Consider the following 230,686-nt stretch of genomic DNA (forward strand, 5'->3'; position numbering starts at 1 on the left):
GCATCCAGTTCATGTCTCGTTCCTCTTTTAGACATATGAAATACTCCCTTCATCATAGGAGAGAATTTTTATTATTTTACTGTCTACTATAAAGGGAGCATATCAGCGGGGCCGGACATGTTACTTCTTTCTGGATAGAGTTTATGCTTTGTCAAGAGATGGAAGGAACGATCAACACCTATCTCTATGATAAGCAAGTTATTTTTAAGGTGCGAAAGTTGAGTAAATAAGTGATCTATTCTAACTTTTGATGATTAATGAGCTCCAAGGTTTGTTAAGTTTTATTAACATTTACTTATGTAATAGGCTATGTTCGTGAATAATGGTAGAATGAAGAAAATAAAAGAAATAATTACATGAAAAGTGGAAGTAATCATATTCCTGTTCAGCAGGAAAAAAATGCTTTGAAATGAAAATTTCATCTATTGGAAGCATATATATGAAACTGGGGGGATTTTTCTAAATGGGAAAACAGATTCTAATTGTGGATGATGAGCAATCGATTGTTACTTTATTAAAATATAATATAGAGAATGCCGGGTTTACCACAGATGTAGCATACGATGGAGAAGAAGCTTATCAGAAAGCTTCTGCGGGTAACTATGAATTAATCATCTTAGATTTAATGCTCCCAAAGATGGATGGAATGGAAGTATGCAGGAAATTAAGAAAAAATGATATCGAAATACCAATCTTAATGCTTACGGCAAAAGATGATGAAATTGATAAAATTCTTGGATTGGAGCTTGGTGCAGACGATTATTTGACAAAGCCATTCAGCCCGAAAGAAGTAGTTGCCCGTGTTAAAGCAATTATCAGAAGAACACAGCGACCGCAGGAAAATAATTTTCAAGCCATCAGAATAAAGGACTTAATTATTTATCCGGAACGCTATGAAGCAGAAATGGATGGAGAATTAATTACTTTTACCAGAAAAGAGTTTGAACTGTTGTACTATCTGGCTAAACATAAAGGAAAGGTTATTTCCAGAGATCAATTACTCAGCAGTGTGTGGGATTATGATTTTGTTGGTGACACAAGAATTGTAGATGTTCATGTGAGTCATCTGCGGGATAAAATTGAACCAAATTCAAAAAAACCTGTGTATATTAAAACAGTCCGCGGGTTAGGTTATAAATTAGAGGAGCCGGTTTAAATGAAGGTTTTATTTTCTAAAGCCTTGTTCCCCAATATACTTGGTATCACAATTGTCTTGATATTATCAGGGTGGTTAATGGTACAAGCTGAAGGAAACTGGGTATTTATCATTGCTATTATTTTATTTGAATTTTTAGTGATTTCTATTATATTTATGCAGTTCTATAATAAATACACGAGGCCATTGAAAAAAGCTTCAAAAACAATAAATGAAATGATTAAGGGAAATTATTCTGCCCGTTTCTATAATGGAAATAGTGAAGAAATGGAGCAATTAAGTAAAAATATTAATAAATTATCCCGAAATATGAATGAGATTACAATTCAGGAGCAAATGCATGCAGAGCAGCTGACTTCTATTATTGATAATATGAAAAACGGTTTAGCGCTTATTGATGAGAAAGGATATGTCCATCTGGTGAATCGCGGGTTTCTGGAGATGTTCCATGGAAATGAGAAACAATATCGCGGTCATTTATATTATGATGTATTTGAAAATGAGGCGATGCACGATGTTGTTCAAAAAACATTTCTATATGAAAAGCCGGTCAAACAGCAATTTAAAAATAAACGGGGATTAACCAAAAATTACATGGAAGTAATTGCCGCGCCTATTTTTAATGAGCATAATATGATTAAAGGCGCAGTATTGGTTATTTATGATATTACAGAATTAAAACGGCTGGAAAAGATGCGTAAGGATTTTGTAGCGAATGTTTCCCATGAGCTGCGAACACCAATTACTTCTATACGAGGCTTTGCAGAAACTTTAAAAGAGGCCCGGCATGATGAAAAAGCAGCAGAAGAATTTATTGAGATTATTTATAAAGAAAGTCACCGATTACAGTTGCTTATTGAGGATTTATTAGAACTGTCCCGCCTGGAAAGAGAAGGTTTTCAACTGGAAAAAGAAGATTTCCGTGTTAAACAGATGGTTGATGCAGTTCTGCCATCATTAGAACAAAAAGCAGAGAAGAAAGAGCTGAATTTTACAACATCCATTTCCTCAGATATAAGTATTCATGCAGATGCTGAGAAATTAAAGCAGGTTATTATAAATCTCGTGGACAATGCTATTAACTATACACCAGCTGGAGGCAGTGTGAATCTAAAAGTATCCGCAGATGAACATCGTGTTCATTTTTCAGTGGAGGATACGGGGATTGGTATGGAGCAAAAGGTACTTCAAAGGGTTTTTGAACGGTTCTACCGTGTTGATAAGGATCGAAGCCGGAATACAGGCGGCACCGGCCTGGGCTTAGCCATTGTAAAGCATATTGTAGAGGTCCATCAGGGAGAAATTGTTGTAGACAGTGAAGTGAATAAAGGTACAACCATTCATGTGTATATTCCGAAAGATTAAGTCATCGCTATAGTCATAGCGATGACTTTTCTCATTCACTCAACTTTCGCACCTTAAAAAACTTGATTATCATAGAGATGGGAGGGGTTGTTCCTTCCATCTATTTCTTGACAGAGCAAAAACTCTATCTGGAAAGAAGGTAACGTGTAAGGCGACCGCTGCGGCGAACCGTTTTGCTTTCCCAGTGGCATGCTCTTCAGCTAACTGCCAAGAAGAGCACTTGGCAAAAGTGGATCTTCAGATGATGCTAATCCCTGTCCAGCTACAAGCGTCAAAAACTAGACAACTTCCCGACAGCGCCCTACGATAAGTCATCATCCGTTCGTAAACTCACGGTGATTCCTTTATCTCAGTTGCTTCGGTCCAGTTGTTACGTTTTTAAACGACGCTTTCCGCTTTCTTTTCAGGAGTCAAAACGGTCCGCCTCCGCTAGAAGGGGATTCTATACTGTTTAATACAACGGAGCCAATAGAAATTAGACCAATAAAATCATATTCTTCGTGGTGCTTATAAAAATGTCCCATCATGATTACTTTCTATTCATGAAAGCTATTCCCGATATTTACTATCCATGCTGTCTGCTGTGACATAATTTCAATTGCCAAATCAACCATTTGAAACGCTAAAATGACCTTTTCATCAAGCAAAAAACGGTTATTTCCAGCTTCATCAGGTTATGATTTCTGTCATTCGCTGTGGAAGCCTAACTGAGCGCAGACCAACCACGCAGACTCCTATGGGAACAGGGCGAGCTGAAGATCCACTTGAAAAGCGGTTTTCTTTTCAAGTTAGCTGAAGCCGTCCCCATGGAAAGAGTAGTGGTTGGTCGGAGCGGAGCTATACACAATTTTCATTTCAATAGAAGGATGATTTAACAACATATAAGCAGGATAAATGATGGACATGTTCATTTTTGAATAGCAAGGTATATATGCTTATTCTCAAGTGCGAAAGTTGAATCATTAAATAAGCACTCATATCTGATTGTTATGAGACAACTCTAAAAAGGTTACCCTATTTAGTAAGAAAATGTGCATATTATGCAGTTCTCTGCAAACATGATAAAATAATATTACTCAGATGATAGATAAAGGAGACGGGATTATGACGAAAAAGCTAATTTTAATTGACGGTAATAGTATTATTTATCGTGCTTTTTTTGCGTTGCCGCTGTTAAATAATGAAAAAGGTGTCTATACCAACGCAGTCTATGGTTTCACAACGATGCTGCTTAGAATTTTAGAGGAAGAAAAGCCGACACATATGCTTGTTGCTTTTGATGCAGGAAAAACAACATTTCGCCATCAAACCTATAAAGAGTATAAAGGAGGGCGTCAAAAAACTCCTCCAGAGCTTTCTGAGCAATTTCCGGTCTTAAAAGAACTGCTGGATGCTTTCGATATTAAGCATTATCAGCTGGAACAATATGAGGCTGATGATATTATTGGAACATTATCGAAGCAGGCAGATAATCAGGACTGGGAAGTGACTGTTATTTCTGGAGATAAGGATTTACTCCAGCTTGTATCAGATCATGTAACGGTCAGTGTCACTAAAAAAGGAATCAGCGAGATTGAAAAGTATACACCGGCATATCTTCTTGAGAAAATGCAGGTGACTCCTGAACAGATTACGGATTTAAAAGGCTTGATGGGCGACAGCTCAGATAATATTCCAGGTGTTCCGGGTGTAGGTGAAAAAACAGCAACAAAGCTATTAACACAATTTAATAGCCTGGAGCAGGTGTATGAGCACCTGGATGAAGTAAAAGGTAAAAAGTTAAAGGAAAATTTAACAGCATATCATGATGATGCTGTCATGAGTAAAGATCTGGCCACGATAAACAGGGATTCTCCTGTTACAGTCAGTCTGGAAGATGTCATTTATGAAGGTTATTCAACAGGGTCTGTACGGAATATTTTTATGGATTTAGGGTTCCAATCCTTATTGACACGAATTTCTGGTTCAGAAGAGACAGAAGAAGAGGCCGTGGAGCATAAAGAAATTAAATATGAAATTGTGAACGAGGTAACGGAAGAAATCTTCTCTAATGAAGATGTGATTGTTGTAGAAATGTTAGGTGAAAATTATCATACGGCACCGGTTGAAGGAATCGGAGTTGTAAATGAAAATAAAAAAAGTTTTATTCCTACCTCTGTTGCAATGGAATCTTCCGTTTTCAAACATTGGGCAGAAGACCCGAAGAAAAAGAAAATTGTATTTGATGCCAAACGGACAAAGGTTGCTTTATTGCGTAATGATATTCAAATCGAAGGAATTGTATTTGATGCCCTGCTCGCATCCTATTTAATCAATCCTGCTGAAAATAATCATGATATTCCTGCCATTGCCAGCAGAAAAGGAAATTATGATTTATCCTTTGATGAAGAGGTATATGGTAAAGGCGCTAAGCAAAAGGTGCCGGAAGAAGCAGTTCTTAGCGAGCACGTTGTTCGAAAAACCAATGCACTGCTTGAATTATACCCGGAGATGGAAAAAGAACTGGAGGAAAATGAACAGGCAAAGCTATTAAAGGAATTAGAAATGCCGCTTGCTCTGATTCTGGCTGAGATGGAGCATCAGGGCGTGCTGGTGGATGTCGGGCGTCTGAAAGAAATGGGAGATGACTTAAAGGAAAGACTCAGCAATTTAGAAAAAGAAGTTTATGAATTAGCCGGCAAGGAATTTAATCTTAATTCACCGAAGCAGCTTGGTCCAGTGTTATTTGAAGATTTGGGACTTCCAGTGATCAAGAAAACGAAGACAGGCTATTCTACAGCAGCTGATGTGCTGGAACAGCTTGCAGACCAGCATGAAATAATACCAAAGTTACTTTTGTACCGTCAGTTAGGTAAGCTGCAATCAACCTATATTGAAGGTTTGCAAAAAGTAGTCCGTAAAGATACACATAAAATTCATACGCGCTTTAATCAGGCTTTAACGCAAACGGGCAGATTAAGCTCTGTAGATCCTAATCTGCAAAATATTCCCATCCGATTAGAGGAAGGCAGAAAAATACGTGAGGCATTCGTTCCATCTCAAAAAGGCTGGAAAATGTTTGCTGCCGATTATTCTCAGATTGAATTGCGGGTACTTGCTCATATTGCGGAGGACGAGAAATTGATTGCCGCCTTTAAAAACGATTTAGACATTCATACACAGACGGCAATGGATGTATTCCATGTTGAAAGGGGCGAGGTTACATCAAATATGCGTCGCCAGGCGAAAGCTGTTAACTTTGGAATTGTATATGGAATCAGTGATTATGGGTTATCCCAAAACTTAGGGATTACACGAAAAGAAGCCAAGCAATTCATTGAACGATACTTTAACAGTTATCCGAGCGTAAAAGAATATATGGATGACATTGTTGTAGAAGCAAAACAAAAAGGATATGTATCTACGTTAATGAACCGCCGCCGTTATTTGCCGGACATTACAAGCAGAAACTTTAATGTACGCAGTTTTGCGGAAAGAACAGCAATGAACACACCAATTCAGGGCAGTGCTGCCGATATTATCAAAAAAGCAATGATTGATTTAGATCATCGTATTAAACAAGAAAAACTGCAGGCCAAGCTTTTATTACAAGTCCATGATGAATTAATTCTAGAAGCGCCCGAGGATGAAATTGAAATCTTAAAGGAAATTGTTCCAGAAATGATGGAGAGGACTGTAGAGATTTCTGTACCATTGAAAGTGGATTATTCTTATGGAGAAAGCTGGTTTGATGCGAAGTAAGGGGAAGAAAAATGCCGGAATTACCAGAAGTAGAAACAATTAAAGAGACGTTGAAATTGCTTGTTCAGGGAAAAACAATAGAAAAAGTAGATGTGCTTTGGGCAAATATTATAAAGCAGCCTGATGATGCAGAGATATTTAAACATCTGCTGGAAGGACAGACATTTCAGGAGATAAAGCGAAAGGGGAAGTTCCTGCTCTTTTATTTAGATGATTATGTACTTGTGTCACATTTAAGAATGGAAGGGAAATATCGTTTGCATGAACAAGATGAAGAGCTGGCAAAGCATACGCATGTGATCTTTCATTTAAAAGATGGAGAAACATTACGTTATAACGATGTTCGCAAGTTTGGAACTATGCACCTGTTAACCAAGGGAAGTGAATTTACACAAGCACCTTTAATGGCCCTGGGCCCAGAACCATTTGAGGAAGCTTTTACTGTCGAGTATTTTTATCAACAGTTAAAAAAATCATCAAGATTTATCAAAACCGCACTTTTAGATCAAAATCTAGTGACGGGACTTGGAAATATTTATGTTGACGAAACTTTATTCCGTTCTGGAGTTCATCCTTTAACAAAATGCAATGAACTGACTAAAAAAGAAGCAGCTGCGATTCGTTCTGCTGCAATTGAAACACTTCAGGAGGCTGTAAAGGCCGGCGGTACAACCATCCGCAGCTATGTAGACAGCCAGGGAAATATGGGAATGTTTCAGCAGGTTTTATATGTTTATGGTCAAGATAAAAAACCATGTAAAACATGTGGTGAAGAAATTATAAAAATGAAGGTTGGCGGACGGGGGACGCATGTATGCCCTAAATGCCAGCCGCAAAAAAGGTGAATGATTTATGAGTTTAGTAATTGGATTGACCGGGGGAATCGCCAGCGGGAAAAGTACAGTAGCAAAAATGTTTGTTGACTTAGATATTCCGGTAATTGATGCGGATGTAATCGCACGAGAAGTAGTAGAGCCCGGCGAGGAGCCGTATAATCAAGTGGTTCGGGCTTTTGGTGAAGAAATATTAAATCCGGATGGTTCCATTAACCGGCCGAAGCTCGGTTCGATTATTTTTACAAATGAAGAAAAAAGAGAACAGTTAAATCAAATTGTACATCCTGCTGTCCGGAAACGGATGTTAAAGAAAAAGGAAGATTATATAGAGCAGGGAGAAAAGTGTATTGTACTGGATATCCCCTTGCTGTTTGAAAGTAAATTAACTTCCTTAGCAGATAAAACGTTAGTTGTTTTTGTAGATGAAAAAACACAGCTCAAGCGTTTGATGGAAAGGAATAAGCTTAGTGAACAGGAAGCGTTGAACCGGATAGAGTCACAAATGCCATTAAAAGAGAAGGCCAAGCTTGCTGATGAATTAATTGATAATAATCATACAGTAGAGGAAAGTAAGAAGCAGCTATTGTATTTATTAAAAAAATGGAGTGTAATTGAATAGGTAAACACGTTACCCGGCACCATCTGAGCTTATAATAAAGTGAAGATGGTGCTTTTCTTATCATTATTTTAAATGCAGGTATTCAAAATAACTCAACTTTCGCACTTTAAAAAGTAACTTTCTGTCTACAGGAACGAGGGTTGATCATTTCTTCCATATATCTTTTGACAAAGCATAAACTCTATCTAGAAAGCAGGTAACGTGTAAGGCACCGCTGCGGCGGACCGTTTTGCTTTCCTAGGGGCACGCTCTTCAGCTAACTTTTGCCAAGAAGAGCACTTGGCAAAAGTGGATCTTCAGATGGTGCTAATCCCTGTCCAGCTACAAGCGTCAAAAACGGTCCGCCTCCGCTAGCGGGGTATTCTATACTGAAATAACTGAACAAATTTTTCTTGTTGCATGGTAAACATGCTCAGCAATTCTTTTTGGTGCATGAAATCTATTCTTGATATGAATTATTCATGCTGTCATGATTTGAACTACTAAAAACCATTTGAAACACCAGCATGTTTATTTAGGCTAAAAAACGATGATTTCATCTAACTTCATCAGGATATTATTTCTTCCATGCGCTGTAGAATCCTATTAGAGCGCAGGCCAACCACGTAGACTCCTAAGTAGTGGTTCGCAGGCTAAACCCGTGACTCCTGGGGTTGCGATTACTCGTCCCACCGGAAACATTTGTACGTCGGAAAGCGGAGTGGTTGGCCGGAGCGGAAGCTATACACAATAACCTGTTCAAAAAATAAAAAGATGAGTTAACTAAAAGCAAGCATGATAATTGAGGCCATGTACATCCTGGAACAGCAAGGTTTATATGTTTATTCTTAGGTGCGAAAGTTGAGAAAATAATGATAAGAAACATTTTTATATTTAATGACACACTTTCTCTTATATATGTTATACTAATTGTAATAAAATATAAAAAGTATAACATAATCAGGAGGAAAGAAGTGCTTATGGAGAAAACGCGTATTGCAATAACAGGTTTTGGCCGAATTGGTCGAATGGTTTTTCGTCAAGCGATGGAAGAGGAGCAATTAGAAGTTGTTGCCATTAATGCAAGCTACCCATCAGAAACACTTGCTCACCTAATTAAATACGATAGTGTTCATGGTCCTTTTAACGGAGAAGTGAAAGCGTTGCCGAACAAATTAATTGTTAATCGAAAAGAAATTCTTTTAGTAAATTCCAGAGACCCTGAAAAGCTGCCTTGGAAGGATCTTGGGATTGACATTGTTATTGAAGCGACAGGTAAGTTTAAAACCAAAGAGGCAGCAGGACTTCATTTACAGGCAGGAGCAAAAAAAGTAATTATAACTGCGCCTGGAAAAGAAGTTGATAAGACCATTGTTATTGGTGTAAATGAAAGTGATTATAATCCAGAGCTGGATGATGTTATCTCAAATGCCTCCTGTACTACAAATTGTTTGGCTCCCGTGGTGAAAGTTATTGATGATCACTTTACAATAAAGAACGGCTTGATGACAACCGTACATGCTTTTACAAATGATCAAAAGAATATTGATAATCCGCATAAAGATTTACGTCGTGCGAGAAGCTGTACGCAATCTATTATCCCGACAACAACGGGTGCTGCTAAAGCACTTGCAGAAGTGATGCCTCAGCTGAAAGGTAAATTACATGGGATGGCATTACGCGTGCCTACACCTAATGTGTCATTAGTAGATTTAGTAATTGATATTGAAGAAGATGTTACTGCTGAAGAGATTAACGCAATATTTAAACAGGCTGCAGAAGGAAGTATGTATGGAGTCATTCAATATTCTGATGAACCTTTAGTTTCTATTGACTATACAACAAGTACTTATTCTGCCACAATTGATGGACTGTCCACGATGGTGATGGATAACAATAAGTTAAAAATTATTGCCTGGTATGACAACGAATGGGGTTATTCAAAACGCGTTGTTGACTTGACCAGCTATGTAGGCTATAGATTAGAACAGAAAGTACGTTTAACATCATAAGAACAGGAACAAATCCGCATGAAAAATTTCATGCGGATTTGTTATTTCATCATTAAACTTTAAATTTACCTGCTTCCTCTTGCAGTTCTTGTGCGGTTTCGCTTAAGGATGTAGCGACATGAGCTACTTCATTCATAGTAGCAGATTGCTCCTCCATCGAGGCCGCAATGGTATCTATATTTCCAGACATAGCTTGAGAGCCTGTTGAAATTTCAGTAACTGACGCTGAAACCTGCTCTGCACTTGCTGAAAGCTCCTGCGAGGTTGCTGAGATTTCCTGAATTTCATTTGTCATACCGCGAACAGCTTCAACAATGGATTCAAACGATGAACCTGCATCGGTAATGACTTCTACCCCTTTTTGTACAGCAGGCAAAGCACTTTGCATAGCTTTCTCAACATTTTCTGTATCATTCTTAATTTCTGTAGTTAACAGAGTGATTGAACCAGCTGATTTTTTTGATTCCTCTGCCAGTTTTCGTACTTCATCTGCTACTACTGAAAATCCTTTTCCCTGCTCGCCTGCACGAGCTGCTTCAATGGCTGCATTTAACGCTAACAGATTTGTTTGATCTGTGATATCAGTAATTACTTTGGTAATATTTTCGATTTCTTCTGTCTGCTTTGCCAATTTCAGCACAAGCTCATTTACAGAAGCTGCCGACTGATTAATATTATTCATTTGCTCCTGAGCGTGACCAATAATTTTCGTCCCGTTTTGAGCGGCATCACTTGTTTCACTGGAAGAAGAATGAAGCGATTGTGCGGCTTCGGCAATCCTTTGAACGCCCTGAGCAGTTTCTCCCATTGCAATGGAGCTTTCGTTTGCTGCGTATGCTGCTGTTTGAGAGGATTCAGCGGTATCAGCAGCCTGTTTCGTTACTTCTTCTGTCGTAGCCGATGCTTCTTCAGCGCTTGCAGACAGCTCTTCAGATGATGAACCTAACTGTTCCGCATTTTGCTGGATACGAATAATTAAGTCACGTGTATTATTTTTAGAAGCGTTGAAAATCTCAGCAAGCTGACCCAGCTCATCTTTAGATTCAACGGCTATGTCCTCAGCAGATAAATCATCATCGCCAATTTTCTTTGCAATATCCATAACACTTAATAATGGAGCTGTAATGGAACGGCGGACATAAAACATTAAACCAATTCCAATTAGTATACTTACTCCTAAAACAATAATGGACACAACTTGTGCAGTATTAATCGCAGAATCTATTTCTTTTTCAATGCTATCCATTTGTCCTGTTTGATAGTTTTCCATTGCCTCAGCTGCTTCAAACATATCTTCGTTAATACCCTGTACAGTTGTATTAACGATTTCTGTAGCCTGTTCTATATTATTATTTTCAATGGCATCTATTATGTCAGGTATGATTTCGTTGAATTCATTATTGGGGATACTGGCCCGCTCCCAATACGTTCTCATTTCCTCTGAGGCTAAATACCCTTCCAGTTTGTTCAAGTTTTCATCAAGCTCCCCGGCAGCATTGAAAAGGTTTTCTTTATGCGTATCTTCCTCCGGTTCTAAAATCAACGAACGGATATGGAGTGCCTGCGTAGCCACATCGTAGCGGATATTTTCAATTAAGATAAGCTGCCCCAGGCGGTAATCCATTGCTTCCTCGGCCTGTTTTTCAATATTTTTCAAATTCATCATACTGCTGCCGACAGAAACAGCTAATAAAATAATTAACACTATAAAAGATAAATTTAACTTCTTTCCTACACTCATGTAACATACTCCTTCTTCTTTAGAAACTGATATAATTGCTTTTCTAATTACTATATCGGTGATTTGTCGTCAATATGTAATAAGTCTTTGTGACTATTTTGTGAAAATAATACTATATCTAAGTTCTGGAAACTAATTTTAATGAAGCTTTGCTTTATGTTATACTTAAATGCTTCTTCGTTTAAGGAAAGTAGTTTAAATGTTTAAATCATGTTAAAATAGTACACACGTAATTATTATATTCATATGTTCAAGAAATGTGCGTTCTGTGAAGCTGATAAATAGAACCTGACAGCTGATTTTATAGGCTCATGAATACGGAAGAGTTATTTTTAGCCGGACTTTTTGAACATTCTTTTACTAGATAAAATATAGGATGTGTATGTATATGTCGATGGGTTATAAAATTAAACGTTTTTTTAACAATCATTCAGAAACCAGTGATAATCATATAGATGAGACTTTAAAAACCAGGTATTATAAAGCGAGTAAGAATGCGGTTATTCAGGCTGTGGAGGATTATTTTAATTCGAGCCCGGATTTTTCAATTCATGCGCGCTCCGATCAGCATGGAGAGATTGGAGCAACCAGTAAACGCGGGAAAAAAGTTTTAGTTATTGCTACGGTGGTTATGGTTCGTCCATATCATACCGCACTTGATTTTTCGGTAACGACAGATACACCTGTCCATATTGATTTTGGTTATAGCAATAAAATAATAAAAAGAGTATACGAGCATGTCAATGAACAGCTGCCGGAGATAAGATAGATAGGTAATTTAAGAAGGAGTGAACGAAATGCGTTGTTCCAACTGTAATAACAAAAATACAAAAGTACTGGATTCTCGACCGATAGAAGAGGGAGCAGCAATACGTAGACGCCGGGAATGTGAGAAGTGCGGATTTCGTTTTACCACTTTTGAACGGATTGAAGAAGTACCACTCATTGTTGTGAAAAAAGATGGCATGCGCCAGGAATTCTCAAGAGAAAAGCTGACAAGAGGTATTATCAGAGCATGCGAGAAGCGGCCAGTAGCTATAGATACGATAGAAAATATTGCTTTAGAAGTAGAAAAAAGTTTGCGAAACACAGGAAATTCTGAGGTTTCCAGCCATATAGTAGGTGAGATGGTAATGGAAAGACTTGCAGAAGTGGATGAAGTCTCCTATGTCAGATTCGCCTCCGTCTATCGTCAATTTAAAGATATCTCCGTTTTCTTAGACGAGCTGAAAGAAATTATTAAAACGGATAAACAAGCACATGAAGAATAAAAATGAAGGTATAGGGCTGAAGCCGGGACTGTGATATTCGCCCCGCAGAAAACGTTGGAACTGGGGCTGTGATTACTCGTCCCACCAGAAAACGTTGGGACTGCGATTACTCGCCCCACCAGAAAACGTTGCAAAGACTTATACATTTTTACTTAAAAAAGGATGGGTTATAATGAATGTAATTGGGAAAATCCTTCCTATTGATGGATATAATGTTGTGATGGACAAACAGCCTCCTCTTGATTTTAATGCCTCTTTGACACATTTTTATCAGCCGTTAATCGGAATTCAGGCAATTTCGTTATACTATACTTTGTTTTATGAGGTGGGTCATGTGCAAAAAGTACAGACACACCATACATTGATGACATATTTAAATTTGACGCTGGACGATATTTATCGTGCACGTATAAAGCTGGAAGCAATAGGGTTATTGAAAACCTATAAAAGGACAGAGGATGGCAGAGATTATTATACGTATAATGTGCAGGGACCTTATTCTCCTGATCAATTTTTCAAGGAAGCAATGCTGTCCCAGCTGCTGCTGCATCATATAGGGGAACAGAAACATAATGAACTTTATTCGCGTTATGTAAAGGATAGTTATCCTTATGGTGAAGAGGTGACAGCTGATTTTAATGAGGTGTTTGATACGATAACTCCATCTTTGCCTGTTGCTGAAAATGTGAAAAATGAGAGTCAGAGCACCGAAATGAGTTCAATGGATTTTTCCTGGATAGAACAAATGCTCAAGCAACGGTTTATTGCAGCCGAAAGAATCCTAAATCCTGCAAATAAAAAGCTTATTCATCAAATGAAGGTATTGTATGATATAGAAAGTATAGAAATAGAAAAAGCATTGCTGTGGGCTCTTGATGAAGATAACAAATTGAATCAGGAAGAGTTTAAATCAGCATGCCATGACATGTTTGTCTCCCGTAATAATGGACAGTCTATCCGTTTAAAAGAAAGGATAACGGCGAATACAGAAGCTATAAGGAAGAAGCCTGAAACAAAAGAAGAACAGCTGGTTCAAGAGCTGGAGAGGATTTCTCCAAAACAATTGTTAGAAGATCTATCAGATGGGAACCATGCTTCTGAGCAGGATATTAAAGTTGTCCGCGAGGTAATGACTAGGCAGGGATTGCCAGCTCCTGTCATGAATGTTTTAATTCATTATGTCCTGCTGCAATCAAATATGAAGCTGTCTAAAGCCTATATGGAAACTATTGCCGGCCATTGGTCAAGAATTGGGCTGAAGTCTGCAAAAGAAGCAATGAGCTTTGCTAAACAAGAACAGGAAAAGTATAAATCAGCTAAAAATAAACCAAGAAAAAATAATAACTATAATTACAGTAATAATTATAAGAAAGAGGTTGTTCCTGATTGGTTTAACAACCGGAAGAAGAAACAGCCTGCGAATACAGGTTTAAGTGAAAAAGAGCAGCAGGAGATTGAAGCTAAGCTGCAAAAATATTTAAATGAAAGCTAAGATTTAAAGAGGATGTTTGAACACACAATTAAAGGAGGGATGATGGATGAAGCCTATACAATCAGAATTAAAAGCATGGATGGATACGAATGAGAATTTCAAATCCAATTACACTAGAATAAAAAAAGAAATTCTGAGTGATCCCTCTATTCAATCATTTTTACACGAACACCCTGAATTGACTGACAAGGATATTGAGAAGAACTTAATGCGGCTGTATGAATATAAGACACAATCCAAACAATGTGACCGCTGTGCTTCTTTTGGAGAGTGTCAAAACATGGTTCAAGGCTACTCTCCGGTATTAAGTATGGATAAGAATGAAATTAGACTCAGCTATGAAAAATGTCATTCACGTATTCAGGCTGAAGAACAGCAAGCGCAGCAGAGGTTATTTCAAAGTCTATATATGCCAAAAGAGATTTTGGAAGCAAAAATGTCAGAAGTTATTCAGGATAAGTCGAGGATTTCAGCAATTGGTGAAATTATTAACTTTTTGGAGGAAGCTAAAACAGGCTTGCCTAAAAAAGGTTTATATCTTCATGGTTCGTTTGGAATTGGTAAAACCTATCTGTTAGGTGCTGTAGCGAATGAGCTTAAAAAGAGAAATTACTCAACTACACTCATTTATATGCCAGAGTTTGTCCGGGAAATAAAAGGCTCTTTTAAAGATGATTCCTTTAATGAAAAGATAGATTTCTTTAAGAAAGCAGACGTTTTAATGCTGGATGATATTGGGGCGGAATTACAATCTGCCTGGTTCAGGGACGAAGTATTAGGCTCTGTCCTGCAATATCGGATGATGGAAGGACTGCCTGTCTTTTTTTCCTCCAATTTTGATTTGAATCAGCTGGAGAAGGAACTGGCAAGTACAAGAAATGGTGTGGAAGAGGTCAAAGCCGGGCGGATTATTGAACGTATTAAGCAGGTAAGTACAGTGGTGAAAATGTCCGGTGAAAATAGAAGAGATGAATAGCAAAAAGGATTTCCCATACGGAAATCCTTTTTGCTATATCTATACGTTTATCGACAGGTGAGGCATTCTAAATGATTAACTCAACTTTCGGACCTGAGAATAGACATCTATACCTTGCCTTACAAGGATAAGCATGTTCTTCATTTTCCTGCTTGCATTTTGTCATCTTTTTATTGAAATTAAGATTGTGTATAGTTCCACTCCGACCAACCACTACGTTTTCCATGGGGACGGCTTCAGCTAACTTGAAAAGAAAACCGCTTTTCAAGTGGATCTTCAGCTCGCCCTGCGATGCACAAATGTTTTCGATGGGGCGAGTAATCGCAAAAGCTCTTGGTGGGACGAGTAATCGCAGTCCCAGTCCCAGGGCGTGCAAGTGCAGGCGTTGTACGTCGAAAGCAAAACGGTCCGCCGCAGCGGTGCCTTACACATTACCTGCTTTCCAAATAGAGTTTATGCTTTGTCAAGAGATAGGTGGTATGGGCGATCAACACCTGTCTCTGTGATAAGCAAGTTATTTTTTTAAGGTGCGAAGGTTGAGTGATTAAAATAAAGATTTAACAAGTATCTTTTTTGCAGATTTTCTTATACTACATCAAGTAAATCTGCTAGTCTGACTAGTTTAAGCATTTTTATCTGAACTTGTCCATATAATGTAACAGTTTGTAAGTGGATGAGGGTGATATGTATTGTTGGAAGTGTATTTTGAATCGGATAAGGAAGTAGCAGCTTTTCGTAATCAGTTAAATCCATATAGAAAACAAATCAGAGTACATCAACAAGCAAATGCCGAGTGGGGCAACAGATTACGGCTGGAAGGTGACTTAGCAGAGACAGATTTAATTAACGTGATAAGCTCCGCGATGGCGAATGTTTTTATAGAAGAGCATCTTTCTGATATCATTATTCGGAAAATCACAAATAATTATTACTTTTCAGATCCTGATGAAATCAATCGTATTTATGATTTTTCTATGTGGATTTTATTTGACTCAGATTCTGATAATCAGTACTTACGTGATCATGTGGATACAACAAAGCTTTTGCAGCATATCTTTTTTCTGCATTTAAAGGAACATACGAGTATTCATTTTAGTGCGATATTGCATTTTCGGCTCGCTCATTTTTTAGACTTTATTCAAGAATGCGTCGGGAAGGCTATTGAAGAATTTAAGAGGGAAGAGGATCATCAGGCATTTATTGATATGTTACGTCATTATATTGAGAAAAAAGATCCTTGTGTTGATTTGATTCATATAGAACAGGGAGAGGATTTTATTTTTTACAATGAAAAAGGAGAGATAATTTCTAAAGATATGCTTCGTATATGGATGTATCAGGCGCCATTATACGCATTAGGATTACATGAAAATGAATTTAATTTAAGTCCGCTTATCGCCATGTCACCAGCAAGAATAAAAGTATATGGTGATGACCCTGCAGATCCCAAAATAATGACAGTTACAAATATTTTTCAGGAAAGAGTAGAATTTGAAAGGAAAGGGGTATCGATTCTTTCTCGTTTAGACTAAAACTAAACAATTGGACTTGCTTTTCAATCCTGGAAGGAATATAATACGGATAGAGTTTGAAAATGAAATTGCTATGATGAGGACATGATTATTTTCAGCTTACGTATTCAGAGAGGGAAGTCCTATGGCTGTAAGCTTCCTTTCGTAATGAAATAATTACCCCCTTGGAGCATTGCTGCTGAAATAATTTGGAGTAGGCAGTAACGTTTTATCTGCGTTAAAGATCAATGAAGCTGGGGATAAAAGGTTTTTTTGTATCTTCAGGAATCAGGGTGGAACCACGACATTAAACGCTCGTCCCTTTGCATAACGCAAAGGGATGGAGCGTTTTTATATTTGATAAAGGAGTTCGATGAAAATGGCTGATTTAACAATTATTTTTCCAGACGGAGCAGAGAAGCAATTTCCTGTAGGAACTACAGGGGAAGATATAGCAGCTTCGATTTCTTCAGGTTTAAAAAAACAGGCACTTGCAATTAAGTTAGATGGGGAGGCTTTGGACTTACGCAGAGAGCTTCCTAATGGCGGTAAGATTGAAATTATTACGTACCGTGATCAGGAAGGATTGGAAATTGCACGTCATTCTACAGCCCATTTATTAGCGCAGGCTGTGAAACGATTATATTCCAATGTTCAATTAGGTGTCGGCCCGGTTATTGAAGAAGGCTTTTATTATGATATTGATATGGAACATTCATTAACACCGGAGGATCTTCCTAAAATAGAAAAAGAAATGAAACGAATTGTAGATGAAAATTTAGAAATAAAACGTGTGGAAGTATCCCGTGATGAAGCAAAGGCACGGTTTGCAGAAATTGGCGATGAATTAAAATTAGAACTGCTTGATGCGATTCCAGAAGGTGAAACTGTAACCATTTATGAGCAGGGTGAATTCTTTGATTTATGCCGCGGTGTGCATGTCCCTTCAACAAGTAAAATTAAAGCATTTAAATTATTAAGTATTTCCGGTGCTTATTGGCGTGGAGACAGTAATAATAAACAGCTGCAGCGTATTTACGGAACAGAGTTTGAGAAAAAATCACAATTAGATGAGTATCTTCACATTTTGGAAGAGCGTAAAGAAAGAGACCATCGGAAGCTTGGTAAAGAGCTGGGCATCTTTACTGTATCGCAAAAAGTAGGGCAGGGGCTGCCGCTGTGGCTTCCAAAAGGAGCGACTATCCGTCGTAATATTGAGCGTTATATCGTTGATTTGGAAGAACGCTTAGGCTATGATCATGTATACACTCCTGTACTTGGTAATGTGGAGCTCTATAAAACAAGCGGACACTGGGAGCATTATCAGGAGGATATGTTTCCGGTAATGGAAATGGATAATGAAGAGCTTGTATTGCGTCCAATGAACTGTCCGCATCATATGATGGTTTTCAAAAACCAATTATGGAGCTATCGTAACCTGCCAGTACGTATTGCTGAGCTTGGCACGATGCATCGTCATGAGATGAGCGGAGCACTTGCTGGTCTGCAGCGTGTTCGTGCGATGACTCTGAATGACGCGCATATTTTTGCCCGTCCGGATCAGTTAAAAGAAGAATTTATCCGTGTTGTAGAGCTTGTTCAAAAAGTATATAAAGACTTTGGAATTGAAGACTACTATTTCCGTCTTTCTTATCGTGATCCAGAGGATAAAGAGAAATATGTAGATAATGATGCTATGTGGGACAAAGCGCAGGCGATGCTGAAAGAAACAATGGAGGATATGAAACTGGACTATGTAGAAGCAGAAGGAGAAGCTGCTTTCTATGGTCCGAAGCTGGATGTTCAAGTGAAAACAGCATTAGGAAAAGATGAAACATTATCTACTGTACAATTAGACTTCCACTTACCGGAACGCTTTGATTTAACTTATATCGGCGAAGATGGAAAAGAACATCGTCCTGTTGTTATCCACCGCGGTGTTGTTTCTACCATGGAGCGCTTCGTTGCATTTCTTATTGAAGAATACAAAGGTGCTTTTCCAACATGGCTTGCTCCGGTACAGGCAAAAATTATCCCTGTATCCCTGCAGGCGCACCATGATTATGCGAAAGAGGTAGAAGACAAATTACGTTTGGAAGGTATCCGCGTGGAATTAGACAGTCGTGATGAAAAATTAGGCTATAAAATACGGGAAGCACAGACACAAAAAATTCCATTTGCACTTGTCTTAGGGGATAAGGAAATGGAAGCAAACAGTGTTAATTACCGCCGTTATGGAGAGCAGGATACAGAAACACTTCCGCTTGATCAATTTGTTGACTTTATAAAAGACGAAATTGATCAGAAGAAATAAATAAATGTTTATGATTTAAATAAGGAGGCTATTTTCACGTAATATGTGAGAATAGCCTTTTTGATGCTTGATGGCTGCCTGCATCAAAATAACGGCTGTTTATTTACAAAACCATTGACACTATTCAATAACCGTGCTATGATTCAATAGTTGTTTAAAACAAAGGATATAAGTCCTTGACAAGAAAACGATAAAATGATATATTATAAAAGTTAATGATATGATCTAACGACAAGTAGAAGCACCCGCTTCTCACCTGATTGACGCCTGTATAGGCAGTTAACGGGTTCATCACGATTCATGTTTACGAATGAGGAGATGTGTGGGTGCGTATGTGTACCGACACTTTTTTTATGGAATGAAATGATTTGACTTGTCCAGATAGATCAGTAACAAAATTTTCGGAGGTGGCTGGCTATTAGCAAGGATATGAATGTTAACGAAAAAATTCGTGCAAGAGAGGTTCGTCTCATCGATTCAAATGGGGATCAGCTTGGAGTAAAAACTCGTAATGAAGCATTAGAGATTGCCGGGAAACGAAACCTTGATTTAGTATTAGTTGCTCCAAACGCAAAACCACCGGTATGTCGTATTATGGATTACGGGAAGTATCGTTTTGAGCAGCAGAAGAAAGACAAGGAAGCTCGTAAAAAGCAAAAGGTAATCAATGTCAAGGAAGTACGTTTTACACCCGGAATTGGTGACCATGACTTTGAAACGAAGCTTAAAAATGCACGTAAGTTCTTGGAAAAAGGGGATAAGGTCAAAGCTGCGGTTCGTTTCCGCGGTCGTGCAATTACCCACAAAGAACTTGGGAAAGAAGTACTGGACCGTTTCGCTGAAGAAGTGAAGGATCTTGGTACAGTAGAAACAAAACCTAAAATGGAAGGCCGTAATATGTTTATGATGGTCGCTCCAGTAAACGAAAAAAAATAAGCTTTTACCGCAAGGACTAGGAGGAAAAAATTATGCCTAAAATGAAAACTCATAAAGGTTCAGCAAAACGCTTCAAAAAAACTGGATCTGGAAAAGTAAAAAGATCTCACGCATACACTAGCCATATGTTTGCACACAAATCTCAGAAGCAAAAACGTAAATTACGTAAAGGAACTCTTGTTTCTTCTGGAGACTACAAACGTATTAAAGCAATGTTACCAAAATAATAAATTTAGATATGTAATTGAATCAGGAGGGATTTCTTATGCCACGTGTTAAAGGTGGAACAGTTACGCGTCGTCGTCGTAAACGCGTCTTAAAATTAGCAAAAGGTTACTACGGTTCGAAAAGAACTTTATTTAAAACAGCAAAACAACAGGTTATTAAATCAGGTCAATATGCTTATCGTGACCGCAGACAGAAAAAACGTGATTTCCGCAAACTTTGGATTTCCCGTATTAATGCTGCTGCACGCTTGAACGATATTTCTTACAGCAAATTAATGCACGGTTTGAAACTTGCCGGTATTGATATTAATCGTAAAATGCTTTCTGATTTAGCTATTAATGATGAACAAGCATTTGCTCAATTAGCATCTCAGGCAAAAGACGCTTTAAAATAATATAGAAAAAAAGATCGCTCTCCAATTTGGATGCGATCTTTTTTTAACTTTAAAATCGAGGCATTTAGCGTTGCGGTATGCTAAGGCTCTCTTTATGATTAAAGAGTATCATTATCAATTCATGCAAACAGGAGGAAAAAATGGAAAACATATCATCATGGTTTATTTATTTACTCGTTGCAAATGTGATTGGATTCTATCTGATGTTTAAAGACAAACAGAAAGCAAAGCAGCATGCCTATCGAATACCAGAGCGTACATTTTGGCTGTTAGCTATTTTAGGAGGAAGCATCGGTCTATATATTGGCATGCAGACTTTCCGGCATAAAACCAAACATAAGAGCTTCACCATTGGCATTCCTATTTTTATTATCGTTAATGTAATTAGTTTTATCGGTCTGATTTTCTTCCTCTGAGGGAATTCTACATTTTTCATGGAATATTTTAAAAGGAAAACCCTAAACAATTCTTTTATCATAGACTGCTCGTCTTGAAACATACATATAAGTATCAGTAAATCAGCTTCCTTGGGGGGAGGGGTGACCATGGAATACGTTGGGAATTATTTACTGGTGATTATTGAGATGGGCGGTGTACTTTCCCCGCTGTTATTTATTATTCTTCATCTCATTCGGCCAATGCTATTCTTACCAGTTGTTTTTATATGTATTTCTGGAGGTATCTTATTTGGTCCAATTGCGGGGAGTGTTTATTCTATTATTGGAATAACAATGGCAAGTTTGCTGTTTTATGTAATGGCAGGCTGGATGCCGAAATCAATCGATAAACTAATTATTTTGAAACAGCGGTTAATTGGAAAAAACACGGAAATGACGACAGCACAAATTACGCTGCTACGCCTTGTCCCGTTTATTCATTTTCACTTATTATCATTATGCCTGATTGAAACGAACAAAACCTTCAAAGGGTATGCGCGGGCTTCTTTTATAACAAATATTCCTCTGGCAATTGTCTACACAAGTATCGGTGGTTGGATTTCTCGGCTTTCTCCAGTATATATCGCTATTTTTATCATCGCCTTACTCCCATCCTTGTACCTTTTAAGAAGAAAAGAGATTATTATTCAGTGGCAGGAGTTTTTTGCTTCATCATCCCCGCAATCAGCGCATCGAGGATTAACCAAATCTTTAACACCAAGTAAAACAACCAGCTCTTGAATATAAGAGCTGGTTGTTTTACTATGAAAGCAAGAAATAAGTGAAGCTAAAGAAAGCGGTGTACTGTATGAAGCGCCCATCCTGCTGGAATTGTAAGCATGAGTTTAAAATTCGTGAGCTTATTTTGCCTGGCAGTCACACAGTATAATATGTAATAAGAAACAATTTGTATAAAGAATAACCAGTCCAGTGCGGATCGGTTATTCTTTTGTGATCTCCGTTATAATAAGTTCATTAATCGGATGCTTCCAAGTGATAGAAGCGTGCGGATAGTGGATCAATATTTCCTGCTCTAAAAAATATAAATCCTCTCTGGTTAACCCGCGAAGTTCTAATGGATTCCTAACAGTAATATGAACATCAACTACCTCAAAAGCGTCTTCAGTTGTTCCTAAATATTTCTCGCCAATAAAAAGACATCCTTTAAAAGTTAATTGGAAATTTTTTTGATTATTATTATGTTCATCTAATAAATAAAACCCCTGATTTTCCTGAGTAAGACGCAGTTTGCGCTCAGGTTTTTTTAAGTATTGAATCCATGTATAAATAAGCAATACAACTGCTATCACTAATAATATCCGAAAGATAATGATGACCATAATTATCTACTCCTTAGAAACGTCCTGTTACCACTACATACGAATTAAGAAACAAAAAGTTTCAAGAGAATAATATTTTATTATAAAAAATATAGAAAGTCTATATTTCGCATTGTGAAACAGACCAATGACTTTACTGGATATGGCTGCGTAAAGAAGTATGAGAAATTTGTATGATAAACTTCTGGTTACAAGCATTGGATTGGAGAAGAAGGAAGCTCTATGGGCAATAGCGCAGGAGTACAGAAATTTTGCAAAGCAATGGCCGGGTCAATATCAACTAGTACAAAAAGTGAAGCTATGGAAAAGTGATGAAACAAAGGAGTTATCTGAGCAGATTATCGGCATATTCTCTAAAACACTGCAAAAATATGCTCTGACAGAGGATGAAGCTATTCATTTTATCCGGACATTGAGAAGTTATCTGCATGTTAGAGATGGATGAAGCTTTCGGGCTTCCCCAAGAGCTTGAAAAAAGTTTTTCCATAGGGTTAAATATAATTCTAATGGATTTAGAGTCTGATTTGAATTCCAATTGATTAGTGAATATAGAAAGCTTTTCTAAAAAGTCTGTGATAAAATGGAAGAGATGGCAGACAAGGAGGAGATAAATTGGATTGGAATCAGCTATTTGAAATGCAAAAAGAACTGGATACATATATTGAGAACAATCATGATTTATCCAACGTAAATTTATTTCATGAAAAGCATCTGGCCCTCCTCGTAGAACTTGGAGAGCTTGCTAATGAAACAAGGTGCTTTAAATTCTGGAGCACAAAAGCAAGAAATAAGCAGAAGGTTATTTTAGAGGAATATGTAGACGTGTTACATTTTCTGATGTCAATTGGCATTGAGCAAGGGTATATTTATCAGGCAGAAGGAAAGATTAAGCCGGGAGAGAACATGACCGAATCAGAATGCTTTTACCAGGTATATAAAAAAGCTATTGATTACCGGGAAAATCCGGTGCATGAAAATTATCAGCAATTATTTAGCTGGAGCCTGCAATTGGGAAATCAGCTTGGATTTACTGATAAGGATATCCAAAAAGCATATTGGGAGAAAAATCAAATTAATTATCAGCGCCAGGATCAAGGTTATTAATTCCTTTTAACAAGTTTAACTGTTAGTAAAAAGTCTGATTGACTCAATTATCATACGGATGAGATGAGAAAGCTGTAAAAGTCCAGGCTATATGCAATTTCACTATATAAAGGAGAGATTATCAATATGACAAAGCTAGATAACACATTAACAATGCTAAAGGATTTAACAGATGCAAAAGGGATACCAGGAAATGAAAAAGAAGTACGGGAAGTATTTGAAAGTTATATCAAGCCCTATGCCGATGAGCTGACAACAGATAATTTAGGCAGCTCGATTGCCAAAAAGACTGGTGATGAGAACGGGCCTAAAATAATGGTTGCAGGTCATTTAGATGAAATCGGTCTGATGGTAACACGCATTGATGAAAATGGCTTTCTCTATTTCCAGACAGCAGGAGGCTGGTGGAATCAGGTTATGCTGGCCCAGCGTGTAACAATTATGGGTTCCAAGGGAGATGTGACTGGTGTTATCGGCTCTAAGCCTCCGCATATATTGAGTCCTGAAGCTAGAAAAAAACCATATGAAATAAAAGATATGTTTATTGATATTGGTGCAACAAGTAAAGAAGAAGCGGAATCATTCGGCGTGAAGCCTGGAGATTCTGTCGTTCCTTATTTTGAATTTACACAATTAAAGAATGAAAAATTACTTATGGCTAAGGCTTGGGATAACCGTATCGGTTTAGCAATTGCAATTGATGTATTAAAGGCTTTAAAAGATGAAGATCATCCTAATACTGTCTATGGTGTAGGAACGATTCAGGAAGAAGTTGGTTTACGTGGAGCAAAAACATCTTCCCATCTCATTCAGCCTGATATTGGCTTTGGAGTAGATGTTGGTATTGCAGGAGATACACCAGGCATTAATAAGCAAGATGCTGACAGCAAGCTTGGCGAAGGCCCTCAGATTGTATTGTATGATGCTTCTATGATTTCTCATAAGGGACTGCGTGATTTAGTTGTTGATACAGCAGAGGAAAATAATATTCCCTACCAGTTTACCTCTATAGCTGGCGGCGGAACAGATTCAGGCTCTATTCATCTGACTGGAAATGGTGTCCCATCTCTATCTGTTACAATAGCAACCCGCTATATCCATTCACACGCAGGAATTCTCCATCGCGATGATTATGAGAATGCTGTGAAATTATTAACAGCTGTTATTAAGAAATTGGACCGTAAAACCTTAGAAACTCTAATCAAAGCTTAATAATAATAATTTATTTTATGCCGTACATTTTAAGACTGTTAAAATGTGCGGTTTTTTAATAGAAAACGGCTTTATTGACAAGGTATAAATATCATGATAAATTATATTTAATTAAATATTTATTAATTAAATATAAAAGGAGTTTTTTCAATGAATCCAATCCGTGGAATGCACCACGTTACGGCAATTACAAGCAGCGCAGAAAAGAATTATGAATTTTTCACATATGTGCTTGGAATGCGTTTAGTAAAGAAAACAGTTAATCAGGACGATATACAAACCTATCATTTATTCTTTGCGGACGATGAAGGTAATGCAGGGACAGATATGACATTCTTTGACTTTCCAGGCATCCCAAAAGGTTCCCATGGAACAAATGAAATCTATAAAACATCCTTACGAGTACCAAGTGATGCTGCCCTTGAATACTGGCTAAAACGTTTTGACCGTCTTGGGATTAGACATACAGAAATTGAACAGCAATTCGATGTAAAAACATTATCCTTCTCTGATTTTGACGATCAAAAGTATCAGCTTGTTTCTGATGAGAATAACACCGGAAGGGCATCAGGGAAGCCATGGAAAGACGGACCAATCCCATCAGAATATGGAATTACTGGGCTGGGACCTGTAGTTGTACGTGTTGCAGATTTTAATTTTTTCAAGCAGGTATTAGAAAAAATATTTATGTATAATGAGGTTTCCAGTGAAAAATCACTTCATCTTTTTGAAATAGATGAAGGTGGGAACGGTGCCCGGATCATCGTCGAGCATAATGAAGAATTACCTCTGGCCAGACAGGGCTATGGTACAGTGCATCACGCAGCATTATGTGTAGATGAACGAGAGGATTTAGAGAAATGGCAGCAAAGAATAGAACAATTTGGTCTCCAAACTTCCGGCTTTGTCGAGCGCTTCTATTTCGGTTCGTTATATACACCGGTTGCACCGCAGGTATTATTTGAATTAGCGACAGCCGGTCCTGGATTTATGGAGGATGAACCATATGAAACGCTTGGAGAAAAACTATCATTGCCGCCGTTTCTTGAATCACAGCGCGAACAGATTGAAAGTCAGGTAAGAAAAATTGATACAGTTCGAAGTAGTAAAGTAATAGAGAAAGAATATGAATAAAATATTTTAAATAAAAAGGATTCGTTGTCAAGTACAGACGAATCCTTTTTTATATCAAGTATGTTTGTAGGAATCTAAGTTAATGAACGGTATGTATTCATCACTTTAGATACATAAGCTGTTGTTTCTTTAAATGGAGGAATACCCTGATGCTTATCTACATTTCCTGGACCGGCATTATAAGCTGCCAATGCCAATTCTGTATTTCCGTTATACCTTTTCAGCATTTGACTTAAATACTTTGCTCCGCCCTCAATATTTTGTTGAGGGTCATAGGAGTTTGCCACTCCCAAGCCTGCTGCTGTTTTCGGCATTAACTGCATTAAACCCCGGGCCCCAACCGGACTTGTTGCATTAGGATTGAAGTTAGATTCCTGTTTAATAACAGCGTGAATTAAGTTTTCACTAATATTGTATTTGTTTGCCATTTGTTGAATGATGTCCTGATAATTTGATCCATTTCCATTAGCTGACTGATTTATTGGCATTGGATCTGTTGCTGCTTGGGTCAATGGTGGAGAAGCAAAGCTGGACTGTCTGAGATTAGAACCAAAATCCTGCGCTGTCCGCTCCTCTGCTTCACGAATTCGTTCTAAGAGCAGCTGTTGAAAGGACTTAGCGCCAAAACCGCTGTTTTCAGTAACTTCACCGGCAGCTGGAGTCATAGATAAAGCCTCAAAAGGGTTAGTCCGTTGATTTGTATTAATTTCCATTATATTCACCGTCCGTATATGAGCTGAAGAGATAATTTTTGTCCTGTGTATTCAGAAGGTATTTAATCAATATGTTAAAAAATCCTATTACTCATATTCTATCTGTTTTCATACTTTTAGGCAATATTATATAGAGATAATTTTCATGTTTGCTTCTCGCAGCAGGTTTTCATAGAATGGGTCATTTCCAATACACACGACAGCGTCGCATATACTTTGAATTTCATCCATATCATGCGAAGTATACATAATCATTTTATTGTCAACCTTAGCCGTTCGCTTAAGATATCCGGCAATTTCTTTTTTTGATCTTAAATCAATCCCGACTGTCGGTTCATCCAGCAATAATAGATCAGGATTATGGATTAAACTGATTGCCATATTTAATTTTCGCTTCATTCCACCGGATAATGTGTGGACAGGCTCTTTCCATTTTAATAATTCCATATCCTCACAAAGCTGTTTTAATTCAACCTTCGAGCGATTTATCCAAGAAAGCTTTTCGAAAAAAAGCATATTTTCTTCCACTGACATGTCTTCCCATAAGGCGATGTCCTGCGGTACGAACCCAACCAGTCTACGCAGCTGTTTACGATTTTTCCCATATGCCCATTTCCCTAAACGGATGTTGCCGGAATCTGCCTTTGAAATAGTTGCCAGGATATGCAGCAGAGAGGACTTGCCCGCTCCATTTTCTCCGACTAATCCGATAATTTCACCAGAGTTCACTTCAAAAGACAGATTTTCAAGTACTTTCTTTTTCCCAAATGATTTCGATACATTATTAATTTCCAGTTGCATTATTGTAAACTCCTTTCACATACCAAGCAATTAAACAAATTGGTCCAATAAATGTCCAGCCGCTCCACCATTCTTCATAAACAATCTGCCTTAATGGATTTAAGGCAGCAACCCATGGATAGCTTTCGTAAACCCCGTCCATCGGTAAAATAATTCCACTGATAATGAGGGTTACTAAAATAATCAGAACGGCAGTTATATAATAGGGAAGCAGTTTTTTAAAGGCTAACCCTATTAAAAAGACAAGGATACAAATAGTTAGACGGAAACTTAGTATATATACAAATTGTGAAATATCAAAGCCTTCACCATATAAAACATGAAAAGCACCCCATGTGATTATATCTAATAGCAATAATCCAAAACTATAAAGAAGAAGATTACATATTAAATATTGCTGAAAAGAAAAGCGGTTAAATATAAAACGGATTCGAACGGACGCATTTCTTTCTTTTATCAGCCAATCAAATAAAAAGAAGGTGGACAATAGAGCAATGATAGACCATAGACCCCAAGGATTTTCAAATAAAGAAAATCCTGTAGTTGTATCTGCATCTTCTCCCAGCAGAGTGAAATTAGTAAAAATAAGATTTTCACTTTCTTCAATAGAATAAATTTTACTAATTATTTCATTGTAGTCTGGTATGGAGGAGCTGTTTAATGTTTCTCCTAAATTCATAATGGTGTATGCTGTTTTTGATTTTCCGCTATCCTCTTGAACGAAAGAAGCGATCATTTCAACAACAGGTGTATAACCCATCGATAAATCTGTCCGGTAACTTGTAATTAACCGGTTACGCTGGCCAGCTTCAATTGCAGCACTATATCCATCTTTAATGATAAAGGCGCTGTCCAATTCATGCGTAGCCACCATTTGTCTTGCTTCTGTTTCATTTTCCATATCAATCACACGAATTAAATCAGATGAATCCAGTTTTTCTTTTAACTGAACTGCCAGGTCAGAATCTTCTTCCAGAATAATTCCAACTGGAATGGAGCTTTGATCCTGGATAGCCTCTGTCCCGGAGATAATTATCCAGGTGAAGAAAATAGGAAAAACAGCCCAAAATAATATGGAGAGAAGATGCTTCTTGATATGCAGCCAGCGTGTTGTAATTATATCCATCATATGCTTTTGCGCTCCTTCCAGCTTAATAATCCCAGTAATAGAAAGCTTAACATTCCGATTAGAAGGAGACTGGAAGTATACTCAGCATAATGTCTTTGGTTAAGGATTATTTCCTGAAGCCAATAAAGACTGTTATAGGCATAAGAATAGGGGAGATAATCCTGAATTCCCAATGGCAGGTAAAGCGTTGGTATGATAGCACCGCTAAATAAAATTAACACGGACACAAAAGATATTTGAACGAATAATCGTAATTTCAATGATGAAATAAGTACCTCAAAAACAGCTAGGGAAAGAACGAAACCCACTTGATAAATTGAAATAAGTGCTATGGTCCGAATGACATTTTCCTGCGTAAGCTCAATATCTAAGAAATAAAGCAAAGAGAAAAATGAAAGGCAAGCTAAAATGAGGGACAGTATCAGCGTTACTATTATTTTTGCAAGTATCTGCCTGAATTGTGTGGCCCCATATAACCGGATACGCTGACTGATTAATGCCGGATTCTCTTTGGTAAAAAAATAATATAGGGAAAATAGCCATAAACTGCTGATAATAAACCATGCTCCCAAACTGAAATAAGAAACGGGGGATGAGCTTGCCTGGTTTGATAAAGTCCGTTCTCTGATAACCTGGTCTCTGCCGACTGTATAGAGTAAAAATTCCTGAAATTGTTCAAAAACAAATTCATTTCTTGCATCATCATCCATATGAAATTGTTTCGCATAATAATTCATTGTCAGAATGTTAGCCTGAGAGGAACGAATATGACGGACGACACTTTGCAGGGTCTCATTAATCATGTAGCTTTCCAGCTGCTGCTGCCTGTTTCCGACAATAGGAACCTCCACAGAATATCCTTGATACAAGTCCTGAATAAAACCTTTTGGGAAAGCGATATATGTACTTAAATTATTTAATTCAATCTGTTTTATTGCTTCTTCCTCAGATAATTCTTCAACCTCCAAAAAATCAATAAAACCGGAGGATTGTTCTAATAATTGGACCATCATTTCTGTTTCTGTTGAATTATCTAAATCAACTAAACCTAATTGAATGGCTTCCTTTTCGTCCTGGGTAAAAAAACTGACAACAATCACCATCATAAGTCCGGCTAAAGCAAGCGGAAATATGAAAAGAAGAGGAAGTGAGTACCACTTCCTCTTAAGCTGCAGTATATGATTTTTTATAAAAAGCCCAGTTTGTTTGAAAAAAATCATGATCATGCACACTCTTTTCTTTCTAATTCAATCATTTAAGAAATACTTAGAATCCAAATTGCATTAACCATTGATCAAGCTGGTTGCTGAAGTCGCCTTGGAAGTATTCTTGCAGTTCTTCAGCGGACATTGCGCCTAAATCAACGACATTTGATGTATCGATCCCTTCAACAGCATCAATAACAGCACCTTCTATATTTAAATCCATGGATACATTTTCAACATAACCAGGGAAATCCAATGCAATATTATTATTTGAATTCATTTGGTCGCCATCATAGGTCGAATCGCCGGTCCAGCCAAGATTAACTGTTTCATTTTCTACAGTGAATTGCAGCTGACGGTCGAAATCACGAGTAGAACCATCTAACGTTTCATCTCCCGTATAAGCAGCTGTAAATTCAACCGGGGCATAGCCATCGTTAAACGCAAAATTAAGATTTGCATTATCTGTAGCTGTATCTCCGGTACCTTGGAAATCACCATCAAATGCAATGGATGCTTCCTCTGAGCCATCATTCATCGTTAATGTATGATCAAAATAAATCTGGTCATCATTAAATAATTGTCCACCTGATAAATTGATAGCAACTGGTTCTTCGCCTTCAGGTGCTAGACTGATAGAAAAGTCGCGTTGTACAATCTTATTATCAGATACCCAAAGTGTAGATTGAAGTCCGTCAGGGAATTGGAAATTGGAAATCCCTTCAACACCTTGATCAATAGCGTTATCGAACTCTGTCATCACTTCATTAAGCTGCTCTTCAATGACTGCCGGGTCTTCAAGCGGCATATAAGCAGTTTGTTCAAACTGACCTTTTAGTATTTCTTTAAATTCTTCGTCATCCTTCATCTTTTCCAATACAGAAGTGATAATTGATTTCAGTTCATCTTCTGAAAGATTCATCGTGATTTTTTCAGCACTGATAGAATCGCCGTTTACTTCCACGTCTTCTTTATCACTCTCAAATGATTCATCAGGAAGCTCCTCAAATATAAACATGAGATATTCATCCTGAATATATTCTTTTTCTTCATCTGATAATAGAAAATCATCATTTCCAAATACAAGTTCTTCAATACCTAATTGTTCATTACCAGTAAAAGTATAAGGATCAAATTGAGTTAATACGCTGCCGATATCGTCATCAGAAATCTTAAGCACTTCATCCAGAAAAGGAAGCTGGGCATATACATCAGGGCCTTCAACATAGCCGGCTATGCCGCTGAATTCCATACCTCCAAAATTTACGGATAAATCACTGTATGCCTGTTTATTCTCCAAATCTGACTCTGAGTTTATAGTAAGCTCAGCATTGGAGAGCATAGCAATTGTCTGAGGATCTGCATAATAGGAATTTTCAAGCCCCTCCAGGTTTAATCCTAGATTTACTGTTTGGGAAACTGGATTTTCTCTTGCCTGTTCGTACCAGTTTAATTCATCCTCATATCTTGTTTCTGCAAAAGTTTGAAGTTGTTCCATAGAATTTTTCTCAGCTTGGAAATATGTTGCTTTTGGTGTAGATGCTGTCAGGAAGAATGCCGCTGCACCTCCGCCGGCAAGGACGATTACAGCAATAATAATAGCAATAATTCCTTTCGATAGACCTTTCTTCTTTGGTTGTTCATTATCATTTTCAGCCAAAGTACATGCTCCTTTCTCAAAACTATATTTGCGCAATTTGCACATTTTAAAATGGAAGTAAAAGCTTAGCATATGTAAATTTTGCCAGGCTGCCATTTCTTTTTTTCATACTATAAATTATATTCGCCAGCTAAGAATTAGAATCAAAAATTTATAATACGAAAAACTGCCTCAATTCGTTATAACATTAAAGGAATCGGTAGTCAAACCCTTTTTAGTCTTTATTTCCTATAGCTAAGCTTGATTTGCTATTCCCTTTTCAGGTAAATGATAAACGGCTTGGCAGCAGATTATGCTAGCTTTTATCTTTAATGAAATACGAAAAAAAATACAAAAGGTTTCAAAGTTTGCCGGATTTGTCGAATTTTCAGAGGGATGATAAAACAATGCGATTTTTTGACGGGAGAATTTGCCATTCTGCAAAAATAAAAATACATACCGGATTCTGTTTGGAAGCAGCATGTATTTTTATTCTGCTGGAAGTTGTTCAGAAGCATATTTTTCTTTTATAAAAGAAAAATAAAAAATTATAAATCGTTTTGAATCCCGGATTCTAGAGAAGTTATCATCTCTTTTTTCTCTTCCTCATTGGAGTGGTTCCAAATCAGCTCAAAAAGAACTCCAAGACCAGGCAGCATTTTTTCTTCTCCATTAGTAATTGCATCAACAATAGTTGCTTCTAATTGTTCTTGATCATTATTTGATATGTTTGCATAGATTGCTTTACGGATATTTAAATCCATCACTATTCACTCCTTATTTGTGATATTAAAAGTAGTTTGACCATAAGTCGTGAATTTATGTATGATGTAATTAGAATTTAAAATTGGATAGGATGAATATAGTGATTACATCTGTAAAGAATGAGAAAATAAAGACGTTAAAAAAATTACATCAGAGAAAATATCGAAAGCAGACGAATACTTTCTTGATTGAAGGGTCACATTTAATAGAAGAAGTACTTGCAAGTGATTGGACAACAAAAGAAATTATTATTTCTGAAGAGATTCCTGTACCAGGGGCAGCAGATAATTTTCCTGTGACTGAAGTAACCAAACAAGTATTTAAAGAGCTTTCCTTTACTTCCTCTCCTCAAGGAATTATGGCTGTGGTTGAAATGAAGAGAGAAGATGCTGTTGATGGGGAAGTAGTTGTTTTATTAGATGCTGTTCAGGATCCGGGTAATTTAGGAACAATTATACGTACTGCTGATGCTGCGGGGGTTGATGGGATTGTGCTGGGTGAGGGCTGTGTCGATTTGTATAACGATAAAGTAATTCGTGCAACACAGGGATCTATTTTTCATTTGCCTATTCTGCATGCTGATCTGGAAGCAGAGACTGTCCGATTGAAACAATTAGAGTACACTGTTTGGGCTACAGCCTTGGAAAAAGCAGAAAACTATAAAAAGCTGCCAGTACCGCAAAAAACAGCAATTATTTTTGGCAATGAAGGTGCAGGAGTAAAGGAGTCTTTGCTAGAAAAAGCGGATGAACGCGTGACAATTCCTATCCTCGGCAAGGCAGAATCATTAAATGTCAGCATTGCAGCAGGGGTTTTATTGTATCATTTAAAGAATTAGGCTTGCAACGGACGCATAATTTTTCTATAATAGCTGTATTCCATAATATAATTAATCTGTTCTCACAGCTTGAGAACAAATAACTAAACGCAATGAAAGAGCAAGTAACTGCCTGTGGAAGTGATTCAGGGAAGAGATGCCTTGACTGGAAGCATCTTTATCATTTCAGGTTAATTACGTTTCACTCTGGAGCGGACACTTGGACCATAATCGAATGTAAAGGTGATTCGGATGCCATCCGTTATGAGGCAAGAGTTGGATTGGACACGTTTGTTCAGTCAACAAGGGTGGTACCGCGACCATATAGCTTCGTCCCTTTTTTGGAGACGGAGCTTTTTTATGTTTTTAAAAAGTCCATCGAAACAAGGAAAGTATTAAAAGGAGGTATTTAGCGCGATGAAAGAAGAATTGCAGGCGATAGAATCAGAAGCCCTCGCAGCTGTTGAAAAAGCGGAAGACAGTCAGGCATTACAAGAAATGAAAGTAAAATATTTAGGTAAAAAAGGCTCTTTAACGACTGTTCTTCGCGGCATGGGTAAATTATCTAAAGAAGAACGTCCGGTGATTGGTGAACTCGCTAATAATGTACGTGCGTCCATTACAGAAGCATTAGACGCCAAAACAGAAAAACTGGAAAGAGAAGCTTTGGATAAACAGCTGGAAACGGAAACCATTGACGTTACACTGCCGGGAAATCCCATCCATGTTGGAGGCAGACATTTATTAACCAGCATCATGGAAGAAATAGAGGATTTATTTATCGGAATGGGCTATGAAGTGAAAGAAGGGCCGGAAGTTGAAACAGATTACTACAACTTCGAAAAATTAAATTTACCAAAAAATCATCCGGCCCGTGATATGCAGGACACTTTCTTTATCACAAATGAATTACTTTTGCGTACACAGACATCACCAGTGCAGGCCCGGACAATGGAAGCTTATCAGGGGAACCGTCCGATTAAAATGATCTGCCCTGGTAAGGTATACCGCCGTGATACAGATGATGCAACCCATTCTCATCAATTCAGACAAATTGAAGGGTTAGTAGTAGATAAAAATATAACGTTAAGTGATTTAAAAGGAACATTAGATGTATTTGCGAAAAAAATGTTCGGGAAAGATCGTAAAATTCGCCTGCGTCCATCTTTCTTCCCGTTTACAGAACCATCTGTTGAAATGGATGTATCCTGTAAGGTATGTAATGGAGAAGGATGCTCTGTTTGTAAACAGACTGGCTGGATTGAAATTTTAGGAGGCGGAATGGTTCACCCGCGTGTATTGGAAATGAGCGGTTATGATTCCACCGTTTACAGCGGATTTGCATTTGGAATGGGTCAGGAACGTATTGCCATGCTGAAATATGGTGTAAATGATATTCGTCATTTTTACACCAATGATGTCCGTTTCTTATCACAATATCATCAAGCGTAAGAGAAGAAGGAGGAGAGTACATGCTTGTTTCCTATAATTGGTTACGAAATTATGTCAATTTAGATAAAGTAACACCAGAAGAATTAGCAGAAAAAATAACACGATCTGGTATTGAAGTAGAGGGAATCGAATATTTGGCTCCCAAAAGTGAAAATATTGTAGTTGGATATGTGAAATCCTGCGAAAAGCATCCAGACGCAGATAAATTAAACTTATGTCAGGTGGATGTTGGCGAAGAATCCCTGCAAATCATCTGTGGCGCGCCAAACGTTGGAGCAGGGCAGAAGGTTGCTGTCGCGAAGCCTGGTGCGAAGCTTCCAAATGGTATGAAGATCAAGAAAGTGAAGCTGCGTGGAGTGGAATCAAATGGAATGATTTGTTCCCTGCAGGAGCTTGGATTAGATGAAAAATACATTCCTGCTGATGTTGCAGAGGGAATCTTTGTTTTCCCGGAAGATGCCGAGGTAGGCGTGCCTGTACAGGAATTATTGAACCTGGATGATGCTATATTAGATTTAGATGTACTGGCTAACCGCCCGGACGCATTAAGTATGCTCGGTGTAGCATATGAGGTGGCAGCGATTTTAGATCAGCCAATTGAACTGCCTGATGAAAATTTGACTATTGATGAATCGATAGAAGCAAAAGATTATATCGATGTAAAAATTGATTCCATTGAAAATAATCCATATTACGGTGCTTTTATCATTAGGGATGTAGAAATAAAACCGGCTCCATTATGGATGCGTAATTACTTAATGGCATCAGGTATTCGTCCAATTAACAATGTAGTGGATATTACTAACTTTGTTTTATTAGAATACGGGCAGCCGCTCCATGCGTTTGATTATGATCAATTTGGATCAAAGCAGGTAGTCATCCGCCAGGGAAAAGAAAATGAAACAATGGTTACTTTAGACGATCAGGAACGTCAATTAAACGAAAACAATCTTGTTATCACGAATGGAAAAGAGCCTGTTGCTTTAGCTGGAGTAATGGGAGGAGCTGATTCTGAGGTAACAGATGAGACAACAAACCTCCTGTTAGAAGCTGCGTATTTTAATTCAGCTTGCGTGCGCCATACAGTAAAGCAAACAGGATTACGCAGTGAATCAAGCACCCGCTTTGAAAAAGGTGTTGACCCAAATCGTGTAAAACGTGCCGGAATACGTGCATGCAGCCTGCTTCAAAAATATGCGAATGGAAAAGTAGCAGGTGGTGTTGTAGAAGTAGATCAGCTGGATAAATCAGAGAAATCTGTGACCGTTACAACAGCAAAAATAAATCAACGGTTAGGGATGGAATTAGACGAAAAAGATGTGACCTCTGTCTTGTCACGCTTACAATTTGAATTCAGTAAAAATGGAGAAGAAATTATCGTTCAAGTACCAACTCGCCGTCTGGATATTTCTATTTTTGAAGATATCCTGGAAGAGGTAATCCGGATTTATGGTTATGATCATTTACCATATACGATTCCTCAAGGCTGGGTACAGGCTGGCGGTTTAACGGATATTCAGCTGCTACAACGGGAAATTAAAAACTATTTATCAAGTGCAGGGCTGATGGAAACATTAACCTACTCTTTAACAAACGAAAAGGATGCAACACGCTTCTTAACACCGGATATTGAAGAAAAGCCTGCTTATTCTGTCGGGCTGGCAATGCCGATGAGTGAAGAGCACAGCCATCTGCGTTTAAGCCTTATTCCGGAAATGCTTCGCGTATTGCAGCATAATGTAGCCAGGACACAAACAGATTTAGCTTATTATGAAATTGGTAAAGTATTTGTTTCCCGTGAAGAGGAGATAACAAATCAGCCAATTGAAAACCTGCATGTTGCTGGCGCCTTAACTGGCCTGTGGCATAATCATCCATGGCAGCAGGAGAAGAAGCCGGTTGATTTTTATGTAGCTAAAGGAATTGTTGAAGGTTTGTTCGCACATTTAGAATTGGATGTTACCTTTGTACAAACAAAAATGGAAGATATGCATCCGGGGCGTTGTGCAGAAATCAGGTTAAATGGAAAAGGAATCGGTTATGTTGGCCAGGTTCATCCGCTGACTGCAAAAGACTTTGATGTGAAAGAAACTTATGTCTTTGAAATAGATTTGGAATCTGTATTCGCGGTTCATCAGCCGGCACCTTCATTCACAGACATTCCGCGCTATCCATCTGTAACCAGAGATATTGCATTTATCCTGGATAACGATATACCTGCCGGTAATGTTCAAGCAGTTATCAAGGAAATTGGAACTCCATTGGTAAAAGAGGTATCAATATTTGATGTCTATCAGGGAGAGCATATGGAAGAAGGTAAGAAATCAGTTGCATACCGTCTTCTATATCAGGACCCGAGCCGCACATTGAAGGATGATGAAGTGGATGCTTCTTATCAGGAGATTATTGAAAAAGTAAACAATCAATTTGGATCTTACGTCCGCTCCTAATCAAAATAAAAGAAAGCCGCTGTCACTACTTTTTCTAAAGCTGTGACAGCGGCTTTTATTTGTAGTCCGTTGAGGATAAAGGATGCGAACTCCTGTTTAGTGTGCTCGAATTCTTTATCCTCAATTTCAATCTAAGCACCCATTAGGATGCGAAATCTTATCAGTCGGTAATGCATGCCTTTACGCATCATTTCAATCCACGCACCCATCTAGGATGCGAAGCTCGTATATCCCTAGGAAACTTTGAAAATCAAATTTCAATCCACGCACCCATCTAGGATGCGAACCCACTAGACTTAATTTCAAGTCTATTGACTGGTATTTCAATCCACGCACCCATCTAGGATGCGAAAGCGCACATAAATTCCCTATATATAGCAAGGGTTCCTATATGCAAAAGTGCTAACCTCCTTAGTAATTTATGTTTACTTGGGGTTAGCACCTGAACAAATAAAGATAAGAACCTTCATGTTATACGGAAACGATAGATAATTCTATTTTATCATAAATAAAGTCTGATTTTCTAATCTCTTCGTCTGATAATAAATCAATTATCCCGATTCACATTCATAGGCAGCTGCCAATCGATAGGGGCAAGGTTTTCCTGCTTTAAAATATCGTTTGTTTTTGAAAAGTGACGACATCCAAAGAAACCGCGATGTGCTGATAAAGGACTTGGATGCGGTGCTTTTAATACATAATGCTTATCTGTATCAATTAACTCCACCTTTTTCTGTGCTGCTGCTCCCCATAATAAGAACACAACCGGGTGATCCTTCTGATTTAAAGAATAAATCACTTGATTGGTGAATTGCTCCCATCCTTTATTTTTATGAGAATGTGCCTGATGTGCGCGGACAGTCAGAACATTGTTAAGCAAAAGTACTCCTTGATCTGCCCACGATTTCAGGTAGCCATGTGAAGGAATCTTAAAACCGACATCGGCAGCAAGCTCCTGGTACATGTTTTTTAAGGAAGGAGGCACTGGAACACCGGGTTGTACAGAAAAACTCAGACCATGGGCCTGATTTGGACCATGGTAGGGGTCCTGACCTAAAATAACAACCTTTACTTTCTCAAAATCTGTGAAATGCAGCGCATTAAAAATATCGTACATATCTGGATAAATCGTGTGTGAACTGTATTCTTTTTTCAGGAATTCCCGTAAATGTTTATAGTAGTCTTTTTGAAATTCTTGCTTTAAAACTTGTTCCCAATCATTCTTTAAAGGTATATTCATTATGTCACCTCATTTTTATAAGTATTTCTTTGCTTTGTTTGTATTGGCAAAATGAAGTTTCGCTACATGTCCAAGCTGTTGTTCGCCGTGAATTTTTATATAATTGGCAGCCGCTTTATCCACCTTGCTGGATGCACCCTTTGGCAAGATTATGCCGGCTTCTTCTGATAATTTATCCATAGCAGTAACAAACCGGGCTCTTGCTAAAATAGAGGCAGCAGCAACATTAATAGAATGACTCTCTGCTTTGGTGATAAAGGTTGTATTTTCATGCAGCTTTAATGCTTCTGATTGCAGATAGCGCTTATATACAGCTGGTTCGCAAAACTGGTCAATGACTATTCCGCCGTAAGCTGCTCCATCAAGTTTTTGGATCAATCTGTCAATAGCGTGATGATGCAGCATCGCTTTCATCTTTCCTTGAGACCAGCCTTTATTTTGCAGATGATTATATTTTTCGTTCCCTAGTTTAAGAATTGTATATGAAACAGGGAGCTTTAAAATTTCTTGCGCAATGTCTTGTATAACATCGTCCTTTAAATTTTTAGAGTCTACCACACCGAGCTGTTTTAATTGGACCTGCTGCTCTTTTGCTGCAAAAACTGCAGCAACAGTAATTGGCCCAAAGTAATCGCCGGTTCCTGATTCGTCAGAACCAATGTGATTCTTTTGAAAAATAGATGTGTCGATATTTGGGGAATGCTTTGTTTTTTTTGCTAGTGTCATAGCAGATCCGCTCTTCCATTGCGTGCTTTCTTTCTCCGGCTGACTCCCTTGAAAAAGGACTTTGCCGGAATGATACGCTGTAATGACAGCATAAGGTGTTTTCGCCCGGAAGACAGCTCCCTGGGGTGTCTTCTCTAAGTAGGCATGATAATGCTTTTTCATTTCTTTTATTTTAGGTGCAGATAATGTTAATACTTCTTGGCCCAAAGCTTCATTCCTCCAATCATTAGATACCTAAGACTATAGCAAAAATAGCGGGATTTTGAAATACTTCTTTTTAAGCAAAGTTCATGTTAATATATAAAAGAATCATCGTTGCACAGGAGGCAGCAAAAAATGACAGACAATGAGAAAAAACGAGTTACTGTTGAAATATATAATCGAACTTACCATGTTATTGGTACAGAATCAGAACGCCATGTTCAATTAGTGGCAAATTTAGTCGATCAAAAAATGAATGAAATCCATGATGCAAATAAACAATTAGATACAGCAGGTTTAGCGGTATTAACAGCTGTAAATACAATGAACGATTATCTAAAACTAAAAGAAGACTATGCGACGCTTTTAGGTTCATTACGAAAGAAAGAGGACTAACAAACATGATTAACTTAATTTTAATTATCCTTCTGCTATTTGGAATAATGATGGGATTAAAAAGAGGGTTTATCCTTCAGTTATTTCACTTAACAGGTTTTATTATTGCTTTTATTGTTGCAGTAATGTACTTCCGTCCGTTTGGAGAAAGACTTTCTCTTTATATTCCTTATCCGGACCTTTCAGGTGAAGGAGCCTGGTCGGCGTTTTTGGAAAACCTGCCTATAGAAAACGCATTTTATAATGCTATTGCCTTTGCGATTATCTTCTTTGCAGTGAAGTTTATTCTGCAGATTATCGCTTCGATGTTAGATTTTGTAGCTGCGATACCAGTAATCAGCTTTGTTAACAAAATATTAGGAGCTGCTCTCGGCTTTGTTGAATTATATCTGATCAGCTTTATCCTTTTATACATCCTTGCTTTGACACCGGTTGGCGGTATACAGGAAGCGATTCAAGGATCCTCCCTGGCAATGCGGATTGTTGAGCATACACCGTATTTCTCGGAACGTATTTTTGAATTATGGTTTAATTTGACGGAATCTTTGACGAAATAAAATAGCAGACTATGAACATGATAATATGCGAAACTGACTCAAACTAAACTGGCTTGAGTCAGTTTTGTTACGATAGAAGTGCCCGTGATTTCCCTTATGGCAGATGGATGGAATATATTATGCAAATGGAGAAAACGGGCATTTCTCTTGATTAACTTATCCGGCCTTTTGTGAAAAAGGAAAAATCACCATAGAAGGAAGTTTCTTTTTATGTAAATAGTGACAGAATAGGGTGAAAGTATATGAATAAAAAAGATATCATTCGTTTACTGGAGAAAATAGCAGTTTATATGGAGCTGAAGGGAGAAAACCCTTTTAAAATAAGTGCCTATCGAAAGGCTGCACAAGCTATTGAAACGGATGACCGCAGTTTAAGTGAAATTGATGACTTTACAAAGATGAAAGGTATTGGAAAAGGAACTGCTGCAGTAATTGCCGAATTTATTGAAGCGGGTCAGTCAGAAACACTGGCAGAATTAGAAAAAGAAGTGCCGGCTGGACTTGTGCCGTTATTGGATCTGCCTGGTCTCGGAGGAAAGAAACTGTCGAAGCTTTACCAGGAGGTTGGTGTAATAGATGCTGATACCTTAAAAGAGGCCTGTTTATCCGGGAAGGTTGAAGCATTACCCGGGTTCGGCAAGAAATCTGTGGAAAAAATTGTTGCAGCGATAGAGGAAGCTGGCAAGAGACCAGAACGAATTCCTGTAGCAATTATGCTTCCGATTGTAGAAAAGGTGGAAGCTTACTTAAATGATATCGCCGGTATTATCCGCTATTCTCAGGCGGGAAGCATCCGGCGTATGCGTGAGACAGTTAAAGATCTTGATTTTATCATTGCTACTGACAATGCAGAGGAAGTAAAAGAAGCGTTAATAAAATTTCCTTCAATCAAAAATGTTATCGCTAAAGGAGATACAAAAGTATCTATCACTTTGGAAGAGGTTTATGATATTAATGTTGATTTTCGTCTGGTTTCTGATGGGGAATTTGCTTCCACTCTACACCATTTTACCGGCTCAAAGGACCATAATGTGGCCATGCGGCAATTAGCAAAATCGCGCGGTGAAAAAATCAGTGAATATGGTGTGGAGATAGAAGAAACAGGAGAGACACTTCAATTTGAAACGGAAGAATCTTTTTTCAATCATTTCGGTTTACACTTTATTCCTCCGGAGGTTCGTGAAAATACGGGAGAAGTAGAAATATTTAAAGAAAAACAGGAATTAATCCAGCTTTCTGATATTCAGGGAGATTTGCATATGCACACCACCTGGAGTGACGGCGCGCAATCTTTGGACGAAATGGTTGAAAAAGTGAAGAGTATGGGTTATTCCTATATGGCAATAACAGATCACTCTAAATATCTGCGGGTAGCGAACGGATTAAATGAAGAACGGCTTCGGAAGCAGCGGGAAGAAATTAATGCTTTAAATGAAAAATATCCAGATTTCCATATTTTTTCCGGTGTGGAGATGGATATTCTGCCCGACGGAAGCCTGGACTTTGAAGATGATTTTCTAAAAGAAATGGATTTTGTTATCGGGGCTATCCATTCCAGTTTTCAACAATCGGAAGAAGATATTATGCACAGGCTGAATACTGCACTGGAGAACCCATACATTTCCATTATTGCTCATCCGACAGGCAGACTTATCGGCAGAAGAGACGGGTATAGAGTGAATCTAGAGCAGTTGATCGAAAAAGCGAAAGAAACACATACGGCTTTAGAAATCAACGCTAACCCAAACCGTTTGGATTTATCCCATGAATGGGCTAAAAAAGCCCAGGAAGCAGGCGTAAATCTGGTTATTGATACGGACGCACATAACTATCCAATGCTTGAGCATATGAAATATGGTGTAGCAACTGCCCGCAAAGGGTGGGTTAAACCGTCCACTGTTATCAATACTTGGTCAAAAGAAGAACTAATTACGTTTTTTAAACGGGGAAAATGAGGATTTTATAAATAAAACTGCATGTTCTTTTATTAAGCTGCCACTAAAATTTTAGATTGAGATTAATCCTGTAAATAGGATAAAGAAACAAAATAACTGCAAACTTATTTGACAATACAGAAATAATTTTTTAATAAAAGAGGGTTTTAAAATGAATGAACGCGTATTAAAAACGCTAGAATTTCATCGCCTTGCTGAAATGGTGCGTGATCAAGCTGAAACCTCTATCGGAAAGGATTTAGCATCTAAGATACGCCCTAATTCCTCGCTGGAAGAAGTAGAGGAATTACAAGCACAGACAGATGAGGCAGTACAAATTTTTCGGCTGAATAAGGTGATTCCTTTAGGCGGTATATCGGATATTCGCCCCAGTGTAAAGCGAAGTGCAATAGGCAGCATCCTGGCTGCAGATGAGGTATTGCGCATTGGTGATACTTTGTATGGCGGCCGGCAGGCAAAAAGCTTTTTGGAGCAGGTGGAGGATTTAGAAATACCAATTCTTCAATCTGCTGCATCAAATATTATTGCAATCCGTGATTTAGAGCAGCATATAAACAGCTGTATTGATGATCATGGCCATATTATGGACGGAGCTTCTTCTACTTTGCGTTCCATCCGCAGCTCCATCCGTACGTATGAGAGCAGTGTCCGGAGCAAGCTGGAAAGTTATACACGTTCTAACAGCAAAATGCTCTCAGACGCCATTATCACCATTCGGAATGATCGTTATGTTTTACCGGTGAAACAAGAATATCGCGGTGCTATTGGCGGCATTGTTCATGATCAGTCATCATCAGGACAGACTCTATTTATGGAACCAAAAGCAGTCGTAGATATGAATAATAAATTACAGGATTTATTTTCTAAAGAAAAGCAGGAAGTGGAGCGGATTTTAAAGGAGCTCAGCGGTCATATTGCTTCTTATGAACAAGAGCTTTTGAATAACGTATACTGGCTTTCGCAAATTGATTTTATCAGTGCCCGGGGAAAACTTGCACAAAAAATGAATGCTGTAAGGCCAAAGATGAATATAAATGGTTATATAAAGATGCAGCAGGCAAGACATCCATATATCCCGGAAGATCAGGTGGTGGCTAATGATATTGAAATGGGAGAGGACTTCCAGGCTATTGTTATCACTGGACCGAATACAGGCGGAAAAACAGTAACATTAAAAATGGTTGGCCTTTGTACATTGATGGCTCAATCGGGATTGCAGGTGCCGGCACTGGATGGCTGTGAAATGCCGGTATTTGATGAGGTCTTTGCTGATATTGGTGACGAACAGTCCATTGAACAAAATCTAAGTACTTTTTCTTCACATATGACAAATATTGTAGAAATTATGAAGCATGTAACAGATCAGTCTCTCGTTTTATTTGACGAGTTAGGCTCAGGAACAGATCCTCAGGAAGGGGCAGCCTTGGCAATGTCTATTCTTGATGAAGTTCTTTCAAAGAATGCAAGTGTCATTGCTACAACACATTACCCGGAATTAAAAGCGTATGGGTTTAACCGGAAACAGGTTGTCAATGCTTCTGTTGAATTTAACGTAGAAACACTGAGACCTACCTATCGATTATTACTAGGAGTTCCCGGCCGCAGTAATGCCTTTGAAATCTCGAAACGGCTCGGTCTTGATGAGGCTATTATTAGCCATGCGAAGCAGCTGATCGGAGTAGATTCGCATCAGGTAGAAAATATGATTGCTTCCTTAGAACAATCCCATACAGAGGCTGAAAGAGATTATGAAAAAGCTCATGAACTGCTTGATGAAAGCGAAAAACTTCATGCAGAACTGAAGAAAGCAATGAGCAGGTGGGAAGATCGTAAGCAAAAGATTTATGAAAAAACAGAGGAAAAAGCTGAAAAAGCATTGCTTAAAGCGCGTCAGGAAGCAGAGGAAATTGTTCAGATGATGCGTAATATGAAGAATCAATCCGGAATGAAGGAACATGAATGGATAGAAGCCAGAAAAATGCTTGATGAAGCGATGCCTAACCTGAGCAAAGAAAAACCAGCTGTACCTTCTGAAAAGAAACAGGAAGAAAGCGAGTTAAAGCCGGGAGATGAAATTAAACTTCTTACCGTGAATCAGCTTGGCGAGGTTGTCAATAAAGTTAATGATAAGGAATATATGGTGCAGGTCGGTATTATGAAGGTAAAGGTGAAACGGTCTGATTTAGAGCTTGTTAAGAAGAAGAAAAAGAAACAGACAGAACCAGTGGCTACTGTAAGAGGAAGCAATCAGCACGTAAAAACGGAATTGGACTTACGCGGCGAACGCTATGAAGACGCCATGCACAAACTGGAAAAGTATGTGGATGATGTATTACTGGCCGGATATGCTCAGGCATCCATTATTCATGGAAAAGGAACTGGTGCATTACGAAAAGGAGTTCAGGAATTCGTTAAGCGTCATCCGCATATTAAAGGTTCCAGATCAGGGGAAGCTGGAGAAGGCGGAAGCGGTGTTACTGTAATTCGTTTTGAATAAGCTGAAATTCATTTAAATGTTAAAGGACATTGGAAAAAGGGATTAATCCATGTATTATTGAAGATGGGCAGTATTGTATGAACTAATCCCTTTTTCCCAATGAAGGAGCGAGGAAAATGGAAGGCTTTTGGGAAAATATATTGGTAATAACAGCAGCAAGATACAGCGTGTTTATTTTATCAACTTTACTATTTTTAGCGATATTTGAGCTGGTAACTTCCTATAAAAACTGGGAGGAAATTAAAAATGGAAACATAGCTGTTGCCATGGCTACCGGTGGTAAACTATTTGGTATAGCAATGATTTTCAGATTTTCTATTGAACATAATGATCGATTATTAGTTTCTATGGGCTGGGGTGTATTTGGTTTTGTCTTATTAATAGCCGGTTATCTGTTCTTTGAATTTTTAACACCATTTATGAAAGTGGATGAAGAAATCGGTAATGGCAATAAGGCAGTCGGATTTATCTCTATGGTTATTTCAGTCGGGTTAGCTTATGTTATTGGAGCCAGCATAGTAGGTTAGGAGTGGGGATTATGGTATTTGAACGGTTAGCGAAAATATTAATGGCAGTAGGGGTTATTTTTTTCGTGGTAGGAATTATCTACTTATTTCTCTGAAATTTAGATAATATTTTTAAAAATAGAAATTAATCGTTATAATAGGTATATACTATACTAAAGGAGGAATGATTTAATGGTGGAGAAAAGACTTTGGCATGATCGTTATCCCGAAGATATACCGTTAACTATGGAATATGATAAGTGTCCTCTATATCAATATCTAATTGATGCTGCCCATCAATACGGAGAAAAGAAAGCGCTTTATTTTATGGGGAAGGAGATGACCTATAAAGAGCTTTTTGAAGAAGCGAAAAAATTAGCAAATTACCTGCAATCTATTGGTATCCGTAAAGGAGACAGAGTGGCTATCTTTTTACCGAATACACCTCAGGCTGTAATTGGTTACTATGGTATTTTAATGGCAGGTGCCATCGCTGTTCCGACGAACCCGCTTTATAAAGAAAGAGAACTAATCTTTCAAATGAATGATTCACAGGCAAGAGCAATTATTTGTTTAGATATTTTATTTCCCCGTGTGAATAGTGTCCGTAATCATACTCCATTAGAGCATGTCATTGTAACGGGTATTAAGGACTATCTTCCATTTCCTAAAAACGTAATCTATCCTTTTATACAGAAGCGGGAATATAATATGGTTGTTAAAGTCGAGCCTGGTAATGATACGCATGTATGGAAGAAAATAATGGAACAATCAGTGGCGGATTATTTAGAATCGTCCATTGACCCTATGGAAGATCTGGCACTCCTGCAATATACGGGAGGGACAACTGGCAACCCAAAGGGAGTTATGCTCACTCATTATAATTTAAGCTCAAATGTACAGATGTGTGAAACCTGGCTTTCAAAAAGTGAAAAAAAAGACAGTCAAGATACCGTTGTAGGTATTCTTCCCTTTTTTCACGTATATGGAATGACAGCTGTTATGAACTATGCGATAAAAAAAGCAGCAAAAATTATTCTTATACCTAAATTTGATGCAGGTGATTTATTAAAAGTCATTGATAAGCAAAAACCAAACCTTTTCCCTGGAGCTCCAACTATTTATATCGGTCTTTTAAACCACCCTGATATAAAGAAATATGATCTGTCCTCCATCGAAGCATGTATTAGCGGCTCGGCTCCTTTGCCAATTGAAATTCAGGAACGTTTTGAAAGTATTACGGGGGGAAAGCTTGTTGAAGGATATGGATTGACGGAATCTTCTCCAGTAACGCATGCGAATTTTGTATATGCAGAACGTATAAATGGCAGTATCGGTGTTCCATGGCCGGATACGGATGCGAAGATTGTTCAAATGAGCGGTGAGAGCCTGGAGGAGCTGCCAACAGGTGAGATAGGGGAAATTGCAGTCAAAGGACCCCAAATTATGAAGGGATATTGGAATAATGAAGATGAGACAGCAAATAGCCTGAAGGATGGCTGGCTATTAACCGGAGATTTAGGTTATGTGGATGAAAGAGGTTATTTTTATGTGGTCGACAGGAAGAAGGATATAATTATCGCTGGCGGTTTTAATATTTATCCGAGAGAAATTGAAGAAGTATTATATGAGCATGAAGCTATTCAGGAAGCTGTAGTGGCAGGTATACCAGACCCATACAGAGGCGAAACTGTAAAAGCCTATATCGTTCTGAAAGAGGGAGCGGACCTGACAGAAGAAGAATTAAATGAGTATGCAAGAGAACATCTGGCAAGCTATAAAGTACCCCGGATTTATGAATTCCGTGATGAATTACCGAAAACAGCGGTCGGGAAAATCTTAAGAAGAAAGCTGATAGACGAAGAGAAACAGAAACAAGAAGCAGCATCTGTTTGAGCCTCGTGCTCTTTTTTTCTTTTTAGAGGAGGTTCAAAAAGTCCAATAAAAATGATAAAACGAAACAGCTTTTCATTGACATTGAACTGTAAGGATTGTATATTAAAATTATGAATGACTATTCACTCATTTTTAATATACATTCAAGGAGAAAATCATGAATAACCAAAAGCCAAAATATCATCAAATTATTGAAGCTGCTGTAAAAGTAATTGCTGAGAACGGATACCATGGGTCACAGGTTTCGAAAATAGCTAAGGAAGCCAATGTTGCTGACGGTACAATTTATTTATATTTTAAAAACAAGGAGCATATTCTTGTATCGCTGTTTGAAGAGAAAATGGGAGAGTTTATTGAACGGATAGCTAAAGCAATTGAAGGCAGTGAGTCCGCTTCAGATCAATTATATACCTTAATTGAAATGCACTTCAGACAGTTGTCTTCGGATTATTATTTAGCAATCGTAACACAATTGGAGCTGAGACAATCAAATATTTCTCTAAGACTGCAAATTAATCAGGTTTTGAAGCCTTATTTAAAAGTAATTGATGGTATTATCCAAAAAGGAATCCGGCAGCATCAATTTAGAGAAGATCTAAATACGCCTTTAGTAAGGCAAATGATTTTCGGGACGCTTGATGAAATTGTGACAAATTGGGTTATGAAAGAACAGAAGTACAGTCTTGTTAACATGGTGCCTGAGGTTCACAAAATGCTGGTCAGTGCGTTAGCTTCTAAATAAATAATTAAATATAAGAAGGAGTGGAAGCCTTGTCCATTATTGATTTAAAAGTAGCAGAGAAAGTTGCCTATTTAACAATTAAAAGCCCTCCTGCGAATGCGTTGTCTTCCAAAATCATTGCAAAGCTGGATGAGCTGTTAACACAGATTGAAGAAGAGGGCGTGGCCAAAGTTGTTGTATTGCAGGGAGAAGGCAAATTTTTCTCAGCGGGGGCAGATATTAAGGAATTTACATCTCTGCAGGAAGCGTCTGAATATGAAACTTTAGCAAGAAATGGCCAGGATATTTTTAACAAGGTAGAGCATTTTCCTCTTCCTGTCATTGCAGCTATACATGGTGCAGCGCTAGGCGGGGGCTTGGAGCTGGCTATGGCTTGTCATATAAGATATGCAACTGTTAATGCTAAGATTGGTCTTCCAGAAATGAATTTAGGTATTATCCCGGGATTTGCAGGAACGCAGCGTTTACCGCGTTATGTAGGGAATGCCAGAGCATATGAAATGATTTTAACCGGTGAGCCTATTTCCGGAAAGCAAGCCGAAGAGTGGGGATTGGTTAATCGTACATTTGAAGAGGAGAACCTTGAAAAAGAGGTTCGTAAATTAGCGGGTAAAATTGCAGCAAAAAGCAAGCCGGGTATTAACCGGATTATGAAGCTGATTCCATTTGCAAATACAAGCCAATTTGAAGAAGGAGTTAAACAGGAAGCCAGTTTGTTTGGTGAAATTTTTGGCTCTGATGATGCTAAAGAAGGTGTAAGCGCTTTTATAGAAAAAAGAGCAGCTAGCTTTCAAGATAAATAGATTTTAGTTTCTTAGGAGGAAAAAAGAATGAATATTTATGTATTATTGAAGAAAACATTTGACACAGAAGAAAAAATTGCTGTTCAAGACGGCAGAATTGAAGATGATGGTGCCGAATTCATCATTAATCCATACGATGAATATGCAATAGAAGAAGCAATCGTACAACGAGATACACATGGCGGTGAAATAACTGTTGTCACTATTGGTGACGAGGATTCTGAAAAACAACTCCGGACAGCACTTGCAATGGGAGCAGATAAAGCCGTTCTTATTAATACAGAAGAAGATTTAGAAGAAGGAGATCAATTTACCACCGCAAAAATTTTAGAGGCTTATTTTAAAGATAAAGATGCTGATTTAATTTTAGCTGGAAATGTTGCTATTGATGAAGCAAGCGGTCAGGTTGGTCCAAGACTTGCAGAGCTGATTGGTATACCTTACGTAACAACCATAACCAGCCTGTCCATAGATGGAGCTGATGTATCAATTGAAAAGGATGTCGAAGGTGATGTGGAGGTTATTGAAACAAGCCTGCCTTTATTAGTTACTTGTCAGCAAGGTTTAAATGATCCGCGCTATCCATCATTACCGGGAATTATGAAAGCAAAGAAAAAACCGCTTGAGGAATTAGAAATCGATGACTTGGATCTGGACGAAGATGATGTGGAAGCAAAAACAAAAACAATTGATATTTATCTGCCGCCGGAAAAAGAAGCCGGCAAGGTGTTAGAGGGAGATATAGGGGATCAGGTGAGGGAGCTTGTGTCCTTGTTGAAAAATGACAAAAAAGTACTTTAACAGGATTGTTCAAAAAGTCCAATAAAAATGACACTGCGAATTTCTACGTTGACGATTTTTTCCAATGGGACTGCGATTACTCGTCCCACCAAAAGCGTTACTCACGTATTTAAAAACATACGCTCCGTTTGGAAAAAGCTCGTCGCCTTGAACTTCTTGGTCCTTTTCATCGAACTTTTTGAACATATAATTTAATGCAGCTGATAGTGAAAGGGGATAATAACAATGAGTGACAAGTTACTAGTAATTGGTGAGGTAAGAGACAATGATATAAGAAATGTTTCCTTCGAGGCGATTGCAGCAGCAAAACAAATTAGTGCTGATGCTGAAATCGTAGGGGTATTACTCAGTGATAATGATTTGGCAAGTGCAGGGGAAGAATTTATTGCTTATGGAGCCGACAGTGTTATAACAGTAACACATGACAATTTGAAAAATTATACTTCAGAAGGATATGGACAGGTGGTGTTGGAGATTATTGATGAGTTATCTCCAAATGGAATTGTTATGGGACACACTTCCATAGGAAAGGATTTAACACCGAAAATTGCGAGCCGCTTATCAGCCGGACTTATCTCGGATGTGGTAGATATTGAAAAAGATGGAGAAGCTGCTGTTTATATCCGTCCTATTTATTCCGGGAAGGCTTTTGAAAAGAAAGCATTTGAGGATGATTTCACGTTTGTAACTATTCGTCCAAATAATATACCTGCGCTTGAAAAGGATGTGTCAAGATCTGGTGAAGTGACCTCTAAGGATATTGATATTAAAGATCTGCGTACGGTTGTAAAAGAAGTTATGCGTAAAGCCTCTGAAGGTGTGGATCTTTCAGAAGCCGATGTGATTGTAGCAGGCGGACGCGGAGTAAAGAGTGCAGAAGGATTTAAGCCGCTTTATGAGCTTGCAGAAGTATTAGGCGGTGCTGTGGGTGCTTCCCGCGGAGCTTGTGATGCAGACTATTGTGATTATGCACTGCAAATTGGGCAGACTGGAAAAGTAGTAACTCCTGATTTATATATTGCTGTAGGTATTTCCGGTGCGATTCAGCATCTAGCCGGAATGTCTAACTCAAAAGTGATTGTTGCCATTAACAAAGACCCTGAGTCAAATATCTTCAATGTTGCAGACTATGGTATCGTAGGCGATTTATTTGAAGTGATTCCGCTGCTTATTGAAGAGATTAAAAAAGTAAAAGCATAAATCATAACAGAATTATACAGCTGGGTATCGCTATTTCAGTTTAAGAATGGAAAAGGCCTGTGAAAAATAAAGCACCACAGGCCTTTTAAAGCATATTATATATATGTCGAGCAAACTATTAGGAAGTATACTTATACGGTGATATACTCATACTAAGCTTATTATAAGCTGTATGATGTTTTAAGGAGGTAAAAATAATGGCAATTAAAAATGTAACGGATCAAAACTTTACAGAAGAGACAGCAGAAGGCCTTGTTCTTGCTGATTTTTGGGCACCATGGTGCGGACCTTGTAAAATGATTGCTCCTGTATTAGAAGAAATTGATGGAGAAATGGAAGAAAAAGTACAAATCGTCAAATTAGATGTTGATGAAAACCAGGAAACAGCAGGGAAATTTGGTGTAATGAGTATTCCGACACTTCTTTTATTTAAAGATGGTGAAGTTGTAGACCAGGTTATTGGTTTTCAACCTAAAGAGGCATTAACTGATATCATTAATAAACACGCTTAATAGAGGAAGTTCAAAAAGTCCAATAAAAATGACGCGGCGAATTTCTGCGTTGACGAATTTTTTCCGATACTCACGTATTCTTAAGCATACGCTCCGTTCATAAAAAATTCGTCGCCTTGAACTTCTTGGTCCTATTTATCGGACTTTTTGAATACACTCTAATATAGTAAAGTTTTCGTTTTGCTGTCATAATAAAATATGATGGCATAACAAAATCTTTTGTTATTTATTAGAAAAAAGAGAATCCCTTTGTCATCAAGCAGATGAGAAGGGATTTTCTGATGTAAAAAGGGCTGGTAATATATGAATAATGAAGCAATTGAAAAAAAACTGTCCATTCTTCCAATGCAGCCCGGCTGTTATCTGATGAAGGACAGGCATGGAACGATTATTTATGTAGGGAAATCTAAAAAACTCAGAAATCGTGTACGCTCCTATTTCCGTGGAGCAAATGACCGGAAAACACAGCGTTTAGTTCAAGAGATTGCCGATTTTGAATATATGGTTACATCCTCAGAGATAGAAGCTCTCATTTTAGAAATGAATTTAATAAAAAAATATGATCCTAAATATAATGTGATGCTGAAGGATGATAAATCATATCCATATTTAAAAATTACATCTGAGCGGCACCCGCGCTTAATTGTCACAAGGCAGCTAAAAAAAGACAAGGGGAAATATTTTGGTCCTTATCCTAACGTTATAGCAGCAAGAGAAACGAAAAAGCTTCTTGACCGGATTTATCCACTTAGGAAATGTAATAATCCGCCTGGAAGGCCTTGTCTTTATTATCATATGGGACAATGCCTGGCCTGCGGCAAAAATCCGCCTTCTAAAGAGGTTTATCAAGAAATCGTTCAAGAAATAACTTCTTTTTTACATGGCGGATTTAAAGATATCCGTAACCGTTTGACAAAAGAAATGACGGAAGCAAGCGAAGTATTAAATTTTGAAAGAGCAAAAGAACTCAGAGATACGATTCAATACATTGATGCGACCATGGAGCAGCAAAAAATGACTGCAAACGATCTGGTAAACAGAGATGTTTTTGGATACAGTTATGATAAAGGCTGGATGTGTGTACAGGTCTTTTTTATCCGGCAAGGAAAATTGATTGAGCGTGACGTCAGTGTATTTCCATTTTACGATGATGCAGCAGAAACAATAATCAGCTTTATTGCACGATTTTACTTACATGAAAATCATTTGAAACCTAAGCAGGTACTTGTCCCTATCGGTATCGATGATGAAATACTGGAGAAATTGCTTGAAGTTAATGTTCATACCCCACTTCGCGGGCGCAAAAAAGAAATGGTAGAATTAGCTTGTGAAAATGCAAAAATTGCTTTGAATGAAAAATTCCAATTAATTGAGCGTGATGAAGAAAGTACATTCCAAGCGGTAGAGGATTTAGGAAAATACTTAAATATTGAGATTCCGCATCGAATTGAAGCGTTTGATAACTCTAATATTCAAGGGTCAGACCCTGTATCAGCAATGATTGTTTTCGAGGATGGGAAACCAAATAAAAAGGAATATCGGAAGTACAAAATCCGGGATGTTAAAGGTCCGGATGACTATGATACAATGCGTGAAGTCATACGCCGCCGTTATTCAAGAGTACTTCGCGAGGAACTTCCTTTACCTGATTTGATTATTGTGGATGGCGGAAAAGGGCAGATGTCAGCGGCAACAGATGTGTTAGAGAATGAGCTTGGTTTAAGTATTCCGCTTGCTGGTCTTGCTAAGGATGACCGTCATAAAACAAGTGAATTATTATATGGCGATCCGCCTGAAATGATTCCTTTACAACGTCAGTCACAGGCTTTTTATTTAGTACAGCGAATACAGGATGAGGTACACCGTTTTGCAATTACCTTCCACAGACAATTAAGAGGGAAGGGATTGTTTCAATCAGAGCTTGATCGTATTCCCGGGGTTGGTGAAAAACGGCGTGTCCTTCTGTTAACACATTTTAAATCAATAGAAGAGATAAAAAATGCGTCTTTAGAGGAAATGCGTAAAATTGGGATACCTAAAAATATTGCAACAGAAATTATCGGGCACTTAAAAGAACAGGACAAAGAAAAAAACGATCGTGAAATGGAATAAATTTCGCGATCGTTTTTTTACAGCAAAATAATTTTAGTGTGCTGTTGAATAGGTGTAGCTTTTAATATAACTTTAAAAAAGCTGTCAATCTTGTATGTAAACTGTAAATTCAATTTGCTTCAGGCGGTGATGTACAGATTCAAGACATTCACAGTCCACACCTTCTAATTGCTGAATTACTTCTGCTATAATTCCGGCTTCTAAACGGAAATCAGTTTCAATGTTCGAATTTAATTTAGTTACAATAGCATCCGATAAAAGATAGAATGTTTTTACTTTCTTCTTATCTTTTGCGAGATCCAGTGAACCCAAGCCCATTTTTTCAAAAAATAAACTTAAATCTTCAAGACTGCTAAATTCAAATTTCCGTGCTAAATTTCTTCCTAAAAAATAAAGCAGTGTATCTTTTTCTTCCCCAAATAGTTCTGGCAAGCCAATATAGCGTAATATATCATATCCGGCACCATCGCTATATAATTGCTCTAATTCGTTTATTTCTAATTTTTGATTACCGTCGTACTTTGACACCACTTTCATCCTTTCCTACACGTCGCGTTCATGTTAAATGTCTAAGGTTATTATCTATTGTCATCTATTAATTAGCAAGTATTGATACTAAATTTTTTAATATTTTCAAAGGGTATTTGATAGACTATCATCACTCGCGGACACAAGTGAAGTTAATTATCTCTATTATAATAACATTACCTGCAATTTTTCTAAATCTTTTTCTAAGAATCCATGATCTTTCATTTCATTCCTGTATGAAAAATAACATTTTTCTTTAAGCAGAGATAATATCCGAACTGTTTTCCCGGCATTAAAATTATTTCGATTTATAGTGCTTTGCTTTCTTTAAGAAGGTGGTTGGGAATTCTTGACGCTTTACCTTGTAAGAAGTACAATATATATGTTATTGAATGTGCTATAAAGAATATATTTTTACTTTGTTGTAAAAGCGCTTTATTTTTTGTAGTCTACATATTTTAAGGCAATACGTTTTAAAGGGGGGTAAACATGGCAGAGCAACGTGAGTTCTTCTTTAGAAGACTACATTCGTTACTGGGAGTTGTACCGATTGGTATTTTCTTAGTACAACATTTATTTGTCAATCATTTTGCTGTGTACGGAGAAGAAGAGTTTAATAAAGCAGCTGGATTTATGGCTGGATTACCATTTGTATTGGTGATAGAGACACTTGTAATCTATCTACCAATCTTATTCCATGCGGTTCTCGGAGTTTATATCGTATTTACATCCAGATATAGCACACGCCGCTATGGATTCTTCCGTAACTGGATGTTCGCATTACAGCGTTTTACCGGGATTTATCTTGTGATTTTTATTGCATGGCATATCTGGGAAACGCGCGTACAAGTCGGTCTGGGAAATGTGGATGTAGACTATAGTCTGATGGAAGGCATCCTATCGAGTACACCGATGTTTATATTCTATCTTCTAGGGGTAATTTCAGCGGTGTTCCATTTTGCTAATGGATTATGGAGCTTCATGGTAACCTGGGGAATCACACAAACACCAAAATCACAGCGTATTTCAACGTATTTTTGTCTGATCGTATTCTTAGTAGTCAGTTATTTAGGGGTAAGATCATTAATCACATTTGCATATGGCGTTTAATGATAATGAAATGAAAGAAGGAGTGAGCTAACGAATGAGTAATCGAAAAGTTGCTGTTGTCGGCGGCGGTTTAGCCGGTTTAATGGCTACTATCAAAGCTGCTGAGGCAGGCGTCAGTGTTGACTTGTTTTCTATTGTTCCTGTAAAACGCTCTCACTCTGTATGTGCACAAGGCGGTATCAATGGAGCTGTTAATACAAAAGGTGAAGGAGATTCACCCTATTTGCATTTTGACGATACAGTTTATGGCGGAGATTTTCTTGCCAATCAGCCACAGGTAAAAGCAATGTGTGATGCTGCACCGGGTATTATACATATGTTTGACCGTATGGGGGTTATGTTTAACCGTACGCCGGAAGGATTATTAGATTTCCGACGTTTTGGCGGTACTCAGATGCACCGTACTGCATATGCAGGAGCAACGACAGGACAGCAATTATTATATGCTTTGGATGAACAGGTCCGCCGTTATGAAGTAGAGGGACTTGTAACTAAATTTGAAGGCTGGGAATTCCTTGAAGCTGTTATTGACGAAAATGGTGTTGGTAAAGGAATTGTGGCTCAAAATATAAAAACACATGAAATTAAAGCATTTCGTTCGGATGCAACTATCTTTGCAACCGGAGGACCTGGAATCATCTTTGGTAAATCTACCAACTCTATGATCAACACAGGTTCTGCAGCAAGTAAGCTCTATTTGCAGGGCGCAAAATATGCAAATGGAGAATTTATTCAAATTCACCCGACTGCTATTCCTGGAGACGATAAACTCCGGTTAATGAGTGAATCAGCGCGTGGTGAAGGTGGACGTGTCTGGACTTATAAAGATGGAGAACCCTGGTACTTCTTAGAGGAGAAATATCCTGCATATGGAAATCTAGTGCCCCGGGATATTGCAACCCGTGAAATTTTTGATGTCTGTGTAAATCAAAAACTGGGTATCAATGGAGAAAACATGGTTTATTTGGATTTATCTCATAAAGATGCTAAAGAGCTGGATGTTAAGCTTGGAGGTATTATCGAGATTTACGAGAAATTTGTCGGTGAGGATCCCCGTAAGGTTCCAATGAAAATCTTCCCTGCGGTTCACTATTCTATGGGCGGCTTATGGGTTGATGAAAAACAAATGACAAGCATCCCTGGAATTTTTGCTGCTGGTGAGTGTGATTATTCCCAGCATGGCGGGAACCGTTTGGGTGCGAATTCTCTGTTATCTGCAATCTATGGCGGTATGGTAGCCGGACCAAACGCTATTGAATATATTGACGGATTGGATGAACATGTGGAGGAGCTTCCAGATGAACTCTATCAATCCCGCGAAGAAGCAGAACAAGAAGATTTTAATAGGCTTATGAATATGCAGGGTACGGAGAATGCGTATCAAATTCATAAAGAGCTTGGAGAATGGATGACAGATAATGTAACGGTTGTTCGTGAAAATGAAAAACTGTTACAAACAGATAAGAAAATTGTCGAATTGATAGAACGCTGGGGAAATATCAATATTAATGATACATCCCGCTGGAGTAATCAGGGGGTAATGTTTACCCGTCAATTAAAACATATGCTTCAATTAGCACGTGTCATTACAATTGGCGCATATAATCGTAATGAAAGCCGCGGTGCCCATTATAAACCTGAATTCCCGGAGCGTAATGATGAGGACTGGTTAAGAACCACCATAGCTAAATACGATGCTAAAAATAATGAGCCTGTATTCAGTTATGAAGAAGTGGATGTTTCTCTAATTCCGCCTCGAAAACGTGATTATACAACCAAACATTAGAAAGGAGTAAATGAAATGGCTGAACAAAGTAAAGTTACCTTTATCATAACTAGACAAGACGGCCCGGATGCTGCTCCTTATGAGGAAACATTTGAGGTTCCTTACAGACAGAATATGAATGTTATTTCTGCCTTAATGGAAATCCGAAAAAATCCTGTAAATAGTAAAGGAGAGCAAACTACCCCGGTCATGTGGGACATGAACTGCTTAGAGGAGGTTTGTGGCGCCTGCTCAATGGTTATTAATGGAACTGCCAGACAGTCCTGTGCAGCACTGGTTGATCAGCTGGAACAGCCAATCCGTTTAGAGCCGATGTCTACATTCCCAATTGTCCGTGATCTGATCGTTGACCGTGAGCGCATGTTTGATGCGTTAAAACAGGTGAAAGCATGGATTCCAATTGATGGAACATACGATTTAGGTCCAGGACCAAGAATGCCGGAAAATAAACGTCAATGGGCATATGAATTATCTAAATGTATGACATGCGGTGTTTGCCTGGAAGCGTGTCCGAATGTAAATGATAGTTCGAATTTCATTGGTCCTGCTGCTATTTCGCAGGCGCGTTTATTTAACGCTCATCCAACTGGAGAAATGAATGCCAGCGAGCGTTTAAACGGTTTAATGGAAGATGGAGGAATTGACGGCTGCGGAAACTCTCAAAACTGTGTACAGGTTTGTCCAAAAGGTATTCCGTTGACAACTTCTATCGCAGCAATGAACCGCGCTACAAATATCCAGGCTTTCAAAAACTTTTTTGGAAGCGACACAGCACTTTAATAAAGAGTATGATTAAGAACCATAGAAAAACCCTAACCATTCATCTGGTCAGGGTTTTTCTTAAATAACTCAACTTTCTCACTTTAAAAAGTAACTTCCTATCCATAGAAACAGGGGTTGATCATTTCTTCCATGCGCTGTAGAATCCTGTTAGAGCGTAGGCCAACCACGTAGACTCCTATGGGAACTGGGCGAGCTGAAGATCTACTTGAAAAGCGGAGTGGTTGGCCGGAGCGGAAGCTATACACAATAACCTGTTCAAAAAAGTAAAAAGATGAGTTAACTAAAAGCAAGCATGTTAATAGAGACCATGTACATCCTGGAACAGCAAGGTTTATATGTTTATTCTTAGGTACGAAAGTTGAGTTAATAAGTAATGAAATCTTACGAAGGCAGAATAGACGACGTTTATAAAATATGTACAAGAGAGGTAATTATGTATGAGCCGTATTTCTTATATTGAAGATTTTACAACCTGGGAAAAGGAATTTTCTTTCTATGTTCCGGTATCTGTCCGATTTTCTGAAACAGATATGTATGGTCATGTAAATAATGTTTCTCCGTTTATTTATTTTGAAGAAGCCCGAATTGCCTATTTAAACAATTTAGGGTTTTTATCAAAGGACATGCGGGAGAAAGATGGAGTCATTGTTGCAGATTTACAGTGTAATTACCTGAAGGAGCTTTATTTCGGGGACGATATTCAAGTGTATGTTAAAACAGCATCTGTAGGAACTACCTCTTTTGATATTCATTATAAAGTTGTGAAGGAAGAGGAAGTTGTTCTGACAGCAAGAGGCAGGCTGGTTTATATGGATACTCAGAAGAAAGCTCCAAAGAAATTATCGGATGAAATGAAGCAGAAGTTACTTGCTAAATAACGGCAGAGACTGTTTGTTCTACATATGAAAAAGTCATCTCAAAAATCTGGGATGGCTTTTTTACATTAACAAAGAAATTAATATAGTTCTTTATCACATGTAGATTTTGATTGATGACAGTGTCAGAATCGTAAATAAAAAATGATTGATTACATAAAAAAGTCTGAGCTCATTTTGCCAAAGCTCAGACTTACATAGCGCCTTCATATAGTTGTATTTTTTTCTGTAAGGAATGACGAAAAAAAATACGTTTGAATGGTGAGCGCAGATGCCGGAAAACCCCATCAATAAACGTGTGTATTGTTTTGAATTCAAAACAAAAGTTAAATATAAAAGGAAATAAATGTATTTTTGAATTCGAACAATACCCTGTTTATCGCTTTCTTCTTTTCGTTTGATTACAGCTTTAATTCACCCATACGAAGCAATTCAACAACAGCCTGTGAACGGCCCTTTACCCCTAGTTTTTGCATCGCGTTTGAAATGTGGTTCCTCACAGTTTTTTCTGAGATGAATAGCTCTTGGGCAATCTCTTTTGTTGTTTTATCTTGTACCAATAGTTCAAACACTTCTTTCTCGCGTTTGGTCAGTAGCTGCTTCGGTTTATACCCATTATCCTTCAAATGTTACCCCCTCCTTGCTTTATAGAACTGCATCATGAAGGGAATTTATTTAGTCGATATAGCTTATGAAGGCTGAAACAAAAGAGTGCGTACATTTTGAAAAGGACATTCAAAAATTCTGGCAGTAATAACATATTTAGAAGAGGATACTCTGTTAAGAGTACCTGCAGCGTATGATGGACGAACAAATCAGAAAAGTTCGTGAGCTTACATTTCTGCTTCTCAGAAACGAGATATTTAAGATTTTATCATGGCTGGTTTGCATATTATACTTTTTCGATATGATTCAGAATGCAATAACATTTGAAGGCTTTTCCCTAAAAAAGTTTTCAAGAACCGTTTTTTAGTTTACTATGGATTACAAGCATATGTTAAATGCCTCATAACAATCGCTACATAAATTAACGTTAAAAATTTTAGTGGATTTTTTAAATTTAGGGGGTACCAGATTGGAAAAAAACCAAGAAGTAGAAGCAGTTAATAAAATGGAGAAAAAATTAAGATATATTTCTGGTATGATTAAACAAAATGGCCGGAAAATTTTACATCATTATCCGATTACCTCGCCACAGTTTATTGCTTTACAATGGCTGCTGGAAGAAGGAGATCTGACAGTCGGTGAATTATCTAACCGTATTAGCCATGCGTTTAGTACTACAACAGATTTAGTTGATCGATTAGAGAAGAATGAACTGGTTGAACGTGTTCGCGATACGAATGACCGTCGTGTTGTGCGAATTCATCTTCTGGAAAAAGGAAAGCACATTATTGAAGAAGTAATCCAAAAACGGCAAGAATACTTACAGGATGTTTTATCTCAATTCTCGGATGAGCAGAAAGAAACCTTAAATGAATTATTAAGCTTCCTCCATGATGAGATGAAACAGGTGAATGAAAAGTAGAGAAGGAAAAGGGAGAGAGAATTTTGAAACAGCCAATTGGTGTAATTGATTCTGGAGTCGGCGGATTAACTGTCGTTCATGAATTAATGAGACAGCTTCCCAAAGAACCGCTTATTTACTTAGGAGATACAGCGAGATGCCCATATGGACCAAGAACAGCGGAAGAAGTAAAACAATTTACTTGGGAAATGGTCCGTTTTTTATTGAAAAAAAATATAAAAATGCTTGTAATTGCCTGTAATACTGCAACGGCATTTGCAATAAAGGATTTACAAAAAGAATTGGATATCCCTGTTATTGGTGTTATCAAGCCGGGTGCGAGGGCTGCAATTAAGTCAACTGGGAGTAACTATATCGGGATTATTGGAACAGAAGGAACTGTCCGGAGCGGTGCATATAGTTATGCACTTCGTAAAATTAAGTCCGATATTGAGGTTATTTCTTTAGCCTGCCCGTCATTTGTGCCGATGGTGGAAAAGGGTGTATTAGATGGACCAGAAGCAAAACAAGTAGTAGAAGCCGCCTTAGCGCCAATTTTAGAACATAATAAAATGGATACATTGATTTTGGGCTGCACGCATTATCCTCTGTTAAAGGATACCATCCGGGAGGTTGTTGGTAAGAAGATTATTGTTATTTCTTCGAGTGAAGAGACAGCGAGAGAAACGAGTACAACATTAGATATTCATCAAATTGCAAACCATGATGACCACATGCCCCCGCATCAATTTTATGCCACGGGAGATTTAGATATATTTATCGAAATTACAGAAAAAATATTTAAAGATAGCAATTTTGAGGTTCTTACGATTAAGCATGCAGATTTACAAAATATTTAAGGATAGAGCACCCGTACAATGGTGGGAAAGGTTATTTTCTCAGCGTTGTACAGGTGCTTTTTTACATAGACTGAAAGCTTATGGAAGAAAACGTCTTCGACTGGCAAATTCGATTTAAATTATATATACAGGAAGTTCGGTTTTGCAGGTCGCCAATTCTCTTTGTCTGACCTGAAAGAAATATAATCTGCTTAGGAGAAATCGTGGTCATCAATTGATAAACTCCAACTAAGATTCAAAAGATCAAAAAGGAAACCTTTTAAATTAAGTTTCATTTTAGAAACTATCGAATTCATGGTCTATTTCTAGAGATGGGCTCGTATAATTAATAGTACAAACCATCTTGGGAGGTAGTTGCATGAGTAAAAAGTTAATCCAATTAATAGGAGCTTTTGGAATATTAGTCTTGCTGGCAGGATGCTTTAATGGAGAGCAATCATCAAAAGAGGTAGATCCTCCACAAAATGCAGAAGCAGTATATGGTGAAGAAACAGTGGATGGGGAAGATGCTGCAGCTACCCCTGATGAAGCGGAGGATACTGTTTCAAGAGAACTGTATTTAATTGATTCGAATGGGATGGTTGCTTCTCAGACTGTTGAGCTTCCGGTTCCTGAATCAAATCAAGTAGCACAGCAGGTCATCGAATATCTGGTTAAAGGCGGTCCTATAACGCCGATGCTGCCGAACGGCTTTCAGGCTGTACTCCCGGAAGAGACAGAGGTACTCGGTCTTGATCTACAGGAGGATGGAACGATTGTTGTTGATTTATCGGGAGAGTTTTCAGAATATGAGGCATCCTCGGAGCTTCCAATTATAGAAGCTGTTACGTATACCTTAACGCAATTTGATAATGTTCAAAAAGTCAAGCTCCGGGTAGAAGGAGAGGACTTAGCAGAAATGCCTGTGAATGGTACGCCGCTCAATAATGGATACACACGGGCAAATGGAATTAATCTGATAAATAACGATACATTAGATTATTTCAGCAGCAATCCTGTCACCATGTTTTACCCAGTAGAAAAAGAAAATAACCGTTATTATGTTCCTGTAACACAATATGTAAAGATGGATGATGAAAATGATATAGCGGGTATTGTTAATGAACTGATCGAGGGGCCGGGTTATCAAAATAATGTTCTGAATGTATTTAATCCGGAAGCAGCCTTAACTGCAGAACCAGTTGTAGAAGAAGGAGTAGCTAATTTGGTTTTCAATGAGGGAATCCTGATGGACCAGGAACAGCATGTAATCTCTGATGAAGTAATGGAGACAATAGTGCGAACCTTGACAGCACAGCCGAATGTAGATGCAGTAAATGTCCAGGTTGAAAATGTGGATGAAGTATTCAATGAAAATGGAGAACCGTATTCTGAACCAGTATCTGCACAATTATTTACTCCAAGTGAAGAATTATAATGGTATAAAAATATAGTGTGGAGCATCTGAAGAGTGTGTTTAATCACTCTTTAGATGCTTTTTTTGTTTAAAATTAAAAATCTGTTGTGTATTGATTTTTCAAAGTGTCTCCCGCCTTTCTCATGTTTCTTTTTTAGAAAATATGATAAGCTATGTAATGTGAAATAAGGAGGAAGACAAATGGGAAGACATGATAATAGAAAACAAAATGAGCTGCGGTCCATTCAAATAACACCGGGCTATATTACACATCCGGAAGGCTCTGTATTAATTGAAATGGGTCAAACAAAAGTTATTTGTAATGCAAGTATTGAAGATAGAGTACCGCCGTTTATGAGAGGGCAGGGGAAAGGATGGATTACAGCAGAATATGCAATGCTGCCTCGTGCAACGGAACAACGGAATATCCGTGAATCTTCAAAAGGGAAAGTAAGTGGAAGAACGATGGAGATTCAACGTCTGATTGGAAGAGCATTACGTTCTGTCGTCGATCTTTCAAAAATTGGCGAACGGACAATTTGGATTGATTGTGATGTTATTCAAGCGGATGGAGGTACCAGAACGGCTTCTATCACCGGGGCATATGTAGCTATGGTCATAGCACTTCATCAGCTTGTAGAAAAGAAAGTACTAAAAGGACTTCCTGTAACAGATTTCCTGGCCGCTATTTCCGTTGGTGTATTGCCTGACGGGCAAGAAGTACTCGATTTGAATTATCAGGAAGACAGTACAGCGGATGTAGATATGAATATTGTCATGACTGGACAAGGTGAATTTGTAGAGCTTCAGGGAACAGGAGAAGAAGCTACTTTTAGTATGCAGCAATTACAAGCAATGCTTGCCTTGGGCGAACAAGGTATTCATGAGTTAATCAATCAGCAGAAAGAAATACTTGGCTCTATCGCAGATTTAGTTAATCAAGAATAATTTCATTGGGGGATGTACACCATGAAGAAAGTTATTATTGCGAGCAAAAATAAAGGAAAGGTAAAAGAATTCAGGACCTTTTTTGCTCCTCATGAAATTGAGGTTGTTTCCTTGCTTGATTTAGATGAGGAGGTTCCCGATATTGAAGAAACAGGAGAAAGCTTCGTAGAAAATGCAGCTTTAAAAGCAGAAGAGGTCTCCAGCCGTTTTCAACAGCCGGTGCTTGCAGATGATTCGGGCCTGATTATCGATGGTTTGGAGGGAAGACCGGGAATTTATTCTGCCCGATACGCAGGAGAGCCGACAAATGATCAAGCAAATATTGATAAAGTTCTGAAAGAAATGAAAGAGATACCTACAGAAGAACGCAGCGCCCGTTTTGTTTGTGTTTTGGCAATTGCCCGTCCCGGCGAGGAAACGATATTTGTAACAGGCTATTGCGAAGGACATATTAAAACGGAACAATGTGGAGGAAATGGCTTTGGCTATGATCCGATTTTTGTACCAGAAGGCTATAATGAAACAATGGCCGAGCTCGATCCAGCTGAAAAAAATCAAATAAGCCACCGGAAACAGGCAATGAAGCAATTAGAAAAAAGAATGCACTTACTGTAATAGGAAGTTAAAAAAATGATTAAATTGAGGAGGGGTAGGATGACAAACGTCCTAATTACAAGTGACAGTCATGGACTGACAAAAGAACTGGAAGAAATGGCGGAAAAACATGCCGTGGATTTATCTATCCATTGCGGGGATTCAGAGCTGGATTTTGATGCAGCAGAGTTAAGTCCTTTTTATAAAGTTGGCGGAAATTGTGATTTTGATTCGCGTTATCCAGATCAGGAAGTACTGGACTTAAATGGTATTCGTTTCTTTGTAACTCATGGTCACCTCCATCAGGTAAAAGGAAGTTTAGCAAATCTGTCCTATGCAGCGAAGGAACATGAAGCAAATGTTGTATGCTTTGGACATACACATATTGCCGGTGCTGAAAAAATCGGTAATCAATTATTTATCAATCCAGGCAGCATCCGTATGCCCAGGAATCGTGATGAAAAAACATATGCTATCCTAAGCTGGGAAAATACTGATCACGTTCAGGTCGACTTTTACACTCTAAAAGATGGAAAGGTAAAAGATATGACTTATCAAACTTCTTTATAGGAGCGGATAAGAAAAGCAGTTTATTCTTCTGCGCAAAATAAGATACGAACTGCTTTTCTTCTTTCACTCAATGCAGTTTAAACGTGCTTTTTCCTTTTGTATAAGGGCTTTTGAAGCTATATTATAAGGGATGAAAATAATATTTAAAAATCTGTTGACAAAAACTTCTATCCCACATATAATATTACTTGTCCGTTAAAAACGGTCTACATAAGAAACGTGAGAAACGCCGTAGTTGCGGGTGTAGTTTAGTGGTAAAACCTCAGCCTTCCAAGCTGATGATGAGGGTTCGATTCCCTTCACCCGCTCCATAATGTCCCAGTAGCTCAGCTGGATAGAGCAACAGCCTTCTAAGCTGTGGGTCGCAGGTTCGAATCCTGCCTGGGACGTAAATAACCTCGAAAGCCTATGCGGTAAGCCATTCGCAGAGTATACCGAAGAATGTGCCTCGTAGGCAAATAACGATCGAACCTACGCTATTTAACGTTAGGTTGTGAGACTAAGAAACCTCCGTGCATTGGACGTATTTGTCCGAAAAACGGAGGTATTTTTATGCGAAAATCTAAAAATAATCGCCCTTATATCGGAGAAAGGGGCGCGCCAAGGGGTGCAACAGCTACGCAAACTGTCCCACAGCTTGCCGACGACCAACAGCTATCCTTGACGCAAGCACTAGAAATTTTCGTACAGGCTAAAAGGGCGGAAAGGGTTCGCGAAAGGACGATTAAGGAGTATCGTCTCCACATAAAATATTTAATCGCATATATGCAAGAAGAGGCTAACGTAGAAACAACAGTCGCTAACTTAACTCCGGAATTGATCCGCGACTATATAACGTATTTATTGTACGATAAAACGACATATGAGGGCGTACAAGGACGCAAAAACGTTAGGGTAGGCTTATCCCCTACAACTGTCAATATACGCCTTAGAACGCTTAAAACGATGTGTCGATTCTGGGCTGCGGAAGGGTATGCGAGAATTAACGCAATGGAAACGATTAAACTGGTATTAATGGACGAAGTAGAGGAAGTGCAAGGATTATCGGAAGGGGATATCAGTCTTATTCTTGCGGCGCATGACGAAAGACATTACGCTCAATGGCGGGATGTGACGCTAATTTATCTGCTACTCGATACAGGACTACGTATTACCGAAGCTACTGTCTTAAAAATTACCGATATTAATAGTATCTACCTCGAAGTGACTGTCCCGAGTAAAGTCGCTAAAAATCGTAAGTATCGGGATGTTCCAATTAGTAGGGAAGTATTAAAACGCTTGCTTGATCTGCACCGTGAATCAGTCGAATATTTCGGGAAAGAAGCGGTAGGCGATCGGATTTTTATGAACGCATACGGAGAATACTATACAGCAGACTCTTTCCGAAAACGGATGACTCGACTTAAAAAACGATTAGGATTAGCGAAACTACATCCGAATCAATTTCGTCATACCTTCGCAAGAGACTATTTACTTAACGGAGGCGACCTCTTTACGCTGCAAAAGATACTTGATCATGCGGACATTAAAACGACGAGGAAATACGTTCAAATGGACGGAAATCATATTCGAGATCAGCACGCCAAAAATACACCTTTACGGAAATATATGAAACGTAGGTAATCGGATTTAATAGAATATTTATATGAAGAAGAGCGCTCACTCGAGCGTTCTTTTTTTATGCGCAAAATTAATTTAAACTTTTTTCGTTAAAAATACGCAACCCTCTCTTTTTTATCGGTAAGTAGTAATGTAAGTTACTTTAGCGAAAATAAATAACGATTAATAAAACCATTAGCAAGGCGAAGCCTTGCAGCTAAGCTTTGCTTAGCTTAATAGTACTTTATTAACGTTATATTTCGCTTTCAAAACCTTAGCGGAAAGGAGACAGCGTAATTTGGAGAATTTAACGTATATAGGCGACGGGATATATCGTGAAAGAACTTATTTAAAACGCCAACCATTAGTCGGAGATAGGTTCGAATATACCGGTCATTTGTTAATTAACAAGTATCCAATAGGAAGCGAAGGGGTTATTGTTTCGATAGAAGTTCATGTACCATCGTGTGTTTTCGTGAGGATGGACCGGAGCTTAATTGAGCGCGAATCTATGCCCGAAGAATGGATCGCAATTTTTGAGGATCGGTACTACAAATTGACGGGAGAAAAACGTGTTAAAAGGCGATTTCTTGGAATCCCATTCGGAAGTAGGACGATTCAAACTTACGAGGAGGTTACGGAATGCTAACGAAAGAAGAACTTGAAGCTATCAAGGAACGTTGCGAAAAAGCTACAGAAGGTCCGTGGCATACCGCAGTTAGCTCGCGATTTCCACATGAGGACTGCATAATGTTCGAAAATAAAGAAGTAGCAGAAGCCTACGAATATTACGACGCTGAATTCATCGCAAATGCACGCCAAGACATTCCGAAGCTTATTGCGGAAATCGAGGCGCTTTGCCCTATCGGAGATTTAGATATCGTTAGCTCTCTTCGGTCAGAGAACGATTATCTATCGCACATCGTCGACGTGAGGGACGCTGAAATCGACTTACTTCAATCCGAAATAAGCGCATTACGCCAAACAATTCGGCAACGGGAGGCGAGAGGATGACGATTAACGACGTAAGAGCTGCGTTGGACGATTTAGTCGAGCATTACGGATTCTCGGAGGACGCCGTTATCCATACGATAGGAAGTTACGGAGAAAGTCGTCCTATTAACGGATTCGACGAAGGGGACGACGGCAAACTGTACGTAATTGGATACGGTTTACGCCCTGTAAAGGAGGAGTATTAATGAGCGAAACCTTAACGAAACAAATCACGGAAGAGGTATTCGACCTCGATAAAGTAGGCGTAGGAGATGTCGTAGAGTTTCCCCACGAAATAGAGGATGGAATCGGACACGTAATGACGGAGTATAAAGCTGGCGTAGTAGTTCGGGCGGATGAACAATGCTTATCAGTTTTTGTACACGAGCCAGGAGCTAATATCGCAAGTCTGCACCGACCTTCCGGTATTGATATATACCGTATTCACGCAAAATATTCCGACAAAGTCCGTCTACTATTCCGCTCATACTACAACGCAAAAGGAACGGAGGGCGATAAGTATGGCAGGCGCTAAAATAAGTACGAAAGATTGGCGAAACCTCCCGATCGAACAATGGAATACGACAACTATCCGAACATACCTCATTCACCTTACCGATGAAAAATTCGGAGTCGCCTACGAACCAACAGGCGCAGGCTCGAAAAACCAACGCTGGGTACGTGAAAACGCAATGATTAAGCAGGCAATCGCAAACTATGGAGCAGCCGAGCTTAAACGATTTATCGAAATCTGTATCGAAAAGTACCAACCAAAGGCTCGCTATCCGTATATGACGTTCACTTTCGCTTGGAGTTATATGCGGGAGAATATGCCGATAGTGCAGGCAGAGGTGGCGAAAGAAAGACGAAAGCAGGACGCGAAGGAAGTTGTAGAGAAAATGAAAATAGACGAAGGATTCTTTTAGAGGAGGTGGTAAGATGTTCGGATTTTTTAAACGTAAGAAAGCGGAGGATGTCCCTCATTGTTTTCACCGCTACCTACTATCGGATTATGAAAACTTCTATGACGCATGTTTAGATGTATCGGAATCTTACAAGCTTGTATGTGAAAACTGCGGCGATAGCCGATGGGTTGACGAGTACACTTACGATAGATTACGAGAATTAGGCATCGCAAGGGAGTCGATTTAATGACGTTCTTTAGCGGGCTAATGCTCGGAGTAATAGTCGGTTTCCTTATCGGATTTATGACCGTTGGAAAAATATATGATGATGCCATGCGGAATGTGGTTCTCGGCATCTTAGAGGAAACTAACGAAAAGGAGGACGATTAGATGGCGCAATCAATCGGATTAACAGAAGCAATTATCGCATCCAGTAACGGACATGTAATCGAAAGTTTTCAAGGAAATCGCTATACCCCTTCCGAACTAAAAGCGAAATCAATGGGCGAACATGCAGCCGTATTTGAGAGCGGAATTATTTCGAAGGATGAAGAAAAGCGAGAATGGCGGACAAGGGAGGTTGAATAAATGACGGCATGTTTATTACGAAATGTATCCGATAAGCTATGCGAACCTTCTAATCCGCTATACATCGGCTTACAAGGTCACAACGGAAAAGGAGGGCGTGCAGCTAATATCGGATTGCCTGCGGACTATTCCGGCGTATTACTTTCCGATTCTCCGGTAGCGGCAGAACAACCGAAAGTGTACGCCTCGCTTGCAAGTTATGCGGAATCCTTTCGCAAACAGTTCGAGGATGTCCAGGAGTCACTTCGCCTGGAAGGGCAATCGGAGAACGAGATTCGCATAAAGTCCGTTTACCTATACTCGGAAGAACCGGGAACAGGAAAGACGACGACTGCCAGCGCATTGCTTAACGAATACCTCGTAACGCATTACCTCGGAAGCTTAAAGCGCGGGACTACGCCGAAACAGCGTCCTTGCTACTTCCTGGACGTTAACGAATTGCAGACGAAGTATACGGAATTTAACCGCCCGAAAGTTCCTCAAGATATCGCAGAAAAGGCAGCAGAAGCGTACTACAGGGCGATTGAAAAGGCGAAGCATACCGATTTCGTTGTCCTTGACGATATTGGCGTCAGGGAGTCTACGGAAGGTTGGCGAGGAGATTTGCACAGCGTTATTAATCACCGGGTTAGTAATCGACTTCCTACCGTTTATACTTCCAACGTATTGATTAGCGAATTACCGGACGTATTCGGCGAGGAAAGGTTAGCGGATAGGGTTCGCGATATGTGCCAGGAAATTCACTTCGCTGGAGAGTCGAAAAGGGGGAAACGTAGGTGAAACCTAATACATGGGTATGGACGGAGTTAACCGAATCATTGAAACCGGAACGAAAAGCAGGAGAAACGGTTCCTACCGAATGTCTTATCGAAGGTCATACGGAATGGTTTCCTCGTCAATCTTGGGTTGATAAAGGCTATGTCGAAATGACGGAGGCGAAATCAGAATGAAAATTAAAGCGGGAACTTGGAGCAAGCTGACGGCTGACGAAAAGATGGATTTGTTAATCGGATTTTCTAACTTAAAATAAAAAAGTTTTTAGATCGCCTTGCATATTTAATTAATTCTAAATAAGATAATTCAGAGGAGGAAGCGGAATGGAAAAAGTAGTATTACCGAAAGAAGTTGCGGAAGCAATTGAGGGCGTTTGGAGTGATTTGAGACAGGAAAGATATACGGGGCCTCTTCAAAAAATAGGCTGCCTTACGAATTGGATGATGTTAGAGAAATATTACTCTGGTCAAGAACGCATCCTATACCCTTACTTCGAAGAAAATCCAGTCGAATACGTTACTGCATTAGCTTACGGATATAAGGTGAAAAAGTCGCCGGAAGATGAATTGCGTGAAGTATACGAGGCTTCGAGCACTGACGTATTCGATCAAGGATATGACGCAGGGGTCCGATTCACTCTAAATACCCTCGGAATTGAAATAGAAGGAATTAACGCCTAATTAAACGAAAGGGAGACGATTAAATGACGAATAAAACCTTAAATCAAACCGAAAGCACGGTTGAAATAAGCTACCCGGAATTAAAGGAGCTATTTACCGATATTTTAGCGAAGTTATCGGAGGAGGATTTGCGGGACTTCCACGAGGAGGTAGGGACAATGTTAGCGGTCGATAAAGTTACGATGACAAGGGATGAAATTGTTGCGCTTGCAAAGGGTGATATAAGTCTTATCGAAGAGCGATTTTCTAAAACGGGAGTGTCTGTAGAATTCGTAGTTAATGCTGAAAAACGGACAGTAGTTGCGCTTGTTAAATTTAATTCTACCGGATATATTCGTTCAAGAGGAATCGCTAAATGTGACCCTAACGACTGCTTTAACGAATATATCGGAAAGGCTATTGCACTTAGAAGGGCGTTCGGAAATCCTGTAATGTACGAATACTTGAACGCTCCACAGCCGGAGGAACCCCTTGTCGGCGATTTAGTTTCTTATCATAGCGGGTTATACGGACTCGCCGAGTACAAAATAGTAGTTGACGGCGCACCTGTATTTAGAAGACCCTGCGCTCATATAGGATCAACTATCGGTAAAGAAGGAAAAGTAATCGACGACTCTGCTCGATATAAATAAAAAGAGACTATCTTGAATTAAAATCTTGCGTAGTAGAAAATCGTGGTGTATAGTTATATCACCGTCAAGGAGGAACGCCAATGAAACGCCTTAAATCCGTCATTCTAGGCGCAGCAATCTCGGGAATATGCGCCTTTACGATCGGAGCAGCTTATGCTTCACGTGAAAAGAAATCGGAAGATTCGGACTTTATATGGATTGGTGACACGGACTTATCTGACGAACTACTTCCACTATTTGACGAAGGGGATTTCGTCTATATAACGAACAGCTCCGACTATTGGGGTGGGGTCTATAATCCGATGGAGCCTGTAAGGTATGAGGTCAAAGCGAGTAGATTCGATGAAGACGACGAAACTTACCGTTATCAGCTCCGTACAACAATGCCCGACGATGCGGCAATATCCGGTAAATGGGTAGCGGAAGAATGGCTCGATTACGCTACCAAACCTCGCCTTACGAAAGAGCTTCCTACGGTTACGGTCGATGTGGACGCATTTGAGAAAATTATCGTAAGGGATGTCGAACAGAAATTGACCGCTGAAATCGACTACTGGCTCGATACTTTACGATACAGCACGGACGAACAAGAACGGAGTAGAGCCGAGGAAAGGCTGACAGAACTGGCAGAAGATAGGCGAGAATTAACGCAAATAAGAAAGGAGGGGTAGCGCATGGCAAATCACGGCGAACAATTATTATCACGAATATTAGACGATGGAGAAACGCTTCTCGCTCGCCAATATGATCTTAAGGAATCGGACTTTGCTACGGAAACAGAGCGCGAAGTCTACACCTTCATCGAATCATATGGTCAGCGCTACGGAGGGAAAGCGCCGGATTATCGAACAGTTGTCGAGAAATTTCCCGACTTTTACTATCGGGAAGGGGTTGTCGATGACTTTGGATACCTCGCGAAAGAGGTCAAATCGCAGGCAGCTAAGCGCCAAGTTGTCGAGATGTTCGCAGGGGTTCCGGACAGCTCCGGGAAGCCTACGAAACAGACTGTCGAACAAGTAATTAACGAATTCGATGGAATATCTGCGATAGAAACCTTGATTTCAGAGTTAGAAAGTATTAAAATAAGAACAAGCGTTCGAAACTCAGTGGGAACGGATATAAAAAAGGACGCAGTAAAAATCAAGGAAGAATACTTACGAAGGCAGAGGGGCGAATCCTTTCGAATATATGATAGCTTATTCGCGTTCATTAATCGCACAGTCGGCGGCTATGTTTCGTCTAACCTGTACGTTACTTACGGTAAGTCAGGGAGAGGGAAGTCCGCAATCACCCTCGCCGAATCGATTAACCTCGCAATGCAGGGCGCAAACGTGCTTATATGGGCGATGGAGATGGGCTGGTACGAGCTGATGGTGCGTATCTTTACGTATTACTCTCGGATGATTGGGGAGGTTGCGGAGGCGACGATTAACGGCGTTAATATGGATATCGGTTTTGATTCTGCAGACTTACGCCGAGGAGAATTGTCAGAGGATTTCGAGGAAAAGTTTTTCGAATTCCTTGCGAAGATTAACGAGCTACTCCCGGGAAACATTAATGTTAGGGGCGTTGACGATGATGACTTTGACGATAGGAGTTTAAAAGCGTTGGAGTCCGATATAATCGCAACAGAGGCGGATATAGTAGTCGTTGACCCGTTTTATTACCTCGACTATGAGCGCAATACCTCGAAAACAACCGGAGGCGACGCAGCTAATACGAGCAAGAAACTTCGCAGATTAGCCGGAAAAACACATACGGTTATCTTCGCAATCACTCAAGCTGACGAAGAGGACGAACAAAAGGAAGACGATGGAAGCAGGGAGTTAAAGATTCCGCAACGTAAAGACGTCAAGAAGACGAAACAACTTCTCGAAGACGCTTACTTATTAATCGGAGTAGATACTGATTACAAACAAGGTCGAGGCTTAATCGGACTTAATAAAGGACGTGACGGAGGGGAAGGCGAAGAGGCTGAAATCATATATCTGCCACAATTTGGCATTATTGAAGAGTTGTCAATTAAGGATGCGGAGCTATTTGACGCAATTGAAGGATTTTAAGGCTAATTTAAAATTGGAAAATGTTTCCTTCGACAAATGTCCCTACAAGGGTAGAAATGTTACAGACAATTTAGTAAAATATTACGTAAATGTTACAAAATGAGGCGCTTACAAAAAGGAAGGAGGTAACTAATTGGCTTACGTAAAAGTTAGCGGAGTAGATTTAGACGTAAATATAGCCGAGGAATTATCAGAGTACGACTGGATTCGCCCTCGCTGGACTGCCGATAAATTACTCGCAGCAAGCCCGTTCCGTTACGATAAGACGCCTAGTTTCTTCGTAAGCTTAGAAGGAGAGTACGCCGGAGGATGGAAGGATAGCGGAGCCTATGACGCCGACTTCGAGTCTGGTAATCTCGTAAAGTTGCTTGCCTTTCTCCGTTCAGAAACTTATGAGGAAACCGTCGCTTATCTACACGGAAAGTATGGATTGATCGACTTTTCCGACCACTACCGAGTGCCTCTGCCGCAATTAAAGCGAGAGAGAAAGCGCATTGTACTGCCGGATGAAGAGTTAACTCAATTCGCGCAAAGACATACGTATCTTTTTTCCCGAGGAATTGATCCGAAGGTAGAGGCGTTCTTTAACACTCGCTTTAGCCCGGTAAGTCAATCGGTTGTCGTACCGTGGCGTCACTTTGACGGACAACTTGCGAATTTAAAATTCCGTAAGATTCAAGGTAAAGCGTTCTGGTATCGTAGACATTCGCATCCAATTCGCGAGCTTGTATTCGGATTAGATAAGGTGTACCGACATAACCTAAAGGAAGTGGCTGTATGTGAGGCGGAAATTGACGCTATGAGTTGGTATACTTGCGGAGTCCCGGCAATTGCAGTCGGAGGTACAGCGGTATCAAAAACGCAATTAGATTTAATTCGGAAAAGCCCAATAGAGACGATTATCTTAGCGAAAGATAACGATAAGGCAGGAGCTAAAATGGAGCGTGCGATTAAAGATGGGGTTCGTGGTTGCGTCAGAATAAAGGAAGTAGGCATCCCACCCGATTATAAAGACGCTAATGAAGCGTTGGAAGCGGGAGTGAGTCTAAAAGATCTTATATTAGGTCGACAATATCCGACAAGTGTAATATAATTACAATATCCGATAAGTCGGACACTACCGGGGACAGGCACATAGCCCGTCGGTTAATCCGATACCCACTCGTAGAGATCGTCAATATTACAACCAAGTACATTCGCAATATTCTTAGCGTGGTTAAGACTCATCAAGGAATCATTGCGTATGTAATCCGATACGGTCGATGTAGGAACCCCGGACAGTCGCGCTAAATAACGCTGCGACCATCCACGAGATCCAAGATAATCTCCGAGAAGGCATCGCCCGGCATACATAGACAAGCGACCGCCTCCGTTGTATTAGTCTCTAGTAACTTTTAACACCTTATCGTTAGGTATGTCAAGGATAACCTTAATTTTTCCGATTATTTTGGCGGAAGAATTTCGATAATTTGCTCGATAGGAACGTTTAGGAAGTGGCACAATCTGACCAGGATGTCCATACTTACAGGCTTATCGTTCAGTAGTTTCGTAGCAGTGTTCGTATTAATAATCTTTAAATCCTTGCTCAAATGTGACATTTTCATCTTGCGTTCATCTAAAAGCATACGTAGAGGTCTGTATGTTATTGGTAGTTCTCCGTCACGTTTTGGTTTAGTAGGTACTGGATTAGGCATGATTTCAATCCTTTCAAATTTGGTTTGATAAATTTAGTTAAAAGTGTTGCGTTTATCAATATTATTACGTATACTAATAATCGAGCTAAACAATACTACGTTTTAAATAACAAAAAAGTTCCAAAAATAATTCGAAACTTTTTTAATAAAAATACGCAACCTCGATATAAACAGAGGTAGGTAGTATTGTAAGCAATAAAGGAGGAGTTAAATTGATTGATCACCAAAAATTAAATATGTACGTAACAAGGTTACAAACCTGCGAAACTAGCGAGTACGATTCGCTATTCTCGGATTTTTACCGGGAACTTACGTCGGCATGGTCTAGCGAAGGAGCTATTGATTCCTTAGTTTACAAATACCGACTTGAGAAAGAGGATGTACTTAGTCTCGCGAATCGGATGTCTTTCGAGCTTATCGAGAAGTATAAAGAGAGCGAAGGTAACTTTTATCACTTTCTTTCTACGAGTATTTCACGGAAGCTAATCGACGAAGCAAAAAAGCGAAATGAGCGCGCCAACGCTCAAGCGTCATCGTTTGAAACGTCGATGGAAGATGACCCGAACATGATTCCCTTCATCCCGCACGCCAATGCGGAGGAAGAGGCAATCGAGTTTTTACAGAAAGAAAGCGAGCAGCAGCAACTACTCGCGTATTTAAGGGAAAAGACGGACGAAAAATGCCGCCAAGCAATGTCCGCCTTTTCTAAATCTACCACTTACAACGGAGCCGCCAAGCTCCTTGGAATTGACAACGAAACAGCTAAAAGAAGAATTCGAAAAGTCGCCAAACAATTCGATTCAAGCATCCACGGGTCATTTTATGATTATTTCACCGTGCATACTTACAGTGCCTAAGCATCAAAAGTGCCTAGTTTTAGCCTATTTTCATTGTTTACAATTCCTTTCAATATTATACAATTATTTTTTGTTTTAGTCAAACTGTCAAATTAGCTTTACTTATCTTATCTTAACTTAATTTACCTTAAGGAGGAACCGAAAATGATACGAAATGCAATCGAAATTATTCCGACAACAACGCCTTTAACGATAGAACAAATCGACCTTATAAACGAACACCAAACGCCAGAACCTTCCGTTACTTACAACGGAGGCTGGCACGGATACGAAGACGAATACGACTTCATTCGCCCATCAGTGAGAGGAGTTGTTATCGCATGAATCAGCCAACAGCCCGCCAAGCAAAGCAATTTAACGGCATAATTACGCTAACCAGCCACGCCAAAGAACGCTTACGCCAACGCATCGGTATAGAGGATATTGACGCAGGCATAGCGTGGGTCCGAACGAACATTGAACGTTCTAAACGGAAGCAAAATAGAGGACACCAAACGCACTACTTTACGGATGCTTATGTCATCGTAATGGATGGCGACAAGGTGGTCACGGTTAAGCCATCCTTTGAAGCTAACGAACATTCTAAGCGTTTAGAATCGTTAATCGAAAAGGAAGCTCGGAAGTTTTTGCGCCTGAAAAAGGCGGAACTAAAGAAAATTAGCATTGCGGTATTAGAGACGCAGATTAACTTTCTTAAAGCTAAAAATCCGAATACTATTCGAAGTATTACGGAGAAGTTAACGAAACTAACCGATGAAAAGGCGAATTTAGAAACGGATATAGTCGCAATGAAAAGAGCGGCAGAAGGATTCGGCGTAGAGGTCTAAAGCTCTACGTGGTTAACTTTTAGCGGAGCTGTTAGTTCCGCCCTTGCCTACGGTATACGTGCTTGCCCAAGCAGCCTAAATAAGCCCAAGCGCTTGTACGTGTATCGTCGGGAAGGAGCGCGCCTTCTAAAAAGCCAACGCATTCGCAAGCGTTGGCGAAAGAAATTCCCTTCCGTCCTTGTAGCGTTTCCTTCCGATCCACAGGCGGAAGCCGACGTAAGCAAGGGTTGACAACGCGAAGGGAAAGACACAAGGAACGTAAGCCTTCCGGAAACGCCATAGAGGGCGATAGCCCGGAGGCAGGACACGAGCTTGCTTAGAGAGCGGTGGGGTCGCACCCTTGCCGGAAGCAGTTCCGAATTAATTACGAAATTACAGGAGGAATGCGTTAAATGGCAGAAATTATCAGCGGTCAAGATGCATTAGACACGCTAGAATCAAGCGGCAATACTGGCGGAAATGATAAAGAGTTTTCCTCATTCAAAGGCGGTAGTAAGTACGTAGTTAAAGCGATTGGGACGAACGACCTGTTCGGATTTTATAACTACGGTATATACAGTAAAGGTGGCGGAGGAGTGCCTTCGTTTGTAGCGAAAAAACCTTCGAAGAAATCCGATAAAGGATTCCCACAAGAAGACTTAACAAGCTGGGATAAGGCGTTCTTGCACCACTACGAAAATTCTAAAGAGTTCGGCGACAAAGAATCGAATGAAGCTTATAAATACAAGCCAAAACTTCGATTTGCACTTGGGTTCTTTGACTTAGACAGCGGAGAGAGAATCGTAATTGACGTTTCCAAGAACCAAGCGAACGCAATTCGCAAGCCTCTCCTTAAACAGGCGGAGAAAGGCAAGCTAGGGAAAGTAGCGTTCGAGCTTGAGAAAGAATCTGACGGTTCCGTATCGCTGACACCGATCGTTGACCTTGACGACTTGACTTCGAAGCAGCAAGAAAACTTCGATAAGGCTCCTGAAGAGTTTAAAATCGAGGATTTCCACGGAGTTAATTTCGAGGCTGACGAGGATGAAATGCTTCGACGATTAGTACAGTCAGGTTTTGACGTTACTAAAATCGGCTACGAAATCCCGAAGCCAAAAGAGGCGGACGGAGAAGGCGAAAAGGAATCGGCAGGAGAGCCGTTAGAAATTAGTTCGGATGATTTACCTTTCTAGGCGATTATAAGGACGAATTAGACACGGAAGGAGATACGATAATTTGGCGCACATATCAGAAACAACAGGAAAGTATTCACAGATAATCGCCAAAGCTGCGCTAATCGCTTCCGGCTGGGAAGTGGCGGAAACGGAGACTGACGAAAGTTACGACTTCGTTATCCGCGACCCGTTAAGCCGTGCATGGCTGACAGCTCAATGTAAAACGGTACGAAAACGAAGCGATAGAGAAGGGCAGCTCGTTGTTTACGCAAAGAACGGCAAAGGGGACGCATATTCCCCCGATGACATTGACTTTATAGTTGGTGTACTTTGCGAAAATGGAGAAACGCCCAGAGTATTCATGTTCCGCAATACCGGACTTAAAGAGTATTGGCGAACAGAGGCAGGCGCAAGCCGCGATTGGATTGAAATGTCCATCGCATTAGATCGGGATTTGCTCTTAGATGGAGCGGTAAGCGAGTCGGAAGAAGAACCTAAAATTATCGAGGAGGGCGTTTAATATATGGCGAAATTAACGAATGTTAAAACGTTAGAAATGGTCGGCGGTACAGTAACGAAGATTGAATATGAAGGGGAACTTTACGAAAAGGTTTCTGCTGGAGAAGCGGATCAGATTGGCGATATAGTAGCGGGAAAAATTCCTATAACTGCGAGCGAATTAAGTTTCTTTGAAGTAATCGGAATTAACGATACCGTCGAACATAAAGGAACTGGAATGTTCTACGACGAAGACGGCGACTATAACGGAATGCTTAGATACGATACCTTCCGCAAAGTAGACACATCCCTTTCTGGACTAAAGAAAGTGGACGCTCCTATCGTAGGCGGAAAAGTAATATTCGCAGGAAAATATTTCGATGTAACCGCTGGGAAGGTTTACGAGATAATCAGGACTAAAGACAGCGACAGCTTTACTATTATCGATGATGTAGGCGACTATAACGCTTTTTCATCGAGATATGCCGCAGTAACCTTCTACGTGAAAGCAGCAGAACAGACCTCTTCCCGTTTAGAAGCGACCTCTGGAACGAAAACCGGAGATACAGTCGAAATGACTTCGGATTGCCTATACGGAGATTATCACGAAGGAGAACAGTTTGTCGTAAAAGATGACGGTGACGGAGAAGTTTATATCGACGATAACGATGGCGACGCAAGGTATATCGACGGACACTCTCATCTTAAATATAAAATCGTAGGATTAGCGGAAGAAAATACAGACGAGGAGGATGCGCCTATGTCAGCGCCTTTATTCGCAAAGGTTAACCGTCCGAATAACGAGCCTATCGTCGGAGATTTCGTAGAGTTTGACTTGTCGGATTATAGAGAGACGTATTTTACGGAAGGAAAGTCGTACGAGGTAGTCTTGGATAGTGTGTTCGATTTGAGCGTGGTTGACGACGAGGGCGACAATCTTGACGTATTTAACCATATGCGCCCTATTAAAGCAATCTTCGTTAAATATACGAAACCCCAAGCGGAACAAAAGGCGAAGATAGGCGATAAGGTTCTGATTGTCGACGAAGACTTTATTCATTCCGGATATGGAAATGGCGACATTGTAACGGTTAAACACGTCGACTCTGATGGTGATATTCACGGAGTAGGTACAGGCTTCATTGCTGCGGAGGAATTTATCGTACTTACTGACGCACAATCAGGCGATTCAGAAGGCGAAAAAGAAAAAGGGTACATTCCACAAGAGGGCGACATCGTTGTTATTACCGGAAATACGAACGGTAGCCGGAATAAAATCGGAGACATCGGAAAGGTTGGCGAAATAGACATACACGACGCGAGAGTTTTTGTTGCGGGAAGACCTACTATGGCTAACTGGACGCTATTTGACGAAATGCGCCCGGCTACAGATGAAGAGAAAGCGAAATATCTTGGCAGAACAGAAGAAGTTGCGTCAGCTCAAAGCGAAGAAAATTCATCACCTTACGGAGAAATCAGCGTAGGAGATAAGGTTAAGGTTGTAGTTGCGGACGGTGAAGAATCGGAGCATGGCTGGGGCAGAGTTAATAACGGAGATATTGGCGTAGTTACTGATGCGGATTTTTTAGGGTCTATTAGAGTAGATTTCCCGAATCAAAAAAATTGGTACGCAGAAGAATCCGAGCTTATCAAGGTTGCGGATAACGGCGACTTACTTCCGGGAACGTTCTTCCGAGTTAATCAAGGGTTTTTAGAAGGAACTATCGCTGAAATTACGGGACGTCGAGAGCATTGCGACGATTGCGGATACGGAACAGCTTATGACCATACGAACGACTCTGGGTGGTTAGGTACGGAACAGTTCGACGTATTGCCGAAAGAAGAGGCGAAAAAGCACGTTGATGTTGCGGAGAAGGACGACGAAGCGGAAGAGCTGATTCCAGCGGATGAAATTCCAATCGGGACAATCGTCAAAGTTATACAGGAAGGAAATGGACATTACGGCGAGACTTTACGAGTTACTAAAAATGATGGTAGCGGAATTTTCCCTTACTACACAGAGAAATTGGACGGCGGATTCGCTGATGTATACGACAAGGAGCATTTAGAGATTGTCGAAGAGCCTGCGCAAGAAGAAAAAATCGAAGTAGGCGACCTCGTTAAAGTTATCCAATCTCCCGCAGCGCTTCCGGAAGGATCGCACTTTATCGTTAAAGATGTTAACGAAAAGGGATACGTATATAGCACCTTCAAAGACGGTACGACGAGGTTTGGAGGGTACGTCTACATGCGTCCAAGTAGTCAGCTAAAACTTATCGCAAAGGCTGACGATTTATATGCGTAAAGAAGACGAAATAATAAGCGGAGAATACGGAACGCATCCGATGGATAAATACGATTCACAAGCGCAGGCTCCCGATTACTCGGGGTTTGCTTGCGCACAATGTATGCGGGATATTCAAGTCGGAGAAGAGGTATGGCGGGCGGACTTTGTAGACTTCGAAGTTTACGTCGATTCGGTCGGATGCTTGGCGATGCTTACAGCGAAATATGAGGCGGACATTGACGATTTCAATTTTACGATTATAGATGGAACGGAGGCGGATTGAATGAGTGAAGTTGCTAACGTAAGAGAAGTTGAAATCCTTGATATGGAGGACGGAAAAGTAACGAAAGTTGAAATCGCAGGTTTTGACGGAGAGTTCGTAAAGGTTTCCGAAGAATCCGACGAGGAAGTAGTGATCGAAGAGGATATTGCGGAAGTGATTCAGCCGAAAGACACCGTACTGTTTGATGACGGTACGGAGGTACGGTTACTTTCCGGAGGCGGTGACTGGCCTCTTTACGGATATGAGGACGGGGAATCTTATCAAGTGGATTCTGACGGAAGCTGGGGGCCTCACGATCCCACTAAAGTCGTTCGGATAGTAGGCGCAAATGTCAACGGATGGGGCTTCGCAAAACCGGAACAGCTCGAAGTTGTTGAAAATAAGGACTACGCCGGAAATGATTGTAACGGAACTGCGCTATATGTAGGCGATTATGTAGTCGGAATTTCATCCCGATATGGAGTTACAAGCGAAGCGATGTTACTTGGCGAGATTGAAGAAGGGGAGGACTACGATGGAGATATTTTCGTGACTGTTATCGCTCACGAAAAACCGGAAGAAGCTAATTATGACATTAGCTTTCCTGTGAAGTCGAAGTATTTCCGTAAAGCAACCGCAGAAGAAATCGCAATGCATTCGTGAAAATATCCGGAACAATTCTAAAGCTGAAAGGAGGGCGGAGCTATTGACGCTAGAAATAGGCGAGATAAAGCTAAAAGGCGGGGATGCTTCTCCCGCCAAAGCTAAGGTACAGGAGGCGGAAAAACGGAAGCAATCCGCAACAGAAACGCTGGAGGAAGCGTGGGAGCGAATCCTCTCCTCCAAAGGCGTTCAAACCAACGCTTCAAAACTTCGGAGGCTGACGGAAGTCAGAGACGCCATGCTTGCCGGAGAGATTGGTCGAGAGCCAGTTCCGGAAGGGAAAAAGCAAGGAAAGTTTTCCGCAGCAGAGGCGGAGCGCTTATGGCAAGTCGTTAATGAACGGAATAGAGAGCGTAAGCTTCAAGAAATGGTCGATAATACTCCGGAGAATTACGAGCTAATTACGGACGTACTTCGCTTCCATAAGCTTATTAATCTCCTTGAATCCGAGCCAATAGTCGCAATTGATACGGAGACTACTGGAGTCGATGTCTACACCGACGAAATGGTTGGATTATCCATTACGCTTCCTAACGCCGACTGGCATATTTATATTCCGTTTGGACATGACGAAGGTGTGCAGTTAAATCGAGATTATGTCATCGAAGGATTACGTGATTTCTTGTATTCCGAATCTATCGGAAAGGTTCTCCATAACGCCATGTTTGATATAGCGATGTTTAGACGGCATGGATACGACCTAAAAGGCGTTGCATGGGATACTATGACCGCCATGCATATTCTTAACGAAAATGAACCTTCGTTTAAGTTGAAGGATTTAGCGCCGAGGTATTTAGGAGTAGAATCAGACACCTTCGACGAGTTATTCAAAGGAAAATTGTTCTCGGAGATTCCGTTAGATATAGCGTTAGTTTATGCAGCAAAAGATACGCATTTAACGTGGGATTTATACGAGTTCCAGCTTAGACACCTCGAAAAGATGCCGTCTATCCTCGAATACTACCGAGAGGTCGAAGTTCCGATACTCTACGTCATTGTAGACTTGGAGGCTAACGGATATATCCTCGACTTGGATTTCGCAGAGGAGTACGGACAGAAGTTGCACGATCGAGCAGAGGAGTTACGGACGGAATTAATCGAAATTTTAACGCCTTATCATGAAGGAGAACTCGTTCTTAACCTCAATTCTCCAGCGCAGATGAAGCCTGCCTTATCCGCCTGTATTGGCGTGAATCTACCGAATATGGACGCTAAAAAGACGTTAAAACCTCTGCGAGATAAGTACCCAATTATCGACAAGCTGCTCGAATATAAGACAGTTACGAAGTTGTCCGGAACTTATATCGATACCCTTCCTACGAAGCAGAATCCGACAACTAAACGCTGGCACTCTCGGTTCAATCCGATGGGGACGGTAACGGGACGATTTAGCTCTGGTAAGGACGAAGAAAACGAAACCGGACGGGAATTCAACGTACAGAATCAGCCTCCAGAAGCCCGCCCGATGTTCGTTGCGCCTAAAGGAAAAGTAATCGTAGGTGCGGATTTCAAGGCGCAAGAGATTCGATGTGTTGCTTACATGTCGCAAGAGCCTGTTCTTATCGAAGCATTTCGAACCGGACGCGATCCTTACGCAATGATGGCAGCGACTTTCTATAAGCGACCTTACGAAGAAGTCTACAAGAATGAGGATGGAAGTGACACGCCTGAACGTAAGAAAATGAAAGTGGTATGGCTCGCTACCTTATACGGAATGTCTGATTTTTCACTAGGCGATACGCTCGGAATTAGCCGGAAGGAAGCGACGGAATTTAAGGAAGAGATATTCGGAAGTATGCCGAAGTTAAACGCTTGGCTGAAAGAGAATGAGGACTTTGTTCGGAAATACGGATTTGTTTGGGCGGATAAGAAGGCGAGAAAGCGCCGGTTGCCTGACGCGAAGCTAAGAAAAAAGCGTATCCCTTACGGAAAATGGAACGACCCTGCATATAAGGAACAACGGATGCATAACGCCAGCATTAATCGAGCAATGCGCCAAGCTACTAACGCTAGGGTACAAGGTAGCTCGTCCATACAAACGAAAGTGACGATGGTAAAGGCGCATGAGTATTGTCAAACACGAGAAGGTTGGGCGCTCTGGGGAACGGTACACGACGAATTGTTGTTCGAAATTCCCGAAGACTTTACGCAAGAAGACTTAAAAGCTATCGAAAATTTAATGCTCTACGCTTATCCGTGGGGCGATTCCGTACCGAACGGAACAGATTTAGAGATTATGACGAAGTGGGGGCAAGGGGTTCCGCCGGAAGCGTGGGACTTTGAGCGTCACCAACCGAAGGAGGCTGTGTAGATGGTCGATATATTTTTAGTAATATTTGGAGCGTGTGCTGTTATATGCTTGGTTCTTCTGGCTGCGTCTTTAATTGCGGACTCCCCTCGAAGTAAGAAGTCACTAAAAGAACGTTTAGCAGAAGTTGAGGAGGAGAACGAGCAACTCAAACGAAAACTTCACGAAGGTGGAACCGAAGTGGTTGTTCAGTTTAAGACTGGAGACTGTATTACTTACGAGGGAGTGTATTACACCATAAAAGGTACGGAATATGTCGTTCTAAAGGATTACGACGATAAGGCAATCGCAATTATAAGCCGAATGGAATTATCGCACATTAGCTCTATTAGCGCAATCAAGGAGGCGACAGAATGAAAATCGTAGAAACGCACGACATACACGAAAACGACGGCTACGAGGATAGCGGAAAAGGCTCGCTGACTATCAAGGTATACAATAGCGAGGGAGATAAAGTAGCATCCGCATGGGTAGCTGCGGGAGAACCGGAAGACGCCGTTTTCTTCCGCGACTTATACGGAGCTTACGGAATTATTGACGTTGTCAAAGCCGCATATCAAGCGGGCAAGGATGGCGAAGACGTAGAATTCGAATTCATTGACGAGCAAGCTCCGGAGCCTTCCCCTATCGCGAGGTAACGCAGACAATTTACGTGCAGAAAGGGAGCGATGATTAATGCGAAAAGTAGGCGAAGAAAAGCAGCCGGAAATAGATTTACAGCGGAAAATAACCGTTGAAATAACGCTACAAGAAATACTGATAGCGAAAGCGGCAATGGGAACGACTTCTGATTGCGAGGTCGGCTCTCATCTAAATAAATTTTACGAACAGTTAGGCGGAGAATCCCTAATTCCGAACGTTGACGGGATGGACGTTTACGATGATTTAACCGCTCTTTTAGAAAACGAAGGCGTAAAGGAGGACGATTAATTGACCGAAACCATTATAACCGGAGGCGCAGCGCTTGAGGCGTTAGCCCCTTCCGAAAACAGCTACGCAGACCAATTCGAAAAGATGCTCGACGATTACCACGGAAAGCCGGAGATATACGACGATAAGCTATCCGCAGACTTCTACCGAATTTTATCCGAAATGATGGCAGCAGATACCCGACCTCGATTCGGAGGGCTTCCGTACTTTTCCCCTTCGTCAGCAAATGCGTGTCCCCGGTCGCTATACCTCAAGCTTAAGCGGGCGAAAAAAGATAGCCGGAAAGTACAACCGCACCAATCACGATGGCAAAAGCACGGGACAGCTATCGGAGAATCGCTACAGAAGGACTTATTCTTCATCGAAAAACACTTCGCAGATGCCCCATTCAAATTTAAGCGCACAAGAAACGGATACCCAGCGTTTGAAGAAGCAGCGCAGGCTTGTGTTACCGTAGAAGCTTCCGATTCAAACGGAGAAATCCGCAAGTTTAAACTCTTCGGAAAGCCAGACGGAATCCTTGATCATACAAGCGGGGCTACGGTCGGCTTAGAGATTAAGTCGAAGCAAACTACCGCAGCGCAGACCGGACATTATAAGATGCGCGAACCTAAAGAAGACCATCGGTTGCAGTGCGTCACATACAGCGCTATGTACGGAATTAACGATTTCATTATTACTTACGTTAACGCTTCGAAGAAAGGATGGTTCTTGGACGAGGAAACTTACGCCAAGAATCCTGACGTGAGAGCGTTTGACGTAAAGGTAACAGACAGTGACCGTCAAGCTCTACTCGAAAAGTTTGCGGACCTATTACGCAGGGTTGACGAGAATGACCCACCGAAGCTTGATCTTAGCAAATTCACGTTTAACAACTTTAAGGAAGCTTGTGCATTGGATTTATCTGCGGAAGAGGTTAGCGAGTTAGAAAGCGAAGTCCTTGCGGTAGAAGGCTCCAGCAAGCCGAAGTTTATTAAAGACAACTACCGTCAAGCTTTCGAAGAGATTTTATCGCTAAGGAGCGAATCAAATGGCGGATAAAAAAGCGATTATCCTCGGATTGGATTTATCCCTCGCTTGCCCCGGATTCGCACTCGTAGAAATCACGAAAGGAAAGGCGAAAATCCTCGCAGTTTCTCACGTTAAAACAAACGCCAAACACGACTATGCCGTCCGAGGCAGAGTCATCGAATCCAAGCTCCGAACTTTCCTTGCGGAAAATAAAGGCGAAAGGGTAACGTACGTCTGCCGGGAAAAGTACGCAGGGAAATTCGGACATCACTCGATATTTACGGCACACGCCGCAGCAGATAGGGCGCTTCATGACTTCGGGTTACTTCCGGATTCGTGCAAACCTATCGCCCAGCAGTCGGTTAAGAAAACGGTTGTCGGTAAGGGGCGAGCAGAAAAGCCCGAAGTCGAGGAAGCTGTTCGGAAAATCACCGGATATACTGGCGAGCTTGGTGGAGCGGATAGCGATGAATCTGACGCTACGGCAGTAGCCTTGGCGTTTGCAATAAATGAAGGATTGATAACGAAGGAGGACGAATAGATGATGAAATTTTTACAAGGACTATTAATGTTATTTGTACTAGCGCTAGTTTTAATTGTAGTCGGATATTTTTTCGGGATGGTTTTTGCAATCATCCCGGGAATCAATGCGTTTCTTACTGGAGTGCCGTTCTTAACCCCGGATATGCTGCCGACGATATTCGCCTGGTTAACGCTGTTAGGAGTTATCGGTTACGCGTTCCTAATTGCAGGCGTTAAAGGGGATGAAAAGTAATGACGCAAGGAATTTCGCTAATAATCGATTTACAAAAAGTACGGGACGATTACGAACAGGAATTGCGAGAGCTACGTAATGACCGTCGAAAAAGCTTGGAGCAAAAGTCTCGGTTAGACGCCGAAGAGATTGAGCTATTGTTAAAAATGCGGAGGATTGACGCAGACCTTTCAGCACTAAAAAAGGAGGACGCATAATTGACGCTAGAAACATTAACAGAAGTATTAAAGGAAAACGGAAATAGACGGCTATCTTTCGACGAACCTAGATTGCGAACTTTCATCACAGAGCGCTTAGGGGTGTCGGAACCTTCCTTCGCTAATAAGATCATCGAAGAAATCACGAAAAAGGACGAAGTATCAGCGGACTTGATCACGGAGGAAATTATAAAGACTGCGCTGGAGAATGTAGACGAAGCTTCCCCTGAATGGACTTTCGTTGCTTCTAAGGCGTTTCTCTTCCGTCTTTATAAGCAAGCGGCTGGTAACCGTGCTTATGCAGCGGCAGATAAATACGGAGATATGTACGGACTACTTAAAGCGTTAGCTTCGAAAGGAGTTTATTCCGCTAATATCCTCGAAAAATATTCTCGTGAAGAAATTGACGAATTATCCAGACACATCGAACCTGACCGCGACTTACTTTTCGATTTCCCTGGGTTATATAATCTAGCGAATCGTTACCTCGCAAGAGACTACGACGGGAATACTTATGAACTGCCGCAAGAACGCTTTATGATTATCGCTATGTATAACATGCAGGATGAATCATCGGAAAAAAGAAGCGAGCTAGTTTTAGAGTCTTATTGGGCGTTGTCAAACTTGTATATGACCGTCGCAACTCCTACGCTTGCAAATTCCGGATTGTCTCATGGGCAACTTTCAAGTTGCTTCATCGATACAGTGGACGATAGTTTAATCGAAATATTTAACGGAAATACGGACGTTGCCCGCCTTTCTAAAAGCGGCGGCGGAATCGGCGTTTATATGGGGAAAGTAAGAGCGCGCGGAAGTTCGATAAAAGGATTCAAGGGCATGTCCAGCGGAGTTGTTCCGTGGATTAAGCAGTTAAATAATACGGCTGTTAGCGTTGATCAGCTTGGGCGTCGGAAAGGTGCAATCGCCGTCTATCTTGACGTATGGCACAAGGATATACAGCCGTTTCTTGACTTACGCCTAAATAACGGAGACGAACGTCAACGGGCGCATGACATTTTCCTCGGCGTAACCTTACCTGATTTGTTCATGGAGCAAGTCGATAAGCGAGGCGATTGGTACTTGTTCGACCCCCATGAAGTACGTCAGGTAATGGGCTATTCGCTGGAAGATTACTACGACGAAGACAAAGACGCAGGAAGTTTCAGAGAAGCTTACGAGGAATGCGTTCAGTCCAATCAGCTATCGAAGCAAAAAGTCCCGGCAATCGACATTATGAAGCGCATCCTTAAGTCACAACTAGAATCGGGTACGCCATTCATGTTCTATCGTGACGAAGTTAATCGCATGAACGCAAATAGTCACGTAGGAATGGTCTACTGTTCGAATTTATGTACGGAAATTACGCAGAACCAATCGCCTACGGTTCAAACGGAAGAAGTTATCGAAGGGGATACGATTATTACCTATAAACAATCCGGAGATTTCGTCGTTTGTAACCTTTCTTCGGTTAACCTAGGAAAGGCGGTTCCTGCTGACGTATTAGAACGGTTAATACCAATTCAAGTACGGATGCTTGATAACGTAATCGACCTTAATACGATTGAGGTTCCGCAAGCGCAAATTACGAATCAGAAATACCGAGCTATCGGATTAGGTACGTTCGGGTGGCATCATCTTTTAGCGCTGAAAGGAATTAAGTGGGAATCGCAGGAAGCTGTTGACTATGCCGATGAATTATACGAAAACATTGCGTATCTAACGATTAAAGCTTCGATGGAGTTGGCAAAAGAGAAAGGCGCTTATCCTTACTTTGAGGGAAGCGAGTGGAGCGACGGTACGTATTTTAAGCGAAAAGGCTATCTCTATAAAAACGGTGAAATAGGTGCATGGGATGTCTTAGAGTGGGACGTTAGAGAGTACGGAATCCGTAACGGCTATCTTATGGCCGTAGCTCCTAACGCAACTACTTCGATAATCGCTGGTAGTACGGCAAGTACAGACCCCGTTTTCCGTCCGTTCTTTTACGAGGAGAAAAAGGATTACAAGCTTCCGATAGTTGCTCCGGATATGGACCATAAAACCTACGATATTTACCGCAGATACGCTCACATCCTAGACCAACGTTGGAGCGTAAAGCAGAACGCAGCTCGTCAAAAGCACGTTGACCAGGCGATTTCCTTCAATATTTACGTACCAAATACGATTAAAGCAAGCGTACTTCTAGATGTTCATATGCAGGCGTGGAAAGCCGGTACGAAAACGACCTATTATGTCCGTTCCACTTCCAGTGAAATTGAAGAGTGCGAATGGTGCGCTTCATGACGAAAGCAATTATCCTCTACCATTCTTTTTCTGGAAATACGAAAGAAACAGCGGAGCTTATCCGAGAAAACCTTCTCGATAGTTATGGAATAGAATCGGACTTATTCGACATGTTCCATATCATTAATCCTCCAGACTTGGAAGAGTATGACGCAATATTCTTCGGAACATTTACGTGGGACCAAGGCGCAACACCAGATGAAGTGAAAGAATTCGTAGCAGACCTCGGTTATAAACCAGAGCCTGTATTCGTTTTCGGAACAGGAGACACGCAATTCGGAGGAGACGACCTCTTCTGCTTAGCAGCGGAAAAGTTGGCGAGATTCTATAACTCGCCGCTTCCTCCGCTAAAAATTGAACAAAGTCCACGCGGAAGGCAAGAGGCTGCCGTTTCCGAATGGGTTACGAAAGTTGTTAAGGAGATGATTAATTGAGCGAGGAATTATTAGAAAAGGCGCAAACACTAGCGCCAGGAAATCCAAATAAATCGACGAAACTTTTCGGCGGAGAAGCTTCCGGGATTCTTAACTGGAACGACATCCGCTATCCGCATTATTACCGTATCTATAAAGACCTTGTCGGAAAGTATTGGCAAGCCGACGAAGTTAACCTCTCAAGCGACGTAAAACAATTCGCTACTCTATCCGAAAAAGAGCAGGACGCCTTCCTTAAAATCATCGGGTTGTTATCGACATTAGACGGACCTCAAACTCGTACAGCGTTATTACTTTCACTTTATGCAACCGACCCTTCCGTACAATCTATCCTCGCAGTTATTGCGCAACAGGAAGCGGTTCATAACGAAAGTTACTCCTACGTACTTTCCAGCGTTACCGATTTCGATAAACAAACGGAGTCATTTGAGACAGGACGGAGAGATCCGATTCTATTACGACGAAATCAACGAATTTCCGAAGTATATAACGAATTTACCTCGACCCCAACAATCGAAAACGTTCTTAAAACGTTAGTTTATACGTCACTTCTCGAGGGTGTGTTCTTCTATTCCGGCTTTGCATTTTTCTATAATTTAGCGAGAAATAACAAAATGGTCGGAACCTCTACGATGATTTCTTATATTAACCGCGACGAACTCGGACACTCCCGTTTTATAGGCGAATTGTTCCGAGCAACTCTTACAGAGAATCCCGAATACAACACGAAGGAATTTACCGATTGGGTATACGACCAATTTCGTTATGCAGTCGAGCAGGAAACGGAATGGAGCCATTATGTACTCGAAGGAATCGACGGAATAAACCTCACAGAAATGGACGCTTATATAAAGTACCGAGCGAATAAGATGCTGCGTATGCTTGGCTTGAGCGAGATTTACCCGGAACATACCGACAATCCTATGAAGTGGATTCGTGCTTATGTCGATAATTTCGATGGAACAAAGACGGATTTCTTTGAGCAAAAGTCGCGCCAGTATACGAAGACTAGCGATTTAAACGGATTTGACGACTTATAAGGAGGCGAAATAAGGATGACGAAAAGCGAACAACTGACGATAGACGATTTCTTAAACGAAGAAAAATCACCCTATTATCCGCTAGAAACAAGAGCGGAGCTTATCCGGGAGTGGGCGATAGAACGGAACCTTCATACAGCAGACTCGACTAAGCAAGCGTTAAAGCTTGGGGAAGAAATGGGCGAACTGTTTGAAGGATTTGCGAAAGGTAACGAGGATTTATTAAAGGATGCAATCGGAGATATGTACGTCGTCCTTACAATTCTTTCACAGCAGCGGGGATTTACTATCGAGGAATGCATCGATCTAGCTTATGAAGAAATTAAAGACCGTAAAGGCAAGATGATCGACGGTGTTTTCGTTAAAGAGGCGGATTTGAATGAGGTGCTTGCCTGTGAGTGATGTTCGAGTGATTGAAGGAAAGTATTATAAGAGGTGTGAAGTATGTTCCGACTTCTTCTTGACTAAAAAATCCCACTTGGAAAGAAGAAAGACATGTGGTCAGAGGTGTAGTAATGCAAGAAAAAGTATTATCTACAAAGGGAGGCTCAATCCTAACTTCAATAACAAAGGAGAAGAAAGTCCTTTATACAAAGGTCCTCGTATTAATAAGTATGGTTATCGTTTATTGTGCAAACCAAATCACCCTAACTCCGATAAGAGAGGGTATGTATTAGAGCATAGATATGTATTGTCGGAACATCTAGGAAGACCTCTCAGAGAGGATGAAATAGTACACCACAAGGATGGAGATAAGTTAAATAACGATTTGGATAATTTGGAAATTATGGACAGGTCAAGTCATTCAAAACTTCACATGAGTGATTACTCTATTGTCCGAGGTGAGCTAGGTAGAATTAGTGGGATAGAAAAGAAGTTAGACGTTAAATAAACGAAAAGGAGGACGATTAAATGTCGAATAGAGTAAACGTACTTGATAAAGGATATATAATCTTGCACGAAACAATGGGCGATGACAGAACGGTGGCAAATGCTGCAAGAGTTAGCTACGACAAACGGACGGAAGAGCTTTCGGAGAAGGACGAACGGTTAATCAAGTTCCTTGCACGGGAGGGGCATACGTCTCCTTTCCGTCATGCAACGCTACAGTTCGAAATTTATATGCCGTTAATGGTTGCGAGGCAGCTATGGAAATACGTCGTAGGCTCCGATCATACTATGGACGCGTGGAACGAATCCAGCCGTCGCTATATCACCGAAGAGCCTACTTTCTATATTCCGCAGGCTGGCGAGTGGCGAAGTGCGCCAGCAGATTCGAAGCAAGGGTCAGGCGATCTTTTACCTGTCGAGCAAGGCGAGTTAGCAACGAGAGATTTAGAGAGCTATATCGCCACTGGAGAAATGTATTATAAACGAGCTATTGATAGTGGCGTAGCACCAGAACAAGCACGCTTATTCCTTCCGGCATACGGAATGTATGTCCGGTCTTATTGGACTGCTTCGCTTCAATCCGTAGCGCACTTTCTTAATCAGCGTTTAGAGGCTGACGCACAAGCGGAGATTCAAGTTTACGCCGAAGCAGTTCGTGAATTGGCTATCGAAAAGTTTCCGGTTAGCTTGGCGGAATTGCTGGGCGAAGAGAAGGCTCCGGAAAAAGAGTGCATCGACTATATTCAGCAGTCTTACGAGTAGAAGCTTACGAATAAGTGTTCGACTAATCTATCGAACTTTCCATAGATTAGCTGATTTCAACTAATTAGTTTTTCGAAGGAGGCTAAATATCCGTAAGAAATTTAAAGAGAGGTTCGCAGTAGTTGTAATAAGCGCAACCCTTTCCGTCCTCACTATCGGCACATTCGTCGAGGCAAAAAAGTACGACGAGCCTCCGCTAACCGTCCGAATGCACTCGGAAAGCTTTTCGGAGTTAGAGGCGGAAAAAGTTTCAGAATGGGATGACGGAGAATTAACCGCTTCCATTACAACGGTTGAAGAGGAAAAACAGGCGAAGAAAGAAGCGAAGAAAAAAGCGGAAGCAGAGGAGGCGAAAAAGCTTGAAGAAACTAGCGACGAGACTCGAGAATTGGATTCTGAAAATGTACGCGAAACTACACACGAAGTTGACGCTGACGGCGATATTAACGGACATGGAGAGGGAGGACAGGAAGCAGGCGCGCAAGAGGACGAAGGAGCTTCGGAGATACCGGAAGGAGAAGTCGTAGGTACGTTCGAAGCGACCGCATATATTGCCTTCTGCGATACAGGTTGTACCGGAGTAACCGCTTCGGGATACGACGTCAGTAGCACGATCTATTCACCGGAAGGGCTTCGCATAGTAGCGGCTGACCCGGGCGTACTTCCCCTAGGATCAACGGTAGAAATAAACAGTGGAGGAAATACGATTCAAGCGGTCGTGATGGATACCGGCGGAGATATTAACGGAAATAGACTTGACTTACTCGTTGGGTCAGAAGCAGAGGCTAGAGAATACGGAAGACAGAGTGTGGAGTTGCGTGTAATTGAGTAGTTACGTCTTTCCAAGAAAGCACGCTAAGTCCGATTATATGGAAGCGATATTTAAGACGCATATTGAGAATAAGAAAGGGGACGAAAAGAATATGACGAAAATTAGAATTACGAAGGTAACAGACGGTTGGTGGTCAAAGGGAAAGATTGGCGAAATATACAAAGTTCTTGAAGAGATTCCCTTCTATGAAGATGATAGTTTGCCGTATATTTCGGAGGCATACAAAGTTTATACCGAAGCGGGTCCTAAGTTTGTATTAAAAGATGATTGCGAAATTGTTTCCGCAGCAGAGGCGGAAACAGGAAAGATAGATGTGATTAAAAACTCTCCCGTAAAAGTTGGAGATTACGTCCGAATCAATAAATGCGAGGAGTGTTCGGAATCCGAAGGGAAGTACGGTACAGTAATACGCACAGGAACAGCAGCGGAAGCAGACTTTGACGTGGACATTCCGAGTAAAGTATATGGAGATTACACTTGGATAGACGCAGATTACGACGAATGGTCGGTATTTCCTAAAACGGATTCAGATCCAGACGCAGTTTCACACCCCTCGCATTATACCGCTGGAGAAATCGAAGTTATCGACATCATAGCGCAGACTGTTTCCGGTTACGACGACCCCTTCGTCGCTCACTGCGTAGGAACAGCTACGAAATACCTCAACCGCGCTCCCTACAAACACGACACTCCAACGGAAGACCTCAAAAAAGCGAAAGCCTACCTTGAATTTGCGATTAATCACCTTGATCAAGACTAAACCTAAAGCGTTCCAATGTATTGTTATAACAACTAAATAGTATTAGTGACGAAAATATAACGAAAGAGGGCGGTTATTTGACGGAAAGAACTCCTTTTAATTATGTCTCTTTATTTAGCGGAATTGGTGGATTTGAGCAAGCTTTAGATAAGCTTGGAGGTACTTGCGTACTAGCTTCCGAGATTGATAAATTTGCTAACCAAGCGTATGAAGTGTTGTACGGTGAATCAACAACCGGAGATATAACGGAAGTAGATGCGAAGGATGTTCCCGACCATGACTTGCTTGTGGGAGGGTTTCCTTGCCAGTCGTTCTCCGTAGCTGGAAATCGAGGCGGCTTTGACGATGCTAGAGGAACTTTATTCTTCGAGGTCGCGCGTATTGCTTCTCAAAAGCAACCTAGCGTATTGCTTTTAGAGAACGTAAAAGGCTTAGTTTCCCACGATAAAGGCAAAACGCTAGATACTATCGTTAAAACGTTGAATGACATCGGCTACCGAGTAGACTTCGAGATTCTTAATTCGAAATACTTCGGAGTTCCCCAGAATAGAGAGAGGATATTCATCGTAGCTGTCAGAGAGGACTTGGTCGAAAATGAGCCGTGGGAAATCGAAGGAACTACGATCATTCCGAAAGGGAAACGAAGGATTAGCGGATATGAGGACGTGAAGACGTTTAATTTTGATTTTCCTCAAAACGAAGAAGTTACGACAAGACTTCGGGATGTTTTACAGGATGCAAACGATGAAAAGTATTACTTGAGCGAAGAAAAGACAGCAAAATTGGTTGCGCAGTTAAAAGAGCTAACCCCCTCGGAATCAGTAGGGGTTGGATTACGCAAACAAGCGCAAGAGGTTACAAGATTAACGGATGAAAGCGGAACGCTAATGGCAAGAGATTATAAGGGATTCGGAAATCAAGAAATGACGGGTATTATTGAGCCGAAGACTGCCGAACAGACCACACAAGAAATCCGCCCCGTACTAACTCCCGACCGTCTATCTAAACGCCAAAATGGACGCCGCTTCAAAGAGGCTGACGAACCTTCCTTCACTTTAACCGCACAGGATCGCCATGGAATTGCAATCCGAGAAGCAACAAAAAAGGGGTACGCCGTAGCTTGCGAAGGCGACGCCGTAGCTTGCGAAGGCGACGCCGTAAATATCCAGTTTCCTAGCAGCAAAACCCGCAGAGGAAGGGTTGGTAAGCAAATGGCGCAAACTCTCGAAGCAAGCGGAATTAATCAAGGTGTTGTACAGCCGATTCCCTCCAAAAACCCACCACGCTACCGAATCCGCAAATTAACCCCTCTCGAATGTTTCCGTCTCCAAGGTTTTCCCGACTCCGCTCACCAAAAACTAGTAGACGCAGGAATCAGCGATAGTCAACGCTATAAAATGGCAGGAAATGCCGTAACAGTTAACGTAATTGAAGCGATTGGAACGAAATTACTTCCGCTTCTTGAACGAAAAGCGGAAAAGGAGGAATTATGCGTATGACAGCCGAACATAACCCAGAACAACAGCAAACGCCTTCATACCCGGAAGGCATGACCGAACGATACAACCGATGGGAAGCGCAATACAAGTCGATTATGGACGCAGACCTAGGCGCAATTGAAAGAGATAATCAGTTAAAGTCCAGCTTTATTAACTTCGTAACTGACGCTCTTTCTTCGCACGACTATAAAGAGGCTAGGACAATGTCATCCGACTACAGAGAGCTTATGTTTGACGTCAGTATCGAGATGAATAGGGAAATGCAAAAAGAACTCGACGAATTAGCCGAATCCTTTAAAGAGGTTGCGGAATTGCAAAGCTAACTAAGCGTCAGGAGCCTCGTAATCTTCAAGCTGGAATGCGTGCGCTCCCTTATAGCTTGCATAGTCTTTGCCAATGTAGTTAAAACGGATAGGTAAGTCATCTTCCGATAGCTTTGTATTTTGAACGAACTTCAACGACTTAGCATACGCCCGTTTGTCGAACTTGAAGGGTTTCACATCCGGCACTCTTACGACGTCCGGCTTCGCTGCGACTATTCGCTTATTAACAGCGTCATAGCCGATAATTAACTCGAAGTATCCGTCGGGTACGTTCATCAATTGCCTTGCTTCGGTCGAGACAAACAACCGCTTCTGCTTATCGACTGTGATAAACGCTCCTCGGGATACTTCGTTCGAAATCCACGTTATATTTTCTTTATTATCAGCTTTCGCCATACAAAACTCAATCCTTTCCTAAACGTTTATTTTAATTAAACCTATCGTAATTCAATCGCATCGACCCGTCAAGGCAACACGAACTATAAAAAGAACGAGCAAAAGGAGGAATTAAGTGCAACTAGAATTAAACTTCACAGATTTTTACGAAAAGAAAACGCAATTATTACTAGAGTTATACTTATCGCTAAAAGCGGAATACGAACGCTCTAACTCCGCAGAATTGTACGAATTACTAACCGATTTAAATAAGGCGCTGGGACAGGCGGATTTTACGGAGATACAACGAACTTGTATCCGCCTGTATTACGTAGAGGGACTCAGCCAGCAGGAGATTGCGAAAACAAGAGGCGTAGATAGGTCGACCATTAATCGCTCCCTTAAAGCCGCTTTGAAACGCCTTGCTGCTGTTTTTAAACGTTGGGAATACTGGACGGAAGGGGAGCTATCATTATGCTAGCGAATATAGATTTATATGGAGAACCGATTCCGCCTAATCAAGCATGGGCGACCGAAAAAATAGAGGAATTGGAAGAGGCTGCGCAGGAATATACGGTACAGGAGCGAATAGAAGAAGTCGAGAAGATTACGGAAGAATACTTTGCTATCTTCGGTATGAGAATGAACGGCAGCCTATTGTACCGCTTAACTAACGTCATATTAAGCGATGACCTCCGCAGCAAGCATAAAAAAGGCATCGACTTTTTGAGCGCATACCAACTCGCTCGCAGAAGAGAAGGCAGGCACGTCAGAAAGAGCGCATATAGGGCGAGAGAGGTTCCGTTAGGTCTAGCGAGTACCATAGCTACGAACGGAAGAAATTACCGAAGACCTATTCGGATTTACCGGAAATAAGAAGCGAAAATAAGCGAAAGAAAAACGCCTCCGTAATTGGAAGGCGTTTTCGCTATATTAGCTCACGTGCTATCCAATTTCCGATTTTTAGCGTCTCTGCTTCGCCAGCTTCGACCAGGTTATCGTACTTACCGAAAAGTTCTTCGTGCCTGGTTGCGATGTCTATTTCTTTCATTTCGGCATCTGCGTAAGTGATAATTAGCGCCCGCTTGACGTCTAAGTTGTGGAAGTGGTAACTCCGTCCAGCTTGCTCGTTTTCTACTTTAATCATGCGTGATGTTCCTTTCTACTTTGCGCTTCTTTTTTTCGCTACTCATATTCTACCACACTTTTAACGGTATCCAGTCGAAAAGTAATCTTAAATTTATCGCCTATCTGAACGTGATGCGGATAATCCTGTTTCGACAGGTAAATCGCAGTATGAGCCGGATCGTCGACGTTAGCTAGCCAGTATCCGTTCTCGTCAAATCGGTATACCTCCGCTACCACAGTCATATGCTTAGCTTCGAGTATCGCAGCGGTTGAGGGTACTTCGGGAACATCTGCCTGCACCTGTACGCCTCCTAATCCGGTTAGCGCACAGGCTCCGAGATAACCCGCAATAAATAGTGTTTTAAACATGATATTTCGTCTCCTTTCCTTAATTAACTTCGTGGTTATTTCTTATTATTATCTTTGCTGTTAATTACGAGAATTAAGACTGCCAGTGACGTTACAAAAGATGCGGTTGCTATAATGATCGTCATTTTGACTCCTCCTTAAATAAGTGATATATTGGAGGAAAGGAGCGCCAACTCCTTTCCGGGTATTACTTAGTACTCGGGTTGCTTATTAATCGTCCTTGTCTTTCGACTTGGTGAGTTTGTAAGCAACTAATGCGGTGATTAGCGAAGCACTTGCGGTTATCAGAGCGGCTAGTGCTTCTGCTATCTTACTTAAAGTATCTATCAATTTTTATCACCTCCCTTAACTTTCTAACTTAATTATACCATTAAATATTGATAAGTGCAATACTTTTATATATAAATATCAAACTTATTTTTCATCTGCTTTCTCAATGAACCTACCTATTAATTAGGGGATTGATCGAAAAAGGCTATTTTTCCCATCCTCAAATAAGACGATATTCAGCGATTTAAGCCGATTTTTCGGCTGTTATGCGAAAATACCTCGTTAACTACTCCGAGTATATAACCTCTAATCCGTTGGTACATAAGGGATTCCGCGATTGTTAAATTATAGGCGGTTAATCTACGAAAACTTTTTCTTCGATTATCGTCATTTTCCTTCGATTTCCTCTAAATTACTCCCTTTCGAAAAAAAGTTTAGGTTACCTATGCAACAAGGGGTTTTTTCGTAACCTAGTTAGTAAAGGGATAACGGAGGTATACGCGGATATGTCCGACAAGAATACATATCCTCGATAATATGTCCTCGTTATACATATCCGTTAATTACTTTTCGCTAATTACTTAATATACGTTATATAGCGTTAACTAAATATATTAGCAAGGCAAAGCCTTGCAGAAAGTCAATCAATTACATTGACTTTCTAAGTAGTATCTATTAAAACGTTATACTACGTATGTAAAAGATATATCGGTAAATACATAAAGAACGGATAATAAAGAGAACGTTATAAAACGGAAATAAATGGAAGCGCTAAAGAAGGCGCAAATAAAGCGTTAATACTCCGTACATATACGTAGGGAATAGCCGAGGTGTAAACCGAACATATACGTATAGTAGAACGCTAATATAAACGAAAATACTTCGAGTATATAATAAGGAAGAAACTCGGATTAAAAACGAATTGGATCGAAATGGAATCCGATTAGAACCGTTTGGCTTACGTTTACTGTTCGGGATACTTTCGAAATTGGATTAGAGCGAAAAAGGAACGGGATTGAGTTCGGGTTGAAACGGAATAGGTTCCGAATGGAGTCCGATTCAATTGCGTCAGGGGAGTTCGGTTAGGTTGCGTATGTACTCCGATATATACTCCGTTACACCAGCCTCAGCGTTCACGACGGACAGCCCTCGAAAATCCGCAGGCTACCGAACGAGAGTTCTTATTCGATTTCCAGTTCGCACATTATCCGTTTATACACTCGATGTATGTAAGGAAATAAATGGGAACGATAGGAAAGGCGTAAGAATGGCGTTAAACCAACGTTTAAGAGCGTTGCATAAAACGTGTGTATTCGGATAATATTTACGTCCTTACAAACGTTGTTTTATCAGCATTCCTTTCCGAGATTATTACGTAAAATCAACATTATCCGTAATGAACTCCGAATATAAATACACCGCTATACATTTCGGACTGGAAATGGAATTGTCAATAAACGGAAATGATAGCGCTTTCATTTTAAGGTGGAAGGGGCGGGGCGGTTGCGCAAATTTCTCGCTCCCCTGACGTACTCAATTTTCTTACAATATTTTAAATCCGCAACCTCTTCCGTTATATCTCTCGAATCCACTAAACGGAACGTAACGAATAATTTAACGGAAAGATAACGTACGCAATACGCTAATAAAGCGCATACATGCCCTTCTCAGACGTTTTAAGGTCGCGCAAGGGTTTTCGGTATTGCAAAGAAATAAAAACGCTTGCAAAGGCGTTTATTTGACGAATAAGGAGGCGAAATACATGGCGAATAAAGCACGATTTAAATTTGACGAAACTAAATTCCGACCTAAGCAACGCGAGGCAGCGTTAATGCTAGTCGAGCGAGAGTTTGCTCCGAAAGAGGAGCGCAAGTCTCTTCAACAAATCGCCGATGAACTCGGCATGTCCCGAATGGGCTTGTACAAGTGGGATAAGCACGACCCTAACTTTATCGCTTATAAGAATTACCTTGCTAGCGAAGTTATGGACTCGCATTTATCGCTAGTCTACTCGAAGTTAATCGAGGTAATCGAAAAGGACGGCAACACGAAGGGAATCGAGCTGTTCCTTAAACGTATTGGTGACCTCGATACGAAGTCGGAAATTTCCCTTACAGACAACCGAGGCGAAGAATCCTTCGAGGACAGAAAAACTGCGTTGTTAGAACGCTTAGGGCAAGGCGCAACAGGGTCCGAAGAATGAGGCGAAAGCTAAACGGTAAAAAAATCTGAAAGGCGTAATTACCCGAAAGGAGGCGAGGTAACTGGCGTATGTGAATGGAGAATGGCTTGACTACGAAGCGAGAGCGAATTACCTCGCCGACTTGGAAGAGGAAAAGGCGCTGCTTGTGAAACTGATCGAGCAAGGAAACGCAATTGAGGTCGACATAGTTCGGCTGGAATACGTACTGGACGAACTGGAGCGAGTAGGAAGAGTACATCGCGGAGAATATGATGTGCTTTATTTTACGTATCAGTATTTTTCTGCGGAAGACAATCCCGACAACGATTCGAACTTAATCCCTATCGGACAACATTACTTAAATGCTGCGGATTTCCACCGGGAGTTATGTTCGATCTTAGATTCGGTAACTAAAGGCGAAGTAGTTACGAACTTAGGCTATTCGGTAGGGAGGCGACATGCAAAGACCGCCTACCTATCTAACGCCTTCCTTTGCCATCAAGTCGTATATAGGCGTAAGAGGTATATCGTAGAAGTATCGGAAACAACCGATGTGGCTGGCGACTTTATCACATGGACACGTCACCAATTAAAATTTAACGGAAAGCTTCGCGATGACTTCGGCGAACTACTAAACCCCCGATCTACCATGAACGAACTCGACAATAAGTATGAATTCATCACGTCTTCTGGAACGAAAGTAACCGCAAAAGGCGTCGGAACCCAAATGAGAGGGTTACGCTATCTGTCTGTACGCCCTGACTTATTTATACTCGACGACCTTGAGTCCCAAGACAATACGAATACTCCCGAAATGCGCGCTAAGAACTTACACTGGTTCCGTGCTGAAATGCTCGAAGCGTTAGGATTCGGCGGAATGTGCATCTACATGGGAACGATAGTACATTACGATTCCCTACTTAACCACGTAATTAATAAGCGGAAGGACTTTACCTCGCGCAAGTTTCCCGCTATTTTGTCGTGGGCTGACAACGAGCAGTTATGGGAAGAATGGCGCTCCATATATAACGCCGATGACCCAAACGCCAAAGCAAATGCCGATGCCTTTTACGAAGCGAATAAAGCTGAACTGAACGCTGGAACATCTGTATTATGGGACGAAATGTACTCGTACAAATACTTTATGGAAAAGCGCGAGGAAATGGGCGCGAGAGCTTTTAATCAAGAATACCTCGGAAATCCAGTTGATGAAGAATCGCAGATATTTAACCCCGAGAATTTTCGATTTTTTGACGAAGAGGATCTCGAAAATGAGCAGTTAACTTATTACGCTGCGATTGACTTAGCGATGGGAAAATCGGCGAGGGGCGACTATTCAGCGATTATTACCTTAGCGAAAAAGCCGGACTCGCAAGTCGTTTATGTGGTTGACGCTTACCTAGCGAAAATAAAGCCTGACGAATTCATGCAGGAAATAATAAAGCGCACCTTTCATTATCAATACGAAGCTCTAGCGGTAGAATCGCAGCAATTCCAGGAATGGTTTTCGGATAAGCTTGGCGAGGAATTACAAGCGCGAGGATACCCCGCACATACTCGCTTAAAGCAAGTTAAGCAGAAAATGCGAAAGGAATTGCGGATAGAGGCGCTTGAGCCGGAAATAAACGCCGGTAGAATTCGCTTTAAGCGGGAGCAGCGGCTATTACTCGAAATGCTCGAACTGTTCCCGAACCACAACCATGATGACGGACCTGACGCATTAGCTGACGCTTATAAAATTGCGAAAGAAACTGGCGGGAAAGTCCGTACAGTAAAACGAATGAATCGCTGGAGATAACCTAGCAGAAAGGAGGCGATCACACTTGACAAAAAGTAGATTACGAGGAATTGGCTTAGATTACAATATTATGACTGCCGAAGATATGGACGAATTACTATTTACCCCGTTTAGGCAGGCGTTGGGAGAACGTACCTGGCAGCGAATCCAAACGCAACTCGACAACTACGAATATTACACCGGTAAGCAACACCGAAATGAGTATGGTCAACTTGTAAAAGCGGAAGACGTACCACGCCCGCCAGGCATAGATTACGACCCCACGCGATATGCAACGAATTATTTTAAAGCAATAGTCGATAGAAAAGCGCGCTGGCAAATGGGTGCAAAGCACGGTATCAAAGTGCCTCGCAAGCAGATTGACGAAGTAGAGCAGACCTTACTTGAGGGCTACGTCCCATCTGACGCTCAAAAATCCGAAAATAAGCGAGCAGAAGATTATGAGCGCCTGCTGTACAAAATTTGGGAAGAAAACCGAATGCGAACGAAGCTGTTACAAGCTGCACGCGATCGATTAATCGCAGATAGAGTCGTTTGTAAGATTGCGTTTCACCAACGTACTGGAAAGATTCGATGGATATTTCGCCCAGATACCGAATATATCCCAATTTATTCCGAGGACGATTTCGAAGACTTAATCGGAGCGAATTTAGTTAAACGAGTAAAGCACGAATATAAAGGTGAAGAAGTAGACGCAATTGAAATCGAAAGTTACCGACTAATTAATGACGAAGCTTATTTGAAAGTCGCATTATACCGCGAATCAGACCTCGAGTTAATTAAAACCATCCAAAAAGAGGCTTCATTAGGGATCGACTTTATCCCTCTTCAAGAATTCTCCGTTTCTGAATTGATTTCCGAAACTCTAGGCGAATCCGAAATCGCTGCTCTACGAGAACAGAACGATGTCCTTAACCAAATGAATGAGGACGCAATAGATTCGATGAAATTCGAAATGTTTCCGATGACGGTCGTTACAAATGCAACGCAAGGAGCTTCGGACTCAATCGCAATAGCTCCGGGGTCACTTGCCGAAATTAGCAGCGCAAGTGATACAAAATCGGCTGACATGAAAAAAGTAGAAAGCCGTTTCCAGTGGCGCGAAGCCTTTAAAGATCAATATATGCGTGTAAAAGGCGCAATGCACGAGATTAGCGGATTGCCGCAAGTTGTTCCGCAAGAACTTAATTTCGGAGGACTTAACGGAGAAGCGTTTCAGGTGCTTTTCCACGACATCATAACCGACACCGAAGAGCATTGGCTTTCGTGGGGGTACAATCTATCAGAGCTGCATGAGAAAACGATTAAATACTTACAGGCTCGCTTAGACAGTCCGAAGTTTGCTTACGACAAATCCGTCGTTAAGGGAATCGGAGACAATTACGAAAATGAAATGCGATTTGTGCTTCCGTTGCCGGATAACCGAAAAGAGCTTGTCGAATTACTCGATATGGAAACTGCCGCAGGCTTTGAAAGTATTAGAGGCGCAATGGAACGCTTAGGCGAAGAGAACGTACAAGCGAAAGTACAGGAAATCGAAGCGGAGCGAAGTCGTAGGCGCTTAAGTAGCGCAGCAAGTTACGGGGATAGCGACGTTAACGAGGATCAATTCGGAGAGGAGGTCGAGGAAGAAGATGGCTAAGCCTTATTTATCGAAAGAACCTTATCACGTAGTTATTAACGGAAGTGGAGAAGGAGGTGGCGGAAGTAGCATGAGATTTATTCCGGGCGAAGGAGAACCGGGCGCAGATATTGGCGCTCCGGGAGACGTTTATCTTGATACGGATAGCGGTGATCTCTATACGAATAAAAACGGAACGTGGGCGCTTGAGCTTAATTTAAAGGGACCGCAAGGCGACGAAGGTCCGAAAGGTGATCCCGGGGAAGATGGCGCAACCGGTGCAGACGGGAATGACGGCTCCGATGGAGCAGACGGATTTCCTACCGAATCACAATGGGATGCTTTAGTCGCAAGAGTCGAAGCGCTAGAAAGCGCTGAATAGTCAATATACGAAAATAATACTTCGCCGACGAGGCGTAAAAACGGAGGTAATTTAGATGCCAGTAGAAGAACAGAACGAGCAGAAACAAAATCCCGAAGAACAACAAGGAACGCAAGGACAGGCGCAAGCAGAATCGGAAAAGGGAGAAACGTCTACGGAGACGGAAACTCCGAAAGAAAAAATCCCTTACGACCGATTTAAAGAGAAGGTTGACGAGGTTAACGAGTTAAAGGCGGAAATTGAAGCCTTTAAGCAGAAGCAACAAGCGGAGGAAACAGAGGAGCTAAAAGAGCAGAACGAGTATAAAACACTGTATGAGCAGGCGTTACAGACTATCGAATCTCAGAAGGCAGAAGCAGCGGAAGCGAAGAAAAAATCGTTACTTACTCAAGCTGGCTATACCGAGGAGCAAGTCGCTATCTTATCGCAAAATGTTTCCGGTGATACCGACGAAGATTTGAAGAAATCTGTCGAGGATTTGAAACAAATTGTCCCTCCGAAGAAAGAGTACGTCGACCCTCCTCTCGGAAACACCGAGCGAGATAAGCCTACTCCTACGGACAAGGACGAAATTGGCAAAAAGGTATTCGAACGAATCAAAGGAAAGATTTTTTAAGCGGGAGATATTCCGCAAAAACAAACTAAAAGGAGCGATTTATTAATGGCATATGGTCCAATTTTTAAACAGGTCGGATTTTCCGGCGGAAAGAATATTTTAGCGAGTGAGCATCTTCAGTACATCGAAGGAGGAGCCACTTTAGATTACACAAAATTTGCCACAGGATTTAACGAAGTCGGGCAGATTATCGCACGTAACTTATCGACAGGCAAGTTTGAGCCTTTCGAAACTGGCGAAGACGCACCTGAATACGACAATCATGCAGTACTTAACGAGGACTTTATTAATGATGCAGAGCAGGACTTAATCGTCGGAGAAGTTATCGTACGTGGATCAGTCTACGAAGAGAAGCTTCCGCAGTCAGTACCGGACGCATTTAAAGAAGCAAATCCGATGATCAGATACGTTAAGCACGTTTAACTTAACGCTTATTTGTCGTGGATAAAAATGAAAGCGATTACAAAACAAAACTAGGAGGAATTTATAAATGGCGGGAATTACGCATATCACAGAATTAAAGCCCGAAGCATTGGGCGCATTAGCTCGCGAGGTTGATCGCGCAGCATTAGAAACACAGGACGATTTAGTAGGTTTTATGCCTGACGAACAAATTTACGATTTAGAATTCGCAGCTAATATCGTTAAAACTACATCGCAAATGGGTGCAATGATTGGGTTCGGCGCAGAGCCTCCAATCCGTGACCGTGATCAAGTTGCGAAACACTTGGGCGAAGTTGCTAAGTTTGGCTGGAAGGACATTATTACCGAAAATGAGCTTTTAAAGCTGCATAACCCACGGAATGATCAAGAGTTTAAAGCGTTAGTAGATGCAATCTCGACGAACGGCGCGAAGATGGTAAAAGAGACTCGCGACCGTATCAACGTTTCCAAGTTGCAAGCTATCGGAACAGGGAAGGTTACTTACAACGATAACAACGTTAAGTTAGAAATCGACTTTACTGATTACATTCCAGACGAGCATAAAGTCGTTTTAACAGGCGATAACACCTGGGCTAACCCAGATCACGATGTTATTGGCGATTTAATCGAGTATAGCAATCAGTACGAAGAGACTAACGGAAAGAAAGCAGATGCGATTTACCTAACTCGTAAAGTGCAAGCGTTGTTACTTAAAAACGCTGTAATCGTTGGTGAAGCAACCGGCTCTAATAGTGGCAGAACTAGAGTTAATAACGACGAGCTTAACTCCGTTTTAGGTGCTTACGGATTGCCGCCAGTACGTTTAGTCAAAAAGACTAGTGCAACTGTTAAGAACGCACTTACTGGAGCTACGGAAACTATCGAGCTTTTCCCAGAGAACAGAGTCGTATTCGTTTCTTCTGGCGTAGGTACTTTCAAGTTGGGACCTACCGTAGAAAACAACTTCCAGCCTGGAATCGTGCTTCAAGCGAAGGATAAGGACGAACCTATCCAGTCTATCTTACGTACGGCTGCATCCGGATTCCCTGTTATCGAAAATCCTGGTTTGCTATTATACGCTGACGTACTAGAGGCGTAATTATGGCGAAGGTCTATCGAGTTAAGACTAAAGCGGTATTTAACGGAGAGCCGGTCGGTACAACGTTAGAGATGGACGAAACTCTAGCGTCAAAGTATGAGGCTCTTAAGTACCTCGAAATTATCGAAGAGGTTAAGCCGAAGCGAAAGCCGGCGCAGAAAAAGCCTGCGCAAGCAAAAGGGAAACAGGTGGAAGCAACGACGGAAGCCAAACCGAAGGAGTAAAGGAGGGAGCGCTATGAAACTGACGGCGCAAGAATTAACGGATCGTTTGTTAAGGCGATTTAAAGGCGTTCCAGGCTTCGAAGAGGCGGACGCAAGTGACCTGGTTAAAGACGCTATGCAAGCGCACGACTATGCGCCGGAGGATAGCGTTTTTTCCGAAGACATAAACCTCGTAATGTTATACGCACAGGTTCAGGCAGCTTGGCAGGTAGCTTTTTCCGTCGCCCACTACTTTAAATTTACGGACGGTGAGGAATCGGTCGATAAGTCAATGATTTCGGATAATTACCGAAAATTAGCGAACGACTTACAATCCGATTATGACGAGGAAAAGGATAGGCAGCGTAAAGCAAGTTTTCGAATCATGAAGCGAATTGACCGCCCATTAACTACGCCTCCTACAGGAGAAAGTAGGAGGGGATTTCCTTGGCGGAAATACTAACGACCCAAGCGGAACTAGACGAGGTATTCAAACGATTAGAACGAGACTATGGCGCATTAAGTAAAAAACAACAGGCGTATGCAGTACGTGAAATCGGGAGAATACGAGCAGAGATAGCGGATATGTTAGCAGACTTTGCGGGAGAAGATGGTCTTATCAAACGGCAACGGCTAGGGCGAGTCTTAAGAGACTTGGACGCCATAGAAGCCTCCATGCGCAAGACTGGCGTAGATTCCCTCGAAAGTATTATCAAAGAGTCGAGCGAGTGGACAACTGCGCAACTTGCCGGAGCGATTGGCGTAGGTTCTTCCGTCCAAATCGGAGTTAATCGGCATGTTTTCGACTACATGGTTAAACGGTTCGAATCCGATGGTCTTGTTCTATCCGATCGAGTTTGGGGAATGTCCGGAGAGATTCGGGATTCCTTAGCTTCTGTTCTTCGCTCAAGCATTATTAAAGGCGAAGGAATTAGCGCCATGATTTCGAAAATTAGGCGTGTTTTTAACGCCGAAACTTGGAAGATTAATCGGCTCGCCAGGACGGAATCTGTTACGGCTAAGCGAGCAGCAACGAGTTATAACGCCCAGGAATCTGACATCGTTAAATGGGTGCGGCTGCACGAAGGTAATTGCGGAAGAAGCGATCACCACGAGCATAAATGCCATGAATTGGCGCATCTTGATAGATACAAACAAGGTAAGGGCATTTTTAAGCCGACAGATACAGATATATGGCTCCCCCACCCGAATTGTACTTCTTGGATTTCTTACGTGTTAGACGAGAGGTGGTTATAAGATGCTAACGGAACAAGACCTCGAATTTATGGCGGATAGCCAAGACGAAATTTACGTTTTAAGATATCGTCCAATCACCGTTTCTTATACCGAAAAACAGTATGACGAAATTACGGAAGAAGTCATCGGAGAGCGTGAGGTATCCACTGAAATTAAAGCGGTTGTAACGGAAATCTCCGAAGAGACTCGCACTATTACCAGTGGTATTGCTTACGAATCCGGTGACGCTAAGTTCGACGTTAAACTGGCGGATTTAGGGGAAGTCGGAGCAAAAATAGAACGGATTTCTTACGATGATAATACCTACGAAATACTTGGCAGCAATAAAAAAGGCATCGGCAGGCGGAACAGAATCGAATTTATAGGGCGGGTGATAACGTGAGTGGATTTAAAGTTACCGTTGAGGGATTAGACAAAGTAATGAATGATTTTTCCGACAAGGGGCGTCGGGCGCAAGACAGAGCGGATAAAGTTACAGAAACTTATACTCGCAAAATGGCGAATGAGGCGTCCGGAAATGCGCCGGTCAAGACTGGGGATTTACGCGCAGACATTGCTGCAAGCCCTAAACGTTTAGGAAAAGCGTCCTGGCAGTACGGAAGCACCTTAGACTACGCAGAAATACAAGAATTTACTCACCGGTCGAAAAAGGGGTTTATCCGTAAGTCCATATGGGACAACGAATCAGACTACCAACGATCGATTAAACGGGAGATAAAACGATAATGACTCGCATACATCAGCACGGACTTAATCGCTCCCTCCTCTTACATCTACGAGATAGGCTCCCCGACGCAAAGGTCGACCTCCACTATGATGGCTACGAAATTCCCGAATCACCCCGTCCCCTTGTTATCATCGAACAAATGCCTAGCCATCACGAAATTATAAGCAAGCAGCGCGAAGGTATCCAAGCAATCTACCGATACCAAATTGCGCTAATAGATTTAAACAGCGTAAATTTATCGGTCAATCAGGAAAGGTTAACGGACATTTTCCATTTCGATAAATTTACGTTTTACGACACCTTAAGAGACTCCCGACAGACGGGGTCTTTTTTGTGTGATTTAACCGGAGTTACTCCGATACACCCGGAAGATAAATCGGAAAAATCAAGCTATCATCGAGTCTATTTTGATATTGAGATAGCAACTTTAAAAAGGAGTGGAAGTTAATGGCAGTAGGCGAAATCTACAAGGGCGAAGAGTTTATCTACCTTGTTGAACTTAAAAATGGCAATGGAACAACCTTAGTACGCCCGTTTGACCAAACAGGCGGAGGCACATCGCTAGAAACTGACGAAATTGAAATCGACACGAAGGATCGGTCGGGAAGTTCTCATGGAAAAGTTACGGAATCTATTTCGTTGGAAGGAAACATTACCGAAGGAGATCCGTTTCCTAAAGCTATGAAAAAGATGATTCGCGCTAAGGAGTACGTGAAAATCTACGAGATTGATACGCGAACTAACGAAGGTGAATACGGAATGTATATGGTATCTTCGTTTGACCTCGAGCATGAAAACGGAGATAACTCTACTTATTCGCTAGAAGGAACGCTATTCGGGACGACGAAAGAGGTTAAGCTCGACGAACTTCCGGAAGGCGCTCCGCCTTTAGAAGGAATGGAAGACGACGAAAACGACGACGGCAACGAAACTCCCTAGCGACCCGCCCGCAATCGGCGAGGCGGAAATCGGAAAGGATTTTACAGTTGGATAGAGCCTTAACGAAGGGAGGAGCTATATTATGGCGTCAAAAGAAGAGCTGAAAGAGAAATTTAGCACTGGAAAAGTACCGACAGAAGACGACTTTTCGGAGTTGATTGACGGAGTAGAAGGCGAAAAAGGTCCACAAGGAGATCCCGGACCTGCTGGTAGCGATGGCTCTGACGGTGAAGACGGAAAAGACGGCTTCGGAACAGAATCTCAATATAACGACATTATCGAACGGTTGGTAAAGATTGAAGAAATAGTTCTCACCGAAGGAGAGAGCGAATAACACGGCGGGCTTAGGCTCGCCTTTATTTTAGGAGGAATTTATAAATGGCAAATTTCGAAATTGAGGGCAAGGAATACGAACTCAAACTTAATTATAAAGCGATTCAATACTTAAATAAAACTCAAGAGGGCGGCTCTTACGGGCTAATAGGTAAAGCGATTCAAGGCGACTTCGAAACGTTCCCTCATATCGTCCACGCAGGCTTATTCCACACGGACGAAAAAATCCCGTTGAAAAAAGTCGAGGCAGAAATCGAAAAACTAATCTCCGAAGAAAAGCTTTCGCTTGAGGATATTATGCGGATTTGCGATGAGGTTGTAACGCAGAGTTTTTTCTATCGAGCGACGGTACAGAAGATGATCAAGCAGAATCCGGAACTAGGGAAAGCACTCGAACAGTTGAGGGGCTAGGCGAGCTTGACGAGGTCGAGCAAGCTATCTTCGACGGACGGAGATACCTCGGCTTATCGTCTCCGCAAGTCTTATCGTTGACACCGCGCGAGTTTGCGATAGAGATGCGGGCTAATGTCGAGCGTATTTACGACGAATATGAACGGATGGCTATTATGGCGATGATGAACCGTCAAGGTTACCACGCTAAAAAGCTTAAGCAAAAAGACCTCTTTAAGCGCCCGACTGCCGAAGATGCAGCGAAACAAAAGGCGGATGATCAGGTCGACAAGAAAGAGAAAATTACCGAGTGGATGTCGCGAATCAAGCAATTTCAGAATGCGGATATAGGCGCATAGTTAGACCCTAAGGCTCGGAGAAAGGAGGAAACTATTGCACGATATTTTAGTAAAAGTTGGCGCTGATATATCTAATTTTACGAAGGGTATGTCAGATGCTGCTAAGCAGGCGGGAAAGATGGGCGGAGCAGTGGAAAAAGGTACGTTGACGATTGGTAAGCTTGTCGCAGCAGTTGGCGGAATTAAACTCCTTTCTGCTGGGTTTAACATGGTAAAAGACTCGATATCTCAAGCGTTTCGACGGATTGACACGATGGAGCAGTTTGATCGAGTCATGACAACGATGACTGGTTCGTCTAAAAAGGCTGCGCAAGTACTCGACACTGTTAACGATACCGTAGTCGGAACTGCATACGGGCTTGATGTCGCGGCTAAATCTACGCAGAATTTCGTAACGTCTGGAATGGACGTAGATAAAGCAACGGACTCAATCGGAGCATGGGGCGATGCGGTCGCGTTCTATGGCGATGGAAGTAACGAACAATTTGGACGAGTAACTGACGCCCTATCGAAAATGACGTCCAAAGGAACTGTCCAAATGGATAGGATGAATCAGCTCACCGAAGCGGGAATACCCGCAATGCAGATTTATGCTGATGCTACCGGACAGTCCGTGGAACAAGTAGCCGATACAATGGCAGAAGGTGCGCTCGATGCCGATGAATTTATAACGGTAATGAACGACGCTCTTAAAAACGGAACGGAGAACTTCGAAGGAATCGGGGGAGCTGCGAAAGAAGCCGGAGCATCTTGGGGAGCAGCCTTTGACAATATGAAGGCGGCTGTAGCGCGTGGAGTGACGAGTATAATCGAGTCTATTGACGAAATGCTGACGAATAACGGTCTTCCTACTATGCGGGATCTGGTAGCCGAGTTCGGTAGCTTTTTCGAGGACACTTTGAAGAAAATTGCCGAAGCTATTCCGAATGTTATCAGCGCAATTGACGGTTGGAGAGACGCACTAAAACCAATCGCTCCGCTTATTATTGGAGTGGCTACTGCTTTAGGGATTTTACTTGCAGCATCGGCTATACTCGGGACAGTTCGAGGGCTAATCTCCGGGTTAACTGGGGCGGTCGCGTTATTAGGTCGATCGTTCGGACTTGCTACTGCACCTATGTTCGTTGTTATAGCGGTCTTAGCGTTGGTAGGCGCAGCAGTCTATCAACTATGGCAGACTAACGAAGAATTTCGCAATAACGTACAAATTATATGGGAACATGTTCAGCAGATTTTTTCGATAGTTCTCGAGACTATTTCGGGCGCAATAGTCGCCTTTATCGGCGTACTAATGGAATTAATTGTCGCAATGATGCCGGTTGTATCTTACGTAGCGGAAGTAGTTGCGTCATTTTTAGGTTGGATTGTCACGATGATGGAGACGCACTCCTGGGTAGCGAATTTAGTATCTATTGCAGTGGTGCTTTTCGGAGCGTTGGCTGTGGGTATTCCGGTTATTGCCGGCATAGTAAAAGTCTTTACGATGGTATGGACGGTGTTAAAGACCGTATGGACTGTTGTAACTTTTGTCGCTAAAGTATTCCGTATTTTATTTACGGTAGTACGTATTGCAGCGGCAGTATTCGCATTTTTCACGAGTCCATTAGGGCTAATAATCGCCGGAGCTACAGCAGTCGGTGGAGTTATTGTTTGGCTAGGCGGACATTTCGAATGGATTGGAAATATTGTCGATTCAGTTACAGGATGGATGTCCGATGCTTGGAGCGGTTTTCTAGGATGGCTCGGATTCGAGACGGAAAAAACCGCAGTATCAGCCGGAGATAGTATCACAGGATTAGCGACCACTACAGCCCAAGCTACGACCGAAGCTGCACAATCAGCCGAAACAAATATAGGTGGCATGCATAATAACGTTAATTCCCATTTTGACGGAATGAGTCAATACGGAGTAGGTCAGATGCAGTATTTAAATATGGCTGGTTCACAAGAACTGTCCGGATTAAATACATCAGGCTCTGGTTACGTGAGTGCTTTATCCACTGCTGCACAATCTAATATGTCTGATATGTCATCTAGTTCTATAGATTCGGTTTCGACCATGAATTCCGATATATCTGCGATGATGTCTGAACTAGAATCGAATGGTTCGATAGACATTGCGAGCTTAAACTCTAGCGTTACGAGCGACATGGGAAATATGTCAAGTATGTCAATGGCGGAGATTCAAGCGTTAGCATCGTCTGGTAGTGCGGACTTTAGCGGCTTAGAATCCGATATGACTTCGAGTGCATCGAACATGCAGTCAGAGGTCGAGTCAAGCTTTTCCGGAATGTCTTCGACTATCGAGTCGGAAATGTCGAAAATCGAAAGTACAGCTTCGTCATCTCTATCCGGACTCGCTTCGAATTTTAGCTCAAGTATGTCCGATATATCCAGCGCTATTAAATCGGGAATGCAGGAAGTTTCGTCATCTATTCAATCCGGAATGAAATCGGTTACTTTATCAGCAATAGCGGGGATGGTTGCAACAAATACAGCTATTGCAACAGGGACAGTCCGAATGAATACGACGGTTAGTCAAGGCGTCTCAAAGATGCTTAAAGCTTATACGCAAGGATTTACTCGGATTAACCGAGCAACAAGCTCGAACATGACTCGGATAGTTAGCACATCTCGAAACGGAATGAACTCCGTTACTTCTACGTTCTCTAGCGGTATGAGCCGAAATGCTAGTATTTCTCAAAGCGCAGGAAATCGAATCGTTTCTATCTTTAACCGCCTTAACGGGCAGTTAAGAAGCGCTGGGGCTAACGCTATGGCGGGGCTGCAATCGGGGTTAAATTCTCGTTCGGGAAGTGTAATGGCTACGGCTCGTAGAATCGCCAATAACGTCGCGTCTACGATGCGTAAAGCGTTAAAAGTACATTCTCCGTCCCGTATTACAAGGGCTATCGGAGGATTCACCGGAGATGGTTTAGAAATAGGATTAATTCGGTCACAAAGCGCTGTGCTTAAAGCGGCGAATGGACTAGCGGAAGCGGCAAAGCCAAATGTCGATATGTCTTACGCAACTCCTGACGGAGCATACGGCTCGTTGTCCTCTGCGGTTAGTGGAGCGGTATCAGTTAATACGCAAGGCAGAGACAGAGCGCTGATTGCTTCCATCGACGGTATACGTCGGGAAATAGCGCAGATGCAGATGGAAATGGACGGACAGGTAGTCGGAAGAATGGTAGAGCCGGGAGTATCCCGAAAGCAAAGTAGAGACAATAGCCGGAGAAAACGATACCCGAACGGAAGAGGAGGAGTTATTACGACATGATTATAAACGGAGAGAAATTAGAGCGAGTAGAAGTATCAAGCTCTTTCGCACGTAGTCCGGTAAAGTTTGCGTATGAAACCTCTTCCCGAAGTTCTGGAGGCGTTCGGCTGGGGAGCTTAAGACTAGATGCCGAAGAGGTTTCGATTCCCATAACGCTCTATAAAGAAAAGGGCGAAACATGGGACGATGTGATCGAGGAATTAACTTCGGTTCTTTATACGGAGGAATTCGTTCGAATCTCCTTTTCTCATGGCAACCATAGTCGTTATTACAAGGCGAAAGTAATTGCGTTAGAAATAACGGAAGAATACTATCACAACGCTTATGGAAATGTCGTCATAGCTTTCGACGACCAGCGAATGTTTGGCGAGGAAAAGACAATTGAAGTGTCTACGGAAAATACTTTGCACGTAATAACCGGACAGGATAAAACACCGTGGGAGATTTCGCTCAGGTTTAGTGAGAATACGGATAAATTCGAATTAACTACGAATTCCGGTTTATATCTTCTTTTAGGTTACGAGTTTATTGAGGGCGATAGCTTAACCATTAAGTACGAAGGGCGTGAGGTTCTCTTAAACGGACGGGACTTACGCCATTCTATTCGCCTGAAATCTAACTTCGAATATTTGTATCCGGGAAAGGTTACGGTCAGCGCTTCGCACAATTGCGAAATGAAATATGATGAACGCTATTATTAGAGAAAGGAGGAAACTTGTGGAATTATATATTTTTAGTCAAGACGAACAACCTCTAACGGTACTTTCCGAAGATACCGGACTTATCGACACTCACTACCGTATCGAAATTAACGGAATCCCCGACGAACCCTTCATTTTCTCCGTAGAAGCCGATAATCCCACCGCAGCCTACGTAAAAGAAGAGAATAAAGTCATCTTTCGCGACCATGAAGGCGATTGGCGCTTAATGGCTATCCGTGAAGTTGACGACAGTAATGACTTATATGGCCCGATTACACTCGCAACTTGTGAGCCAGTTTCTATCGCAGAATTAAACGACAATATAATAGAAGAGAGACGATTCTCCGAACAGCCTGCGGAGGTTGCTTTAGGGGCTGCCTTGAACGGAACGAGATGGCAGGCGGACGTTGAATCTGAACTAGGTAACGCATCCTCCAGCTTTTACTACTTAACGAGTACGGAAGCGGTTTGGAAAATCCTTGACGTTTGGGGAGGCGAATTTAAGGACGTTGTCGAGTTTGACGAGGAAACTAACGAAATTAAAGGCTGTTACATTAAGCTTATTCAACGTCACGGGAGCGAGCATGGACAACGTTTCGAAATCGACAACAATACGACGGAGATTGGTCGGACTGTATTGTCGTATCCGAAAACGGCACTCTACGGAAGAGGGGCGAGCTTAGAGGTCGAGGACGAGGATGGCGAACATACCGGAGGGTATACGCGTTACATCGACTTTGCCGACGTGGAATGGTCGGTTAAGAACGGCGACCCCGTCGACAAGCCGAAAGGGCAAAAATGGGTAGGCGACCCAGAAGCTTTAAAAGCCTACGGATATGAGGGCGGAGACAAACATCGCTTCGGCATCTTTTCGAACCAAGATTACGAAGACGAAGAATTACTCCTATATGCGACATGGGAGGCGCTAAAGAAGGCGAAGAATCCCGAAGTTAACTATCGCTTAGAGGTCGACTTATTTGACGAAAAAGTCAGCTTAGGAGACACCTGCCAGGCTATTGATCGCAAGTTTGCTCGACCTATCGAAATACAAGCTAGAGTAATTGCGATGGAATACGACTTAATGGATATCGAGGGGACTATGGTTGTCGAAATGGGACAATTTTTAGACCTCGGAGACAATCGCCTTGATGACCTCGAAAGGGAAGTCGAGGGCATTAAGAATAATCCTCCGTCAGCTATTATCGACGAAGATAGTTACCCTAATGTTAAGCCTCGAACACCTATTAACTTAGAGGCTCACGGTGGTATCGAAATTATTCAAGTCTATTGGGAGTACGATTATGACCAATTCCTTTACTTTAAGCACTACGAAGTATACGGAAGTCGTACGGAGGATTTCGTGCCAGATACGCAGCATCTTTTATGGCGTGGCGATGTTAGTTCCTTTGCTCATAACGTTGGGACTGATGAGGTCTGGTACTACCGTGTGAGAGCAGTCAATTACCACGGAACCCCGTCCGATTGGAGCGATCAAGTTAGGGGAGCTACGCAACGAGTTATTAGCGATGACATATTGTTTGGTGAAGATATTGCGGAAGAATTGCGGGAGCTTTCGAAAACATCGAAATTACTAGCTGATGGAACAATCGACTTAAGTACAATCGGCGACGATGTTAAATCCGAGATAAACACCGCAAAAAACCAAGCAGGCGAAGCGGTCGAGAAAGCGAATCTCGCTACAAGTAACGCAAATGAAGCTATCGAGGAAGCGCAAGGAGCTTTTGATGAAGCACAATCGGCTATAACTAAAGCAGATAGCGCATTTAATATGGCTGATGCTCTTAGCACAGTAGTTGATAAAAATACAGGAGATATATCTTCCGTCACTCAAATTGCCCAGGGCTTGCAAACAAAGGTATCAGATGCCGAGGGTAATATTAGTATCTTACAGCAAACCGCAAATAGTTTTGGGACACGTATTGGAAATGCAGAAAGTAATATCAGTACTCTTACTCAAACTGCGCAAGGGTTACAGACTACTGTTAAAAGTGTAAGGGATGATTTAGACGGACTAGAATACGAAAATCGAAATTTAATTATTCGCTCTACTGAAACTGAAAATACTTTTATTGATCTAGAGGGAGGATTGGTAGTCAGTTCATACCGTTCAACCAGTGATTATATAAATGTCGTGCCGAATTCTGATTATATGTTTAGCAAGTCTGATTCGGAAATTGATTATAATGATTCCGGCTTTTTTAGGTGGGCATGGTATGACGAAAATAAAAATTATATTTCAAGAGCAGCTAATTCCAGTAATGAGTTCATGTGGTCTGTTCCTGATGATGCCTACTTTGTAAGAATATCTTATCCAAAAGATTGTTACCCAAAATATGAAAAAGGAAATAAAGCCACCGATTGGTCGCCTGCACCCGAAGATATGGCAACTCAATCGCAAATTACGCAGTTATCCGATGTTATCAGCTCTAAAATAACTAAAGGGCAAGCCGACGGATGGTACGCCTCTCAATCTCAATTGACTCAGACTGCAAGTAGCTTACAGAGTACGATTAAAGGTGTACGTGATGATTTAGAGGGTTTAGAAGTAGGCGGAGCGAACCTTGCTGGTTTAGATGATTTTTACGCATGGACAGCCTCTTCTTACTCAAGAAATGAGTATGTAGTTACTATTGATACAGGAAATGCAGACCGCGGAGGAGTGCGTATAAGAAGCCGAATTTTTGAGGAAGGTAAAAACTATGTGCTTTCATTTAAAATTAAAAAACTGTCAGGAGATATTGAAAGAATAGCTGGTCATTGTGAGGGTTTTGATTCTGAATCGGTTTTTATAGATGGAGAGCAAATAGGTACAGCTTGGATGACTCCAAACCCTTTTCCAAATAATGATGAAACTCACCAAATTGAAGTGCATCTGGAATATAACGGAGATACTACTAACAACGATTTATATATTCAACCTAACCGAAGTGGGTATGAGCTGCCTTACGCTTGTGAAATATGGGATATACAAGTTGAACAAGGTACAAAAGCCACTGCTTGGAATCCGTCTTATAAAGATTTAGCGACTCAATCACAAATAAGTCAGCTGTCCGATAATATAAACTTACGTGTCGAAAAGGGAGACGTCGTTAATCAGATAAACGTAGACACTAGCGGAGTACTTATCTCCGGTCAGAAAATCCGCATCACCGGACAGACTACGATAGACGACGGTGTAATTAAAAGTGCGACTATTGCAGATGCTGCGATATCAAGCGCTAAAATCGCTAAGCTTGCTGTAGGCACTGCCGCAATATCCGACGCAGCTATAACGAGATCTAAGCTAGAAAAAGCTGTTATCGGAACAGCCCAAATCGAAGACGGGGCGATCACGAATGCTAAAATAGGTCGCGCAACGATTGATACAGCCAAAATCGCAGATGGGGCGATTACTAACGCCAAAATTGCCGATTTGAGTGCCGATAAAATAAAGACTGGTACTTTACTAGGTATCGACGTTATAAGTAGGTTGGACAACCGAGAGGTACGGATGTATAACGGTCAGATTACCTTGCATCAAAATAATGAGCAAGTAGGGTATATACGACCAGCGCGATTGGTAAATGATAATGCAGTGAAGGGATATGAAATAGTATCTAGTCGCGACTATCTAAGTTTAGGCTTTCATACGGAAGGTACCGTATCATCTCCTATAGCTCAGTGGCGATCGGACTCTAGGGTGGGTTATGTACAAGGGTCTGACGAGACATCTGACAGCGGTCGATTATTCTTGAAATCCACAACTAAAGGCGGAACGGCTGATGGGGCGGTACCGCAAATACGATTGACTAATTATACTGATTCGTCTGGGACACCGTGGAGCGGCATTTTAAATTATGTGGGTCGAGATAATCGCAATCCTAATAACGCTAATTTTAGATCTGGGTTTGAGGTATGGCAATACAAAGGAGATAAATCGGGAGCAGCTAACCAACTTTTCAAAATAGATAGCGATTCCACTGGCTCTTTTACGTCAACTTATACTGACCGTACATTTTTAGGGAAAAAAGCTCATGTAAAAGCTAAAAATGGCAGTAACTACGCGATTTTAGGAGCCTCCGTTACTCCGAGACTGCAAAATATACACGGTACACTAGATGCTAACCCTGTAGCTTACGTAGACGTGTGGGATAATTTCACCGTAGGAAGTAACGGAACCGGTAGCGGAACATTTACTGTTAATAATGCAGAAAACGTCTATGCCGTTTTCACTCAGGTGGAAGGAGATTACTCCAGTAATATTATTTCGGGAGTACAGAATGTCACTTCAACTGGGTTTAAAGTCTACCTTCTTAATGCTGGCGGAAGAGCTAACGCAAACAGTAGAAGTTACCGAGTTAAAATTATGATTATATACGAACCATCTTAATAAATGAGGTGAGTGTTTTCGATGATAGAAAAAAGAACAGTTACTAACAGGCGTTATTTAGAGAATGTCACATTCTCAATAGAAAATAACACTGTGTATATATCAGACGGCTATTTAGTAGATGGTAGAAGAATCCCTATAGAGGGGATAACTTTTAATATTGAAACAGACGAATATGCCGAGTGTATGTACGATATCTACATCACATATTCAAACGGCATGTACGGTTACGAGGTAGAAAAAACTTATTTAAGTTATGGAGCGCTGCCCTGTTACACAGGCGGAAGTAAGCTATTCCACACATTTGCATCTATTGAGGTGAAAAAGGGTGGATCCTTAGAGGGGCATTACACTTTAATAGCGAGTCAAGGGGTAGGTAATGTTGAAGAAAGTTATACCCAAGATAAACAACCAGAAGACACCTGATTTTAAAGACAGATCATTGGAAGAGAGAGTATTGGCTTTAGAAGATGAATTGAAAGTTTATCGTGAAGTCAATGAAAAATTAGTACTGAAAGTTGCAGATTTAGAGAGTAAATTAAATTAATTGGAGGAATAGTAATGGACTTAGAACACAGTTTAAATGACGTCGTAACATCTCTAGCGAATAAGCTCGCAGAATCTGAACGGAAGTCGTCCAGCTTTGAAGCGGTAGTGGTTGCTAAAGAGGAAAAAATAAAAGAATTAGAGGGTAAACTTAAGGAATTACAGGAGGTAAAAGAATGAGAATAACAATTACGAATATTAATTTTAACTATGATAACGGATATGACAACGAGTATACAGGCGTAACTATTAATTATATCGCTACAGGATTTAAGTTTAATCCGAATGAATCTGCTACACTCACCCGTGATCAATATGAGGAGCTTAAAGACGATAAGGATGGATTACGGAAAGTCATCATTGAAAATATTATCAAAAGTGTCGCAAGTTATGTAGAAGAATTAAACGAATATAAAGATTCGTTACAAGCCGAGTAGAAGGCTTATTTTTATGGAGAAAATTAGCTGGGAGTAGTTAGGAGGAAAAGTAGAATGCCGGAACAAAAGGACGAAAGAAATTACGCAGAAGTCCGCGAGTGGCTCGTAAGGATTGACGCTAACCAGACGCACCAAACGCAGCTCTTAGAGTCGCTCAATGCACGTGCAGAAAAAGCGCTAGATAAAGCTGATATTGCCGAGGACAAAGCGGACGAAGCTCTGGCGGTCGCTCGGCGAGTTGACCGTAGAGTAGACGATCGAGAGCAGGAGGATAAGGTTCGTATTCGCTGGCTACTCGGTTTAGTTGTCTCAATATTTATCGCAACTCTTCCTATTATAGCGAAGTTCTACGGCGTTGATTAAAGTGGGAATTTGACGGTTTGTAAGGCGAAATAAAGTACGAAAGGAGCAAGTAAGATATGTTCGAAAAATTTAAAGGAATTTCTAAAGGTGCGCTCATTCGAGGGGGCTTATTAGTATTGGCGTTATTAAATAGCGCTTTGCAGTTAGCGGGATATGACGTATTGCCTTTCACCGAAGATGACGTCGAAACGTTTCTGACAGTTGTCTTTAACTTTGTAGCGATGGGTGCTGCGTACTGGAAAAATAACTCGTTCACAAAACCGGCGAGGGATGCGGACGATAAATTAAGCGAAGAGAAAGCAAAAATAAAAGCGATTAAAAAGGCGCAGAAAGGACGGAGATAGTAATATGGTTCAAATAAAACGGAAAATAGTTTCGAAAGCCGTCGAGAAGAAAGTAACTTACGGCGGAAAGAATCCGGTAAATTATATTACCGTACACCAAACCGGCAACACTTCTCGAGGGGCTAACGCAGAAATGCACGCTAAACTACAATCGAACGGTAACAGCCGAGCAGCATCCTGGCATTATTCCGTTGATGATACCGAAGCGTACCAATCCTTCGAAGATACAGCGCAATGCTGGCATAGTTCCGACGGCAAAGGTCCGGGTAATACGCAGTCTATCGCCGTAGAAATCTGTATTAACAGTGATGGAAATTATCGGAAGGCAGTCGAGAATGGGGCGGAATTAGTTCGCCATCTACTTGACAAGCACGGGTTATCAGTCGATAGGGTACGGCAACATCACGACTGGTATCCGAAAAACTGTCCGGCACAAATCCGAGCAGGAAAGGATGGAATTACCTGGAGCGACTTTCTTAATATGGTTAAGGGCGTTAAAGTGTCTAAGCCTAAGGAAACTCAAACAGGATCTGAACAGATTACTAAGTCTTCGCCTTCAAATGGCGTGTCTCTTGACGTAGATGGAAAGTGGGGCAACTCGACTACACTTGCGTTACAAAAAGCGCTTGGGACTCCGCAAGACGGATTTATCAGTAAGCAGCCTCGAAATTCTGTTTCGCAATCCCTTTACGGGAATACGGTGCAGTTTGGAAGTGGCGGAAGTAATGTAATCGTAGCGTTGCAGAAGAAGGTTGGCGCAAGTGCTGACGGAAAACTCGGTCCGGGTACAGCGCAAGCATTGCAAAAATATCTCGGAACTCCGCAAGATGGCGTATTGAGTCGACCGAGTACGGCTGTCGAGGAAATGCAGAGAAGACTAAATTCTGGCAGGTTTTAAACGACATATATACCCAGCCCTTATGAAATGTAAGGGCTTTACATAACGATAATTGTACGCTATACTTAACGTACATAGAGTAGACTCATTTACGTTTTAATCTCCTATAGTTAAAACTTGTTTACTCGAAAAAAAAGACGCTATTATCAGGGCGTCTTTTTTCATGCCTTTTTATCGTACCAAGATAACGGTTCCATATACTCCACGTTTCGGATTTCTTCGAGCAGACAGCTCGTTTTCCTTCCGTCCTTTAATCGCAAGTGAATTCTTCCGTTAGAGTACCCAGCAACCTTGCATTCCAAGTCCCGATAATAGCTTCCATTTCGGATAACATTCGCTTGAATCAAAAGAGGGGATTCCGACACAAAAGCGTTATGGAGTATTTGAGATATTTCTATCTCCGACATTTCTTCTTTTCCTTCAATTTCCGTGATTTCGCTATCTATCCGTTTTAAGGCGTCCGTTTGATCGGCGAGTATCATTCCTTGCCATTTCATAATGCCTCGGTCTTGATATCCGAATTGTTCAGGTGTGAAGTTCGTAATATTAAACGTTCCCATATTCGTCATTCCTTTCTTAACAGAATATATGTTCGTGTAATTAGTATACGCAATCCATCCGAAAATAACAACGGGAATCTGCTGGCAATTTATTCCGAATAAAAAACGCCAATCCGTTAAGATTAGCGCTGGAAATTAGTTAAGCGATATCGTATAGACTGATACGCCCTCATGTTCGTTCATTGGCTCGACATTTATAGTGATATTTTCTTCGAGGTTTTTTAACTCAAATTCGAACTCGATAGGGACCCATATTCCCGTATCGTTTTTATAATAATAATCGCTGTTTGGATCGGACATAGCTCCGGTAACCTCGTCGAGTTCCTCTTCGCCTTGTTTTACGTAGAAGATAGCAGCTTGCATAAACGAGGTTTTATCCTGGAAACTATCGTTAGTGTAAAGCGTATCTAACTTAAGTACAGCTCCACCATCTTTCTCGGCTATTTCCGCCTCTTTTAATTCAAATGAAAAGTCGCCGAATTGGAACGTAGAATCTTCGCCTAAGTCAATTTGCACTGATGTAGGCTCGGCATTTTCTTCGATAGGATCTTCGGACTCCTCCTCTTCGGCATTCGCTTCCTGTTCGTCATTCGTAGGCTCGCTTGATTTGCCGTCCGCCTTGTCGTCTTTTCCTCCGTTACTATTAAACGCAGCGATTACAATAAAAACTACGCAAACAAATATAACTGCGCCTAAGATGACACGTTTGGGACTCGGATTATTTCCGTTAGTTTCTTTCGTCATATAACTTTGCTCCTTTAACATTTTTGGTAAATTTTACGTTAACTCTAGCGTACCATATAACCGGTATATTTTACATAATTATTTCGTAGATGTTTCGAAGAGATTACGGACAATTATATCGAATTTTAAGCGCACATTATTATAGGAAGAAACTCGGTATAAATAGTACTAAATATGTTACTGCTTGTACGAATCGGCTAATTTCGTTATAATAAAGTTGTGAGACACAATAACGGATGAATGTCGGACAATTGCGGAGGTTGTCAGACTTATATAACGTAAGCTATGCGCTCTAAGCCATCGGAGAGTAAGTGGCAGAGTGTTCGTAGAATGTTCGGGTAAATTTCGTACAGCCTTCTAAGCTGTGGGTCGCAGGTTCGAATCCTGCCTGGGACGTAAATTAGATAAAAACGCTCAAACTCTTCATATATAAGGGATTGAGCGTTTTTTGGTATTCTTCCCGGAATATGCAGAGCTTATTAGTGCATGCCCCTTCATTTGTATGAAAAAAAGCAACAGCTTTTATGGAAGGAAATATTGTTTTATATGCTAATTTCAAATTAATATAGACCCTTTTGCTTTTTAAAGGTAACATTGTATTAGGATGCGGTATAAATGATTATAAATACATTTATGAGTTAAATGTTTGAATCTGTTTTGCATCTGACAGCGTAAATCTTTTATTCCGTGTTTAAGCACCAGCAGCAGCTTTCGACGGGAATGAATAATCGCAAATCCTGTACCGTTGTCAGGGGGAGTGCACAGAGCATACATTTTCGTAAGGGTGGCTGAAAGCTAATATCTATATTTAAACTTATATAGTCTCAATAAACAGTTTAAATTATGACGTATAAGGGAATAACAGATTTGATGATTATTTTTGGTAATCCAGAATAGAGGTGAACAAATGAAAGATAGCACAAAGGTAATATTATTTCCAAATACGAAGAAGCAACTGGAAGAAGAAGGACTACATGCTTTAAAGAAAAAGAAATATAAAGAAGCTTTAGAGAAATTAAATTGTCTCATTGAATACCATGAAGGAAGTCATGAAATATATATTGGTAAATTAATGTGTCTGATGGAACTGGGAAACTATAAGGAAGCTGAACGGCTCAGTGAAGAGTTACTGGCCAATAAGGATGCACATTATTATCATTATTTCCATATTTACTTAACAATTCTTTTTCAAACAAGCCAGTATCAGCATTTACTGAATCTGCTGGAAATAGAGTTTGAACATAATATGATTCCTGACATGCTTCAAGAGCCTTTTCAACAGTTGTACGAAATGAGTAAGAATATGAAAATAGGAATTGATGAGGATAATGCCGCCGGTTTTATAGAAGAAGTGAAGGAAGCTGTAATCAGAGAGGATTATCTGAAGCAATGGAATCTTATTGAACAGCTCCGGCGAATACATGCAGATCCGAAAGAAGATATTATTCAGCTGCTTGAAAATCAACAAGTTCATCCTGTTATAAAAACGGCACTATTAGAATGGTTCAGAGAAGCAGGTGTAGAAAAGTCGGTTCATATACATAAGTTTGATACAAAGATGATGGCCGAGCCATCTAATCTGAACCAAATCTCTAAGGAGAACAGCTACATAGTCATAATGAGAGAACTGGAAAATCGTACGGGAGATAACCCTACTTTATTACATTTACTTCAGCAGCTCCTATATCGTTACTTTTATGTGACCTACCCATTCATACCTGCAGAAAACGATACAGTTTCTATTGCAGAGGCGGTTTACGCACTTGGGAATGACTATTTACAGATGGATATAAAGCTGGAGGACCTGGATATATCTGCTCAATCATGGGCAGAATCTATAAAAATTTGCAATTCCCTTTATTTAAGTATTATTGAAGAGTAGTAAAATGCTTGAAACACATAAGATATATGTTATAATGAGGTGGTTGTAAATTTGGAAAAAACTATTGATCAAATGAATAATGAAATGCAATGATAGATTTGATTTTGGAGGGAATAATAATGACAACAAAATGGGAAAAACAAGAAGGTAATAAAGGTGTATTAACGTTTGAAGTTACGACTGAGGAATTTGATCAGGCGCTAGATCAAGCATTTAAAAAAGTATCAAAGGATGTACAAGTTCCTGGATTCCGTAAAGGAAAAATTCCCCGCGGTATTTTTGAAAAACGCTTTGGCGTAGAATCCCTATATCAAGATGCGGTAGATATTGTACTTCCAGGTGCTTATTCTAAAGCAGTTGATGAAGCTGAGATTTTCCCGATTGCACAACCATCTATTGATATTGACCAAATTGAAAAAGGACAGCCGCTTGTTTTCACTGCTGAAGTAGAAGTGAAACCGGAAGTGAAACTTGGTGAATACAAAGGATTAGAAGTAGAAGAACAGTCTGTAGAAGTAACAGATGAAGATGTGGAGCAGGAAATTGAAAATCTTCGTGAGCGTCAAGCAGAATTAGTTGTAAAAGAAGACAGCGAAATTGAAAATGGTGATACAGCTGTAATCGACTTTGAAGGATTTAAAGACGGTGAAGCTTTTGAAGGCGGCCAAGGTGAAAATCATTCACTTGAAATTGGTTCCGGTCAATTTATTCCTGGATTTGAAGAGCAATTAATCGGTAAAAAAGCCGGAGACGAAACAGAAGTAAAAGTAACATTCCCTGAAGAATACCATGCAGAAGACTTAGCTGGTCAAGAAGCTGTATTCAAAGTGAAAATTCATGAAGTAAAGGCAAAAGAATTGCCAGAGCTTGACGATGAATTTGCAAAAGATGTGGATGAAGATGTAGAAACACTTGATGAACTAAAAGCAAAGAAGCGTGAAGAGCTGGAAACAAACAAAAAGCAGCAGGCTGAAAATGAAAAACGTGAAGAGTTGCTTCAACAAGCTTCAGACAACATTGAAGTAGAGATTCCTGAAGCTATGGTGGATACAGAAGTAAATCAAATGGTTCGTGAATTCGAACAGCAGCTTCAAATGCAAGGTATGACATTAGAAATGTACAGCCAATTTTCAGGGCAGGATGAAGATGCACTAAAAGAACAGATGCGTGCTGATGCTGAAAAACGCGTGAAAACAAATCTTACTTTAGAAGCTATCGCAGAAGCAGAAGATCTGAAAGCTACTGAAGAAGATATTGATGCAGAACTTGAAAAAATGGGTTCTATGTATGGAGTTGAAAAAGAGCAGCTTGTTCAAATGCTTGGCGGTTCAACAGAAACGTTGGAAAATGATTTGAAAATGCGTGCTGCAATTGACTTCTTAGCAGAAAATAGCAAAACAAAATAAAGTGTTAAATAAAAAAAGAGGATACAAAAGACAAGGTGCGCCTATATACGTGCCTTGTCTTTCCTGTTAATTAGGACGCAGTCGAAAAAACAATTTTTTTGTCAAAACTGCATTTTTCCTGCCTGGAAAAGCATACTATACAAATGGAATTGCAAATAGTTGACATTTAAAAGAATTGAGGCATACTGGAATGACAGACTTATCATACGATTGTTTATTGAAAATATAAAAAGTATATTGTTTTGTATTTCTATATGTATCTGATATGATAAATTATAAAGCTGACTGCTAATCTGTAACAGCTCATACAGAGGTGATGGAATTGGTTAAGTCGAAAGGACAGAAACGATAGCCAAAAATGCCCTTTTTGTGGGAAGAATGGATAAAAAGTTCAAAAGTTAGTAGCTGGTCAGGCGATTATATATGATGAGAAAGTCTTGGAGATTGTTGAGGAAGGCGGCGAAAAGTAATGTTTAAATTCAATGAAGAAAAAGGACAATTAAAATGTTCTTTTTGTGGGAAAAGTCAAGAACAGGTACGGAAATTGGTAGCTGGTCCTGGCGTTTATATATGTGATGAATGTATTGAACTGTGTACAGAAATTGTTGAGGAAGAACTTGGTACAGAAGAAGGCATGGAAATGAATGAAATTCCAAAGCCGAAAGAAATCTGTGACACACTTGATGATTATGTAATTGGACAGGATAAAGCAAAGAGGAACCTTTCCGTTGCAGTATATAATCACTACAAACGTGTTAACTCAGGTATGAATAGCGGCGATGTAGAAATTTCTAAAAGTAATATTGCGATGATTGGACCGACTGGCAGCGGTAAAACACTCCTGGCTCAAACATTAGCAAGAATTATTAATGTACCTTTTGCGATGGCAGATGCAACATCATTAACAGAAGCTGGATATGTAGGGGAAGATGTAGAAAATATTCTTCTTAAGCTGATTCAATCTGCAGACTACGATGTAGAAAAAGCAGAAAAAGGGATTATTTATATTGACGAAATTGATAAGGTAGCCAGAAAATCTGAAAACCCTTCTATTACCAGAGATGTTTCCGGGGAAGGCGTGCAGCAGGCCCTTTTAAAAATTCTTGAAGGAACAGTAGCAAGTGTTCCTCCTCAAGGTGGAAGAAAACATCCACATCAGGAATTTATTCAAATCGATACAACAAATATTTTATTTATTGTCGGCGGTGCATTTGATGGCATTGATCAAGTAATAAAACGTCGTATTGGTAAAAAGGTTATCGGTTTTGGTGCTAACGAAGAGAAGGAAGAATTAGATACAGCACAACTGTTGTCTAAAGTCCTTCCGGAGGATTTATTGCGCTATGGACTCATCCCAGAGTTTATCGGACGTATACCGGTAATCGGAAGCCTTACTCCGTTGGATGAGGATGCACTAATTGAAATCCTGACTAAACCAAAGAACGCCTTGGTCAAGCAGTATCAAAAGCTATTTGAAATTGATAATGTAGAGCTTGAGTTCGAGCAGGAAGCATTGGAAGAGATTGCGAAGAAAGCTATTGAACGGAAAACAGGTGCACGCGGATTACGTTCTATCATAGAAGGAATCATTGTAGATGTTATGTTTGATCTTCCTTCAAGAGAAGACGTAGAAAGATGCGTGATTACAAAGGATACTGTGATTCAGGAAGATGGCAGCCCAAAACTTATTTTCCGTGATGGAACTGTTCAAGAAGGAAATGAGAAATTTCCAAAAGAAAGTGCATAAGCATAAGCATAGAGGAATGAAAAATGCAGATTCTAAGCAGAATCTGCATTTTTACTCTTTCTTATAGTAAAAAAACTTTTCTTATTATTAAATTAATGTAATAATCATAGATACTTGTATAACTGTTTATACTAAAAGAAAGCATAACAGTGTTTACATTTAGATGATTTTTTTTTACACTGAGAAAGAGCCTTACAAAGAAAAATAAAAGAATATAGGGGGTGAATGTATGACAGCAAACTATTTGAAGATGCCGCTGCTGCCTTTACGAGGGTTAATCGTATTTCCTTCGATGGTATTGCACCTTGATGTTGGCAGAGATAAGTCTATTGCTTCTTTAGAACAGGCAATGTTGGCTGATCAGTACATATTTTTAGCTTCGCAAAAGAAAATGAATTCAGATGATCCTAATTCAGCAGATATATACAATGTTGGAACTGTTGCAAAGATTAAACAAATTACGAAGCTTCCAAATGGAACACAGAGGGTACTCGTTGAAGGATTTTATCGGGCGGAAATTGTTCGTTATCTGGAGGAAGAAGAAAACTTTATCGTAGAGGTAGAGGAAAAGGAAGATATTGCAGGAAATGCGTTTGAATCAGAAGCTTTGATGCGTACTTTACTTGAGCAATTTCAGCAATACATAAAAGTTTCCCGTAAATTAACAGAAGAGACATTTGAAACAGTCGGCGATATTGATAATCCCGGCCGTTTAGCAGATATGATTACTTCACATCTTTCTCTGAAGCTGAATGATAAGCAAGAGATATTAGAAGCTTTTGATGTGATGGAGAGAATACATAAACTCTTAGATATTATTGCTGATGAACGAAAAATTTTATCCATTGAAAAGAGAATCGGACAAAAGATTAAAACATCAATGGAAAAGACCCAAAAAGAATATTACTTAAGAGAGCAATTAAAGGTTATCCAGAAAGAACTGGGAGACCGTGACGGTAAATCCGGTGATTTGGAGCAGCTCCGTACAAAAATTGAACAATCTGATATGCCTGAAAACATTACGAATGTTGCGCTGAAAGAACTCGGACGGTATGAAAGAGTACCACAGTCATCCGCGGAAAGCTCTGTGATTCGAAACTATATTGAATGGCTTGTTGCTCTTCCGTGGCAAACAAAAACAAAAGATAACATTCAAATGAAAAAGGCTGAAAAAGTATTAAATGCAGATCACTATGGTTTAGAAAAAGTGAAGGAACGAATTTTAGAATACTTAGCGGTTCAAAAGCTTACTAACACGATAAAAGGACCTATTCTTTGTTTAGTTGGTCCCCCCGGGGTCGGAAAAACATCCTTAGCAAAATCAATCGCTAATGCCATTGACCGGAATTTTGTCCGTATTTCTTTAGGCGGAGTTCGGGATGAAGCGGAAATACGCGGCCATCGCCGGACTTATATTGGAGCAATGCCGGGAAGAATTATGCAGGGAATGCGACGTGCAGGAACAGTCAATCCAGTGTTTTTATTAGATGAAATTGAAAAAATGTCAAATGATTTTCGGGGAGATCCTTCTTCCGCAATGCTGGAGGTACTGGACCCGGAGCAAAACCATAACTTCAGTGATCACTATATAGAGGAAACCTATGACTTATCCAATGTATTGTTTATTGCTACAGCAAATAATATAAACAGTATTCCAGAACCGTTGCTGGACCGGATGGAATTAATATCCATTCCTGGTTATACAGAGGTTGAAAAGCTGCATATCGCGAAACGCCATCTCTTGCCGAAACAAATTAAAGAAAACGGACTGACAAAGAGTAAAATTCAAATTCGTGAGTCTGCTATCATGAAATTAATCCGGAGATATACAAGAGAAGCAGGTGTCCGCGGTCTGGAAAGACAGCTTGCGACGCTATGCCGTAAAGCAGCCAAAGAACTTGTCTCTGATGAAAGCAAGGATCGAATTATTGTAACCGATCGTATTGTTGAAGAATATTTAGGTAAACCAGTGTATCGATATGGATTAATTGAAGAAGAAAACCAAATTGGTGCTGCAACAGGGCTTGCTTATACAACAGCCGGCGGAGATATTTTATCGATTGAAGTAACGCATTATCCGGGAAAAGGGAATCTAAAGCTTACAGGTAAACTTGGAGGCGTGATGCAGGAATCAGCTCAGGCTGCTTTCAGCTATGTAAGGTCCCGCGCAGAACAGCTGAACATTGATTCGGATTTCTATGAAAAGTATGATATTCATATCCATGTTCCTGCCGGAGCAACACCGAAAGATGGCCCTTCAGCGGGAATTACGATTGCAACAGCACTTGTATCCTCTTTGACAGGACGTGCTATCCGAAGAGAGGTAGGAATGACAGGTGAAATTACACTTCGGGGCCGTGTCTTGCCTATTGGCGGGTTAAAAGAAAAAGCGTTAAGTGCGCATAGAGCGGGGCTTAGAACGATTATTTTACCTGAGGATAATGAAAAAGATATAGAAAATATTCCCGAAAGTGTTCGTGAAGGACTGGAGTTTATACCAGTGAAGCACTTAGATGAAGTATTAGAAATTGCATTGGTGAAGGAGGAAGAATAATATGAAGGTTAATCAAGCAGAGATCGTTATCAGTGCAGTCAGTGAGAAGCAATATCCTCAGGAGCAGTATCCGGAATTCGCACTTGCAGGGCGATCTAATGTTGGGAAGTCTTCCTTAATTAACCGGCTAATTAACCGAAAAAATTTAGCAAGAACTTCCTCCAAACCTGGTAAAACACAAACTTTAAATTTCTATCTGATTAATGAGTCCATTTATTTTGTAGATGTTCCGGGCTATGGGTATGCACAGGTATCCAAGAAGGAACGTGCAAAATGGGGCGGCATGATGGAAGAATATTTTAAAAACAGAGAAACGCTCCGGGCTGTTATTCTGATTACAGATTTACGCCATGAGCCGACAGAAGATGATATTCAAATGTATGATTATCTAAAGTATTTCGAGCTCCCTGTTATCGTAATTGGAACAAAGCTGGACAAAATTCCAAAAACAAAACGATATAAACATATTAAACGTTCCAAAAAAGTTCTTGAAATGGACCCGGAAGATATTTTTATTCCGTTTTCTGCAGAAACATCAGAAGGCAAAGAAGATGTTTGGAGCGCTATCAGATCTTTTATGTGACTGGATAAAAATAAAGGATACGGTTATCAGAAGCAAAAGCTTCCAACCGTATCCTTTATTTGCGTTTCAGCATAATAATACCTAAAAGAATAAGCAGAACCGGCCAAAAACGTTCTAATAATAAAACGATGGGCTCAAGCCAGCTTGTATAAATGGAAAGCTGTTCAGCAAAAAGAAACAGCAAACCTGCAAGGATAAAGAAAATACCTGAGAAAAAACCTTTTTTCGTTTTCGTATAGCGAATGATAAAGGCAAGTCCGATAATAATTAAATAAACAGACCAATCGTCTACCCAAAAAGAGTAATGCTTAATCCCGTGGAGATGGATTCCAACCCCGAATAATAATGTACCTATAAATAAATTCTGATATGTCCTGGTTGTATAGCTGTGAATAATGACTCCAAGACCAATTACGATTAATAAGGATTGCCATGAATAAAAGTCAACAAAAAATGGAATCCGAAGTTCCCGGAGCAGAAGAAAAATACCAACTCCAATACATAAATATGCAAGCAATGAATGCTTTTTTTTCATTAAGAAATTCCTCCTTTGTTCCTTGCTTAGCTGTACTCTATAAAAATTCTAATTTACCGGGCCGTAAATAAAGCGTGTCCCTTGCTATAAAAAGCCAGTTATGTTACATTACAGTCGGAATGAGTTGTTGTAACGGACGTTTTTTTACTAGGAATGAATCGTGTTATCGTACATATCATTAACTTACATACATAAAAATTGTTTCAGATTCTGTTCACATTTTAGCACGAAAAGCATTTCATTACATGTTATAATGATTATTAGATAATAATAGTAAAAAGTATGAATCATTTTATCATAGTGGGGGTAGTACTGTGCATATTTTAAAGGTTGGTTTTAATTACAAAACAACCCCTGTAGAAATTAGGGAAAAGTTCACATTTAATGAAGAAAAATTAGTTGAAGCAATGATTGCATTAAAGGATCAGAAAAGTATTCTTGAAGATGTAATTGTTTCAACATGCAATCGGACGGAAGTGTATGCAGTTGTAGACCAGCTCCATACTGGGAGATATTATATTAAGCAATTTTTAGCAGATTGGTTTGAGGAGGAAAAAGAGACATTTTCAACTTATCTGCACATTACAGAGGATGACGGAGCAATTGAGCATTTGTTCCGGGTCACAACCGGACTTGATTCCATGGTGCTTGGAGAAACACAGATTCTTGGTCAGCTGAAACAAGCCTTTTCAAAAGGACAATTGGCAAATACAACTGGTACTATTTTTAATGAGCTGTTCAAACAAGCCATTACATTCGGTAAACGGATGCATAAAGAGACGGGCATAGGCGAGCATGCGGTATCAATCAGCTATGCTGCAGTTGAATTAGCAAAAGAAAAATTCGGAGACTTGAGTGAAAAGCATGTTGCTATATTAGGAGCAGGGAAAATGGGCGAACTGGCAGCAAAAAACATTCAAAGTGCCGGTGTAAAAGAAATCACTGTCATTAATCGGACAAAGGAAAAAGCAGCGTTAATGGCGGAAAAATTTCAGGGTAATGCAGCCATAATGGATGAACTGCCATCTGTTTTAGAAGCTGCTGATATATTAATCAGCTCTACCGGATCAGAGTCTGTCGTTTTATCAAAAGAAGATATTGAAAAAGCACAAAAGAAACGCCAGGAAAATCCATTATTTTTAGTTGATATTGCGGTTCCAAGGGATATTGATCCGCAGATTGCCGAAATGGATCATGTTGCTTTATATGACATTGACCATCTGCAGCACATAGTAGATGACCATTTAGAGTCCAGAAAAGCTGCAGCAGAGCAAATCGAATTGTCCCTTGAAGAAGAAATTGTGCAATTTAAAGAATGGATGAAAACACTGGGTGTTATACCAGTTATATCAGCGCTTAGACAAAAAGCATTATCTATTCAATCTGAGACAATGAAAAGTATAGAACGAAAAATTCCAAGCTTAACTGAGCGAGAGAAAAAAGTACTCAATAAACACACGAAAAGTATTATTAATCAGCTGCTGAAAGAGCCGATTACGCAAGCGAAAGAGCTGGCGGGTGCAGAACAGGCAAATGAGGCTTTACAGTTATTTGTTGATATTTTTGGAATAGAGAATGAAGTTAAAGAGGAACTTGAGAAACAAATAAAGAAAAATGATACATTAACCAAATTTACTCAAGAGGACATTGCCTCTTTTCCGGTAGTTGAACGGGTACCTACTGCTTAATTGGACGGAACCCTGTCATCTTACATCATTCACATCCAACCAGAAGGTCATTTAATCACTTTCTGGTTGATTTTTATTGTAGAATAATTGCCAGACTGTAAGGAAACGAGGAGGATACATCGTGCGAAAAATAATTGTTGGTTCCAGAAAAAGTAATTTAGCAATTACACAAACAAAATGGGTCATTGATCAGCTGAAAAAAGCTGGTGTGGAAAATGAATTCGAGATAAAAAAGATTGTGACAAAGGGAGACCAAATCCTTGATGTCACATTATCAAAGGTTGGCGGAAAAGGTCTTTTTGTGAAAGAAATTGAAAAAGCAATGTTTGACAAAGAGATTGATTTTGCAGTCCATAGCATGAAGGATATGCCTTCTGCTCTCCCAGAAGGTTTAGAAATTTCTTCTATTCCCGTCAGAGAAGATCATCGTGACGCATATATTGCAAAAGATAATGTGAAATTAGCAGACCTTAAAGAAGGCTCTATCGTCGGGACAAGCAGTTTACGCAGAGGCGCACAAATTCTTGCTGCCAGACCTGATCTAGAGATCAAGTGGATCCGCGGAAATGTAGAAACGCGTATTCGTAAATTAAACGAAGAGGACTATGACGCTATTATTTTGGCTGTGTCCGGCTTGAAGCGTGTCGGTTTAAGTGAGAGTCTGATTACAGAATACCTGGATCCAGAAGTATGTGTACCTGCTGTAGGGCAAGGGTCGCTGGCAATTGAAAGCCGTGCGGATGATTTGGAATTACAAGAAATTGTCCAAAAAATTCATGATGAATATACGGCAAAGACAGTATTAGCTGAACGTACTTTCTTACATTTATTAGAAGGCGGCTGTCAGGTACCTATCGGCGGCTATGCTTATTTAGACGGGGAAGAAATTGTATTAACTGCTTTAGTAGGGACACCAGATGGAAAAACAGTCCTGAAAGAAGTTGTCCGCGGAAACGACTCTGTCCAGGTTGGTAAACAGGCAGCAGATTTATTAATTGAACAGGGAGCCAAAGATATTGTGGAGCGGGTCAAAGAGGAGATGGAATAATCATGGAGAAGCCGCTTCACGGGGAGCGCATATTAATTACGAGAGAAGAGACAAAAGCTGCTGAAATGGCGAAAAAAGTCACAAAGCTAGGTGGAAGTCCTGTTATCACTCCAATGATTGAAATAAATTTTTTGAAAAATCCTGAGGATATCTCTATATTGAAGCGGCTTTCCAGCTTTGGCTGGGTATTTATAACAAGTGCAAACGGTGTGGATGGTTTTTTCCAGCTGCTTCGTAAACAAAATATAAAACTTCCACAGGAGTTAAAGATAGGTATTGTGGGAAAGAAAACAGAGGAAGCATTGCATAAGTATGGCTACGCGGCTTCTTTTGTACCGGCAACATTTGATGCGCTGGCGATGGCAGAGGAGTTTATTGCATTCTACACATCAGATAAACCGGTGCTGTTGATCCGGGGTAATTTATCCCGGCCGACGCTACCGGAAAAGCTCAAAGAAGAACAGATTACTTATGAAGTGCTGGAAGTATATGAGACAACATACTGTGTGGAATCGAAACGGAAGCTGAATCAGGAGCTTCCAACAGTCAGCTATATTACATTTACAAGCCCATCAACAGTAGAAGCGTTTGTTCAATTAGCAGAGTATATTCCAAATACAGCAACGTATATTTGCATTGGTAAAACAACGGAGGAAAAGGCAAAACAATTAGGGATTCCTGATGTGTATACTTCAACTCCGTATACAACAGATGCTATATTAGACTTAATTACAAAGATAGTAAATGAAAGGAAGATAAATCATGAGTGAATTCACATTTGACAGACATAGACGATTACGTTCATCCGCTTCGATGCGCGCGCTCGTTCAAGAAACACATTTAAGAGCAACGGATTTTATTTATCCAATCTTTGTTATTGAAGGGGAGGACATCCGGAATGAGGTACCTTCCATGCCTGGCATTTACCAGCTTTCTTTTGATCATTTATTGGAAGAGGTAGAGGAAGCTTATCAATTAGGAATTCGTTCATTGATTTTGTTTGGCGTAGTAGAAGAAAAAGATGAAATTGGATCAGAGGCGTTTCATGATCATGGAATTATCCAGGAAGCAACAAGAATGGTGAAAAAAGCCTATCCGGAAATGCTTGTAGTTGCGGATACCTGCCTATGCGAGTACACATCGCATGGACATTGTGGTGTAATTGAAAATGGAGACGTAGCCAACGATGCCTCGTTAGAGCTGTTAGCTAAAACAGCTGTTTCGCAAGCAAAAGCTGGCGCGGATATTATCGCTCCTTCTAATATGATGGATGGTTTTGTCACAGTTATCCGCCACGCTTTGGATGAAGCAGGCTTTCACCATATTCCGATTATGTCCTATGCAGTGAAATACGCATCTGCTTATTATGGCCCCTTCCGTGATGCGGCAAACGGCGCACCACAATTTGGTGACCGGAAGACATATCAGATGAACCCGGCTAACCGTCTGGAGGCAATCCGTGAAGCAAAATCGGATATCAAAGAGGGCGCAGATTTCTTAATTGTAAAGCCTAGTCTTTCTTATATGGATATTATGCGTGAGGTAAGAGATAATTTTGATGTTCCTGTTGTTGCATATAACGTGAGCGGAGAGTATGCCATGATTAAAGCAGCCGCTTTAAATGGCTGGATTGATGAGAAAAACCTGGTTACAGAAACCCTGTTGTCTATGAAACGTGCGGGTGCGGATTTAATTATTACCTATTTTGCAAAAGATGTGGCAAAATGGTTGCAGGAAGAGAAATAAAGGAGGAAGAGCATGGAAAATACAAGATCAGTAGCTGCCTATAAAGAAGCCGTTGATTTAATGCCGGGCGGAGTGAATTCTCCAGTCCGTGCATTTAAATCTGTCGGATTAGATCCAATCTTTATGGAAAAAGGAAAAGGCTCTAAAATTACGGATATTGATGGTAATACGTATATTGATTATGTATTGAGCTGGGGACCGTTAATTTTAGGACATGCGGACGAACGTGTTACAGAAAGCTTAAAAGAAGTGGTTGAGAAGGGGACAAGCTTTGGAGCTCCTTCATTGTTAGAAAATAAACTGGCAAAGCTTGTGATTGATCGTGTCCCTTCTATTGAAATGATACGGATGGTGAACTCAGGAACAGAGGCAACAATGAGTGCGATACGTCTGGCACGCGGTTATACTGGCAGAGATATAATTATTAAATTTGAAGGAAGCTATCATGGTCATGGTGATTCCTTACTGATTAAAGCTGGCTCCGGCGTCGCAACACTTGGTCTCCCAGACAGTCCCGGGGTTCCTGCGAATATCGCAAAGAGCACCATTACAGTTCCTTATAATGATATGGACAGCTTAAAATTGGCTTTTGAGCATTATGGCGATAAAATTGCAGCAGTCATTATGGAACCTGTATGTGGAAATATGGGCGTTGTTCCTCCAAAAGAAGGTTTCTTAAAAGGAGTCCGCGAAATTACGGAAGAAAATGGCTCCTTACTTATCTTTGACGAGGTGATGACAGGCTTTCGTGTCGGCTACTACAGTGCACAGGGACATTTTGATGTAACACCGGATTTAACCTGTCTTGGTAAAGTAATCGGCGGCGGTCTGCCTGTCGGTGCTTATGGCGGAAAACGTGAAATTGTTGAACAGATTGCACCAACCGGTCCAATATATCAGGCTGGGACATTATCTGGTAACCCATTGGCAATGACAGCAGGCTATGAGTCTTTAGCTGCTTTAACAGAAGCTTCTTATGAAGAAATTAATAAGAAAGTTGACCGGCTTGCAGAAGGCTTCCGCCTGGCTGCAGATAAATATAATATCCCGCTTCATATTAACCGTGCAGGCTCTATGGTTGGTGTATTCTTTACTGACCAGGAAGTAGTTGATTTTGAAACGGCTCAGTCTTCCAATTTAGATTATTTTGCTCAATATTACCGTACGATGATCGAAGAAGGCGTATTCCTGCCTCCATCTCAATTTGAGGGGTTATTCTTATCTACTGCACATTCAGACGAGGATATTGAAAAGACAATTGAAGCAATTGACACAGCTTTTGCGAAGATTGAAAAGTAATAAAATTTAATAATATTTTATAAAACTTTAATGAAAAGAGAAATTTAGATTCTATTCGAATTTGGATTTCTCTTTTTAAATTTCTCAGCAAAAGGAAATATCGGTACAGAGGTTTTACAGGTGAAAGAAGGATCTACAGCCTACACTGCTGAAATAAGACCAAATGATATTATTTTAGAAATGGACGGAGAAAAGATAACAAGCTTTGAATCATTTGAAGTAACTTTAAATAAAAAGACTGTTAATTCTTATGTTAACCTCATCATCTTAAGAAAAAATAAACGGATAAGCGTGAATTGTATGGTAGATAATTATCCAACAGCTTATTGAAATGCAATATGTTGTCATAAAATTTTCAAACTGAATCTAAAGCTGGGAATTTAATAGCCTGTAACTCTGTATATTTAAAAGTATCTGGGGTTACAGGTTTTCAATATTTACTGTGAGTCATTTCTCCTCCTTAGCATATTCCGCAGTACCAAATCATATAATTGATAACGAATGATCCGCATCTGGACTGTTTGCGAGAGGAGGAATACGTTTGTCAGTAGATTCTAATTCATTTGTTTTTGAACTGGAAGAATCACTGTTTTTTGAAAAAGGACAGGAAGTAGAGGAAATCAGGGGTATTTCCATTGAACCAGAAATAACAATCGAGTCATTAGATAATTATATTTCTATTCGCGGCGCTATTGAACTTCAAGGGGAATATCAAAAAGTAAATGTTGAGGAAGAAGAAGGGGAAGTGCTGGACTTTGACCAGATTCAGGCAAAACGTTATGTAGAGAGTATCCGTGAGGTTAATGGTTTATATCTATTTACGCATAAATTCCCTGTAGATATATCTGTGCCGCCTCATCGGGTGAAAAATTTAGAGGATGTAACTGTGCAGATTGAAACCTTTGATTATGATTTACTGGGGCCAGACAGCCTGAAAATAGCCGCTGCAGTTGAAATTCATGGCATTTTACAGGATGAAGTCTATCGTCCTCAAGGGGAGAATCTGGAGGAAGAGGAAGCGGATCAAGAACAGGTAGGTGATACGTTTTCATTTGAAATTGAGCATCCTGAAGAAACGTTAACACGTAATGAACAAACTACTTCGGAAGAGCAAACAGCGTCAGAAGAAGGAACAGCATCAGAGGAAGAAATAGTATCGGAAGAACAAACAACATTAGAAGGGCAGACAGAGGATGACCCGGATAGATGGAAAATAAAATCACAGCCCCTGTCTGAATACTTTCAGTCTCTATCGGAGGCGAAGGTTTCAGAAGAAGAAACAGATGATGAGGAACAAATCGAGGAACTGTTAGAAATGGTTGAAGATATTGTGCCGGTGGAAGAGACAGATGAAAAAGAAGATATAGAAGAATCAGGCTGGGGTATAACAGATGAGTCGGAAATCATTGATTATATAGAGGACACAAACTATTCAGATACGCCAAGAAATGAAGAAGCAGTGGAGACCAATGAGCCGGAACAAGAGGAAGAACGAATAGAAAATAGATCCATATTATCCGAGATTTTCAGGGAAGCAGATGAAAATCATTATGTGAGCATGCGTCTTTGTATTGTTCAGGAGAATGATACGATTGATACCATAGCCGAACGGTTTGCAATCAGTCCATTGCAATTAATCAAGCATAATCAGCTGGATGCAGATTATGAAGTAAATGAAGGGCAGCTGCTCTATATTCCGGCAAATCAATAAATAAACGAACCTGCACAAATAACAAAAAGCTTATTTGTGTAGGGATTTTACATAATTAAAGTTTTTAAATCAGCAATAATGTTAATGTACCAGATATAGAATGAAGCAAGTTTGTTAAATCACGAGCGAATTCAAGTTTTTCTAAATAAGAGGTGACATGAGATGAATTTATGGAAAAAAGTGCTGGAAGCATATCATATCTACCCCGTCAGTATCGAAAAACAGACAGAACGTGTGGTAAAAGTATTTGACGGTATGCAGGAATATGCCTTGAAGCGCAGTTTTTTAACAGAACAGACGATTGAAAATTGGCAGCATGTCTACCATATTGCTCGTGAACAAAATGTAACGGAAATCTTACCTGTATATTTGACCAGAGATAATACATTTTTTCATAAAGAAGAGAATTTTTATTACTATTTATCGCCCTGGATTGATGCTCCGGAAATAACTGATTCTACGTATCACATAGAGAGAACCTTGCAGACGCTGGCGCAAATTCATAAAAAAACACGACAGACCAGCCGCATTAGATCAAATCGTCTAAAAGATACCTTTCAAGGCTTTGAAAACTTTTGTAAAGAATCTTTGGATCAGCTTCATACCCGTGTTACAGATTATGAAAGCAGAAAATACATGTCTCCGTTTGAACTTCTTTATTGCACACATTATAAGGGAGTTTGCCACGCTGTAGGTTTGTTGCAGGATAAGCTTGAAAAAATCTATGGTGAGGAAGAAACGGATATTTTATGGTCGACCAGCTTATGCCATCAGCGGGTGGATGACACCCACTCAAAGGGCGGTTATTTAATTAATTGGGAATCAGGAGGTTTTGAGCATCCGGCACGTGATTTATCACATTATTTCCGGGGCTTGACAGGTTCTTATAATCAACCTGAAAAATCGATACAGCAGGCATTTACGGTCTATCAAAAAACAAATCATCTGACTGTGAAGGAGATGCATCTTGTTTCTGTCTATTTACTTAACCCGTCATCTTATTTAAGTGTGCTCAAAAATTATACAGATCGCCGCACAAAAAAATCAATGATTAATCAGGTGAAGGAGCTGCAGCAGCAATTTCGCCGTTTAGAATTTGGTATGAACTGGGTGGATTTTATACAAGAAACATATGAATCAAAGGAGGAACAGCCAGATTAGATCCATTGCATGTAAAAAGAAAGAGCAAGACCAATTAGTACAGCCAATATTAAAATATCAAATGCTGTCGGTATTAACAGCGTACGAATAATCTGAAATACTAAAATAGGCGTGATACAAGTTTCTACAACAAAAATACATTTTCTTGCCCAAAGCGGTATACGATAACGATAATAACGGGACATATATTTTCCCTCCATTTTATTTCATTAAGTGTAGATTTCGGCACTTTGATATAATATGTTATGTATAAACCTGTGAAAAGTGTGTCAATAATATAGATACACTTTTTTTATGATGAATTTTTATATGGCTCTCCAGTTTTATCTGGGAAAATGCCTATTTACCGGTAATTATATGAAAATATAGTTGACGTTCTCTGGTAGAAACGATAAAATAAATGTTACTAAGAAAACATATGAATGCGTGGAAGAGAAGCAGTAAAGAATAAACGCTCTTAGAGAGGGAAATCATGCGGTGAAAATTTCCCGGGAAGGTTGTTCTTGAAGTCGTCTCTGATGCAGAGTCTCTGAAAAATGTAGTAGGAGATTCCGGTTGTCAGCCGATATCCATGACCTTAAGTGTGCTTTATAAAAGCTGTAAAAGCTTTTAGTTATGAGCAAACAAAGGTGGTACCACGGAAATATACCCTTTCGTCCTTTAGCAGGATGGAAGGGTTTTTTAGTTTTCAAAAGAATAAAGGAGGTTTTTAACATGTCAGATAAACAAAATCAGCTTCCTCCGAAATACAATCCGCAAGAAGTGGAAAAAGGAAGATATCAATTTTGGTTAGATGGTAAATTTTTTGAAGCAAAAGATGATCCGGAAAAGGAGCCTTATTCTATTGTTATTCCGCCGCCCAATGTTACTGGCCGTTTGCATTTAGGTCACGCATGGGATACAACGATGCAGGATACCATTACACGTATGAAGCGCATGCAGGGCTATGATGTGCTGTGGCTTCCAGGAATGGACCATGCAGGAATTGCGACACAGGCAAAGGTAGAAGCAAAATTAAAAGAAATGGGAACGAATCGTTATGAGCTTGGCCGCGAGAAATTTATTGAAAAATCTTGGGAATGGAAAGAGGAATATGCAAGCTTTATCCGCTCGCAGTGGGAGAAGCTTGGACTTGGCTTAGATTATTCCCGGGAACGCTTTACTTTGGATAAAGGTTTATCTGAAGCCGTTCGGGAAGTGTTTGTCCGTCTTTACGAAAAAGGGCTTATTTACCGCGGAGAGTATATTATTAACTGGGATCCTTCCACAAAAACAGCACTCTCTGATATTGAGGTTATTTATGAAGAAATCCCGGGTAAGTTTTATCATATGCGCTATCCCATTAAAGATAGCGATGAAACGATTGAAATTGCAACAACCCGCCCGGAGACAATGCTTGGTGATACTGCAGTAGCCGTACATCCTAAAGATGAACGCTATCAGCATTTAATCGGCAAAACGGTTATTCTGCCGATTGTAGGCAGAGAAATGCAGATTGTTGCTGATGAATATGTAGATATGGAGCTTGGATCCGGAGCAGTTAAAATTACACCAGCACATGATCCAAATGACTTTGAAATCGGGAACCGTCATGATCTAGAACGCGTGCTTATTATGAATGAAGATGGAACTATGAATGAGAATGCAGGAAAATATCAAGGACTGGACCGGTTTGAATGCCGGAAGCAAATTGTCAAAGACCTGCAGGACACAGGTGTTCTATTTGAGATTGAAGAGCGTCCGCATCAGGTTGGGCATTCGGAGAGAAGCGGGGCAGTTGTTGAGCCTTATTTGTCAACACAATGGTTTGTAAAAATGGAGCCATTGGCAGAGGATGCATTAAAGATGCAGGATTCTGATGAAGAAAAGGTTAATTTTGTTCCAGAGCGGTTTGAAAAAACCTATTTTAACTGGATGGATAATATTCGTGACTGGTGTATTTCCAGACAATTATGGTGGGGCCACCGGATTCCGGCCTGGTATCATAAAGAAACAGGAGAAATTTATGTAGGCAAAGAAGCTCCGGCAGATGATGAAAATTGGGAGCAGGATGAAGATGTATTAGATACATGGTTCTCATCGGCTCTATGGCCATTTTCTACCATGGGCTGGCCAAATGAGGAATCAGCTGATTTGAAACGTTATTTCCCAACCAATGTATTAGTAACAGGCTATGATATCATTTTCTTCTGGGTATCCCGGATGATTTTTCAATCAAAAGAATTTATGAATGAACGCCCGTTTAAAGATACCTTGCTGCATGGTTTAATCCGTGATGCTGAAGGAAGAAAAATGAGTAAATCTTTGGGTAACGGCGTAGATCCAATGGATGTTATTGATAAATATGGAGCAGATTCCCTTCGTTATTTCTTAATGACTGGATCAACACCTGGTCAGGATCTGCGTTTCCATTGGGAAAGAATTGAGTCTACCTGGAATTTTGCCAATAAAGTATGGAATGCCTCCCGTTTTTCTCTGATGAATATGGAAGGATTTACGTATGAGGATATTGATTTAACTGGAGACTTAACGGTTGCTGACAGATGGATCTTATCCCGTTTGAATGAAACAATCGATCACGTAACAAGAAATGCCGATAAATATGAATTTGGTGAAGCGGGAAGACATCTCTATAACTTTATCTGGGATGAATTCTGTGATTGGTATATTGAAATGGCAAAACTCACATTATACGGTGAAGATGAAGCAAAGAAAAAGACAACTCGTTCTGTTTTAGCACATGTTTTAGATCAGACGATGCGTATGCTGCATCCATTTATGCCGTTTATCACGGAGGAAATTTGGCAGCAGCTCCCTCATGAGGGACCGTCTATTACCGTCAGTGAATGGCCGAAAGTAAATCCGGAATTTGATGATAAAGAAGCGGTGTCTGAAATGCAGCGTTTAGTTGCCATTATCAAATCAGTTCGTAACAGCCGCGCAGAGGTGGATACACCAATGTCTAAGCAGATTGAAATGCTAATTTCTGCAGAGAATGAAGCTCTTGTACAGGAATTAGAGAAGAATCGGGAATATTTAGAGCGCTTCTGTAACCCGAACTCCTTGAAGATTGCAAAAGGCATCGAAGTTCCAGATAAAGCAATGACTTCTGTGGTAACAGGTGCAGAAATCTTCCTTCCATTAGAAGGTCTAATCGATTTTGACAAAGAGGTTGCCCGGTTGGAAGGCGAACTGGAAAAATGGAATAAAGAAGTTGAAAGAGTGCAAAAGAAGCTTTCTAACCAGGGCTTTGTAAGCAAAGCACCAGAAGCATTAGTAGAAGAAGAAAAGCAGAAAGAAAAAGATTATCTGGATAAACAGGCGAAAGTAAAAGCACGTTTGGCAGAGCTCAAAAATTAATATGAAAAATAGCTGTGCGGAAAATTTATCGCACAGCTATTTTTTCTTTTATATAACTTATATACGCTTCTAAAATATTGATATCAGTCAGCATACTCAAGGTACGGGAGCCGACAGCATCTTCAATTTCATTAAATATAAGTTTGCCTTCCTTTGTAAACATAAAGTCAATACCGGCAAGCCCAAAATCATAAGCATCTATAATCTTTTGAATGGTTTTTATTTCGGTTTTATTTAAGGTGTACAGAGATGCAGTTCCTCCGAGAGAATAATTTGCCCGAAAATCATTTGTATTAGTCCGTAAAACGGCGGCAATGATTTTTTTATTGATGATAAATACTCGTAAATCCTTCCCAGGCTGAATATTTTCAGGTGATTGTAATAAAAAATCCTCTGTGCAGCTTTTCTGATATTTTTCCCATTCCTGCTGATTATAAATCATCGTAACCTGGTCTCCACCTTTGCCGTTAGCCGCTTTGGCAACAAAAGGGAAATCCAGCGGAAGAGAAGAAGGAATAATTTTCCCGGGAAAAAAATAACTTTCCGGTACTGGTATACCCAGCTTCTGCATAGCCAGATAACCATGAGCCTTATGATTAAATGTTTCCGAAATAACCGCATTATTAAATACAGTAATGCCCATCTGCTCTAACTGTTTATTTAGAAGCGGATCCATTGTCCTGACAACAGCAAAATCAGCATGGATTTCTTCTTGTTTTTCATAGATAATCTGTTTATTCTTTTGAATCCCGACAGAAATATCCTCTCGTAATAGCAGTGCCAGATCGATTGACTGCTTTTTGGCTTCATCAATAAACCAGTCAATATAACTTTTATTCCGGATTGAATCAGCTTCTGTATAGATTAGCCATCCATTCATTGGGAAAGCTCCTTTTGCATATATGCTATCATATGGTCGGCAGAGTTAACCCCTGTGCATTCATACAGGTTTCGGATATGAGCGTTAGCATTTATTTCACAAATCAGGAATTCATTATTTGATCCAAATAATAAATCTACACCTGCAAAATCCGCTCCAATTGCTTTTACAGCTGTAACGGCAAGGTTTTCTATTTCATCATTAATAGTAAATGGAAGCATCTTTCCTCCATTAGTTACATTTGCACGGAAATCCTGACTGTTTCGCCGTTCAACAGCTGTAATTGCTTTATTCCCTATGACTTGTACACGGATATCCCGTCCCTTGCTTTCCTCAATATAAGTCTGAAATAAAAATGGACGCTGTTCAATAAGGGAGATAGTGCTGGTTAATTCCTTAATATCATGAATTAAATGAACCTGCTGTCCAAAGGAGCCAAATGCTTCCTTTACAATCAGTGGGAAACCAAGATGATCTATTATCTTCTGTATATAATTGGAAGAAAGGCTTTCTGCATGATATTTTTTAGGAGCAATGATTGTCTTAGGGATAGGAAGCCGATATTTTTCGAGCATTTGATAAGTATAAATCTTATCATCGCTGATTTCAATTGCTTTTGATGAGTTAAACACACGCACTCCAAGCTGTTCCAGTTGTCTTGCCAGGTAAATATCCTTGTCGATAAAAAAAGCAAAGTCAGGCAGTTTGCTGTTATCTGCTACAGATGACACGACGCTTTTTTTCGGGCATAATAAAGTTATTACATCATCATTTTTTAAACAAATGGTTGTGATTCCCTGTTTGACAGCAGCTTCTTTAATCATATTTGCATAGTCCAGAAATTTATCTGTTGCAATGCTGCCATTAATAATAATCCAGCCAACATAATTCAAAATAGAACATCCTTTCTGTGATACGGTTCAGCTATGATTTAGCGGGCGATTTATCCCGATAAATCATAGCTGAACCAATCAGAAGATGAAGTGACCGTTTTCCGCCGGCGCCTAAAAAGTTATAACGCTGTAAGAAAGAGGCGGGATTACGGACATTCATGCTGTGATAATTAGTATACGATGAATAGATGAAGGGGGAAAGAAAGATGCACGCAGACATTATTGATTTTTTTGAAAGACGGCAGCAGCTTGGTATACAGCCCGGCCTCGATCGTATAGAGACATTATTAGAAGCTTTAGAACATCCAGAGAAGAAGTTTGCATCTATTCATATTGCCGGAACAAATGGAAAGGGATCTACAGGCACCTTTCTTCAAGCTGCATTAAGAGCAAATCGTTATCGTATAGGTACGTTTACATCACCAAGTTTACATGGTTTGACCGGTTTTATTCTCATCAATGGAGAGCCGGTATCTGAAGAAGCTTTTACTGCATTATTTCAAGAAGTAAAGCCGGTGATTCAGCGAATGGATAAGGATGGTAGAGCACCCAGCCACTTTGAAATCATCACTGCTATGGCATTTTTATATTTTTCCAGGAAGGTAGATATAGCTGTTATAGAGGCAGGTATGGGCGGAAGAGAAGATACAACAAATGTTATTAACCCCATCTTATCCATTATTACGACAGTTTCCAGGGATCATACTGCATTTTTAGGTGATACGCTTGAGGAAATAGCTGCGCATAAAGCAGGGATTATTAAACCGTATACTCCTATCATAACAGGAGTAGAGGGGGAAGGTCTTATCCCGATTATCAATGAAGCAAATAAAAAGAGAGCAGTATTATATCGGTTTGGAATGGATTTCACTATTAAGGATTTGCAGATTGATGAGTTTGAATGGAAAAACCTTGCCTCCAAATATCGTGTAAAGCTTCAGACGATTGGTATACATCAGCACCACAATGCCTCTGTAGCAATACAGGCTTTAAAAGTATTAAAGAATAGATTTGGCCATCTGGATATGCGTATTTCGATTGATGCTATGCAGAAGGTAACGATACCGGGAAGAATGGAAAAAATTCATGATAATCCCTTTATCCTGGTTGATGGTGCACATAATGAGGCTGGAATGAAGGCTTTTATTAAAACTGTACGGGCAATTTATCCAAGAAGGAAAGTGCTGGTTTTATTTGCTGCTTTTAAAGATAAGGATGTAGCTGAAATGCAAAGGATGCTGGCAGACGTTTTCCCGAATTTGTATTTAACATCTTTTGAGCATTCCCGGGCACTTACATTAGCAGATTATCCATTGCAAAATAAAGGGGAGAGGGTAGAAGATTGGCAGGCATGGATCACGGATCAAATAAAAATATCAACAGCACCGGTTTTGGTAACAGGATCTTTTCATTTTATCGATTTAATCCGTTCTTTTGTTAAATCATTAGAGGAATCAGACTAAACAACAGAAAACGATAAGAACATCAAAGAATATTGTAGAACGATTATAAAAGTGGATGTCATAATTCGCCTTACTTTTTACAAGAGCTATGCTAGAGTAAAACCAATACTAGCATTGGAGGGCCGGATTGATGACAAAACAAAAACCACACAGGATAGATGATACGAAAGGTACTTGGACATATAAAGTTAAAACATCCTCCAAAGACGATGCGGTAGACTCAGAATCCGCAGCAACTGTTGAAAATGAACAAGAAGAACCTGACTTCTCAACGCTATCAGCAGTCAACAGTATGAATAAAGGGAAGCCATTAAGAAAAATAAATATAATATGGAAAGCTATCCTGGTAAGCGGGATAAGTGCTGTTTTTGTTGGAACCATTATAGGCTTTATTCTTTTCCGGATGTTTGTACAAGTTGATACTCCTGCAAGTGCCGGAAACCTGTCGCAGGGAACAACGCCGGTTGCTCAGCCGGAAAAAGAAGAAGCGGGTTCAGATATAGTTACAAGTTCACTAGATTCATTAGAGACATATATTATTCAGGCAGGCATATTTTCAGAAAAAGAAAATGCTGATTCATTAATAGCGAGTTTAAGTATACCAACAGTATTTTTGGAAAAAGACGGCCAATATTATCTGATGGCAGGAGTTGGCCCGACAGAAGACGCAGTGAAATCTCTTGCTGCCTCACTTTCTAATAATCAGGCGGATCTTTATGTAAAGGAATGGGGTACAGAAGCAAGAGAAATAGAAATGACAGAAGCAGAGGACAACTGGTTAACGGAGTTTCAAGCTTTTTTCGCGGAGCATCTTGAGCAGTCTGATTTAAATCAGCCGATTGCAGATGAAGAGATAACTGCTTTAGTGGATAAGGCTCCTGAAGAAACTGAAAAGATAGCTGGATTAGTAACCAGTTTAACAGAGATGATGGGTGAACCTTCCTCTTATCAATTATTAAACTGGATGAAGGTATATGACGAATTATAGCGCAGGTATTATAAAAATCTCCATGGAAAGCCAGGTTTCAGACAACGGCTTTCTATGGGGATTTTTGTGTAAAATTCTTTTTTGCGTTGGTGAAAAGCCAGTAAAGAATCAATTTCTCTTTAGAAAAAATTAATTATAGCTTACTGATATGCTATAGAAATGAGTAATTACCAAGTTGTAGAAAGAGAGCAGTGCCGCTATGATATAGATAAAAGAAAGAGGTGGGAATATCATGGGAAAACCAATTTTTATTCGGGATTTACCAACGGAAGACAGACCAAGAGAACGTTTGTTAAAGCATGGTGCTGACAAGCTGAGCAATCAGGAAATATTATCTATATTAATAGGCAGCGGTTCCAAAAGTGATCCAGTTCAGCTGCTTGCTGACCGTATTCTTATGCACTTTGAAGGGATTAAATTATTAAGAGATGCTACCGTAGAAGAGTTAACAGCGATTAAAGGTATTGGTGTTGCAAAAAGTTTAAATATATTGGCAGCGATTGAGCTTGGAAAAAGAATCAGCAGTTATAAATCTATAGATACCTATATGATCCGTTCTCCGGAAGATGGTGCGAATTACGTTATGGAAGAGATGCGTAACTTAGCTCAGGAGCATTTTGTAGCTCTTTTTTTGAATACAAAAAATCAAATCATTCATCGGCAAACCCTCTTTATTGGCTCTTTAAACGCTTCGATAGTACATCCTCGTGAATTATTCCGCGAGGCGGTCAGACGTTCAGCCGCTTCTGTTTTAGTCTGTCATAATCATCCTTCAGGTGATCCGACACCATCACAGGAAGATATTCTTGTTACAAAGCGTCTTGTCGAATCGGGGAAAATAATTGGAATTGAGGTTATTGACCATCTTGTTATCGGGAATGAGCGTTTTGTATCGTTAAAACAAAAAGGATACTTATAAATACTATCTATTTTAGAATTTTTTTCGTATAATTGTATATGGAATTAATTTTCAGCGCCATTTTTCAAAAAATGTAAAAGTGGCGCTTCTTAAAATTGTATAAACAAAGCTTGATTTATGATAAAGTTCAGTCTACAATACGTGCTGATATAAAACGAAAAGCTGAAAATATGATTAATAATGAAAGAACGGGGGAGGACAAATTTTATGGGGATATTTAATATTTCTCAGGATTTAGGAATTGATTTAGGAACAGCAAATACATTAGTCTATGTAAAGGGCAAGGGTGTTATTGTCCGCGAACCATCTGTTGTGGCGAAAAATTTGGAGACAGGAGCAGTCGAGGCTGTCGGAAGTGATGCAAGAATGATGATTGGACGTACACCTGGAAATATCTCCGTTATCCGCCCGATGAAGGATGGGGTAATTGCAGATTACGATACAACCTCCATTATGATGAGCTATTATATGAAAAAAGCAATGAAGAAACGTTCTCTCTTTGCAAGAAAACCAAATGTAATGGTATGTGTGCCGTCCGGGATTACTATGGTTGAGGAAAGAGCAGTTATTGATGCCACCAAACAGGCAGGTGCAAAAGAAGCTTATCCGATAGCAGAGCCTTTTGCTGCAGCAATTGGAGCGGGATTACCTGTTTGGGAACCGACAGGCAGTATGATTGTTGATATTGGCGGAGGAACCACTGAAATTGCAGTTATTTCTTTAGGAGGTATTGTAACCAGCAATTCGATCCGGATTGCAGGAGATGACATGGATGAAGCGATTATCTCTTACATAAGAAAAAATTATAGCCTAATGATTGGAGAAAGATCGGCTGAATCGATTAAAATGGATATAGCAGCAGCTAAACAAGGCATTGTTGGAGAAGAAATGGATTTAAGAGGGCGCGATTTATTGACGGGACTGCCAAAAACAATTACAGTTACATCTGAAGAAATTTCCGGAGCTTTAGATGATAATATTGATGCAATTGTCAATGCTGTCAAAGCAACGTTAGAAAAAACGCCGCCGGAATTATCCGCTGATATTATGGATCGGGGTATTGTCTTATCAGGTGGCGGCGCTCTTTTAAAAAATCTAGACAAGGTAATTAGTGACGAAACAAAAATTCCAGTATTTGTTACAGATGAACCGTTGGAAAGTGTAGCAATCGGAACGGGCAAATCACTTGATTATATTGATCAATTCCGTTCTGCTCCAAGTGTGTCTTCGCGCGCGTTAAATTAATAAGTAGGTGTTTGTATGAATTTTTTTCGAAGTAAGAAATTATTTGTGATCCTCATTGGATTTATTGTACTAGTGGTATTAATAGGATATTCTTTAAACAGTCGGGGGCATTTAAACTTTGCCGAGAAGATTGTCAGTGATGCAGTAGGCTGGGTGCAGAATATTGCACAGGCTCCAGTTACTTTTGTTACTGATATTGCATCAAACGTTAGTGATTTTAAGACAACATACGAAGAAAATCAGGTCTTGAGAGAACAATTATCTCAACAAAAAAGCATGGTATATGATTTGCAGAAGCTGGAAGATGAGAATGAAGAGTTACGCTCTATTATTGATATGACAGAAACAGCGCGGGATTATGAACCAATCTATGCGACCGTAATCGCCCGTTCACCGGAACAATGGGTGGATCAGGTAACCATTAACCGTGGAGAAAGCGATGGGGTCCAGGAAAATATGGTTGTCAGAACAGCCGAAGGAATGATTGGAAAAGTTCTTCGTACCTCAAAAGGCACATCCACAGTGCAGTTATTGACTGGATTTGATGAATTTAACCGTGTTTCTGCAACAGTATTACGGGAAGACGACAGTGATATTTTTGGAATGATTGAAGGGTTTGATGAAGAAACAGAGATGCTCTTGTTCCGTATTATTGAAGAGTCTGAAGCCGATATCGAAGAAGGAGATACAGTGTATTCCTCAGAGCTGGGCGGAGAATTTCCGGCAGGGATTACCATTGGTGAAGTCAAAGAGGTTGTTGCTGATCAATATGGATTAACAAGAATTGCAATGGTGGAGCCGGCTGCAGATTTATTTGATATCCGGAATGTGATTGTGGTGAATCGTTCTATAGACCAGCCGGAAGATGAAGAAGAAGGGGATGACGAGTCTTGACCAGACGTGTAATATTCCCTTTGATACTTTTTGCAGTAATGGTACTCTCCGGCGTTGCTTTAGAGCTTTTGCCTCATCAGCTGTTAATGGGTACATATATGATTGTGCCCCACTGGCTGTTTGTCATATTGATCTATATTGCTATTTTCTACGACCGTAATGATACTTATTATGCTGTTTTATATGCGCTTATTTTTGGATTACTTTTTGATATTGTTTATACAGGTGTTTTGGGTGTCTATATGTTCTCTTATGCCCTTGTTATTTATATTGTCCGCGGTTTGAAGAAAATGCTGCAGGGAAACTTTTATGTACTGCTGATGCTGTCAGCTTTTGGAATAGCCATAGCTGATATTAGTATTTATGCCATTTTCACCGTTATTGGATTTACAGATATGCCAATTGAAGTGTACTTATTAAACCGGTTAATACCTACAATTCTTATGAATCTGCTATTTCTGGTATTAATTTATCCGTTCATTATAAAACCAATGCGTAAATGGGGTACAGAATTAACATAATCTGACCGTTTCAAATAAACCGGACAAACCGAATTATTTATTAAAGAGCGGCAGACTCTGCTCAGTCGGCATCATTCATTGGATGTGACTGTAGAAAAAAGAGGTGAATATATCGTGCAAGAAACGAAACCGACCATCACAATTAAAGGAACAAGAGATGGTTTGATTTTATTTATTGATGAAAATTCTTCCTTTGAGGAGATTTTACAAGACCTGATAAAAAAACTGGACGCCAGCACCCCCCAAAAAGAAGAGCCTGTTGTTTCGGTTAAAGTAAAACTCGGTCATCGTTATTTAACGGAAGAGCAGCGTCATCAATTAAAAGAAATTATTGAAGACAAAAACCGTTTTCAAATTGAAGCGATGGAATCAGATGTTATACCAATTAAGGATGCAAAAACATGGCTCGATGAAAGTCAATTAAAAGTAGTTAACCAGATTGTCAGATCCGGACAAGTACTTGAAACAAAAGGAGATCTGCTATTAATTGGTGATGTGAACCCCGGCGGCAGAGTGAGAGCCAGCGGGAATATCTATATTATGGGGAATTTATTAGGAATTGCGCATGCCGGTATAGAAGGAGATCAAGAGGCTTTTATAGCTGCTTCCTATATGAAGCCGGCGCAGCTTCGAATTGCAGAATATATTAGCAGGGCACCTGATTATGAAGCTGATGGCGTATACATGGAATGCGGAATCATTGATCCTGATCAAAATAAGATTGTGATCGATTCGATTAAAACACTTTCTAAACAGAGAAAGGTGATTAGCGCATTTGAGAGGAGAATGAATAATGGGTGAAGCGATTGTAATTACATCCGGGAAGGGTGGGGTTGGTAAAACAACTACATCTGCAAATATTGGTACATCTTTAGCTTTGATGGATAAAAAGGTATGTTTAATTGATACAGACATCGGCCTGCGAAATTTAGATGTAATTATGGGACTTGAAAATCGGATTATTTATGATATTGTCGATGTTATTCAGGGACGCTGCAAGCTGCAGCAGGCTTTGATCAAAGATAAACGTTTTGATTACCTTTCATTGCTTCCTGCTGCGCAAACAAGTGATAAATCTGCTGTAACAACAGAAGGTATGAAGGAAATCGTTTCAGAACTGAAGCAGGAGTATGACTATATTATTATTGATTGCCCTGCCGGTATTGAACAAGGCTTTCAAAACGCAATTGCCGGAGCTGACAGAGCAATTGTTGTAACGACTCCTGAAAATTCAAGTGTACGGGATGCCGATCGCATCATAGGGCTTATCGAAAAAGAGGATATGATAGAGCCTCCCAGACTAATTATTAACCGAATTCGCAATCATATGATGAAAAACGGCGATATGCTGGATATAGATGATATTGTTCAACTGTTGGCAATTGATTTAATAGGCATTGTTGCTGACGATGAAGAAATGATTAAAGCTTCCAATAAAGGAGAACCGATTTCTCTCTCTCCAAATTTCAAATCTTCGATCAGCTATCGCAATATAGCCAGAAGAATTTTGGGAGAGACAGTTCCCTTGCAATCATTGGAGGAAGAAAAAGGATTTATGCAGAAGATAAAGGCATTTTTTAAAATATAATAATAACTCAACTTTCGTACGTTAAAAAATAACTTGCTCATCATTGAGACATGTGTTGATCGTTCCTTCCACCTATCTCTTGACAAAGCATAAACTCTATCTAGAAAAAAGGTAATGTGTGAGGCCACCGCTGCGGCGGACCGTTTTGCTTTCCTAGGGGCATGCTCTTCAGCTAACTTTTGCCAAGAAGAGCACTTGGCAAAAGTGGATCTTCAGATGATGCTAATCCCTCAGGAGTCAAAACGGTCCGCCTCCGCTAGAAAGGGATTCTATACTGACTAATACAGCGGAGCTAATAGAAGAAATTAGATCAGCAAAGAACAGCTATTTCGTGGTGCATATAAAAATGTCCCGTCACGATTACTTTCTATTCATAAAAGCTATTCCAGATATTTACTATCCCATGCTGTGTTATCATTTAAATTGCCAAGTCAACCATTTGAAACACTGAAATGATCTTTTCATCAAGTAAAAAGCAATTATTTCATCCAATTCCATCAGGATATGATTTCTTTCATACACCGTGGAAGCCTAACTGAGCGCAGACCAACCACGAAGACTCCTATGGGAACAGGGCGAGCTGAAGATCCACTTGAAAAGCGGTTTTCTTTTCAAGTTAGCTGAAGCCGTCCCCATGGAAAGCGTAGTGGTTGGTCGGAGCGGCGCTATACACAATCTGTATTCAATAAAAAGGTAACAAAATGCAAGCAGGATAATGAAAAATATGATTATCTTGGCATGGTAAGGTATAGATGCTTGTTCCTAGGTTCGAAAGTTGAGTAATAAATAAAGAAAACATCCGACTTCAAAATCAGTCGGATGTTTATTTATTCAGTAACCGGTAAACGCTTCCCCAATCGTTTTTCGATAGGGTCTTTCATTAAAGTAATAATCTAAACACTCATTATCCTCAACTGAAATTCTTTCCTTATCAGGATACTCAATATAAATGGTATGCTTCTTTTCCCGGTGAAAACGGGTTAATACATCTAAAAAACTATCCTGAGGAGATGCGTATATTGGTTTAATAGCACGTACAATATTTCCTCCTTCGTATCTCTTTAAAAGAAAACGGATAAAAACATAAAAGCGATATTTCCATTCTTTCCAATTTTCCTGAATTAAGAAGAGCCAGATAAGGAAACTGCTTAACGTAAACGGAAAGAAAAGGAGCTGTCCTAAAACGATTATTGCACATATCGCTAAAGAACCGATAATCGTTGCATAATATGCTTTTTTAAACGTTAAGAAAGTAGTTAAAGCTAAGAAAACCAGCTTTCCTCCGTCCAATGGCCAAATCGGCAGCAGATTAAACAGGAGAATAATTGTATTATAATAAAGTATTAATTCGAAATAATAGTCTGGAATGATTTCAAAGGAAGAGATGGAATATAAAAAGCCATAAATTAAAATCTGTACAAATGGTCCTGCAAGTATAACGATTGCTTCCTCACGAACAGGGCGGGTTCCATGCTCATCTGTTTTCATCACTCCTCCGAAAGCCCAAAGAACAATAGCTGAAATTCGCCATTTAAAGGAAGAAGCAGCAATATAATGCCCTAACTCATGAAGAAAAACAATACTGAAAATAATAGCCAGTTCTGTAAAAGAGCCTGTTAAGAAAGAAATGACAATAAATATCCATAGGATTGGATGGAAATGAATAAGCTGCATAGTATGTTTAAGGCTGTTGATCAACCAGAATCACCTGCTCAGGATCAATATATTGGTTTTCTTGCTCTATTGCGAAAAAAACAGATTGGTTGCCACTTTCATTTCCTAATGCTCCAAGAACTTGGCCATTAGAAATATGCTGATACAAATGAACCTCGATCGAATCCAAAAAACCATATTGCGTTATAGAGCCGTCTGCATGCTGAATTTTTACCGTTTTATCTGTAGAACGATCATTGCCGGCAAATACCACAATGCCTTCTCCAACTGCAGCCACATTTTCCTCTCCGTCTGCATCAATATAGACACCTTGGCCATTTTCTTGAAAGTGCTCTGAAATGGTTCCGTTCACTGGAAGATATGTTGGATCAGTAACAACTTCTTGTGTAACTGTACTTGGTCTGAAGGATAAGGGAGTCCCAAATGCCTCAGAATACCAGGCGTTCACCTTAGCAAAAGGAAATTGATTTGTTAAATTGGAAGTTATCCATTCTTTTGGCTGCTCCATAAAAGGTTTATCTACTTCAGTAACGAGTGCTGTTCCCAGAAAAAGCGAAACGGACAATAGAGCTTTTACTGCAATGCTGGTAATACGGGAATTATTTTCAGGAATTGGTGAATTTGTATGGCTGGAAGATATAGAAGGGTAGAAACCGTGAGATTCTTCCATATCCGGTAATGCGTTACTTTGTAAATAATCCTCTTGATTACCTTGCTTTGCTCTATTTAATCCTTTTACTTTTTGACGCATTTCAATTGATTTACGAATTTTTTTTAAGTTTTTGTCCATCCATCTCACAATCCTTTTTTAAAGATAATAGAATCAGTTGCAGATTTCTTCTTAGATTGGTACAAGTATATATATGAGAAACAAGCTGTTTATATGAGTAAATGTATAAAAGATAAAACGGGCATTGCTTAATAAATTTTCTGGCAGTAATATTAGTCTATACAGGTATATGTGAAGGAGCTTTTAATGACTGTGAAATAGTTTTTGAAATATAAAAGCTTCCATACTATATTATTGTAAAGAGTTTTTAGCTAAGATCATTAAAAAAGGTTGACAATGGAACCCGTAAAATGATAAGATTTATCTGTTATTCTAAGTAGCACCCGTGCTACAACCGCGCAGAACAGGTCTTAAAACTGTTAACTGCAGTACCTGAATGGCGAGTCTGAGTTAAATGAGGAGGTGCATATAAATGTACGCAATTATTGAAACTGGTGGTAAACAAGTTAAAGTAACAGAAGGACAAGAAATCTATGTAGAGAAGGTTGCTGGTGAAGTGAACGACACAGTAACTTTTGAAAAAGTCCTATTCGTCGGCGGAGACGATGTGAAGGTTGGTGCTCCATACGTTGAGGGCGCAACTGTAACAGCTAAGGTTGAAAAGCATGGCCGTCAAAAGAAAATTGACGTTGTGAAGTTCAAGCCTAAAAAGAACTATCATCGTAAACAGGGTCATCGTCAGCCATACACAAAACTTGTAGTTGATAAAATCAGCTTATAAGGGTTCTGTAAATCATAATGATTCAAATAACTGTTTTTCAATCAGATAATCAAGTGACAGCATTTGAACTTACTGGACATGCAGAGAGCGGTCCATATGGATATGATCTTGTCTGTGCAGGTGTTTCGGCTGTGACCTTTGGCGCTGTGAATGCAATTATGAAGCTATGTGATACAGAACTCAATATCGATCAGGGGGCTGACGGCGGTTATCTTTCTGTCAGGCTTCCAAAGAATATAAGCTCCGAAAAGGTTGAAAAGATTCAGTGGCTGGTACAGGGGATGATTGTCTCTTTGGAAACCATTGAAGAAAGTTACGGAGAGCATGTTCGACTGAATTTCTCATAAGGAGGTGCATTTTTATGTTACGTCTTGATTTACAATTTTTCGCATCTAAAAAAGGTGTAGGTAGCTCTAAAAACGGTCGTGATTCACAATCAAAACGACTTGGTTCCAAACGTGCTGATGGACAGTTTGTAACTGGCGGTTCAATCCTTTATCGTCAACGCGGTACAAAAATTTATCCAGGTGAGAACGTTGGCCGCGGCGGGGATGACACGCTTTTCGCTAAAATCGATGGTGTTGTGAAATTCGAACGCTTCGGTAGAAACCGTAAAAAAGTCAGTGTTTATCCTGTAGCCAAAGAAGCATAAGACTTGGTTAACAGTATAGGTAAGGAACAAAGCAGGCTGTCGAGATAATCTCTCGGCGGCCTGCTTTCATTTCCCGGATATTGTCGAATGCTTGCGTTTTACAGCTTTTGATTTGCTGTGTTTTCTGCTATACTCAATTTTAATGAGGTGAAGGAATGGACGAAAAGGAGACAGTTCGTTTAATACAAAAATACAGACATGATTTAATGAACCGATTACAAATTGTTTCCGGTTATTTAACTATGGGGAAAGCGGATAAGGCAAAAATGAATTTGGATAATGTTCTGGAATACTATGAAGAGGAACGGAAACTCATGCGGTTAAATGCTGATAAGCTTATGATATGGATTTTACAATTTCAAGATACATATCCTGCTTTTGCGTTAACGTATTATGTAGATTTACTCGAATCTTCTACAAGGAAGATTGATGAGCAGGAGCTTCTTTCAACCTGTAAAAAACTATTAGCTTTCTTGTCAGAAGCTGCACAAGATTTACTTGTATACGATCTCTCTCTTCATATTGAAGAGCAAGAAACGCAATGGGTATTTAGGATGATTATAAAAGATATTATTCTTGAGAAAATAAGTATTGAAAACATAGAACAGCAATATGGTGTTTCTGTAACACAGGAAAACGAAAAAACAAATTTTGAATGGAATTTAGTAAAAGAAGAAAGAGGTGATTAGCAATGTTTGTCGATCAGGTGAGTGTCTATGTAAAAGCCGGTGATGGCGGGAATGGCCTTGTTGCGTACCGCCGTGAGAAATATGTTCCTAAAGGTGGACCAGCAGGGGGAGACGGTGGAAATGGAGCAAATATTGTTTTTAAAGTAGATGAAGGTCTGAACACATTGATGGATTTCCGATATAACCGTCATTTTAAAGGTAAACGCGGTGAAAATGGGATGAGCAAAACGCAGCATGGGAAAAATGCTGCAGCCTATGTTATCCCTGTACCGCCTGGAACTACAGTGATAGACGAAGATACAGGCGAAGTTATTGCCGATTTAACGAATCATGAACAAGAGGCTGTCATTGCAAAAGGCGGACGTGGGGGAAGAGGCAACACAAGGTTTGCCAGTCCACGTAATCCAGCTCCAGATATGGCGGAAAACGGTGAGCCTGGCCAGGAGCGTAATATTAAAGTGGAGCTGAAGCTGATTGCTGATGTAGGGCTGGTAGGTTTTCCGAGTGTCGGTAAATCTACATTGCTGTCTGTAGTAAGTGCAGCCAAGCCAAAGGTTGCTGCTTATCATTTTACAACGATCGCTCCTAATCTGGGAGTAGTTGATACAGGAGATCAGCGCAGCTTTGTAATGGCAGATTTGCCCGGCTTAATTGAAGGTGCTTCTCAAGGAGTCGGACTGGGACATCAGTTCCTGCGCCATGTGGAGCGTACAAGAGTAATTGTGCATGTTATTGATATGGCAGGGACAGAAGGACGCGATCCTTATGAAGACTATGTGAAGATTAATGAAGAGCTTGCTGCGTATGATAAGAAGCTCCTGACCAGACCGCAAATTATCGCTGCCAATAAAATGGACATGCCGGATGCGGAAGAAAATTTGAGGGAATTTAAAGAAAAACTTGGAGATGAAATCCCTATATATAGAATTTCAGCAATAACGAAAGATGGCTTGAGAGATTTATTATTTGCAGTGGCGGATAAGCTGGAAGAGATTCCAAAATATGAACAGGAGATAGAACCGGCTGATGAAACGGTTGTCTACCGTTATCAGAAGGAAGAGGATCCTTTCCATATATCAAGAGATCCTGATGGTGCTTTTGTACTTTATGGCCACCGGATCGAGACATTGTTTAAAATGACCGATTTTCAACATGATGAAGCTGTTCAGCGTTTCTCCCGCCAGTTAAGAGGAATGGGTGTTGACAAGGCACTGCGTGAACGCGGAGCACAAGACGGTGATACTGTCCGGCTGTTAGATTATGAATTTGATTTTATTGAGTAATTATTGGTTTATCCAGATCCAAGCGCCAAGACTGGAAAGCTGACACATGAGTCCCTATGATAAAGCAGCAGCTTAAGGTGAAAGCAGTTCGACTGAAGTCAAACTGCTCCATAGTAAGGGGCTCAGATTTTGTATTTTTAAACAGGTGCTTTATACTTTTTTATTTAGGAGGAAATGAAGTTGACGAGTATTGGTTACTTAGGACCTAAGGGAACATTTACAAAAATAGCAGTAGATGCAACTTTTAATGGAGAACATAAAGAAGATTATAAAACAATTCCAGAATGTATCGATGCTGTAGACAGCGGAGAAATTGATATTGGAGTGGTCCCGCTGGAAAACGCAATTGAAGGTACAGTACAGCTGACCATAGATTATTTAATACACCAAGTAAGAATCCCTGTAGTAGGGGAAATTGTTGTTCCAATTCAAATGCATTTACTTGTTCGCGGTAATATGATCAGCGAGGAGGCAGAAATAGAAGAAGTTCATTCGCATAGTCATGCAATCGCACAATGTCAACAATATCTTCATCATCATTTCAACCATGCCAAAGTAGCTGTTACTACTTCAACTGCAAGAGCAGCAGAAATGGTCAGCAACTCCGATAAACCGATAGCAGCTATTGGGAATCGTGCTGCTGCTTCCGAATATGGTTTGGAAATATTTAAGGAAAATATTCATGATTATCCAAATAACCACACTCGTTTTCTTATCCTTTCCCATCAACCGGAAAAAGTTAACATTAAGCGAGAGGCTAAGGGTGAAAAAACAACGCTATTAATCACTTTACCAAGTGATAAGGCAGGTGCTCTGCATCAGATTCTTTCTGCTTTTGCCTGGCGTAAATTGAACTTATCCAAGATTGAATCCCGGCCGACTAAAACTGGTTTAGGCAATTATTTCTTTATTATTGATGTGAATCAATCCTATGACGATATACTGCTTCCTGGTGTTAAGGCTGAACTTGAGGCACTTGGATGTCAGGTAACTATTCTGGGCTCATATCCCGTGTATGATATATTATAAACTTTGACGTTTTGAGGGCATTTTATCATTGCATAACTGGTTATAAATCGTTTTTAAGAATACAGAAAGCTTAATAAGTAAAATGAAATAATATAAACAACAAAAAGTGCTGAGACAGAAATGTCTCAGCACTTTTTGTTGTTTATATCCCTTTTGTATCGTCTTTATGTTCTTCTATAAATGTTTCTAATTCCTTTTCAAACTCCTCTGGAGGAGTTTCCAGATAGGTTTGCATTCTTTTCTTATTAGGTGTTATTTTTAAGCCTAAATACTTTCTTTCTTCATTAGCGGTTTTGAAGAAGGCTATAATCAGTAATATAACAACAATACTAAATGGCAGTGCAGCCGTTATAGCTGCCGACTGTAATGCGTCGAGACCGGTTTCTCCGCCTGCTAATAGCAGAATAAATGCGATAGCAGATAAAGAAACTCCCCAGACAACCTTAACTCTGCCTGGTGGCGTTAACGACCCGAAGGAAGTTTGCATGCCTAAGACGAAAGTGGCTGAGTCAGCAGAGGTTATAAAGAATATGGCTACAAGCAGAATCGCTACAATAGATAATATGGTACCCATTGGCATTTCGTTGAAAATCCCGAACAATTGTGTTTCAGGAGGCATATCAAATATATGCGGCGCGCTTTGGCCGATAGAAATACCAGTAACACCAAATACACTAAACCATAAAATACCTATCACTGTCGGGACAAGTAATACAGCGAGAATAAATTCACGAACGGTACGTCCTTTTGAAACACGTGCGATAAATATTCCTACAAACGGGCTCCAGCTCATCCACCAGCCCCAGTAGTAAATCGTCCAGTCAGACATCCAATCACTTTTTTGTTGATTCAACGGTGCGACATCTAAAGCGTTATAAAGGAAATTCTGCAGATAGCCGCCAGTACTGGTTGTCATTATATTTAAAATTAGAATGGTTGGACCGACAATTAATATGATAAGGAATAATATCCCGGCTAATACCATGTTTGTGTTACTTAAATATTGAATTCCTTTACTTAATCCACTCCAGGCGCTGATTAAGAATAGCACTGTTACAACAGCTATAATAATTGCCTGAACGAATATGTTATTAGGTATGCCGATTAAGTAGTTTAAGCCTCCGTTAATTTGTAAAGCACCTACTCCAAGTGATACAGCAACACCGACTACTGTTGCAAAAACTGCCAATACATCTACAACAGTACCGAGTGGTCCATCTACACGGTCGTGGAATAACGGACGCAGTGCTTTGGATAAGAGTCCAACCTCACCTTTTCTAAATTGCGAATATGCGAGTGCAAGTGCAACCACACCATAGATAGCCCAAGCGTGAAATCCATAATGTAAAAAGGTGGAGCGCATCGCTTCCAGCATTGCCTCGTTTGTCTCGGGATCAGCTGTTGGCGGGGCGAGAAAGTGTGAAACAGGCTCAGACGCACCATAGAATACTAATCCTATCCCCATACCAGCACTAAATAACATCGCCAGCCATGAAACTGTTCGGAATTCCGGCTTGTCCTTTGGTTTTCCTAATTTTAAATTGCCAATCGGGCTGAAAAGAAGAAAAACACAAAAGAAAACAAGGATAGTTGTAAGAATCATGTAGTACCAGCCGAAATATTTGGTAATCCAGTCCGATAAGTTACCGGCAACTTGCCCGAAACCATCTGGAAATATTGCGCCTAGTATTACCATAATACCTACGATAATAGAGGCGTAAAGAAAAACATTCGACATTTTTCTTTTTTTTGTGTTTTTACTCATAATTTGCTCCTTCCTGTATTTAAACAATCTAAAAATACAAAAAAGTAATATTGTATTTTTTAGACCTTCACATCCTAACAAGTATCCATCATAAAATCAACAGCTGTGAATGTGCCGGTAAATCTAAAAATGTGGATTATACCAGCCATGACAGGGTAGTATGAAATAAAACTTTGTAGCATTTCAACGATGACGAGATAATTGTTAGAAAGCGTGCTATTACCTCTATATACCTTTATTAAGCAAAAAATAAACTCGAGATATCAGATCAAACAATCTTTTTAATTAAAAACAGCATATCAGAGTGAAAATAACCCCTCTGTTTTTTTAGTATGCACAATTTTAACTTTTACATTTATCAAGTGAACAGGTCGTATTTTGTCTGAAGCTCGAAAAGAATTTTGTAAAAACATGATATGCTTTTTCTTTTCATTCAAAGAGCTCAAAATTTAAAGAAAGCTTCGTAAACAATCATAAGCCCAGTGTGCAACTTTTTTCTATTATGTGCATATGCTGATATAGAGCATTAGCCCATTTCAATGATGAAAGGGAAAGGAGTTCGTTATTTTTGAAAATACACATTGTACAGCTTGGAGATACGTTATGGAAATTGGCAGAAAAGTATAATGCCTCTTTTGAGGAATTGAAGAAGGTAAATTCACATTTAGCTAATCCGGAAAAACTTATGCCTGGAATGAAAATAAAAATACCAGGATCTACAAAACAAGTGCAAAAAGGAACAAACAAAAAAGAACAAATGACACCGGTGTCCAAGAAAGAAAAAACATTACCTTCCAAAGAAGAGGTAAAACCTGCAAAAAAAGAACAGACAAAACCGGTTCAGAAAGAAGAAAAGAAAAAAACAGAACATCCGTATAAACAAAAGTCACCGACACCTATTGCTGTATTAAAAGAAGATGATCAAAAAGAAAAGAAAAAAGAACAGTTTGAAGCAGTTATGCCCAAAATGCCCAAGATACCTTCTATGCCTATTTTAGAACAGCCGCCGAAACCAAAGCAAAAAACGGTCAAGAAAGAAGAGCCTCCTAAACAGCAGAAGAAAGAAAAAACAGCACCAAGTATGGATCAGCATCCTGCCGGTAAAGAAGTACCGCAACAACAGCAGGAGGCCTTTGAGTTTGAAGCTTATCAGCAACTACCAGCAATGCCTTGTGAACCAGTGCCTTTTTGTCCGCCGATGATGCCGGTATTTTTCATGCCTTGTCCACCGATGCCACATTTTAATCCATATGGTGTGCAGCCGGGAATGCAGCAAGGATTTCCGATGATGCCTCCTATGCATTCTGGGGGAGACTGCGGCTGCGGGGGAAATCAGAATCAAACAGGGCTGATGCAGTCTGCTTTCAACCTGGCACCTATGGGATTCAATGAAATGCAGTATGAAGATGTAAACCAGCAGTTGCAAGGAATGATGCCTTATCAGCCGCAGCAGGCGGTAAATCAGGTAAACCGGCAGGGACCTGCGCCTGATATATATACATCAGCAAATAACGCAATAGCTTCCAAGCAGACTATGGATGATAATAGTCCTGTCTCACCTGATAAACCAAGTCAGATGCCGACGTCTGCATCATATATGGATGATACAAGAAAATATCCAGGGGTAGCAGAGAATCGGCAATATGCTTATTTTAACCCGGCACCATTATCCAATTCACCACAAAATTCATTCTATCCAAAGCCGCCATTCTTTCCGGAACAGTCTAAAGATAAGCATGATTCCAGTTCATAACAACTTTAAGTTGAGAGGTTAAAAAGTCCTTCCTTATCCATACTACAGTATAAGGGAGGATTTTATTATGCTGAAAATACAATATATGATTTATGTAATATTCATTTTATTATTACTGACAGGCTGTACAGCTACATCTACAGAAAGGAATGCAAGCAATGAACAGCCTGTTCAGCCAATTCACTATGAGGAAAATAAGGAACAAGTGCCCTCAGAAAACAATGCTGAAAGACAAAACGAACCGCCGTCATTAGACTCCTATGATAAAGATGAATCGTCTGCCTTTCAAGAAATGCTTCGGGAGAATTTAGAAGTGGAAGATGTACAGGTTGTTACAACAGAGGATCGGATTGTTGTTGCAGTCCAAATGAAAAAGGGGACAGATAATCGTGATTTTGAGGAAGTAAGTGACGATATAGAGCATATTTTAAATACAGATAAAAATCTGTTTATTTATAACAATGTTGCAAAATGGGAGCGGGTAAAAGATTTTAACGCACGTAATGAAGCGAATCAGATGGGCGAAGATATGGAACGTCTGTTTCAAAATCTTTTTGATTAGTTACGGTGAAAAGACGGTTTTCCTTTTCTGATGGGACTTTTTTTGATATAGTAAAAAAAGAGTTTCGAGAGAGGAGTATGTCTAATGGCTGGACATTCCAAGTGGAAAAATATACAAAAGAGAAAAAACGCACAAGATGCAAAAAAAGGTAAAATTTTTATGAGGCATGCAAAAGATATCTATGTTGCTGCGAAAAGCGGCGGAGGAGATATGGATACCAATGCTGCTTTAAGAACAGCTGTTGATAAAGCAAAGGCAGACAATATGCCAAATGATAATATAGAGAGAAATATTAAAAAAGCCACAGGTACGCTGGATGGCGCTATTTACGAGGAAATTACGTATGAAGGCTACGGTCCCGGCGGAGTTGCTGTAATTGTTAATGTATTAACCGATAATAAAAATCGTACTGCTGCTGAAATTAGACATGCCTTTAAAAAGAATGGCGGAAACCTTGGTGAAAACGGAAGTGTATCCTTTATGTTTGACCGTAAAGGTTATATTCTCGTTGAAAATGAAGACGGCTCTATTGACGAAGATACGATTACTTTAGATGCACTGGAAGCAGGAGCAGAGGATGTCAGTGTAGAGGATGGCGCTTACGAAATCTTCACAAGTCCTGAGGATTATCAGGATGTGGTCTCTTATTTAGAAGGGCAGTCCTACAAACTGGCAGATGCAGAAGTCACTCTAATTCCGCAAAATACTAATTCTCTATCTCCGGAAGATGAAGAGAAAATGATGAAGCTGGTGGATGCACTGGAAGAAAGCGAAGACGTTCAGGATGTTCATCATAATCTGGAGTCGAATGAATAAACTTCTATTTATAATATAGAAGTTTATTCATTGGTTTATTCAAGAGTAAGAAAGTATAAAATGCTGAGGATAGCCGCTCCAACGGGTTTCATGGGGTGAGTAACCGCAGCCCCGGGACGTCGCGAACTTAACCTTCATTTCTTTGAAAGAAAGCAAATGAAACATATTTCTTCAAAGATGGGAGCGGAGGGAAGTCGACTCCTGCGGGAAAAGCAACAGGTGAAGACCCCGCAGAAAGTGGTCTTCTTTCGAGGAGGCTGAGGCGTTGCCCGCGGAAAGCGACTACCCGGAGCGGACATCTCCTTGGCAAGAACACCAGTATTTTAAAAACCAAGTGTTTTCTTAGTTTTTCTAAAGAACAAAAGGAGATTAAAATGATTGCATATATAAATGGAAAGCTTACTTCAATAAAAGAAAATGCTGTCATTTTGGATGTGCATGGGATTGGGTATGAGATTATTTGTCCCAATCCTTATGTATTTGAACCGGAAATGAATCAGCAAGTCCAAATACATACGTATCATCATGTCAGAGAGGATGCGCAAATCTTATTCGGTTTCCGGAATACGGATGAGAAATACTTATTTACCAAGCTTATCTCTGTATCAGGGATCGGGCCTAAAGGGGCTTTGGCTATTTTAGCCGGAGTAAATATCCATGGATTTATTGCGGCAGTCGAAAATGAGGATGAAAAGTTTTTAACAACCTTTCCTGGTGTAGGGAAGAAAACGGCCCGTCAAATTATTTTAGATTTAAAAGGAAAACTGGTAAACGACTTTGCGATAGAAAGTACAGCTGAGGAATCTGAAAAAGTAAGCAGTACACAAGATCGCCAAATCGTGTCTGAAGCATTGGACGCCTTGAAATCATTAGGTTTTACACCGAATGAACTGAAGAAAATTACACCACAGCTGAAGTCGGACAGTACATTGAAAAATACAGACGAAGTCATCCGCAAAGCATTTAGTCTATTAGCAAAATAGAAAGGGGTGTTATTATTGGATGAACGTATGATAGATGGCAATTTACATGATGAAGATGTGTCCATCGAGCAGAGCCTGAGACCGCTGCAATTAGATGATTATATTGGCCAGCCAAAGGTAAAGGAAAATTTAAGTATTTTTATTCAAGCTGCAAAAATGCGCGAAGAGCCGCTTGATCATGTATTACTGTACGGACCGCCGGGACTCGGAAAAACAACGTTAGCCTCTATTATTTCTAATGAGATGGGGGTGCAATTCAGGTCAACTTCCGGCCCTGCCATTGAGAGAGCTGGAGATTTGGCTGCGATTCTTTCTTCCTTAGAGCCGGGAGATGTATTATTTATTGATGAAGTACATCGTCTGCCGAGATCAGTTGAAGAAGTGCTGTATCCGGCAATGGAAGACTTTTTTATCGATATTGTCATAGGAAGCGGACCAAGTGCGCGCAGTGTCCGGATTGATTTGCCGCCTTTTACCTTAGTAGGGGCAACGACACGGTCCGGATTGTTAAGTGCCCCATTGCGTGACCGGTTCGGTGTCCTCAGCCGGCTGGAATATTATGAAGTAGCTGATCTGCGCCGAATTGTAATGCGCACAGCTGATATATTTCATATGACAATTTCAGAGGATGCAGCAGTAGAAATTGCCCGCAGGTCCAGAGGGACACCCCGTATTGCCAACCGATTACTGAAAAGAGTGCGTGATATCTCACAGGTGAAGGGTGAAACAGAAATTAGCTTTGAAACAACCAGACAGGCGTTGAAAATGCTGCAGGTCGATGACGCCGGACTGGATCACATTGACCATAAGCTGTTAAAAGCAATTATTGAAGGCTTTAATGGCGGACCTGTTGGGCTGGACACGATTGCAGCAACGATTGGTGAGGAATCGCAAACCATTGAGGAAGTATATGAGCCGTTTCTGCTTCAATTAGGTTTTATCCAGCGGACTCCAAGAGGAAGACGGGTTACACCTAAAGCTTATGAACATCTCGGTATACCTATGGTAAATGGGGAAGAATAATGGGGAAAGTATTTATTATTGCAGGAATTGTTCTGATTGTAATAGGTTTACTTTGGTCATTTATCGGAAGACTGCCAGGTGATTTCACATTCCAAAAAGGAAATATGACCTTTCATTTCCCATTAATGACTTCTATTCTTGTAAGTGTTGTGCTGACCCTGATCCTGTTTATTATAAGCAGATTTAAATAAGGTTTGATAGCGACGATAAGATGAAAGTAAGGGGATAGACATGAATATAGAAGATTTTGACTTTGATCTGCCTGAGGAATTAATTGCGCAGACACCTTTGAAGGACCGGACAGCCTCCAGACTTTGTGTTCTGGATAAACAGACAGGTCAAATAGAGCATCGGCATTTTTCAGATATAATAAATTATCTGCGTGCAGGTGATTGTCTCGTTTTAAATGATACCAAGGTATTGCCGGCGCGTTTGTATGGGATAAAAGAAGATACAGGTGCTAAAATAGAAGTTCTTTTACTGCATCAGGAAGAGGGCGATAATTGGGAAGTGTTAGTAAAACCTGCTAAAAAAGTAAAAGAAGGAACAGTCATTGATTTCGGAGACGGGTTATTAAAAGCTGTTTGTACAGATATTAAAGAGCATGGCGGACGTACAGTGAAATTTTCTTACGACGGTATTTTTTATGAAATATTAGATGAACTGGGTGAAATGCCTTTACCGCCGTATATTAAGGAACAGCTTTCGGAAAAAGACCGTTACCAGACCGTTTACGCGAAAGAAAAAGGATCTGCCGCTGCTCCGACTGCCGGGCTGCACTTTACCAATGAATTATTACAACAAATAAAGGATAAAGGTGTCGAGGTTATTTTTATTACGCTGCACGTCGGTTTGGGTACATTTCGTCCGGTTAGTGTAGATTCTGTTGAAGAGCATACAATGCACAGTGAGTTCTACCGTATGTCTCAAAAAGCCAGTGAATCATTAAATAACGCTAAAGCAGAGGGTAGAAGAATTATTTCAGTTGGAACTACTTCAACCCGCACATTAGAAACAATTGCCCGTGATAATAACGGAGTCTTTGTGGAAACAAGCGGCTGGACTGATATCTTTATTTATCCACCATATCAATATCAGGCAATTGATGGATTGATTACGAATTTTCATCTGCCTAAATCAACGCTTATTATGCTGGTAAGTGCGCTGGCAGGAAAAGATGAGGTGCTTCATGCGTATCGCGAGGCTGTAAGGGAACGCTACCGTTTTTTCAGCTTTGGGGATGCTATGCTAATTATCTAGATTTATCGGGTATAAATGCGTTATGATATGTTTAGACTGAAAAAAAAGGAAGAGAAATCATGATACCTATCACGTATGAATTAATAAAAACAGATAAACAGACAGGGGCGAGACTCGGACGTGTACATACGCCACACGGTTCTTTTGATACACCGACCTTTATGCCTGTCGGAACACTGGCAACTGTAAAAACAATGAGTCCCGAGGAATTAAGCTCCATGCAGGCAAATATAATACTTTCCAACACGTATCATTTATGGCTGCGTCCGGGAGAAGATATTATTGAAGAAGCTGGCGGCTTGCACAAGTTTATGAATTGGGATAAAGCCATTTTGACTGATTCGGGCGGGTTCCAGGTCTTCAGTTTAAGTGATATGCGCCAAATAGAAGAAAAAGGCGTTCATTTCCGTAATCATTTAAATGGCGAGAAGTTATTTCTATCTCCTGAGAAAGCAATGCATATTCAAAATGCGTTAGGATCAGATATTATGATGGCATTTGATGAATGTCCTCCTTATCCGGCTACCTATGATTATATGAAATCATCTGTGGAACGAACGTCCAGATGGGCTGAACGCTGTCTCGAGGCTCATAAACGGCCGGAGACTCAAGGGCTCTTTGGTATTGTTCAGGGCGGAGAATATGAGGAGTTAAGAAGGCAGAGCGCAAATGATTTAGTTTCACTTGATATTCCGGGGTATGCGATTGGCGGATTATCTGTTGGAGAGCCAAAGGATGTTATGAACCAGGTGCTTGAGTTCACAACACCATTATTACCGGCAAATAAACCGAGATATCTAATGGGAGTAGGATCACCGGATGCGTTAATTGATGGAGCTATCCGTGGTGTGGACATGTTTGACTGTGTATTGCCGACCCGGATTGCCAGAAATGGAACTTGCATGACATCCAATGGCAGATTAGTGGTTAGAAATGCAAAATATGCACGCGATTTTTCACCGATTGATGAAAATTGTGACTGTCATGTTTGTAAAAATTATACGAGAGCTTACATTCGACACTTGATAAAATGTAACGAAACATTTGGATTCCGACTTACGACTTATCATAACCTGCATTTTCTGTTAAAATTAATGGAGCAAGTTCGAACTGCTATAAAAGAAGATCGACTTGGTGATTTCAAAGAGTCATTCTTTGAACAATATGGATTGAATCAAGAAAATCCAAAGAACTTTTAGGAAGGAGATGGAATTTATGGGAGCTGAAATGATTACACCAATTTTGTGGATTGTACTTATGTTTGCTATTTTTTACTTCTTACTTATTCGCCCGCAGCAAAAGCGTCAGAAGCAAGTAAGAACAATGCAGGATAGTCTTCAAAAAGGTAACTCTATCGTAACAATCGGCGGATTGCATGCGAAAATTCACGCGATTGATGAAGGCACAATTGTGTTAATTACGGAAGAAGGCACAAAATTAACTTATGACCGTTCTGCAATCAGAGAAATAAAACAAGAAGCATAATTCATGAAAAAAAGCTAATGGACAATCATTAGCTTTTTTTTATAGATCTATTCTATGCTATACCAATCAATTTTCTTCCGCAGGACTTGAAAAATTGACTCCGATAATCCCGCCTAATATTGCCGCAACCAGGTAGAATCCATGGTACATTGCCTGCGTTAACGAGAACCCCTGCTGATAACCGAGAAACTGAACTAAAAAAACAAATCCTGTAAATCCTAACCCTATCAGTACACCCAAAAGCCATCCTTTTGCTTTTCCTTTTAAACCAGTGATTATTCCGCAGACGAATAAAATAAGCAGTCCAATAATAAAAGTAATCCAGGATAAGGTTGCTTCATTCATGTCCAGAAATTTTAAAAGGAAGCCTAACGTAAAGCTTGAAAGAAAAAGTAAACCGAATAATATAATCCAACCGTAGAATAAAGATGTCCATTGAATTTTTTCCATTCATTCATCTCCTCTAAGTTTGTCCCTTATTCTAAATTTATGCTTGTATTTTTTATTTAGAAGAAATATTTAAAAGATAGGGAGCAATCTATTGGATAAAATTATTTCTTTTTCGAGAAAAACGGGAGCTGTCTTAACTCTTCTCTGCGAATAAATCCTAATAGAAGCAGTAACATAACATAAATTATCACGATCACCGTCAGCAGAAGGATAAGTGAAACCAAGTTAGTATCGCCAGTGTAAAATTGATTTTTAATATAATATGTCAGAAGAAAAGTTACTCCACATAGCATAATCATTCGGATAATATCCTTCCATGCAGGAAAATAATTAATTTCTCTTCTTAATACACCGATATGAAGGAACGTTACAAGTACAACATTTACACAGATAGCTATCGCTGCTCCTTTAATACCTAAAGTGGAACTCGTTGCCAATAGGATCATGACACCGAATTTCAGGATGACACCTATCAACGAGTTCCACATAGCCGGCCGTGCTAAATCAAGAGCTTGTAAAGCTGCCTGCAGCGGAGCCTGTACGTATAAAAACAGGAAAAAAGGTGCCATGATAATCAGTAATGACGCTGCCGAATCAGAACGATACATAAGATTGAGTAAATCAGAAGCAAATAAGGTCATGACAATAGTAGCTAAAGCCCCTGATGCAAAGGAAATCCGGATAGATTGATGGATACGGCTATGAATCAGCTCTGTTTGATTTTTTGCTCCTGCCTCAGAAATAGAAGGCACGAGGGCAATAGAGAGAGAGCTTGTAATAAATGTCGGCAAAAACAACAAAGGCATCGTGTAGCCCATTAATTCTCCATATTGCTTCGTCGCAGCTGCAGCGGTAACACCTGCTAACGCGAGAGACTGAACAATAATAATCGGATCGAGAAAATTTGAAATAGAACCAATCATTCTGTTCCCCAGGGTTGGCATGGAAATAGATAATAGTTCTTTTGCTGTTGATTTTCCGGACAGAACGGTTTCTGTAAAGTGCTTACGTATTTTCAGCTTTCTTTTTTGACGAAATTTTCGGATCATGTATAAGAGCGAAGCAAATTCACCAATAATAATACTGAACATAGCACCGGCTGCAGCATATTCAATTCCATAAGGTAAAAGAATATAAATAAATACACCGACAAATGTAATCCGGACAATTTGTTCCAGGACCTGAGCAATACTTTGAGGTTTCATATTCTGTTTCCCTTGGAAATAACCCCTTAATACAGCTGATACAGCTGCTATTGGAATAATAGGACTAATGACAATCAGTGGAAGTAATACCCGGCTGTCTGTGAATAAAGTCACAGATAAAAGGGGTGCAGCCAGAATTAAAAGAACTGTAAACAGAACACTTGCACTTAAGGTAATAGCCAGGGAGACGGCAACAATTTGTTTTATTTTTTTAGAATCATTTCGTGCATCTGCTTCTGCCACACGTTTAGAAATAGCAACCGGGAGACCGAATTGTGTCAGGGTCATAACTAAAAATAGAGTTGGCAGAGCCATCATATAAAGACCGACACCTTCTTCTCCCATAAAACGTGCTACGACCATCCGGTTGATAAAACCCATGAACCGGGTAAGCATGCCTGCAATAATTAGAATCAATGCTCCTTGGATAAAGGTTTGTTTCGTCATTCGAGTTGCCCCGCCTTCTCAAAAAAATAAATTTGATATACAATGATATATATGCTTGGTAATGGACAAACCATGACAGTTGAATTGGGCCAGGCAATGAATAATACAGGAAAAGTGCAGATGTCTTCCTACATAACACTGTTTGTACTTTTTTATACTTTCTTTACCAATTAAAAAGGCGTACAATAAGATAGGGCTTTATGGAGATTTAAAAGAAATGGTGGGATGAAATGGACAGTCAACATGTAGAGTCATGGAAAGAATTGATTTACCCGGCATTAAAAAGCAAACAGGAAGAATTAACAATGCTAGGCTATGAACAAGCGACTTCAGAGAGCGTATGGCAATGTCTCTGCGTGAAAATCTGGAAGGGTAAAACCGATAAAAGGCTTCATGAAATTGTTCAAGATATTTTTCATTTAAAATCATCTGTTTATTTAAGCTATTTAACTATTCAATCCTATGAAAATGATGATTTAGCAGCTTCAATTGAAGCACTTATTGGAAGTTCACCACAAACGGATAAATAAGGGCCGTTTAAAAGGTTGATATATGAAGGAGGAAGCGCAAACGATGAAAAAAAGAGGCAGAATCGTTGCCTTTTTTCTTGTCATCGCAATTTTGGCAGGAGTAATTGGAACAACGTTTAGCAACTTAGTAAGTAAAGTGAATCTTGGCTTGGATTTGCAGGGTGGTTTCGAAGTCCTGTACGAGGTAGAGCCTGTTGAGGATGGCCAGGAAATTTCAAACAGTTTAATGGAAGGGACGGTCCAGACTCTGAACGACCGGGTGAACCGCCTGGGTATTAGTGAAGCAGTCATTAATATTGAAGGAGATGACCGGATTCGGGTCCAGCTTGCAGGGATTGAAAACCAGGCTGAGGCGAGAGAGATACTTTCAACATCTGCGCAATTGTCTTTCAGGGATGTTGACGATGAGGAATATCTTGATGGATCAGATATTGTAGAAGGAAGCGCCAAACAGGATTATAATCCAAACACCAATGCACCGATTGTAACTCTTAAACTAAAAGATGCAGATAAATTTGGTGAGGTAACACAGGAAATCAGTCAAATGGCCGATAATCGCCTGGTTATCTGGATGGATTATCAGGAAGGCGAGGATTCTTTCGCTGCAGAAGCTGAGAAAGAAGAACCTAAATTCATATCTGCACCAGCGGTTAGTCAGACGATAAATTCCAGTGATGTTATGATTGAAGGTAATTTTACAGTGGAGTCAGCCCAGCAAATGGCAGATATTATTAATTCTGGTTCACTGCCTGTACATATGAATGAGATTTTCTCTACATCTGTAGGTGCACAATTCGGTGAACAGGCATTAAATCAGACAGTGTTTGCAGGGATCATTGGAATTTCGTTGATAATTCTTTACCTATGTGCATTCTATCGCTTTAGCGGTATCATTGCTTCCATTAATTTAGCTGTCTATGTATTTTTAGTAGTGTTAATTTTTGAATTGCTCAATGGCGTATTAACATTGCCTGGTATAGCCGCTCTTATTTTAGGGGTCGGGATGGCTGTTGATGCAAACGTAATTACATTCGAACGGATGAAAGAGGAACTGCGGGTCGGAAAATCTGTAAAAGCAGCTTTTCAGTCTGCGAATAAAAGCTCTTTTGTGACGATTTTAGATGCGAATCTGACGACGTTGATTGCAGCTGGAGTACTGTTCGTTTTTGGTACAAGTTCTGTTAAAGGCTTCGCAACAATGCTGATTATCAGTATTTTAATCAGCTTTTTAACATCCGTATTTGGCTCAAGAGCTCTTCTGGCACTATGGGTTCAAAGCGGCTTCTTAAAAAATAGAAAAGGCTGGCTTGGTGTCAATAAGAAACAAATTAAAGATATTACAGAAGGAGAAGAACCTGAACCTAAGCTTTTTGGCAAATCTGTTAATTTTGTGAAACATCGCAAGAAGTTTTTTGCAGTTACAACAATATTGGTAATTATTGGCGCTGTCTGCATTGGAATCTTTAAAATTAATCCGGGAGTTGATTTTACAAGTGGTACCCGGATAGAAGTTGTTGCTGATCAAAGCTTAACGGAAGAAGAAGTGGAATCAGAATTTGAAACGCTTGGTTACGAAATAAGCTCTGTAAATTTATCTGGAGAAAATAATGAAATAGGTGTTGTCCGTTTTGATACCGTTCTGGATGAAGGAGAAGAGCATAGTCTAAAGCAGCATTTTGAAGACGTATATGGCCATGAACCCGGTGTGAGTATAGTGTCCCCTATTGTAGGGCAGGAACTCGTCAAGAATGCAGTTTATGCTGTGGCAATCGCATCTCTATTTATTGTCGCTTATATAGCTGTCCGATTTGAAATCTTCTTCGGTGTTACTGCTATAATCGCCCTGTTACATGATGTGTTCTTTATGCTGGTGGCATTCAGTATAACGCAAATAGAATTTGATATTACGATTGTAGCTGCAATTTTAACCATTATCGGTTATTCATTAAATAATACGCTTGTTATTTTCGACCGGATCAGAGAAAATATCCGTCACGAAAAACGGGTGAAATCATTTAAGAAACTTGCAGAGATTATTAATAAGAGTATTATTCAGTCATTTACGCGGACAATGAACACGTCTATTACAACGATTATTGCTGTTGTTGCTTTCTTAGTGCTTGGGGCATCATCGATATGGGCCTTCGCATTTGCGCTGTTAGTCGGCTTAGTGGCTGGAACATATACATCTCTGTTCCTGGCATCACAGCTTTGGCTGGTATGGAGAGGCAGAAAAGTGAAGGATAAACCAGTTGACTTTAGGAAAAAAGAGAAAGTCGACGGACCACAAGTATAATTTGATTAAACAGTATTTGTATAAGGAAATATGAAAATTAAAAAGAGAACTTTCAACATGGTAATATCTCTAAACGAGCTTAGCAGCAGACTTTAGTTAATTTTACCGGTTTAAAACCATTGGAAGTTCTCTTTTTTTTACTATCATGCTTAAAATAATACCTAACCGGGTAATAAATAAATAAAAATAATTTTAATGGAGGAAGACTTATGAATGGACAGGTTTATGTCATACTCGCTATTATATTTGTAATTATTATCGCTGTATTTGCTGTTATTAATGTGGAGCCTGTAGCAGTCGACTATTTATTCTGGACGGCGGATTCCCCTTTAATCCTGGTTATCCTCTTTTCTGTATTAATGGGAGGATTAATTACTGCAGCAGTAGGGGCAATCCGGCTTTATAGAGCACATCATGAGATTAAAAAACTTCGTACAGAAAACGAACGCCTGAAAAAAAGAATGGTGGCTCACGGAATTAAAGACGAGCAGGGGGAAGAAGAAAATAAAAAAGAATCCCGAAAAGAACTGCGTCAAGAAGCTAAACAAGCAAAAAAATCAGATAAAGAATAATCTTTTTCACAGTTTAACCGATAATTAGAGGAATCTATTTGATGCCCCTGGCCTACTCTTGTATAATAAGTAGGTCAGGGGTGAATTTATGCTATCAAGTAAAGCAAACTGGAAATATATAAATAATCCGCCTGTGGAGGATAGAGATTCAATAGAAATAGCTATGTCGCCTATTGTTAAGGATCTGTTTTTACAAAGAGGGATTACCACAACGGAAGAAGCAAATCAATTTATGCAGCCGGATTTAAATAACTTAATAGACCCTTTTTTAATGAGTGGAATGGCCAAAGCAGTTAACCGAATTAAAGAAGCAGCTGAAAACAAAGAAAAAATTGTTGTATATGGAGATTATGACGCGGATGGTGTCAGCTCCACTGTTGTTCTCTTGCATGCTCTGAAAAAGATTGGTGCAGATTGTGAATACTATATTCCAAATCGTTTTACTGAGGGGTATGGTCCAAACGAAGCAGCATTCAGGCAGCTTCATCAAGCTGGATTCGGACTGATTATTACGGTGGATACAGGTATTGCTTCTGTCCACGAAGCAGAAGTAGCAAAGGAGCTCGGTATTGATTTAATCATTACCGATCACCATGAACCGCAGGCAGAAATACCGGATTGCTACACAATTATTCATCCGAAATTATCTGGGGATTACTCTTTTAAAGAACTGGCAGGGGTCGGCGTTTCATTAAAATTGGCACAGGCTTTAATCGGAGAGCTGCCCCGGGAGGTGCTTCCTTTTGTAGCCATAGGTACGATCGCGGATCTGGTACCACTAGTTTCTGAAAACCGGATTCTGGCTACATTCGGGTTAAAAGAGCTTCAAAGAACCAATTATGTTGGTTTGAGAGCTTTAAAACAAGTATGCCAGTTAGAGGAGATCATTACTGAGGAGGATATCGGTTTTCGTATCGGCCCACGGTTAAATGCAGTAGGGCGTTTAGGCGATGCTGATTTAGCCGTAGATCTTTTACTGGAGGAAGATAATGAAATTGCATTAGAAATGGCAAATGAACTAAACCATATTAATGAACAGCGAAAGAAAATTGTTCAGGATATTGTACAAGAAGCAATGGAAATGGTTCAAACAGATAAACGGATTATTATTGTAGCAAAAGAAGGCTGGAATGAAGGCGTATTAGGAATTGTTGCTTCAAAATTAGTCCAAAAATATGATCGTCCTGCAATTGTTCTTGCAATAAAGCCGAAGCAGGGTATTGTAAAGGGATCAGCCAGAAGTATTCCTGCGTTTGATTTATTTGAAGGCTGTATGACTGTCAGGGATTTGTTTACGCACTTTGGCGGACACGCACAGGCAGCAGGAATGACATTACCTATTGAAAATCTGGATTCTCTGGAGACGGCTTTAAATGATTTACTTTTTCAGAATCTGTCGGAAGACGATTTTAAGCAGGAATTATATATTAATGCTATATTAGGTATTGAAGATATAAATGTATCTTTAATTGAGGAGATAGCAAAGCTTTCTCCGTTTGGGATGGGAAATCCGAAGCCTTTGTTTGAGATAAGAGAAATACCAAAAGAGGTTCGACAGATTGGAAGCAGAAAAAACCATTTAAAGATGCAATTTTCATCTGCAAATGGTCCGTTGGATATGGTTGGTTTCGGGTTTGGTGAGATGAAGGATGCTATCTCCCCGCATACAACAATATCTATAGTCGGAGAACTTTCTATCAATGAATGGAATGGAAGAAGGACCGCTCAATTAATGATAGAGGATTTAAGAATTACCGAGTGGCAGCTATTTGACTTTCGAGGAAAAAAAGCTGAGCAGTTAATTCCCGGTAATGCTAACGAAGTCTTTGTCTGTGGTGAGTCCATACAGCCTGATGAACATACGGAAACATTTACTTATAAAGAGGCACTTTCTATGAATTTAACGCATTATCATACCATCGGTTTTACAGAATTACCTGAAAGTATGGATGTTATGAAGGATATTATCAAGCAGATGAATCCGAAAAATATTGTTGTAGCATTACGCCAGACTACAAATCAATACCCCTTTCAGTTTCCTTCCCGAAAGGAATTTATAGATTATTACAGCTTAATTAAACAGCATCAGCAGTTTCGGGTTGCGGAAATGCAGAAAGCTATTGAACAGCATCGGGGCTGGAATGAAGCTAAAATGAAATTTATGTCAGATGTTTTCACGGATTTGGGATTTGTAACAATAAAGGATGGCTGGCTGCGCTACGAAGCTACACAGAATAAAAAAGATTTATCAGAATCAGCTATTTACCAAACTTGCTTCAAACAAAAAGAAGCAGAGAGTATACTTATTTATTCTAATTACCAGGACTTAAAAAAATGGTTTGCATCGTATCTGGATACGTCTGCAAATCTACAGGAGGAAGCAGTATATGGATTATAAAGAATATATTGAGATTGTAGAAGATTGGCCAAAGGAAGGGGTCCGTTTTAAAGATATTACGCCATTGATGGCTAATGGACCAGCTTATAAATCAGCTGTTGACGAGATTGTAGAATATGCAAAAGAGAAAGAAATTGATATTGTTGTAGGTCCTGAAGCAAGAGGATTTATTGTCGGCTGTCCTGTTTCTTATGCTTTAGAAATCGGTTTTGCTCCCGTCCGTAAAGAAGGAAAACTGCCGCGCGAGGTGATCAAAGTAGATTATGGATTGGAGTATGGGAAAAATGTGTTAACCATTCATAAGGATGCTATTAAACCTGGACAGCGTGTTCTGATTACAGACGATCTTTTAGCAACAGGCGGTACGATTGAAGCAACGATTAATTTAGTTGAACAGCTTGGTGGAATTGTTGTGGGATGTGCTTTCTTAGTGGAGTTAAGCTACCTGGATGGAAAGGATAAATTGGAAGGCTACGATGTACTTACAATTATGACCTATTAAATAACAGAAAAGAGTCAAACAGAGATTAAAAACTGTGTTGACTCTTTTTATGTATTACTCAACTTTCTCACCTGAGAATAAGCATGTTCTACATTATCCTGCTTGAATGTTGTTAAATCATCTTGAAAAGCAGATTGAGTATAGCGCCGCTCCGACCAACCACTCCGCTTTCCATGGGGACGGCTTCAGCTAACTTGAAAAGAAACCCGCTTTTCAAGTGGATCTTCAGCTCGCCCTGTTCCCATAGGAGTCTACGTGGTTGGTCTGCGCTCAGTTAGGCTTCTATAGCAAATGAAAGAAATCATATCCTAATGGAGTTGGATGAAATAATTTCCTTTTGCTTGATGAATAGATCATTTTAGTATTTCAAATGGTTGATTGGGCAATTGAAATTATGTCATAGCATATAGCATGGATAGTAAATATCAGGAATGGCTTTCATGAATAGAAAGTAATCGTGACACGACATTTTTATATACACCATGAAAAATATGTTCTTTTACTGATCTAATTTCTATTTACTCCGTTGTATTAAACAGTATAGAATCCTCTTCTAGTGGTGGCCTTACACGTTACCTTCTTTCTAAATAGAGTTTTTGCTTTGTCAAGAGCTAGATGGAAGGAACGATCAACACCTGTCACTATGATAAGTCAGTTATTTTTAATCTGCTTATATTAGGTTTTAGTTGGACAGAAATATAAAAAAAGTCTTATAATAGTAATTATTATCGAATAATGTTTTTAAATCTGCGAAATTTAAAAGGTTTTAATGAAAGAAATGGCTTCAAGCATTCAGACACTTGTTGCTATTTTTATTTTTAGATCGGGGAAGAATTAATTTTTAATAAAATAATTTATTCAATATTGAAAGTAAATAAAGGTGATTACATGGCAAAAGACGAAAATGTCAGCATTACAGATATTATAGAAAAAGCAAAAGAATATTTATCTGATGAAGATATTGCTTTAATTGAACATGCTTATGAATTTGCGAAAGAGGCTCATAAAGATCAATTTCGTAAATCAGGCGAACCGTATATTATTCATCCGGTACAGGTTGCAGGTATACTGACTGAATTATTAATGGATGCAGAAACAATTTCAGCCGGGTTTCTTCATGATGTCATAGAGGATACTGAGGTAACCTTTGAACAGATTGAAGAAGAATTTAATCATGAAATAGCTGCACTTGTAGATGGCGTCACGAAGCTTGGTAAAATCCGCTATGAAACAAAAGAGGCCCAGCAGGCAGAAAACCACCGTAAAATGTTTGTAGCAATGGCAAGGGATATCCGTGTCATAATGATTAAACTTGCTGACAGATTGCATAATATGAGAACGTTAAAGCATTTACCGCCGGAAAAACAGCGCCGTATTTCAAATGAAACGCTGGAAATTTTTGCGCCGCTTGCTCATCGATTGGGAATTTCAACGATAAAGTGGGAGCTGGAGGATACAGCCTTACGCTACCTTAATCCACAGCAGTATTATCGTATTGTTCAATTAATGAAGCAAAAACGGGAAGAGAGAGAATCTTATATACAGGAAGTTATTGATGATCTTTCTCAAGAATTTGAAGCGGTAAATATAAAAGCAGAGATGTCCGGCCGTCCAAAGCATTTGTATAGCATCTATCAGAAAATGGTAAATCAGAAAAAGCAATTTAATGAGATATATGATCTTCTTGCAGTCCGGATTATAGTGGACAATATTAAAGACTGTTATGCTGTCTTGGGTATTATCCATACGAATTGGAAGCCGATGCCCGGAAGGTTTAAGGATTATATCGCTATGCCGAAGCAAAATTTGTATCAGTCTCTGCATACAACAGTTATCGGTCCAAAAGGTGATCCGCTAGAGGTGCAGATTCGGACGAAGGAAATGCATGATATTGCAGAATACGGAATTGCTGCACACTGGGCATATAAAGAGGGAAAGCAGGCAAAAGGGAAAAGCTCCTTTGAAGAAAAATTATCCTGGTTCCGGGAAATTTTGGAATGGCAAAGCGAAACGCATGATGCGGAAGAATTTATGGAGTCATTGAAGATTGATCTGTTTTCTGATATGGTCTATGTTTTCACACCTAAAGGAGAGGTTATTGAGCTGCCTGCAGGTTCTATTCCAATTGATTTTGCTTACAAGATTCATACGGAAATCGGCAATAAGACCATTGGAGCGAAAATTAATGGCAAGATGGAGCCATTAGACTATGAATTGCAAAACGGAGATATTGTTGATGTGATGACGTCGAAGCATTCCTACGGACCGTCCCAGGACTGGCTGAAAATGGTGCAGACGTCCCAGGCAAAAAGCAAAATAAAACAATTTTTCAAAAAGCAGCAGCGTGATGAGAATATTGTTAAAGGGAAGGAAGCTGTTGAAAGAGAAATTCGTACTTTCGACATCGATCCAAAAGAAGCATTAACTGCAGATAATTTGCAGCGTGTATTTGATAAGTTTAATTTTACGAGCGAAGATGATATGTATGCTGCTGTGGGTTATCAAGGGATTACGGCAGCTCTTATAGCTACCAGATTAACGGAGAAAATCCGTCAATCAAGAGAAGCTGATCAAGATTTAGAGAAGAAGATAGAAGAAGTAAAAACGGATAAAGCAAGACCATCCTCCAAGAAAGATTCAGGCATTGAAGTGGCGGGTGTGAATAATTTGCTTGTCCGTATAGCAAAGTGCTGCAACCCTGTACCTGGTGATGAAATTCTAGGCTATATTACCAAAGGCAGAGGGGTATCTGTCCACCGTGCCGATTGCCCGAATGTACAGACAGAGGAAGCAAAGCAGCGTTATATAGATGTAAAGTGGAAAAATCAGTATGCAGAGAAAAAGCAGTATCATGTTGATTTGGAAATTACAGGCTATGACCGCCGCGGTTTGCTCAATGAGGTATTACAGGCTGTTAACGAAACAAAAACGAATATTACACATGTGAATGGCAGATCTGACCGAAATAAAATGGCTATAATTCAATTAACAATTTTAATTCATAATACTAATCACTTGCGCAAAGTAGTGGATCGAATAAAGCAGATTCGGGAAGTATATACCGTTACAAGAACTGTGCAATAAGGAGCGTTTGTTTTATGAAAGTAGTATTACAGCGGGTGAAGGAAGCTTCTGTAACTGTCCGGAAAGAAAAAATCAGTGAAATTAAAAAGGGATTCCTTTTACTTGTCGGTGTTACCCACAATGATACTGATGAGGATTTAAAATATCTTGTAAATAAGATTGTCCATCTGCGGATTTTTGAAGATGAAAATAATAAAATGAATCTTTCTATTAAAGATGTGGAAGGCAGCATTTTATCGGTTTCCCAGTTTACTTTATATGGGGATACTAAAAAAGGTAGACGTCCAAGCTTTATAAAAGCAGCAAAACCCGATAAAGCAGAAGCTTTATATGATGCTTTTAATAAAGGATTACGCACAGAAGGAATAGTGACAGTAACTGGGGAATTCGGTGCAATGATGGATGTCGCGCTGGTAAACGATGGTCCGGTCACAATGATAATTGACAGTAAAGACAGATAAAGGAAGGTATAAGAATAAGGTCGGGGTTTTGTGGAGATGCTATAAAAACTTAAATAGATTTAAAAAGGGCACTTAAAGGAGAATTTAAGTTATGCATCGAGAGATAAAACAGCACAATGCCAATCATTACCCTGAAATGATGATGGTTGATTTTCACCATTTTCTGCAAATGGAAAAGTCTTCAACCTATCTGGAAATAGCGACAGAGCTTGGAATTTCCATTCAGGAAGTGAAGCAATTGAAAAAAAGCTTAAGTCGTTCTTGACAATGGACGAAACTCACCTTATTATTATAATCATTCCACTTCTATAAGATGTGGCAGTTTATACGTTGCCCGCGAATATTTTCCGTGGGACGAGTAAGCCCGGTCCCGGGACACGGGCGGTATTAGTAGAAGTTTCTTAAAATTAAATGAATGAAACCGTTGAAAGAAAAAGTAATATAGGCGCAGGTGGTAAGAGAGTAGCTGTCATTGGCTGAGAGCAGCTATCTATCCGGCATATATGAAAGACATTCTGGAGGATTTATATCGAAAATAGATTGAGTAGATATAAACGTGTTGCAGGCGTTAACTGATAAAGGTGGGTATCTTTTGATATCAACTAGGGTGGCAACGCGGGAAAAATCCCGTCCCTTATTTTTTTAATAAGGGACGGGATTTTTGTATTGTTAAAGAATCGGAAGCGTCCGTTTTAAAAGTTATCTGTTATTATTTTCTGCTGACCAGAAAATGAAATTCATCAGTTATTTTGCAAATTAGTGAAGGAGGAAATAAAAATGGCTATGAAAGCTCCAAGAGGAACAATGGATATTTTGCCGGAGGATACGGCAAAATGGCAATATGTAGAAAAGCAAATTAAAGAAATTTGTGACGCGTATTACTATCATGAAATACGTACACCAATCTTTGAACACACAGAAGTATTTCAACGCGGTGTCGGAGATTCAACAGATATTGTACAGAAGGAAATGTACACTTTTGAGGACCGGGGAGGCAGAAGTCTCACACTTCGTCCAGAAGGAACTGCTGCTGTAGCCCGCGCTTTTGTCGAAAATAAATTATATGGCAGTCCCAATTTACCTGAAAAGCTTTATTACTTTGGCTCGATGTTTCGATATGAACGTCCCCAAAAAGGGAGAATGCGTCAATTAAACCAATTTGGTGTGGAAGCAATGGGAAGCGAGGACCCGGCGATTGATGCAGAAGTAATTGATCTCGCCATGAAAATATACCGCAGATTAGGCCTGAAATCTCTGAAGCTGGTGATTAACTCATTAGGTGATAAGGAAAGCCGAAAAGCACATCGTGACGCACTTGTAGCACATTTTGACCCATATCGTGAGGAGCTCTGCTCAGATTGCCAATCACGATTGGATAAAAATCCGCTGCGTGTGCTGGATTGTAAAAAGGATCGAGATCACCCTGCAATGAAAACAGCACCACCCATCTTAGATTATCTGAATGAAAAATCACAAGCTTATTTTGAACAGGTAAAAGCATATCTAGATGCGATGGAAATTTCTTATACTGTAGATCCTAATTTAGTCCGAGGCTTAGATTACTATAATCATACCGCATTTGAAATTATGAGTGAGGCAGATGGCTTCGGTGCCATTACGACATTAGCCGGCGGCGGCAGATATGATGGATTGATTACCGAATTCGGCGGTCCGGATACACCGGGAATTGGTTTTGGAATGGGGCTGGAACGCTTGTTAATGGCTCTTCAGGTAGAAAATATTGATATACCTGTTGATACAAAACTGGACTGTTTTGTGGCAGGCTTTGGTTCTGAAAAAGTACGAACAGAAACTGTAAAGCTTGTTCATCAGCTACGTTCAGCTGGTATTCAGACAGATACAGATTACCAGCACCGCAAAATGAAGGGACAGCTTAAAGCCGCAGACCGTTTAAAGGCAAAATTTGTTACCTTTTTAGGTGATGATGAACTTGATAAACAAGTAGTAACCATTAAAAATATGGGAACTGGAGATCAAAAAGAGGTCTCAGTTGATAATATTGTTTCTGAAATTAAAGAGTTGTTATTGGAGGAGAGTTAAAAAATGACAGAGCGTGTTTTATCGGGGCACTTAACGGAAAATGAAATCGAAAAGGAAGTCAGACTAAAAGGCTGGGTTCAAAAACGCCGGGATCTTGGCGGTCTTATTTTTATTGATTTGCGTGATAAGTCCGGAATTATGCAAATTGTATTTAACCCGGATTATTCACAGGAAGCACTCGAAACAGCGGAAAGTATTCGTTCTGAATATGTGATTGATGTAGTTGGCAAGCTTGTATTACGTGATGATGCAACCATTAATCCTTCCATTCCGACTGGTACATTGGAAGTACTGGCCAGCTCGATTAAAGTGTTGAATAAAGCAAAAAATCCGCCGTTTATGATTCAGGATGATGTAAATATTTCAGAGGATATCCGTTTGAAGTATCGTTATTTAGATTTGCGCCGCCCAGGCTTGCAGGAAACATTTAAATTACGCCATCAAACAACGCAGAGCATCCGTAATTATTTAAATAAAAATGAATTCTTAGAAATGGAAACACCGATTTTAACAAAAAGTACACCAGAAGGAGCACGTGATTACCTTGTTCCAAGCCGTGTTCATCCTGGAGAATTCTATGCTTTACCACAATCTCCACAGTTATTTAAACAATTAATTATGATGAGCGGATTTGAACGTTATTACCAAATTGCCCGCTGCTTCCGTGATGAAGATTTACGTGCAGACCGTCAGCCTGAATTTACACAGGTTGATATTGAGACTTCCTTTTTAACAAGTGACGAGATTATGACAATGACAGAAGAGATGATGAAAGAGGTAGTTAAAGAGGTTAAAGATGTCGATATTACCTTACCTTTACAAAGAATGCCTTATGACGAGGCCATGGACCGCTTCGGTTCTGACAAACCGGATACCCGCTTTGGATTAGAATTGATTCATGTATCGGATATCGTGGCAGACTCTGGATTCAAGGTATTTAAGCAGGCGGTAGAGAACGGCGGAAAAGTAGCATTATTAAATGTGGAAGGTGCTGCTGGCAGCTATTCCAGAAAAGATATTGATAAGTTAACAGAGTTTGTCAATGTCTACGGTGCAAAAGGCTTAGCCTGGCTAAAAGTAGAGGAAGAAGAAGTGAAGGGCCCGATCAGCAAATTCTTATCGGATGAGGAAAAATCAGCTATCACGGATAAGGCTAAAGCAAAGAGTGGGGACTTACTGTTATTTGTGGCTGATAAATCATCTGTTGTTTACGATAGTTTGGGAGCCCTTCGCTTGAAGCTGGGAAAAGATTTAGGATTGATTAACGAAGAAGCATTTCATTTCTTATGGGTAACAGATTGGCCGTTGTTTGAATATGATGAGGAACTGGGCCGTTATTTTGCAGCGCATCATCCGTTTACGTCACCAATTGAAGCAGATAAGGAAAAATTGTTAACAGATCCAATGAACGTCCGTGCAAATGCATATGATTTAGTATTAAATGGTTACGAGCTCGGCGGCGGATCTATCCGTATCCATCAGACTGAGCTTCAGAATAAAATGTTCCAGGCATTAGGATTTACAGAAGAAGAAGCTAGAGAGCAATTCGGATTCTTATTGGATGCGTTAGAGTATGGAGCACCGCCTCATGGAGGAGTTGCGCTTGGCTTAGACCGTATCATAATGCTTCTGGCAGGCCGTTCTAACTTACGAGATACCATTCTTTTCCCTAAAACAGCATCTGCTTCTGACCTGATGACAGAAGCTCCAAGTGAAGTCAGCGGGGACCAGCTGCAAGAATTGTCAATTTCATTAGCAAAAAGAAACGATAACAAAGAATAAAAGAGAATATGCACGATATTTCTGCATATCGTGCATATCATTTGTGAAATAAAAGCAAACAAAAGCACAATTGGCTTGTGTTTATTTGCTTTTTCATATAAAATAAAAAAACCTTCTGGTTGAGGAATCGGTTGAAAAAACTAAAGGAGATGAATGTTAGGAGCCATGGAAAATAAATTACAGCATCATAATCGTACAGCAAAAGAGTATGTACAGGGAGTCTATGAGGAACTAAAGAATAGAAATAGTCATGAGACAGAATTTTTGCAAGCAGTTGAAGAAATTGTCGAATCTCTAGAAGTTGTTTTTGAGAAACATCCAAAATATATGGAATTAGGCATTCTAGAGAGAATTATAGAACCAGAGCGCTTAATTGCTTTCCGTGTTCCTTGGGTCGATGATGAAGGACATGTTCAAGTAAATCGCGGTTATCGTGTTCAATTCAGCAGTGCAATCGGACCATACAAAGGCGGACTTCGTTTTCATCCAACGGTAAATGCAAGTATTATTAAATTTTTAGGCTTTGAACAAATCTTTAAAAACTCTTTAACCGGTCAACCTATTGGCGGAGGAAAAGGCGGATCTGATTTTGATCCAAAAGGAAAATCAGATTTAGAAATTATGAGATTTTGCCAAAGCTTTATGTCAGAATTATCTAGATATATTGGACCGGATACGGATGTACCGGCAGGAGATATTGGTGTCGGCGGAAGAGAAATCGGCTATCTTTACGGTCAATATAAGAAAATCAAAGGTACTGTGGAACCAGGTGTTTTAACAGGTAAAGGCTTAGGTTTTGGCGGCAGCTTGGGACGTAAAGAAGCAACTGGTTACGGCACAGTTTATTTTGTTCAGGAAATGCTTAAAGATAATGAACAGGATTTCTCTGGAAAAACAGTTGTTGTGTCAGGATCAGGTAACGTATCGATTTATGCAATGGAAAAGGCAGCTGAATTTGGCGCCAAAGTAGTTGCCTGCAGCGATTCTGATGGATATGTCTATGATAAGAATGGTATTGACGTTGAGCTTGTGAAGCAGATTAAAGAAGTAGATAGAGAGCGTATTAATGTATACTTAGAAACCCATCCAAATGCAGAATACGTTGATGGCGGATCCGTTTGGGAAATTCCGTGTGAGATTGCTCTGCCTTGTGCTACGCAAAATGAAATCGACGAAGCAACAGCAAAAACTTTAATTGAAAATGGTGTTATTGCTGTAGGTGAAGGAGCTAACATGCCATCATCCCTGGAGGCGATTAATCAGTTCCTCGGAAATAATGTTTTATTCGGACCGGCGAAAGCAGCAAATGCTGGCGGTGTAGCTGTATCTGCTTTAGAAATGGCACAAAACAGCAGCCGTGTTGCCTGGAGTTTTGAAGAAGTTGATGAAAAGCTCCAAGATATCATGCGTGATATTTATCAAAATAGTGTTCAGGCAGCAAATGAATATGGTAAAGAGGGCAACCTTGTTGCAGGATCTAATATTGCAGGCTTCTTGAAAGTTGCAGATGCTATGGTGGAGCAAGGAATTATTTAATCCACAGCTTTGAACGGATTTATTCTGTATTAGTAAATATATTATTTGTACTTTGAATCAATTTATGCTACGATAATAAAAAATAAATTATTACAATCCTGATGTGTTCGTTTGCAATTGGTATTTTGACCGAACACCTATAAGTTAGGGAGTCCGACAGGTCTTTAGAGTGCGTGTATGCCCGAAAAAGGGAAGCATAATACCTTTAAAGCAGGACACCCACCTGCCAAAAGCGGGATCAAAACTTTATTGTCGGACGGCACTATCGGGATTACGAAAAAATACTGCACAGTTTTGTGCAGTATTTTTTCGTAATTGATATACATCTACTGTTATAAGTATAATGTATAGTTCTTATTCTAACCTAATTAGAGCCCTGTGCCAGCTGCTCAAGATTTCCATTCTTATCCATACGGAATGATGGAGAGCTGATCAGGTTTGTATCCTCAAAAACTGTCATCTTGCGGGCACGATCCATGATTTGAATAAAGGTTTGATAATCTTCTTTCATCGCATGCAGCTGCTGCTCTGTATCTGCTAAATTCTTTTGTAATTCTTCCACTTTTGTATGCAAGGATTTATTCTCACTCTCTAACGATTGCATAGAAGATTTTGATTGATTGGAAGTATATAATTCTTGCTTTAGTGATTTTAAATACTTAATTACTGTATCCAGGTTAAATGCTGCAGCTGGTTCAGGATTCGTCTGTACTGTCGGCTGATCTGACGTTTCTTGAGACGAAATTGTCTCTGAAGTTTCGATCTGAACAGGTTTTGGAAGAGCTTGTACAGTTTTATTTAAAGCTCTTTTTCTCTCTTTTCGTTGTCTTTTAGCTAAATCAATTGCATTTTCATATTTATTACGTACTTCAGCATTCCACCTGAAACCGCAAGCGGCTGAAGTGCGATTTAAATGATCTCCCACCTCTTCAAAAGCATTTAACTGTGTGCTTCCCTCACGAATATGTCTCAAGACAGTTTCTGCCAGTAATAGATCATCTTCATGAGACCAAGCATCTTGCCTTACTTTTACCATGTCATTCACTCCTCATTTTTAAGAAAATACTTAGAAAAATCTGCGTGCACTTTTATTTTAGTGAATAGGCAGTTTTCTTATATTTCACACGTTAAAAAATATACTTTCCTAACGTGCTAGAAAGATTATAGTAATCTCTATTCTTTCCAGAGGAGTTTAAAAATATACATTTCTTTATAATTATTAACTTAACTTTCGCACTTTAAAAAGTAAATTCCTATCTACAGGTACAGGAGTTGATCATTTCTTCCATCTAACTCTTGACAAAGCATAAACTCTATCGAGAAAGAAGTAACGTGTGAGGCCACCGCTGCGGCGGACCGTTTTGACTCCTGAGGGATCAGCACCATCTGAAGATCCACTTTTGCCAAGTGATCTTCTTGGCAAAAGTTAGCTGAAGAGCGTGCTCCTAGGAAAGCAAAACGGTCCGCCTCCGCTAGCGGGGTATTCTATACTGAAATAACTGAACAAATTTTTCGTGTTGCATGATAAACATGTTCAGCACTCCTTTTTGGTGCATGAAAGCTATTCTTGATATGAATAATTCATGCTGTCATGATTTGAACTGCTAAAAAACCATTTGAAACACCAGCATGTTAATAGAGACCATGTATATCCTGGAACAGCAAAGGTAGTATGTTTATTCTTAGGGGCCAAAGTTGAGTTATTAACTTGCTAAGTCCCTACTTTTTTTCTTTATTAATCCGTTCATATACTTGTTTCAATGCGTTTTCAAATTTTCCTGTTTCTTTCGGTGTATAGTAATCTCGATTTTTAATAGCATCTGGCAAATATTGCTGTTTTACCCAAGCACCAGGATAATTATGTGGATATTTATAATCTATTCCTCTGCCAAGCTTATTTGCTCCAGAGTAATGGGAATCCTTTAAGTGGGCGGGAATATCTCCGCTTTTTCCTTTGCGAATGTCCTCTAAAGCTGCGTCCAGTGCTTTATAGGCTGTATTTGATTTTGGAGAAAGGGCCAACTCTACCACAACACTGGCTAATGGAATGCGCGCTTCCGGAAAACCAATCCGTTCAGCTGCCTGTACAGCTGCAACAGCACGCGGGCCGGCTTGCGGGCTTGCCAGACCAATATCTTCATATGCAATAACAATCAATCTTCTTGCAATGCTGTCTAAATCACCAGCTTCAATCAGCCTGCCCAAATAATGCAGGGCAGCATTCACATCACTGCCGCGGATGGATTTTTGAAAAGCACTCAGTACATCGTAATGAGCATCTCCATCTTTATCATGGGAAAAGCTTTTTTTCTGCATACATTCTTCTGCAATTTCCAATGTTATCTGAATTTGATCATCCGTATTTGGCGGAGTGGAACTGGCAGCGAGTTCTAACCCGTTTAATGCGGAGCGCAGATCCCCATTTGCTGAAATAGCTAAATGTTCCATAGCATCCGGACTGATCTGTATATTTTTATCCCCGTACCCATTCGTTGTATCCTGAATAGCACGCTGTAATGCTGTTTTAACATTTTCAAGGGTCAGGCCGTGCAGTTCAAACAAATGACAGCGGCTTCTTATTGCCGGATTAATGGAGTGATAAGGATTACTTGTTGTACAGCCGATTAAAGTTAATAAATTATTTTCTAAATGCGGCAGTAAAAAATCCTGTTTTGCTTTATCCAACCGATGGACTTCATCTAAAATAAGAACAGTTTGCCCCTGCATTTTTGCCTGCTCCACAACAATTTCCATATCCTTCTTTTTATCTGTAACGGCATTTAACGTTTTGGATGGCAGTCCAATGGTTTCTGCCAGAGCATAGGCCATGGATGTTTTTCCGGTACCGGGCGGGCCGAACAAGATCATGGAAGAAAGCTGATTGGCTTTAACCATCCGGTCAATTATTTTTCCTTGACCTACCAGGTGTTCTTGTCCTATAATATCATCTATGTTTTTTGGACGCATCCGATATGCGAGTGGTTGTTTATACATTAAATAACTTCCTTCATCTTCTTATTATTCTATTAGCTTAAAGCGAATATAGAAGAAATGCAAGAGGTTAGCAGTCATGCTATAATAGGTGTAGCCTTATAATATAAATAATCAAATTTGTATAGATGGAATTAAAGGTTTTCATATGTGTAAGCTTTAAATAATTACCGGTCGGTGACTGATACGGCGGATTACGGGCAGGTGAGTAATTTCAAGCTCCGGCAAAACAATCCGCCAGTTACAGGGAAATTCCTATAATTTCACTTATTTTGTACATTATATAGATTAAATAATATATAAATGGCAGATGATAGTTTAAAAAATTGAGGTGTATATAATGAAGATTTCAACAAAAGGAAGATATGGACTGACAATAATGATAGACTTGGCAAAAAATGAAGGAAACGGTCCAATTTCATTAAAAGTTATTGCAAAGGATAATGATTTATCAGAGCACTATTTAGAACAGCTGGCTTCACCATTAAGAAATGCCGGTCTAATCAAAAGTATACGCGGGGCATATGGTGGATACCAGCTTGCGAAAAAGCCTGATGAAATTACAGCAGGCGATGTTATCCGAGTGCTTGAAGGGCCATTGACAATTGTGGAAGGTATGGAAAATGAAAAACCGGCACAGGCATCTTTATGGATGCAAATCAGAGATGCTGTAAAAGATGTATTAGAAAAAACAACTTTAGAAGATCTGGCAAATTATGACGAGGGTGATAACGGCCCGCGCGAGGCTTATATGTTTTATATTTAATGGAAGAAGGGATTTTGAATCATGGAAGCAATATATTTAGACCATGCCGCTACGTCTCCTATGGCAAATGGAGTTGTTGAAGCGATGATTCCTGTATATAAAGATATCATCGGCAATGCATCAAGTGTGCATTCCTTCGGGCGGAAGGCGAGACAGCAGCTGGATACATCAAGACGTGTTCTCGCTGGATCAATTGGTGCAAATGAAAAGGAAATAGTTTTTACCAGCGGCGGTACAGAAGCCGATAATATGGCACTTTTAGGTGTTGCAGAAGCTAATCAGGATAAGGGCAATCATATTATCACCTCTATCCAGGAGCATCATGCTACATTGCATACGGCAGAAAAACTAGAAAAACAAGGCTTCCGTGTAACCTATTTACCTGTAAATGAAGAAGGACTGGTTTCTGTACAGGATGTTGAAGCAGCTTTAACAGATGATACCATACTCGTTTCTATTATGTATGTTAATAATGAGACTGGTGTTATCCAGCCTGTTGTTGAAATTGGAGAGTTGTTGAAGAACCACCAGGCGTATTTTCATACAGATGCTGTGCAGGCCTATGGGCTGGCCGATATTGATGTGCACGAACAGGGTATTGATTTATTAACAGTATCTGCGCATAAAATAGGCGGCCCAAAAGGAATTGGTTTTTTGTATGTAAAAGAAGGAGTTAAAATGACTCCTGTTCAATTTGGCGGTGAGCAAGAGCGAAAGCGCCGGCCTGGAACGGAGAATATTCCATCTGTGGCAGGTTTTGAATTAGCCTCTAACATCGCAATGGAAACAAAGCAGATAAGAAATGAGCGGTACCAGAAGTATAAACAAATTTTAACAGATACATTTACAGAAGCAGGGATTGTTTTCCGTATTAATGGAGATCAGGAGAAGACGGTGTCTTCTATTATAAATGTCAGCTTTGCAGGAACAAATGTAGAAGCATTGCTTGCAAATTTTGATTTGAGCGGCATTGCAGCTTCAAGCGGCAGCGCATGTACTGCAGGAAGTGTAGAGCCTTCCCATGTCTTATCTGCGATGTACGGTTCAGATAGTCCGATTACTACAAATTCGATCCGGTTCAGCTTTGGATTGGCAAATACAGAAGATAATGTGAGAGAAGCAGCTGCAAGAATTGCAAGTATTGTAAAGAGATTAACAAGTTAAAGGAGGGGCGACCATGACAGATAATAAAAATATACGTGTTGTAGTTGGAATGAGCGGGGGAGTCGACTCTTCTGTTGCAGCATTATTATTAAAAGAACAAGGATACGATGTTGTAGGTATCTTTATGAAAAATTGGGACGATACAGATGAATTTGGAGTCTGTACGGCTACGGAAGATTTCGATGATGTTGTTCGGGTATGTAATCAATTAGATATCCCGTATTACTCGGTAAACTTTGAAAAACAATACTGGGATAAGGTGTTCACCTATTTTCTGGATGAATACAAAGCTGGAAGAACGCCTAACCCGGATGTTATGTGTAATAAAGAAATTAAATTCAAAGCATTTCTTGATCATGCGCTCTCTTTAGGTGCTGATTATTTAGCAACAGGGCACTATGCTCAAGTAGTAAGAAACGAAGACGGGAAAATTCAAATGCTCCGCGGAGCTGATGATAATAAGGACCAGACTTATTTTTTAAATCAGCTCAGTTCAGATGTGTTGGAAAAAGTTATGTTTCCTTTAGGTCACCTGCCTAAACCGGAAGTAAGAAAAATTGCGGCAGATTATGGTCTGGTTACAGCAACTAAAAAAGATTCTACCGGGATTTGTTTTATTGGGGAAAGAAATTTCAAAAGCTTCCTCAGTGAATATCTTCCAGCCCAGCCAGGGAAAATGATGACGCTTGACGGGATAGAAAAAGGAACACATGACGGATTAATGTACTATACTATCGGCCAGCGTCAAGGACTTGGAATTGGCGGCTCCGGAGATCCGTGGTTTGTCGTGGGAAAAAATTTAAAAGACAATTATTTGTATGTCGCACAAGGCTATCATAATGAATATCTCTATTCTGAAGCTCTTGTTGCAACAGATTTAAATTGGGTTCAACCGGATCAGATCGAGGATACTTTCACTTGTACGGCGAAATTCCGTTATCGTCAAAAAGATTCAGAAGTGACGGTAAATGTAAAAGATAACAAAGCATATGTCGTATTTAAAGACAGCCAGCGGGCGATTACACCAGGACAAGCTGTCGTATTTTATCAAGGTGATGTATGCCTTGGCGGCGGCACAATCGATGAAATTATAAAAGACAATAAAGCATTACAATATGTAGGCTAGCAGGGTGGTTTATGAATGGATAAAAATCAGCAGGCAATTACACTGCTAAATGAAAAAAAGTATGAAGAAGCAGCAAAGCTGTTTAATGAGGTAATTGAAGAATCCCCGAAGGATCCACTGGGATATATTAATTTTGGAAATCTTTTAATGCAGCTGAATGAGATGGAACGTGCAGAACGTTTTTTGAAGCGCGCTATTGAACTGGATGAAAAAGCGGCAACAGCATATTATGGTTTAGGTAATCTTTATTTTGATCAGGAAGACTTTGGGAAAGCACAGCAAAGCTTTCTTAAAGCAATTGAATTGGGGTTGGAAGAAGCAGATGCTTACTTTATGCTGGGCATGTGCTTCCGAAATCAGGAACAATGGAAGCTGTCTCTGCCGTATTTGCTGCGGGCAACAGAACTCGATTCACAGGACGAAAGTTATCTATTTCAATATGGTCTGTCTCTTGCACAGGGAGAAATTTTGGATGAAGCTCAAAAGACATTTGAAAAAGTGCTTGAATTAAATAACGAGCACAGCGATGCTTACTATAATCTGGGCGTGATTGCATTATTCCATGAAAAAACAAAACAAGCCTTAAACCATTTTGAAAAAGCACTTGAATTGCAGCCTGATCATGTGCTGGCTGCAAACGGAAAGGAAATTGCGTTACAGTATATGGAGCAATTTGATGATAAATAAGGGGTAATCAGCATGGAAAACCAGGTAGAAGCAAAGGAAGCACTGCCTTTTGTAACGGGGAGCGTATTAAATACTATTTTTCGTAACGAAGCAGAGCATTTTTCTATCGTCCTAATTAAAATCACAAAAACAAACCTTGACTATGAAGATAAAGAAATCATTGTAAAGGGTTATTTTGATCAGCTCCAGGAGCAGACAGCCTATCGTTTTTATGGAGCGCTGGAAAAGCATCCCCGCTACGGATCACAATTAAAAGTGCAGTCCTATGAGACTATTTTGCCGACAACGAAGGATGGACTTGTTCAATATCTGTCCAGCGATTTTTTTTATGGTGTCGGGAAAAAAAGTGCATTAAAGATTGTGGAGGAGCTTGGAGAAAATGCTGTTTCTAAAATTATGGATAACCCGTCTGTCTTAGATGGAATTTCCGGATTATCAAAGGAAACAGGAAAACGTCTGGCAGATCGATTAAGGGAAAACCAGGGCTTTGAACGGGTTGCTGTCCAATTATCAGGCTATGGGATTGGACTGAAAATGGCCCAGGTTATATACCAGACATATCGTGATAAGGCGATGGAGGTTCTTGGAAAAGATCCGTATCAATTTGTGTTTGATATTGAAGGCTTTGGCTTTAAAATGGCAGACCAGATAGCTTCTCAGCAGGGCATTTCCCATACACATGAAAGCCGTATCGGTGCAGGTGTTATCTATGTCCTGCAGCAAAGTATACAAGCAGGGCATGTTTATCTTCCATTTGAGAAATGTGTGCAGGAAATTATTTATTTACTTCATCTTCCTCATTCGGATAAGAGCTCTGTCTCAGATGTTATGATGCAGCTGAATACGGAGAAAAAAATCATTATGATCGATGAAAGAGTTTATTTGCCTTCATTATATTATGCAGAGGATAACTTTACTGCAAGTCTGAAAAAAATACTGACTAAGCCGATAGAAGATGAGGTTCCTTTAGCCGAGCTGTTGAAAATAACCGGAGATATTGAAGAGGAAGAATCATTAAGCTATGGAAAAGAGCAATTTGATGCTATTGTTCAGGCGATTCATTCTAAAATTATGATTTTAACAGGTGGACCCGGAACTGGAAAAACAACGGTTATAACCGGTATCATCCAGGCTTTTGCCAAGATTCATGAGCTTTCTTTAAACCTATCGGATTATAAAAATAAAGACAGCTTTCCATTTATTTTAACAGCCCCTACAGGGCGGGCGGCAAAACGGATGTCAGAGTCTACCGGTTTGCCGGCTGTTACAATTCACCGGCTGCTTGGCTGGAATGGCATGGGTAATTTTGAAAAAGATGAACATGAGCCGTTATCCGGAAGGCTGCTTATCGTAGACGAATTTTCCATGGTAGATACTTGGCTGGCAAATAATCTGTTTAAAGCTATCCCGGATACAATGCAGATTATTTTGGTTGGAGATGAAGATCAGCTTCCCTCTGTAGGACCAGGCCAGGTTTTAACAGATTTAATGAAAAGTGAAATTTTACCGGTTATCTCCTTAAGAGATGTATATCGTCAAAAGGAAGGTTCTAAGATTATTCAGCTCGCCCATGAGATCAAACAAGCCAGCTGTAATGAAAATTCTTTGGAAAATGCACGGGATTTCAGCTTTATTTCCTGTCGGGATTATCAGATGGTCGATGTATTGACATCCATTATTGATAAAGCGCAGAAAAAAGGTCTTGATCCTGCTTCTATCCAGGTCCTGTCACCGATGTATCGTTCGCAGGCCGGAATTCATGCAATTAATGAAGCTTTACAGCAGCTGATTAACCCTCCGCAAGAGAAAAAACGGGAGATTGCTTTTCAAGATGTTGTTTATCGTACCGGTGATCGCGTGATTCAATTAATTAATCAACCGGAGGATGGCATATATAATGGGGATATCGGCGAAATCGTTGCTATTTTTAAAGCAGAGGAAAATGTCGATAACGAAGAGCAAATTGTGATTGCTTTTGAAGATAAAGAAGTTGTCTTTATCCGGAAAGATTATAATAATTTCACGCATGCTTTTTGTATCTCCATTCATAAATCACAGGGGAGTGAATTTCCAATTGTGATTCTTCCCGTTGTTTATTCACATCATCGTATGCTGCGAAAAAACCTTTTATATACTGCGATTACCAGAGGAAAAGAATCTTTAATCATCTGTGGTGAAAAAGAAGCATTTATCAAAGGTGTGCAAACAGAAGATACGAACCGGAGATATACTTCATTGCAGGAAATGCTTAAAATTCAGTTAGCCAATCAAAAAGCAGAAAAAAAGGAATATGAAAATATAGAAGATATACCCGAAGAAGAGTTATCGCCATATGATTTTATGGATTAAGTGTATAAAAATTCCTGTTTAGGGCAATACTTGGACAGATTTAGCAGAAAAGGAATGAGGAAGTATGCTGGAATGTCCAAATTGCCGGGAAAAACAAATTGGAAAATTAAGTCCTACAAGCTATTACTGCTGGGTGTGCTCCATTGAATTAACCGTGTCTGGAAAGGAATTACACATCCATCAGATAGAAGCGGACGGGACCCTCAGTTCATTAGATGATTTATTTTCAAAAGAAGAGAGAAGTTTATTATAAACTCCCAGTCACTTGGATACACTACCATGGACTGGGAGTGATTCTTATGTGGAAAAAAATAAAAGCGAAGCAAGTTATCTATTACTTAGTAATTGCTATCCTATCCTTTATTCTTTTATATTTTTTAGCTATTACAAAACCCTATTATGGAGCATTTTTTTCCTTTATCGGCAAGCTGTTACTTCCTTTTTTAATTGCAGGAGTTTTGGCTTTCCTGCTGCATCCATTGATTGAATGGCTGCACAGGCACCGTATTCATCGCGGAATAGCAGTATTAATTATTTACGTCCTTTTTTTTGGGGGTGCCGGTTACGCTATTTACCGTGCTTATCCGTTAATGGTGGAACAAATAAAAGAAATGAGCCGTAACTTTCCAGAATTTATCGCACTGTATCAGAATGGTTTAAATAAGATGTATACTTCGACTTCTTTCCTGCCGGAGACAGTGCATGACCGGATGGATATGTTCATTCAATCTTTAGAAGATACGATGAACAGCTTTTCCGGAAAAATCATCGGCGGTTTTAACGGAATGATGGACGCTATTATACTTTTGACTATCATCCCCGTGCTGCTGTTTTATTTCTTAAAGGACTATCCCTTTATCAAATCCTTTCTATTTCGTTTTATTCCGTACAAATATCGGGATGAAACAGGAAGTGTATGCAGAGAAATAAGTAAAGGGCTTAGCGGTTATATCCGTGGACAGTTCATAATCAGCGCAGCAGTCGGTATTATTTCCACCCTATGCTGGATGTGGTTAGACTTACCATACGCTTTGTTGCTCGGAATTATTTTGGCAATTGTCAACATCATCCCCTATTTCGGACCAATCATCGGTGCTGTTCCAGTTGTAACGGTTGCTTATATGGTACAACCGGAAAAAGCATTGTTTGTTGTCATTATTATATTTGTCATTCAATTGATTGAAAGCAACCTGTTATCACCGTATATTATGGGGAAAACAGTAAAAATTCATCCAATCGGCATTATCTTTGCCTTGTTATTAGGAGGACAGCTTGCCGGTGTAATAGGAATGGTTATTTCTGTCCCTATTTTTACAATGTTGAAAGTATTGATTCAGCAATATCAAATTTCAAAAGCGGGCTAAAGTAGAAATATCCGATATAGCAGTTTAACTGGCACTGAGATTATCATAATAAGAATTCGATCTCAAAGAAGAAAAATTGACATACAGCAGAAAAATCAATATAATAACGCTATAATCACACAAACAACAAAAAATAATCACGCAAATCACGTTGAAGGTGTTAAGTACATGACATGATATTTCAAGAGAGGGAATCCCCCGGCTGAAAGGACTCCTAATTATATTGTTATGGAAAGCTGCATCGGAGTACGGCTAATCCCCGTCGGTATCATACCGTTATAATGAAGAAAGTGATGAACATATAATTTTGTTCATAATAAGGGTGGTACCGCGAAATCTCGTCCCTGCAATGATGCAGAGAGGAGATTTTTTGTTTTCAATTGTCTAGCTCCAAGCACCAAACTTTAGAGATTTCACGTCATGCCCTACGATAAAGAAGACTTAGCGATTGTCAAGCTGTCAGGCGTAGACAGAGGTAAAATTGGGACTGGGACTGCGATTACTCGTCCCATCAAAAAGCGTCGCTAGAATCAGTTTCTTTTCTTTGAAAGAAAGCAAATGATACATATTTCTCAAAGATGGGAGCGGAGGGAAGTCGACTCCTGCGGGAAAAGCAACAGGTGAAGACCCCGCAGAAAGTGTTCTTCTTTCGAGGAGGCTGAGGCGTTGCCCGCGGAAAGCGACTTCCCGCAGTGGACATCTCCACGGTAAGAACACCAGTATTTTAAAGACTAAGTGATTTTTTAAATAAAGGAGGAAAAATATAATGAAATCTTTGAGTTCTGCCGAAATTCGGCAAATGTTTATTGACTTTTTTAAAGAGAAAGGGCATCAGGTAGAGCCCAGTGCTTCTTTAGTGCCTCATGATGATCCTACGCTGTTATGGATAAATAGTGGCGTGGCAACTCTAAAAAAATATTTTGATGGACGGATTATTCCAGATAATCCAAGAATCGTGAATGCGCAAAAAGCAATACGAACAAACGATATTGAAAATGTTGGATTTACAGCACGTCATCATACATTTTTTGAGATGCTGGGTAATTTCTCCATTGGTGATTATTTTAAGGAAGAAGCAATTGAGTGGGCATGGGAATTTCTGACGGATGAAAATTGGATCGGCTTTGACCCGGAGAAATTATCTGTTACTGTTCATCCGGAAGATGATGAAGCTTATGATCTTTGGCTTACAAAAATAGGTCTGCCGAAAGAACGCATTATTCGATTAGAAGAGAATTTCTGGGATATTGGAGAAGGGCCAAGCGGACCAAACACAGAGATTTTCTATGACAGAGGAGAAAGCTATGGAAATGATCCTGCTGATCCAGAGCTTTATCCAGGCGGTGAAAACAGCAGATATCTAGAGGTCTGGAATCTGGTATTTTCTCAGTTTAACCATAACCCGGATGATACGTATACACCGCTGCCTAAGAAAAATATTGATACAGGAATGGGGCTGGAACGATTAACCTCCATTGTACAAGATGTGCCTACGAACTATGAAACGGATTTATTTATGCCGATTATCCAGGCAACAGAATTGATCGCAGACAGTAAATATGGAGAAAATGAAGCGGCTGATACCGCATTTAAAGTCATTTCCGACCATATCCGTACAGTCAGCTTCGCAATTGGCGATGGTGCAATGCCGTCTAATGAAGGCAGAGGTTATGTGCTGCGCAGGCTGATTCGCCGCGCTGTCCGTTTTGCGAAGGATATTAATATCCACGAAGCCTTCATGTACCGCCTCGTACCGGTAGTTGCTGAAATTATGAAGGACTTCTATCCAGAGGTTGTAAAAGAAACAGACTACATTCAAAAAATCATTAAGGTGGAAGAAGAACGTTTCCATGAAACATTAAATGAAGGGTTAGAAATCCTGACGAAGCTTATTGAGACGGAAAAAGAAAAAGGAAGCAGTGTATTTCCCGGAGAAGAAGTATTCCGTTTATACGACACGTATGGATTTCCAAAGGAACTAACAGAAGAGTATGTAGAAAAGCTTGGGTTTACAGTGAATCAGGAAGGCTTTGAAAGTGAAATGAAGCTTCAGCGTGAAAGAGCAAGAAATGCACGTCAAAAAGTTGATTCTATGCAGGTCCAGGATACAGTCTTTTCAACAATTGATGTAGAAAGTGAGTTTATTGGATACTCAGAGCTGGAGAAAACTACAGTTATTCAAGCAATTATTCAAGGGAAGGAAGTTGTAGAATCGGCAGCTGATGGACAGGAAGCATTTATTCTGCTGAAAGAGACACCATTCTATGCTGAAAGTGGCGGACAAGTTGCTGATATTGGTACGATTCAGACAGCGAACGCTCTTGCTGTAGTTACAGATGTACAAAAAACACCAAATGGGCAGCATATTCATCGGGTCGAGGTAAAAGAAGGCCAATTCTCGGTTTCTGAGGAAGTAAAAGCTGTCGTTGACCGGTCATTCCGAACAGATGTCATTAAAAATCATACAGCAACACATTTACTTCATCAGGCATTAAAAGATATACTTGGCTCACATGTTAATCAGGCAGGTTCTTTAAATCAGCCTAATCGTCTCCGGTTTGATTTTTCTCATTTCAGCAGTGTAACAGATGAGGAACTGGAAGAAATCGAAAAAATTGTGAATCAAAAAATATGGGATTCATTGCCGGTTTTCATTGAAACCAAAGGAATTGAAGAAGCTAAAGCAATGGGCGCAATGGCATTGTTTGGTGAAAAATATGGCGACATTGTCCGGGTTGTTCAAATCGGCGATTACAGTATTGAATTATGCGGCGGATGCCATGTCGGCAATACGGCAGAAATAGGACTGTTTAAAATCGTGTCAGAAACGGGAATAGGTGCAGGCACAAGAAGGATCGAAGCTGTAACAAGCAAAGAGGCTTATAAATATTTAAATAACAAGATTGAACTGTTAAAACAGTCTGGCGCATTGTTAAAAGCAAAAGATGAACAAGTTCCTCAAAAAGTGTCCTCATTACAATCGGAATTAAAAGAGACACAAAAGCATGTAGATTCTTTACAAGCTAAATTATCTAATTTAGAGGCATCTTCTATTTTAGATGAAATAAAAGAGGTAAATAATGTGAAAGTACTGGCTAAACAAGTGGATGTGCAAGATATGAATCAACTACGCTCCATGGTAGATGAATTAAAACAAAAAATAGAATCAGGTGTAATTCTGCTCGCAGCTGTGCATAATAATAAAGTACAGCTTGTTGCTGGAGTTACAAAAGACTTGATGAAACAAAACCTTCATGCCGGCAACCTGGTAAAACAGGCTGCAACAATTTGCGGCGGCGGCGGTGGCGGCCGTCCAGATATGGCACAGGCTGGGGGAAAAGACCCATCTAAGGTTACAGAAGCATTACAAAGTGCTTTAAGTTATGTAACAGAAGCTACAAATGCCTAATCATTGGTTGTATGTTTTCTTGTAAATAAGTATAATGATAGAGATAAACATGTTAGAATAGATGAAGAAGGTTAACGAAGGACGAGGTGTCATTATGAGTTCAATTGATAAAACAATGAAATTCAACTTTTCCGAAGAACCATTTGACCAGGACATTAAAAAGATTTTATTGACTGTTCATGAATCATTACAGGAAAAAGGATATAATCCGATTAATCAGATCGTTGGTTATTTGTTATCGGGTGACCCTGCTTATATTCCTAGGTATAATGATGCTCGTAATTTAATTCGTAAAGTTGAACGGGATGAAGTTATTGAAGAACTTGTAAAGTTTTATCTAGAACAGAATAAGGAGAATTCATGAAAGTAATAGGTTTAGACGTAGGTTCAAAAACAATAGGTGTTGCAATTAGTGACGCTCTTGGCTGGACAGCACAGGGACTAACCACTATTTATTGGGACGAGAACGAGTTCAGTTCTGCGGACAAAGAACTTCAAACCATTATAGAGGATAGTGAAGTATCCCGGGTAGTTGTCGGTCTGCCTAAAAACATGAACGGTTCGATTGGCGAAAGAGGCGAAGCGTCCGAGCGTTATGCTGCTTATTTGGAAGAAAAATATAATTTACCTGTTGTATTATGGGACGAGCGTTTAACGACAATGGCGGCTGAACGTGTTCTTTTAGAAGCAGACATGAGCCGGAAAAAAAGAAAAAAAGTAATTGATAAGATGGCGGCTACAATGATTTTGCAGGGTTATCTTGATTCAAAAGGAGGCGTTATTTGATGGCGTTAGAGGAAAAAGAACGAATTATTATTCCGGATGAGAATGGGGATGAGCATCTTTTTGAAGTGCTTTTCACATTCGATGTGGACGAAACAGAACAATCATATATAGCTGTCGTACCTGCTGAGCAGGCTGAAGATGAAGAGGTAGAGGTATACGCCTTCCGTTATGAGGAACAGGAAAATGAAGATTACACATTATACCCTATTGAATCTGACGATGAATGGAATATGGTAGAGGAAATGTTAAACACATTAGCAGAAGAAGAAGAGTAAAAAAAGATAAGAAAGCTGATGTTCACGTTTTGTGACATCAGCTTTCTTTTACAATGTCTTTATGTTTTTTTACAAGTCTGACTTTAAATAATCTAAACCTTTCTATATCTGCAAAAAAAGATATTTTTCTCCAAAATTCCTTATGAAAATGAAAGCTTCTGCTTAAAATAAAGAAGTATGAAATAAAATAACAGGAATATTGGATAATTTTATATGAATTTAGTATAATAAAGCGGATGAAAGGGGGGTACATGGTGTCAAAAGATGACAAACATAATGGATTCCAGAAGAATCTTATAAAAAGAGGAGAAGAAGCATCCAAAGTTAGAAAAATTGTAGCAATTATTATTGTATGTTTTACTCTTATTATAATAATCGGCGGTATTTCGGGATATATATATATTAATTCGGCATTGGAGCCCGTTGATGAAGATAACTCAACACAGATAGAAGTGGAAATTCCGATAGGATCGTCCAGCTCAACGATAGCCGGTATTCTTGAAGAAAATGGAATTATAAAAGATGCGCGTGTGTTCCGTTTCTATACAAAATTTAATAATGTGAACGAATTCCAAGCTGGAAATTATACTTTTAATACAGCAATGAATATGGATGAAATTATTGAATCATTGCAGCATGGAAGAGTTATTGTGGATGCTGTACATACTGTAACAATTCCTGAAGGATTGACAGTGGACCAAATTGCTGAGATTTACAGTAAACAGCTTGATTTTTCCAAGGAAGATTTCTTAGAGGTTGCTAATGATCCTGATTTTATTGAAAAATTAATGGAAAAATATCCTTCCTTATTAACAGAGGATATCTTAGATGATGAAATTCGTACTCCTTTAGAGGGGTATATGTTTGCTTCTACATACGATTTTTATGAAGAAGAACCAACCATTGAATCCATAATCGATCGTATGGTTGAACAAACGAATTCTATTTTTCAGCAATATGAGGGTGAGATTGCAGAGCGGGATTTAACGCCGCACGAAGCGATAACATTCGCATCTGTTGTGGAGAAAGAAACTGCCCATGAAGAAGAGCGTCCGCAAATCGCCGGTGTATTCTATAATCGTATGGAAGAAGATATAGCGTTGCAGACGGACCCGACTGTTTTATATGCAAAAGGAGAACACCAGGCTGTTGTTACCTTTGAGGATTTAGAGGTAGAGTCACCATATAACACATATGTCGTTAAGGGATTACCAATAGGCCCAATATCAAATTTTGCGGAAAACTCTTTGAAAGCAGTAGTGTCTCCGGAAGATTCAGATTACCTGTTTTTCTTACATGATGAGGATGGCAATATTCATTTTGCCGAAACTTTTGACGAACATGTTGAAAACCGCGAAAAATATATAAATTAAAGAGTGCGTTCAAATATATAATTAGAAGTGTCAGCTTGAACAACCCTTAAACGGACTTATGGAGAAATTCTCCATGTTCCGTTTTCTTTTTTACAGATTAGGAAAGCACTAAATTTATGAGAATGAATATCTGGTTGTTTGGCAATGAGTAGGCACATATAGAATAAATTTAATGCTTTACAACTCAAAGGAAATGATGAAATGGATAAAAAAATAGAAAAATACCTGGAAAATCTGCTGCCTGCTTCACCAGAGTCTGCAAGGACACTAGAAAAATATGCAGAAATAAATCATGTTCCAATCATCCATCGAAACAGCATGAATATGATTAATCTTATTTTAACGATGAAGCAGCCTGAATCTATCTTAGAGGTAGGAACAGCAATTGGCTACTCTGCATTGCGAATGTTAGAAGGAGCACAGGATGCTAAAATTATTACCATTGAAAAAGATGAGAAGCGATATCATGAAGCTGCTACAAATATTCAAGAACAGAAGCGTGACAGTCAGATTGAAGTAATCTTAGGTGATGCTGCTGATGTCATGCAGGATTTAGCTGAAAAAGAGAAACAATTCGATGTTATTTTTATTGATGCTGCAAAAGGGCAATACCAATCATATTTTGACTTGGCAGATAGAATGCTCATTTCCGGCGGTATATTAATTACAGATAACGTATTATTTCGCGGGATGGTTTATTCGGATGAAGAGACGCCTAAAAAATATAAAACTTTAGTACGAAAATTAAAAGCGTACAACGAAATGCTAATGAATCATCCATATTATCATACATCTATTATACCGATTGATGATGGTGTTTCCATTAGCTATAAGAGATGAGAAATGTAAGGAGATAATAGCATGGAAAAAGATAAACCCATTGTAATAGGCGTCGCCGGCGGAAGCGGGAGTGGAAAAACTTCCGTAACAAAATCTATCTGCAACCGTTTTAAAGAAACATCCATTCTAGTCATTGAACAGGATGCATACTACAAGGATCAGTCGCATCTTCCATTTGAGGAAAGACTGAAAACAAATTATGACCATCCCTTAGCGTTTGATAATAATTTATTAGTAGAGCATCTGCAACAATTGCTGGAATATAAACCGATAGAAAAGCCTGTTTATGATTATAAGGTCCATAATCGTTCAAAAGAAACGATTCATGTTGAACCGAAAGAAGTAATTATTGTTGAAGGCATATTGATTTTGGAAGACGTAAATCTGGTTGATTTAATGGATATCAAAGTATTTGTCGATACGGATGCTGATTTACGGATTGTCCGCCGCCTGTTAAGAGATATTAAAGAGCGCGGCAGAACATTGGAATCGGTCATTGACCAATATATTCAAGTGGTTCGCCCGGCTCATATGCAATTTATTGAACCGTCAAAAAGATACGCAGATTTAATCATTCCAGAAGGCGGAGAAAACCATGTTGCCGTAGATATTATGGCATCTAAAATAGAAAATATTTTAATAAAGAATTCAAATAGGTAATTATTTTTCTTGATATTTTAGGTAATATCTGCCATAGTATTGATTAGTATATTTTCAATAATTAGCACATAAGCTATATAGCCAATTTTATTAATTAATTTATATACATGGGAAATAAGCAGCAGTGTATTTTTAAAATCAGTTTTTAGTTAAAATATGCTGCGTTTATCCCTAAAAAGAAATGATACGAGAAGGAGTGTATAGAAAATGGCTGCAGAAAAAAGCTTTTACATGACACAAGAGGGGAAAGACAAGTTAGAGGAAGAACTGCATTATTTAAAAACAGACCGTCGTCAGGAGGTCGTTGAAAGAATAAAAGTAGCCCGCGATTTTGGGGACCTGTCCGAGAACTCTGAATATGATGCTGCTAAAGATGAACAGGCATTTGTAGAACAGCGTATTACACAAGTAGAGAAAATGATTCGCAATGCAGTAATTATCGAGAATGATAATGAAAACCCGGATGTTGTTTCACTTGGGAAATCAGTTACTTTCATTGAATTACCTGATGGCGATGAGGAAACCTATACAATTGTTGGAAGTGCAGAAGCTGATCCATTTGAAGGGAAAATTTCCAATGATTCACCAATGGCTAAAAGTCTGTTAGGACAGGAAATTGGACAGGAAGTTACAGTATCTACACCTGCTGGAGATATTGAAGTACGAATAACAAGTGTAGATTAAAAATTGGAAAGCGTTTGCTTAGCAGTATTCCACCCTGAATGATGAATAGTAAGCGCTCTGATAAGAGAGCAGAATTACAAGAACTTATACTTAAGTAATAATAAAACTTACAGTTGAAATCAGCTGTAAGTTTTGTTATTGCTGACAGGATATGTGCAATGCTTTAGAAAATATTTACTTTTGTTCAGGAATTAACATAATCACCCGCCCGCTTTTTGTTTTTAAAACGTTAAAAATCAAAGAATCTATACGAATAGTATTACATAGTTGAATTTTTCAAGATACAGTAAGAACTTCATCTTCATTCAATACTTTATGTTTATAGAAGAAACAAACAGCAATTTTATGCTAGAATTGAATAGACAAGGATTGTTAAACTCGATATGATAGTATAATACAAATAGTTGTAGTTAGGGGGAGTATTTGGTGAATCAAACAAGATCAAATAAATTTGAAAAAAGAAGAAAAAATACAAATGCAATTACCATTCTGTCCATTGCTGCAGGAGTCGTTTTGGTGGTCTTCCTGGCAATATGGGTATTTGGCGAAAATGATACAGCTGATGAGGGTGCTGAATCAGATGCATCTGAAAATACGTCTGAGGGAGATAATGGTGAAGAAGGCGGCGGAGAAGATGATAATGGCTTTCTAATAACTGATCCTGATTCAAATGACGAGGATAATAATGATAACGAGGATGCGAATAAAGACGAAGAAAATGAAGATGAAGATAAAGACGAGGATGCCTCCAAAGAAGATGATGACAACGATGATGAGGATGAAGAAGATAATTCATACGAAGACAGGGAATCTGCTGAGCCGTCAGATGATAATGTTTCAGAAGCATATACAGGCGACTGGGACCCTGTAGGCACAGAGCAAAAAGGAGAACATAACACAGACTTTGGTGATGGATCTCAAGATCGTGTTGAAATTAAAAAAGCAACCTCTTTAGTTACCGGTTTAAGTGAAGATGGTATGGTAGAACACTGGGTTGGGAATAATGGCCCTGACAAAGTCATTGCTACGGTTTCCGATTCAAGCAGCTCTGAATTTTATCGTGTGTTCTTAGATTGGGTAGATGGAGAAGGCTGGCAGCCGACAAAGGTAGAAAAGCTGATCGAAAATGACGCAGGGCAGTAATGGAGGATGAAGATGACGATAGGAATTATTGGAGCAATGGATGAAGAAATTGAATTGCTGAAACAAAAAATGACAGATATACAAGAAATCAAAATTGCAAATAGTTATTTTTATCAAGGTTATCTGGAAGGGAAACAAGTTGTTCTTTTGCTGTCCGGTATTGGAAAAGTAAATGCAGCCATGTCTGCAACTATTTTACACGAACGATTTAATCCGGATAAGATTATTAATACAGGGTCTGCCGGAGGGTTTGCAGATAACTTGGATGTGGGTGATGTCGTTATTTCCACAGAGGTATTACATCATGATGTAGATGCAACAGCGTTCAATTATGCTTATGGACAAGTTCCCGGCATGCCGGCGTCCTATACGGCCTCTCCGGAATTGATAAAATTAGCAGGCGGGGTTGTTCAGGAATCAGACATCCAGGCGGAATTTGGCATTATAGCAACAGGTGATTCATTTATGCAAAGAGAGGACCAAATAGCTGTTGTCCGTGAGCGGTTCCCGGAAATGCTCGCTTTAGAAATGGAAGCTGCTGCAATTGCGCAAGTATGTTACCAGTATAAAACACAGTTTGTTATTATTCGCGCACTATCCGATATTGCCGGAAAAGAATCATCTGTTTCCTTTGATGTATTTTTAGAAAAAGCTGCAAAAAATGCAGCGGATGTTATTATAAAAATGGTTCGTAATTTATAGATTATAAAAGCATTTTAAACAGGCTTCTATTTGTTTTTCAAATAGAAGCCTGTTTTTATATCTGTCCTCTATCATTAATATCTCAACTTTCACGCCTAAGAATAAACATACTAACCTAGCTGTTCCAGGATGTACATGGTCTCTATTAACATGCTCGTTCTGAGTTAACACATCTTTTTTATATTTTGAAATGGGGATTGTGTATAGCTTCCGCGCAGGCCAACCACTCAGTCTCCGCGGTTGGCCTGCGCTCTAATAGAATTCTACAGCGTATGGAAGAAATACTAACTCATGTTTCTATAGATAGGAAGTTACTTTTTAATGTGCGAAAGTTGAGTTATAAGTAATGTTTTTCACTTTCCTTTATTCCCCAACACCAAAATAATCCTGGATAAAATTATAGAAAACCATTTCAGACGGGGCGAGATTACGGTTTTTTGGAATAATAATACCAACTGTCCGTTTGAAAGGTGAATGATCAATAGCCACTTTAGAGCTGTAAGCGGTATTTAAATCATTAAAAGCACTTTCTGGAAGTAAAGTAATCCCCATTCCTGCTGCCACAAGTCCTTTAATTGCATCTAAATCCTCGCCCTGGGAATAAATATTCGGTGTGAAGCCTGAACGGATACAAAAATCGATAACAAGCTGGTGAAGGACATATCCTTCTGGAAACAATACGAAATTTTCATGTTCTAAACTTTTTGCAGAGATTTTTTCCTCTGCAGATTTAGGATGAGACCTGGGTATAAGAGCATAAAAGTTTTCCATAAAAAGAACCTTGCCGATAATATCGGGCTGATTATCGGGAACAGGACCAAGAAAGGCTAAATCAATTTCTCTGTTCCTGACAGCTTCAATTAAAAAATTATAGGAGCCCTGTCTTAATTGAAAACGGATATTTGGATAACTTTTCTTAAAAGCAGATAAAACCGTTGGCAAAAGGTTACTTGCCAGACTTGTTGGAAAGCCGATTTTTATCGAGCCGCGTGCAGGATCCAAATATTCATCTACTTGCTTCTTGGCATAATCCAACCCTTTTAAAGCCGATTTTATATGTGTTAAGAATATTCTTCCTATTGGCGTTAAATGTACATTTCTCCCGACCCTTTCAAAAAGCTGGACTCCTAATTCACTTTCTAAATTTGAAATTTGTCTGCTGATTGCCGACTGGGCAACATGCAGTTCCAATGCAGCCTCTGATACATGTTCCCGTTCTGCTACTGCCACAAAATATTTTAATTGACGCAGTTCCATATTTCCACCTCATATCAAAATTAGATTAATATTATGTTTATTATATATTGTTTGGATAGATAAAAAAACATAAAATGTATCTTACCCACTTTTAATGGAAACGGAATGGAGGAACATGGAATGGTTTTTCGAGATTTGCCAAAAGCGCAGGGGCTATATCATCCGGATTTTGAGCACGATGCGTGTGGAATTGGCTTATATGCGCATATAAAAGGAAAACAGACGCATGATATCGTTACAAAAGGATTAAGTATGCTTTGTAAGCTGGAGCATCGCGGCGGACAGGGCAGTGACCCAATGACTGGTGATGGTTCTGGATTAATGGTACAGATCCCTGATCAATATTTCAGAAGAGTATGTCAGGACTTTAAACTGCCGCCTGCTGGAAAATATGCTGTTGGCATGGTCTTTCTTTCTCAAAGCGAACAGGAGCAGCTGGAAGTAATGGAAAAATTAAATGCTTTCATTGCGCAAGAAGGACAGCAGTTAATTGGCTGGAGAAGCGTGCCTGTTAATTCCTCTTGCATTGGAAAGGGAGCAGTTGAAACACTTCCGGAAATTAAACAAGTATTTATTCAGGCGAATGGAACTGCTGATGATCTGGATTTTGAGAGAAAGTTATATATTATTCGCAAGCAGGCAGAGCATTGGGCAGAAGAAAGAGATATTCGTTTTTATGTTCCCAGCCTTTCCAGCAGAACAATCGTATATAAAGGCTTACTGACTTCAGAGCAGGTAAATGAATTTTATTTGGAATTACAGGAGGCCGATTTCATTTCCGCTTTTTCGCTCGTTCACTCCCGGTTCAGTACGAACACATTTCCATCATGGGAACGGGCACATCCGAACCGTTATTTAATCCATAATGGTGAAATTAATACATTGCGTGGAAATGTAAATTGGATGCGGGCAAGAGAAAAGCAATTTGTTTCTGAAGCATTTGGTGATGATTTGGAAAAATTATTGCCAATTCTCCGCAGAGACGGCAGTGATTCAGCAACACTGGATAATGCACTGGAATTTTTAACTTTGGCAGGAAGAGAGCCTGCGCATGCAGCAATGATGCTTATCCCTGAGCCTTGGGATAAAAATGACTATATGGACCTGAAAAAACGTGCTTTTTATCAGTATCACAGCCTGATGATGGAACCTTGGGACGGTCCGACATCGATCACTTTTACGAATGGAAAGCAAATTGGAGCTATTTTAGACAGAAATGGTTTGCGCCCGGCAAGGTATTATGTAACAAAAGATGATTATATTATTTATTCCTCTGAGGTGGGTGTGATTGATGTAGAAGAGAGTAATGTTCTATTAAAAGAACGGCTGAGTCCGGGGAAAATGTTATTAGTAGATATCGAAGAAGGAAGAATTATTTCTGATGAAGAAATAAAATCGGCTATTACGAATGCATATCCTTATCAAGACTGGCTGGAAGAACAAACAACGGTTTTAGAACCAGAAGTGGATGAAAGCAAGGAAATGGATCCGCAATTGTTTCATAAACAAAAAGCGTTTGGTTATACGATGGAGGATATTGAAAAGTATTTAATTCCACTGGTTCAGGATGGAAAAGAACCAATTGGAGCCATGGGGAATGATGCTCCATTAGCTGTTTTATCTGAGCGTCCGCAAAGTTTATTTAATTATTTTAAACAGCTTTTTGCCCAGGTAACGAATCCCCCGATTGACGCTTATCGGGAACAATTAGTGACCTCAATGCTGACATGGCTCGGCAGTGAGGGAGATGTCCTTCATCCGGAAACAGAAAAGAAAAAACGTGTCCGGTTAGACTCGCCAATTTTATCAAATGTACAAATGAGAAAGATAGAAAATAATGAAATCGATGGTTTACAGGCAGAAATCATTGAGACTTTGTTTACAGAGAATATGGAAGCGTCATTGAATCGAGTATTTGAACAAGCAAGAACTGCTATTCAGAATGGGAAAAATATTCTTGTGTTGCGTGATACAGAAATGGATCAGAAGCGAAAAGCAATACCGGCATTACTTACGGTCAGCGGGCTGCATCAATTTCTAATCCGGGAAGGTATCCGTACGAAAGTAAGTATCATTATTCAGTCCGGGGAAGCACGTGAGGTACATCATTTTGCAGCAATGCTTGGTTATGGAGTAGATGCAATTTATCCTTACCTGGTTTATCAAACCTATCAGCAGGTATTCGAAGCTGGTAAATTGGCTTTGAATCCAGCAGAAGCGCAGGCAAAATATATTGCAGTTGCTTCGGAGGGTATTATTAAAGTAATGTCTAAAATTGGGATTTCGACGGTGCAGAGCTATCGTGGAGCACAAATTTTTGAAGCTGTCGGAATCAGTAAACAAGTCATTGAAGAATATTTCACCGGCACAGCTTCCCAAATTGATGGGATTGGACTTGACATTATTCAGCTGGAAACAGAAAAGCGTCATCAGGAAGGATATCAGGAAGCAATTAGTCAGCTGCTTGATTCTGGAAGTGATTTTCAATGGCGAAAAACAGGGGAACATCATGCGTTTAATCCCTCTACGATTTATAAGCTGCAATGGTCCTGCCGGCGAGGGGATTATAAGCTGTTCAAGCAATTTTCTAAAGAATCGAATGAAGAGCGGATCGGCTTTTTGCGAAATCTGTTTGATTTTAAGAAAATGGAACCTATATCTATTGAGGAAGTAGAATCGATCGAATCCATCGTCAAACGTTTTAAAACAGGTGCGATGTCATTTGGCTCTATTAGTAAAGAAGCTCACGAAACACTGGCGATTGCGATGAATCGTCTCGGTGGTAAAAGTAACAGCGGAGAAGGCGGAGAGGATAAATCCCGATTTACTTCTGATGTCAACGGTGATTTGCGTTCCAGTGCCATTAAACAGGTGGCATCCGGCCGATTTGGTGTAACAAGCAACTATTTAGTAAATGCAAAAGAGCTGCAAATTAAAGTAGCACAGGGAGCAAAGCCTGGGGAGGGAGGTCAGCTGCCATCTGAAAAAGTATATCCATGGGTTGCCGATGTGCGCAGATCTACACCTGGAGTTGATTTGATTTCACCGCCGCCGCATCATGATATTTATTCTATTGAGGATTTGGCACAGCTGATTCATGATTTGAAAAACGCAAATCGTAAAGCAAGAGTCAGCGTCAAACTGGTAGCGAAATCGGGAGTCGGAACGATTGCTGCAGGAGTGGCTAAAGGGAATGCTGATGTTATCTCTGTTGTCGGTTACGACGGAGGGACAGGTGCATCGCCAAAAACAAGTATTAAGCATACTGGTCTTCCTTGGGAATTAGGCTTGGCAGAAGCACATCAGACACTCATGTTAAATGGATTGAGAGATCGGGTTATTTTAGAAACAGACGGCAAGCTGTTAACCGGAAAAGACGTTGTAACAGCAGCATTGCTTGGAGCGGAAGAATTCGGATTTGCTACAGCGCCGCTAGTTGTCGTCGGCTGTGTGATGATGCGTGTCTGTCATAAGGATACCTGTCCAGTCGGTGTCGCAACACAAAATCCGAAGCTTCGTAAAAAATTTACCGGAGACCCGGATCATGTTGTGAATTATATGCAGTTTGTTGCTTGCGAGGTTCGTGAAATTATGGCAGAGCTTGGTTTCCGGACAATGGATGAAATGATTGGACATACAGAATACCTGGAAAGATCCCATCGTGCGGATACACACTGGAAAGCAAAATATCTTGATTTATCAACCCTGGTCTATCAGCCGGATGGCACAAAAAGAAATACCATCCGGCAAGATCATAAGTTAGAACAATCCCTGGATCTAAAGAGAATATTGCCTGCTGTTCAAGCTGCGTTAGAAACGGGAGAAGCCATGCAGGCAAGTTTTCCTATAAAAAATACAGACCGTGTTACAGGTACGATTGCTGGCAGCGATCTTACTGCAAAATACGGAGAGGAAGGCCTGCCGGAGGATACAATTAATTTACATTTCACAGGATCAGCCGGTCAAAGCTTCGGTGCTTTTATTCCATCAGGTATGACAATGACAGTGACGGGTGACGCCAATGATTATGTTGGCAAAGGGCTTTCCGGCGGTAAGGTGATAGTTCGTGCTTCAGAAAATTCAACGATTGAACCAAGCCATAATGTTATTGCAGGAAATGTGTCTTTCTATGGTGCAACAAGTGGAGAAGCATATATCCAAGGCTATGCAGGTGAGCGCTTTGCAGTTAGAAACAGTGGTGCAAAAATAGTAGTAGAAGGTGTCGGTGATCATGGCTGTGAATATATGACAGGTGGCCGGGTCGTTATCCTTGGAAATGTCGGCAAGAACTTTGCTGCCGGAATGTCGGGCGGTATCGCTTATGTAAGACCGGACGATATTTCTGCATTCCAGTCCTTAACAAATACGGCGCTGATTCAATTTGAAAAATTAACCGACCCCAAAGAGCAGGAGGAAGTAAAGGATTTAATTATAAACCATCTGGATTATACGGATAGTGAAAAAGCAGCGTTTATTTTAAAGAATTGGCAGGAAGAAGTAAAGAAATTCGTAAAAGTGATTCCAACAGATTATAAATTAATGCTGCAGCAAATTGAATGGTTCAGAGCGCAGGACCTAAGCACAGAGGATGCCCGTTATGAAGCATTTATGGCAAAGAAAAATCAAAAAATGACTGTAACCTTAGATAAAGAGTCAGTCATCAGGAATGAGGAAGGAGCCAGAGTAGATGGGTAAAGCAACAGGGTTTATGGAAATTAAAAGAAAAACTGCAAGTGAGCGTGAACCGCTGGAGCGGATGAAAGACTGGAAGGAATACGCTGGCTCTTTTTCTGACAACTCAGCAAGAGAACAAGGGGCACGCTGCATGGATTGCAGTATTCCCTTTTGCCATATTGGGATGGAAATAGAAGGAGCGACATCCGGCTGTCCTGTCTATAATTTGATCCCGGAATGGAATGATCTTGTATACAAAGGCAGATGGAGAGAAGCATTAGACAGGTTGATGAAAACAAATAATTTTCCAGAGTTCACTGGCAGAGTCTGTCCGGCACCATGTGAAGGCTCCTGTACAGTAGCGATTCATGATCCTGCCGTAACAATTAAAAATATTGAGCAGAAAATTATTGATAAGGGCTTTGAAGAAGGCTGGATTGAGCCGAGAATTCCTGATGTACGTACCGGAAAAAAAGTCGCTATTATTGGGTCGGGTCCAGCTGGTTTAGCAGCAGCAGATCAGCTGAATCAAGCGGGTCATGAGGTGACGGTTTATGAACGTGCTGATCGTGCCGGCGGCTTATTAACCTATGGCATCCCCAACATGAAGCTGGAAAAAAGTGTTGTGGAACGACGTATCCAGCTGCTTCGTCAGGAAGGCATCCATTTTGTTTTAAATACAGAGGTGGGCAAGGATATTTCAGCAGAAGAAATCAAAGCAAACTTTGATTCTGTTATTCTCTGTACCGGTGCCCAAAAGCATCGAGATCTGCCTTTGGAAGGCAGAGATGGAAAAGGAATACGCTTTGCAATGGATTACCTGATCCGTTCAACAGAGAAACTGCTCGATAACGATATCGAATTGGAAGATGAACTAAATGCAGATGGAAAAGACGTAATAGTTATTGGCGGTGGAGATACTGGGGCGGATTGTATTGCAACGGCAATTCGCCAAGGCGCTAAAAGCATTACGCAATTTGGTAAGCACCCACAGCTTCCGATTAAACGAGCTGACAAAAATCAATGGCCTGCTTATCCGCAAGTATTCAGCCTGGAATACGCCCACAAGGAAGCGAAAGAAAAATTCGGCAGGGATATCCGTGAGTACTCTATTCAGACACAGAAGTTTGTAACAGACGAAAAAGGAAATCTGAAAGAATTGCATACCATACAAATGGAGAAAAAGCAGGATGAAAATGGTGTGTTCTTTTTCGAGGAAATACCGGGAACGGAAAAAATCTGGCCGGCACAGCTTGTTTTGATTGCTATCGGCTTTGAAGGTGCTGAAGAGCCCGTCTTAGAAGCTTTTGGGGTGAAAACAATGAGAAATCGTGCGCTGGCAGCATACGGAAAGTTTTTAACAACAGAAGATAATGTGTTTGCAGCAGGAGATGCCCGCAGAGGCCAGAGCTTAATTGTCTGGGCGATTAACGAAGGGAGAGAAGCAGCTTATCAGGTTGATGAATATTTAATGGGAGCTACCTCTTTACCGACTGTTGCAAATATGTAAGACAGCAGAACAGCTTAAAAAACCGAATTCGCTCTCTGGCGGCTTCGGTTTTTTAATGCTCTGAGCTTTACATATAATATTAAATGATTTCTTAAAACAAAATTTATTATGAATCCATAGGCATTTGTCACCCCTTTTCGGGTATTTGCGTATATTGTTAATGAATAAGGAGTGATGGAGAATTGGCACAAGCGGAAGGTTATAAAAATGGCCGTATTAATATTATTTTACACGAGAATACGCAGCAATCCGGCAAGGAGCTTCGTGTAAAAAAACAAAAACATTCGCCACTTGAAATAATTGATAAAGAATTCGCATCTTTTGTGGGCTTAGATGATTTAAAAACTTCTATTAAAGAAATTTATGCAAATATCCTTATAAATGAAAAGAGAAAGGAGCAAGGTTTAAAAAGTTCAAAACAGGTTCTTCATATGCTGTTTAAAGGAAATCCGGGAACGGGAAAGACAACGGTAGCCCGAAAATTAGCGAAGCTCTATCATAATATCAATATCCTTTCCAAAGGTCATTTTATCGAGGCGGAACGGGCAGATTTAGTAGGAGAATACATCGGGCAGACAGCACAAAAAACAAGAGCCATCATACAGAAGGCAATGGGCGGTGTTTTATTTATTGATGAAGCATATTCCTTGTCGCGCGGCGGGGAAAAGGATTTTGGCAAGGAGGCAATTGATCTGCTGGTAAAACATATGGAGGATTCAAGAGAGGATATCGTTCTTATTCTCGCCGGATATCCCAGGGAGATGGATCGTTTTCTTACAATGAACCCCGGACTTGAATCCAGATTTCCCTTTATTTTAGATTTTGATGACTACTCTGTTGATGAGCTGTTAAATATAGGAACCCGAATGCTTACAGAAAGACAATATCAACTATCAAAGCCTGCGGAATGGAAGCTGCGCAATCATTTGTCAAAAAAACTCCGGGAAGACAGTATTAATTTTTCCAATGCGAGATATGTAAGAAATGTGATTGAGAAGGCAATCCGTATGCAGGCAGTCCGGCTGCTTACCTCAGAACAGATTGTTTCCAAAGATTTAATTGTTTTAACAGAGCAGGATTTGTTGCTAGAATAGAATTAGTGGGTATGATATATATAGGATCTTTTTTTACATGTTAAGAAAGTGAAATTTTTAATGTACTAAGCGATAAGAAAGAGGTAGGCTATGACAGCAGAAAATGTATTAGTAATTTCGGTGAACCAATCCCAAAAATCAGAACGTCAATTTCAGTCTTCTTTAGACGAATTAGTCTCACTATGTAAAACTGCAGGAGGACAGGTGCAGCATGTAGTCACGCAAAATCGGGACCGTATCCACCCGGCCACTTATATTGGCGAGGGGAAGCTTCAGGAGGTTGCCCGGCTTGTAGAGTCGGAGGAAATTGATATAGTAGTAGCTAACAATGAGCTATCTGCAGGTCAAGTCCGCAATTTAGCAGATGTGCTGGGCGTTCGTGTCCTCGACCGGAGTCAATTAATATTGGATATTTTTGCAATGCGTGCACAAACAAAGGAAGGGAAGCTCCAAGTAGAGTTGGCTCAATTGGAGTATTTGCTTCCTCGTTTGCATGGACAAGGGGCAAATTTATCAAGACTTGGCGGCGGAATCGGGACAAGAGGTCCGGGAGAAACAAAATTAGAAACGGATCGCCGGCATATTGAAAGAAGAATCTATGATATAAAACGTCGTTTTCAATTAGTAGTGAAGCAGCGCGAGCAGTATAGGAAGCGGAGAAGAACGAATGATGTCTTTCAAATTGCCATTGTCGGTTATACAAATGCCGGAAAGTCAACTATTTTTAACCGGTTGACAAAAAGCCATTCATTAGAAGAGGACCAATTATTTGCTACCTTGGATCCGCTCACCCGCCGTATTCAATTGCCCAGTGGATTGAAAAGTTTAATTACTGACACGGTAGGTTTTATTCAGGATCTTCCTACGGCACTTATTGCAGCATTTAAATCCACTCTGGAGGAAGTAAAAGAAGCAGATTTTCTATTGCATGTAGTGGATATTTCTGATCCTGATTTATCACAGCAGCAGGAAACTGTCCGTAAACTCTTAACGGAATTAGATGCCGGCCATATCCCTGTATTAACTGTTTATAATAAAAAGGATCAGCTGAAAGCAGATTTCTTTTTAGCTAATCAATTCCCAAATATTCAAATCAGCGCATTGAAAGAAGAAGATTTACAAGCATTATTAGCGAAAATAGAAGAGGTATTAAAGGAAGAATGGGACTTATTTGATATTGTATTAGACTCGAGTGAAGGAGATTTATTATACCAGCTGCAATCCGCTGCGTTAGTAGTAAAAAAAGAGCTGCTGGAAGAAACCAATCAATTTCATGTTCAGGGCTATGTCAGAAAAGATCATCCATTTCACCGTTTTGTAGAGGAGAAGTAAATAAATGCAAGCAGAATCACTAATTATAGAAGCAGAAAAAGATTGTTTGGAAGGTCATCAATATATTCAAAAAATAGTAGAGAAAAATCAAAGACGTGTCCTGGAGGCCTTCAGGAATCATCGGATTAGCGATACGCACCTGCAGGGAACTACTGGCTATGGATACGACGATTTGGGCAGAGAAGGATTAGAAGCAGTATATGCCGAAGTATTTGGCGGAGAGGATGCCGTTGTACGTCCGCAAATAGTATCCGGGACACACGCTATTACAACCGCTTTATTCGGTGTACTGCGCCCGCAGGACGAGCTGGTATACATTTCAGGGCATCCATACGATACATTGGAAGAAGTGATTGGAAAGCCGGGAAAAGAAGAGGGATCACTGGCTGATTTTCAAATTGGCTATCGTGAGGTTGCATTAAAAGACACAGGAGCAGTTGATTTTGAAAAGATAAAAAGCAGCTGGACAAAAGAGACAAAAGTAGTCGCTATTCAGCGCTCAAAAGGTTATGATACAAGGCCTTCTTTTACAATTAATGAAATAAAAGAAATGATTGCTTTCGTAAAAGAGATAGATTCCTCTGTTGTTGTATTTGTGGACAACTGTTACGGAGAGTTTACGGAAACAAAAGAGCCCCTGCATGTCGGCGCCGATTTAATTGCGGGGTCTCTTATTAAAAATCCTGGTGGAGGACTGGTACGGGCTGGAGGCTATATTGCGGGTCGTAAAGACCTCATCCATTTATGTGCTAACAGATTGACAGCACCTGGTCTCGGCAAAGAAACAGGAGCTTCTCTTGGTATGCTTCAGGAAATGTATCAGGGCTTCTTCATGGCTCCACATACAGTAGGAGAGGCTTTAAAAGGGGCTTTATTTACTGCGCGATTTTTAGAACTGGCAGGGTTTAAAACATCTCCGTCTTACCAGGAGAAAAGGACAGATCTGATACAAACAGTCACATTTAACAGAGCTGAGGAAATGATTGCTTTTTGTCAGGCGATCCAAGAGAATTCACCAATAAATTCATATGTCAAACCCTATCCGAGTGAAATGCCGGGCTATGAGGATCAAGTCATTATGGCAGCAGGTACATTTATTCAAGGAGCAAGTATTGAATTATCTGCAGACGGACCAATTCGTCCTCCTTATACAGCTTATGTTCAAGGAGGATTAACCTATACACATGTGAAAATTGCTATTGTCGAAGCTGTAAAAACATTGGAAAATAAAGGTTTAATTTCTTAGCCAACGGGAAAAAGAAAGTAAAGCACGATTTTTATGTTAAATAACCTAACATTCAATTGACATTAAATCTGACATGTTATATACTGAACATATTAACAAAGAAGGGGGTCATCTTTTGAATGATATGGACCGTCGTTCAATGCCCTTATTCTCTATAGGAATAGTAATGAAATTAACCGAACTGACTGCAAGACAAATTCGTTATTATGAAGCAAATGATTTAATCGCTCCAGAGCGGACAAAAGGTAATCAGCGTCTATTTTCGTTTAATGATGTAGACAGACTGCTTCAAATCAAGGATCTCTTAGACAGAGGATTAAATATGGCTGGAATTAAGCTTCTGCTGGATGAAGAGAAAAAAGAAATTCCGGGAGAAATACCGGAGAAAAAGAAAAAAACTCCAGCTAATCTGACCGATGAAGAGCTTAGAGGAATTCTGAAGAACGAATTGAATGAAGCAGGCAGATACGGGAAAGCAAGTATGAGACAAGGGGAATTAGCACGTTTTTTTGTGAGACACTAGTACCAGGTTAAAAAGATTTCTGACTGCACATCCAATGTAGTGAAGACTTTCTTTTCATATTAACAAAGATTTTTAGGAGGAGAACAAATGGCTAAGAAGTTAACCAAAGAAGAAATTATAAGTCAGATTAAGAAAGAGAATGTACGTTTTATCCGTCTGCAGTTTACAGATATGTTAGGGACGATTAAAAATGTTGAAATTCCTTTAAGCCAATTAAATAAAGCCTTAGATAATAAAATGGCTTTTGATGGATCCAGTATTGAAGGGTTTGTACGTATTGAGGAGTCAGATATGCTCCTGCACCCGGATTTGGATACATTCATTGTATTTCCTTGGACTTCTGAAAAAGGAAAAGTGGCGCGCTTTATCTGTGACATCTATAATCCGGATGGCACTCCATTCGCAGGCTGCCCGCGTTATAATCTGAAGCGCAATCTGCAAAAAATGGAGGAATTAGGGTTTGATGCGTTTAATATTGGTGCAGAGCCGGAGTTCTTCTTATTTAAACTGGATGAAAATAGAGAACCTACATTGGAACTAAATGACCATGGCGGCTATTTTGATTTAGCCCCAACTGATTTAGGTGAAAATTGCCGCCGCGATATTGTTTTAGAGCTTGAAGAAATGGGCTTCGAGATTGAAGCATCTCATCATGAGGTTGCACCGGGACAGCATGAAATTGATTTTAAATATTCTGATGCAGTCAAGCATGCGGACGATATTCAAACCTTTAAATTAGTCGTAAAAACAATTGCAAGAAAGCATAACCTGCACGCAACATTTATGCCGAAGCCTCTATTTGGAGTAAACGGCTCAGGAATGCATGTTAACATGTCTCTTTTCTCCGGGAAAGAAAATAGATTCTATGATACAAAAGGCGAATTAGAATTAAGTAAAACAGCTTATCAGTTTATTGCCGGTATCATTGAACACGCTACAAACTTTACAGCAGTGACAAATCCGACCGTTAACTCTTATAAACGATTGGTACCGGGCTATGAAGCGCCATGTTATGTAGCGTGGTCAGCATCAAACCGAAGCCCGCTTGTACGTATTCCAAGCTCACGCGGATTAAGTACCCGTGTGGAGGTCCGCAGTGTAGATCCGACAGCAAACCCTTATATGGCGCTATCTGTTCTATTGGCTTCCGGCCTGGATGGTATTAAGAGAGAGCTGGACGTTCCAGAATCAGTTGACCGCAATATCTATGTAATGAATAAAAAAGAGCGTGAAGAAAATGGCGTAAAAGATTTACCATCTACGCTGAAGGAAGCAATGGACCTGCTTGAACAGGATGAAGTACTTGTAGACTCTTTAGGTGAGCATTTATTTGAACACTTTATTGAAGCGAAGGATATAGAGTGGGATATGTTTAGAACTACTGTTCATCCATGGGAACGCGAGCAGTATTTGACAAATTATTAAGTTGGAAAACAGTTGATTTATAAAGGTTTACAACCTTTTGGATTTTGGAGCGGGTGATATTTTCTAATGAAATTCTTTGTTTCACCCCTTCAGCATCCCATAAAAATTAAGAATTATTTTTTAGGATACTGCCCATGTACTCTTCGTACTTGTCAGTATCTTTTTTTCTATTTTTTAAGATATGTGAGCATAAACGTCTGCTATAATTTGATAGCTTTCATCGACCCAAATAGAGGAGCAGGGGCACAAAACCATGCAGATTTACAATCAAACGGAAATTCTCGTGCTGATGCATGGGCCACTGGCAAATAGATTACTAATACACCTAAGTCAAGTAATTGGACTGATAAATCCGGTAACTGGGCAGGCGGCACTTTAAAAAATGGCCATAAAGACAGCCGGGTAAACAGCTGCAGGAGTTGCTGGCATCAAATAATTTCTATCCTGAAAAAGGCGCTAAAAAGAATGGCGTTGACGGAGTGTATGGACATAAAAACGGCTGTCGCTGTTAAAAAATATCAGTCAATGCACGGGTTAAAAGCTGACAGTATTTAGGGCTCTGCTCCACATAAATCTTTACAAGAATAAAAATAAGCCCTTCACAATGTGAGGGGCTGCATAAATCAATTAATAAATTTAGTATTGCTGACTTTCCAATTCTCTAATTTTATAAATACCCAAAATCCGTAGATACCTAAGGTAATAACTGTTAATAGCCACCATTTAATCCAATGTCCAAACAATCCCAAGGCCGTTCCGGTAAAATGCATTCTCTTTCCATCTACTACAGTGTGGTTTATTTTCCATCCATACACCATTGTGATGGACCAAGGGTAGCAAAAACCTAATGTACAAACAGTAACTAGCCAACCAAGTATACGCCAGCCTATGTACTGAGCCAAGCCTCCATCAAAAAAGCTAATTTTACCTTTCCTTGTTTCTAACATTTCCGCCTGCTCCATAAATTCACTCCTTAAATATGTATAGGAAAATTATACCATCATAAGCCATAAAAAAATAGCCCTTATCTGGTGGCTATTATACATATATTAAATTTTTTTTTGTAAACTTAATTATAATTAAATAACCAAAAACATTGACAATCATGCTGAATACTAGAAAAGAATAAACTCCTAAGGCTATTGGGAAAAATATACCCAAAACAAGTACAATTAAAAATCCGACCACAACATTTTTGGAGTAAAAAAATCCTAAATATCCAACTCTCAAAGTAAAAAAAATAGTTAAAATATGTAATAATATCATAATATTTCGCTCTCCTTTTTAAGTAATCCATCGTGTGATAAGTTTAAATTGAATGCACCTACTCTATTCACACGGTGTTTGAGTACTCTTTTTGAACCTCTTAAAATGGAACGACCAAAAGATATCCAAACAAATGGAAAAAAAGATTATGAGAATAGTTGTGACTATAAATATATGATCTAACAAATCAGTGACGTAGAGAACAAATAATAATGCGAATGCCACTACATAAGCTATTCGATACCTCTTAAATTGTTTCGTAAATTTTAAAGCGTTCCTCTGTGCCGAGCAATCAAGTCATCATATATGATTTTAAATTCTGCAATCAAAAGGATTCATCCTTATTTCTTATTGTCACTCATACAATTTTATTGGTATATATTCATAGCCAACCCAACATCTTTCTCATTTCATGTTGAATCAATCATATGACCCATACAACAAACGTTATTTTAACATAAAATTAAATAGTTTAATTAAAAAATTCCCAAATAAATACAATATTATTAAAAGAAAATACAAAAATTTAGAAAATTACTTAATAGATTACAAATAGTCTAAAACAGCAGTAATTATTCTTAATAACAATATAAGATTATTTAATACCGGGACTTCAAGTTGACTATCAAGTCGATAACAAATATGAGATGAATTTTATCTGAAAATGCATTTTCATGGATTACCGCTGATTTCGACGATAAAGAATAAAACCGGTTCCAACTAAAACAGGTGTAGCTATAGAGATAGCAATAATTAAACGATGTGCCGTTTGATCAGAGAAGTGAGAGGAAATAAAAATGGATTCTAATCCTCCGTCTTGACATTGTATGCGGTCAAAATGTGAATAATCGCCATCATTTGTAAAAAGATGCGTTACCTTTGTATCAGAAAAGGCGGCTTCTGTACTCTTAGAGTTCAAAGGTACTTCTTCACTATCTTTTTCTGTAACACAGCGCACTTCATTGAGATTAGTTGTGACCGGGTATGCCCAAATTTCTGTAGCCTTACGATGATCTGCAGGCGAGAAAGTCTCATTTGTGGCTATTTCGCTTGAAGTTAATTCTCCCGGGAAAGTCGCTTTTTGATAAATAACCCATATAGCCAGTGGACCGACAATGATAAAAAGCATGCAAGATATTGCAAATAGCGAAATAACTTTTTTGGCATTTTTCATAAATAAAACACCTCTCTGTGGGAAGTTAGCTATTATACGTTTGAAAACGGCATTATGTTTCATAAATAGGTTGTTCCAGTATATAAAAAACCCCGCTCTAAACAGACAGTCTGTTTAGAGCGGGGCTTAAAAAATATTAATGTCCTTTAGCGGATATAGAAGGGAATTCTAAATTGGATTCATCCGCAGTAAAGAATTCTTTATACAATGATTGAATCGCTCTTTCCAAATCAACTGCATGAACACCAAACATCATCGATACTTCAGAAGAGCCTTGGTTAATCATATCGATGTTAATGCCAGCTTTGGCAAAGGAGGCAGTAGCTTTAGCAGCCACACCGACTGTATTTACTAATCCTTCTCCAACAACCATAATCACGGCTAAATCACGATGAATACTTACGGTATCTACATGTAATTCATTACGGATCCTGTCGATAACAACCTGTTCTTTATCCGGAGTAAACCGGTGATCTCTAAAAATAACAGACATATCATCAATTCCAGAAGGAGCATGCTCAAAGGAAATTCCTTCATCCTCAAAAATGTTCAGAAGCTTTCTTCCAAAACCGACTTCACGGTTCATTAAAAATTTACTTACATATAAACTGCAGAAGCCGACATCACTTGCAATACCGACGACACATTGGTCAGTAGCATCTCTTTCAGAAACAATCATGGTTCCGGGCGCATCCGGATTGTTTGTGTTTTTAATACAAACAGGGATCTGCTCTTTAAAAGCAGGGATAAGTGCTTCATCATGAAAAACAGAAAAACCTGCATAAGAAAGCTCCCGCATTTCCTTATAGGTTAATACGGTAATATCCTTTGGATTTTCCACGAAATTCGGGTTTACCGCAAAAACAGAATCTACATCAGTGAAATTTTCATACAGGCTTGCTTTCGTTCCAGCAGCAAGAATAGCTCCTGTAATATCTGACCCGCCCCGTGAGAAGGTAACTAAATCATTTTCTTTAGAATAACCAAAGAATCCCGGAACGACGGAAACACCGTCACGCTCACGGAGCTGATAAATAATAGAAAAGCTTTCAGGCAAAAGCTGTGCCTGCCCCGGCTCATTACTTACAAAAATTCCTGCTTCTTTCGGGTTAACATAGCTTGCATTTAAGCCCAAACGTTGTAAATAAGCACTTACTATTTTAGCGGAGCTGTCTTCTCCGATAGACTTTAAAGCATCAAGCTGCCCTAAAGGCGAAGTATCAAATTGCAGATATTTTTCGATTGTTTGCTGGATATCTTCTAAAATATCATTACCCAGCTCTAAATCATTTATAATTTCTTCGAATCTATCCATAATTTTTTGTAAATGCAGCTGATAATCTTGATTATTTTGTTTCGCATAGCAAAGGTCTATTAGTAAATCCGTCATTTTCACATCATCAGAGAAGCGTTTTCCTGGCGCAGATACAACAATAACCTTTCGGGAGGGATCTGACTTGATTATGTTCGCTACCTTTTTAATTTGTGTTGCATTTGCTACAGAACTTCCTCCAAATTTTGCTACTTTCATTTAATGATCCCCCATTTCAAAATTTCCTCCATAAATTACTATAATAATATGAAGATATAATACGCGGTATTTTTTATTTTTATTAATATAACATATTTTCTGTTAAATTAAAGAGGAAAACGAAAAAAAGAAAGAAAAAGAGTGAAAACAACGCTTTCATTCTCTTTAATTAATTTCATATTTACAATTTCAGTAAATATGGAATAAAAAACAAGGTTTAAAAAGTGCTTTTACAGATGATTTGCCGTAATAAAATAAAAAATTCTGTCTCTATATAGAGCAGAATTTTTCAGCTTTGCGTTTTCCTTTCCTGGTTACGTTTCTTTCTATCCCTATAAATGATAAAACCGCCGAGAAAAACCAGCCCGGCTGCAAATAAAATCAGACCAACAATAAATTGAATACTTCCGTAGATAAAAATAGGGTAGAACTCATTAAAAAGTGTGTCACGCATTAATTTAATGCCAAAAGCTGCAATCAGCCCGGGGATAAACAGGATGATTAGAGCGAGGTTTCTTTGCATAAAACTCGAACTCCTTTATATATACTTCCAATGACTTTTTCTGCTGAGCATTTTTAAACCAATATGTATTTTCACTATATTTTTAGCGTCGATATAAGTATATCAAAATAAGTCGAAAAATAGAAATAGAATTCGTTTGCTAAATTATGCACGGTATCGTATGATAAAAGTGTGCAAATAAATTCAAGGTGGATGAAAAGTATGAAGCAAATTCTGATAGTCGGCGCCGGAAAAGGTGGTACAGCATTATTTCGCCTATTTAAAGAAACAAAACGAATGAAAATTTGTGCAATTGTTGACAAGGATCCGAATGCTCCTGCCATGAAGTTAGCTGAAGAGATGAATATTCATACAAGTACAGAATGGAAAGAGTGGATCCACCATAATATTGATATTGTTGTAAATGTAACAGGCGAGGAAGATGTATTTGAAAAAATGATTGAGCTCTTTCCAAGAAAAACGATCATTATTCCCGGATCTGTAGCAAATATTATTTATGAATTAATTCATGAAAAGACTACTTTAACAAATGAAGTAAAGGTGCAGGCAAACCGCCTGGAATTAATTTTAAATCATATGAATGACGGTATGATTGTTGTTAATAAAGACGAGCAGGTCCAGCTGCTAAATCGTAGGGCTGAGCAAATTCTCGGCAAAAAGGAAAGAGATTACAAAGGGAAGCATATAAAAGAATTGTTGAAAACCAGCCGCCTGTCACATGTTTTAAGGAGTCAGAGAAAGGAATTAAACCAGAAGACCATTTTAGATAATGGGAAGAAAGTAATTGCATCACGTATACCCATTATTAATAAAACTGGAGATCTGGTAGGGGCATTTGCTGTTTTCAAGGATATTACAGAGGTAGTTCAATTAGCCGAAGAGAATACAGACCTAAACGAAATAAAAACAATGCTGGAGGCAATTATTAAATCTTCTGATGAGGCGATTAGTGTCGTTGATGAGAATGGAAATGGCTTAATTATTAATCCTGCTTATACACGTTTAACCGGATTAACAGAGGAAGAAGTGATTGGTAAACCGGCGACAGTGGATATATCAGAAGGAGACAGTGTACATCTGAAGGTTTTAAAAACCCGTCGTGCTGTCCGCGGAGTACATATGAAGGTTGGTCCTGCAAGGAAAGATGTCATTGTAAATGTTGCGCCGGTTATTGTTCAAGGGAAAATGAAAGGCAGTGTCGGTGTACTTCATGACGTCAGTGAATTACAATCTGTGACAAAAGAGTTAAAAAGAGCCAGACAGATTATCCGTAATTTGGAAGCAAGGTATACGTTTGATGATATTATCGGTCATTCACCCGAAATGAAACTTGCATTAGAACAGGCAAAAGTAGGCGCAAAGACACCGGCAATCGTTCTTTTAAGAGGGGAAACAGGTACAGGTAAAGAGCTGTTTGCTCATGCTATACATCATGAAAGTGATCGGAAATACAATAAATTTCTCCGCGTTAATTGTTCAGCACTGTCTGAATCAATGCTTGAGAAGGAACTGTTTGGTTCAGCAGATGAGAAATTAGCGAATAGGAAAGGTTTGTTTGAGCAAGCAAATAATGGGAGTATCTTTCTCGATGAGATTGGTAATCTTTCCTTAGCAATTCAGGAAAAATTACTGCATGTGCTAAAAGAGAACAAGGTCGTTCCTGTTGGAGCAACAAAGCCTGTTCCTGTTGACGTCCGTGTTATTGCCGGGACGAATATTAATTTAGAGAAGGCGGTTATGAATAAGCATTTCCGGGAGGACCTTTATTATCAAATTAATAAACTGCCGATATCCATTCCATCATTAAAAGAACGGAAAGAGGATATCCCTATGCTGGTCGAACATATTATTTATCAGCTTAATGAAGAATATGGGAAAAATGTTCAAGGGATATCCGATGAAGCTCTGGATAAGCTGATGCAATATCATTGGCCGGGAAATATTAGAGAAATGGCCAATGTTATAAGTCATTCTATGATATTTATTGGTAATACAGAGGAACAGATTGAGGCATCTCATTTACCGGAATTGCAAACAAAACAAAGTACGTTTTCAGAAGGCAATGTGCAAACAGAGGAACCGCTAAAATTACAAGAAGCACTGGACCGTTACGAAAAAATGTATTTGCAGGAAGTTTATCAGCAATGTAATAAAAATAAGACAAAAACAGCAAAAGTCTTACAAATATCAGTTCGCAATCTGTACTATAAACTTGAAAAATATCAGATTGAGTAATGTGTTCTGCAATATTTTGCAGGGTAATATAAATAGTGGATGAAAGAAATCATCCAACTAAGAGCATATTTAAAATTTTATAGATAAATATAAGTTAGATAATAATTTATCGTGATTTATTCAGGAGGGGTAAAAATGGAAATCTTTAATTACTTGGAAAAATATGATTATGAACAACTGCTTTTTTGTCAGGATAAACAATCAGGACTGAAAGCTATTATCGCAATTCATGATACAACATTAGGGCCGGCACTGGGAGGAACCAGAATGTGGACTTATGCTTCAGAAGAAGAAGCAATTGAGGACGCCCTGCGGCTGGCAAAAGGAATGACATATAAAAATGCTGCTGCCGGTTTAGATCTTGGCGGTGGAAAAACAGTTATTATAGGAGATCCTAAGAAGGATAAGAATCCGGAAATGTTCCGTGCATTCGGCCGTTATATTCAAAGCTTAAGCGGCAGATATATTACTGCTGAAGATGTAGGAACAAATGAATCAGACATGGACCAAATTGCGCTGGAAACAGAATATGTTACAGGAGTGACTTCTTACAGCGGAGCAGCAGGAAATCCTTCACCGGTTACAGCACTTGGAATATACCAAGGAATGAAAGCAACAGCTAAGGAGGCTTTCGGAACAGAATCCTTAGAAGGTAAAGTGATTGCTGTTCAAGGAGTCGGAAATGTTGCCTACAGCTTATGTAAATTATTGCATGAAGAAGGAGCCGAGTTAATAATAACTGATATTAATAAGGATGCAGTTAAGCGTGCACAGAATGATTTTAATGCCAAAGCAGTAAATCCAGATGATATTTATGATGTGGAATGTGATATCTATGCGCCATGTGCACTCGGTGCGACCATTAATGATAATACAATTCCAAGATTAAAAGCCAAAGTAGTTGCAGGATCGGCTAATAATCAGCTGAAAAGTCCAGAGCATGGTGATATTCTGCATCAAAAAGGAATCTTATATGCACCGGATTATGTGATTAATGCCGGAGGAGTAATAAATGTTGCTGATGAATTAATTGGTTACAACCGTGAGCGTGCATTACATAATGTACAGCGCATATACAAAAATCTGGAACAGGTATTTGCGATTTCGAACCGTGATCAAATACCAACATATATCGCAGCTGACCGTCTTGCGGAAGAAAGAATTCAAGCAAAGAAGAATTCCCGCAGCCAGTTTATTATAAATGAACGGAATATTTTAGATCATAGAAAATAGAATTGTACCTCTTCATTTATGAGATACAAATATGAAAAAGAAAATAATGGAGGTTGTATTGTGAGTCAGAGTGGACGTGTTTTAGTTATCTACCCCGACATGTATATCACCACAATTGGTGTATTTGAAGGAAATCATCATTTATATCAGCAGACGATTATTCATAATGAAGATGAGTTAAATCATTTTGACCAGCTTATCGACCAGGTTGTTTACAGAAAGCAGGCCATTTTTGAACAGCTTGATTTGGATGGAATGAATACATCGCGTTTTATAAGTGTATGCGGCCGGGGTGGAATATTACGTCCAATCAGGGGTGGAACTTACCAGGTAAATGATGCGATGCTCTATGATTTAAAAACAAATGCCTATGGAGAGCATGTATCTAACCTGGGAGCAATCCTTGCTTATGATATTGCTGAGAATTTAAATATAAAAGCGTATATTGTTGATCCGCCAGTAGTGGATGAAATGCAGAAAATAGCTAAATATACAGGCATTCCGGAAATAGAGAGGGCCAGTATCTTTCATTCTCTTAATCATCGGCATGCCGGCAGAATTGCTGCAAAACAAATTGGGGCTGCATACAATTCTTTAAAACTTATCTCTATTCATATTGCGAGAGGAATTACCATTGCTGCACACCGCGCGGGAAAAATTATAGATGTAACGAATGGCGTTGATGGAGAAGGTCCTTTTACGATAGACCGCTCCGGAAGTATTCCTTTAAAGGGCTTCCTGACCTATATATCTGAACAATATTCTAGTGTAGAGGATTTTGATTGGAATCAGTTACAGCAAGCTGGAGGATTAAAGGCTTATTTGCACACAGAAGATCCTTCTATAATCCGTTCCAGGCTGCTGCAGGGAGATCGGCATACCAAAGAGATAATCGAAGCACAGGCATACCAGATCGCCAAAGAAATTGGGGCAATGAGTACAGTTTTGCAAGGAGAGGTTGACGGAATTGTTTTTACCGGAAAGATTAGTGAGAATGATTTTGTCATTGATGCGATTATTCCAAGAATAAACTGGATTGCTGATGTAATGGTGTTTCCGGGGAAAAATGATTTAGAGGCAATGAATGAAGGGGTTTTAGAAGTTTTAAATAATCCCGGGGAAGTAAAGATATACGTAGCAGAGGAGGCTAATTAGATGGCTGCAGAGTACGATTTAGTCATTTTAGGCGGCGGAACAGGCGGTTATGTTGCTGCAATCCGTGCGAGTCAGTTAAAAATGAAAGTAGCAATCGTTGAAAAAGCTGAATTAGGAGGAACGTGTTTACATAGAGGCTGTATTCCTTCTAAAGCATTGCTCCGCAGTGCAGAAGTTTACCAGCAAACCAGAAAAGCAGATGAATTTGGTGTTGAGGTGAATGAACCGGTCTTAAACTTTATCAAGGTACAGCAAAGAAAAAAAGCAATCGTTGACCAATTGCACAAAGGCGTCCAGGGGCTAATGAAAAAAGGAAAAATAGATGTCTATCAGGGATTTGGCCGTATCTTAGGACCGAGTATCTTTTCACCAATGCCTGGTACTATCTCCGTTGAGTATGAAAACGGCGACGAAAACGATATGCTAATTCCTAAAAATGTTTTAATCGCAACTGGTTCTGAGCCAAATAACTTACCTGGTCTGGATTTTGACGGTGAGCTTGTCATTAGCTCCAATGAAGCGCTGGAAATGGAGGAACTTCCAAAATCCATGCTCATCGTAGGCGGCGGAGTGATCGGGATTGAATGGGCATCCATGCTGAATGATTTCGGGGTAGATGTAACTGTGCTGGAGTATCAAAAGCAGATTCTGCCGACAGAGGATAGAGATGTCGCAAAAGAGATGGAAAAGCAATTGAAAAAAAGAGGCGTGAAAATTGTAACGGGTGCTAATGTTCAGGCAGATACATTAGTGAAAAACGGCAATATCTCCGTTGAGGCAATGATTGGTGATAAAACCGAACGCTTTGAGGCTGAAAAAATGCTTGTATCTGTCGGAAGAAAAGCAAATATCGAAAATATCGGGATTGAGAACACCGATATCCAAATTTCGAATCATGTTATCGATACAAATGAATTTTACCAGACAAAGGAATCACATATTTATGCGATTGGCGATGTCATCGGCGGGATGCAGCTTGCTCATGTAGCTTCTCATGAAGGTATTATTGCTGTCGAGCATATCGCAGATGAAAAGCCGCAAAAAATAGATTATAATACAGTATCAAGCTGTATATATGCAAACCCGGAAGCGGCAAGAGTCGGTCTGACAGAAAAGCAGGCAAAAGAAGAAGGCTATGAGCTTGCCGTCGGAAAATTTCCTTTTAAAGCAGTTGGAAAAGCACTGGTTTATGGTGAAACAGACGGCTTTGTAAAAATAATTACAGATAAAAAAACAGAGGATTTATTAGGAGTTCATATGATTGGTCCGCATGTAACAGATATGATATCTGAAGCCGGATTGGCAAAAGTATTGGACGCAACTGCATGGGAAATCAGCCAGACAATTCACCCGCATCCATCCTTATCAGAGGTTATCGGTGAAGCAGCTCTGGCAGTTGACGGAAAACAGGTTCATGGATAAATGAATACCATTTAATGCTGTGAAATGGCTGAAGGAGGGAAATATATGAAACAAACATCTTGGGAAAATGTTAGTAACGAGATGGCTGTCGAAATGTTTGAAATGATGCTGTTAGCAAGAAAGATAGATGAAAGAATGTGGCTGTTAAACCGTTCAGGGAAAATACCATTTGTGGTTTCCTGTCAAGGGCAGGAAGCAGCACAGGTCGGAGCAGCTTTTGCATTGGACCGGTCTGTTGATTATACAGCTCCGTATTATAGAGATTTAGGGGTTGTTTTAGCTTTTGGAATGACAGCAAAAGATTTAATGTTATTTGCATTCGCAAAAGCAGAAGATCCAAATTCAGCGGGCCGTCAAATGCCGGGTCACTTTGGTCAAAAGAAAAATCGCATTCTGACCGGTTCTTCTCCGGTAACAACGCAAGTCCCTCATGCGGTTGGTGTAGCATTAGCATGCAAAATGGATAAAAAAGATATTGCGACTTTTGTTACTCTGGGAGAGGGTTCTTCCAATCAAGGTGATTTTCATGAAGGCTTAAACTTTGCCGGAGTCCATAAGCTTCCAGTTATCACAATGGTTGAAAATAATAAATATGCTATTTCTGTACCTTACGACCGCCAAGTAGCAAGTGAGACGGTTTCCCAAAGGGCATCGTCTTATGGTATGCCGGGAGTTACTGTGGACGGAAATGATCCTATTGCTGTTTATCAGGCGGTCAGAGAAGCAAGAGAAAGAGCTGTCAACGGGGAAGGTCCAACGTTGATTGAGGCATTAACCTACCGCTTCACAGCACATTCCAGTGACGATGATGACCGTGTTTATCGGGAACAGGATGAAGTAAAGAAAGCGAAAGAGAAGGATTCCATTATTACATTTGCTGAAAAATTAAAAGAAAAAAATATTATAGATGAGGTAAAAGAAAAAGAAATTCATGAGCGCCTGAATGAAATCGTGAATGAAGCAACAGATTATGCAGAAAAAGCTCCATATGCAGCTCCAGAGGATACATTGAAGTATGTTTATGAGGAATTGGACGAAGGAGGGGAATAATCAATGCCTGTTATGTCTTATATACAAGCAATTACAGCAGCTCTGGAAGAAGAGATGCAAAAAGATGAGAATGTATTTATTCTTGGTGAGGATGTAGGTAAAAAAGGCGGCGTGTTTAAAGCAACCCATGGACTTTATGATACTTTTGGGGAAGACCGTGTATTAGATACACCACTGGCAGAATCTGCTATTGCCGGGGTTGCTATTGGTGCAGCGATGTACGGGAAACGGCCGGTTGCAGAGATGCAATTTGCTGATTTTATCATGCCGGCAGTAAACCAAATAGTTTCCGAAGCTGCAAAAATCCGCTACCGCTCCAATAATGATTGGAATTGTCCTATTACGATCCGGGCTCCATATGGAGGCGGCGTACATGGCGCTTTGTATCACTCTCAATCTATAGAAGCATTGTTTGCAAATCAACCGGGATTAAAGATTGTTATGCCCTCAAGTCCGTATGATGTAAAAGGATTGTTGAAGGCTTCTATACGTGATAATGATCCCGTCTTATTTTTAGAACATAAGCGTGCTTACCGTTTATTGAAGGAAGAGGTACCTGAGGATGATTATGTCCTTCCGATTGGTAAAGCAGATGTAAAAAGAGAAGGCGACGATATTACTGTCATTACTTATGGTCTATGTGTTCATTTTGCGTTACAGGCTGCCGAA

The 230,686-nt window shown here is 39.9% G+C and carries 227 protein-coding genes, 2 tRNA genes, 1 other RNA gene, 1 pseudogene and 6 other annotated features (1 of these 237 cut by a window edge); of the genes and pseudogenes, 196 read left to right on the forward strand and 35 right to left on the reverse strand.

Features of this window, described 5'->3' with window-relative positions:
- Positions 1-463: 463 nt before the first annotated feature.
- The 6 genes from IEX29_RS16270 to IEX29_RS16295 all read left to right on the forward strand — a co-directional run bounded on the left by IEX29_RS16270 (position 464) and on the right by IEX29_RS16295 (position 9,708).
- Positions 464-1,156, forward strand: a complete 693-nt coding sequence (locus tag IEX29_RS16270) for a response regulator transcription factor (RefSeq protein WP_188735430.1) — start codon at positions 464-466, stop codon at positions 1,154-1,156.
- Positions 1,157-2,521 (forward strand): two-component system histidine kinase PnpS, encoded by a 1,365-nt coding sequence (gene pnpS / locus IEX29_RS16275; protein ID WP_188735431.1) that lies wholly within the window; start codon positions 1,157-1,159, stop codon positions 2,519-2,521.
- Between the two features lie 1,104 nt (positions 2,522-3,625).
- On the forward strand, positions 3,626-6,262 hold the full coding sequence (polA, locus tag IEX29_RS16280; protein WP_188735432.1) for a DNA polymerase I: 2,637 nt from the start codon (positions 3,626-3,628) through the stop codon (positions 6,260-6,262).
- An 11-nt stretch (positions 6,263-6,273) separates the two neighbouring features.
- Positions 6,274-7,107 (forward strand): DNA-formamidopyrimidine glycosylase, encoded by an 834-nt coding sequence (gene mutM / locus IEX29_RS16285; protein WP_188735433.1) that lies wholly within the window; start codon positions 6,274-6,276, stop codon positions 7,105-7,107.
- Between the two features lie 7 nt (positions 7,108-7,114).
- Entirely contained in the window at positions 7,115-7,717 is a 603-nt protein-coding gene (gene coaE / locus IEX29_RS16290) for a dephospho-CoA kinase (protein ID WP_188735434.1), read from the forward strand.
- Between the two features lie 959 nt (positions 7,718-8,676).
- Positions 8,677-9,708 (forward strand): glyceraldehyde-3-phosphate dehydrogenase, encoded by a 1,032-nt coding sequence (locus IEX29_RS16295; RefSeq protein WP_188735435.1) that lies wholly within the window; start codon positions 8,677-8,679, stop codon positions 9,706-9,708.
- Positions 9,709-9,760: 52 nt separating this feature from the next.
- Here the strand turns inward: IEX29_RS16295 and IEX29_RS16300 are convergent, their stop codons facing one another.
- The gene (locus IEX29_RS16300; protein ID WP_188735436.1) at positions 9,761-11,449 is read right to left on the reverse strand and encodes a methyl-accepting chemotaxis protein; all 1,689 of its coding nucleotides are present in this window, start codon (positions 11,447-11,449) and stop codon (positions 9,761-9,763) included.
- Positions 11,450-11,837: 388 nt separating this feature from the next.
- Between IEX29_RS16300 and IEX29_RS16305 the strand changes: the two genes are divergently transcribed.
- From IEX29_RS16305 to IEX29_RS16355, 11 genes are all read left to right on the forward strand, one after another.
- Positions 11,838-12,218 (forward strand): cytosolic protein, encoded by a 381-nt coding sequence (locus IEX29_RS16305; protein WP_188735437.1) that lies wholly within the window; start codon positions 11,838-11,840, stop codon positions 12,216-12,218.
- A gap of 28 nt (positions 12,219-12,246) precedes the next feature.
- Positions 12,247-12,720, forward strand: a complete 474-nt coding sequence (gene nrdR, locus IEX29_RS16310; protein ID WP_188735438.1) for a transcriptional regulator NrdR — start codon at positions 12,247-12,249, stop codon at positions 12,718-12,720.
- A gap of 172 nt (positions 12,721-12,892) precedes the next feature.
- A complete protein-coding gene (locus IEX29_RS16315; protein ID WP_188735439.1) occupies positions 12,893-14,212 on the forward strand; it encodes a replication initiation and membrane attachment family protein in 1,320 nt (439 codons plus the stop codon).
- A gap of 46 nt (positions 14,213-14,258) precedes the next feature.
- The gene (gene dnaI / locus IEX29_RS16320) at positions 14,259-15,188 is read left to right on the forward strand and encodes a primosomal protein DnaI (RefSeq protein ID WP_188735440.1); all 930 of its coding nucleotides are present in this window, start codon (positions 14,259-14,261) and stop codon (positions 15,186-15,188) included.
- Between the two features lie 698 nt (positions 15,189-15,886).
- A complete protein-coding gene (gene ytxC / locus IEX29_RS16325; RefSeq protein WP_229720271.1) occupies positions 15,887-16,720 on the forward strand; it encodes a sporulation protein YtxC in 834 nt (277 codons plus the stop codon).
- A 64-nt stretch (positions 16,721-16,784) separates the two neighbouring features.
- Positions 16,785-17,025, forward strand: a binding site (T-box leader).
- A 53-nt stretch (positions 17,026-17,078) separates the two neighbouring features.
- The gene (gene thrS, locus IEX29_RS16330) at positions 17,079-19,013 is read left to right on the forward strand and encodes a threonine--tRNA ligase (RefSeq protein ID WP_188735442.1); all 1,935 of its coding nucleotides are present in this window, start codon (positions 17,079-17,081) and stop codon (positions 19,011-19,013) included.
- 227 nt (positions 19,014-19,240) lie between these two features.
- Positions 19,241-19,371: a sequence feature (ribosomal protein L20 leader region), on the forward strand.
- 71 nt (positions 19,372-19,442) lie between these two features.
- Positions 19,443-19,949, forward strand: a complete 507-nt coding sequence (infC, locus tag IEX29_RS16335) for a translation initiation factor IF-3 (protein ID WP_139344830.1) — start codon at positions 19,443-19,445, stop codon at positions 19,947-19,949.
- Between the two features lie 32 nt (positions 19,950-19,981).
- Complete coding sequence (gene rpmI / locus IEX29_RS16340; protein WP_042146308.1) at positions 19,982-20,176, forward strand: 50S ribosomal protein L35; 195 nt, start codon at positions 19,982-19,984, stop codon at positions 20,174-20,176.
- Between the two features lie 38 nt (positions 20,177-20,214).
- A complete protein-coding gene (rplT, locus tag IEX29_RS16345; RefSeq protein WP_188735443.1) occupies positions 20,215-20,571 on the forward strand; it encodes a 50S ribosomal protein L20 in 357 nt (118 codons plus the stop codon).
- Positions 20,572-20,711: 140 nt separating this feature from the next.
- Positions 20,712-20,987 carry a DUF1294 domain-containing protein gene (locus tag IEX29_RS16350; RefSeq protein ID WP_188735444.1) on the forward strand — a complete coding sequence of 92 codons (276 nt, stop codon included), beginning with the start codon at positions 20,712-20,714 and terminating at the stop codon, positions 20,985-20,987.
- A 129-nt stretch (positions 20,988-21,116) separates the two neighbouring features.
- A complete protein-coding gene (locus tag IEX29_RS16355; protein ID WP_188735445.1) occupies positions 21,117-21,749 on the forward strand; it encodes a TVP38/TMEM64 family protein in 633 nt (210 codons plus the stop codon).
- Between the two features lie 200 nt (positions 21,750-21,949).
- Here IEX29_RS16355 and IEX29_RS16360 read toward each other — a convergent pair whose 3' ends face one another.
- Positions 21,950-22,348, reverse strand: a complete 399-nt coding sequence (locus IEX29_RS16360; RefSeq protein WP_188735446.1) for a sigma-w pathway protein ysdB — start codon at positions 22,346-22,348, stop codon at positions 21,950-21,952.
- 160 nt (positions 22,349-22,508) lie between these two features.
- Between IEX29_RS16360 and IEX29_RS16365 the strand changes: the two genes are divergently transcribed.
- The 4 genes from IEX29_RS16365 to IEX29_RS16380 all read left to right on the forward strand — a co-directional run bounded on the left by IEX29_RS16365 (position 22,509) and on the right by IEX29_RS16380 (position 25,798).
- Positions 22,509-22,793 (forward strand): TetR-like C-terminal domain-containing protein, encoded by a 285-nt coding sequence (locus tag IEX29_RS16365; protein WP_229720259.1) that lies wholly within the window; start codon positions 22,509-22,511, stop codon positions 22,791-22,793.
- 167 nt (positions 22,794-22,960) lie between these two features.
- Positions 22,961-23,452: a dUTP diphosphatase gene (locus tag IEX29_RS16370; protein WP_188735448.1), complete on the forward strand. Its 492-nt coding sequence runs from the start codon at positions 22,961-22,963 to the stop codon at positions 23,450-23,452.
- Positions 23,453-23,578: 126 nt separating this feature from the next.
- Positions 23,579-24,664 (forward strand): M42 family metallopeptidase, encoded by a 1,086-nt coding sequence (locus tag IEX29_RS16375; RefSeq protein ID WP_188735449.1) that lies wholly within the window; start codon positions 23,579-23,581, stop codon positions 24,662-24,664.
- 150 nt (positions 24,665-24,814) lie between these two features.
- Positions 24,815-25,798 carry a ring-cleaving dioxygenase gene (locus tag IEX29_RS16380; RefSeq protein WP_188735450.1) on the forward strand — a complete coding sequence of 328 codons (984 nt, stop codon included), beginning with the start codon at positions 24,815-24,817 and terminating at the stop codon, positions 25,796-25,798.
- Between the two features lie 74 nt (positions 25,799-25,872).
- Here the strand turns inward: IEX29_RS16380 and IEX29_RS16385 are convergent, their stop codons facing one another.
- The 6 genes from IEX29_RS16385 to sspI form a co-directional block, all read right to left on the reverse strand.
- Positions 25,873-26,511 carry a lytic transglycosylase domain-containing protein gene (locus IEX29_RS16385; RefSeq protein ID WP_188735451.1) on the reverse strand — a complete coding sequence of 213 codons (639 nt, stop codon included), beginning with the start codon at positions 26,509-26,511 and terminating at the stop codon, positions 25,873-25,875.
- Positions 26,512-26,637: 126 nt separating this feature from the next.
- Entirely contained in the window at positions 26,638-27,312 is a 675-nt protein-coding gene (locus IEX29_RS16390; protein WP_188735452.1) for an ABC transporter ATP-binding protein, read from the reverse strand.
- Complete coding sequence (locus tag IEX29_RS16395) at positions 27,296-28,441, reverse strand: ABC transporter permease (RefSeq protein WP_188735453.1); 1,146 nt, start codon at positions 28,439-28,441, stop codon at positions 27,296-27,298. Before IEX29_RS16395 ends, IEX29_RS16390 begins: the two co-directional genes overlap by 17 nt.
- A complete protein-coding gene (locus tag IEX29_RS16400; RefSeq protein ID WP_188735454.1) occupies positions 28,438-29,661 on the reverse strand; it encodes an ABC transporter permease in 1,224 nt (407 codons plus the stop codon). The genes IEX29_RS16395 and IEX29_RS16400 overlap by 4 nt, the downstream gene beginning before the upstream one ends.
- 46 nt (positions 29,662-29,707) lie before the next feature.
- Entirely contained in the window at positions 29,708-31,306 is a 1,599-nt protein-coding gene (locus IEX29_RS16405; protein ID WP_188735455.1) for a DUF6583 family protein, read from the reverse strand.
- Between the two features lie 527 nt (positions 31,307-31,833).
- The gene (gene sspI / locus IEX29_RS16410; RefSeq protein WP_188735456.1) at positions 31,834-32,049 is read right to left on the reverse strand and encodes a small acid-soluble spore protein SspI; all 216 of its coding nucleotides are present in this window, start codon (positions 32,047-32,049) and stop codon (positions 31,834-31,836) included.
- 92 nt (positions 32,050-32,141) lie between these two features.
- Between sspI and IEX29_RS16415 the strand changes: the two genes are divergently transcribed.
- The 4 genes from IEX29_RS16415 to pheT all read left to right on the forward strand — a co-directional run bounded on the left by IEX29_RS16415 (position 32,142) and on the right by pheT (position 36,769).
- Positions 32,142-32,888 (forward strand): TrmH family RNA methyltransferase, encoded by a 747-nt coding sequence (locus IEX29_RS16415; RefSeq protein WP_308423648.1) that lies wholly within the window; start codon positions 32,142-32,144, stop codon positions 32,886-32,888.
- Positions 32,889-32,980: 92 nt separating this feature from the next.
- On the forward strand, positions 32,981-33,280 hold the full coding sequence (locus tag IEX29_RS26785) for a hypothetical protein (RefSeq protein ID WP_229720260.1): 300 nt from the start codon (positions 32,981-32,983) through the stop codon (positions 33,278-33,280).
- 4 nt (positions 33,281-33,284) lie between these two features.
- Positions 33,285-34,319, forward strand: coding sequence for a phenylalanine--tRNA ligase subunit alpha (gene pheS / locus IEX29_RS16420; RefSeq protein ID WP_188735458.1), 1,035 nt, complete (start codon positions 33,285-33,287; stop codon positions 34,317-34,319).
- Between the two features lie 20 nt (positions 34,320-34,339).
- On the forward strand, positions 34,340-36,769 hold the full coding sequence (gene pheT, locus IEX29_RS16425) for a phenylalanine--tRNA ligase subunit beta (protein ID WP_188735459.1): 2,430 nt from the start codon (positions 34,340-34,342) through the stop codon (positions 36,767-36,769).
- Positions 36,770-37,316: 547 nt separating this feature from the next.
- Here the strand turns inward: pheT and ung are convergent.
- Both ung and rnhC read right to left on the reverse strand, forming a co-directional pair.
- Positions 37,317-38,009: a uracil-DNA glycosylase gene (ung, locus tag IEX29_RS16430; RefSeq protein WP_188735460.1), complete on the reverse strand. Its 693-nt coding sequence runs from the start codon at positions 38,007-38,009 to the stop codon at positions 37,317-37,319.
- A gap of 15 nt (positions 38,010-38,024) precedes the next feature.
- Positions 38,025-38,942, reverse strand: coding sequence for a ribonuclease HIII (rnhC, locus tag IEX29_RS16435; RefSeq protein ID WP_188735461.1), 918 nt, complete (start codon positions 38,940-38,942; stop codon positions 38,025-38,027).
- 129 nt (positions 38,943-39,071) lie between these two features.
- Here rnhC and zapA point away from each other — a divergent pair, with 129 nt between their 5' ends.
- The 12 genes from zapA (at position 39,072) to uvrC (ending at position 52,913) form a co-directional block, all read left to right on the forward strand.
- On the forward strand, positions 39,072-39,332 hold the full coding sequence (gene zapA, locus IEX29_RS16440) for a cell division protein ZapA (RefSeq protein ID WP_188735462.1): 261 nt from the start codon (positions 39,072-39,074) through the stop codon (positions 39,330-39,332).
- A 5-nt stretch (positions 39,333-39,337) separates the two neighbouring features.
- Entirely contained in the window at positions 39,338-39,889 is a 552-nt protein-coding gene (locus IEX29_RS16445) for a CvpA family protein (RefSeq protein WP_188735463.1), read from the forward strand.
- A 242-nt stretch (positions 39,890-40,131) separates the two neighbouring features.
- A complete protein-coding gene (gene polX, locus IEX29_RS16450) occupies positions 40,132-41,844 on the forward strand; it encodes a DNA polymerase/3'-5' exonuclease PolX (RefSeq protein WP_188735464.1) in 1,713 nt (570 codons plus the stop codon).
- 151 nt (positions 41,845-41,995) lie between these two features.
- Entirely contained in the window at positions 41,996-44,341 is a 2,346-nt protein-coding gene (locus tag IEX29_RS16455; protein WP_188735465.1) for an endonuclease MutS2, read from the forward strand.
- Positions 44,342-44,457: 116 nt separating this feature from the next.
- Positions 44,458-44,868, forward strand: a complete 411-nt coding sequence (locus IEX29_RS16460) for a DUF350 domain-containing protein (protein ID WP_188735466.1) — start codon at positions 44,458-44,460, stop codon at positions 44,866-44,868.
- Positions 44,869-45,039: 171 nt separating this feature from the next.
- Complete coding sequence (locus tag IEX29_RS16465) at positions 45,040-46,743, forward strand: long-chain-fatty-acid--CoA ligase (RefSeq protein ID WP_188735467.1); 1,704 nt, start codon at positions 45,040-45,042, stop codon at positions 46,741-46,743.
- A 157-nt stretch (positions 46,744-46,900) separates the two neighbouring features.
- Positions 46,901-47,485 carry a fatty acid metabolism transcriptional regulator FadR gene (gene fadR, locus IEX29_RS16470; RefSeq protein WP_188735468.1) on the forward strand — a complete coding sequence of 195 codons (585 nt, stop codon included), beginning with the start codon at positions 46,901-46,903 and terminating at the stop codon, positions 47,483-47,485.
- Positions 47,486-47,514: 29 nt separating this feature from the next.
- Positions 47,515-48,288 (forward strand): enoyl-CoA hydratase, encoded by a 774-nt coding sequence (locus IEX29_RS16475; protein WP_188735469.1) that lies wholly within the window; start codon positions 47,515-47,517, stop codon positions 48,286-48,288.
- Positions 48,289-48,315: 27 nt separating this feature from the next.
- A complete protein-coding gene (locus IEX29_RS16480) occupies positions 48,316-49,089 on the forward strand; it encodes an electron transfer flavoprotein subunit beta/FixA family protein (RefSeq protein WP_188735470.1) in 774 nt (257 codons plus the stop codon).
- Between the two features lie 225 nt (positions 49,090-49,314).
- Positions 49,315-50,289, forward strand: coding sequence for an electron transfer flavoprotein subunit alpha/FixB family protein (locus IEX29_RS16485; protein ID WP_188735471.1), 975 nt, complete (start codon positions 49,315-49,317; stop codon positions 50,287-50,289).
- Between the two features lie 197 nt (positions 50,290-50,486).
- Positions 50,487-50,801 (forward strand): thioredoxin, encoded by a 315-nt coding sequence (gene trxA / locus IEX29_RS16490; protein ID WP_188735472.1) that lies wholly within the window; start codon positions 50,487-50,489, stop codon positions 50,799-50,801.
- A 303-nt stretch (positions 50,802-51,104) separates the two neighbouring features.
- Positions 51,105-52,913: an excinuclease ABC subunit UvrC gene (gene uvrC, locus IEX29_RS16495; protein ID WP_188735473.1), complete on the forward strand. Its 1,809-nt coding sequence runs from the start codon at positions 51,105-51,107 to the stop codon at positions 52,911-52,913.
- A gap of 84 nt (positions 52,914-52,997) precedes the next feature.
- Here the strand turns inward: uvrC and IEX29_RS16500 are convergent, their stop codons facing one another.
- Positions 52,998-53,441 (reverse strand): DUF2507 domain-containing protein, encoded by a 444-nt coding sequence (locus IEX29_RS16500; RefSeq protein ID WP_229720261.1) that lies wholly within the window; start codon positions 53,439-53,441, stop codon positions 52,998-53,000.
- Between the two features lie 489 nt (positions 53,442-53,930).
- Between IEX29_RS16500 and IEX29_RS16505 the strand changes: the two genes are divergently transcribed.
- From IEX29_RS16505 to IEX29_RS16520, 4 genes are all read left to right on the forward strand, one after another.
- Positions 53,931-54,551 (forward strand): succinate dehydrogenase cytochrome b558 subunit, encoded by a 621-nt coding sequence (locus tag IEX29_RS16505; protein ID WP_188735475.1) that lies wholly within the window; start codon positions 53,931-53,933, stop codon positions 54,549-54,551.
- A 34-nt stretch (positions 54,552-54,585) separates the two neighbouring features.
- Positions 54,586-56,337 (forward strand): succinate dehydrogenase flavoprotein subunit, encoded by a 1,752-nt coding sequence (sdhA, locus tag IEX29_RS16510; protein ID WP_188735476.1) that lies wholly within the window; start codon positions 54,586-54,588, stop codon positions 56,335-56,337.
- A gap of 15 nt (positions 56,338-56,352) precedes the next feature.
- Positions 56,353-57,117 (forward strand): succinate dehydrogenase iron-sulfur subunit, encoded by a 765-nt coding sequence (sdhB, locus tag IEX29_RS16515; protein WP_077603201.1) that lies wholly within the window; start codon positions 56,353-56,355, stop codon positions 57,115-57,117.
- 440 nt (positions 57,118-57,557) lie between these two features.
- Complete coding sequence (locus IEX29_RS16520; RefSeq protein WP_188735477.1) at positions 57,558-57,998, forward strand: acyl-CoA thioesterase; 441 nt, start codon at positions 57,558-57,560, stop codon at positions 57,996-57,998.
- Between the two features lie 398 nt (positions 57,999-58,396).
- Here IEX29_RS16520 and IEX29_RS16525 read toward each other — a convergent pair whose 3' ends face one another.
- Entirely contained in the window at positions 58,397-58,621 is a 225-nt protein-coding gene (locus IEX29_RS16525) for a helix-turn-helix domain-containing protein (RefSeq protein WP_040981732.1), read from the reverse strand.
- A 485-nt stretch (positions 58,622-59,106) separates the two neighbouring features.
- Between IEX29_RS16525 and IEX29_RS16530 the strand changes: the two genes are divergently transcribed.
- From IEX29_RS16530 to IEX29_RS16635, 21 genes are all read left to right on the forward strand, one after another.
- Positions 59,107-59,523 (forward strand): MarR family winged helix-turn-helix transcriptional regulator, encoded by a 417-nt coding sequence (locus tag IEX29_RS16530; protein WP_188735670.1) that lies wholly within the window; start codon positions 59,107-59,109, stop codon positions 59,521-59,523.
- A 23-nt stretch (positions 59,524-59,546) separates the two neighbouring features.
- Positions 59,547-60,362 (forward strand): glutamate racemase, encoded by an 816-nt coding sequence (gene racE, locus IEX29_RS16535; RefSeq protein WP_188735478.1) that lies wholly within the window; start codon positions 59,547-59,549, stop codon positions 60,360-60,362.
- A 358-nt stretch (positions 60,363-60,720) separates the two neighbouring features.
- On the forward strand, positions 60,721-61,779 hold the full coding sequence (locus tag IEX29_RS16540) for a GerMN domain-containing protein (protein WP_188735479.1): 1,059 nt from the start codon (positions 60,721-60,723) through the stop codon (positions 61,777-61,779).
- Positions 61,780-61,959: 180 nt separating this feature from the next.
- Entirely contained in the window at positions 61,960-62,706 is a 747-nt protein-coding gene (gene rph / locus IEX29_RS16545; protein WP_188735480.1) for a ribonuclease PH, read from the forward strand.
- A gap of 21 nt (positions 62,707-62,727) precedes the next feature.
- Entirely contained in the window at positions 62,728-63,321 is a 594-nt protein-coding gene (locus tag IEX29_RS16550) for an XTP/dITP diphosphatase (RefSeq protein WP_188735481.1), read from the forward strand.
- 39 nt (positions 63,322-63,360) lie between these two features.
- Entirely contained in the window at positions 63,361-63,870 is a 510-nt protein-coding gene (locus IEX29_RS16555; RefSeq protein WP_188735482.1) for a metallophosphoesterase family protein, read from the forward strand.
- 237 nt (positions 63,871-64,107) lie between these two features.
- Positions 64,108-64,181: transfer RNA gene (locus tag IEX29_RS16560), tRNA-Gly, on the forward strand.
- A 4-nt stretch (positions 64,182-64,185) separates the two neighbouring features.
- A tRNA-Arg gene (locus tag IEX29_RS16565) sits at positions 64,186-64,259 on the forward strand.
- A 163-nt stretch (positions 64,260-64,422) separates the two neighbouring features.
- Complete coding sequence (locus IEX29_RS27060; protein WP_188735483.1) at positions 64,423-65,493, forward strand: tyrosine-type recombinase/integrase; 1,071 nt, start codon at positions 64,423-64,425, stop codon at positions 65,491-65,493.
- A gap of 618 nt (positions 65,494-66,111) precedes the next feature.
- Entirely contained in the window at positions 66,112-66,483 is a 372-nt protein-coding gene (locus IEX29_RS16575) for a hypothetical protein (RefSeq protein WP_188735484.1), read from the forward strand.
- The gene (locus tag IEX29_RS16580; protein ID WP_188735485.1) at positions 66,480-66,668 is read left to right on the forward strand and encodes a hypothetical protein; all 189 of its coding nucleotides are present in this window, start codon (positions 66,480-66,482) and stop codon (positions 66,666-66,668) included. The genes IEX29_RS16575 and IEX29_RS16580 overlap by 4 nt, the downstream gene beginning before the upstream one ends.
- Before the next feature lie 222 nt (positions 66,669-66,890).
- The gene (locus IEX29_RS16590) at positions 66,891-67,388 is read left to right on the forward strand and encodes a hypothetical protein (RefSeq protein ID WP_229720264.1); all 498 of its coding nucleotides are present in this window, start codon (positions 66,891-66,893) and stop codon (positions 67,386-67,388) included.
- Between the two features lie 225 nt (positions 67,389-67,613).
- Positions 67,614-67,757 carry a hypothetical protein gene (locus IEX29_RS16595; RefSeq protein ID WP_188735488.1) on the forward strand — a complete coding sequence of 48 codons (144 nt, stop codon included), beginning with the start codon at positions 67,614-67,616 and terminating at the stop codon, positions 67,755-67,757.
- Positions 67,758-67,955: a hypothetical protein gene (locus tag IEX29_RS16600; protein WP_188735489.1), complete on the forward strand. Its 198-nt coding sequence runs from the start codon at positions 67,758-67,760 to the stop codon at positions 67,953-67,955.
- Positions 67,956-68,735, forward strand: coding sequence for an ATP-binding protein (locus tag IEX29_RS16605; RefSeq protein WP_188735490.1), 780 nt, complete (start codon positions 67,956-67,958; stop codon positions 68,733-68,735).
- A complete protein-coding gene (locus IEX29_RS16610; protein ID WP_188735491.1) occupies positions 68,732-68,905 on the forward strand; it encodes a hypothetical protein in 174 nt (57 codons plus the stop codon). The genes IEX29_RS16605 and IEX29_RS16610 overlap by 4 nt, the downstream gene beginning before the upstream one ends.
- A gap of 147 nt (positions 68,906-69,052) precedes the next feature.
- The gene (locus IEX29_RS16615; protein ID WP_188735492.1) at positions 69,053-69,409 is read left to right on the forward strand and encodes a hypothetical protein; all 357 of its coding nucleotides are present in this window, start codon (positions 69,053-69,055) and stop codon (positions 69,407-69,409) included.
- 23 nt (positions 69,410-69,432) lie between these two features.
- On the forward strand, positions 69,433-70,041 hold the full coding sequence (locus IEX29_RS16620) for a hypothetical protein (RefSeq protein ID WP_188735493.1): 609 nt from the start codon (positions 69,433-69,435) through the stop codon (positions 70,039-70,041).
- Between the two features lie 80 nt (positions 70,042-70,121).
- Positions 70,122-70,712: a hypothetical protein gene (locus tag IEX29_RS16625; RefSeq protein ID WP_188735494.1), complete on the forward strand. Its 591-nt coding sequence runs from the start codon at positions 70,122-70,124 to the stop codon at positions 70,710-70,712.
- 3 nt (positions 70,713-70,715) lie between these two features.
- Positions 70,716-72,104: a DnaB-like helicase C-terminal domain-containing protein gene (locus IEX29_RS16630; RefSeq protein WP_188735495.1), complete on the forward strand. Its 1,389-nt coding sequence runs from the start codon at positions 70,716-70,718 to the stop codon at positions 72,102-72,104.
- 133 nt (positions 72,105-72,237) lie between these two features.
- Positions 72,238-73,197, forward strand: a complete 960-nt coding sequence (locus tag IEX29_RS16635) for a toprim domain-containing protein (RefSeq protein ID WP_188735496.1) — start codon at positions 72,238-72,240, stop codon at positions 73,195-73,197.
- Between the two features lie 53 nt (positions 73,198-73,250).
- Here IEX29_RS16635 and IEX29_RS16640 read toward each other — a convergent pair whose 3' ends face one another.
- Both IEX29_RS16640 and IEX29_RS27255 read right to left on the reverse strand, forming a co-directional pair.
- Complete coding sequence (locus tag IEX29_RS16640) at positions 73,251-73,457, reverse strand: helix-turn-helix domain-containing protein (protein WP_188735672.1); 207 nt, start codon at positions 73,455-73,457, stop codon at positions 73,251-73,253.
- 89 nt (positions 73,458-73,546) lie between these two features.
- The gene (locus IEX29_RS27255) at positions 73,547-73,798 is read right to left on the reverse strand and encodes a helix-turn-helix domain-containing protein (protein WP_188735497.1); all 252 of its coding nucleotides are present in this window, start codon (positions 73,796-73,798) and stop codon (positions 73,547-73,549) included.
- Positions 73,799-74,010: 212 nt separating this feature from the next.
- Here IEX29_RS27255 and IEX29_RS16650 point away from each other — a divergent pair, with 212 nt between their 5' ends.
- From IEX29_RS16650 to IEX29_RS16775, 26 genes are all read left to right on the forward strand, one after another.
- A complete protein-coding gene (locus IEX29_RS16650; protein WP_188735498.1) occupies positions 74,011-74,655 on the forward strand; it encodes a hypothetical protein in 645 nt (214 codons plus the stop codon).
- Positions 74,656-74,799: 144 nt separating this feature from the next.
- Positions 74,800-74,979 (forward strand): hypothetical protein, encoded by a 180-nt coding sequence (locus IEX29_RS16655; RefSeq protein ID WP_188735499.1) that lies wholly within the window; start codon positions 74,800-74,802, stop codon positions 74,977-74,979.
- Positions 74,976-75,482 (forward strand): hypothetical protein, encoded by a 507-nt coding sequence (locus IEX29_RS16660; RefSeq protein WP_077603656.1) that lies wholly within the window; start codon positions 74,976-74,978, stop codon positions 75,480-75,482. The genes IEX29_RS16655 and IEX29_RS16660 overlap by 4 nt, the downstream gene beginning before the upstream one ends.
- A 392-nt stretch (positions 75,483-75,874) precedes the next feature.
- Entirely contained in the window at positions 75,875-76,654 is a 780-nt protein-coding gene (locus IEX29_RS16665) for a hypothetical protein (RefSeq protein ID WP_188735500.1), read from the forward strand.
- A 43-nt stretch (positions 76,655-76,697) separates the two neighbouring features.
- Positions 76,698-77,156, forward strand: a complete 459-nt coding sequence (locus IEX29_RS16670; RefSeq protein WP_139344849.1) for a hypothetical protein — start codon at positions 76,698-76,700, stop codon at positions 77,154-77,156.
- 3 nt (positions 77,157-77,159) lie between these two features.
- A complete protein-coding gene (locus IEX29_RS16675; protein WP_188735501.1) occupies positions 77,160-79,439 on the forward strand; it encodes a hypothetical protein in 2,280 nt (759 codons plus the stop codon).
- Positions 79,432-79,704: a hypothetical protein gene (locus tag IEX29_RS16680; protein WP_188735502.1), complete on the forward strand. Its 273-nt coding sequence runs from the start codon at positions 79,432-79,434 to the stop codon at positions 79,702-79,704. The genes IEX29_RS16675 and IEX29_RS16680 overlap by 8 nt, the downstream gene beginning before the upstream one ends.
- Positions 79,705-80,346, forward strand: coding sequence for a hypothetical protein (locus IEX29_RS16685; RefSeq protein WP_188735503.1), 642 nt, complete (start codon positions 79,705-79,707; stop codon positions 80,344-80,346). It abuts the gene before it with no gap.
- 43 nt (positions 80,347-80,389) lie between these two features.
- Positions 80,390-82,657 (forward strand): DNA polymerase, encoded by a 2,268-nt coding sequence (locus IEX29_RS16690; RefSeq protein WP_188735504.1) that lies wholly within the window; start codon positions 80,390-80,392, stop codon positions 82,655-82,657.
- Positions 82,658-83,011: a hypothetical protein gene (locus IEX29_RS16695; protein ID WP_188735505.1), complete on the forward strand. Its 354-nt coding sequence runs from the start codon at positions 82,658-82,660 to the stop codon at positions 83,009-83,011.
- Positions 83,008-83,292 carry a hypothetical protein gene (locus tag IEX29_RS16700; protein ID WP_188735506.1) on the forward strand — a complete coding sequence of 95 codons (285 nt, stop codon included), beginning with the start codon at positions 83,008-83,010 and terminating at the stop codon, positions 83,290-83,292. The genes IEX29_RS16695 and IEX29_RS16700 overlap by 4 nt, the downstream gene beginning before the upstream one ends.
- Positions 83,293-83,329: 37 nt before the next feature.
- Positions 83,330-83,584 (forward strand): hypothetical protein, encoded by a 255-nt coding sequence (locus IEX29_RS16705; RefSeq protein WP_188735507.1) that lies wholly within the window; start codon positions 83,330-83,332, stop codon positions 83,582-83,584.
- Positions 83,585-84,625 (forward strand): hypothetical protein, encoded by a 1,041-nt coding sequence (locus IEX29_RS16710; RefSeq protein ID WP_188735508.1) that lies wholly within the window; start codon positions 83,585-83,587, stop codon positions 84,623-84,625.
- Positions 84,615-85,136, forward strand: coding sequence for a crossover junction endodeoxyribonuclease RuvC (locus IEX29_RS16715; protein WP_188735509.1), 522 nt, complete (start codon positions 84,615-84,617; stop codon positions 85,134-85,136). Before IEX29_RS16710 ends, IEX29_RS16715 begins: the two co-directional genes overlap by 11 nt.
- On the forward strand, positions 85,137-85,370 hold the full coding sequence (locus IEX29_RS16720; RefSeq protein ID WP_188735510.1) for a hypothetical protein: 234 nt from the start codon (positions 85,137-85,139) through the stop codon (positions 85,368-85,370).
- Positions 85,370-85,567, forward strand: coding sequence for a hypothetical protein (locus IEX29_RS16725; protein ID WP_188735511.1), 198 nt, complete (start codon positions 85,370-85,372; stop codon positions 85,565-85,567). The genes IEX29_RS16720 and IEX29_RS16725 overlap by 1 nt, the downstream gene beginning before the upstream one ends.
- Positions 85,568-87,850 (forward strand): ribonucleoside-diphosphate reductase subunit alpha, encoded by a 2,283-nt coding sequence (locus tag IEX29_RS16730; RefSeq protein ID WP_188735512.1) that lies wholly within the window; start codon positions 85,568-85,570, stop codon positions 87,848-87,850. It begins immediately after the preceding gene.
- Positions 87,835-88,284, forward strand: coding sequence for a flavodoxin (locus IEX29_RS16735; RefSeq protein WP_188735513.1), 450 nt, complete (start codon positions 87,835-87,837; stop codon positions 88,282-88,284). Before IEX29_RS16730 ends, IEX29_RS16735 begins: the two co-directional genes overlap by 16 nt.
- Positions 88,281-89,324, forward strand: coding sequence for a ribonucleotide-diphosphate reductase subunit beta (locus IEX29_RS16740; protein WP_188735514.1), 1,044 nt, complete (start codon positions 88,281-88,283; stop codon positions 89,322-89,324). The genes IEX29_RS16735 and IEX29_RS16740 overlap by 4 nt, the downstream gene beginning before the upstream one ends.
- A 15-nt stretch (positions 89,325-89,339) precedes the next feature.
- Positions 89,340-89,726 carry a MazG-like family protein gene (locus IEX29_RS16745; protein WP_188735515.1) on the forward strand — a complete coding sequence of 129 codons (387 nt, stop codon included), beginning with the start codon at positions 89,340-89,342 and terminating at the stop codon, positions 89,724-89,726.
- Positions 89,719-90,216 carry an HNH endonuclease gene (locus IEX29_RS16750; protein WP_188735516.1) on the forward strand — a complete coding sequence of 166 codons (498 nt, stop codon included), beginning with the start codon at positions 89,719-89,721 and terminating at the stop codon, positions 90,214-90,216. Before IEX29_RS16745 ends, IEX29_RS16750 begins: the two co-directional genes overlap by 8 nt.
- Positions 90,217-90,236: 20 nt before the next feature.
- Entirely contained in the window at positions 90,237-90,977 is a 741-nt protein-coding gene (thyX, locus tag IEX29_RS16755; protein WP_188735517.1) for an FAD-dependent thymidylate synthase, read from the forward strand.
- A gap of 208 nt (positions 90,978-91,185) precedes the next feature.
- On the forward strand, positions 91,186-91,809 hold the full coding sequence (locus IEX29_RS16760; RefSeq protein ID WP_188735518.1) for a 3D domain-containing protein: 624 nt from the start codon (positions 91,186-91,188) through the stop codon (positions 91,807-91,809).
- Complete coding sequence (locus IEX29_RS16765; RefSeq protein WP_229720265.1) at positions 91,802-92,569, forward strand: DUF3310 domain-containing protein; 768 nt, start codon at positions 91,802-91,804, stop codon at positions 92,567-92,569. The genes IEX29_RS16760 and IEX29_RS16765 overlap by 8 nt, the downstream gene beginning before the upstream one ends.
- Before the next feature lie 77 nt (positions 92,570-92,646).
- The gene (gene dcm, locus IEX29_RS16770) at positions 92,647-94,068 is read left to right on the forward strand and encodes a DNA (cytosine-5-)-methyltransferase (RefSeq protein ID WP_188735519.1); all 1,422 of its coding nucleotides are present in this window, start codon (positions 92,647-92,649) and stop codon (positions 94,066-94,068) included.
- On the forward strand, positions 94,065-94,391 hold the full coding sequence (locus tag IEX29_RS16775; protein ID WP_188735520.1) for a hypothetical protein: 327 nt from the start codon (positions 94,065-94,067) through the stop codon (positions 94,389-94,391). Before dcm ends, IEX29_RS16775 begins: the two co-directional genes overlap by 4 nt.
- Here IEX29_RS16775 and IEX29_RS16780 read toward each other — a convergent pair whose 3' ends face one another.
- Positions 94,392-94,787 (reverse strand): hypothetical protein, encoded by a 396-nt coding sequence (locus tag IEX29_RS16780; protein ID WP_188735521.1) that lies wholly within the window; start codon positions 94,785-94,787, stop codon positions 94,392-94,394.
- Between the two features lie 115 nt (positions 94,788-94,902).
- Here IEX29_RS16780 and IEX29_RS16785 point away from each other — a divergent pair, with 115 nt between their 5' ends.
- Complete coding sequence (locus IEX29_RS16785; protein ID WP_188735522.1) at positions 94,903-95,247, forward strand: RNA polymerase sigma factor; 345 nt, start codon at positions 94,903-94,905, stop codon at positions 95,245-95,247.
- Entirely contained in the window at positions 95,241-95,642 is a 402-nt protein-coding gene (locus IEX29_RS16790; protein WP_188735523.1) for a hypothetical protein, read from the forward strand. Before IEX29_RS16785 ends, IEX29_RS16790 begins: the two co-directional genes overlap by 7 nt.
- Before the next feature lie 52 nt (positions 95,643-95,694).
- Here the strand turns inward: IEX29_RS16790 and IEX29_RS16795 are convergent, their stop codons facing one another.
- Both IEX29_RS16795 and IEX29_RS16800 read right to left on the reverse strand, forming a co-directional pair.
- Positions 95,695-95,913 (reverse strand): hypothetical protein, encoded by a 219-nt coding sequence (locus IEX29_RS16795; protein WP_188735524.1) that lies wholly within the window; start codon positions 95,911-95,913, stop codon positions 95,695-95,697.
- A 38-nt stretch (positions 95,914-95,951) separates the two neighbouring features.
- A complete protein-coding gene (locus IEX29_RS16800; RefSeq protein ID WP_188735525.1) occupies positions 95,952-96,263 on the reverse strand; it encodes a hypothetical protein in 312 nt (103 codons plus the stop codon).
- A 2,032-nt stretch (positions 96,264-98,295) separates the two neighbouring features.
- On the opposite strand from IEX29_RS16800, the gene IEX29_RS16805 reads away from it, so the two are divergent.
- From IEX29_RS16805 to IEX29_RS16925, 25 genes are all read left to right on the forward strand, one after another.
- The gene (locus tag IEX29_RS16805) at positions 98,296-98,736 is read left to right on the forward strand and encodes a phBC6A51 family helix-turn-helix protein (RefSeq protein ID WP_188735526.1); all 441 of its coding nucleotides are present in this window, start codon (positions 98,296-98,298) and stop codon (positions 98,734-98,736) included.
- A gap of 70 nt (positions 98,737-98,806) precedes the next feature.
- Entirely contained in the window at positions 98,807-100,513 is a 1,707-nt protein-coding gene (gene terL / locus IEX29_RS16810) for a phage terminase large subunit (protein ID WP_229720266.1), read from the forward strand.
- Between the two features lie 25 nt (positions 100,514-100,538).
- Positions 100,539-102,155, forward strand: a complete 1,617-nt coding sequence (locus IEX29_RS16815; RefSeq protein WP_229720267.1) for a phage portal protein — start codon at positions 100,539-100,541, stop codon at positions 102,153-102,155.
- Positions 102,148-102,516, forward strand: coding sequence for a collagen-like protein (locus IEX29_RS16820; protein ID WP_188735527.1), 369 nt, complete (start codon positions 102,148-102,150; stop codon positions 102,514-102,516). The genes IEX29_RS16815 and IEX29_RS16820 overlap by 8 nt, the downstream gene beginning before the upstream one ends.
- 55 nt (positions 102,517-102,571) lie before the next feature.
- Entirely contained in the window at positions 102,572-103,132 is a 561-nt protein-coding gene (locus IEX29_RS16825) for a hypothetical protein (RefSeq protein WP_188735528.1), read from the forward strand.
- A 45-nt stretch (positions 103,133-103,177) separates the two neighbouring features.
- A complete protein-coding gene (locus IEX29_RS16830; protein ID WP_077603621.1) occupies positions 103,178-103,555 on the forward strand; it encodes a hypothetical protein in 378 nt (125 codons plus the stop codon).
- Between the two features lie 67 nt (positions 103,556-103,622).
- On the forward strand, positions 103,623-104,654 hold the full coding sequence (locus IEX29_RS16835) for a major capsid protein (RefSeq protein ID WP_077603620.1): 1,032 nt from the start codon (positions 103,623-103,625) through the stop codon (positions 104,652-104,654).
- Between the two features lie 2 nt (positions 104,655-104,656).
- Positions 104,657-104,878, forward strand: a complete 222-nt coding sequence (locus tag IEX29_RS16840; RefSeq protein WP_077603619.1) for a hypothetical protein — start codon at positions 104,657-104,659, stop codon at positions 104,876-104,878.
- Between the two features lie 46 nt (positions 104,879-104,924).
- Positions 104,925-105,320, forward strand: coding sequence for a hypothetical protein (locus IEX29_RS16845; RefSeq protein ID WP_229720268.1), 396 nt, complete (start codon positions 104,925-104,927; stop codon positions 105,318-105,320).
- Positions 105,305-106,114: a structural protein gene (locus tag IEX29_RS16850; protein WP_188735530.1), complete on the forward strand. Its 810-nt coding sequence runs from the start codon at positions 105,305-105,307 to the stop codon at positions 106,112-106,114. The genes IEX29_RS16845 and IEX29_RS16850 overlap by 16 nt, the downstream gene beginning before the upstream one ends.
- 1 nt (position 106,115) lies before the next feature.
- The gene (locus IEX29_RS16855; RefSeq protein WP_188735531.1) at positions 106,116-106,496 is read left to right on the forward strand and encodes a hypothetical protein; all 381 of its coding nucleotides are present in this window, start codon (positions 106,116-106,118) and stop codon (positions 106,494-106,496) included.
- Positions 106,493-106,840 carry an HK97 gp10 family phage protein gene (locus IEX29_RS16860; RefSeq protein WP_188735532.1) on the forward strand — a complete coding sequence of 116 codons (348 nt, stop codon included), beginning with the start codon at positions 106,493-106,495 and terminating at the stop codon, positions 106,838-106,840. Before IEX29_RS16855 ends, IEX29_RS16860 begins: the two co-directional genes overlap by 4 nt.
- A gap of 448 nt (positions 106,841-107,288) precedes the next feature.
- Positions 107,289-107,780 carry a phage major tail protein, TP901-1 family gene (locus IEX29_RS16865; protein WP_188735533.1) on the forward strand — a complete coding sequence of 164 codons (492 nt, stop codon included), beginning with the start codon at positions 107,289-107,291 and terminating at the stop codon, positions 107,778-107,780.
- Positions 107,781-107,862: 82 nt separating this feature from the next.
- Positions 107,863-108,114 (forward strand): collagen-like triple helix repeat-containing protein, encoded by a 252-nt coding sequence (locus IEX29_RS16870; protein WP_204799047.1) that lies wholly within the window; start codon positions 107,863-107,865, stop codon positions 108,112-108,114.
- A gap of 44 nt (positions 108,115-108,158) precedes the next feature.
- On the forward strand, positions 108,159-108,524 hold the full coding sequence (locus tag IEX29_RS16875; RefSeq protein ID WP_077603612.1) for a tail assembly chaperone: 366 nt from the start codon (positions 108,159-108,161) through the stop codon (positions 108,522-108,524).
- Between the two features lie 77 nt (positions 108,525-108,601).
- A complete protein-coding gene (locus tag IEX29_RS16880) occupies positions 108,602-108,862 on the forward strand; it encodes a hypothetical protein (RefSeq protein ID WP_188735534.1) in 261 nt (86 codons plus the stop codon).
- Between the two features lie 208 nt (positions 108,863-109,070).
- A complete protein-coding gene (locus IEX29_RS16885; RefSeq protein WP_268239087.1) occupies positions 109,071-112,145 on the forward strand; it encodes a tape measure protein in 3,075 nt (1,024 codons plus the stop codon).
- Positions 112,142-112,846, forward strand: a complete 705-nt coding sequence (locus IEX29_RS16890; RefSeq protein ID WP_188735536.1) for a distal tail protein Dit — start codon at positions 112,142-112,144, stop codon at positions 112,844-112,846. Before IEX29_RS16885 ends, IEX29_RS16890 begins: the two co-directional genes overlap by 4 nt.
- Before the next feature lie 16 nt (positions 112,847-112,862).
- Entirely contained in the window at positions 112,863-117,236 is a 4,374-nt protein-coding gene (locus IEX29_RS16895; RefSeq protein WP_188735537.1) for a phage tail spike protein, read from the forward strand.
- 21 nt (positions 117,237-117,257) lie between these two features.
- Complete coding sequence (locus tag IEX29_RS16900) at positions 117,258-117,662, forward strand: hypothetical protein (RefSeq protein WP_188735538.1); 405 nt, start codon at positions 117,258-117,260, stop codon at positions 117,660-117,662.
- A 135-nt stretch (positions 117,663-117,797) separates the two neighbouring features.
- Entirely contained in the window at positions 117,798-117,962 is a 165-nt protein-coding gene (locus IEX29_RS16905; RefSeq protein WP_188735539.1) for a hypothetical protein, read from the forward strand.
- Positions 117,959-118,219, forward strand: a complete 261-nt coding sequence (locus IEX29_RS16910) for a hypothetical protein (RefSeq protein WP_188735540.1) — start codon at positions 117,959-117,961, stop codon at positions 118,217-118,219. Before IEX29_RS16905 ends, IEX29_RS16910 begins: the two co-directional genes overlap by 4 nt.
- A 54-nt stretch (positions 118,220-118,273) precedes the next feature.
- Complete coding sequence (locus IEX29_RS16915; RefSeq protein WP_188735541.1) at positions 118,274-118,582, forward strand: hypothetical protein; 309 nt, start codon at positions 118,274-118,276, stop codon at positions 118,580-118,582.
- 56 nt (positions 118,583-118,638) lie between these two features.
- Positions 118,639-118,926, forward strand: a complete 288-nt coding sequence (locus tag IEX29_RS16920; RefSeq protein WP_188735542.1) for a phage holin — start codon at positions 118,639-118,641, stop codon at positions 118,924-118,926.
- Between the two features lie 4 nt (positions 118,927-118,930).
- A complete protein-coding gene (locus IEX29_RS16925) occupies positions 118,931-119,824 on the forward strand; it encodes a peptidoglycan recognition protein family protein (RefSeq protein WP_188735543.1) in 894 nt (297 codons plus the stop codon).
- Positions 119,825-119,985: 161 nt separating this feature from the next.
- Here the strand turns inward: IEX29_RS16925 and IEX29_RS16930 are convergent, their stop codons facing one another.
- Both IEX29_RS16930 and IEX29_RS16935 read right to left on the reverse strand, forming a co-directional pair.
- Positions 119,986-120,384: a hypothetical protein gene (locus tag IEX29_RS16930; protein ID WP_188735544.1), complete on the reverse strand. Its 399-nt coding sequence runs from the start codon at positions 120,382-120,384 to the stop codon at positions 119,986-119,988.
- 135 nt (positions 120,385-120,519) lie between these two features.
- A complete protein-coding gene (locus IEX29_RS16935; RefSeq protein WP_188735545.1) occupies positions 120,520-121,128 on the reverse strand; it encodes a hypothetical protein in 609 nt (202 codons plus the stop codon).
- A 907-nt stretch (positions 121,129-122,035) separates the two neighbouring features.
- Here IEX29_RS16935 and IEX29_RS16940 point away from each other — a divergent pair.
- The 5 genes from IEX29_RS16940 (at position 122,036) to yihA (ending at position 129,300) form a co-directional block, all read left to right on the forward strand.
- Positions 122,036-123,010 carry a tetratricopeptide repeat protein gene (locus IEX29_RS16940; RefSeq protein ID WP_188735546.1) on the forward strand — a complete coding sequence of 325 codons (975 nt, stop codon included), beginning with the start codon at positions 122,036-122,038 and terminating at the stop codon, positions 123,008-123,010.
- Between the two features lie 119 nt (positions 123,011-123,129).
- A complete protein-coding gene (gene tig, locus IEX29_RS16945; RefSeq protein ID WP_188735547.1) occupies positions 123,130-124,416 on the forward strand; it encodes a trigger factor in 1,287 nt (428 codons plus the stop codon).
- Between the two features lie 469 nt (positions 124,417-124,885).
- The gene (gene clpX / locus IEX29_RS16950; protein WP_188735548.1) at positions 124,886-126,163 is read left to right on the forward strand and encodes an ATP-dependent protease ATP-binding subunit ClpX; all 1,278 of its coding nucleotides are present in this window, start codon (positions 124,886-124,888) and stop codon (positions 126,161-126,163) included.
- 229 nt (positions 126,164-126,392) lie between these two features.
- Entirely contained in the window at positions 126,393-128,717 is a 2,325-nt protein-coding gene (gene lon, locus IEX29_RS16955; RefSeq protein ID WP_188735549.1) for an endopeptidase La, read from the forward strand.
- A 1-nt stretch (position 128,718) separates the two neighbouring features.
- On the forward strand, positions 128,719-129,300 hold the full coding sequence (gene yihA, locus IEX29_RS16960; protein ID WP_188735550.1) for a ribosome biogenesis GTP-binding protein YihA/YsxC: 582 nt from the start codon (positions 128,719-128,721) through the stop codon (positions 129,298-129,300).
- Between the two features lie 55 nt (positions 129,301-129,355).
- Here the strand turns inward: yihA and IEX29_RS16965 are convergent, their stop codons facing one another.
- Positions 129,356-129,835 carry a LiaI-LiaF-like domain-containing protein gene (locus tag IEX29_RS16965; protein WP_188735551.1) on the reverse strand — a complete coding sequence of 160 codons (480 nt, stop codon included), beginning with the start codon at positions 129,833-129,835 and terminating at the stop codon, positions 129,356-129,358.
- 314 nt (positions 129,836-130,149) lie between these two features.
- Here IEX29_RS16965 and hemA point away from each other — a divergent pair, with 314 nt between their 5' ends.
- From hemA to ysxE, 8 genes are all read left to right on the forward strand, one after another.
- Positions 130,150-131,523 (forward strand): glutamyl-tRNA reductase, encoded by a 1,374-nt coding sequence (hemA, locus tag IEX29_RS16970; RefSeq protein ID WP_188735552.1) that lies wholly within the window; start codon positions 130,150-130,152, stop codon positions 131,521-131,523.
- A 121-nt stretch (positions 131,524-131,644) separates the two neighbouring features.
- Positions 131,645-132,571: a hydroxymethylbilane synthase gene (hemC, locus tag IEX29_RS16975; protein WP_188735553.1), complete on the forward strand. Its 927-nt coding sequence runs from the start codon at positions 131,645-131,647 to the stop codon at positions 132,569-132,571.
- Positions 132,572-132,573: 2 nt separating this feature from the next.
- Positions 132,574-133,341, forward strand: a complete 768-nt coding sequence (locus IEX29_RS16980; protein ID WP_188735554.1) for a uroporphyrinogen-III synthase — start codon at positions 132,574-132,576, stop codon at positions 133,339-133,341.
- Positions 133,334-134,317 (forward strand): porphobilinogen synthase, encoded by a 984-nt coding sequence (hemB, locus tag IEX29_RS16985; protein ID WP_188735555.1) that lies wholly within the window; start codon positions 133,334-133,336, stop codon positions 134,315-134,317. The genes IEX29_RS16980 and hemB overlap by 8 nt, the downstream gene beginning before the upstream one ends.
- Positions 134,318-134,329: 12 nt before the next feature.
- On the forward strand, positions 134,330-135,616 hold the full coding sequence (hemL, locus tag IEX29_RS16990) for a glutamate-1-semialdehyde 2,1-aminomutase (protein ID WP_188735556.1): 1,287 nt from the start codon (positions 134,330-134,332) through the stop codon (positions 135,614-135,616).
- A gap of 99 nt (positions 135,617-135,715) precedes the next feature.
- Positions 135,716-135,946, forward strand: a complete 231-nt coding sequence (locus IEX29_RS16995) for a PDZ domain-containing protein (protein ID WP_268239088.1) — start codon at positions 135,716-135,718, stop codon at positions 135,944-135,946.
- Positions 135,947-136,157: 211 nt separating this feature from the next.
- Positions 136,158-137,327: a stage VI sporulation protein D gene (gene spoVID / locus IEX29_RS17000; protein WP_188735558.1), complete on the forward strand. Its 1,170-nt coding sequence runs from the start codon at positions 136,158-136,160 to the stop codon at positions 137,325-137,327.
- A 162-nt stretch (positions 137,328-137,489) separates the two neighbouring features.
- Positions 137,490-138,488, forward strand: a complete 999-nt coding sequence (gene ysxE, locus IEX29_RS17005; protein ID WP_188735559.1) for a spore coat protein YsxE — start codon at positions 137,490-137,492, stop codon at positions 138,486-138,488.
- Here the strand turns inward: ysxE and IEX29_RS17010 are convergent.
- Positions 138,485-138,673 carry a YszA family small membrane protein gene (locus tag IEX29_RS17010; RefSeq protein ID WP_188735560.1) on the reverse strand — a complete coding sequence of 63 codons (189 nt, stop codon included), beginning with the start codon at positions 138,671-138,673 and terminating at the stop codon, positions 138,485-138,487. The two genes, ysxE and IEX29_RS17010, sit on opposite strands and share 4 nt — an antisense overlap.
- Before the next feature lie 233 nt (positions 138,674-138,906).
- Positions 138,907-139,152 (forward strand) — a binding site (T-box leader).
- A gap of 50 nt (positions 139,153-139,202) precedes the next feature.
- Between IEX29_RS17010 and IEX29_RS17015 the strand changes: the two genes are divergently transcribed.
- Positions 139,203-141,848 carry a valine--tRNA ligase gene (locus IEX29_RS17015; protein WP_188735561.1) on the forward strand — a complete coding sequence of 882 codons (2,646 nt, stop codon included), beginning with the start codon at positions 139,203-139,205 and terminating at the stop codon, positions 141,846-141,848.
- A gap of 25 nt (positions 141,849-141,873) precedes the next feature.
- On the opposite strand, the gene IEX29_RS17020 is transcribed toward IEX29_RS17015, so the two are convergent.
- Together IEX29_RS17020 and IEX29_RS17025 are read right to left on the reverse strand one after the other, a co-directional pair.
- Complete coding sequence (locus IEX29_RS17020) at positions 141,874-142,728, reverse strand: ATP-grasp domain-containing protein (RefSeq protein ID WP_188735562.1); 855 nt, start codon at positions 142,726-142,728, stop codon at positions 141,874-141,876.
- Complete coding sequence (locus IEX29_RS17025; RefSeq protein ID WP_188735563.1) at positions 142,725-143,621, reverse strand: RimK family alpha-L-glutamate ligase; 897 nt, start codon at positions 143,619-143,621, stop codon at positions 142,725-142,727. Before IEX29_RS17025 ends, IEX29_RS17020 begins: the two co-directional genes overlap by 4 nt.
- Before the next feature lie 206 nt (positions 143,622-143,827).
- Between IEX29_RS17025 and IEX29_RS17030 the strand changes: the two genes are divergently transcribed.
- The 8 genes from IEX29_RS17030 (at position 143,828) to minD (ending at position 151,239) form a co-directional block, all read left to right on the forward strand.
- Complete coding sequence (locus IEX29_RS17030) at positions 143,828-145,084, forward strand: bifunctional folylpolyglutamate synthase/dihydrofolate synthase (RefSeq protein ID WP_188735564.1); 1,257 nt, start codon at positions 143,828-143,830, stop codon at positions 145,082-145,084.
- Between the two features lie 130 nt (positions 145,085-145,214).
- Positions 145,215-146,072: an SPOR domain-containing protein gene (locus tag IEX29_RS17035; protein ID WP_188735565.1), complete on the forward strand. Its 858-nt coding sequence runs from the start codon at positions 145,215-145,217 to the stop codon at positions 146,070-146,072.
- Positions 146,073-146,304: 232 nt separating this feature from the next.
- Positions 146,305-146,991, forward strand: coding sequence for a RadC family protein (gene radC, locus IEX29_RS17040; RefSeq protein ID WP_188735566.1), 687 nt, complete (start codon positions 146,305-146,307; stop codon positions 146,989-146,991).
- A 207-nt stretch (positions 146,992-147,198) separates the two neighbouring features.
- Positions 147,199-148,236: a rod shape-determining protein gene (locus IEX29_RS17045; protein WP_188735567.1), complete on the forward strand. Its 1,038-nt coding sequence runs from the start codon at positions 147,199-147,201 to the stop codon at positions 148,234-148,236.
- A gap of 15 nt (positions 148,237-148,251) precedes the next feature.
- A complete protein-coding gene (gene mreC, locus IEX29_RS17050; RefSeq protein WP_188735568.1) occupies positions 148,252-149,130 on the forward strand; it encodes a rod shape-determining protein MreC in 879 nt (292 codons plus the stop codon).
- Positions 149,127-149,651 (forward strand): rod shape-determining protein MreD, encoded by a 525-nt coding sequence (gene mreD, locus IEX29_RS17055; RefSeq protein ID WP_077603172.1) that lies wholly within the window; start codon positions 149,127-149,129, stop codon positions 149,649-149,651. The genes mreC and mreD overlap by 4 nt, the downstream gene beginning before the upstream one ends.
- A gap of 114 nt (positions 149,652-149,765) precedes the next feature.
- On the forward strand, positions 149,766-150,452 hold the full coding sequence (gene minC / locus IEX29_RS17060) for a septum site-determining protein MinC (protein ID WP_188735569.1): 687 nt from the start codon (positions 149,766-149,768) through the stop codon (positions 150,450-150,452).
- A complete protein-coding gene (minD, locus tag IEX29_RS17065; protein WP_188735570.1) occupies positions 150,445-151,239 on the forward strand; it encodes a septum site-determining protein MinD in 795 nt (264 codons plus the stop codon). Before minC ends, minD begins: the two co-directional genes overlap by 8 nt.
- An 831-nt stretch (positions 151,240-152,070) precedes the next feature.
- Here the strand turns inward: minD and IEX29_RS17070 are convergent.
- Positions 152,071-152,913: a M50 family metallopeptidase gene (locus tag IEX29_RS17070; protein WP_188735682.1), complete on the reverse strand. Its 843-nt coding sequence runs from the start codon at positions 152,911-152,913 to the stop codon at positions 152,071-152,073.
- 7 nt (positions 152,914-152,920) lie between these two features.
- Positions 152,921-153,703, reverse strand: coding sequence for a M23 family metallopeptidase (locus tag IEX29_RS17075; protein ID WP_188735571.1), 783 nt, complete (start codon positions 153,701-153,703; stop codon positions 152,921-152,923).
- A gap of 322 nt (positions 153,704-154,025) precedes the next feature.
- Positions 154,026-154,100, forward strand: a sequence feature (ribosomal protein L21 leader region).
- Positions 154,101-154,115: 15 nt separating this feature from the next.
- On the opposite strand from IEX29_RS17075, the gene rplU reads away from it, so the two are divergent.
- From rplU to pheA, 6 genes are all read left to right on the forward strand, one after another.
- Positions 154,116-154,424 (forward strand): 50S ribosomal protein L21, encoded by a 309-nt coding sequence (gene rplU, locus IEX29_RS17080; RefSeq protein ID WP_077603168.1) that lies wholly within the window; start codon positions 154,116-154,118, stop codon positions 154,422-154,424.
- 17 nt (positions 154,425-154,441) lie between these two features.
- Entirely contained in the window at positions 154,442-154,771 is a 330-nt protein-coding gene (locus IEX29_RS17085; RefSeq protein ID WP_188735572.1) for a ribosomal-processing cysteine protease Prp, read from the forward strand.
- 14 nt (positions 154,772-154,785) lie between these two features.
- Positions 154,786-155,076: a 50S ribosomal protein L27 gene (gene rpmA, locus IEX29_RS17090; protein WP_188735573.1), complete on the forward strand. Its 291-nt coding sequence runs from the start codon at positions 154,786-154,788 to the stop codon at positions 155,074-155,076.
- Positions 155,077-155,231: 155 nt separating this feature from the next.
- Entirely contained in the window at positions 155,232-155,765 is a 534-nt protein-coding gene (locus IEX29_RS17095; RefSeq protein ID WP_188735574.1) for a Spo0B domain-containing protein, read from the forward strand.
- Between the two features lie 2 nt (positions 155,766-155,767).
- On the forward strand, positions 155,768-157,048 hold the full coding sequence (obgE, locus tag IEX29_RS17100) for a GTPase ObgE (RefSeq protein ID WP_188735575.1): 1,281 nt from the start codon (positions 155,768-155,770) through the stop codon (positions 157,046-157,048).
- A 174-nt stretch (positions 157,049-157,222) separates the two neighbouring features.
- A complete protein-coding gene (gene pheA / locus IEX29_RS17105) occupies positions 157,223-158,077 on the forward strand; it encodes a prephenate dehydratase (RefSeq protein ID WP_188735576.1) in 855 nt (284 codons plus the stop codon).
- A 142-nt stretch (positions 158,078-158,219) separates the two neighbouring features.
- On the opposite strand, the gene IEX29_RS17110 is transcribed toward pheA, so the two are convergent.
- Positions 158,220-159,842, reverse strand: a complete 1,623-nt coding sequence (locus IEX29_RS17110) for a BCCT family transporter (protein WP_188735577.1) — start codon at positions 159,840-159,842, stop codon at positions 158,220-158,222.
- Positions 159,843-160,410: 568 nt separating this feature from the next.
- Here IEX29_RS17110 and safA point away from each other — a divergent pair.
- The 9 genes from safA to yajC all read left to right on the forward strand — a co-directional run bounded on the left by safA (position 160,411) and on the right by yajC (position 167,724).
- On the forward strand, positions 160,411-161,595 hold the full coding sequence (safA, locus tag IEX29_RS17115) for a SafA/ExsA family spore coat assembly protein (protein WP_188735578.1): 1,185 nt from the start codon (positions 160,411-160,413) through the stop codon (positions 161,593-161,595).
- A 67-nt stretch (positions 161,596-161,662) separates the two neighbouring features.
- On the forward strand, positions 161,663-162,157 hold the full coding sequence (locus IEX29_RS17120; RefSeq protein WP_188735579.1) for a YhcN/YlaJ family sporulation lipoprotein: 495 nt from the start codon (positions 161,663-161,665) through the stop codon (positions 162,155-162,157).
- Positions 162,158-162,241: 84 nt separating this feature from the next.
- Positions 162,242-162,973 carry a YebC/PmpR family DNA-binding transcriptional regulator gene (locus tag IEX29_RS17125; protein ID WP_188735580.1) on the forward strand — a complete coding sequence of 244 codons (732 nt, stop codon included), beginning with the start codon at positions 162,242-162,244 and terminating at the stop codon, positions 162,971-162,973.
- A gap of 374 nt (positions 162,974-163,347) precedes the next feature.
- On the forward strand, positions 163,348-163,956 hold the full coding sequence (ruvA, locus tag IEX29_RS17130; protein ID WP_188735581.1) for a Holliday junction branch migration protein RuvA: 609 nt from the start codon (positions 163,348-163,350) through the stop codon (positions 163,954-163,956).
- A gap of 15 nt (positions 163,957-163,971) precedes the next feature.
- Positions 163,972-164,979 (forward strand): Holliday junction branch migration DNA helicase RuvB, encoded by a 1,008-nt coding sequence (gene ruvB / locus IEX29_RS17135; RefSeq protein ID WP_188735582.1) that lies wholly within the window; start codon positions 163,972-163,974, stop codon positions 164,977-164,979.
- On the forward strand, positions 164,979-165,170 hold the full coding sequence (locus IEX29_RS17140) for a DUF2905 domain-containing protein (RefSeq protein ID WP_188735583.1): 192 nt from the start codon (positions 164,979-164,981) through the stop codon (positions 165,168-165,170). The genes ruvB and IEX29_RS17140 overlap by 1 nt, the downstream gene beginning before the upstream one ends.
- Positions 165,171-165,210: 40 nt before the next feature.
- Positions 165,211-166,239: a tRNA preQ1(34) S-adenosylmethionine ribosyltransferase-isomerase QueA gene (gene queA / locus IEX29_RS17145; protein WP_188735584.1), complete on the forward strand. Its 1,029-nt coding sequence runs from the start codon at positions 165,211-165,213 to the stop codon at positions 166,237-166,239.
- A gap of 59 nt (positions 166,240-166,298) precedes the next feature.
- On the forward strand, positions 166,299-167,438 hold the full coding sequence (gene tgt / locus IEX29_RS17150; protein ID WP_188735585.1) for a tRNA guanosine(34) transglycosylase Tgt: 1,140 nt from the start codon (positions 166,299-166,301) through the stop codon (positions 167,436-167,438).
- 16 nt (positions 167,439-167,454) lie between these two features.
- The gene (yajC, locus tag IEX29_RS17155) at positions 167,455-167,724 is read left to right on the forward strand and encodes a preprotein translocase subunit YajC (protein WP_077603152.1); all 270 of its coding nucleotides are present in this window, start codon (positions 167,455-167,457) and stop codon (positions 167,722-167,724) included.
- Between the two features lie 66 nt (positions 167,725-167,790).
- On the opposite strand, the gene IEX29_RS17160 is transcribed toward yajC, so the two are convergent.
- Positions 167,791-168,174: a TIGR04086 family membrane protein gene (locus IEX29_RS17160; RefSeq protein ID WP_188735586.1), complete on the reverse strand. Its 384-nt coding sequence runs from the start codon at positions 168,172-168,174 to the stop codon at positions 167,791-167,793.
- A gap of 101 nt (positions 168,175-168,275) precedes the next feature.
- Positions 168,276-169,826: a stage V sporulation protein B gene (gene spoVB, locus IEX29_RS17165; RefSeq protein ID WP_188735587.1), complete on the reverse strand. Its 1,551-nt coding sequence runs from the start codon at positions 169,824-169,826 to the stop codon at positions 168,276-168,278.
- Positions 169,827-170,056: 230 nt separating this feature from the next.
- Here spoVB and IEX29_RS17170 point away from each other — a divergent pair, with 230 nt between their 5' ends.
- The 12 genes from IEX29_RS17170 to ssrS all read left to right on the forward strand — a co-directional run bounded on the left by IEX29_RS17170 (position 170,057) and on the right by ssrS (position 185,324).
- On the forward strand, positions 170,057-170,356 hold the full coding sequence (locus tag IEX29_RS17170) for a post-transcriptional regulator (protein WP_188735588.1): 300 nt from the start codon (positions 170,057-170,059) through the stop codon (positions 170,354-170,356).
- A 43-nt stretch (positions 170,357-170,399) separates the two neighbouring features.
- The gene (gene secDF, locus IEX29_RS17175) at positions 170,400-172,652 is read left to right on the forward strand and encodes a protein translocase subunit SecDF (protein ID WP_188735589.1); all 2,253 of its coding nucleotides are present in this window, start codon (positions 170,400-170,402) and stop codon (positions 172,650-172,652) included.
- 209 nt (positions 172,653-172,861) lie between these two features.
- Positions 172,862-173,224 (forward strand): LapA family protein, encoded by a 363-nt coding sequence (locus IEX29_RS17180; RefSeq protein ID WP_188735590.1) that lies wholly within the window; start codon positions 172,862-172,864, stop codon positions 173,222-173,224.
- A gap of 88 nt (positions 173,225-173,312) precedes the next feature.
- On the forward strand, positions 173,313-175,622 hold the full coding sequence (recJ, locus tag IEX29_RS17185; RefSeq protein ID WP_188735591.1) for a single-stranded-DNA-specific exonuclease RecJ: 2,310 nt from the start codon (positions 173,313-173,315) through the stop codon (positions 175,620-175,622).
- A complete protein-coding gene (locus IEX29_RS17190; RefSeq protein ID WP_188735592.1) occupies positions 175,612-176,124 on the forward strand; it encodes an adenine phosphoribosyltransferase in 513 nt (170 codons plus the stop codon). Before recJ ends, IEX29_RS17190 begins: the two co-directional genes overlap by 11 nt.
- An 888-nt stretch (positions 176,125-177,012) precedes the next feature.
- On the forward strand, positions 177,013-179,208 hold the full coding sequence (locus tag IEX29_RS17195; protein ID WP_188735593.1) for a RelA/SpoT family protein: 2,196 nt from the start codon (positions 177,013-177,015) through the stop codon (positions 179,206-179,208).
- Positions 179,209-179,222: 14 nt separating this feature from the next.
- Entirely contained in the window at positions 179,223-179,669 is a 447-nt protein-coding gene (gene dtd, locus IEX29_RS17200) for a D-aminoacyl-tRNA deacylase (RefSeq protein ID WP_188735594.1), read from the forward strand.
- Between the two features lie 91 nt (positions 179,670-179,760).
- On the forward strand, positions 179,761-179,934 hold the full coding sequence (locus IEX29_RS17205) for a hypothetical protein (RefSeq protein WP_188735595.1): 174 nt from the start codon (positions 179,761-179,763) through the stop codon (positions 179,932-179,934).
- A 150-nt stretch (positions 179,935-180,084) separates the two neighbouring features.
- Positions 180,085-180,307 (forward strand) — a binding site (T-box leader).
- A 139-nt stretch (positions 180,308-180,446) separates the two neighbouring features.
- Positions 180,447-181,730 carry a histidine--tRNA ligase gene (gene hisS / locus IEX29_RS17210; protein WP_188735596.1) on the forward strand — a complete coding sequence of 428 codons (1,284 nt, stop codon included), beginning with the start codon at positions 180,447-180,449 and terminating at the stop codon, positions 181,728-181,730.
- Positions 181,731-181,733: 3 nt separating this feature from the next.
- Entirely contained in the window at positions 181,734-183,512 is a 1,779-nt protein-coding gene (gene aspS, locus IEX29_RS17215; protein ID WP_188735597.1) for an aspartate--tRNA ligase, read from the forward strand.
- Positions 183,513-183,677: 165 nt separating this feature from the next.
- Positions 183,678-185,048: an NADP-specific glutamate dehydrogenase gene (gene gdhA, locus IEX29_RS17220; protein WP_188735598.1), complete on the forward strand. Its 1,371-nt coding sequence runs from the start codon at positions 183,678-183,680 to the stop codon at positions 185,046-185,048.
- Positions 185,049-185,140: 92 nt separating this feature from the next.
- Positions 185,141-185,324, forward strand: a non-coding RNA gene (gene ssrS, locus IEX29_RS17225) — 6S RNA.
- Between the two features lie 88 nt (positions 185,325-185,412).
- Here ssrS and IEX29_RS17230 read toward each other — a convergent pair.
- On the reverse strand, positions 185,413-186,084 hold the full coding sequence (locus tag IEX29_RS17230) for an RsfA family transcriptional regulator (RefSeq protein ID WP_188735599.1): 672 nt from the start codon (positions 186,082-186,084) through the stop codon (positions 185,413-185,415).
- 683 nt (positions 186,085-186,767) lie between these two features.
- Positions 186,768-188,042 (reverse strand): replication-associated recombination protein A, encoded by a 1,275-nt coding sequence (locus IEX29_RS17235; protein ID WP_188735601.1) that lies wholly within the window; start codon positions 188,040-188,042, stop codon positions 186,768-186,770.
- Positions 188,043-188,379: 337 nt separating this feature from the next.
- Here IEX29_RS17235 and cymR point away from each other — a divergent pair, with 337 nt between their 5' ends.
- The 17 genes from cymR to mtnN all read left to right on the forward strand — a co-directional run bounded on the left by cymR (position 188,380) and on the right by mtnN (position 205,367).
- Positions 188,380-188,805, forward strand: a complete 426-nt coding sequence (gene cymR / locus IEX29_RS17240; RefSeq protein WP_077603136.1) for a cysteine metabolism transcriptional regulator CymR — start codon at positions 188,380-188,382, stop codon at positions 188,803-188,805.
- A gap of 21 nt (positions 188,806-188,826) precedes the next feature.
- Positions 188,827-189,969, forward strand: a complete 1,143-nt coding sequence (locus IEX29_RS17245; protein WP_188735603.1) for a cysteine desulfurase family protein — start codon at positions 188,827-188,829, stop codon at positions 189,967-189,969.
- Positions 189,970-189,982: 13 nt separating this feature from the next.
- Positions 189,983-191,095 carry a tRNA 2-thiouridine(34) synthase MnmA gene (gene mnmA / locus IEX29_RS17250; protein ID WP_188735604.1) on the forward strand — a complete coding sequence of 371 codons (1,113 nt, stop codon included), beginning with the start codon at positions 189,983-189,985 and terminating at the stop codon, positions 191,093-191,095.
- A gap of 15 nt (positions 191,096-191,110) precedes the next feature.
- Complete coding sequence (locus IEX29_RS17255; RefSeq protein ID WP_188735606.1) at positions 191,111-191,782, forward strand: tetratricopeptide repeat protein; 672 nt, start codon at positions 191,111-191,113, stop codon at positions 191,780-191,782.
- Positions 191,783-191,794: 12 nt separating this feature from the next.
- A complete protein-coding gene (recD2, locus tag IEX29_RS17260; protein WP_188735608.1) occupies positions 191,795-194,131 on the forward strand; it encodes an SF1B family DNA helicase RecD2 in 2,337 nt (778 codons plus the stop codon).
- A gap of 64 nt (positions 194,132-194,195) precedes the next feature.
- On the forward strand, positions 194,196-194,384 hold the full coding sequence (locus tag IEX29_RS17265; RefSeq protein ID WP_077603131.1) for a YrzR-like zinc ribbon domain: 189 nt from the start codon (positions 194,196-194,198) through the stop codon (positions 194,382-194,384).
- A 46-nt stretch (positions 194,385-194,430) separates the two neighbouring features.
- The gene (locus IEX29_RS17270; protein ID WP_188735611.1) at positions 194,431-195,495 is read left to right on the forward strand and encodes an AI-2E family transporter; all 1,065 of its coding nucleotides are present in this window, start codon (positions 194,431-194,433) and stop codon (positions 195,493-195,495) included.
- A gap of 142 nt (positions 195,496-195,637) precedes the next feature.
- Positions 195,638-195,844: a binding site (T-box leader), on the forward strand.
- 417 nt (positions 195,845-196,261) lie between these two features.
- Complete coding sequence (gene alaS / locus IEX29_RS17275) at positions 196,262-198,904, forward strand: alanine--tRNA ligase (protein ID WP_188735613.1); 2,643 nt, start codon at positions 196,262-196,264, stop codon at positions 198,902-198,904.
- Positions 198,905-198,998: 94 nt separating this feature from the next.
- Positions 198,999-199,268 (forward strand): IreB family regulatory phosphoprotein, encoded by a 270-nt coding sequence (locus IEX29_RS17280; RefSeq protein WP_077603128.1) that lies wholly within the window; start codon positions 198,999-199,001, stop codon positions 199,266-199,268.
- Positions 199,265-199,690 carry a Holliday junction resolvase RuvX gene (ruvX, locus tag IEX29_RS17285; RefSeq protein ID WP_147207871.1) on the forward strand — a complete coding sequence of 142 codons (426 nt, stop codon included), beginning with the start codon at positions 199,265-199,267 and terminating at the stop codon, positions 199,688-199,690. The genes IEX29_RS17280 and ruvX overlap by 4 nt, the downstream gene beginning before the upstream one ends.
- Complete coding sequence (locus IEX29_RS17290) at positions 199,690-199,965, forward strand: DUF1292 domain-containing protein (RefSeq protein WP_077603126.1); 276 nt, start codon at positions 199,690-199,692, stop codon at positions 199,963-199,965. The genes ruvX and IEX29_RS17290 overlap by 1 nt, the downstream gene beginning before the upstream one ends.
- 254 nt (positions 199,966-200,219) lie before the next feature.
- Positions 200,220-201,338 carry an endolytic transglycosylase MltG gene (gene mltG / locus IEX29_RS17295; RefSeq protein WP_188735684.1) on the forward strand — a complete coding sequence of 373 codons (1,119 nt, stop codon included), beginning with the start codon at positions 200,220-200,222 and terminating at the stop codon, positions 201,336-201,338.
- Between the two features lie 201 nt (positions 201,339-201,539).
- On the forward strand, positions 201,540-202,178 hold the full coding sequence (locus IEX29_RS17300; protein WP_188735614.1) for an O-methyltransferase: 639 nt from the start codon (positions 201,540-201,542) through the stop codon (positions 202,176-202,178).
- 21 nt (positions 202,179-202,199) lie between these two features.
- Positions 202,200-202,838 (forward strand): uridine kinase, encoded by a 639-nt coding sequence (udk, locus tag IEX29_RS17305; RefSeq protein ID WP_147207869.1) that lies wholly within the window; start codon positions 202,200-202,202, stop codon positions 202,836-202,838.
- Between the two features lie 207 nt (positions 202,839-203,045).
- Positions 203,046-203,522, forward strand: coding sequence for a transcription elongation factor GreA (gene greA / locus IEX29_RS17310; protein ID WP_188735615.1), 477 nt, complete (start codon positions 203,046-203,048; stop codon positions 203,520-203,522).
- 426 nt (positions 203,523-203,948) lie between these two features.
- Entirely contained in the window at positions 203,949-204,665 is a 717-nt protein-coding gene (locus tag IEX29_RS17315) for a YrrS family protein (protein WP_229720270.1), read from the forward strand.
- A 12-nt stretch (positions 204,666-204,677) separates the two neighbouring features.
- On the forward strand, positions 204,678-205,367 hold the full coding sequence (gene mtnN / locus IEX29_RS17320; RefSeq protein ID WP_188735617.1) for a 5'-methylthioadenosine/S-adenosylhomocysteine nucleosidase: 690 nt from the start codon (positions 204,678-204,680) through the stop codon (positions 205,365-205,367).
- A 363-nt stretch (positions 205,368-205,730) separates the two neighbouring features.
- On the opposite strand, the gene gltC is transcribed toward mtnN, so the two are convergent.
- Positions 205,731-206,624: a glutamate biosynthesis transcriptional regulator GltC gene (gene gltC / locus IEX29_RS17325; RefSeq protein ID WP_188735618.1), complete on the reverse strand. Its 894-nt coding sequence runs from the start codon at positions 206,622-206,624 to the stop codon at positions 205,731-205,733.
- Positions 206,625-206,744: 120 nt separating this feature from the next.
- Between gltC and gltB the strand changes: the two genes are divergently transcribed.
- The 9 genes and pseudogenes from gltB to IEX29_RS27260 all read left to right on the forward strand — a co-directional run.
- Positions 206,745-211,319, forward strand: a complete 4,575-nt coding sequence (gltB, locus tag IEX29_RS17330) for a glutamate synthase large subunit (protein ID WP_188735619.1) — start codon at positions 206,745-206,747, stop codon at positions 211,317-211,319.
- Positions 211,312-212,808 carry a glutamate synthase subunit beta gene (locus IEX29_RS17335; RefSeq protein ID WP_188735620.1) on the forward strand — a complete coding sequence of 499 codons (1,497 nt, stop codon included), beginning with the start codon at positions 211,312-211,314 and terminating at the stop codon, positions 212,806-212,808. Before gltB ends, IEX29_RS17335 begins: the two co-directional genes overlap by 8 nt.
- Before the next feature lie 182 nt (positions 212,809-212,990).
- A complete protein-coding gene (gene spoVK, locus IEX29_RS17340) occupies positions 212,991-213,902 on the forward strand; it encodes a stage V sporulation protein K (protein WP_188735621.1) in 912 nt (303 codons plus the stop codon).
- A 90-nt stretch (positions 213,903-213,992) separates the two neighbouring features.
- A complete protein-coding gene (hflX, locus tag IEX29_RS17345) occupies positions 213,993-215,234 on the forward strand; it encodes a GTPase HflX (RefSeq protein WP_188735623.1) in 1,242 nt (413 codons plus the stop codon).
- A gap of 4 nt (positions 215,235-215,238) precedes the next feature.
- A complete protein-coding gene (locus IEX29_RS17350) occupies positions 215,239-216,480 on the forward strand; it encodes a methionine gamma-lyase family protein (RefSeq protein WP_188735626.1) in 1,242 nt (413 codons plus the stop codon).
- Between the two features lie 115 nt (positions 216,481-216,595).
- Positions 216,596-217,003 (forward strand): MerR family transcriptional regulator, encoded by a 408-nt coding sequence (locus IEX29_RS17355; RefSeq protein ID WP_308423649.1) that lies wholly within the window; start codon positions 216,596-216,598, stop codon positions 217,001-217,003.
- An 87-nt stretch (positions 217,004-217,090) separates the two neighbouring features.
- On the forward strand, positions 217,091-218,428 hold the full coding sequence (gene glnA / locus IEX29_RS17360) for a type I glutamate--ammonia ligase (protein WP_188735627.1): 1,338 nt from the start codon (positions 217,091-217,093) through the stop codon (positions 218,426-218,428).
- A gap of 253 nt (positions 218,429-218,681) precedes the next feature.
- A complete protein-coding gene (locus tag IEX29_RS27065) occupies positions 218,682-218,807 on the forward strand; it encodes a hypothetical protein (protein ID WP_268239084.1) in 126 nt (41 codons plus the stop codon).
- A 28-nt stretch (positions 218,808-218,835) separates the two neighbouring features.
- Positions 218,836-218,983, forward strand: a pseudogene (locus IEX29_RS27260) (peptidoglycan-binding domain-containing protein); the annotation flags it as partial.
- A 68-nt stretch (positions 218,984-219,051) separates the two neighbouring features.
- On the opposite strand, the gene IEX29_RS17365 reads toward IEX29_RS27260, so the two are convergent.
- From IEX29_RS17365 to IEX29_RS17380, 4 genes are all read right to left on the reverse strand, one after another.
- Positions 219,052-219,390 (reverse strand): YjgN family protein, encoded by a 339-nt coding sequence (locus IEX29_RS17365; protein ID WP_188735630.1) that lies wholly within the window; start codon positions 219,388-219,390, stop codon positions 219,052-219,054.
- A gap of 983 nt (positions 219,391-220,373) precedes the next feature.
- Positions 220,374-220,868, reverse strand: a complete 495-nt coding sequence (locus IEX29_RS17370; protein WP_188735632.1) for a hypothetical protein — start codon at positions 220,866-220,868, stop codon at positions 220,374-220,376.
- Positions 220,869-221,004: 136 nt separating this feature from the next.
- Complete coding sequence (locus IEX29_RS17375; protein WP_188735635.1) at positions 221,005-222,399, reverse strand: aspartate kinase; 1,395 nt, start codon at positions 222,397-222,399, stop codon at positions 221,005-221,007.
- A gap of 289 nt (positions 222,400-222,688) precedes the next feature.
- On the reverse strand, positions 222,689-222,922 hold the full coding sequence (locus IEX29_RS17380; protein WP_188735636.1) for a DUF2627 domain-containing protein: 234 nt from the start codon (positions 222,920-222,922) through the stop codon (positions 222,689-222,691).
- A 201-nt stretch (positions 222,923-223,123) separates the two neighbouring features.
- Between IEX29_RS17380 and IEX29_RS17385 the strand changes: the two genes are divergently transcribed.
- The 6 genes from IEX29_RS17385 to IEX29_RS17410 all read left to right on the forward strand — a co-directional run.
- Positions 223,124-225,157: a sigma 54-interacting transcriptional regulator gene (locus IEX29_RS17385; protein ID WP_188735639.1), complete on the forward strand. Its 2,034-nt coding sequence runs from the start codon at positions 223,124-223,126 to the stop codon at positions 225,155-225,157.
- Between the two features lie 135 nt (positions 225,158-225,292).
- Positions 225,293-226,390, forward strand: coding sequence for a Glu/Leu/Phe/Val family dehydrogenase (locus IEX29_RS17390; protein ID WP_188735641.1), 1,098 nt, complete (start codon positions 225,293-225,295; stop codon positions 226,388-226,390).
- Positions 226,391-226,450: 60 nt separating this feature from the next.
- Positions 226,451-227,545 (forward strand): butyrate kinase, encoded by a 1,095-nt coding sequence (buk, locus tag IEX29_RS17395; RefSeq protein WP_188735642.1) that lies wholly within the window; start codon positions 226,451-226,453, stop codon positions 227,543-227,545.
- The gene (lpdA, locus tag IEX29_RS17400) at positions 227,546-228,967 is read left to right on the forward strand and encodes a dihydrolipoyl dehydrogenase (protein ID WP_188735644.1); all 1,422 of its coding nucleotides are present in this window, start codon (positions 227,546-227,548) and stop codon (positions 228,965-228,967) included. It begins immediately after the preceding gene.
- A 45-nt stretch (positions 228,968-229,012) separates the two neighbouring features.
- On the forward strand, positions 229,013-230,017 hold the full coding sequence (locus IEX29_RS17405) for a thiamine pyrophosphate-dependent dehydrogenase E1 component subunit alpha (protein WP_373290690.1): 1,005 nt from the start codon (positions 229,013-229,015) through the stop codon (positions 230,015-230,017).
- 3 nt (positions 230,018-230,020) lie between these two features.
- Positions 230,021-230,686, forward strand: the 5' portion of a protein-coding gene (locus tag IEX29_RS17410; protein ID WP_188735649.1) for an alpha-ketoacid dehydrogenase subunit beta. The gene runs 318 nt beyond the window's last position; 666 of the gene's 984 nt are visible here — the first part of the coding sequence; it begins with the start codon at positions 230,021-230,023; its stop codon lies off the right edge, out of view.

The sequence above is a fragment of the Oceanobacillus neutriphilus genome (assembly GCF_014645515.1).
Lineage (GTDB): Bacteria > Bacillota > Bacilli > Bacillales > Amphibacillaceae > Oceanobacillus > Oceanobacillus neutriphilus.

What these genes read in the sequence shown, in the direction of transcription:
- IEX29_RS16270 (WP_188735430.1), top strand. Translation starts at nt 464, where the DNA reads ATGGGAAAACAGATTCTAATTGTGGATGATGAGCAATCGATTGTTACT.
- pnpS (WP_188735431.1), top strand. Translation starts at nt 1,157, where the DNA reads ATGAAGGTTTTATTTTCTAAAGCCTTGTTCCCCAATATACTTGGTATC.
- polA (WP_188735432.1), top strand. Translation starts at nt 3,626, where the DNA reads ATGACGAAAAAGCTAATTTTAATTGACGGTAATAGTATTATTTATCGT.
- mutM (WP_188735433.1), top strand. Translation starts at nt 6,274, where the DNA reads ATGCCGGAATTACCAGAAGTAGAAACAATTAAAGAGACGTTGAAATTG.
- coaE (WP_188735434.1), top strand. Translation starts at nt 7,115, where the DNA reads ATGAGTTTAGTAATTGGATTGACCGGGGGAATCGCCAGCGGGAAAAGT.
- IEX29_RS16295 (WP_188735435.1), top strand. Translation starts at nt 8,677, where the DNA reads ATGGAGAAAACGCGTATTGCAATAACAGGTTTTGGCCGAATTGGTCGA.
- IEX29_RS16300 (WP_188735436.1), bottom strand. Translation starts at nt 11,449, where the DNA reads ATGAGTGTAGGAAAGAAGTTAAATTTATCTTTTATAGTGTTAATTATT.
- IEX29_RS16305 (WP_188735437.1), top strand. Translation starts at nt 11,838, where the DNA reads ATGTCGATGGGTTATAAAATTAAACGTTTTTTTAACAATCATTCAGAA.
- nrdR (WP_188735438.1), top strand. Translation starts at nt 12,247, where the DNA reads ATGCGTTGTTCCAACTGTAATAACAAAAATACAAAAGTACTGGATTCT.
- IEX29_RS16315 (WP_188735439.1), top strand. Translation starts at nt 12,893, where the DNA reads ATGAATGTAATTGGGAAAATCCTTCCTATTGATGGATATAATGTTGTG.
- dnaI (WP_188735440.1), top strand. Translation starts at nt 14,259, where the DNA reads ATGAAGCCTATACAATCAGAATTAAAAGCATGGATGGATACGAATGAG.
- thrS (WP_188735442.1), top strand. Translation starts at nt 17,079, where the DNA reads ATGGCTGATTTAACAATTATTTTTCCAGACGGAGCAGAGAAGCAATTT.
- infC (WP_139344830.1), top strand. Translation starts at nt 19,443, where the DNA reads ATGAATGTTAACGAAAAAATTCGTGCAAGAGAGGTTCGTCTCATCGAT.
- rpmI (WP_042146308.1), top strand. Translation starts at nt 19,982, where the DNA reads ATGCCTAAAATGAAAACTCATAAAGGTTCAGCAAAACGCTTCAAAAAA.
- rplT (WP_188735443.1), top strand. Translation starts at nt 20,215, where the DNA reads ATGCCACGTGTTAAAGGTGGAACAGTTACGCGTCGTCGTCGTAAACGC.
- IEX29_RS16350 (WP_188735444.1), top strand. Translation starts at nt 20,712, where the DNA reads ATGGAAAACATATCATCATGGTTTATTTATTTACTCGTTGCAAATGTG.
- IEX29_RS16355 (WP_188735445.1), top strand. Translation starts at nt 21,117, where the DNA reads ATGGAATACGTTGGGAATTATTTACTGGTGATTATTGAGATGGGCGGT.
- IEX29_RS16360 (WP_188735446.1), bottom strand. Translation starts at nt 22,348, where the DNA reads ATGGTCATCATTATCTTTCGGATATTATTAGTGATAGCAGTTGTATTG.
- IEX29_RS16365 (WP_229720259.1), top strand. Translation starts at nt 22,509, where the DNA reads ATGAGAAATTTGTATGATAAACTTCTGGTTACAAGCATTGGATTGGAG.
- IEX29_RS16375 (WP_188735449.1), top strand. Translation starts at nt 23,579, where the DNA reads ATGACAAAGCTAGATAACACATTAACAATGCTAAAGGATTTAACAGAT.
- IEX29_RS16380 (WP_188735450.1), top strand. Translation starts at nt 24,815, where the DNA reads ATGAATCCAATCCGTGGAATGCACCACGTTACGGCAATTACAAGCAGC.
- IEX29_RS16385 (WP_188735451.1), bottom strand. Translation starts at nt 26,511, where the DNA reads ATGGAAATTAATACAAATCAACGGACTAACCCTTTTGAGGCTTTATCT.
- IEX29_RS16390 (WP_188735452.1), bottom strand. Translation starts at nt 27,312, where the DNA reads ATGCAACTGGAAATTAATAATGTATCGAAATCATTTGGGAAAAAGAAA.
- IEX29_RS16395 (WP_188735453.1), bottom strand. Translation starts at nt 28,441, where the DNA reads ATGATGGATATAATTACAACACGCTGGCTGCATATCAAGAAGCATCTT.
- IEX29_RS16400 (WP_188735454.1), bottom strand. Translation starts at nt 29,661, where the DNA reads ATGATTTTTTTCAAACAAACTGGGCTTTTTATAAAAAATCATATACTG.
- sspI (WP_188735456.1), bottom strand. Translation starts at nt 32,049, where the DNA reads ATGGATTTAAATATCCGTAAAGCAATCTATGCAAACATATCAAATAAT.
- IEX29_RS16415 (WP_308423648.1), top strand. Translation starts at nt 32,142, where the DNA reads ATGAATATAGTGATTACATCTGTAAAGAATGAGAAAATAAAGACGTTA.
- IEX29_RS26785 (WP_229720260.1), top strand. Translation starts at nt 32,981, where the DNA reads ATGAAAGAGCAAGTAACTGCCTGTGGAAGTGATTCAGGGAAGAGATGC.
- pheS (WP_188735458.1), top strand. Translation starts at nt 33,285, where the DNA reads ATGAAAGAAGAATTGCAGGCGATAGAATCAGAAGCCCTCGCAGCTGTT.
- pheT (WP_188735459.1), top strand. Translation starts at nt 34,340, where the DNA reads ATGCTTGTTTCCTATAATTGGTTACGAAATTATGTCAATTTAGATAAA.
- ung (WP_188735460.1), bottom strand. Translation starts at nt 38,009, where the DNA reads ATGAATATACCTTTAAAGAATGATTGGGAACAAGTTTTAAAGCAAGAA.
- zapA (WP_188735462.1), top strand. Translation starts at nt 39,072, where the DNA reads ATGACAGACAATGAGAAAAAACGAGTTACTGTTGAAATATATAATCGA.
- IEX29_RS16445 (WP_188735463.1), top strand. Translation starts at nt 39,338, where the DNA reads ATGATTAACTTAATTTTAATTATCCTTCTGCTATTTGGAATAATGATG.
- polX (WP_188735464.1), top strand. Translation starts at nt 40,132, where the DNA reads ATGAATAAAAAAGATATCATTCGTTTACTGGAGAAAATAGCAGTTTAT.
- IEX29_RS16455 (WP_188735465.1), top strand. Translation starts at nt 41,996, where the DNA reads ATGAATGAACGCGTATTAAAAACGCTAGAATTTCATCGCCTTGCTGAA.
- IEX29_RS16460 (WP_188735466.1), top strand. Translation starts at nt 44,458, where the DNA reads ATGGAAGGCTTTTGGGAAAATATATTGGTAATAACAGCAGCAAGATAC.
- IEX29_RS16465 (WP_188735467.1), top strand. Translation starts at nt 45,040, where the DNA reads ATGGTGGAGAAAAGACTTTGGCATGATCGTTATCCCGAAGATATACCG.
- fadR (WP_188735468.1), top strand. Translation starts at nt 46,901, where the DNA reads ATGAATAACCAAAAGCCAAAATATCATCAAATTATTGAAGCTGCTGTA.
- IEX29_RS16480 (WP_188735470.1), top strand. Translation starts at nt 48,316, where the DNA reads ATGAATATTTATGTATTATTGAAGAAAACATTTGACACAGAAGAAAAA.
- IEX29_RS16485 (WP_188735471.1), top strand. Translation starts at nt 49,315, where the DNA reads ATGAGTGACAAGTTACTAGTAATTGGTGAGGTAAGAGACAATGATATA.
- trxA (WP_188735472.1), top strand. Translation starts at nt 50,487, where the DNA reads ATGGCAATTAAAAATGTAACGGATCAAAACTTTACAGAAGAGACAGCA.
- uvrC (WP_188735473.1), top strand. Translation starts at nt 51,105, where the DNA reads ATGAATAATGAAGCAATTGAAAAAAAACTGTCCATTCTTCCAATGCAG.
- IEX29_RS16505 (WP_188735475.1), top strand. Translation starts at nt 53,931, where the DNA reads ATGGCAGAGCAACGTGAGTTCTTCTTTAGAAGACTACATTCGTTACTG.
- sdhA (WP_188735476.1), top strand. Translation starts at nt 54,586, where the DNA reads ATGAGTAATCGAAAAGTTGCTGTTGTCGGCGGCGGTTTAGCCGGTTTA.
- sdhB (WP_077603201.1), top strand. Translation starts at nt 56,353, where the DNA reads ATGGCTGAACAAAGTAAAGTTACCTTTATCATAACTAGACAAGACGGC.
- IEX29_RS16520 (WP_188735477.1), top strand. Translation starts at nt 57,558, where the DNA reads ATGAGCCGTATTTCTTATATTGAAGATTTTACAACCTGGGAAAAGGAA.
- IEX29_RS16530 (WP_188735670.1), top strand. Translation starts at nt 59,107, where the DNA reads ATGGAGAAAAAATTAAGATATATTTCTGGTATGATTAAACAAAATGGC.
- IEX29_RS16540 (WP_188735479.1), top strand. Translation starts at nt 60,721, where the DNA reads ATGAGTAAAAAGTTAATCCAATTAATAGGAGCTTTTGGAATATTAGTC.
- rph (WP_188735480.1), top strand. Translation starts at nt 61,960, where the DNA reads ATGGGAAGACATGATAATAGAAAACAAAATGAGCTGCGGTCCATTCAA.
- IEX29_RS16550 (WP_188735481.1), top strand. Translation starts at nt 62,728, where the DNA reads ATGAAGAAAGTTATTATTGCGAGCAAAAATAAAGGAAAGGTAAAAGAA.
- IEX29_RS16555 (WP_188735482.1), top strand. Translation starts at nt 63,361, where the DNA reads ATGACAAACGTCCTAATTACAAGTGACAGTCATGGACTGACAAAAGAA.
- IEX29_RS27060 (WP_188735483.1), top strand. Translation starts at nt 64,423, where the DNA reads ATGCGAAAATCTAAAAATAATCGCCCTTATATCGGAGAAAGGGGCGCG.
- IEX29_RS16575 (WP_188735484.1), top strand. Translation starts at nt 66,112, where the DNA reads ATGCTAACGAAAGAAGAACTTGAAGCTATCAAGGAACGTTGCGAAAAA.
- IEX29_RS16580 (WP_188735485.1), top strand. Translation starts at nt 66,480, where the DNA reads ATGACGATTAACGACGTAAGAGCTGCGTTGGACGATTTAGTCGAGCAT.
- IEX29_RS16595 (WP_188735488.1), top strand. Translation starts at nt 67,614, where the DNA reads ATGACGTTCTTTAGCGGGCTAATGCTCGGAGTAATAGTCGGTTTCCTT.
- IEX29_RS16600 (WP_188735489.1), top strand. Translation starts at nt 67,758, where the DNA reads ATGGCGCAATCAATCGGATTAACAGAAGCAATTATCGCATCCAGTAAC.
- IEX29_RS16605 (WP_188735490.1), top strand. Translation starts at nt 67,956, where the DNA reads ATGACGGCATGTTTATTACGAAATGTATCCGATAAGCTATGCGAACCT.
- IEX29_RS16615 (WP_188735492.1), top strand. Translation starts at nt 69,053, where the DNA reads ATGGAAAAAGTAGTATTACCGAAAGAAGTTGCGGAAGCAATTGAGGGC.
- IEX29_RS16620 (WP_188735493.1), top strand. Translation starts at nt 69,433, where the DNA reads ATGACGAATAAAACCTTAAATCAAACCGAAAGCACGGTTGAAATAAGC.
- IEX29_RS16625 (WP_188735494.1), top strand. Translation starts at nt 70,122, where the DNA reads ATGAAACGCCTTAAATCCGTCATTCTAGGCGCAGCAATCTCGGGAATA.
- IEX29_RS16630 (WP_188735495.1), top strand. Translation starts at nt 70,716, where the DNA reads ATGGCAAATCACGGCGAACAATTATTATCACGAATATTAGACGATGGA.
- IEX29_RS16640 (WP_188735672.1), bottom strand. Translation starts at nt 73,457, where the DNA reads ATGTATGCCGGGCGATGCCTTCTCGGAGATTATCTTGGATCTCGTGGA.
- IEX29_RS27255 (WP_188735497.1), bottom strand. Translation starts at nt 73,798, where the DNA reads ATGCCTAATCCAGTACCTACTAAACCAAAACGTGACGGAGAACTACCA.
- IEX29_RS16655 (WP_188735499.1), top strand. Translation starts at nt 74,800, where the DNA reads ATGATACGAAATGCAATCGAAATTATTCCGACAACAACGCCTTTAACG.
- IEX29_RS16660 (WP_077603656.1), top strand. Translation starts at nt 74,976, where the DNA reads ATGAATCAGCCAACAGCCCGCCAAGCAAAGCAATTTAACGGCATAATT.
- IEX29_RS16665 (WP_188735500.1), top strand. Translation starts at nt 75,875, where the DNA reads ATGGCAGAAATTATCAGCGGTCAAGATGCATTAGACACGCTAGAATCA.
- IEX29_RS16675 (WP_188735501.1), top strand. Translation starts at nt 77,160, where the DNA reads ATGGCGAAATTAACGAATGTTAAAACGTTAGAAATGGTCGGCGGTACA.
- IEX29_RS16680 (WP_188735502.1), top strand. Translation starts at nt 79,432, where the DNA reads ATGCGTAAAGAAGACGAAATAATAAGCGGAGAATACGGAACGCATCCG.
- IEX29_RS16685 (WP_188735503.1), top strand. Translation starts at nt 79,705, where the DNA reads ATGAGTGAAGTTGCTAACGTAAGAGAAGTTGAAATCCTTGATATGGAG.
- IEX29_RS16695 (WP_188735505.1), top strand. Translation starts at nt 82,658, where the DNA reads ATGGTCGATATATTTTTAGTAATATTTGGAGCGTGTGCTGTTATATGC.
- IEX29_RS16700 (WP_188735506.1), top strand. Translation starts at nt 83,008, where the DNA reads ATGAAAATCGTAGAAACGCACGACATACACGAAAACGACGGCTACGAG.
- IEX29_RS16705 (WP_188735507.1), top strand. Translation starts at nt 83,330, where the DNA reads ATGCGAAAAGTAGGCGAAGAAAAGCAGCCGGAAATAGATTTACAGCGG.
- IEX29_RS16715 (WP_188735509.1), top strand. Translation starts at nt 84,615, where the DNA reads ATGGCGGATAAAAAAGCGATTATCCTCGGATTGGATTTATCCCTCGCT.
- IEX29_RS16720 (WP_188735510.1), top strand. Translation starts at nt 85,137, where the DNA reads ATGATGAAATTTTTACAAGGACTATTAATGTTATTTGTACTAGCGCTA.
- IEX29_RS16725 (WP_188735511.1), top strand. Translation starts at nt 85,370, where the DNA reads ATGACGCAAGGAATTTCGCTAATAATCGATTTACAAAAAGTACGGGAC.
- IEX29_RS16735 (WP_188735513.1), top strand. Translation starts at nt 87,835, where the DNA reads ATGGTGCGCTTCATGACGAAAGCAATTATCCTCTACCATTCTTTTTCT.
- IEX29_RS16745 (WP_188735515.1), top strand. Translation starts at nt 89,340, where the DNA reads ATGACGAAAAGCGAACAACTGACGATAGACGATTTCTTAAACGAAGAA.
- thyX (WP_188735517.1), top strand. Translation starts at nt 90,237, where the DNA reads ATGTCGAATAGAGTAAACGTACTTGATAAAGGATATATAATCTTGCAC.
- IEX29_RS16760 (WP_188735518.1), top strand. Translation starts at nt 91,186, where the DNA reads ATGCACTCGGAAAGCTTTTCGGAGTTAGAGGCGGAAAAAGTTTCAGAA.
- IEX29_RS16775 (WP_188735520.1), top strand. Translation starts at nt 94,065, where the DNA reads ATGACAGCCGAACATAACCCAGAACAACAGCAAACGCCTTCATACCCG.
- IEX29_RS16780 (WP_188735521.1), bottom strand. Translation starts at nt 94,787, where the DNA reads ATGGCGAAAGCTGATAATAAAGAAAATATAACGTGGATTTCGAACGAA.
- IEX29_RS16790 (WP_188735523.1), top strand. Translation starts at nt 95,241, where the DNA reads ATGCTAGCGAATATAGATTTATATGGAGAACCGATTCCGCCTAATCAA.
- IEX29_RS16795 (WP_188735524.1), bottom strand. Translation starts at nt 95,913, where the DNA reads ATGATTAAAGTAGAAAACGAGCAAGCTGGACGGAGTTACCACTTCCAC.
- IEX29_RS16800 (WP_188735525.1), bottom strand. Translation starts at nt 96,263, where the DNA reads ATGTTTAAAACACTATTTATTGCGGGTTATCTCGGAGCCTGTGCGCTA.
- IEX29_RS16805 (WP_188735526.1), top strand. Translation starts at nt 98,296, where the DNA reads ATGGCGAATAAAGCACGATTTAAATTTGACGAAACTAAATTCCGACCT.
- IEX29_RS16820 (WP_188735527.1), top strand. Translation starts at nt 102,148, where the DNA reads ATGGCTAAGCCTTATTTATCGAAAGAACCTTATCACGTAGTTATTAAC.
- IEX29_RS16825 (WP_188735528.1), top strand. Translation starts at nt 102,572, where the DNA reads ATGCCAGTAGAAGAACAGAACGAGCAGAAACAAAATCCCGAAGAACAA.
- IEX29_RS16830 (WP_077603621.1), top strand. Translation starts at nt 103,178, where the DNA reads ATGGCATATGGTCCAATTTTTAAACAGGTCGGATTTTCCGGCGGAAAG.
- IEX29_RS16835 (WP_077603620.1), top strand. Translation starts at nt 103,623, where the DNA reads ATGGCGGGAATTACGCATATCACAGAATTAAAGCCCGAAGCATTGGGC.
- IEX29_RS16840 (WP_077603619.1), top strand. Translation starts at nt 104,657, where the DNA reads ATGGCGAAGGTCTATCGAGTTAAGACTAAAGCGGTATTTAACGGAGAG.
- IEX29_RS16855 (WP_188735531.1), top strand. Translation starts at nt 106,116, where the DNA reads ATGCTAACGGAACAAGACCTCGAATTTATGGCGGATAGCCAAGACGAA.
- IEX29_RS16865 (WP_188735533.1), top strand. Translation starts at nt 107,289, where the DNA reads ATGGCAGTAGGCGAAATCTACAAGGGCGAAGAGTTTATCTACCTTGTT.
- IEX29_RS16870 (WP_204799047.1), top strand. Translation starts at nt 107,863, where the DNA reads ATGGCGTCAAAAGAAGAGCTGAAAGAGAAATTTAGCACTGGAAAAGTA.
- IEX29_RS16875 (WP_077603612.1), top strand. Translation starts at nt 108,159, where the DNA reads ATGGCAAATTTCGAAATTGAGGGCAAGGAATACGAACTCAAACTTAAT.
- IEX29_RS16885 (WP_268239087.1), top strand. Translation starts at nt 109,071, where the DNA reads ATGGTAAAAGACTCGATATCTCAAGCGTTTCGACGGATTGACACGATG.
- IEX29_RS16890 (WP_188735536.1), top strand. Translation starts at nt 112,142, where the DNA reads ATGATTATAAACGGAGAGAAATTAGAGCGAGTAGAAGTATCAAGCTCT.
- IEX29_RS16900 (WP_188735538.1), top strand. Translation starts at nt 117,258, where the DNA reads ATGATAGAAAAAAGAACAGTTACTAACAGGCGTTATTTAGAGAATGTC.
- IEX29_RS16905 (WP_188735539.1), top strand. Translation starts at nt 117,798, where the DNA reads ATGGACTTAGAACACAGTTTAAATGACGTCGTAACATCTCTAGCGAAT.
- IEX29_RS16910 (WP_188735540.1), top strand. Translation starts at nt 117,959, where the DNA reads ATGAGAATAACAATTACGAATATTAATTTTAACTATGATAACGGATAT.
- IEX29_RS16915 (WP_188735541.1), top strand. Translation starts at nt 118,274, where the DNA reads ATGCCGGAACAAAAGGACGAAAGAAATTACGCAGAAGTCCGCGAGTGG.
- IEX29_RS16920 (WP_188735542.1), top strand. Translation starts at nt 118,639, where the DNA reads ATGTTCGAAAAATTTAAAGGAATTTCTAAAGGTGCGCTCATTCGAGGG.
- IEX29_RS16925 (WP_188735543.1), top strand. Translation starts at nt 118,931, where the DNA reads ATGGTTCAAATAAAACGGAAAATAGTTTCGAAAGCCGTCGAGAAGAAA.
- IEX29_RS16930 (WP_188735544.1), bottom strand. Translation starts at nt 120,384, where the DNA reads ATGGGAACGTTTAATATTACGAACTTCACACCTGAACAATTCGGATAT.
- IEX29_RS16935 (WP_188735545.1), bottom strand. Translation starts at nt 121,128, where the DNA reads ATGACGAAAGAAACTAACGGAAATAATCCGAGTCCCAAACGTGTCATC.
- IEX29_RS16940 (WP_188735546.1), top strand. Translation starts at nt 122,036, where the DNA reads ATGAAAGATAGCACAAAGGTAATATTATTTCCAAATACGAAGAAGCAA.
- tig (WP_188735547.1), top strand. Translation starts at nt 123,130, where the DNA reads ATGACAACAAAATGGGAAAAACAAGAAGGTAATAAAGGTGTATTAACG.
- clpX (WP_188735548.1), top strand. Translation starts at nt 124,886, where the DNA reads ATGTTTAAATTCAATGAAGAAAAAGGACAATTAAAATGTTCTTTTTGT.
- lon (WP_188735549.1), top strand. Translation starts at nt 126,393, where the DNA reads ATGACAGCAAACTATTTGAAGATGCCGCTGCTGCCTTTACGAGGGTTA.
- yihA (WP_188735550.1), top strand. Translation starts at nt 128,719, where the DNA reads ATGAAGGTTAATCAAGCAGAGATCGTTATCAGTGCAGTCAGTGAGAAG.
- IEX29_RS16965 (WP_188735551.1), bottom strand. Translation starts at nt 129,835, where the DNA reads ATGAAAAAAAAGCATTCATTGCTTGCATATTTATGTATTGGAGTTGGT.
- IEX29_RS16980 (WP_188735554.1), top strand. Translation starts at nt 132,574, where the DNA reads ATGGAGAAGCCGCTTCACGGGGAGCGCATATTAATTACGAGAGAAGAG.
- hemB (WP_188735555.1), top strand. Translation starts at nt 133,334, where the DNA reads ATGAGTGAATTCACATTTGACAGACATAGACGATTACGTTCATCCGCT.
- hemL (WP_188735556.1), top strand. Translation starts at nt 134,330, where the DNA reads ATGGAAAATACAAGATCAGTAGCTGCCTATAAAGAAGCCGTTGATTTA.
- ysxE (WP_188735559.1), top strand. Translation starts at nt 137,490, where the DNA reads ATGAATTTATGGAAAAAAGTGCTGGAAGCATATCATATCTACCCCGTC.
- IEX29_RS17010 (WP_188735560.1), bottom strand. Translation starts at nt 138,673, where the DNA reads ATGTCCCGTTATTATCGTTATCGTATACCGCTTTGGGCAAGAAAATGT.
- IEX29_RS17015 (WP_188735561.1), top strand. Translation starts at nt 139,203, where the DNA reads ATGTCAGATAAACAAAATCAGCTTCCTCCGAAATACAATCCGCAAGAA.
- IEX29_RS17020 (WP_188735562.1), bottom strand. Translation starts at nt 142,728, where the DNA reads ATGAATGGATGGCTAATCTATACAGAAGCTGATTCAATCCGGAATAAA.
- IEX29_RS17030 (WP_188735564.1), top strand. Translation starts at nt 143,828, where the DNA reads ATGCACGCAGACATTATTGATTTTTTTGAAAGACGGCAGCAGCTTGGT.
- IEX29_RS17035 (WP_188735565.1), top strand. Translation starts at nt 145,215, where the DNA reads ATGACAAAACAAAAACCACACAGGATAGATGATACGAAAGGTACTTGG.
- radC (WP_188735566.1), top strand. Translation starts at nt 146,305, where the DNA reads ATGGGAAAACCAATTTTTATTCGGGATTTACCAACGGAAGACAGACCA.
- IEX29_RS17045 (WP_188735567.1), top strand. Translation starts at nt 147,199, where the DNA reads ATGGGGATATTTAATATTTCTCAGGATTTAGGAATTGATTTAGGAACA.
- mreC (WP_188735568.1), top strand. Translation starts at nt 148,252, where the DNA reads ATGAATTTTTTTCGAAGTAAGAAATTATTTGTGATCCTCATTGGATTT.
- minD (WP_188735570.1), top strand. Translation starts at nt 150,445, where the DNA reads ATGGGTGAAGCGATTGTAATTACATCCGGGAAGGGTGGGGTTGGTAAA.
- IEX29_RS17070 (WP_188735682.1), bottom strand. Translation starts at nt 152,913, where the DNA reads ATGCAGCTTATTCATTTCCATCCAATCCTATGGATATTTATTGTCATT.
- IEX29_RS17075 (WP_188735571.1), bottom strand. Translation starts at nt 153,703, where the DNA reads ATGGACAAAAACTTAAAAAAAATTCGTAAATCAATTGAAATGCGTCAA.
- rplU (WP_077603168.1), top strand. Translation starts at nt 154,116, where the DNA reads ATGTACGCAATTATTGAAACTGGTGGTAAACAAGTTAAAGTAACAGAA.
- IEX29_RS17085 (WP_188735572.1), top strand. Translation starts at nt 154,442, where the DNA reads ATGATTCAAATAACTGTTTTTCAATCAGATAATCAAGTGACAGCATTT.
- rpmA (WP_188735573.1), top strand. Translation starts at nt 154,786, where the DNA reads ATGTTACGTCTTGATTTACAATTTTTCGCATCTAAAAAAGGTGTAGGT.
- IEX29_RS17095 (WP_188735574.1), top strand. Translation starts at nt 155,232, where the DNA reads ATGGACGAAAAGGAGACAGTTCGTTTAATACAAAAATACAGACATGAT.
- obgE (WP_188735575.1), top strand. Translation starts at nt 155,768, where the DNA reads ATGTTTGTCGATCAGGTGAGTGTCTATGTAAAAGCCGGTGATGGCGGG.
- pheA (WP_188735576.1), top strand. Translation starts at nt 157,223, where the DNA reads ATGAAGTTGACGAGTATTGGTTACTTAGGACCTAAGGGAACATTTACA.
- IEX29_RS17110 (WP_188735577.1), bottom strand. Translation starts at nt 159,842, where the DNA reads ATGAGTAAAAACACAAAAAAAAGAAAAATGTCGAATGTTTTTCTTTAC.
- IEX29_RS17120 (WP_188735579.1), top strand. Translation starts at nt 161,663, where the DNA reads ATGCTGAAAATACAATATATGATTTATGTAATATTCATTTTATTATTA.
- IEX29_RS17125 (WP_188735580.1), top strand. Translation starts at nt 162,242, where the DNA reads ATGGCTGGACATTCCAAGTGGAAAAATATACAAAAGAGAAAAAACGCA.
- ruvA (WP_188735581.1), top strand. Translation starts at nt 163,348, where the DNA reads ATGATTGCATATATAAATGGAAAGCTTACTTCAATAAAAGAAAATGCT.
- IEX29_RS17140 (WP_188735583.1), top strand. Translation starts at nt 164,979, where the DNA reads ATGGGGAAAGTATTTATTATTGCAGGAATTGTTCTGATTGTAATAGGT.
- queA (WP_188735584.1), top strand. Translation starts at nt 165,211, where the DNA reads ATGAATATAGAAGATTTTGACTTTGATCTGCCTGAGGAATTAATTGCG.
- tgt (WP_188735585.1), top strand. Translation starts at nt 166,299, where the DNA reads ATGATACCTATCACGTATGAATTAATAAAAACAGATAAACAGACAGGG.
- yajC (WP_077603152.1), top strand. Translation starts at nt 167,455, where the DNA reads ATGGGAGCTGAAATGATTACACCAATTTTGTGGATTGTACTTATGTTT.
- IEX29_RS17160 (WP_188735586.1), bottom strand. Translation starts at nt 168,174, where the DNA reads ATGGAAAAAATTCAATGGACATCTTTATTCTACGGTTGGATTATATTA.
- spoVB (WP_188735587.1), bottom strand. Translation starts at nt 169,826, where the DNA reads ATGACGAAACAAACCTTTATCCAAGGAGCATTGATTCTAATTATTGCA.
- IEX29_RS17170 (WP_188735588.1), top strand. Translation starts at nt 170,057, where the DNA reads ATGGACAGTCAACATGTAGAGTCATGGAAAGAATTGATTTACCCGGCA.
- secDF (WP_188735589.1), top strand. Translation starts at nt 170,400, where the DNA reads ATGAAAAAAAGAGGCAGAATCGTTGCCTTTTTTCTTGTCATCGCAATT.
- IEX29_RS17180 (WP_188735590.1), top strand. Translation starts at nt 172,862, where the DNA reads ATGAATGGACAGGTTTATGTCATACTCGCTATTATATTTGTAATTATT.
- recJ (WP_188735591.1), top strand. Translation starts at nt 173,313, where the DNA reads ATGCTATCAAGTAAAGCAAACTGGAAATATATAAATAATCCGCCTGTG.
- IEX29_RS17190 (WP_188735592.1), top strand. Translation starts at nt 175,612, where the DNA reads ATGGATTATAAAGAATATATTGAGATTGTAGAAGATTGGCCAAAGGAA.
- IEX29_RS17195 (WP_188735593.1), top strand. Translation starts at nt 177,013, where the DNA reads ATGGCAAAAGACGAAAATGTCAGCATTACAGATATTATAGAAAAAGCA.
- dtd (WP_188735594.1), top strand. Translation starts at nt 179,223, where the DNA reads ATGAAAGTAGTATTACAGCGGGTGAAGGAAGCTTCTGTAACTGTCCGG.
- IEX29_RS17205 (WP_188735595.1), top strand. Translation starts at nt 179,761, where the DNA reads ATGCATCGAGAGATAAAACAGCACAATGCCAATCATTACCCTGAAATG.
- hisS (WP_188735596.1), top strand. Translation starts at nt 180,447, where the DNA reads ATGGCTATGAAAGCTCCAAGAGGAACAATGGATATTTTGCCGGAGGAT.
- aspS (WP_188735597.1), top strand. Translation starts at nt 181,734, where the DNA reads ATGACAGAGCGTGTTTTATCGGGGCACTTAACGGAAAATGAAATCGAA.
- gdhA (WP_188735598.1), top strand. Translation starts at nt 183,678, where the DNA reads ATGGAAAATAAATTACAGCATCATAATCGTACAGCAAAAGAGTATGTA.
- IEX29_RS17230 (WP_188735599.1), bottom strand. Translation starts at nt 186,084, where the DNA reads ATGGTAAAAGTAAGGCAAGATGCTTGGTCTCATGAAGATGATCTATTA.
- IEX29_RS17235 (WP_188735601.1), bottom strand. Translation starts at nt 188,042, where the DNA reads ATGTATAAACAACCACTCGCATATCGGATGCGTCCAAAAAACATAGAT.
- cymR (WP_077603136.1), top strand. Translation starts at nt 188,380, where the DNA reads ATGAAGATTTCAACAAAAGGAAGATATGGACTGACAATAATGATAGAC.
- IEX29_RS17245 (WP_188735603.1), top strand. Translation starts at nt 188,827, where the DNA reads ATGGAAGCAATATATTTAGACCATGCCGCTACGTCTCCTATGGCAAAT.
- mnmA (WP_188735604.1), top strand. Translation starts at nt 189,983, where the DNA reads ATGACAGATAATAAAAATATACGTGTTGTAGTTGGAATGAGCGGGGGA.
- IEX29_RS17255 (WP_188735606.1), top strand. Translation starts at nt 191,111, where the DNA reads ATGGATAAAAATCAGCAGGCAATTACACTGCTAAATGAAAAAAAGTAT.
- recD2 (WP_188735608.1), top strand. Translation starts at nt 191,795, where the DNA reads ATGGAAAACCAGGTAGAAGCAAAGGAAGCACTGCCTTTTGTAACGGGG.
- IEX29_RS17265 (WP_077603131.1), top strand. Translation starts at nt 194,196, where the DNA reads ATGCTGGAATGTCCAAATTGCCGGGAAAAACAAATTGGAAAATTAAGT.
- IEX29_RS17270 (WP_188735611.1), top strand. Translation starts at nt 194,431, where the DNA reads ATGTGGAAAAAAATAAAAGCGAAGCAAGTTATCTATTACTTAGTAATT.
- alaS (WP_188735613.1), top strand. Translation starts at nt 196,262, where the DNA reads ATGAAATCTTTGAGTTCTGCCGAAATTCGGCAAATGTTTATTGACTTT.
- IEX29_RS17280 (WP_077603128.1), top strand. Translation starts at nt 198,999, where the DNA reads ATGAGTTCAATTGATAAAACAATGAAATTCAACTTTTCCGAAGAACCA.
- ruvX (WP_147207871.1), top strand. Translation starts at nt 199,265, where the DNA reads ATGAAAGTAATAGGTTTAGACGTAGGTTCAAAAACAATAGGTGTTGCA.
- IEX29_RS17290 (WP_077603126.1), top strand. Translation starts at nt 199,690, where the DNA reads ATGGCGTTAGAGGAAAAAGAACGAATTATTATTCCGGATGAGAATGGG.
- IEX29_RS17300 (WP_188735614.1), top strand. Translation starts at nt 201,540, where the DNA reads ATGGATAAAAAAATAGAAAAATACCTGGAAAATCTGCTGCCTGCTTCA.
- udk (WP_147207869.1), top strand. Translation starts at nt 202,200, where the DNA reads ATGGAAAAAGATAAACCCATTGTAATAGGCGTCGCCGGCGGAAGCGGG.
- greA (WP_188735615.1), top strand. Translation starts at nt 203,046, where the DNA reads ATGGCTGCAGAAAAAAGCTTTTACATGACACAAGAGGGGAAAGACAAG.
- mtnN (WP_188735617.1), top strand. Translation starts at nt 204,678, where the DNA reads ATGACGATAGGAATTATTGGAGCAATGGATGAAGAAATTGAATTGCTG.
- gltC (WP_188735618.1), bottom strand. Translation starts at nt 206,624, where the DNA reads ATGGAACTGCGTCAATTAAAATATTTTGTGGCAGTAGCAGAACGGGAA.
- gltB (WP_188735619.1), top strand. Translation starts at nt 206,745, where the DNA reads ATGGTTTTTCGAGATTTGCCAAAAGCGCAGGGGCTATATCATCCGGAT.
- IEX29_RS17335 (WP_188735620.1), top strand. Translation starts at nt 211,312, where the DNA reads ATGGGTAAAGCAACAGGGTTTATGGAAATTAAAAGAAAAACTGCAAGT.
- hflX (WP_188735623.1), top strand. Translation starts at nt 213,993, where the DNA reads ATGACAGCAGAAAATGTATTAGTAATTTCGGTGAACCAATCCCAAAAA.
- IEX29_RS17350 (WP_188735626.1), top strand. Translation starts at nt 215,239, where the DNA reads ATGCAAGCAGAATCACTAATTATAGAAGCAGAAAAAGATTGTTTGGAA.
- glnA (WP_188735627.1), top strand. Translation starts at nt 217,091, where the DNA reads ATGGCTAAGAAGTTAACCAAAGAAGAAATTATAAGTCAGATTAAGAAA.
- IEX29_RS27065 (WP_268239084.1), top strand. Translation starts at nt 218,682, where the DNA reads ATGCAGATTTACAATCAAACGGAAATTCTCGTGCTGATGCATGGGCCA.
- IEX29_RS17365 (WP_188735630.1), bottom strand. Translation starts at nt 219,390, where the DNA reads ATGGAGCAGGCGGAAATGTTAGAAACAAGGAAAGGTAAAATTAGCTTT.
- IEX29_RS17370 (WP_188735632.1), bottom strand. Translation starts at nt 220,868, where the DNA reads ATGAAAAATGCCAAAAAAGTTATTTCGCTATTTGCAATATCTTGCATG.
- IEX29_RS17375 (WP_188735635.1), bottom strand. Translation starts at nt 222,399, where the DNA reads ATGAAAGTAGCAAAATTTGGAGGAAGTTCTGTAGCAAATGCAACACAA.
- IEX29_RS17380 (WP_188735636.1), bottom strand. Translation starts at nt 222,922, where the DNA reads ATGCAAAGAAACCTCGCTCTAATCATCCTGTTTATCCCCGGGCTGATT.
- IEX29_RS17385 (WP_188735639.1), top strand. Translation starts at nt 223,124, where the DNA reads ATGAAGCAAATTCTGATAGTCGGCGCCGGAAAAGGTGGTACAGCATTA.
- IEX29_RS17390 (WP_188735641.1), top strand. Translation starts at nt 225,293, where the DNA reads ATGGAAATCTTTAATTACTTGGAAAAATATGATTATGAACAACTGCTT.
- lpdA (WP_188735644.1), top strand. Translation starts at nt 227,546, where the DNA reads ATGGCTGCAGAGTACGATTTAGTCATTTTAGGCGGCGGAACAGGCGGT.
- IEX29_RS17405 (WP_373290690.1), top strand. Translation starts at nt 229,013, where the DNA reads ATGAAACAAACATCTTGGGAAAATGTTAGTAACGAGATGGCTGTCGAA.